Below are 228,583 nucleotides of genomic sequence, written 5' to 3'. Positions count from 1 at the left end.
CATGCTGATGCTGACCGGCATCGTGGTCACCAACGCGATCGTGCTGATCGACCTGATCAACCAGTACCGCGCCCAGGGGTACGGTGTCGTCGAGGCCGTGATCGAGGGCGGCCGGCACCGGCTGCGTCCGATCCTCATGACGGCCCTGGCGACGATCTTCGCCCTGCTCCCGATGGCGCTCGGCGTCACCGGTGAGGGCGGCTTCATCGCCCAGCCGCTGGCCGTGGTGGTGATCGGCGGTCTGATCACGTCGACGGTGCTGACCCTGCTGCTGGTGCCGACGCTCTACGCGATGCTGGAGCTCCGCAAGGAGCGGCGCGCGAAGAAGAAGGCCCTGAAGAGGGGCACGGCGGACGAGGAACCGAAGACGCCGGAGACGTCCGGGGGATCCGGTGGGCCCGCCGGGCCCGCGGGCGACCCGGAGCCGGCGCAGGTCTGACCTGTTCCCGCCCCGCACAACGGCGACGGCCCGCCCGGAACCTCGGTTCCGGGCGGGCCGTCGCCGTTGCGGCGGTGCGCGTTGCGGCACCACGCGTTACGGCAGTGCCAGCATCCGCTCCAGGGCCAGCTTGGCGAACTGCTCGGTCTCCCGGTCCACCTCGATGCGGTTGACCAGGTTGCCCTCCGCCAGCGACTCCAGGGCCCAGACCAGGTGGGGGAGGTCGATGCGGTTCATCGTGGAGCAGAAGCAGACCGTCCTGTCCAGGAACACGATCTCCTTGTCCTCGGGAGCGAAACGGTTCGCCAGCCGGCGCACCAGGTTCAGTTCCGTGCCGATGGCCCACTTGGAACCGGCCGGGGCCGCCTCCAGCGCCTTGATGATGTACTCGGTCGACCCGACGTGGTCCGCCGCGGCCACGACCTCGTGCCGGCACTCGGGGTGGACCAGGACGTTGACGCCCGGGACGCGCTCGCGCACGTCGTTGACCGAGTCCAGGCTGAAGCGGCCGTGCACCGAGCAGTGGCCCCGCCACAGGATCATCTTCGCGTCCCGCAGCTCCTGCGCCGTCAGCCCGCCGTTCGGCTTGTGCGGGTTGTAGACGACGCAGTCCTCCAGGGACATCCCCAGGTCCCGCACCGCGGTGTTGCGGCCGAGGTGCTGGTCGGGCAGGAACAGGACCTGCTCGCCCTGCTGGAAGGCCCACTCCAGGGCCCGCTTCGCGTTGGACGAGGTGCAGATAGTGCCGCCGTGCTTGCCGGTGAAGGCCTTGATGTCGGCGGAGGAGTTCATGTACGAGACGGGCACGACCCGGTCGGATATCCCGGCCTCGGTCAGCACGTCCCAGCACTCCGCGACCTGCTCGGCGGTGGCCATGTCCGCCATGGAGCAGCCGGCCGCGAGGTCCGGCAGGACCACCTTCTGGTCGTCGCCGGTGAGGATGTCCGCGGACTCGGCCATGAAGTGCACACCGCAGAACACGATGTACTCGGCCTGCGGGCGCGCGGCGGCGTCCCTGGCCAGCTTGAACGAGTCGCCCGTGACGTCGGCGAACTGGATGACCTCGTCGCGCTGGTAGTGGTGGCCGAGCACGAAGACCTTGTCCCCGAGCTTCTCCTTGGCGGCGCGGGCGCGCTCCACCAGGTCCGGATCTGACGGCGAGGGGAGGTCACCGGGACACTCCACACCGCGCTCGCTCCTCGGGTCGGCCTCCCGGCCGAGGAGCAACAGGGCGAGGGGCGTCGGCTGTACGTCGAGCTCCTGGGTCTGGGCGGTGGTCACGACACGCACCCTTTCTGTTCTGCGGTCGGCCGGGCCCGTGAGGACCGGACCGGCGGGACAAACGGGACACCGGTTCGACGACTTCTCGTCGGATTGACGCTATTATCATATCCGCTTCACGTCAGTTTGACGACGGCCATAGCGTCCATGTGACGTGAATCCCCGTGGCAGTCCGTTCATTCCCCCGGCCGGGGCCGAACGGTCGCGGCCTCCTTGCGGAGCGGTGTCCGCGAGGGGGCCGCACGGGCCGTTTTCCGCTCGCCGGGGCGTGTGCGAGCATGAGGACGGAGCCGAGAGAACACGTTCCCGGCCCGGAATGAATCCGCGGCCCCGTCGGTTGCAACCGTCGGCAAGCAGTCTCCGTACAACCCGGGAGAGATGTAGATGTCCGTATCGGACGAGACCACCACCGTCACCGACGGCATCCTCGTGACCGAAGCCGCCGCGGCCAAGGTCAAGGCGCTGCTCGACCAGGAAGGCCGTGACGACCTCGCCCTGCGCGTCGCCGTCCAGCCCGGCGGCTGCTCCGGCCTGCGCTACCAGCTCTTCTTCGACGAGCGTTCCCTCGACGGCGACGTGGAGAAGGACTTCGGCGGCGTGAAGGTCGTCACCGACCGGATGAGCGCCCCGTACCTGGGCGGTGCCACCATCGACTTCGTCGACACCATCGAGAAGCAGGGCTTCACCATCGACAACCCGAACGCCACGGGCTCCTGCGCCTGCGGCGACTCCTTCAGCTGAGCAGGCTCCGGCGCCGCTCCGGGACCCGTTCCCGGGCGGCACGGCGCACCACGAAGGCGGCGGCCCCGTTAGAACGGGGCCGCCGCCTTCGGGCTTTTACGTCCCTCGTCAGCCCTTCGAAGGCGGCGCGGGCAGCCGCGCGCCGTCCTTGCGCAGCGGCACCGGCTCACCGTCGGCGTCCACCACCTCGCGGGCTCCCAGCGGCGCGTCCAGCCGTACCGTCTGCTGGTACTGCTTGGCGATCAGGATGCACACCTTGTCCGGCCAGGGCGTCTCGGTCACGGTGACCGTGACCCGGCCGCCGCTCTCGCCCGCCGCCGCCTCGTAGTCGGCGCACACCCCGCCGGTGAAGGTCACCGTCAGCTCGTCGCCCTCGGCGGTGTAGCCCTCGACGGCCACCTCGCGCGCCGCCGGCGACGAGGTCGGCCGGTCACCGTCCCCCGGCTTCTCCGGTTTTGTGCTCGACTCCCCGGACCGTGCCCGCGGGGCGAGGTACTCCGGCTCGACCGCCGGATACGTCACCGTGCCGCCGTCCTGCGCGTTTGTCGGCCGCACCTCGAACAGCCAGGACGGCACGAGCGCCTGCTGCCCGTCCACCGCGTGCGCGGCCAGCCCGAACACCGCCTTCTCGACGACGACGGTGTCCTTGGCGGGCAGGGTCGACGCCGTGGCACACGGCTCCTGCCGGTCACCGTCCTCCAGCGGTACGGGAGTGGCACAGCCGCCGATCTCCGCGCGCCCGCCGACGCCGGGCGCCGTGTTCAGCAGCTCCAGCGCCTCCTCGGCGCCCACCACCGGGTACGTGTCCGCCTTCACCGGCGTCGACAGCCGGCCGCTGCCGCCGACCACCTCACCGCCGGCGCCGACGACCACCCCGGTCGTCCAGCCGTACGTCGGCAGCCCGCCGACCTCCGGCTCCGCGTTCACCACCCGCTTGACGCCCATGACCTGGCCGGCGTCGAGTTTCGCGTCGTCCTGGCCCAGCGCCTTCAGCACGGGCGTGGCGGCCTTCCTCGCGGCCTCCTCGCTCACCGCGGGCGCGTCGTCGGCCGAAGGCGCCTTGCACGCCTCGTCCTTGCCCGTACAGGCGTCGGGGCCCGGCGTGTAGCGGCTGAACGTCCAGGTGCCGGGGGCGCCGCGGTCCACCCGCAGCGTGGGCCCGCTGCCGTCCTTGCCGCCGATCCGCCAGGCCTCGCCCTCCGCCACCGGCTTCCCACCGACCCCGAGCGCCTTCGCCAGCCCGGCCACCTGCGCCTCGGTGATCTGCCCCTGGGCGCGGTACACGGGCGCCGCGTCGGGGCCCTCGGGGAGGGCGCCGTCGGCGCGGTAGGCGGCGCCGTACGGGTTGGGCTCACCCGGCGCGATGCCGTGCGTGCCGCCCTCGGCGTAGGCGTCGAGGGTGAGCGGCGGGGGAGTGCCGTCGCCGTTCGCCCCCGGCGTCGTACCGCCGCCCGACCCGCCGGAGGCACTGGCGGCGAGGTAAGCCCCGCCGCCCCCGACCAGCAGCACCGCCGCGGCCACCGCCGCCACCAGCCCCGGCGACCGCCGCCGCCCGGCCCCGTGCCCGTCACCGCCGCCGCGCACGTCGGCGGGGGCCGTGCCGTCGCCGTGGCCCACGCCGGTACGTCCCTCGTCCGCGTCCGGCACCGGAGCTTCGCCGGCGGCTGCCCGTACGGGTGGGGACCCGGCCCCGGCCGTGCCGGTCTCCCGCTCCGTGGCCGCCGCCCCCGCGGCCGCGGGCGCGTCGGGCCCAAAAACCCCGGTGGCCGAGGACCCGGCCTCCGGATCCCCGGCCGCCGCAGCTCCGCCCCTGCCCCGAGGGGCATCCTCCACGGATTCGCTCCCGGCGGCCCGGTCCGCGTCGCCGTCCGTCTTCGCGGCGTCGGTCTGTGCGCCTCCGGTGGCCGGAGCCCCGGCCTTTGGGCTCTCGGCCTCACCGCCGTGCGCCCTCCCGGGCCTGCTCCTCGGTGCCTGGTCCCCGGCTTCGCCGGCCTGTGCGGCATCGCTCGTGGCGGCTGCGGAGTCCGGCGTCGGGACCCCGGTGTCGTCGGCTCTCGGCGCCTCGGGCGCGGTCACGTCCGTGCCCTCCGAGGCCGACGACCCGGGGGCGTCGGCGCGTACGGAACCGGACTCCCCGGCCCGGGTTCCGGAGACGTCCGCCCGCGGTGCCCCGGATTCCGCGCGGGGGACGCCCGCGTCCATGTCCTCGGGTTTCGGCGCGGACGGCGCGGACCGCGTAGACGCCGCGGACGTGTCGGCGGACGAGGAGCCGGCCTGCGCGTCCCCGGCGGGCGGAGCTTCGGACGCGGGGTCTTCGGGTGCCGGTCGCTCACCCCGGCCCCGGGGGGCCGCCGCGGGTCCGCTCTCCTGGCCCCCGCCTCCGGCGTCCCGCGTCACCGCGCCGACTGTCGTGCGGGTTGTCGTGTCCTCGGCCTGCCCGGGAGCGGTACGGGGTTCCGCCGCCTCCGGGGGCTTTTCACGCTCGCCCCCCGGCGACCCGCCGCCCTCCGCCCCGGTGTCCCCGATGCCCTCCCCCTGCTCCCCGGCCCCGGCAGCGGGAGCTTGGTGGGCGGAGCCGGGCGCGGCGGCGTCCTCCCGGGGCCGCGCGCCCTGCGGGGCGTCCGTGCCGTCGGCCGAAGCGCCCCCGGTGCCGCCTGCGCTGCCGGAGGCCCGTGCCTCGGCGTCGTCGTTGTCGGGTCGCTCGGTGTTCACCGCATCGCTCCTTCGGCTGCACAGCTGTCCCTGAAGACCCTGCCCGGTCGCACCCGGACTGCTGGGGGGTCGTATCCCGTATCCCCTTCACGGGGGACAGCGATGGGACGCAGCGGGGGAGCGCACGGTTCCCCGGACGCCGATCCGGCCGCGGGAGAACCCGGCTCAGTCGCCGTACTCGGACATCGCGTCCAGCAGCCGGGCCGAGGACGAGGGCACGGACACACCGTGGATCAGGGACGGGGAGACCGGACGGGCGGCGCCCCGGTCCGGTGCCGTCCAGCGGGGAGCCATCCGGGCGCAGTCGCCGCGCAGCGACGCCAGGTCGCCGTCGAGGTCGGCCTGAGTGGGGGCGTGGACCTTGAGGTTCGTCATATCGGCACCGTATGCATGCCGCAGGTCACGACGAAAGATCTACTATCGGGTAGTTTTGTCGGTCTTCAACGGATGGCGCCCACCAGATAGCGTGGACCGTCAATCCCCCTCCCTCAGGAGAGTCCACGCCGTGCGCATCGCAGTCACCGGCTCCATCGCCACCGACCACCTCATGACCTTCCCCGGCCGCTTCGCCGACCAGCTCGTCGCGGACCAGCTGCACACGGTCTCGCTGTCCTTCCTGGTCGACAACCTCGACGTACGCCGGGGCGGCGTGGGCGCGAACATCGCCTTCGGCATGGGCCAGCTCGGCACCCGGCCGATCCTGGCCGGAGCCGCGGGCTTCGACTTCGACGAGTACCGGGCCTGGCTGGAGCGGCACGGCGTCGACACCGGCTCCGTCCGCATCTCCGAGACGCTGCACACCGCCCGCTTCGTGGTCACCACGGACGCCGACCACAACCAGATCGGCTCCTTCTACACCGGCGCGATGAGCGAGGCCCGGCTGATCGAGCTGAAGACCGTCGCCGACCGTGTGGGGGGTCTCGACCTGGTCCTCATCGGCGCCGACGACCCGGAGGGCATGCTCCGGCACACCGAGGAGTGCCGGGCCCGGAACATCCCGTTCGCCGCCGACTTCTCCCAGCAGATCGCCCGGATGGACGGGGAGGAGATCCGGATACTGCTGGACGGGGCGACCTACCTCTTCTCCAACGAGTACGAGAAGGGGCTCATCGAGAACAAGACCGGCTGGTCCGACGCCGAGATCCTCGGCAAGGTCGGCCACCGCGTCACCACCCTCGGCTCCCGCGGGGTGCGCATCGAGCGTGCGGGCGAGGATCCCATCGAGGTCGGCTGCGCCCAGGAGGAGCGCAAGGCGGACCCGACCGGGGTGGGCGACGCCTTCCGCGCCGGGTTCCTGTCCGGACTGGCCTGGGGCGTCTCGCTGGAGCGTGCCGCGCAGGTCGGCTGCATGCTCGCCACCCTGGTCATCGAGACCGTCGGCACCCAGGAGTACCAGCTGAGCCGCGCCCACTTCATGGAGCGCTTCGCCCGGGCCTACGGCGACGAGCCCGCGACCGAGGTGAAGAAGCACCTGGTGTCAACGACCCGGGACTGAAAGTCCCGGGCTTGCACAACGGGCATCACTGGCTGTGGTGCTGCGTTTGCGTCCAAGCCCCGTCCCGCCGGCGCGGGGGCGGGGCAGGGGCCGTTGGCCGGGCCCCGCGTCGCCACAACTCCCACGCTCTGGCGCGGATGTCGCGGGAGCCGTTCCGGTCCGCGTGATCAACGAATCCGCAGGACCGGCACGCGAACCGGGCCCGGACACGGTTGAGTTCCCACCCGGCCGTGATCTCGCCGTCCGACGTGGTGGCGGTGTCCACGACGCCGAGGCCGATGCCGGGGAAGCCGGCCGGGTCCGTGTGCGGCGGCGTTTCGGGGACCTCGCAGGTGGCGTTCAGGAACCACCTGCCGTCCCGGCAGATGAGGTCGGACCCGCCCTCGCGGTACCGGGCGAGCGTGGCCGGCCGTTCGGCCGACGCGGTGAACGCCACGCCCTTCATCCGCCCGCCGGTGGTCCACACCGGCACCGTCCGCCCGGTGACCTGCCACGAGAGCATCCGGTCGTCGAAGGGCTGGGCGCCGCGGGGACGGAAGGCGCGGGCCCCCGGATCTGCCGACGGCGGCGTCGTGGACCCCGAGGTCACCGGACCCTCGCGGTCCCGGACCCCCGTCGTTCACGAGATCCGGCGGACCACGTAGACCGAGCCCCGGTCCGCCGGTTCCTCACCCACGTACTCCTGCCCGCGCATCTCGCACCACGCCGGGATGTCCAGCCGGGCGGCCTCGTCGTCCGCGAGGACCCGTACCGTGCCGCCCACGGGCACGTCGCCGATCACCCGGGCCAGCTCGATCACCGGGACCGGGCACCGCCGGCCCAGCGCGTCCACGACCAGCGCATCGCCTGCCGCGGCACCGCCGGCCGGCGCGTCCACGAGCGGGGCGCCGCCCAGCTCGTCGTTCTGCTCCGCGCCCCGTACGCCCCCGGCCGTCACCGGCGCCCCCAGCTTCTCCCGTACCCCCGCCACCACCCCCGGCAGGACCGCCAGGAACCGCTCGACGTCCCCGGCCGGTGTCCCCGGCGGCAGCGAGACGCGGACGTTGCCCTCGCTCAGCACCCCCATCGCCCTCAGCACATGGCTCGGGGTGAGCGTGCTGCTCGTGCACGACGAACCCGACGACACGGAGAAGCCGGCGGCGTCCAGCTCGTGCAGCACCGTCTCCCCGTCGACATAGAGACAGGAGAAGGTGACGATCCCCGGCAGCCGCCGCCGCGGATCGCCGGTCACCTCCACCTCCGGCACCACCTCCGGCACCCGCGCGCGGATCCGCTCCGTCAGTTCCCGCAGACGGGCCGCCTCCTCGGCCGCCTCGGCGCGCACCGCCCGCAGCGAGGCCGCCGCGGCCACCACCGCCGGGATGTTCTCGAATCCGGCCGCCCGCCCCGACTCCCGTTCGTCCAGCGGCCCCTGGGGAGCGAACCGCGTCCCCTTGCGCACCACGAGCAGTCCGACACCCGACGGGCCGCCCCACTTGTGGGCGCTCGCCGTGAGCAGCGACCAGTCGCCCGCCACCGGCCCCCAGCCCAGCGACTGGGCCGCGTCCACCAGCAGCGGCACACCCGCCGCCCGGCACGCCCCGGCCACCTCGGCCACCGGCTGCACCGTCCCCACCTCGTGGTTGGCCGACTGGAGACAGGCCAGCGCGGTGTCCGGCCGCAGCGCCCCGGCGAACGCGTCCGGGGCCACGGCACCCGTCCGGTCCACCCCGACCTCGGTGACCGAACCGCCCCGCGCCTCGTGGACTTCGGCCGCATGGAGTACAGAAGAATGTTCGACCGCCGACACGATCAGGTGGCGCCCCACGCGCCGGCGCCCGGCCAGCGCCCCCTCGATCCCGGCGTGCACCGCCCGCGTGCCGGACGGCGTGAACACCAACTCGTCCGGGCGGCATTCCACCGCCTCCGCCGCCGCCTCGCGCGCCGCGTCCAGCAGCAGCCGGGCCCGCCTGCCCTCCCGGTACAGCCGCGCCGGATCGGCCCACCCCTCGTCCAGCGCGGCCAACAGGGCCTGACGGGCGACGGGATGGAGCGGGGCGGCGGACGCGGCGTCGAAGTAGGGCATACGGCAACGGTAGGCCGCGGACCCGGCCGAGAAGAGTGAGGGAGGGCAGGGAAGGTGGAGGACCAGGCAAGTGCGCACCCCTGGCCCTCCGTGCCTGCCGGGCTCGGTCGCCGGCACCGCACAAGCCGCACTCCCGGCCATTGGGTGCGCCTCCCCACCCCTTCGGGGTGACGGGCGGCGCGTATGCCCCCCTCCCCGCGAGCCCCCGAAAGGCGTCGGCTAGGGTTTGGTCCGCATAAACATCCAAACCCCTGCCCGACGCAGGGCGGCGACCGACCAGCGAGAAGGCCAGGCCGCAGCCGTACAGCGCGGGCGAGACTCTCGGGAAGGCGCTACGTGAGTCCCAACGGCTCCGACCTCCCCCACTGCCTGAAGGGCGTGGGAGGTACCCCCAAGCCGCGGCGCCCGATGCAGCGGAAGCTGCTGCAGGCACTGACCGCGGGCCTGGTCCTGGCAACCGCCACCGGTTGCACATGGGAGGACTTCCCTCGCCTCGGTATGCCCACCCCCACCACGGAAGAGGCTCCCCGGATCCTCTCCCTCTGGCAGGGGTCCTGGGCCGCCGCGCTCGCCATCGGCGTGCTGGTGTGGGGTCTGATCCTGTGGAGTGCTTTCTTCCACCGGCGCAGCCGCACCAAGGTCGAGGTACCTCCGCAGACCCGGTACAACATGCCCATCGAGGCGCTGTACACCGTGGTTCCGCTCATCATCGTCTCGGTCTTCTTCTTCTTCACGGCCCGTGACGAATCCGAGCTCATGAGGCTCGAGGCGAAGCCGGACGTCACCGTGAACGTCGTCGGCTTCCAGTGGGGCTGGTGCTTCAACTACATCGAGAACGTCGAGGGCTCCACCGGCGACGCCAAGACCGCCAAGGAGCTCGACGGAGTCCCGGACCGCTACAAGGAGGCCTTCCCGGCCGACGCCGGCGGTGTCAACGACTGCGGGTTCCCCTCCACGCGGAACCCGCAGACCAACAACCCGGGCCCCACCCTGTGGCTGCCCGAGGGCCAGCGGGTCCGCTTCGTCCTGACCTCGCGGGACGTCATCCACTCCTTCTGGGTGGTGCCGTTCCTGATGAAGCAGGACGTCATCCCGGGGCACCCCAACGCCTTCGAGGTGACCCCCAACCGTGAGGGCACCTTCCTCGGCAAGTGCGCCGAGCTCTGCGGCGTGGACCACGCCCGGATGCTGTTCAACGTGAAGGTCGTCTCTCCCGAGCGCTACGAGCAGCACCTCCGGGAACTCGCGGAGAAGGGGCAGACCGGTTACGCCCCCGCCGGCATCGAGCAGACGAGCCACGAGAAGAACCGGGAGGCGAACATCCTGTGAGCATCCTCAATGAACCCCAGGGTGCCGCAGCGTCTGTGGGCTCCTACGAGAGCGAGCAGCCGGTCCGGCGCAAGCAGCCCGGCAACGTGATCGTCAAGTGGCTCACCACCACCGACCACAAGACGATCGGCACGCTCTACCTGGTGACGTCGTTCGTGTTCTTCTGCATCGGTGGCGTGATGGCGCTCGTCATGCGCGCCGAGCTGGCCCGGCCGGGCCTGCAGGTCATGTCGAACGAGCAGTTCAACCAGGCGTTCACGATGCACGGCACGATCATGCTGCTGATGTTCGCGACGCCGCTGTTCGCCGGTTTCGCGAACTGGATCATGCCGCTCCAGATCGGCGCGCCCGACGTCGCCTTCCCGCGGCTGAACATGTTCGCCTACTGGCTCTACCTGTTCGGCTCGCTCATCGCGGTCGGCGGCTTCCTCACCCCGGACGGGGCCGCCAGCTTCGGCTGGTTCGCCTACTCCCCGCTGTCGGACGCCATCCGCTCGCCGGGTGTCGGCGCCGACATGTGGATCATGGGTCTGGCGCTCTCCGGCTTCGGCACGATCCTCGGCGCGGTCAACTTCATCACCACGATCATCTGCATGCGCGCTCCCGGCATGACGATGTTCCGCATGCCGATCTTCACCTGGAACGTGCTGCTGACCGGTGTGCTGGTCCTGCTCGCCTTCCCGGTGCTCGCGGCGGCGCTGTTCGCGCTGGAGGTGGACCGGAAGTTCGGGGCGCACATCTTCGACCCGGCCAACGGCGGGGCGCTGCTCTGGCAGCACCTGTTCTGGTTCTTCGGCCACCCGGAGGTGTACATCATCGCGCTGCCGTTCTTCGGCATCGTCTCCGAGATCATCCCGGTCTTCTCCCGCAAGCCGATCTTCGGCTACATGGGACTGATCGGCGCGACCATCGCGATCGCGGGTCTGTCGGTGACGGTGTGGGCGCACCACATGTACGTCACGGGCGGTGTGCTGCTGCCGTTCTTCTCCTTCATGACCTTCCTGATCGCGGTCCCCACCGGTGTGAAGTTCTTCAACTGGCTGGGTACCATGTGGAAGGGGTCACTGAGCTTCGAGACACCGATGCTCTGGTCGGCGGGCTTCCTGGTGACCTTCCTCTTCGGTGGTCTGACGGGTGTCATCCTGGCCTCGCCGCCGCTGGACTTCCACGTCTCGGACTCGTACTTCGTGGTGGCGCACTTCCACTACGTGGTGTTCGGCACGGTCGTCTTCGCGATGTTCGCCGGCTTCCACTTCTGGTGGCCGAAGTTCACCGGCAAGATGCTCGACGAACGCCTCGGGAAGATCACCTTCTGGACGCTGTTCGCCGGCTTCCACGGCACGTTCCTGGTCCAGCACTGGCTGGGTGCCGAGGGCATGCCGCGCCGTTACTCGGACTACCTGGCCGCCGACGGCTTCACCGCGTTGAACACGGTCTCGACCATCGCGTCGTTCCTGCTCGGCATGTCGATGCTGCCGTTCTTCTACAACGTCTGGAAGACGGCCAAGTACGGCAGGAAAATCGAGGTCGACGACCCGTGGGGCTACGGCCGTTCGCTCGAATGGGCGACGTCCTGCCCGCCGCCGCGGCACAACTTCACCTCCCTGCCGCGGATCCGCAGCGAATCCCCGGCGTTCGACCTGCACCACCCGGAGATCGCCGCGCTCGACCAGCTCGAGAACACCGGTCACGGTGAGAAGGTCCTCTCCGGTGGCAAGGAGGCCGGCAAGTGAAGATCCAGGGCAAGATGTTCATCTGGCTGAGCGCCTTCCTGCTCGCCGTGGCGATCGTCTACGGCGTGTGGGCGAAGGAGCCGGTCGGCACCACGGGCCTCTTCCTGGCCTTCGGCCTGAGCATCATGATCGGCTTCTACCTGGGCTTCACCGCCCGGCGGGTCGACGTGGGCCCTCAGGACGACAAGGAGGCGGACGTCGCCGACGACGCCGGCGAGGTCGGGTTCTTCAGCCCGCACAGCTGGCAGCCGCTCGGTCTCGGCCTCGGTGGCGCGATCGCCTTCCTGTCCGTCGCCGTCGGCTGGTGGCTGATGTACTTCGCGGCACCGCTGCTCCTGCTCGGCCTCTGGGGCTGGGTCTTCGAGTACTACCGCGGTGAGAACCGCACCCAGTAGTACGCGCCGGCGGTACGCCCCGTAGGACGGGCGACACGCGCAGGGCCCGGACACCCCCTCGGGGGCGTCCGGGCCCTGCGCCGCGTCTGCCGCAATGTGTGTCACTCGTTCGAGTCCTCCAGCGCGCCGCAGTTGACGAGTCTTTCTAGCGTGAGGTCATGAGACGTGATCCACGAAACCGCACCGCCGCCGGCTGCGCGCTGCTGGTGATCGCCCTCGGCGCGGGCGTCACCGGCTGCTCCTCGGGCGGCGACCCGCTGTCCGCCGAGCCCTACGACGCGGCGGACCGGATCAGCTTCAGCGGCCTTCTGGAAGGGAGGAAGGCCGACCCCGACAAGCCCCTGGAGATCGTCACCGAGGACTCCGACGGGCGCATCACCGACGTCACGGCCGCGGACGCCGCCGGCCGTCACCTGACGGGCGAACTCGCCGCCGACGGCAGCCGCTGGCACAGCACCTCCCCGCTCGTCGCCGACGCCGACTACACGGTCCGGGTCAGCACCGAGGACGAGGACGGGACGCGGGGCCGCAAGGTCCTCACCTTCACCACCGGCAGGCCCACCGCCGCCAAGAGCCTCGGTGTCACCTTCGGCCCCGGAACGGGCACCTACGGCGTCGGCCAGCCGCTCACCGCCGAGCTGACCGCGCCGGTCCGGGACCCCGCCCAGCGCGCCGTCGTGGAACGCGGTCTGAAGGTGTCCTCCGCACCCGCGGCGGACGGCGCCTGGCACTGGGTGGACGACAAGCTGCTCCACTTCCGCCCGAAGGACTACTGGCCCGAGAACGCCACCGTCAGGATGCGCAGCAACCTGGAGGGCATCCGGATCGGCGACCGGCTGAGGGGTACCAAGGCCGCGTCACTGACCCTCAGCACCGGCGACCGGGTCATAGCCGTCGCCGACGCCGCCGCACACCGGATGAAGGTCTACAAGAGCGGCGAGGAGATCAGGACGATCCCCGTCACCGCCGGCAAGCCCGGCTTCGAGACCCGCAACGGCGTCAAGGTCGTCCTCGGCAAGGAACGCCTCGTACGTATGCGCAGCACCAGCATCGGCATCGCCGAAGGCTCCTCCGAGTCGTACGACATGCCGGTCCACTTCGCCACCAGGGTGACCTGGAGCGGTGAGTACGTGCACGCCGCCCCCTGGTCCGTCGGCTCCCAGGGCTACGCCAACGTCAGCCACGGCTGCGTCGGCATGAGCACCGGTGACGCCGAGTGGTTCTTCGACACGTTCGGCCAGGGCGACCTCGTCGAGGTCGTCAACTCGGACGGCGACACCATGGAGCCGTTCGGCAACGGCTTCGGAGACTGGAACCTCAGCTGGGACCAATGGCGCGAGGGCAGCGCCCTGACGGGCGGCACCAAGGCCGGCCCCGTCGCCGAGGAGAAGGCACGCCTGCGCCCCCAGTCGGCCTGAGCGCCGGCCGGCGGGCTCCGGGACAGGGCCCTGGGGCCCGTCCGGCGGATCAAGCCGGAGGCGACCGACGGCAGCTGTCCGGCTGGGGCAGGCGGGGGCTGGTGCGTCCAGCCGCAAGGCGGAGGAGGGCGTCGACGCGACGGGGGTCCCTCCCCGCTCACGGAGGGAGGAGCCGAGAGCTCGGGGGAGGGTGTGCCGGCCCCCGCGTCTCCGGCATGATCCGCCGGACGGGCGCTCATAGTGCAAGGGCCCCTAAGCGTTCAGGGCGTGCTTCTCGCGCAGCAGGGAGGCGAGGGCCGAGGCGAACTCCACCGGCTCCACCGGCAGCGTCACAGCGGCCTCCGCGCGGCTCCAGGTGGCCAGCCAGGCGTCCTGGGGCCGGCCGATGAGCAGCAGCACCGGCGGGCACCGGAAGATCTCGTCCTTGATCTGCCGGCACACGCCCATGCCGCCCACGGGGGTCGCCTCGCCGTCCAGGACGCAGACGTCGATCCCGCCCCGCTCCAGCTCCTTGAGGACGGCCGGGAGGGTCGCGCACTCCACGAACTCCACGACGGGCACGTCCGGGGCGGGCCGCCGGCCGGTGGCGAGCCGCACCTGCTCCCGGGTGCCGGAATTGTCGCTGTAGACCAGCACCGTGGCGGTCGCCTGCATTGTTCCTCCACGCTTGTGAGGGGGCACGGCATCATCGGGCACCAGTGGTGCCGATGGCGCGGATGCTACTCCTTCCGGCAGCCCGTCGACACCGGTTCGGACACCGCTTCGATGGGCCATCCGGGCAGTACAGGAGGGGCGGACACTCCGAACAGCACCCCCCGGGGTGAGGGCGGGATAAGCGACCGACATAATGTCGGCGTGGCGACAGCAACGACAGTAGACACCGGGCACGCGCACCCGTCGGTCAATCGACCGAACCTCACCAGCGTCGGAACCATCATCTGGCTGAGTTCCGAGCTGATGTTCTTCGCGGCCCTCTTCGCAATGTACTTCACCCTGCGATCGGTGACCGGCCCCGACTTCTGGTCGGAGAAGGCCGACACGCTGAACTTCCCGTTCGCGTTGGCGAACACCACGATCCTGGTGCTCTCCTCCCTCACCTGCCAGCTCGGCGTCTTCGCCGCCGAGCGCGGTGACGTGAAGAAGCTCCGGGCGTGGTTCATCGTCACGTTCATCATGGGTGCGGTCTTCATCGGCGGTCAGGTCCTCGAGTACACCGAGCTGGTCAAGCACGAGGGCCTGTCCCTCTCCTCCGACCCCTACGGCTCGGTCTTCTACCTGACCACCGGTTTCCACGGCCTGCACGTGCTGGGCGGTCTCTTCGCCTTCCTGCTCGTCCTGGGCCGGACCTACGCGGCTCGGAGGTTCACCCATGACCAGGCGACGGCGGCCATCGTCGTGTCCTATTACTGGCATTTCGTCGATGTCGTCTGGATCGGTCTCTTCGCCACGATCTACATGATCAAGTAGGCGGACCCGAATCCGCGCGCTCGAAGAAGCGCACCCACCAGAAGCATCGACGCAGAAGATCCTGACACCGGGGTAATCCGTGAAAAAGCTCTCCGCACGACGACGCCACCCGTTGGCAGCGCTCGTCGTCCTGCTCCTCGCGCTGGCATGCACCGGGGGGCTGTACGCCGTGTTCGCACCCGCGAGCAAGGCGCAGGCCGACGAAACCGCCCAATCCCTCACCATCGAGGAGGGCAAGAAGCTCTACGCGGTCGGCTGTGCCAGCTGCCACGGCACCGGTGGGCAGGGCACCACCGACGGCCCGACCCTGGTCGGCGTGGGTGCGGCGGCCGTCGACTTCCAGGTGGGCACCGGCCGTATGCCGGCCGCCACCTCGCAGGCCGCGCAGATTCCGCAGAAGAAGGTCGTCTACACCCAGGCCGAGATCGACCAGCTGGCGGCGTACATCGCCTCCCTGGGCGCCGGCCCGGCCGTTCCCACCGAGGAGCAGTACGGCCCCGAGGGCGCCGACATCGCCAAGGGCGGTGAGCTGTTCCGCAACAACTGCGCGCAGTGCCACAACTTCACCGGCAAGGGCGGTGCGCTCACGCACGGCAAGTACGCCCCGAACCTGGAGGACGTGGACCCCAAGCACATCTACCAGGCCATGCTGACCGGCCCGCAGAGCATGCCTTCCTTCCCCGACGGTTCGCTGTCGGAGCAGAACAAGAAGGACATCATCGCCTACGTCAAGACGGTCAACAGCAGTGACAGCGTGAGCCCCGGCGGTATGTCGCTGGGCGGGCTCGGCCCGGTCAGCGAAGGCCTCTTCGGCTGGATCTTCGGCCTCGGCACCTGCATCGCCGTCGCCGTGTGGGTCGCAGCCCGGACCGCAAAGGCCAAGAAGTCATGAGTAGCCAAGAGACCCCCGAAGAGAAGATGCCTGCCGCGCAGGACACCCCGCACGGCGCGGTACGCGTCGCGGACGAGGAGAACCCGCTCGCGGACCCGGGCCTGCCGCCCCACGAGCACAGGATCCAGGACATCGACGAACGGGCCGCCAAGCGGTCCGAGCGTACGGTCGCCCTCCTGTTCACGCTGTCGATGCTGGCCACCGTCGGTTTCATCGTCTCGTTCGTGACGATCCCGCACGACGAGTCGATCTACGTTTTCACGATCGGGCACATCAACGCGTTGAACTTCGCGCTGGGCCTGACCCTGGGCGTGGCCCTGTTCACCATCGGCGCCGGCGCGGTCCACTGGGCCCGCACGCTGATGTCGGACCACGAGCTCGCCGACGAGCGGCACCCGGTCTCCGCGTCGCCGGAGGTCCGTGAGCAGGTCATGGACGACTTCCGCCAGGGCGCGAAGGAGTCCGTGATCGGTCGGCGCAAGCTGATCCGCAACACGATGTTCGGTGCGCTGGCCCTGTTCCCGCTCTCCGGCGTGGTCCTCCTGCGCGACCTCGGGCCGCTGCCCGAGGACAAGCTCCGCCACACCCTGTGGGCCAAGGGCAAGCTGCTCATCAACATGAACACGGACGAGCCCATGCGGCCGTCCGACATCCTCGTGGGCTCGCTGACCTTCGCCAAGCCCGAGGGCCTGGACGAGCACGAGCACGGGTTCTTGAACGAGATCGCCAAGGCCGCCCTGATGCTCGTCCGCATCGAGCCGGAGGACATCAAGGACAAGCGCGAGCTCGAGTGGTCGCACGAGGGCATCGTCGCGTACTCGAAGATCTGCACCCACGTCGGCTGCCCGATCTCCCTGTACGAGCAGCAGACGCACCACGTGCTGTGCCCCTGCCACCAGTCCACCTTCGACCTTGCCGACGGGGCCCGGGTCATCTTCGGTCCCGCGGGTCACGCCCTGCCGCAGCTGCGCATCGGTGTGAACGACGAGGGCTATCTCGAGGCGCTCGGCGACTTCGAAGAGCCCGTCGGTCCTTCGTTCTGGGAGCGCGGATGAGTACTACGACCAGCACCACGAATCCGTCGGGCGCCGACCGCCCGGGTCGCTCGCGCGGAAAGGCCCCGGCCGGCGAACGCGTCGCCGACTGGGCCGACGGCCGGCTGGGGATCTACTCCCTGGCCAAGGCCAACATGCGCAAGATCTTCCCCGACCACTGGTCGTTCATGCTGGGTGAGATCTGCCTCTACAGCTTCCTCATCATCATCCTCACGGGTGTGTACCTGACGCTGTTCTTCCACCCGTCGATGAACGAGGTGGAGTACCACGGCAGCTACATCCCGATGCAGGGCCAGCTGATGAGCGAGGCGTACAAGTCGACGCTCGACATCAGCTTCGACGTCCGCGGCGGTCTGCTGATCCGGCAGATCCACCACTGGGCCGCGATCGTCTTCATCGCCGGCATGTTCGTGCACATGATGCGCGTCTTCTTCACCGGCGCGTTCCGCAAGCCGCGTGAGATCAACTGGCTGTTCGGCTTCCTGCTGCTCGTCCTCGGCATGTTCACCGGCTTCACCGGTTACTCGCTCCCGGACGACCTGCTCTCCGGCACCGGTGTCCGCTTCACGCAGGGCGCGATCCTGTCCGTGCCGATCGTCGGCACGTACATCTCGATGTTCCTGTTCGGCGGGGAGTTCCCGGGGGACGACTTCGTCGCCCGGTTCTACTCGATCCACATCCTGCTGTTGCCGGGCATCATGCTCGGCCTCGTGGTGGCGCACCTGATCCTGGTCTTCTACCACAAGCACACGCAGTTCGCGGGCCCCGGCAAGACCAACAACAACGTCGTGGGCATGCCGCTGCTGCCGGTGTACATGGCGAAGGCCGGAGGCTTCTTCTTCCTGGTCTTCGGCGTGCTGGCCGCCGTCTCGGCGATCGCGACGATCAACCCGATCTGGAACATCGGCCCCTACCGGCCGGACATGGTCTCCACCGGAGCCCAGCCCGACTGGTACATGGGCTTCGCCGAGGGCCTGGTCCGTGCCATGCCCGGCTGGGAGATCAACTTCTGGGGTTACACGCTGGCCCTGGGCGTCTTCATCCCACTCGTGATCTTCGGAGTCTTCCTCGGGGCGATCGCGGTCTACCCGTTCATCGAATCCTGGGTGACCGGGGACAAGCGCGAGCACCACATCCTGGACCGGCCGCGCAACGCCCCGACCCGGACGGGGCTGGGTGTCGCCTGGGTCACCGGCTACATGATCACGCTGATCGGCGGCGGCAACGACATCATCGCCACGCACTTCAACCTCTCGATCAACGCGGTCACCTGGTTCGTCCGGATCGGGTTCTTCGTCGGACCGGTCATCGCGTTCATCGTCACCAAGCGGATCTGTCTCGGCCTCCAGCGCCGGGACCGGGACAAGGTGCTGCACGGCCGCGAGTCGGGCATCATCAAGCGCCTGCCGCACGGTGAGTTCATCGAGGTCCACGAGCCGCTCAGCCAGGAGCAGCTGCACACCCTCACGGCGCACGAGCAGTACAAGCCGGCCGAGATCGGCCCGCTCGTCGACGAGAACGGTGTCGAGCGCAAGGTGAAGCCGCTGGAGAAGCTGCGCGCCAAGCTCAGCAAGGGCTACTACGGCGAGGAGTCCCAGATCCCGAAGCCGACCGCCGAGGAGTACAAGGAGATCACGAGCGGCCACGGCCACCACTGATCCCCTCACCGCCTCCACCGCCTTCCCAGGCGGCCAAGTCGCCACACGACTGCGAAGGGCCCCCGTCCGAGGACCGGACGGGGGCCCTTCGTCGTGCCCCGGAATCGATAGGGTGGTGACGAAACCCCCAGCCATCCGTCCGTCGAAGACCCATCCGTCTGCCGAGGACGTCGAGGACCCAGGAGCGGCCGATGAGCGCTGTGACCCCCGCAGGAGGCGACACCGCGGCGGGCCGCTCCTGGCCCGCCCTGCTGAACGGCCTGCTCGACGGCCGCGACCTGTCCGCCGACGACACCGCCTGGGCGATGGACCTGATCATGCGCGGCGAGGCCACCGACGCGCAGATCGCCGGGTTCGCCGTGTCCCTGCGGGCCAAGGGCGAGACCGTCGAGGAGATCACCGGCTGCGTCCGGGCGATGTACGACCACGCCATCGGCATCGAGGTGCCCGGCGCGACCGTCGACATCGTCGGCACCGGCGGCGACGGCGCCAGGACGGTGAACATCTCCACGATGTCCTCCATCGTCATCGCCGGCACCGGGGCGAAGGTCGTCAAGCACGGCAACCGGGCCGCCTCCTCCGCGTCCGGTGCCTCCGACGTCCTCGAGAAGCTCGGAGTCAACCTGGAACTGACCCCGCAGCGGGTCGCCGAGGTCGCCGAGGAAGCCGGGATCACCTTCTGCTTCGCGGTGAGGTTCCACCCGGCGCTGCGCCATGTGGCGGCCGCGCGAGGACAGCTCGGCATCCGGACGGTGTTCAACTTCCTGGGCCCGCTGGCCAACCCGGCCCGGGTCCGGTCCCAGGCCGTCGGGGTCGCCGACCCGAGGATGGCTCCGATCATGGCCGGCGTGTTCGCCGGACGCGGCCACTCCTCGCTGGTGTTCCGCGGCGACGACGGTCTCGACGAGCTGACCACCACCGGACCCTCGACCGTGTGGGTGGTCCGGGACGGCAAGGTGACCGAGGAACGCTTCGACCCGCGGGACGTCGGCATCGAGCCCGTGCCCCTGGAGGCCCTGCGCGGCGCCGACGCCTCGTACAACGCGGAGGTCGCCCGGCGGGTGCTGGACGGCGAGCGCGGCCCGGTGCGGGACGCGGTGCTGCTGAACTCGGCGGCGGCGCTGGTGGCGCTCGAGCCGGGCACGGGGACGCTGGCGGAGCAGATCCGGGCCGGGATGGCCAAGGCCGCCGAGTCGATCGACTCGGGCAGCGCCCGGCGGGTTCTGGAGCGCTGGGTGCTGGTCAGCAACGCGTGAGCCGCGTGCGAGCGGTACGGCAGGTGTGAGGGCGCGGTCCGGTCCGTCCAGGATCCGGACCGCGCCTTGCGCGTGGTGCGGGCCCGTGTGGCAGGATGTGGGACCAGGTCATGAGCGACAGCCATCAGGCCCCGGCCGGCTGTCCGGCAACCCTCCGTCCGTGGCGGGGTGCCCCGGGTGAGGACCAGGCCGTGAGCAGCAGGGCTCGCGGCAAGCGCGGACCCCTCGCACTCGATCGAGTGAGACACCAGGGGTCCTGGTCGTTCGAGGGAGCCTTCCGTTGAGCAAGCGAATGCGTTAGGGCGCTTCTGACGGGCCTTTCCAGGCCGCAGAGCCCCGCCTTTGCAGATTCCTCTCCACCCTCTCCCACGCTCGAGCCGTGCGCGCTCGCGTGGTGATTCCGCCTGCTGTCACGGGAGTCCAGCCATGTCCGTTTCCACCCTTTCCCCTCTTTCCGCTCCTTCCGCTCCTTCCGCTCCTTCCGCTGTTCCCACCGCCGATGCCGTCGCCCCGTCCGGCTGTGCCCCGCTGCCCGTGCTCGGCCGGGACGTCACCGTTCCGCTCGTCACCGGCGGGGAGGTCACCTACGCCGCGCTCGACTACGCCGCCAGCGCCCCGGCGCTCCAGCGCGTGTGGGACGACGTGGCCGCGTACGCGCCGTACTACGGCAGCGTCCACCGCGGCGCCGGCCACCTCTCCCAGCTCTCCACCGAGCTGTTCGAGAACGCCCGCGGGACCGTCGCCGAGTTCCTCGACTGCCGCGAGCGGGACCAGGTGGTCTTCACCCGGTCCACCACCGACTCGCTCAACCTGCTCGCCGCCGCGCTCCCGGACGACTGCCAGGTCTTCGTCTTCGAGACCGAGCACCACGCCGCCCTGCTGCCCTGGCGCGGCGCCCGCGTCACCTTCCTCGACGCCCCGGGCAGCCCGGAGCAGGCCGTACGGGCCCTGGAGCACGCCCTCGCCGCCCGCGACCCCCACGGCCCCGCCCTGGTCTGCGTCACCGGCGCCTCCAACGTCACCGGAGAGCTGTGGCCCGTACGGGAGCTGGCCGCCGCCGCCCACGCGCACGGCGCCCGGATCGTCCTGGACGCCGCCCAGCTCGCCCCGCACCGCGCGGTGAGCCTGCGCGAGCTGGACGTCGACTGGGTCGCCTTCTCCGGGCACAAGCTGTACGCCCCGTTCGGCACCGGTGTCCTGGCCGGCCGCTCGGACTGGCTGCGCCGGGCCGAGCCCTACCTCGCGGGCGGCGGCGCCAGTCGCAGGGTCGCCCGGCGGGCGGACGGGGGAGTGGACGTCCAGTGGCACGAGGGCGCCGCCCGCCACGAGGCCGGCTCGCCCAACGTCATCGGCGCCCACGCCGTCGCCTCGGCCTGTAAAGCGCTCGGCACGGCCGGGTTCGGCGCGCTGGCCGCCCACGAGGAGCGGCTGATCCGCACCGTACGGGACGGGCTCGCGGACGTGCCCGAGGTGCGGTTCCTGTCCCTGTTCGGGGACGGCGCGCCGCGCGTCGGCGTGCTCTCCTTCGTCGTCGACGGCTGGAACAGCTCCCACTTCGCCGCGGCCCTCTCCGCCGAGTACGGCATCGGCGTACGGGACGGACTGTTCTGCGCCCACCCGCTGCTGCGCGCCCTGCGCGGCGGCGGACCGCAGGACCGGGGCGAGTGCGGCGCCCCCGGGACGGTGCCCGGCGAGACGTCCCTCAACGCGATCCGCGTCAGCTTCGGCGCGGGCACACCGGACGAACACGTGGAGCGCTTCGTCCGCGCGGTCCGCGAGCTCGTGCGCGACGGTGCCCGCCGGCGCTACCGCACGGTCGACGGCCGTTGCGTGCCGGACACCTCCGCCTGAGCCCCGGTCACCCGCCCCGGTACGCGGGTCCGCCCCGGCCCCCTCCGCCGTACCGGGCAGCCCTGGCGCCCCGGGCCGGACCGCTCAGCTGTCCAGGCCGATCGCGAACGCGGCCTCCAGGTCGTGCTGCGAGTACGTGCGGAACGCCACGTGCGTGTCGGTGCCCTCCACGCCCGGGATCTTGTTGATCCGGCCCGGGATGACCTCCGCCAGGTCCTCGTGCTCCCTGACCCGGACCATGGCGATCAGGTCGTAGGTGCCGGTGACGGAGAAGACCTCGCTGACGCTGTCCAGCGCGGCGATCCGCTCCGCGATCTCGGGGATCCGGTCCACGCTGGTCTTGATGAGGACGATCGCGGTGATCACTGCTGGTTCTCTCCCTCGGGGGCCGGAGCTGGGGCTGTTCTCACTGTAGTCGTCGCCGCGAACCGCACCCACGCCCAGCAGAAGCCCAGCACGAAGCCCACCAGGTGGGCCAGGTACGCCACTCCCGGCCCCTCGGAGGCCCGTCCCGCCGCCAGCCACTGCAGCGCCGCCCAGAACGGCAGCACCACCCAGGCCGGGAAGCGCACCGGCAGGAAGAACAGGAACGGCAGCAGACTGGTCACCCGCGCCCGGGGAAACAGGAAGAGGAACGCGCCGAGGACCCCCGAGATCGCCCCCGAGGCGCCGACCAGGGACTGGGTCGCGTCCGCGTTGGCGACGGCGTACCCGAGCAGGGCGAGGTAGCCGCAGCCGACGTAGAACAGGAAGAACCGCAGAGGGCCCATCCGTGCCTCGGTCATCGTCCCGAAGACATGGAGGAAGAGCATGTTGCCGAGCAGATGCACCCAGCTGCCGTGGACGAACAGGGCCGTGGCGGGGGTGAGGGCGCTCCAGAGGGATCCTTCGAACACGTCTGCGGGGATCACGCCCCAGTGGCGGAAATAGCCGCGCTGCGCGGCGAGCAGTTCCTCCCCGCTCCCGTACCCCGGATCGAGCCCCGACGCCGGCCCGATGAGGAAGACCAGGCAGCACGCGGCGATGAGGGCGTGGGTCACCGGCGCCGACGGGCGTTTCAGCGCCCCGGCAGCCGTCGCGCCCCAGTTGCGGATCATGAACACAGAGCATGACGTAAGCGGACGCAACCGCACGGACCGCCTCGCCGCCGTGGACGGGCGGGCGGCGAAGACCCGCCAGGCCGTAGGGTTACGTGCCACACGCGCCGGGTGCCCGGCGCGTCACGGACACTGGAAGGAAGGCGAACAGCCACGATGACGGTTCCCCTGCCGACTGCCTCGACGCGGTGGCGCTGCACCCTCTGCGGCAACCTCACCCGGTTCGACGTGACCCGCTCGTCCAAGGTCGTGGAGTACGTCCACCTCGATCTGGCCGGGGAGCCGAAGGTCGAGGAGCGCGAGGTCCTCGGTGAGACGATCGAGTCGGTGCGCTGCCGCTGGTGCAACGCCGTGGACCAGGTGGAACTCGTCGACAGGCCGGGCGCCGGCTCCTGAGTGGAGCGGGCCCCGCCCAGGGGACCCCGTACGCGGGGTCGGACACAGGCATTGGGGTGTGACGGATGGTGGAGACCGCGGGCGGAGGGCAGGAGGACGGCGCCGCCGCCGAGGTGTTCGACCGTCCGCTGCCCGACGGCGTGCGCCGCCGGGTCGTCCAGATCGTCTCCGACGGCTTCGGCGGGCTGACCGTCTCCGAGCTGCCCACCCAGCTCAGGCAGTACGCCCGGTTCACCCCGAGCCGCCGCGCCAAGTTCGCCGGCAACGCGATGGCCGCCGCCCTGGAGACCGATCCGCTGTTCCGCCAGCGCATCGGGGAACGGCTGAGAGAGGCCCAGCCGGAACTGGCCGGCGTCCTCGAATCAGGCTCCCCGCCCCCGGCCGCGGACCCGCTGGACGTGGCGGCCGCGGCCTACGTCATGCGGCCGCCCGGCTGGGTGAAACTGGTGACCGCCGCCGGTGAGGAGGCCCAGCGGGCCGACGCCGAGCGCGCCGACGACGAGACCCGCGCCGAGCTGGAGCGGCTGCGCGGCGAACTCGCCCGCGCCCGCGAGCACACCAAGGCCGAGACCGAGCGGCTGCGCGCCGACCTGGAAGCGGCCAGGAAGGAAGCGGACTCCGTGCACCGCAAGCTGCGGTCCGCGCTCAGCGACGTCAAGCGCGGTGCGGCGGCGCTGCGCAGACTGCAGGGCGAGATGGACGCCGTCCGTGCCGACGGGCAGGCCCAGGTGTCCGCCGCCGAGAGCGAGTCCCGGCGGCTCAAGGCACGCCTCGGCGAGTCCGAGGCGGCCCTCGAGGCCGCCCGCCGGGCCGCCCGCGAGGGCCGCAGCGTCGAGGACATGCGGGTGCGCCTGCTCCTGGACACCGTGCTGGACGCCGCCCAGGGGCTCCGCCGAGAGCTCGCACTGCCTCCCGTGTCCGTCCGGCCCGCCGAGACCGTGGACGCCGTCGAGCCCGGCAGCATGACCCCCAAGGACATCGCCGCCCGCGCGCTGTCCGAGAACGACCCCGCCATCCTCGACCAGCTGCTGGCGCTGCCGCAGGCGCATCTCGTCGTCGACGGCTACAACGTCACCAAGACCGGCTATCCCCAGATGCCCCTGGAGAAGCAGCGCCTGCGGCTCCTGGGCCAGCTCGCCCAGCTCGCCGCGCAGACCGGCGCCGAGGCCACCTGCGTCTTCGACGGGGCCGAACTGGCCGCCCCCGTCCTGCTCGCGCCGCCGCGCGGGGTGCGCGTGCTGTTCTCCAAGCCGGGTGTCACCGCCGACGAGCTGATCCGCCAGCTGGTCCGCGCCGAGCCGCCGGGGCGGCCCGTCATCGTCGTCTCCACCGACCGTGAGGTCGCCGACGGAGTCGCCCGCGCGGGCGCCCGCCCGGTCGCGTCCGCGGTCCTGCTGAGGCGCTTCTCCCGGGCGTAGGACACAAAGCGCGGTACGCCCCATCAGGAACGTATACCCCAACCGCAACGTACCTGTCGATTGCCCGAATTGGCGCGATAATGGCGCAGCGCAGCGTCAGTGCGACGTCACTGCAGGTGAGTTGACGGCAAAGAAACCCGATGTGGCTGAGAAATCACGTCCGGGGATTTGAACTGATCACAAGAGAATCACTAGGGTCAGGCCTCGAACCTCCGCTCGGTTGATCGTTCACATGGGGTGGCGACGGCGGAGGCCCCGCCCACCGGCGTGTCGGTAGGCGGCTGGAGGAAGAAGGAGCTCGCCTCCGTGGCGTCCCACCGTCGTCCCAAGCAGCCGAACCGGGCACGTGTCACTGTGCTCACCACCGCTGCCGCAGCTGCCGTCGTCCTGAGTTCGCAGGCCGCCAACGCGGCCCCCAGCGAGAAGCCGAGCAAGGACGAGGTGAAGGCCAAGGTCGACAAGCTCTACGAGCAGGCGGAGCAGGCCACCGAGAAGTACAACGGCGCCAAGGAGAAGCAGGAGAAGCTCCAGAAGGAGATCTCCACGATCCAGGACAACGTCGCCAAGGGCCAGCAGGAGCTCAACGAACTGCGTGACGGCCTCGGTTCGATGGCCAGCGCCCAGTACCGCAGCGGCGGCATGGACCCCTCGGTCCAGCTCTTCCTCTCCGCCGACCCGGACGACTACCTCGACAAGGCGTCCGCCCTCGACCAGCTGAGCACCCAGCAGGTCGACGCGCTGAAGGAGATCCAGGAGAAGCAGCGCGAGCTCGCCCAGCAGCGCTCCGAGGCCTCCGGGAAGCTCGAGGACCTCGCCTCCACCCGCACCGAACTGGGCAAGAAGAAGACGGAAGTCCAGAGCAAGCTCGGCGCCGCGCAGAAGCTGCTCAACACCCTCACCGCCGAGGAGAAGGCACAGCTCGCCGAGGAGGAGGAGCGCGCCACCCGCGCCAGCGAGCGTGAGGTCCTCAAGGCCACCGACACCGGCACCGACACCGGCACCGGCAGCTCCGCCTCGGTCGGCAGCGGTTCCGGCCGCGCCGGCGCCGCCTTCGCCGCCGCCCAGAGCAAGCTCGGCTCCCCGTACGTCTACGGTGCCACCGGCCCGTCCTCCTACGACTGCTCGGGCCTCACCTCCTGGGCCTACGCCCAGGCCGGCGTCGGCATCCCGCGCACCTCCGAGGCGCAGACCGGCGCGGGCACCAAGATCTACTCGGCGAGCCAGCTCCAGGTCGGCGACCTGGTCTTCTTCTTCAATGACCTGCACCACGTGGGTCTCTACGCGGGCAACGGCCAGATCATCCACGCTCCGCGCAGCGGCACCGTCGTCCGCTACGAGTCGATGAACACCATCGGCGGTCCGTTCATGTTCGGCGTCCGCGTCTGACGGCGTGCCGCGTGCCCCCGTTCGGGGGAATCGTGGAGCCCCGGCCGACCCCACACCCCGCCTGTGACCTGCGTCGGAGGCGGGGTGTCACCGTGTGGGGCCGTCGCGGCCGTTGGTCGCCCGCCCCTCCCACGGCTACTGTCTCCCGCGTTTCTTGTCCGTCAGCGGAAGGAGCGCGGTTCCCCGTGGGGTCCCATCGCCGCCTTGAACCGTCCCCCGGCCCTGGCCGGGGCACCACCGTCACCGTCGGTCTCCTGTCCGCGGCGGCAGCCGCCCTCTCAGCCGTACCGGCCACGGCCACCCCGCACGAGGACCCCGGGGCCGCGGTGGAGCGCCTCTACGAGGAGGCCGAGCGGGCGACCGAGGCGTACAACAAGGCCGACGAGCGCGCGGACACCCTGCGGGGCCAGGTCGACGCGGCCCGGGACGAGATCGCCCGGCAGCAGGAGCGCGTCAACACCATGCGGGAGTCGCTCGGCTCGCTGGCCGGCGCGCAGTACCGCTCCGGCGGGCTCGACCCGTCCCTGGCGCTGCTGTTCTCCGACGACCCCGAGGACTACCTCGAGCGGGCCTCGGTGCTCGACCGCCTCACCGCCCGCCAGGCCGGTGAGCTGAGGGAACTCCAGGAGGCGGTGCGCTGTCTGGACCAGGACCGCGCGGAGGCCTCCCGCAAGCTGGGCGAGCTGGACCGCAGCCGCAAGGCGGTCGCCGCCCACAAGAAGACCGTCGAGCGCAAACTCGCCCAGGCCCGGCGGCTGCTCAACGCCCTCCCCGACGACGAGCGCGCCGCGCGCGAGCGCAGTGCCCGCTCCGGCCGCGGCGGCCCGCTCGTCCCGGACGGCGTCACCGCCGTCTCCGGCCGTGCGGCAGCCGCCGTCGCCGCCGCCCGTTCCGCCCTCGGCAAGCCCTACGTCTGGGGCGCCAACGGGCCCTTTGGCTTCGACTGCTCCGGCCTGATGCAGTGGTCGTACGCGCAGGCGGGGATCGCCCTCCCGCGCACCTCGCAGGCGCAGCGCCACGCGGGCACACAGGTCCCGCTCGCCCAGGCCCGGCCCGGAGACCTGGTCGTCTACCGGCCCGACGGCAGCCACGTGGGCATGTACACGGGCAACGGCCAAGTGATCCACGCCCCCTACCCCGGCGCCCCCGTGCGCTACGACCCGGTCGGCATGATGCCCGTCTCGTCGGTCACGAGGGTCTGAAGCGGGACGGGCAGGGGCCGAGGCGGACCGACCTCAGGGGGCCGGTGGCCGTACCCTCACAAGGGTGGCTGGTCGAAGGCGGGTGCCCGGGGTGCCGGTGGCGGCGCGGTGTCTGCCGCTCGTCTCCCTGCTCGTCGCCCTGGTCGCGTGCGGCCAGGGGCCGGCCGTCGACAGTGTCCGCGCCGAGGTGCAGGCGCTGCTCGACCGGCGGGCCGACGCCGTGCTCGGTCATGACGCCGCGGCCTACGCCCGTACCGGCACCCGGGCCGGATACGACAACCTGAGCGAGGTGCCCCTGGCCGACTGGAGCTACCGGGTCACCGACGTGCACCGCACCGGCGACACCGCCACCGCCGACGCCGACCTCGGATACCGTGTCGAAGGCTACGACCGGGCCCCCGTCACCACCGCCCGCACCCTGCGTCTGAGCCGGGACGAGGACGGCCGGTGGTCCGTCGACTCCGACCGGCCCGCCGGGAAGTCCGGCCGCCAGCTGTGGGACCAGGGCGCGGTGCGTGCCGTGCACGGCGAACGGAGCCTGGTGCTCGGCGTCGGCCGGCCCCACGCGAAGCTGCGCGACTACGCCGCACTGGCCGACCGCGCGGTGCCCGCGGTGTCGGACGCGTGGGGATCCGACTGGGCGCGGCGCGTCGTCGTCCTGGTCCCGGGGTCCCTGGAGGACATGGCGGGACTGCTGGGCTCGCCCGCCTCCTCCTACCGGGGGATCGCCGCCGTCACCACCGGCGAGACCGGCGCCGACGCGCAGACGCCCGCGGACCGCGTCATCGTCAATCCGGACGCCTTCGGGACGCTCGGCGAGCCGGGCCGGCAGGTCGTCGTCACCCACGAGACCACCCATGTCGCCACCCGCGCGCACACCACCGCCGCGACCCCGCTGTGGCTGTCGGAGGGTTTCGCCGACTGGGTCGGCTACCGGGGCGGCGACCGCCCCCCTGCCGAGGCGGCGCCGGAACTCGCCCGCGCGGTGAGCCACGGCGAGGTGCCCGCCGGGCTGCCGACCGACGACGACTTCGGCTTCACCGGCGACGCCGACGGCCTCGCCCGCGCCTACGAGAGCGGCTGGATGGCCTGCCGCCTCATCGCCGAGCGCTGGGGCGAGGAACGCCTCGGCGCGTTCTACCGGGCGGTGGGCGCACACGGGCAGCGGGACGGCGCTGTTCAGGAGGCGATGCAGCGGGTCCTCGGCACCGCCCCGGAGGAGTTCACCGTGCAGTGGCAGGCCTACCTGCGCGAGCAGTTCGACTGAGGCACAGGCCCGGGGGCGGGGTCAGGGGGAGACGGGGGCCTTCGCGGTGCGGGTCGCCGCCGTCGGAGCGGGGGCCGGGACGGCCGGGATGCCGTGGGTGACCGTCGAGCGCCACAGTGTGCGGGCGGCGAGGAAGGTGGCCGCCACCAGCAGGCCGTTGCGCACGAACAGCAGGGTGACGCCGAGCGCGTCACTGGCCACGACGTGCGCGAACCACAACGGGAACTCGAGCACCGTCACGAACGACGCGACCAGCACCAGGGCCACCGGCGGCCGCATCCGGCTCTCACGACGGCACAGGCAGACCGCGGCGAGCCCGACCAGCCACACCATGTACTGCGGGCTGATCACCCGGCTGGTGGTGGTGAACATCAGCACCGCCACGAACGCGGCGTCGACGAAGGTGTGCGCCTCGAAACGGCGGGCCTGCAGCCGCCACAGCAGCAGCCAGGCCAGCGCCGCCCCGCTCAGGAACATCGCGCCCGCGCTGACCCACTCCACGTACGGGCCGAGGAACTCCACCGAGCCGTAGTTCAGCAGCACCTCACCCTCCCAGCCGTGGTGCCGGGCGACGTGGAAGACCAGCGCGCCCAGCGACTCCACCTCCGTACCCCGGTCGCGCTGGAACCCCAGGAACGCGAACGCGCCCGGCATCAGCGCCGCGAACACGGCCGCCACACCGGCTCCGGTCACCACGGCCGACACCCACGCGGAACGCCGGCGGACACCGAGCAGCAGCATCGCCGGCCACACCTTCAGCAGCGCGCCGAACGCCACCAGCGCCCCCAGCAGCCGGGGGCGCCGGGTCCCGGCCAGCAGCGCGGCCACCGCCACCGCGGTCACCATCACGTCGTAGCGGGCGTACACCGTCGGTCCGAGCAGTGGCACACCCGCCACCCACACCCAGGCACCGAGCCGGGTCCGGCCCGGCCGTGCGCCCGCGTACAGCAGCAGGGCCAGGGTGGCCAGGTCGGCGAGGAACACCAGGACGAAGAACGCGGTCGCGTACTCCAGGAACGGCAGCAGACCGGGAGAGAGGATCGCCAGGGCCGCCGCGGGCGGGTACTGCCAGGTGACGTCGTCCAGCGGGAACGTTCCGGCGCGCAGGACGCCGTACCACTCCTGGTAGATCACGGACACGTCGCTGGTGACGTCCGGGCCGGGGAAGACGAGCACCTTCAGGACGAACAGCAGCAGCAGCGCTCTCGTCGCGCCCCACACCAGCAGAGGCCAGAGGAGAGCCTGCCGGCGCACCGGCGGCCGGGCCAAAGACCCGCGCCAGCCTGTCGTGTCCACGTGATCCCTGCCCGTCCCCGCGCGTCCCCGCGCGTCTGTGTGCGGTCCTCGAGGGGCCATGATGTCCCGCGCCCCTGTGAGAGTGCCACAGCGGACCGCCGCGCCCGCGGACCGGAGGCACCGGTTCGGTAGGGTCTGCCTCGATGCACAAGACGTTGATCGTGACCAACGACTTCCCGCCCAGGCCGGGCGGTATCCAGGCGTTCCTGCACAACATGGCGCTGCGCCTGGATCCCGCACAGCTCGTCGTGTACGCCTCGACCTGGAAACGCTCCCGGGAAGGCGTCCGGGCGACGGCCGCCTTCGACGCCGAGCAGCCCTTCACCGTCGTACGCGCCCGTACGCCGATGCTGCTGCCGACCCCGCAGGCGACCCGGCAGGCCGTCGGGCTGCTGCGCGAACACGGGTGCACCTCGGTCTGGTTCGGGGCGGCCGCGCCGCTCGGGCTGATGGCACCGGCGCTGCGCCGGGCGGGCGCCGAGCGGATCGTGGCCACCACCCACGGCCACGAGGCGGGCTGGGCGCAGCTGCCCGCGGCCCGGCAACTGCTGCGCCGGATCGGGGAGTCCACGGACACGATCACCTACCTCGGCGAGTACACGCGCTCGCGGATCGCCGGCGCGCTCACGCCCGAGGCCGCCGCGCGGATGGCGCAACTGCCGCCCGGGGTCGACGAGAAGACCTTCCACCCCGGCTCCGGCGGCGACGAGGTCCGGGCCCGGCTCGGCCTGACGGACCGTCCGGTGGTCGTCTGCGTCTCCCGGCTGGTGCCGCGCAAGGGACAGGACACGCTGATCCGCGCGATGCCCGCGATCCTCGCCGCCGAGCCGGACGCCGTGCTGCTGATCGTCGGCGGCGGGCCCTACGAGAAGGACCTGCGCCGGCTCGCGCACGACACCGGGGTGGCCGGCTCCGTACGCTTCACCGGCGCCGTGCCCTGGTCCGAGCTGCCCGCCCACTACGGGGCCGGCGACGTCTTCGCGATGCCGTGCAGGACCCGGCGCGGGGGACTGGACGTCGAAGGGCTCGGGATCGTCTACCTGGAGGCCTCGGCGACCGGCCTGCCCGTCGTCGCCGGCGACTCGGGCGGCGCCCCGGACGCGGTCCTCGACGGCGAGACCGGCTGGGTCGTCCGCGGCGACACCCCCGGCGAGTCCGCCGACCGCATCATCACCCTCCTCGCCGACCCCGGGCTCCGCCACCGCATGGGCGAACGGGGCCGGGCCTGGGTCGAGGAGAAATGGCGCTGGGACCTTCTGGCGGAAACCCTGAAAACCCTGCTCCGGTCCAGAACCGGCCCCTTCGGCGTTTGAGGAGCGAGGGAGGAGCGAGGGAGGAGAGAGGGGGAGGCACGAGGGAGGAGCAGGGGTCCGGGGGCAGCGCCCCCGGGGCCGGGAAGGGGAGGGCCGGCGGGGGCGGAAAGGCCCTACTTCGCGTAGATCGCCTCGACCTCGTGGGCGAAGTCCTTCACCACCACGTTCCGCTTCAGCTTCAGCGACGGGGTCAGATGCCCCGACTCCTCCGTGAACTGAGAAGGCAGCACCCGGAACTTCCGCACCGACTCCGCCTTGGAGACCGCCGCGTTCCCGTCGTCGACGGCATCCTGGATCGCCGCCAGCAGTTCGGGGTCCTCGCTCAGCGACGCCGCCGTCGATCCCTCCGGCTTCCCGTGCTCCGCCGCCCAGCGCCCCAGGAACTCGTCGTCGAGCGTGATCAGCGCGCCCACGAACGGCCGTCCGTCGCCGACGACCATGCACTCCGCGACCAGCGCGTGCGCGCGGATCCGGTCCTCGATCACCGCCGGGGCGACGTTCTTGCCGCCCGCCGTGACGAGTATCTCCTTCTTGCGGCCGGTGATCCGCAGATACCCGTCCTCGTCGAGGGTGCCGATGTCGCCGGTGTGGAACCAGCCGTCGGCGAGCGCCTCCGCGGTCGCGGCCGGGTTGTTCCAGTACTCCTTGAACAGGTGCTCGCCGTGCAGCAGCACCTCGCCGTCGTCGGCGATGCGGACCACCGAGCCGGGCAGCGGCTGCCCGACCGTGCCGATCTTCTGCCGGTCCCAGGGGTTGAACGTGGTCGCCGCGCACGACTCGGTGAGCCCGTAGCCCTCCAGCACCGTGAAACCGATGCCGCGGAAGAAGTGGCCGAGGCGCTCGCCCAGCGGGGCGCCACCGGAGATGGCGGCCTCGCCGCGCCCGCCGAGCACCGCACGCAGCTTGCCGTACACGAGTCTGTCGAACACCCTGTACTTGATCCTCAGGCCGAGGGACGGTCCCGACGGCGTGTCCAGCGCCTTGCTGTACGCGATCGCGGTGTCCGCCGCCTTGTCGAAGATCTGGCCCTTGCCGTCGGCCTGGGCCTTGGCGCGCGCCGAGTTGTAGACCTTCTCGAAGACCCGCGGCACGCCCAGGATCAGTGTCGGCCGGAACGAGGCCAGTTCGTCGGTGAGCTGCTTGATGTCGGGGACGCAGCCCAGTTTGATCGGCGCGATCATCGGCGCGATCTGCACCAGCCGGCCGAAGACGTGCGCGAGCGGGAGGAAGAGCAGGACCGAGCACTCGCCGGTCCGGAACAGGGGACGCAGCCGCTCCACGACGTTGCCGCACTCGACGAAGAAGCTGCGGTGGGTGAGCACGCAGCCCTTGGGGCGGCCGGTGGTGCCGGAGGTGTAGATGATGGTCGCCGGGTCGTCGGCCCCGGCGACGGAGCTGCGTTCCTCGACCGTCTCGTCGGCGACGTCCCGGCCGAGGAGGCCCAGTTCCTCGACCGCGCCGCCCTCGCCCGTGCCGCGGTCGATCTGCCACACGTGCTTCAGCGTCGGCAGCCGGTCGCGCACCGCGTCGACCGTGGCCGCGTGAGAGTCCGACTCCACCACACAGGCGGTGGCGCCGGAGTCGCCGAGGATCCAGGCCACCTGTTCGGGCGAGCTCGTCTCGTACACCGGCACCGTGACCGCGCCGGCGCTCCAGATCGCGAAGTCGAGCAGCGTCCACTCGTAGCGGGTGCGCGACATCAGGGCGACCCGCTCGCCGGGCCGGACCCCGGAGGCGATGAGCCCCTTGGCGGCCGTCCGTACCTCGGCGAGGAAGGCCGTGGCCGTCACGTCCTGCCACACGCCGCCGACCTTGCGGGCCATGACGGCCACATCGGGGTGCTGCGCGGCGTTTCTGCGGACGATGTCGGTCAGATTGCCGTCCGCAGGGACCTCGTACAAAGCCGGAAGGCTGAACTCGCGCAAGACTGCTGCTCCTCTTAGGGCGCCGGCGCCACGACGGTGTGCGATGCGACGACAGTGCGGTCCAAGGCTCGGGCGGGTACTCGAGGATTCACCTGTTGAAATCCTGAGCACGACTGGACTGCCCGGACGTTACCCGCCGGTATGGCCGGAACGACAGGGGGGTCCGACGAGATGTTCGCTGCGTCACACAAGTTGGTGAACGGGTTGATTGCCATCGCGCACAGTAGTCCACGCCCTTGAGGGGAGCCAGCAAGCGCAGGTCCGGCCGCCACTGTTCACGAGGGCCGCCCGCTGGCTACGCTTGATCGCCATGGCATCCACACCGGCCGAAAACCGCCGTACGCGCGTTCATGTGGTCAGCGACGTCCACGGCAACGCCCGCGACCTGGCCACGGCCGGTGAGGGCGCCGACGCCCTGATCTGTCTGGGCGACCTGGTGCTCTTCCTGGACTACGCCGACCACTCGCGCGGCATCTTCCCCGACCTGTTCGGCACCGAGAACGCCGACCGCATCGTGGAACTGCGCACCGCGCGGCGCTTCGAGGAGGCGCGCGCCTTCCAGGCCCGGCTGTGGGCGGGCATCGGCGCGGACCGCGCCGCGGCGATCCAGAAGGCGGTGCGGGGGCAGTACGCCGAGATGTTCGCGGCCTTCCCCACCCCTACGTACGCCACGTACGGCAATGTCGACATCCCGGCCCTGTGGCCGGAGTACGCGGGGCCGGGCACCACCGTCCTCGACGGCGAGCGGGTGGAGATCGGCGGCCGGGTCTTCGGCTTCGTCGGCGGCGGACTGCGCACGCCCATGCACACGCCGTACGAGATCAGCGACGAGGAGTACGCGGCGAAGATCGAGGCCGTCGGCGAGGTCGACGTGCTGTGCACGCACATTCCGCCGGAGGTTCCGGAGCTGGTGTACGACACCGTCGCGCGCCGTTTCGAGCGCGGCAGCCGCGCTTTGCTGGACGCCGTCCACCGCACCCGGCCCCGGTACGCGCTGTTCGGGCACGTGCACCAGCCGCTGGTCCGGCGCATGCGGGTCGGGGCCACCGAATGCGTGAACGTGGGGCACTTCGCGAGCCGCGGCCGGCCCTGGGTGCTCGAGTGGTGAGGACGCCCCAGGTCGGGTGACGTGCCCCGGCGGAGTGCGCGATAGCCTTCCGCTGCACGGGCGTGCGCGTGGGCCGCGCACGGCGATCCGACTACGGCCCGCATCTGGAGGAGCCACGGCGATGGCGGAACACACCAGCTCGAGCATCACGATCGAGGCGGAACCGACCGAGGTCATGGAGGTGATCGCCGACTTCGCCCGCTATCCGGACTGGACCGGCGAGGTGAAGGAGGCGGAGGTCCTCGCGACCGACGGCCGGGGCCGTGCCGAGCAGGTACGCCTCGTCATGGACGCCGGGGCGATCAAGGACGACCAGACCCTCGGGTACACCTGGACCGGCGAGCACGAGGTGTCCTGGACGCTGGTGAAGTCCCAGATGCTGCGCGCCCTGGACGGCTCCTACCTCCTGAAGCCGGCCGGTGCGGGCGCCACCGAGGTCACCTACCGGCTCACCGTCGACGTCAAGATCCCGATGCTCGGCATGATCAAGCGCAAGGCCGAGAAGGTCATCATCGACCGGGCCCTGGCGGGACTGAAGAAGCGGGTGGAGTCCGGCGAGCAGCCGGGCGCCGCGTAGCACCGGCCGCGGGGCAGCGGCGCCGGTCGGACGCGGGTGCGTGCACCGGTACCGTTCATCCCCATGCGTACCCTCCTGATCACGGGCCCCGGCGGCAGCGGACGTACCACCGTCGCGGCGGCCACCGCGCTCGCCGCCGCCCGTGCGGGCGTCCGTGTCCTGCTGCTCGGCACCGACCGGACGGACACGCTGGGAACGGTGCTGGGCACGCCCGTCACCGCCGCGCCCGCCGAGGTCGTCCCGGGCCTCACCGCACGACGGGTCGACGCCGGTGAGGACTTCCGCGCAGACCTGACCGCACTGCAGGACCGGGCCGCCGCGGCGCTCGACCTGCTCGGCGCGTCCCGGCTCGACCCCGAGGAGTTCGGCCCGCTGCCCGGCGCCGAGGAACTCGCCGTGCTGCGCGCCCTGCGGGACGCCGCGCTGTCGGACGGGTACGACCTGCTCGTCGTCGACCTGCCGCCCGCCGAGCGGGCCCTCGCCCTGTTCGCCCTCCCCGAGGACCTCCGCCGCGGCATGCGCAGGCTGCTTCCGCCCGAACGCCAGGCCGCCCGTGCCCTGCGCCCCGTGCTCGGCCGCCTCGCCGGGGTCCCGATGCCCGCGGAATGGCTGTACGGCACGACAGCCCGGTGGGACACCGAACTGGCCGCCGTGGAGGCCGTCCTCGCCGACCGGGACACCGTCGTACGGCTGGTCGCCGAACCCGGCCCCGCGGGCGCCGACGCCGTACGCACCGCGGGTCTCGGCCTCGCCCTGCGCGGACTGCGCACCGACGTGCTGGTCGCCGGCCGGGTACTGCCCGAGAGCGTCGAGGACAGCTGGCTCGCCGGCCCGGTGGCCCAGCAGCGCAAGACGCTGGACGAGTGGCGCCAGACGTACGACGTCCACCCCGTCGCCCACCTCGGCCGCGACCCGCGCGGCCCGGAGGACCTGACCGCGCTCGCCGTCCCGGGCGCGCCCGCCGCACCCGGCGTCAAGGCGGGGCCCGCCACGGCCGGGTGGCCCGTCACCGACCGGCTCGCCGACGACGGTGTCCTGGTCTGGCACATCCCGCTGCCCGGCGCCCGGCGCGAGGAACTGGACCTGATCCGGCACGGCGACGCACTCGCCGTCACCGCGGGACCGTTCCGCCGGACGGTCCCGCTGCCCTCCGCGCTGCGCCGCTGCACCGTGGACGGCGCGGCCCTGCGCGACGAGGAACTGCGCATCCGGTTCCGGCCGGATCCGCGCCTGTGGCCGCGCACCCCGTGAAGCCGGTACGTCCGTTCGGGTACCGTCGGAAGGGCCGACCGTAGTCAGGAGTCCGTCATGAGCGAACAGCTCCCCCCGCCCGACGACACCGGGGACGCGCCCGTGGGCGATTCCGCGTCCGACGCGCGCACGGCCGCCACCGACGACGTACGGTCCGGTGATTCCGACGCACGGGCCGTCGACGCGGACGCCTGGGCGACGGCGTGCGCCGAGGACCTCGAGGCGGAGAAGGCCCGTCGCCGCGCCCGGTACGGGCCGCCCCCCGTCTCGGCCGCCGAGGAGCTGCGCAAGCTCGTCGACGTGGTCGCCGAGAAGTTCGACCAGCTCACCGGGGTCCGGTCGCCGCTGTTCGGCGCGGTCGCCGGACCGGCCGCGCAGCAGGCGGTGCGCCAGGCAGTCCAGCAGGCCAAGGCGGCCGTGGAACCGGTCGTCGAACGCAATCCGGACGTCTTCGGTCATCTCGCCGCCGCCGGCAACGAGCTCCTCGCCGCCTACCGCTCCGCGGTCCAGGACCAGGAACGCCGCTGGACCACCCGCGACCCCCGCCCCTGGGACCCGGACGAGGCCGAGGACACCCCGGGCGCCGAGGACACCCCCGGCGCCGGAGGCGGGAGCGGGAAGCACGACAGCGACGGCGACGGCGACGCGGGCGACGACCGCCGCCAAAACCGCGGCGAGGAGCCCGGACCCGGCGGGGAACGCATCGACCTGGACTGAGGGTGCCCGGTATCGGGAAGCCGGCGCCGGGGCCTCGGGTACCGTGGGCGGTAGCGGGGCTCGACCGGAACTGAGGGATTCATGGGACTCACCATCGGCGTCGACATCGGCGGCACCAAGATCGCGGCCGGCGTGGTCGATGAGGACGGCAACATCCTCTCGGTCCACAAGGTGCCGACCCCGGGCACGCCCGACGGCATCGTGGACGCCATCGCCTCCGCGGTGGACGGAGCACGCGCGGGCAACGAGATCGTCGGCGTGGGAATCGGTGCTGCCGGATACGTCAACCGCCAGCGCTCGACGGTGTACTTCGCCCCCAACATCGACTGGCGGCAGGAGCCGCTGAAGGAGAAGGTCGAGGCCCGCGTGGGCCTCCCGGTCGTCGTGGAGAACGACGCGAACGCGGCGGCCTGGGGCGAGTACAAGTTCGGCGCCGGCAAGGGCCACCGCAACGTCATCTGCATCACGCTCGGCACCGGCCTCGGTGGCGGCGTCATCATCGGCAACAAGCTGCGCCGGGGCCACTTCGGCGTGGCCGCCGAGTTCGGGCACATCCGGATGGTCCCGGACGGCCTGCTGTGCGGCTGCGGCTCGCAGGGCTGCTGGGAGCAGTACGCCTCCGGCCGCGCCCTCGTCCGGTACGCCACCCAGCGCGCCAACGCGACCCCGGAGAACGCGGAGACGCTGCTCGCCCTCGGCGACGGCACCCCCGAGGGCATCGAGGGCAAGCACGTCTCCATGGCCGCCCGCCAGGGCGACCTGGTGGCCGTCGACTCCTACCGGGAGCTCGCCCGGTGGGTCGGCGCCGGCCTCGCCGACCTGGCCTCCCTCTTCGACCCCTCCGCCTTCATCGTCGGCGGCGGTCTCTCCGACGAGGGGGAACTGCTCCTCGACCCGATCCGCAAGTCGTACAAGCGCTGGCTGGTGGGCGGCAACTGGCGCCCGGTCGCCGACGTCCGGGCCGCCGAGCTCGGGAACAAGGCCGGTCTGGTGGGTGCGGCCGACCTGGCCCGGGAACCCGACCCCATCATGTGACACCTCCCGCCTTTGACGCCGCCCGCCCGCTCCCCTCCCGGGGCCACGGCGGGCGTCGTCGTTCCCGGGCCCGGCTCCGCTCCGGAGCCGGGCCCCTCGACATGCCGGCACCGCCGGCCGGGTGGCCTCGCCGGGTGATGCCGATCGCCCGTCGGTCAGCCGGTCGCCCTGACGGGGGCGCTGCTGCGTCCATGGCACCGACCGCTGAGCTCGACGTCGAGAGTCTCCTGGGCCACGCGCGTGCCCCGGGCCGTGACCGGTCCCGCACCTGTGCGCCGGAGGTGATCCGCCCGCCCGAAAGCGTGAACATCCCAGCCGTCGTCCACCTACCGCCCGTCCGGCCCCGTGTCGGTCATGCGTCCGCCCGCGTGCATGTCCGAGGTGGAACCCGGAGGCGGTGTCCCTGGCCGAAAACCCGGGCCGGCCCGTACGCGTCGGCCCGTATGACGCTTTCGAGCGTGCGGGTCGGCGTATCTTGATCCGCATGGCGACGACTCCGCTGCTGCCCGACTCCCGGACAGAGTCCGACGGTTCGGCCGTGGTCCGTGTCCTGAGCTACAACATCCGGTCGATGTACGACGACACGGACGCCCTTGCCCGGGTGATCACCGCCTGCGCCCCCGACCTGGTCCTGGTCCAGGAGGCGCCGCGGTTCTTCCGCTGGCGCAAGAAACTGGCCCGGCTGGCCCGCGCCTCCGGGCTGGTGACCCTCTCCGGGGGTGCCACGGCCGCGGGTCCCGCGATCCTGTGCTCGCTGCGGGCGACCGCCGAGCGCACCGAGGACGTCCTGCTGCCGCTCACCCCGGGACTGCACCGGCGTGGCTTCGCCACCGCCGTCGTACGGTTCGGCGGGGCCCGGCTCGGGGTGCTGAGCTGCCATCTGTCGCTGCGGAAGGACGAGCGGTACGCGCAGGGCGGCATGCTCCTCGACCGGCTCGCCGGGATGGGCGTGGAACACGCGGTCGTGGGTGGCGACCTCAACGAGCGACCGGACGGCCGCACCTTCCGGCGGCTGGGCGACTCGCTCACGGACTGCTGGGCCGCCGGACCCTGGGGCGGCGAGTACACCTCGACGCCCGCCGAGCCGCGTCAGCGCATCGACGCCCTGTTCGTCACCAGGGGCGTCGAGGTTCTGGGCTGCGGCGTCCCGCTCGGCCAGCCGGGAGTGACCGAGGCCGACCTGAGGGCGGCCACCGATCACCTGCCGGTCCTGGCCGCGCTCAGAGTGCCGGCCGCGTAGTGTGCGCGGGCGAGCGGGCCGCCCTCAGACCACCGCGCCCCGGCCCGGATCGTCGTCCTCCTCGTCACCGGTGCGCATCCGCATCACCAGGGTGGCGAAACCGCCCAGGAAGCCGCCGATGCAGAGCGTGGTCAGCCACCAGGTCATCTCCCAGCCGAGCAGTATCGCCAGCAGGAGCAGCACCGGACCGCCCAGCACTCCCAGCCACGCGAACTTGGACGTGACGTCGGCCTCGGGCAGCGGCGGAGGCTCCGGCGGGACGAAGTGGCCCTCGTCGCCGTCGTCGACATCCTCCTTCGACGGCTCGGACACGCTGTAGTCGCGCGGGCCGCCCACCCCCGGGGCGAAGGCGACCGAACCGCCCAGCGGCCTGACCGGCTTGTCCCCGCCCCGAGCCGGCGCCTCGGCCGGTGTCCCGTCGTCGGCGGCCTCGGTGCGGGTGTCGGTGTCGGTGTTGGTGTCGGACTCCAGCAGCGCCAGATCCTCGACCGACTTGAACGGCTTGGCGCCCGCCGGGTCCGGCGGCTCGTCACCGTACCCGGCGATGATCGCCTCCCACGCGGCGTCCTCGTCGAAGGGAACGTCCTGGTCCTGATGCGCCGGGCCACCGCCGTCACGCCCCTGGCCCGCACGTGCCTCGCGCCCCTCGCGCTCCTCCCGGTCCTCACGCCCTTCGCGGTCCTCGCGGTCCGAGTCGTGCTCAGCCACCTGTGGTCGTCCCTTCCTTGCCGAGACCGGGCTCCCTGACGGCGCCGGGTGCGAGCCGGCCGATGAACGCGGTGCTCTCCCGGAAGATCCGCTCCGCGTCGTGGTCCAACGTCGCCACGTGGTAGCTCTGTTCCAGCAGGACCTCCGTCACGTCGAGCGACGAGACGCGACCGAGGATCCGGGCCGAGTCGGCGGGCGGCACCACATGGTCCTGCGGACTGCGCAGAAGCAGCAGCGGCTGGGTGACCTGGGGAAGCTCGCCGTCGAGCATGCGCAGGAAGGCACGCAGGGAGTGGGCCGCGTGCAGCGGCACCCGGTCGTAGCCCAGCTCCTCGACCGACGGCTTGGCGATGTCGCTCGCGATGCCCCCCGTCGCCGGGACGAGATGACGGAGCACCGGGAGGGCGTGCGCGGCCACACCGTGCACCCGGTTCGCCGGGTTGACGACCATGACCCCGCTCACCGCGTCGCCGTGCCGCGCGGCCAGGCGCAGGGCCAGCGCGCCGCCCATGGACAGACCGGCCACGAACACGCGCGAGCAGCGGTCCCGCAACAGGCGCAGCTCGCGGTCCACCTCCGCGTACCAGTCCTGCCAGCCGGTGACCCGCAGGTCCTCCCAGCGGGTGCCGTGCCCCGGGAGCAGGGGCAGCGAGACGGTCAGGCCGTGCTCGGCGAAATGCTCCGCCCACGGGCGCAGCGACTGAGGCGAACCGGTGAAGCCGTGGCAGAGGAGGACAGCGGCCTCCCCGCCCTCGTGGCGATACGGCTCGGCTCCGGTCAGGAGCGGCACTTTCGGCCTCCCGGTCGTAAGAGTCGTCGAAGTCGTCAAAGCCGTCGAAGTCGTCGAAGTCACGGACGTCGTGGAAAGGGCCGAGGAAGCCGACGGCTGCACACGGGTTGCAGGACCTTCACCGTACGCGACCGCGCTGACACCGACCAGGGCCGTCGGAGCCATTGACGGTGCTCCGGGTTAGGGTCTGTGCCACACGCACAGGAAGGCACTCGGGTGTTGTACGGCGCGATGAAGGTCACCGTCGGAGGGTCGCTGAAGCTTGCCTTCAGACCCTGGGCGGAGGGCCTGGAGCACGTCCCCGCGAAAGGGCCCGCCATCCTGGCCAGCAACCACCTGTCGTTCTCCGACTCCTTCTTCCTGCCGGCCGTCCTCGACCGCAAGATCACCTTCATAGCCAAGGCCGAGTACTTCACCACCCCGGGGGTGAAGGGCCGGCTGACGGCAGCCTTCTTCAAAGGCGCGGGCCAGCTCCCGGTGGACCGCTCCGGCGCGCGCGGTGCCGGTGAGGCGGCGATCAGGAGCGGTACGGAGGTCCTCGAACGCGGCGAGCTGTTCGGCCTCTACCCCGAGGGCACGCGTTCGCCCGACGGCCGGCTCTACCGCGGCAAGCCGGGCGGCCTCGCGCGCGTGGCGCTCGCCACCGGCGCGCCCGTGCTCCCGGTCGCCATGATCGACACGGAGAAGGTCCAGCCGCCGGGGAAGGTCGTCCCGAAGCTGGTCCGGCCCGGCATACGCATCGGCAAGCCGCTGGAGTTCAGCCGCTACGAGGGCATGGAACACGACCGTTTCGTACTCCGCGCGGTGACCGACGAGGTCATGTACGAGATCATGAAGCTCTCCGGTCAGGAGTACGTGGACATGTACGCGACCGCCATGAAGCGGCAGCTCGCGGAGGCGGCGAAGGCCGGGAGGGACGCGGAGAAGGCCGCGAAGGCCGAGCTCGCCCGCGCCGAGAAGGCGGAGAAGGCGGAGAAGGAAGCAGAGCGGGAACAGGCCGCCGAGCAGCGGCGGTCCGCCCCCTAGAGCGTGTGGACGGGGGCGGGCCCGGGGCGGAGGTGGGGGAGGACATGCCCAGGCGCGAGAGAGTCATGAGGATGTCGGTCGAGCAGCCGCTGTGGCGCGCGCTCGCCGGGTACCGGGTCCTCGCCATGGTGTACGCGGTCGGCCTGTTCGCCACCGCCTACGAGCACTTCGAGCGTCCCTGGCTCGCCGTCGGCTACTTCGCCCTGCTGGCCGTGTGGACGCCGGCCACCCTGCCCCGGGTCGCGAACGCCGACGGCTGCACCAAACGCTTCCTCGCCGCCGACCTGACCGTCGCGCTCGCCGGCATCCTGCTCACCCCCGTCGCCGACGACCCGGCGCGGGTCGCGGCCGGCGGTCCGACGATGCCGTCGATATGGACCGCGGGCGCGGTGCTCGCCTTCGCGATCAAGGGCGGCTGGCGCTGGGCCGCCCTCGCCTCCACCCTGGTCGCCGTGGCCAACCTGATCGAGCGCGGCGGCCCCGCCCGCGACACCGTGCACAACGTGATCCTCGTCTGGGTCGCGTCCATCGCCATCGGCTACGTCGTCGAGGTCGCACGCGCCTCCGAGCGCACCCTCGCCCGCGCCCTGGAGATCGAGGCCGCGACCAGGGAGCGGGAGCGGCTCGCGCGGGACATCCACGACAGCGTGCTCCAGGTGCTCGCGATGGTGCAGCGGCGCGGTGCGGTGATCGGCGGCGAGGCGGCCGAGCTGGGCCGGATGGCCGGCGAGCAGGAGGTGGCGCTGCGCACCCTGGTCTCCGGCGGTCTGGTGCCCGTCCCCAGGGCGCCGCGGGACGCGGTGGAAGGAGCCGCGGCACGGGCCGCGGACGAGGTGCGGGACGACCCCGGCGACGGCCCCGTCGACCTGCGTGCCCTGCTCGCCCCGTACGCCGGCGCCCTCGTCGGCCTCGCCGAACCCGGGGCGCCGGTGTGGCTCGCGCCGGCCGCCGCACGGGAGCTCACCGCCGCCGTCGGGGCCGCCCTGGACAACGTACGCGAACACGCGGGGGCACACGCGCGCGCCTGGATCCTGGTCGAGGACGAACCGGACGAGGTGGTCGTCACCGTCCGCGACGACGGGCCCGGCATCCCCGAGGGCCGGCTCGCCCAGGCCGAGGGAGAGGGGCGGCTCGGGGTGGCCCTGTCGATCCGGGGGCGGCTGAGCGACCTCGGCGGCAGCGCGGAACTGATCTCGGTGCCCGGCCAGGGCACGGAGGTCGAGCTGAAGGTACCGAAGGACAGCGGCGGCGAACGGAACGCACGGGGGAAGGCGGAGCAGCGATGACGACGGACACCGCGGGTGGGGAGAGGGCAGGCGGGGGGCCCGGAGGCGGGCGGGGCCCGGTGAGGGTGATGGTGGTCGACGACCATCCCATGTGGCGCGACGCCGTCGCCCGGGACCTGTCCGAGTCCGGCTTCGAGGTGGTCGCCACCGCGGGCGACGGCGACCAGGCCGTGCGCCGGGCCAAGGCCGCCGTCCCTGACGTCCTCGTCCTCGACCTGAACCTGCCCGGCAAGCCCGGCGTCCAGGTCTGCAAGGAGGTCGTCGCCGAGAATCCGGCGCTGCGGGTGCTGGTGCTCTCGGCGAGCGGCGAACACGCCGACGTCCTGGAGGCGGTGAAGTCCGGGGCCACCGGTTATCTGCTGAAGTCCGCCTCCACCCAGGAGCTGCAGGACGCGGTGCGCCGTACGGCCGTCGGCGACCCGGTGTTCACCCCGGGCCTGGCCGGACTGGTCCTCGGCGAGTACCGCAGGCTGGCCTCCGACCCGACACCGGCCCCGGAGGGCGGCGCGTCCAATGCGCCCCGGCTGACCGACCGGGAGACCGAGGTGCTGCGCCTGGTCGCCAAGGGCCTCAGCTACAAGCAGATCGCCGAGCGGCTCGTCATCTCCCACCGCACGGTGCAGAACCACGTCCAGAACACCCTCGGCAAGCTCCAGCTGCACAACCGCGTGGAACTCGTCCGCTACGCCATCGAACGAGGCCTCGACGACGAGTAGCACCGGACGAACACCCTGAACCGTCCGGCGGTCGGCCTTTCCCGCAGGACCTGGCAGCCGGGGCCGAAACGCGCCGCTGCTGCCCCGTTCGGCCCAGGCGCGTTTGCCCCCGGCCCCGTATATTCGCGGATGCGGCAGCCGCCGCGTACGGAAGTGTTCCCGGCACGATCCCCGGAGGGCCCTGTGGAGATCCTCGCGTTCGGTGTACAGGCGGACGAGAAGCCCCTGATCGAGCGGGCCTTCCAGGGGCACCACGAGGTGCGCGGCCTGCATGTCTTCCTCAACGAGGACACCGCGCCCATCGCGGCGGGCCACGAGGTGATCTCCACCAGCGTCAACTGCGACCTCGGCGCGGGTGTCCTGGAGAGCCTGGCGGCCGGCGGCACCCGGATGATCGCCCAGCGGTCCACCGGCTTCAACAACGTCGACCTGAAGACGGCCGAGCGGCTCGGCCTGACGGTCGCCCGGGTGTCGTACTACTCGCCCCACTCGGTCGCCGAGTTCGCCTGGGCCCTCGCCATGGCCGTCAACCGGCGTATCGTCCGCGCCTCCACCCGCACCCGTGACTTCGACTTCCGGCTCGACGGGCTGATGGGCCGTGACATGCACGGCCGCACCGCCGGCGTCATCGGCACCGGCAAGATCGGCGAGGCCTTCACCCGGATCGCGCACGGCTTCGGCATGCGGCTGCTCGGCTGGGACGTCGCCGAGAACCCCGCCTGCCGGGACCTCGGCATGACCTACGTCCCCAAGGAACAGCTGCTCGCCGAGTCCGACCTGGTCAGCCTGCACGTTCCGCTGCTGCCGGAGACCCTCCACCTGATCGACGGGGCCGCCCTGCGGACCATGCGGGACGACGCGATCCTGGTGAACTCCAGCCGCGGCGGACTCGTCGACACCGCCGCCCTCGTCGCCGAACTGCGGGCGGGCCGCTTCACCGGTGTCGGGCTGGACGTGTACGAGGCGGAGGCGGGCCTGTTCTTCCTCGACAAGTCCCTGGAGGCCATCGAGGACGACACCCTGGCCCGCCTCGTCACCTTCCCGAACGTGCTGGTCACGTCCCACCAGGCGTACTACACCGTGGACGCCGTCGGCCAGATCATCGACACCACGGTGCGCAACGTCCTCGACTACACCGAGGGCCGCCGCTCGGAGAACGTCCTGGTCCCGCGCAGCTGACCCATCAGCTCGGCGACGATCGCCGCGCCGTTCAGGGTGAGCACCGACTCGGGGTGGAACTGCAGCGACGCGAACCGGGGGCCGCGCAGCGCGTGCACCTCACCGTTCGCCGCGCGGCTCACCTCGACACCGTGCGCCGCCAGCTCCGCCGCCGCCCCGTCGTCGCAGCGCGCGACGAAACTGTTGTAGAAGCCGACCGTCTCCGGCCGCCCGAACAGGTCGATCTTTGTCTGCGCCCCCTGGTACGGCACCTCCTTGCGGACGGTCTCCAGGCCCAGCCCGGCCGCGATCAGCTCGTGGCCGAGGCAGACACCGAGGACGCCGTGCCGGTTGTCCCCGACCACCGCGGCGGTCAGGCCGCGCAGGAACCGCATCTTCGGGTCGGCCGTGTCGGACGGGTCACCGGGGCCGGGACCCAGCACCACGGGCCCCTCGTGCCCGAGCACCGTCTTCCGCAGCCCGGGCTCGTCGTACCGCCGGACGGTGACCGCGAGCCCCGACGAGCGCAGCACATGCGCGAGCATCGCCGTGAAGGTGTCCTCCCCGTCGACGACCAGGGCGTGTCCCTCCAGCGCGGCCGACGGCTCCCGCATCCGCAGCCAGAACGGGGCCAGCGAGGCCCGCCGTTTGTCCAGTGCCGCCCGTACCCGGGGGTCGTCCGCCAGCCGTGGCCGTACGGACTCCCCGGGCGGCCGCCCGGGTCGCACCCCCAGCGCGGCGAGCACCCCGGCCGCCTTCGCGTGGGTCTCGGCGACCTCGCCCGCCGGGTCCGAGCCCCGCACCAGCGTGGCGCCGACCGGCACCCGCAGCCGCCCGGCCGCGTCGATGTCGGCGGTGCGGATGAGGATGGGGGAGTCGAGGGTCTGGGCCCCACCCGAATCCCGGCCGAGCAGCGCCAGCGCGCCCGCGTAGTAACCGCGCCCGGCACCGTCCGGCCCGAGGGGCTCGTACCGCTCGATCACCCGGCAGGCGTTCTGCACCGGCGACCCCGTGACGGTCGCGGCGAACATGGTCTCCTTCAGTACCTCCCGCACATCCAGCGAGGACCGGCCGCGCAGCTCGTACTCGGTGTGCGCGAGGTGCGCCATCTCCTTCAGCCGGGGTCCGACCACGACCCCGCCCATGTCGCCGACGGTGCACATCATCTTGAGCTCCTCGTCGACGACCATCGACAGCTCCTCGATCTCCTTGCCGTCGGCGAGGAACTCCAGCAGGTGCCCGGGGGCCGGCCCGCCGGCCGGGTAGCGGTAGGTGCCGCTGACCGGGTTCATCACGACCGTCCCGCCGGACGCGCGCACATGCACCTCGGGGCTCGCCCCGACCAGCGTCCGCCCTCCCGCCTCCTGCCCGGTGTGCACCACGAACGTCCAGTACGCGCCCCGCTCGCCCGTCAGCAGCCGCCGGAACAGCGCCAGCGCGTCGGCCCGCCCGAACCCGGGGATCTCCCCCTCGTACGTCCGCCGGATCACGAAGTTGGCACCCTCGCCCCGCCCGATCTCCTCCCGCAGCACCCGCCCGACGATCCCGGCGTACTCATCGTCGCCCACGTCGAAGCCGCCGCCCTCCACGCGCACGTCGTGCGCGGGCAACCGCGCCAGGGCATCGGCGAGCGGGATCTCGTGGCGCTCCTCGGGGGTCAGCACCAGCAGCGGGGTGCCGTCGTCACGCACGTCGAAACCGCGCTCCCGGATCTGCCGGAAGGGGATCAGCGCCAGCCCTTCGTCGGGCAGGTCCGCCAGGCGGTCACGGGAGGTGACGGGGCCGAGCAGCAGCTCCACCACGGTGTCGTCGTGGCCGGGCGTGCGGCGGCGCAGCAGGGCGAACGGGCGGGAATCGTCCAGCAGGCCGAGCAGGTCCACCGGGCGGTTCGTCGGTTGGTTCATCGGTCGTGGTCCCTCGATAAGGGAGGGCCGGCCCGCGGGCGTCGCGCTGTCCGCGAACGCCGAAGGCCGCCCCTCGGGCGGCCTTCGCGAAGTCTTGCGTACGCGCTACAAGATCAGTGGGCCGCCGGAGAAGCGGGCCACCACCAGTTCTGGATCGAGTTCTGGATCGAGTGCGCGAACATGTCACGCACGCTACACGACGGGGATGCGTGACGTGTGCGGTCCCGCGTCGTTGCCCACGATGTTCCTTGCCGACGCGGGGGCGGTTCCGCTCGGGACACCGCTCCGGACGAGCGCCGTACAGCCGTTCCCCGCTGCCGCGGGGACGTCCGGGTCCGCCCGCGGCCCGGACCGGCCGGGCGGACCCGTCTCACGGACCGAGCGCGGCGATGGACAGCCGAACCGACCGCGTACTCTTGAGCCCGTGACCGTGAACGCTGATTCTCGAAGCGCCGCCGCTCAGGCGACTTGGCGAAACCTGCCCGCGGCGCAGCAGCCCGAGTACCCGGATGCCGAGGCTCTGCGCGATGTGATCGCCGAGCTTGAAACGTATCCCCCGCTGGTGTTCGCCGGCGAGTGCGACCAGCTGCGCGCCCGGATGGCGGCCGTCGCCAAGGGAGAGGCGTTCCTCCTCCAGGGCGGCGACTGCGCCGAGTCCTTCGGCGCGGTGTCCGCCGAGCACATCCGGGCCAAACTCCAGACCCTGCTCCAGATGGGCGCCGTACTGACGTACGCCGCGTCGGTGCCCGTGGTGAAGGTGGGCCGGATCGCCGGCCAGTACTCCAAGCCGCGCTCCAAGTCGACCGAGACCCGCGACGGCGTGACGCTGCCCACCTACCGGGGCGACTCCGTCAACGGCTTCGACTTCACCGAGTCCGCCCGCGTCCCGGACCCCGAGCGGCTGAAGCGGATGTACCACGCCTCGGCCTCCACGCTGAACCTGGTGCGCGCCTTCACCACCGGTGGTTACGCCGACCTGCGTCAGGTGCACGCCTGGAACCAGGACTTCGTGAAGTCGTCCCCGTCGGGCCAGCGCTACGAGCAGCTCGCCCGCGAGATCGACAACGCGCTGAACTTCATGCAGGCCTGCGGGGTCGAGCCGGAGGAGTTCAAGACCGTCGAGTTCTTCTCCTCGCACGAGGCGCTGCTGATGGACTACGAGTCGGCGCTGACCCGCGTCGACTCGCGCACCGGGCAGCTGTACGACGTCTCCGCGCACATGGTGTGGGTCGGCGAGCGCACCCGGCAGCTGGACCACGCGCACATCGAGTTCGCCTCGCGGATCCGCAACCCCATCGGCATCAAGCTCGGCCCGACGACGACGGCCGAGGAGGCACTGCAGTACATCGAGCGTCTCGACCCGGACCGCGAGCCCGGCCGGCTGACCTTCATCGTCCGCATGGGCGCGGACAAGATCCGCGACAAGCTGCCCGAGCTGGTCGAGAAGGTCACCGCCTCCGGTGCCACCGTCGCCTGGGTGACCGACCCGATGCACGGCAACACCTTCGAGGCGGCCTCCGGCCACAAGACCCGCCGCTTCGACGACGTGCTCGACGAGGTGAAGGGCTTCTTCGAGGTCCACAAGGAGCTGGGCACCCACCCCGGCGGCATCCACGTGGAACTCACCGGCGACGACGTCACCGAGTGCGTGGGCGGTGGCGACGAGATCTTCGTCGACGATCTGCACCAGCGCTACGAGACCGCCTGCGACCCGCGGCTCAACCGCAGCCAGTCCCTCGACCTGGCGTTCCTCGTCGCCGAGATGTACCGGGACCAGTAACACCGCTCAGCCGAAGGAACGGCGGGGGTGGGGCGCGGATCACACGGGATCCGCGCCCCACCCCACTTTTTCGCCCTCCGAACGACAGGTAAGGTTAGGTTAGCCTCACCGATCAGGGGTCGGGACGGCACGACCCAGCACTACGTCGGGAGGTGGACAGCGTGTTCGTCTGCAGCTGCTTCGGGGTGACCGAGGAACAGGTGAGGAGTCACGCCGACGCCGGGGCCTGCACTCCCCGGCAGATCGCCTCCGCCTGCAAGGCCGGCACCGACTGCGGCGGCTGCGTGCGGCGCATCCAGGCGCTGCTCGGCCGTGGCGCCTGCCCCCGCCGGCAGGTGGCCGACCAGGGCCGGCCGCCCCTCGTGGCGGAGCTGCCCGAAGCCGCGTAAGGCCTGCCGGCTGTCGGCTCAGCGGGTCGAGAACCCGCTCGTCCCCGGACCCGAGGGGTCCGGCTGGGACTGCTCGACCACCGTCGACAGATACAGTGCCTCGCCCAGCTTCTCGATGAGTTCCAGCTGGGTGTCCAGGTAGTCGATGTGGTGCTCCTCGTCGGCGAGGATCGCCTCGAAGATGTTGGCGGACGTGATGTCGTTCTTGCGGCGCATGACCTCCACGCCCCGGCGCAGGCGGTCGATGGCCTCGATCTCGACCTCCCGGTCGGCCTGGAACATCTCCGTCACCGTCTGCCCGACCCGTACGTGGAAGAGCCGCTGGTAGTTGGGCAGGCCGTCGAGCAGCAGGATGCGGTCGGTGAGGACCTCCGCGTGACGCATCTCGTCGAAGGACTCGGCGCGCGTGTACTCGGCGAGTTTGGTCCAGCCCTTGTGGTCCTGCAGCTTCGAGTGCAGGAAGTACTGGTTGATCGCGGTCAGCTCGGCGGTCAGCTGCTCGTTGAGGAATTCGATGACCTCGGGATCGCCCTGCATCGCAGAAGCTCCTTCCACACGGGTGTACGAGCCGGATGCGCCGCATGATTCCACCGGTGGAGAAGATCGTCCAGTAAGCATTGACTTAGTAAGTAAGGGCATGCTTACAGATGTTTGGCGTGGATTGCCCGGATTCGTGGGGCCCCGGTCCGGTGCGTCACGCGGGGTCTGTCAGGATGGAGGCATGGGTCAGCCGGCGGAACGCGAATCGGGGGAGCGCCCAGCGGAGGAAAGGGCACGGTTCGAGCTTCCGCCGGGGCAGCGACTGCAGAAGGGCTGGCCGGTCACGCACTACGGGCCGGTGCCCAGGTTCCGGGCCGAGCGCTGGGACTTCAGGGTGTTCGGCGCCACCGCCGAGGGCGACAAGCACTGCTGGAACCATGAGGAGTTCACGGCCCTGCCGTACCGCAGTGTCGTGGCCGACCTGCACTGCGTCACCAAGTTCAGCATGCTCGGCGCCGAATGGGGCGGCATTCCGGCGCGCACCCTCCTGGAGCTCGCCCCGCCCGCGCCCGGGGTCACCCATGTGATGGTGTGGGCCGAGTACGGATTCAGCTCCAACCTGCGTCTGGCGGACTTCTCGTCCGAGCGGACCCTCTTCGCCACCCACAAGGACGGTGAACTGCTGACCGCCGAGCACGGGTTTCCGCTCCGTCTGATCGTTCCCCACCTGTACGCCTGGAAGGGACCCAAATGGGTCCGCGGAGTGGAGTACATGACCGACGACCGCCGCGGTTTCTGGGAGGAACGCGGCTATCACAACGTCGGCGATCCCTGGAAGGAACAGCGCTACTCGTACCAGGAGGAGCCCGGGGACGGCCCCGGGCTCTGAGCCGGACCGGGTGGGACTACGACTCCCGGAGCTTCTTCAGCCGCTCCACGTCCGCCGCGTGCCCCTCCTTGCCGCCGGGCGTCTCGATGATCAGCGGTACGCCCTCGGTCGCGGGGTGTGTCATCAGCGCGCGGAACGGGGCCTCGCCGATATGGCCTCCGCCGATGTTCGCGTGACGGTCCTTGTGCGCGCCGACCACGTCCATCGAGTCATTGGCGTGGATCAGTTTCAGCCGCCCCTCACCGACCGTGTCCACCAGCAGATCCAGCGTCCGGTGCATCCCGTCCGGCCCGGTCAGATCGTGACCGGCCGCGAAGACGTGGCAGGTGTCCAGGCAGACACCCAGCTTCGGATGGGCGTCCAGCACCTCGAAGTACGGCCCGAAGTCCCAGGTGCGCGAACAGAGGGAGGAGCCCTGGCCGGCCGTCGACTCCAGCAGCAGGAACGGGTCGTCGTCACGGGTGAGCTCGTCGAGCAGGGGCAGCAGGTACTCCCGTACCTGTGCCAGCGCCACCGACCGCTCGCGGCCGCCGGTCGCGCTGCCGGTGTGGACCACCACGCCCAGCGCCCCGATCTCGCGCCCGCGCCGCAGCGAGTGCCGCAGCGACTCGGCGGACCGCTCGGCGGTCGCCCGGGTGTGGGACCCGAAGTTGATCAGGTACGGGGCGTGCACGTACGCCGGGATCGCCTCGGCCGCGCACGTCTCGCGGAAGGCCTCGTCCTGCTTCGGGCTGCCGACCGGGGTCGCCCAGCCGCGCGGGTTGGCGACGAAGACCTGCACGGCCTCCGCACGCAGCTCACGGGCGTAGGACAGACCGACGGAATGCAGACCGCCGGCCACGGGGACATGGCCGCCGACCGGATTGCGGGCAGAACCGGACAGGTGACTCTTCACCCGTCCAGGGTGTCATGGGTGCGTCCGGCGCCCGTCGGCGGACCAGCGGATCAGCGGATCCTGAGGGTGATCGTCGAGCCCTTGGGCGCGGTGTCCCCGCCCGCCACGGACTGTTCGTCGACGCTGTCGCCGAAGAGTCCGAGCAGTCCGCGGTCCTCCTCGACCCGGAACCCGGCCGCCTCCAGCGTCCTGGTGGCCTCGTCCACGCCGTCCCCGACCACGTCGGGAACCTCGACCATCTCGGGGCCCTTGGACAGCGTCAGCGTCACGGTGTCGCCCTCGACGGCCTCACCGCCCGCCTCCGGGCTCTGCCGGGCCACCCGTCCCGCGTCGTGCTCGGAGGTGATCCGCCCGGTGGCGACCTTTACCTCGAGGCCGGCCTCCTCCAGTTCGGCGCGCGCGTCCCGAAGGTCCTCGCCGGTCACCTCGGGGATGTCCACCGGGTTGCCCTTGCTCACGGTGAGCGCCACCGCCGAGCCCGCACGGACCTCGGTGCCCCCGGCCGGCCCGGTGGAGACCACGGAGCCCTTGGCCACGTCCTCGCTGAACTCCCGGGTGACCATGCCGGGCTCCAGGCCCACGTCCTTCAGCGCGGACCGCGCCCTGTCCAGCGCGACGCCGTCCACATCGGGCACCTTCACGGTCCTCGGTCCCTTGGAGAGGGTCAGCGAGACCGAGTCGGTGTTGCGGATGCGCTCGCCCGCCCCCGGGTCCGTACCGACCACCGTGCCCCGCTCCACGGAGTCGCTGTACGCCTCCTCGACCTGCCCGACGTCCAGCCCGGCCTGAGCCAGCCGGTCCCGGGCCTGCTTCTCGGTCTTGGCCAGCAGCGGCGGGACCTTGGTGAACTGGCCCGAGTTGATGTACCAGACACCCGCTCCGGCTCCGAGGAGCAGCAGCACCACGACGACGATCGCCATGGGGCCGCGTCGCAGCGCCGGAACGCGCAGCCCCGGACCGCGCCGGGGCGGCAGCGGCGCCGGGGACCGGAGCCGGCTGGTGAGGTGGTCCGTGTCCTCGTTGACGGGCAGCGGGCGGGGGACCGTCAGCGCGCGCGGGATGACGCTCGTACGGTCCTCGGCGTTGTGGTGCTGCGACGACAGCGCCTGCGGCGGAGTCGCGTCCAGATGGGCCGCGTCGAGGCCGCCGCGGGCCTCGCGGACCTGCGCGAGCAGCGCCACCGCGTCGTACGGGCGGACCTCCGGGTTGCGCGCGGTCGCCGACGCGACCAGCTCGTCCAGGGCGTACGCCATACCGGGCACGGCGGCCGACGGCGGCGGTACGTCGTCGTGCAGATGCTTGTAGAGCACGATCGCGGGGGAGTCCCCCTCGTGCGGACGCTCACCCGTCAGCATCTCGTAGAGCAGGATGCCGCACGCGTAGACGTCCACGCGGGGATCGGCGACACCGTCCTCGATCTGCTCCGGTGCCAGGTAGGAGACCGTGCCCAGCACGGTGCCGGTGGTGTTCGTCACCGTGTCCACGCCCCGGACCAGGCCGAAGTCGGCGACCTTGACCCGGCCGTCGTCCCCTATCAGCACGTTCTCCGGCTTCATGTCCCGGTGCACGAAACCGGCGCGGTGGGCGGCGCCGAGCGCGGCCAGCACCGGCTCCAGGATGTCCAGCGCGGCCCGCGGCTGCAGCGCCCCGCGCTCGCGCAGCACGTCCCGCAGGGTGCAGCCGGCGATGTACTCCATCGCCAGATACACGTACCCCCGGTCGGTGCCCTGGTCGAAGACCTGCACCACGTTCGGATGGGCCAGACGGGCCACCGACTTCGCCTCGCGGATGAACCGGTCGACGAAGGAGCCGTCGGCGGCGAGCGCCGGGTGCATCACCTTGAGCGCGAGCACGCGGTCGAGACGGGTGTCCACGGCCCGGTAGACCGTGGCCATCCCGCCGACCGCGATACGCGCCTCGACGCGATACCGGCCGTCGAGCACCTGCCCGACCAGAGGGTCCTGAAGGGTCGTGTCCACGCAGGTGAGTCTACGAGCAGCGGCCGACACCCCCCACCGCTTCGTCGCGGATCGCACCGCGACTGCAGCGGACCTGTGACGCAACCCACGTACACGGCGCGGGACGGACGCGCGCACGGTCCGGACCGCGACGCAAAGGCCGCCGACGGCGGCGCACTCCCACGGGGAGCGTGCACCTCCCGGCCGACCGGAAACGGGTGGTGCGCGAGTGGGGAACACTCAAAACGCCGGCCGCTCCGGATCCAGCACGGCGAGGCCCTCCGCAGGGGACGAGGCCTCGGCGAAGTGCCGCCGCGGAATCCGCCCCGCCCGCCGCGCCAGCCGCCCCGCCTCGACCGCACCCCGCATGGCGGCAGCCATCAGTACCGGCTCCTGCGCCCGCGTGACCGCCGAGGCGAGCATCACCCCCGCGCACCCCAGCTCCATCGCCAGCGCCGCGTCCGACGCCGTACCGGCGCCCGCGTCCAGGATCACCGGCACGCGCGCGTGCTGCGTGATCAGCTCGAAGTTGTGCGGGTTGCGGATGCCGAGCCCCGACCCGATCGGCGACCCGAGCGGCATGATCGCCGCACAGCCGACGTCCTCCAGTTTCCGTGCCACCACCGGATCGTCATTGGTGTACGGCAGCACCGTGAACCCGTCGTCGACCAGGGTCTCCGCCGCATCCAGCAGCTCGATCGGGTCCGGCAGGAGGGTGCGCTCGTCGGCGATGACCTCCAGTTTGACCAGATCGGTGCCGAGCGCCTCCCGCGCGAGACGCGCGGTGAGCACCGCCTCACCGGCGGTGTAGCAGCCCGCCGTGTTCGGCAGCACCCGGATGCCCAGCCTCTCCAGCAACGACAGGACCGAGCCGTGCGCCGAGGCGTTCACCCGGCGCATCGCGACGGTCGTCAGCTCCGTCCCGGACGCCACCAGCGCCCGCTCCAGCACCTCGAGGCTGGGCGCCCCGCCGGTCCCCATGATCAGCCGGGACGTGAAGGTGGTACCGCTGAGAACGAATGGATCGTCGGCCATGGTCAGCCTCCTTGGACGGCGGTCAGGACTTCCACCCGGTCCCCCTCGGAGAGGGCCGTGAGCGGCCACTGCGCGCGCGGGACGACGGTCTCGTTGAGGGCGGCGGCCACCCCGGAGGGAGCGGGGGTCAGGGTGGCGACCAGCGCGTCGAGCGCCGTACCCGGAGCCACCTCGCGCGGCTCTCCGTTGACGGAGACGGAGACGGAGACGGTGTCGGTGTCGGTGTCGGTGTCGGTTCGGCCGGCGGCGGCCTTCGCCGGATCGTTCATGCGGGCTGCTCCGTGAGTGCGGCGGCGGTGAACCGCCGGGGGGTGAAGGGGCGGGCATGGGACGGGAGTTCACCGGTGGTCAGGACCTCGGCCAGGGCGTCGCCGGTGACCGGCGTGAGCAGCACGCCGTTGCGGTGGTGCCCGGTCGCGAGGACCAGTCCCGCCAGCGCGGACGGACCGAGCAGCGGCGCGTTGTCGGGTGAGCCGGGGCGCAGCCCGGCCCGGGTCTCGGTGAGCGGAAGTTCGGTGATCCCGGGGACGAGTTCGTGGGCGTCGCGCAGCAGTTCGTACACCCCGCCCGCGGTGACGGTCGTGTCCCAGCCCTGTTCCTCGCTGGTCGCCCCGATCACCAGCTCGCCGCTCTCGCGCGGCACCAGATACACATGGCTGCCGCGCACCACCGCGCGTACCGTCCGGCTCAGGAAGGGCCCGAACCGGTCCGGCATCGCCAGCCGGACCACCTGCCCCTTCACGGGACGTACCGGAGGCAGCACCTCCGGCGGGATTCCCGCGAGCCGCCCGCTCAGGCTGCCCCCGGCGAGCACCACCTGCCCGGCGCTCAGCCCGGTGCCGTCGGCGGTGACCACGCCCGTGGCCCGCTCCCCGGTGACGGTGAGCCGCTCGGCCCACGCGCGGTGCAGGACCACGCCCGCCCGCTCGCAGGCCGTCACCAGCGCGGCCGCCAGGCGCCGGGGGTCGATCTGGTGGTCGCCGTCCACCCGCAGCCCGCCGCGCACCCCCGGTGCGAGCATCGGTTCCAGGCGCCGGCAGTCCCGCCCGGACAACCACTGCGCGTCGAGCCCCGACTGCTGCTGGAGGGCGTGCAGTTCGCGCAGATGGGCGCGGTCGTCGGCGTCCAGCGCGACCGCGAGTGTGCCGCAGCGGCGGTAGCCGAGGTCGTGGCCGGTGGCCTCGGTGAGCTCGGCGGCGAAGTCGGGATAGCGGCGCGCGGAGGCGAGATTCAGACCGAGCAGGGTCTGCTCGCCGTAGTGCAGTTCCGTGACGGCGGCCAGCATCCCGGCGGCCACCTGGGCGGCACCGGCGCCCGGCTCGGGGTCCAGCACGGTCGTGGCCAGCCCGCGCTGCGCGGCCCGCCAGGCCGTGACCAGGCCGATGATCCCGCCCCCGACGACGAGGACGTCCGGGGAACGTCCCGGCGCGCGCGGGGCACCCGAGGCGTCAGGGGTACCCGGGGTACCCGGGGTGTGTGTGGGCGGCATGGGCGTCCAGCCCCTCCCTTCGCCGGCATGACCCGGATCAGGTTCATACGGTCGGAGGCCGCCAGCCTCCCTCTCAGTCCGGTGCGTCCGGACTCCCGCGCGTGTTCTACGGTGGCCAGCCTAGCCCCGGAACAATGCCGGAACAACGAACGCGCAGGGAGCCCTCACATGGCTGGTTCGCTCGACGGCCTCGTCCTCTCCCCGGTCGCCGACCAGGCGCCGGGGCAGGTCGGTACCCGCACCCGGTTCGTCTACCACGAGCAGGGCGGCCGGATCTGGGCCGAGTACGCGGGCGGTGACGTCGTCCGCGGACACCTGGTGGGCACCAGGGAGGGGGACCGGCTGGACTTCCGGTACGTGCAGCTCAAACAGGACGGCACCACCTCGGGCGGACACTGCGAGTCGACGGTCGTGGAACTGCCCGACGGACGGCTGCGGCTGGAGGAGACCTGGGCGTGGGAGTCGCAGCCGGGCAGCGGCACCAGCGTCGTGGAGCAACTCACGACCCCCGAGGACCGACCGGCCGCGGAACAGGTGTCTATGGTGATCAGGTGAGCGAGCAGACACGGGAACGGGGGCCGTCCGGGCCGCGGCGCGTGGTGGTGACGGGAGCCGGCATGGCCGGCGTGCAGACCGCCGTCTCCCTCCGCGAGCAGGGCTTCGCCGGCGCCGTGACCCTCATCGGCGCCGAGCCCCACCAGCCGTACGACAGACCGCCGTTGTCCAAGGCCGTCCTGCTCGGCAAGGCGGAGGACTCCGCCCTCGACGTCGACTTCGAGGCACTCGGCATCGAACTGCGGCTCGGCTGCGAGGTGTTCGGGCTGCGCCCCGCCGACCACGAGCTGGACACGGAGGCCGGGCCGGTCCCCTACGACGTCCTGGTCGTCGCGACCGGTGCCGAACCGGTCCGGCTGCCGGGTGCGGAGGGTGTTCCGGGTGTCCACCTGCTGCGCACCCTGGACGACGCCGAACGGCTGCGGCCCGTGCTCGCGCGCCGGCAGGACGTCGTGGTCGTCGGCGCCGGCTGGATCGGCGCGGAGTTCGCCACGGCGGCGCGCGAGGCGGGCTGCGCGGTCACCGTCGTGGAGGCCGCCGGCCGCCCGCTGGCCGAGGCGCTGCCGGCCGAGGTGGCCGCTTCGATGACCGCCTGGTACGGCGACGCGGGAGTGGAGCTGCGCACGCACGCGCGCGTGAAGCGCGTCGAGCCGGGCGCGGTGGTGCTGGACGACGGTTCACGGCTGTCCGCGGACGCCGTCGTCGTCGGGATCGGTGCCCGCCCCGCCACCGCCTGGCTGGCCGGCTCCGGCATCGAGCTGGGCCGGTACGGCGAGGTGGTCGCCGACGCCCGCCTGGCGACCTCCGTGCCAAACGTGTACGCGGTCGGCGACTGCGCGTCCTTCCCCTCGGAGCGGTACGGCGAACGCCTGCTGGTGCATCACTGGGACAACGCCCTGCAGGGCCCGCGCACGGTCGCGGCGAACATCGTGGGGGCGGCCACCGGCGAGCCCCCGGCGGTGTACGACCCGGTGCCGTACTTCTGGTCCGAGCAGTTCGGACGCTTCGTCCAGTACGCCGGGCACCACGCGGACGCCGACCGGACGGTGTGGCGCGGGGAGGCGGACGGCCCGGCGTGGACGGTCTGCTGGCTCCGCGGATCCCGGCTGGTCGCGCTGCTGGCCGTGGGCCGCCCCCGCGACCTGGCCCAGGGGCGGCGGCTGATCGAGGCGGGCACGGCGATGGACGGGACGCTGCTGGCCGACCCGACGAGACCGCTGAAGTCGGCGAGGGCGGCGTGAGCACCGGGCCCCCGCCGCCCTCGCGCCCCGGTGCCCGGTCGTCCGCCCGGGCTGAAACACCCGCCCAGGTGGAGGGGCCTGGCTTCCGACTGTCGGTGGCAGATGGCACGCTTGTCCCGTGACCGAGATTGACGCAAAGACCGATGCTCTCGTCCCCGCCTGGCTCACCCTGCCCGACATCGCCGAGATGCTCGGCGTCGAGGTGACGCGCGTCCGGCAGCTGGTCAAGGACGGCCAGCTCATCGCCGTACGCCGAGGTGAGAACCGCGCACTGCACGTCCCCGCGGCCTTCATCGACGGGGACAAGGTCGTCAAGGGCCTTTCCGGGACCCTGACGCTCCTGCGGGACGACGGCTTCACGGACGAAGAGATGCTGGACTGGCTCTTCACCCCCGACGAGAGCCTGCCGGGCACGCCCGCGCAGGCGCTGAGCGAGAACCGCGGCACGGAGGTGAAGCGCCGCGCCCAGGCGCTCGCCGTCTGACCTCGGGGCACGCCCCGGGGCGGAGCGCCGGGACCCGTACGCGCGCCGGCGCGCACATCCGTACGCGTGCGCGGCCTGCGCCCGTACCCACTCACCCCCGTACCCGGACGTGAACCGCCACCGCCCCGACCGCCACCCGGCACCGCTCGCACAGGGCGCCGGGGCGGCGGCACAGGATCCGTCGCGGCGTGTGCTCCACCGGCCCCGGGCGGGCCGGAGCACCCGCCGACGACCCACCGGGCCCGCCCCACGCCGACCGGGCCCGGCCGCCACCGACACACGGGGGACTCCCGCATGCCCGACACCGCCGCAGGCACCGCCCCGCGCGCCCGCCTCGCCGACTCCCTGCTCTACCTCTGCACCGACGCCCGCAAGCGGCAGGGCGACCTCCCGGAGTTCCTGGACGCGGTCCTGGCAGGCGGCGTCGACATCGTCCAGCTCAGGGACAAGGGCATGGAGGCCGCCGAGGAGCTGGAGCACCTGACGGTTCTCGCGGACGCCTGCGCCCGGCACGGCAAGCTGCTCGCGGTGAACGACCGCGCGGACGTCGCCCACGCCGCCGGCGCCGACGTACTGCACCTCGGGCAGGGCGACCTCCCCGTCCCCGCGGCCCGGGCCGTCCTCGGCGAGGACATCCTGATCGGCCGCTCCACGCACGCCGAGTCCGAGGCCGCCTCGGCCGCCGTGCAGGACGGCGTGGACTACTTCTGCACCGGCCCCTGCTGGCCCACCCCCACCAAGCCCGGCCGACCCGCCCCCGGCCTCGGCCTGGTCCGGTACGCCGCCGCCCTCGGCACCGACCGCCCCTGGTTCGCCATCGGCGGCATCGACCTCGGCAACCTCGACGAGGTACTGGACGCCGGCGCCCGCCGGGTGGTCGTCGTACGGGCCATCACCGAGGCGGACGACCCGGGCGCGGCGGCGGCCGAGTTCGCGAGGCGGACGCGGCAGGCGGCAGGCGGCACACGTCCCTGACAGTGTCCAAGGGGTGGACAACAAGTCGGCAATTCCGGCGAATCCCCGCATCCGGTTGGGGGGACCGGCGTCCCCTGGCTAACCTGCCGGTATGGCCCTCGGAACCGCATCCGTCAGGACTGATCACGCGCGCACTGTGCGTGACATGCTCGCTGCCGGGAAGACGACGTACTCGTTCGAGTTCTCGGCACCCAAGACGCCCAAGGGCCAGCGCAACCTCTGGAGCGCGCTGCGCAGGGTCGAGGCGGTCGCCCCGGACTTCGTCTCCGTCACCTACGGAGCCGGAGGGTCGACCCGCGCGGGCACGGTCCACGAGACCGAGCAGATCGTCGCCGACACCACCCTCACCCCGGTCGCCCACCTCACCGCGGTCGACCATTCCGTCGCCGAACTGCGCAACATCATCGGCCAGTACGCCGACGCCGGGATCCGCAACATGCTCGCCGTGCGGGGCGACCCGCCCGGCGACCCGATGGCCGACTGGATCCCGCATCCGCAGGGCCTGACCTACGCCGCCGAACTCGTCCGGCTCATCAAGGAGTCGGGCGACTTCTGCGTGGGTGTCGCCGCCTTCCCGGAGATGCACCCGAGGTCGTCCGACTGGGACACGGACGTCGCGAACTTCGTCGACAAGTGCCGGGCCGGCGCCGACTACGCGATCACCCAAATGTTCTTCCAGCCCGAGTCCTACCTGCGTCTGCGTGACCGGGTCGACGCGGCGGGTTGCGGGACACCGGTGATCCCCGAGGTCATGCCGGTGACCAGTGTGAAGATGTTGGAGAGGTTGCCGCAGCTCAGTAACGCGTCGTTCCCGGATGCCCTGAAAGAGCGGATCCTCACAGCGGCGGACGATCCGGCGGCGGTACGCTCCATCGGTATCGAGTTCGCCACGGAGTTCTGCGCACGGCTGCTGGCCGAGGGAGTGCCCGGACTGCACTTCATCACGCTCAACAACTCCACGGCGACGCTGGAAATCTACGAGAACCTGGGCCTGCACCACCCGCTGCGGGCCTAGACCGGTCGCACCGGCATACGACACACTGCGTAGCGGCCACTGGGAGAGGGGCGTACATGGGCTGGACGGTCCTCTACATCGCGTTCGGCGTCGTCGCGTTGTGGCTGCTCGGCGAGGTGCTGCTGCAGTACAAGGCGCGCCTGCGCTGGCGGCTGCTCGCCTTCGCGGGCTTCCTGGGCGTCGTGCTCGGCGTGCTGATCCCGTCCGTTCCCGTCATCGGACTGGGCGCCATCGCCTTCGCGATCGGCCAGACCTACGTCACGCTGTCGTTCCGCCGTGGCTTCGCGGAAGGCTGGGCGGTCAACGCCCCGCTGCTGTCCGCAGTCAAGGGGGGCCGCGGCGACCGCGGGCGCCAGGACCCGGCCCCGGAGGTCTCCGACCCGGAGGTCTCCGACCCGGAGGTCTCCGATCCGGAGGCCACCGGCGCCGGGCACGGGGACGAGGGCGCCGGGTACGGGGGTGCCGGCCGGCGCCGCGACCGGGACTCCTACGGAGCCGACGACGACTACGACCGCGACGACGTGTTCACGCCCGTGCGCGGCGAGCAGCAGGCGGCGGCCGCCGAGACCACCGCCGTCTACGAGCCGCAGCCCATGCCCGACGACACCGGCTCGTACGGCGTCTACAACGACAACGGGTACGCCGCCCCCGCTCAGGACGACCAGTACGGGGCCACCGCCCAGGACCAGTACGGGGCCACCGCCCAGAGCACCGGCCAGGGCTACGACACCGGCCAGAACTACGCCTACGACTACTCCGGCTACGGTCAGCAGCAGGCCTACGACACGGGCCAACAGCAGCAGTACGCCGCCTACTCCGACCCGTACATCGGCAATCCGACCTACGAGGGGACCTCGTACGACACCGGATACACCGACCCGCAGGACCAGTACGGCCGGCAGGACTACGGCGGCCAGGAGCAGTACGGCGGCGGCTACGGCGGCGACACCCCGGCGGGCGGTTTGTGGGTCCCGCAGCAGCGCAGCGCCGACGACCTGTACGGCGGTGAACTCCCGCAGGAGCAGCCGTACCCGTACCAGGACGACGGCCGGCAGGGCCAGGGCCCCGGCAACGGGAACGACAGCGGGTACGACGAGCAGCAGTACCGCTACTGACCGGGCCCGGCCCGTCGCGGCCGCTCACCGGGATCCGCGGAACTCCGGTCCCTCCACGATCAGTCCCGCGACCAGCGCGCCCGACATCCCGGCGTGCGGGAGGCCCCCGCCGGGGTGCGACCAGCCGCCCACCGTCAACAGGCCCGGTGTCCCGGTGCTGTTGGACGGGTGCAGCAGTCGCCCGCCCGCCGCGGCCAGCGCCGGGACCGGTACCGCTCCGCCCTCCGCGCCCGTCGCCCGCGCGATGTCGTCCGGGGTGCGGACCTCGCTGTGCAGGAGACGGTCGCGCAGGTCGGGTACGGCCCGCTCGGCGGCGGTGATCATGTTCCGCGCGTGCTCCTCCAGCGCCGGTCCCGCGGATCCCGCGGGCACTGTCGAGGTGAGGGTGACCGCCTCATGGTCCGCGTCGGGGACCAGAGCGGGGTCGTCGGGCCGCAGGACCGTGACCGTGGGGTGCGCGGGCAGACCCGCGGGGGAGCCGAACAGGGACGCCAGCTCGGCCTCCCGGTCCCGGGTGTGCACGACCGTCCGGTGAGGCGTCCCCTCGGGACGTCCGCCGCGCAGCGCCAGCAGCACCGTCAGGCGGCTCGCCGCTCCAGGGCGGCCCGGAACCTCGCCGTCACCCCGCACCCGCGCCTCCCGCGTCAGCCGGTCCAGCACACCGGGCGTCACCCCGGCGACCACATGGTCCGCCTCGGTCACCGCCCCCCGGCCGCCATCGACGGCGGCGGCGCCGGGCGAGGCCCGGAAGGCGTTCTCGGTGAACTCCACGCCCGCCGCCCGGCCGTCCTTCTCCAGCACCCCGGTGACCTCGGCGCCGAAACGGAACTCCACCCCGCGGGCCAGGCACCGCTCGTACACCGCGCGGGCCAGCTCCCGCATGCCGCCGCGGACGTACCAGGTACCGAAGGCGTGCTCCATGTACGGCAGCACCGCCGCGCTCGCCGGAGTGGACCGGGGGTCCAAACCGTGCTCGAGCGCGTGACTCTCCAGCAGGGAGACCAGCCGGGGATCGCGCAGTTCCCAGGCGGCGACCTCGGCGAGCGTGCCCGCCGTGCGCGTGCGCAGCAGCTTCCTGTGGGGGACGGCCGGGTAGGGCTCGCGCTCGGCCAGCACCTGCCAGTCGGGCCACAGCGGCTCCTCCAGGAGAGGCCTGCGCGTCCTGTCCCAGGCCTCGCGGGCCCGCACCAGGAAGTCGCCCCAGCGCCTGGCGGCGGCAGGCCCGAGGGCCGCGTCCAGGGCGGAGACGACACCCGCGCGGGACGCGTTCGGCAGCGGAAGACGCGTACTGTCCGCGAACACGTGGTGCGACGACGGGTCGACCTGGACCAGTTCGACGCAGGACTCCAGCGGCTCCCTGCCCGTCTTCAGGAACAGATCGCGGTAGACCGCGGGCAGGGGAAGCAGCCCGGGGCCGGTGTCGAAGGCGAAGCCCTCCCGCTCCAGCCGGCGCAACGCCCCGCCGTACGTGTCCGTCCGCTCGTACACCGTCACCCGGTGGCCCGCGACGGCCAGCCGGGCAGCGGCAGCCATCGCGCCCAGCCCGGCGCCGATCACCGCAATCCGTGCCATGCCAAAGACATTACCCGCCGGTCACCGACAGGCGTTCCCGGGCCGTCCGGGCGGGGCCGGTGGCCCGGGAACGCCGGCCGGCACCCCGTCGTCCCGCCGCGAGTGCGGTGGCGCGGCGGCCCGCGGCCACGGCCAGGAGGGGGCGGTGGGCGGCGAGCCGCCGGCCGGGCCGCCGGTGCGGTCACCCGCGCAGGGGCGTCGGAGGCGGTTCCCGCGGTGAGGATCTCCGCGGCGCCCGGTAAGCGCAGCACCAGGGTCGGGCGGTGCCGCCGGTCCGTCCGTTTCCCGCACGGAGTCCGTACGCGGTCTCGTGCCGGACCTCGCGACGGACCTGCCCGAGGAGGGCTGCGCCGCGGATCCGGCGGGCCGAGGCCCTGCCCGCGGCCACCGAGGCACCCGCCCGGGTGCAGCCGCCCCCGTCGCGGCGTTGTGAGGGCGGGTGCGCAGGGCTGAGTACCCATACCTAGTCCCCGAGATGAGTACGCGCGCGGATGGGCCACGACCTGCGAAAACGAGAGAGTAGAGGCCACGGGGAGGGGCACGGATCCGGAACCGGCGACACGGGGCGCCGGAACGGTCCGGGCCCGCTGCCCGCTCCTTCCGCCGGCGGCGTCGGCGGGAGCGAGGCACGGGGGAACCCGGGGGACGACCGCAACGGGGGTCCCGCGGTGGGACGTACGGGGGAGTACGCCAGGCGCCGGTCCGGCAGTGGCTCGCGGGGGACGCAGCCACCGCCGGACCGGCGTTCTCCCGTGGCCCGGGCCGGTTGACGGCCACCGCCGGGCCGTCCCCGCCGTCTCAGCGGCGGCCGCTCACACGTCCCTGCAGCAGCCGGGACAGCGCCGCGTGCACATCGTCCAGGGAGCGCTCCGGCTGGAAGGCCTGCCAGTCCAGCGCGGCCACCAGCACCATGCCGACCAGTGCCGCGGCCGTCAGCGGAATGTCGATCTCCGCACTGAACTCCTCGTTGTCCACGCCCTCGCGCAGCACGTCCTCGACCACCGCCACGGCCTGCTGCCGGACCACCAGCAGCGTGGACTGCCAGGCCCGGTTGGTGCGCCACAGCTCGGCCACGTACAACTGGGTGAAGGCCGGGTAGCGGTCGATGAAGACGAGCCCCGCGCGGACCATCGCGTCCAGGGCGTCGACCTTGCTGCCGCCCGCCCCGGCCGTCCGCTCGGCCGCCTCCCGCAGAGAGGCGGTGAGGAGCCCGACCCCGTGCCGCAGCAGTTCCTCGAAGAGGACCGACTTGCTCGCGAAGTTGTAGTAGACCGTGCCCTTCGCGACCCCCGCCCGCTCGGCGATCTCGTCCACGGTGGTGGCGGAGAAGCCCTGCTCCGCGATGAGAGTGACGGCCGCCTCGTAGAGCTTCTGCCGGGTGGCCTCGCGGCGGGTGCTGCCGCCCGACGTGGTGCTGCTGCGTTCCATGCCCCTGATTCTCACAGCACCCCCGGCCCGCCCCTCCACAGGCTCGGCCCAGGGGGCGGCCCGCTCCGCATCGAACAGTCGATCGAGACAAAGCCCCAGGTCGGAACGGATTGTCAGTGGCATACCGCACGATGAACGCATACGGCACCTCGTAGCAGGGGATGCCGTCACGAAGACGACAGGAGGTTCGTCATGGCCCACTCGTCCGTAGCCGCCGCCCGCCGGCGCCGCGCCACCGGCCCTGCCCCCTCACTGACCGGTCCGCCGAGCGACGTCCACCCCGTGCTGCGCCGTGCCACCGCCCCGCCCGCCGCCCTCGACCTGCTCGCCCAGGCCCGTGCCGGACTCGACGAGGCCACCGTCCTCGACACCCCCAACGAGCGCTATGCGACGGCCCACCTCGCCGCCCTGCGCACCGCCGCCGCCGTGCTCGCCGCACGGGGACGGCCCGAGACCTCGCCCCGGGCCCGCACCAGGATCCGGAGCGCCTGGGAAGTGCTCCCCGAGATCGCGCCCGAACTCACCGAATGGAGTGCCCTGTTCGCCTCGGGCGCCCGCCGCCGCGCCCGTGCGGAGGCGGGCATCCGGGACGCGGCCAGCGGGCGGGACGCCGACGACCTGATACGGGACGTCGCGATGTTCCTGCGCCTGGTCGAGCGGATGCTCGTCCTCCAGCCCGTCCTCCCGCAGCCCCGCTCGGACGACCGCCCCGGCCACCCGGACGGGCACGACCCGGGCGGCGGCACGGCCCGCGAGCTGCCCGACGCGGGCTGAGGGCTTCTCCCGGGCCCCGGCCCACCCTGCCGCCCCGCTCACGCCCCCGCCCGGCGGGGGCGTGAGCGGGGCGGCGCGGGCGATGCGGCGCAGGCAATAGGGTGGAAGACGCCTGAAGCCTCCGCGTTCCCTGTCCGGGCCGAGAGGCAGCCCGATCGCTCCGCCGTGAACGAGGCGGTGCCCGCCGAGGAGTCAACTGCCGTGTCGGACACCCTGCGCCCCCGCGCCGCTCTCCGTACCGCCGTGGTCTGGGAGGTCCTCCAGGACGCCCTGGAGGGCCGGGTCAGGGCGACGGGACGGCCGGCGCTGGACGTCCTCGACACGGGTGGCGGCAGCGGCAACTTCGCCGTGCCCGTGGCCCGCCTCGGCCACCGGGTCACCGTCGTCGACCCCAGCCCCAACGCGCTGTTCGCCCTGGAGCGCCGCGCCGCCGAGGCCGACGTCGCCGACCGGGTCCGCGGCGTCCAGGGCGACGCGCACGGCCTCTTCGACGTCGCCGAGCGCGGCGGCTACGACGTGGTGCTGTGCCACGGAGTGCTGGAGTACGTCGACGACCCGGCCGAGGGCGTGCGCAACACGGTGGCCGCCCTGCGCCCCGACGGCGTCCTCAGCCTGCTCGCGGCCGGCCTCGGCGGCGCCGTGCTCTCCCGGGCCCTCGCAGGTCACTTCAAGGAGGCCCGGCAGGCACTCGACGACCCGAACGGCCGATGGGGCACGGGCGACCCCGTACCGCGCCGCTTCACCGCCGATCAGCTCACCGGCCTGGTCGAGGGAGCGGGGCTGCGGGTCGGCGCCGTGCACGGCGTGCGGGTCTTCGCCGACCTCGTCCCCGGCGTGCTCGTGGACACCGAGCCCGGAGCCCTGGACGCGCTGCTGGAACTGGAGGCCGCGGCGGCCGAACTCGCCGCCTTCCACGCCGTGGCCACCCAGCTCCATGTGCTCGGTGAGGCTCCGGGGACCGAAGGGGCCTGAGAGCCGCCTGCGCCGCGCCGCTGATCAGCGGCGCGGCCGTCGGCCGCACTCCGCAGGGAGTCCGCCACAGGCCCCCCGAATGGCGGCTGGGCACCGTATGATCGAGGGAGACCGTCCGGCATGACGGCCTGGCCGCCGGGGAATGAGAAGCCTCGAGCGGACCGGGACGCCCATGACGGGTGCCGGTTGGCCAATTGGCGCAGAGGGGCGGGTTTCATGGGGGCGAATCCCTGCCTATCCTGAAGGGACCCCCCGGGTCGCCCCGGCGACTGCACGATGAGGAGGACGCCGTGCCGCTCTCGGAGCACGAGCAGCGCATGCTCGAGCAAATGGAGCGAGCGCTGTACGCCGAAGATCCCAAGTTCGCGTCGGCGCTCGAGGGAAGTGGCCTGCGTACGTACACCCGTCGGCGGGTCTACCAGGCGATCGCGGGCTTCCTCGTAGGTATTGCGCTCCTCATGGCCGGAATGGTCGCTCAGCAGGTCTGGCTCAGTGTGATGGGGTTCCTCGTCATGCTGGGCTGCGCGGTTCTCGCCGTGACCGGCTGGCGCAAAGCGCCCAAGCCCGGTGAACAGGCGGTCGATGCCGCCGCCGGTACCACCGGTACCGCTGGTTCCACCGGCGCACCGCAGTCCGGCCGTCAGGCCAGGCAGCGGCGCTCCATGATGAACCGCATAGAGGAGCGCTGGCAGCGCCGCCGCGACGAACAGGGCGGCGGGCAGTAGCCTCTCCACTCCACTCCAGGACCTGCGCGAAGACATGGGTACAGGGGGTGACCACCAGCCCGGTGGTCACCCCCTGACGCATCTCCGCACCCGGGCCGACACGCGGCCGCACACCCGTTCGACGCGCGCCCGCGCACCGGCCGGGCGCCGGCAGGAGCAGGCGGGGGCAGGGCAGGCAGCGGACGAGGGGTGCGGGGCAGGACGATTTTCGGTCGTCCTGCCCCGCACCCCTCGTCGTGCATCCGTTCGACCGCGGTCACCCGCCCGGCCGGGCCCGCCCCGTCATCCCCGCTGCCGCGAGGGCCTGCGCCAGGTGGGCCTGCGCCATGCCGGCCGCAGGGCGAGGAAGCGGTCCCGGACGGCGGTCCACCGGGCCGACACCGCCCACACCACCCGCACCGTGGAACGCGGCACGAACAGCGCGCGCAGCCGCGCGCCCCGGCCGGCCACGGACCGCAGTCCGGCCGCCACCCGGCGCGCATCGTCGGTGAGGCCCGCCGTCGGGCGCGGCCGCGGTGCGTAGAGGACCTGCTCCACCGCATCCGCCACCCGGTGCACCGAGGCCGCGGCATCCGGGTCGAGCCGGCCGAGCCGGACGATCCGGGCCGCCGCCTTGCGCGGAGTCAGCGATTCGTCCGGGGAGACGCCGACGTCCCACGCCGTGTCCGTCAGCTCGTCCCAGACGGCCAGGATGTGCGAGGCCGTGCCCGCCTCGGACCGGCCGTGCGCGCCCAGGCGCACCGAACGGGTCCGCAGCCGCCACAGCATCGGCGCCAGCGGCAGCACCAGGACGGCGAGAGTGCCCAGCACCCACGCCAGCACCACGTACCACTTCGGCCCGTCACCGTCCGTGGGCAGCGTCGCCAGGGGTGCCTCGCTCGCGCAGTCGTCCAGCCGCTGCCGCTGCACCGAGCAGTTCTCGCTCTCCGACGGGGCGGCCGAGGGCTCCGAGGGCTCCGCCGCGGACGGCCGGGCCGGGTCGGGCAGCGCGTTGTCCGGCGTCTCCGGCACGGTGTACTCCGGTACCGAACCACGGGTGGGGGTCGGTTCGAAGCGGGTCCACCCCACACCCTCGAAGTACAGCTCGGGCCAGGCGTGCGCGTCCCGCAGCCCCACCGCCACCGTGCCGTCCGCCTGCGGGGTGCCGGGCGCGAAACCCACCGCGACCCGGGCGGGTATGTCCAGGGACCGGGCCATCGACGCCATGGCGAAGGAGAAGTGGACGCAGAAGCCCTCCTTGTCCCTCAGGAAGCGGGCGATCGCCTCCGAGCCGCTGCCGACGTCGACCTCCGTGTCGTACTCGAAGCCGCCCGTCAGGGTGAAGTACTCCTGGAGCATGACCGCACGGTCGTACGCGTTCGTCGCCCCCTCGGTGACGTCACGGGCGGTCCGGGACACCACCGGGGGCAGCGAGTCGGGCAGCTTTGTGTAGTCCCGCTCCAGGGCGGCCGGCGGCGCCGACGCGTCGGCCAGCTGCTCCGCCGTGGGCCGCACGTCCAGGCTGCGCACCTGATAGGTCAGCCCCCGGGTGTTCTGGCCGTGGTCGCCGACCAGGGTCATCCCCACCGGTTCGTAGCGCCACTCGCCCCTGATGTCCACGCCGCTCGGCGGATACGGCATCGGCAGCCAGTCCTGCCCGTACCAGTCGGCGGTCGAGATCGTCGTGCCGATCTCCTCGCGTCCGATGTCCGGGCCGAGGCCGGCCGGGGTCGGGAAGGCACCGTCGGGCACCGTGGTGATGGACCGCTTGGACGGCTTCCAGGTGGTGCCGTCGAAGTCGTCCAGGGACACGATCCGCAGATACAGGTCCGAGACGTTCTCCGCCTCGGAGCGCACCGACATGACCTGGCGGTCCTCGTCCACGTTCAACGAGTCGCGCAGGGACACCAGCGGATTCACCGCGGAGATCGTGCCGCCCCCGCCGGAGCCCGGGCCGGCACCCGAACCCGCCGGGTCCAGCAGGCCGCCGTTCATCGTGGGCAGACCGAGCGGCGCCACCAGGGCTATGCCCACCGCGAGCCCCCCGATCCGCCGCCCGGTGCGCACCGGCGCGCGGGTCCCGCCCGCTTCACCGGGCGAGCCCTGGGACGCCCCGCCGAAGACCCGCCCCCACTGGGAGAGCCGGTCACGGCCCTCCACCAGCAGCAGCGTCAGATAGCCGGCCGCCGCCAGCAGGAACCACAGCCAGCCGGCCCCGCCGTCGGACAGACCCGCGGCGACGGAGTACAGCGCGAGCAGCGGAAGCCCGGCCGGTGCCGCACTGCGGAAGGTCACCGCGAGGGTGTCCACCAGCAGCCCGATCACCAGGACACCGCCGATCAGCATCAGCCGGATGCCCTCGGACAGCGGCGCCGGTATCGCATAACGGCCGACGTCCGTGGCGCCCTGGTCGAGCAGCTCGGCGAAGAAGCGGAACGCGTCCGGTCCCGGCAGCAGACCGGCGAACGCGTGCTCACGCGCGAAGACCAGCGTCAGCAGCACCAGCGCCGCAAGCGCCTGCACCGCCACCGTCAGCGGGCGCGCCAGCGGCACCCGCCGGGCCACCGCGCCCACGCCCGCCTGCACCGCCAGCAGAAGGGCCGCCTGCAGGAGCCAGGAAGGCGGCTCGACCAGCGGCAGCAGCGCGCACGCGGCCAGCAGGGTGGCCGCCCACGAGGCCAGCGCCAGCCGGAGGCGTCCGCTCATCCCGACCCCTCCCCACCGCTCGCCGCCGCCAGAGCGGAACGCTCCCGGTCCGCCAGCCGCCACTGCTCCTCCAGGGAGGCGCCCCGCGGCACACCCACCACCGTCCAGCCCGCCTCGCGCAGCATCCGCGACCGCTCCCCGCCACCGTCCAACGGACCGGACGCGTTTGCCGGTTCCCGCAACCAGGTCCCGCTGTCCAGAAGGAAGGCGACCGCGCCCCCGCCGCGCTGCCGCATCCGGGTGAGCACCGCCGCCTGCTCCTCGTCGAGATCACCGAGGAAGGCCACGAGCAGTCCCTCGCTCCCGCCGCGGACCACGTCGTACGCCCGGGACAGGCCCGCCCCGTCGGAGTGGTCGACCACCGCGAGGGTGTCCATCATCAGCCCGGCCGCGTCGGCCGACCCCTGGCTCGCGCCCGCGAACCCGTCGGAGCCCTCGCCCGGCACCGATGCGCCGGTGTCGGTCAGCAGCCGCACCGAGAAACCCCGCTCCAGCATGTGCGTCAGCACGGACGCCGCACCCGACACCGCCCATTCGAACGCCGAGTCCGGACCCGCGCCCGCGTAGGCGATGGCACGGGTGTCCAGCAGCACCGAACAGCGGGCCCGCTGCGGCTGCTCCTCGCGGCGCACCATCAGCTCGCCGTAGCGCGCGGTGGAACGCCAGTGCACCCGGCGCAGATCGTCGCCGTAGCGGTAGCCGCGCGGGATCAGGTCGTCCTCGCCGGCCAGCGCCAGCGAACGCTGCCGCCCGTCGCCGTGCCCCTTGGCCTCACCGCTCAGCCGCACCGGCGGCAACGGCTCCACGCGCGGGATCACCGTCAGCGTGTCGTACGTGGAGAAGGCCCGGGTCAGCTCGCACATCCCGAACGGGTCGGAGAGCCGCAGCTGCAGCGGGCCCAGCGGATAGCGGCCGCGCACATCGGAGCGGACCCGGTAGGACACCTCGCGGCGCCCGCCCGCCTCCACCCGGTCCAGCACGAACCGGGGCCGCGGCCCGAGCACGTAGGGCACCCGGTCCTGGAGCATGAGCAGGCCCGTGGGCATCCGGGAGACGTTGTCCATCCGCAGATGCACCCGTGCCTCGGAGCCGGCCGGTACCCGGGAGGGGGAGAGCCGGCGGCTGCCCGCGACCCGGTAACGGGTCCGGTAGAGCACGCCCGCGCACACCAGCGGCAGCACCGCCAGCAGCAGCCCGACCCGCAGCAGGTCGCTCTGTCCGAGTACATAGGCGCAGACCGCGGCCGCCGCGCCGGCGGCCAGGAAGGAGCGCCCGCGGGTGGTCAGCCCGGCCAGAGCGGTACGCAGGCCGCCCCGGTCACCGTGGTCGCCCTCCGCGCGGACCGAACCCGCGGTCGTCATCACAGCCTCCGCGGCGGCTGCTGGCCGTACCCCGGACCGCCACGGCCCACGCCGACGCCGCTCCGCTGAGGGGCGGCGGCGGGCACCGGAGTGCGCTGCAGGATCTCCTGCACCACCTGCTCCGCCGTGCGGCGGTTGAGCTGGGCCTGGGCGGTGGGCAGCAGCCGGTGCGCCAGGACGGCCACGGCGAGTGCCTGCACGTCGTCCGGCAGCGCGTACTCCCTGCCGTTCAGCGCGGCGGACGCCTTCGCGGCGCGCAGCAGGTGCAGCGTCGCGCGCGGGGAGGCGCCGAGTCTGAGGTCGGGGTGCGTGCGGGTGGCGGCGACCAGCTCCACCACGTACCGGCGGACCGGCTCGGCCACATGGACGGCGCGCACCGCCTCGATCAGCTTCAGGATCTCGTGCGCGTGCGCCACCGGCTGGAGGTCCTCCAGCGGGGAGACGCCGCCGTGCACGTCCAGCATCCGCAGTTCGGCCTCGGCGCTCGGGTAACCGACCGAGACGCGGGCCATGAACCGGTCGCGCTGGGCCTCCGGCAGCGGATAGGTGCCCTCCATCTCGACCGGGTTCTGCGTCGCCACCACCATGAAGGGGCTGGGCAGTTCGTAGGTCGTGCCGTCGATGGTGACCTGGCGCTCCTCCATCGACTCCAACAGCGCGGACTGCGTCTTCGGCGACGCGCGGTTGATCTCGTCGCCGATCACCACCTGCGCGAAGATGGCACCCGGCTTGAACTCGAAGTCGCGGCGCTGCTGGTCCCAGATGGACACACCGGTGATGTCCGACGGCAGCAGGTCCGGTGTGAACTGGACACGCTGCACCGAGCAGTCGATGGACCGCGCCAGCGCCTTGGCCAGCATCGTCTTGCCGACGCCCGGGACGTCCTCGATGAGCAGATGTCCCTCGGCGAGCAGCACGGTCAGCGAGAGCCGTACGACCTCGGGCTTGCCCTCGATCACGCCCTCCACCGAACCCCGCACGCGCTCGACCACGGCGGTCAGATCAGTGAGGCTCGCTCGATCGTCATAGGTCGTCACCCGGCCCTCCTCGGCCTTTCCCCCCGCTCCGAAGGAACGAGGGCCCAAATGTCCGGGCCGACGCCTTGCTGTGTGGACCGGCCCACCCCGAATCACGGACACCGCGCGTGAAAAGTTCCGCACGGCACCACTCCCGCATTCTTGCCGCCGTTACCGATTCGTGTCACTCGCCTGTGGACAACTGTCGGCGATATGTCAGGTCGTACGACTTTCGTGGAGTGTCGTTCGGCCTCGCGACGTCCAAAGAGCGGACGCGGGAACCCCGAGGACCCAGAGGACCCGAGAACCCGAGGACCCCGAGGACCCCGAGAACACGGACCTCCTCGGAGCGGGCCGGTGGGTCAGGCGGGGTCGATCTCGCGCAGCAGGCCGGTCTTCACGTCGAAGACGAACCCGCGCACGTCGTCGGTGTGCGGCAGGAACGGAGAGGTGCGCACCCGCTGCATCGACTGCCGTACGTCCTGGTCCACGTCCCGGAAGGACTCCACGGCCCAGGCGGGACGCTGGCCGACCTCCATCTCCAGGTCGTGCCGGAACTCCTCGGTGAGGGATTCCAGACCGCAGTTGGTGTGGTGGATGAGGACCACGCTGCGGGTGCCGAGCGCCCGCTGGCTGATGGTCAGCGACCGGATCACGTCGTCGGTGACCACACCTCCGGCGTTGCGGACGGTGTGACAGTCGCCGAGTTCGAGACCGAGCGCGGCGTGCAGGTCGAGCCGGGCGTCCATACAGGCCACCACGGCGACACGGAGAACGGGCCGGGCGTCCATTCCGGGATCGGTGAAGGCGCCGGAGTACTGCTCGTTCGCCTTCACCAGACGGTCGGTGACCGTGCCCTGGCCGGCCGTCGTGTTTCCTGAGCCCGCAGGAACCGATGCAGAAGTCGTCATAGCCATGACGGTACTGGTCACCCGCTCTCCGGGCCCGCTGTGAGACGGGACAAAGAACGTCATCCGCCTTTCGTGTGAGATGACCCACAAGAGGGGTGTGAGCCCCCTCGTACGGGTGGTTTCCCCGGGACGCGGTTGTCCTCGCGCCGAGGGCCGCGCCGCGCAGGCCGGTTGATTGACCGGGCCACACCGTGGACTAAAGTGACGCGAAGCGGGAGGCGAGACTCCCCACTGCACTGATTTCCCCGGAGAACCGGGCAGCGTCCCGGAGATCTCCCCGCGTGCGCTGCGCGTACGTACGGCTCGGCCTCCTCCCGTTCCCGGCCGGCTGTCGCCTCCGGCGCCGGCAGGCCGCCCCGTCCACACCGGGGGAGGGGGCGGGGGTCCCGGCGGTGCGTCACCGCCGCGCCGGACCGTGAGAAGAGGGCCCAGAACCCATGGGGCGCGAAGCGCATGCGAACACGGGCGGGCAGACCCGGCACGTCCCGGTGATGCTCCGGCGGTGCCTGGACCTGCTGGCGCCCGCCCTGGAGCAGCCGGGAGCCGTGGTCGTCGACTGCACCCTCGGCCTCGGCGGCCACAGCGAGGCCCTGCTGACGCGATTCCCCGAGGCCCGGCTGATCGCCCTGGACCGGGACAGGGAGGCGCTGCGCCTGTCCGGTGAGCGGCTCGCCCCCTTCGGTGAGCGTGCCACCCTGGTCCACGCCGTCTACGACGAACTCCCCGACGTGCTCGCCCGCCTGGGTGTCCCGGGCGCGCAGGGCGTCCTGTTCGACCTGGGCGTGTCCTCCATGCAGCTCGACGAGGCCGACCGCGGCTTCGCCTACGCCCAGGACGCCCCGTTGGACATGCGCATGGACCAGTCGGCCGGCATCAGCGCAGCCGAGGTCCTCAACACCTACCCGCCCGGCGACCTCGTCCGCATCCTGCGCGCCTACGGCGAGGAGAAGCAGGCCAAGCGGATCGTGGCCGCGGTGGTGCGCGAGCGGGAGAAGGCGCCGTTCACCACCAGCGCACGCCTGGTCGAGCTGATCCGCGACGCGCTGCCGCAGGCAGCCAAGCGCACCGGCGGCAACCCGGCCAAGCGCACCTTCCAGGCCCTGCGCATCGAGGTCAACGGCGAACTCTCCGTGCTGGAGCGGGCGATCCCGGCCGCGGTCAAGGCGCTCGACGTCGGCGGACGGATCGCCGTGCTGTCGTACCACTCCCTGGAGGACCGGCTGGTCAAGCAGGTGCTCGCGGCGGGCGCCGCCACCACCGCGCCCCCCGGGCTGCCGGTGGTCCCCGAGCGCTACCAGCCCCGGCTCAAGCTGCTCACGCGCGGTGCCGAACTTCCCACCGAGGAGGAGATCGCCGAGAACCGGCGGGCGGCGCCCGCGCGGCTGCGGGGCGCCGAGCGCATCAGGGAGCACCTCGAATGACGTGCCGGGCACGCGGGTACGGAAGGCAGGCTTCGGGCGGACCCAGGGGGGCGTGAGTGAGCAGGAAACCCGAACTCAGGGGGAGGGCGGCCCGTCTCGCGCGGCTCCTCCCCACGGGACGGGCCCAGGCGGCCCGTACCCCCTTCGTCCTGCTGGTCGTCCTTCTCCTGGGCGGCGGCCTGATCGGACTCCTGGTGCTGAACTCGGCGCTCAGCGAGGGCGCGTTCCGGCTCGACGACCTCGAGCGGGAGACGAAGAGCCTCACCGACGAGGAGCAGGCCCTCCAGCGGGACATCGACGCCTACTCCGCCCCCGACGCCCTCCAGCGCCGGGCCCGTGAGCTGGGCATGGTGCCCGGCGGCGACCCCGCCTTCCTGGATCCCGACGGCGAGGTCAAGGGCGTCCCCAGCCCCGCCGCCGCCTCCCGCGCCCCCCTCGTGCTCGCCCCCGAGGCGCTGGCCACCGCGACGGCCCCGCTCCCGGACACGGCGGCCCACCCCACGTCCACCCCCGCATCGACTACCGGCAGGTGACGGAAGTGTCCGACAGGGAACCGCCCCGCCGCCGCGTGCCCGGCCCCGCCCGGCCCGCCCGCCCGGGCGCCGGACAGCGCCCCGGCCCCGGCACCCGGCAGGCCCGCGCCCCCCGCCCGGCCCCGCGCCCCCGGCCGTCCCGCCCGGCGCCCCCGAAGGTCATCAGGCTGGGCAGCCCCCGTCCCCGGCTGCGCCTGGTCGGCCTGGCGCTGGCACTGGTCCTGAGCGCCTTCGTGGTCCGTCTGCTCCAGGTGCAGGCCGTCGAGGCCGACACCTACGCGGCCAAGGCCGGACAGAACCGCTACGTCGGCCAGGTGCTGGACGCCGAGCGCGGCGAGATCACCGACCGCAACGGCATCGCCCTCGCGACCAGCGAGGACGCCTACGACATCACCGCCGACCCCACGCTGTTCGCCCCGGACCAGCTGGAGATCTCCGACGGCCCCGAACAGGCCGCCGCCCTCCTCGCCCCGATCCTCGGCCAGGACCAGGACCAGCTGGTCGACAAGCTGCGGCCCGAGAACAAGGCCCTGCGCTACGTCAAGCTCGCGAGCCGCCAGACCCCCCAGGTGTGGCAGCAGATCAAGGACCTGAAGTCCGCGCTGGCCAAGAAGGCGGAGACCGACACGTCCTCCGTCAACGTCCTCGCCGGTGTCCTGTCCGTGCCCACCAGCAAGCGGGTGTACCCCAACAACGAACTCGCCGCCGGGATACTGGGCTGGGTCAACGCCGAAGGCAAGGGCGGCGGCGGCATCGAACTCCAGCTGGACAAGCGGCTCGCCGGCGAGGACGGCAAGATCCGCTACGCCCAGTCCGGCGGCCGTCTGGTGCCGACCGCGGGCTCCACCGAGACGCCGGCCGTCCCCGGCAGCGACGTCGAGCTCACCATCGACCGCGACCTCCAGTGGGCCGCGCAGAACGCCATCGGCGAGCAGGTGGAGAAGTCGAAGGCCGACCGCGGCTACGTCATCGTCCAGGACACCCGCACCGGCGAGGTCCTCGCCATGGCCAACGCTCCCGGGTTCGACCCGGGCAACCTCTCCGAGGCCGATCCGGCGGCCCTCGGCAACGCAGCCCTCCAGGACGCCTTCGAGCCCGGATCCACCGCCAAGGTCCTGTCCATGGCGGCCGTACTGGAGGAGGGGGCGGCCACCCCGCAGACGCACGTCGTCGTACCCAACCGGCTGCACCGCGGCGACCGTCTGTTCAAGGACGACGTAGACCACCCGACCTGGTACCTCACCCTCAACGGGGTGCTCGCCAAGTCCAGCAACATCGGCACCATCCTGGCCACCGGCCAGCTCGGCAAGACCCAGGCCGCCGCCAACGAGGTGCTCTACGACTACCTGCGTGCGTTCGGGCTCGGCAGCCACACCGGACTCGGCTTCCCCGGCGAGACCAAGGGCATCCTCGCCCCGCCCGACGCCTGGTCGACCTCCCAGCAGTACACGATTCCCTTCGGCCAGGGAGTGTCCGTCAACGCCATGCAGGCCGCGTCCGTCTATTCCACCATCGCCAACGGCGGCGTACGCGTCGAACCCTCACTGGTGCGCGGCACCAAGGGGCCCGACGGGAGCTTCACCCCCGCCCCGAAGCCCGAGAAGACACGGGTCGTCAGCCAGAAGACGGCGAAGACGCTCGCCCGGATGCTGGAGTCGGTGGTCGACGACGAGGAGGGCACCGGCACCAAGGCGCGCATCCCGGGCTACCGGGTGGCGGGGAAGACGGGTACGGCCAACCGCGTGGATCCGGCCACCGGCAAGTACCACGGCTACACCTCCTCCTTCGCCGGATTCGCGCCCGCCGACCAGCCCCGCGTCACCGTCTCCTGCGTCATCCAGAACGCCACCGAGGGCAGTTACTTCGGCGGCCAGATCTGCGGACCCGTCTACAAGCAGGTCATGGAGTTCGCCCTCAAGACCCTCCAGGTGCCGCCGACCGGCGCCGAACCCGCCGACCTCCCGGTCACCTTCACACGCTGACCGGCCGCGAACCCCTCGCGTCCGGCCGGCACGGAACCACCCAGGAACAGCCCGTGACAACGACCTCCTCCGATCCCGGGAACCGGGACACCCCCCGCCCCGCACCGGAACCCGCCGCCCCGCATTCCTCCCCGTCGGTCCCGCCGGGCGGCACCGCGCGCGGCCCCCACTTTCGCCCCGCGGCGGGTGAGCCCGGTACGCTCACCGCCGTGCCACACGCTGATCAGTCCCAAACCACTCAGAAGGGCCAACCCGTGACATTTCCCGGGCCGCCCCGGCCGGCGCGGGTCACCGCCACACCCCTCGCGGAACTCGCCGGTCAACTGGGTGCCACCGTGCCGCAGCGGACCGCCGACGTCACGGGCATCACCCATGACTCGCGCGCGGTGCGCCCCGGCGACCTGTACGCCGCCCTCCCCGGCGCCCGCGTGCACGGCGCCGAATTCGCCAAGCAGGCCGCGGGCCTCGGCGCGGTCGCCGTGCTCACCGACCCGAGCGGCGCCGAACGCGTCGCCGCGGCCGGGCTCCCCGCCCTGGTGGTCGACGACCCCCGCGCGGGCATGGGCGAACTGGCCGCCACGATCTACGGTCACCCGGGCCGTGACCTGCTCCAGATCGGCATCACCGGCACCTCCGGCAAGACCACCACCGCCTACCTCGTCGAGGGCGGCCTGAAGACCGTCCGCAGTACGGGGCTGATCGGCACCGTCGAGATGCGCATCGGCGACGAGCGCATCAAGTCCGAACGCACCACGCCGGAGGCCACCGACCTCCAGGCCCTGTTCGCGGTCATGCGTGAACGCGGCACCGACGCGGTCGCCATGGAGGTCTCCAGCCACGCCCTCGTCCTGGGCCGGGTGGACGGCTGTGTCTTCGACATCGCCGTCTTCACCAACCTGAGCCCGGAGCACATGGAGTTCCACTCCGACATGGAGGACTACTTCGGGGCCAAGGCGCAGCTGTTCACGCCGCTGCGCAGCCGGCTCGCCGTGGTCAACGCCGACGACGAGTACGGCCGCCGCCTCACCAAGGAGGCCGGCGTCCCCGTCATCACCTACTCCGCCGAAGGACACCCCGACGCCGACTGGCGCGCCGAGGACGTCGAGGTCGGCCCCGTCGACTCCACGTTCACCGTGATCGGCCCCAAGGGCGAGCGGATCGCCGCCCGGTCGCCGTTGCCGGGTCCCTTCAACGTGGCCAACACCCTCGCCGCGGTCGTCGCCCTCGCCGCCGCCGGACTGGACCCGCAGGCCGCCGCCGACGGTGTCGCCGCCGTCCCCGGCGTGCCCGGCCGCCTGGAGCGCGTGGACGCCGGCCAGCCGTACCTCGCGGTGGTCGACTACGCCCACAAGACCGACGCCGTCGAGTCGGTGCTGCGCGCCCTGCGCAGGGTCACCGAGGGCAAGGTCCACGTGGTGCTCGGCTGCGGCGGCGACCGGGACGTCACCAAGCGCCCGGCGATGGGCGCCGCGGCGGCCCGGCTCGCCGACACCGCCGTACTGACCTCCGACAACCCCCGCTCCGAGGACCCCCTCGCGATCCTCGCCACCATGCTCCGGGGCGCGGCCTCCGTGCCCGCCCACGAGCGCGGCGAGGTACAGGTCTTCGAGGACCGGGCCGCGGCGATCGCCGCCGCCGTCGCCCGCGCGCAGCCCGGCGACGCCGTGCTGGTCGCGGGCAAGGGCCACGAGCAGGGACAGGACATCGCCGGGGTGGTGCGTCCCTTCGACGACCGCCAGGTGCTTCGCGAAGCTATCCAGCAGACCCAGGGATGAACTTGTGATCGCCCTCTCCCTCGCCGAGATCGCAGAAGTCGTCGGCGGACAGACGTACGACATACCGGATCCGTCCGTCCCGGTCACCGGGCCGGTCGTCCGGGACTCACGGGAGGTGGTGCCGGGCAGTCTGTTCGTCGCCTTCGCCGGTGAGCGCGTGGACGGCCACGACTACGCGGCCGCGGTCATCGAGGCCGGTGCGGCCGCCGTGCTCGCCTCCCGGCCCGTGGGGGTGCCCGCGATCGTCGTGGAGGACGTCCAGAGCGCGCTGGGCGCCCTCTCCCGGCACGTCGTACGGCGTCTGGGCGCCACCCTCGTCGCGCTGACCGGCTCGGCCGGCAAGACCAGCACCAAGGACCTCATCGCGCAGGTGCTGCGGCGCAGGGCGCCGACCGTCTTCACCCCCGGCTCCCTCAACAACGAGATCGGGCTGCCGCTGACCGCGCTCACCGCCACCCGGGAAACCCGTTTCCTCGTGCTGGAGATGGGCGCCCGCGGGATCGGCCACATCCGCTACCTCGCCGGCCTCACCCCGCCGAAGATCGGCCTGGTGCTCAACGTGGGCACCGCGCACATCGGCGAGTTCGGCGGCCGGGAGCAGATCGCCCAGGCCAAGGGCGAACTCGTCGAGGCGCTCCCCGAGGACGGCACCGCGGTCCTCAACGCGGACGACCCGCTCGTACGGGCCATGGCGTCCCGCACGAAGGCGAGGGTGCTCCTCTTCGGGGAGAGTGACGAAGCGGACGTTCGGGCCGAGAACGTGCGACTCATGGACAGCGGACAGCCCTCGTTCAGGCTTCACACACCCTCCGGTGCAAGCGATGTGACCATGCGCCTGTACGGTGAGCACCACGTGTCGAACGCGCTCGCCGCGGCCGCCGTCGCCCACGAGTTGGGCATGTCCGCAGACGAGATCGCACTCGCGCTCTCCGAAGCGGGCTCCCTCTCCCGCTGGCGGATGGAGGTCACCGAGCGCCCGGACGGCGTGACGGTCGTCAACGACGCCTACAACGCGAACCCCGAGTCCATGCGAGCCGCCCTGCGCGCGCTCGCGGCCATGGGCAAGGGGCGCCGTACGTGGGCGGTGCTCGGCAAGATGGCCGAGCTCGGGGACGAGGCGCTCGCCGAGCACGACGCGGTCGGACGGCTCGCCGTCCGACTCAACGTCAGCAAGCTCGTCGCGGTCGGGGGCAGGGAAGCCGCCTGGCTGCAACTGGGCGCATATAACGAGGGTTCGTGGGGTGAGGAGTCGGTGCACGTGTCCGACGCACAGGCGGCTGTCGACCTGTTGCGCAGCGAATTGCGCCAGGGAGACGTCGTTCTCGTGAAGGCGTCCCGTTCGGTCGGTCTCGAGAGCGTGGCGCAGGCGCTGCTCGCGACCGCTGCCGAGGGTGAGGTCGTCGCCCGATGATGAAGCAGATCCTGTTCGCAGGAGTCATTGGCCTCTTCCTGACGCTGGTCGGCACCCCGCTGCTGATCAAGCTGCTCGCACGCAAGGGGTACGGGCAGTACATCCGGGACGACGGCCCGCGCGAGCACGCCAGCAAGCGCGGTACGCCGACGATGGGCGGTATCGCCTTCATCCTGGCGACGGTCGCCGCGTACTTCCTCGCCAAGATGATCACCGGCTACCTGGACCCCGAGGTCGACGCCGCGCCGACCTTCTCGGGTCTGCTGGTGCTCGGCCTGATGGTGGGCATGGGCATCGTCGGCTTCCTGGACGACTACATCAAGATCGTCAAGCGGCGTTCGCTGGGTCTGCGGGCCAAGGCGAAGATGACCGGCCAGCTGATCGTCGGTATCGCCTTCGCCGTGCTCGCCCTGCAGTTCGCGGACAACCGCGGCAACACCCCGGCGTCCACCAAGCTGTCGTTCATCACCGACTTCGGCTGGACCATCGGCCCGGTGCTGTTCGTCGTCTGGGCGCTGTTCATGATCCTCGCGATGTCGAACGGCGTGAACCTGACGGACGGTCTGGACGGCCTGGCCACCGGCGCCTCCGTCCTGGTCTTCGGCGCCTACACGTTCATCGGTGTCTGGCAGTTCCAGGAGTCCTGCGCCAACGCGCTGACCCTGACCAACCCGGGTGCCTGTTACGAGGTGAGAGACCCCCTCGACCTGGCGGTGGTCGCCTCCGCGCTGATGGGCTCCTGCCTGGGCTTCCTGTGGTGGAACACCTCGCCGGCCAAGATCTTCATGGGAGACACCGGTTCGCTCGCGCTCGGCGGTGTCCTCGCCGGCCTCGCGATCTGCTCCCGCACCGAGCTGCTGCTCGCCATCCTGGGCGGCCTGTTCGTCCTCATCACCATGTCGGTGGTCATCCAGGTCGGCTCCTTCCGGCTCACCGGGAAACGCGTCTTCCGCATGGCACCGCTCCAGCACCACTTCGAACTCAAGGGGTGGTCCGAAGTCCTTGTCGTGGTCCGCTTCTGGATCATCCAGGGCATCTGTGTGATCGTCGGACTCGGCCTCTTCTACGCGGGATGGGCAGCGGACAAGTGACCGCACCAGAGACATCGCAGCCCCCGGAGCCCTACCGGTTCCGGGGCAGGCACATCACCGTCGCCGGGCTCGGCGTCTCCGGCGTCCCGGCGGCCAGGGCGCTGCACGGCCTCGGCGCGCACGTCACGGTCGTCAACGACGGCGACGACGACCGCGCCCGGACCCAGGCGGCCGGACTGGAAGAGCTCGGCATCACCGTCCGTCTGGGCGAACAGGCCGCGAGCACCCTTCCCGAGGGCACCGAACTCGTCGTCACCGCACCCGGCTGGAAGCCCGGCAAGCCGCTGTTCGCCGCCGCCGAACAGGCCGGCGTCCCCGTCTGGGGCGACGTCGAACTGGCCTGGCGGCTGCGTGGTCCCGACGCCCCGCCCTGGCTCGCGGTCACCGGCACCAACGGCAAGACCACCACCGTCCGGATGCTCGCCTCCATCCTCGAGGCGGCCGGTCTGCGCACCGCGGCCGTCGGCAACATCGGCGTCTCGCTCCTCGACGCGGTGCTCGGCGACGAGCCCTACGACGTGCTCGCCGTGGAACTGTCCAGCTACCAGCTCCACTGGTCCTCCTCCGTGCGCGCGCACTCGGCGGCGGTGCTCAACCTCGCCCCCGACCACCTCGACTGGCACGGCTCCATGGAGGCGTACGCCGCCGACAAGGGCCGCGTCTACGAGGGCAACCGGATCGCCTGCGTCTACAACGCCGACGCCACCGACAAGCCGTCCACCGAGGACCTGGTCCGCGAGGCCGACGTCGAGGAGGGCTGCCGTGCCGTCGGTTTCACCCTCGGCACCCCCGGCCCCTCCCAACTCGGGGTCGTCGAAGGCATCCTGGTCGACCGCGCCTTCGTCGAGGACCGCCAGGGCAGCGCCCAGGAGCTCGCCGGGGTCGCCGACGTCGACCCGCCCGCCCCGCACAACATCGCCAACGCCCTTGCCGCCGCCGCCCTCGCGCGCGCCTACGGGGTGCCGGCCGCGGCCGTACGGGACGGGCTGCGCGCCTTCACCCCGGACGCCCACCGCATCGCGCACGTCGCCGACGTGGACGAGGTCGCCTGGGTCGACGACTCCAAGGCGACCAACACCCATGCCGCGCAGGCCTCGTTGGCGGCCTACGAGTCGATCGTGTGGATCGCCGGCGGACTGGCCAAGGGCGCCGTCTTCGACGAACTGGTCGCCGGTTCGGCGAAGCGCCTGCGCGGCGTCGTCCTGATCGGCGCGGACCGCGCGCTGATCCGCGAAGCCCTGGCGCGACACGCACCGGAAGTACCCGTGGTGGACCTCGCCCGGACCGACACTGGGGCGATGCTCCAGGCTGTCCAGGAGGCGAAGCGGCTCGCCCGGCCCGGCGACACGGTGCTGCTGGCCCCGGCCTGCGCCTCGATGGACATGTTCGCCAACTACAACAGGCGCGGTGAGGCGTTCGCACAGGCGGTGCGCGAACTCGGTGCCTGACCCGGCCGCCTGCGCCGGGCGACCTTGGGAGGGACGCGTGGGACCGTCGAGGCACTCGAGGTGCTCGAGGCACCATGGGGCGCACAGCGGAGGCCGTCATGCCCACTAGCCGCACCGGACGGCCTCCCGTGCAGCGGGCGCCCCGCCGCCCCGCCGTGCCCCGGCCCGCCCGCGAGAACCCCCTCCGCGCCCTCCACACGCGGGCGTACAAGGCCTGGGACCGGCCGCTGACCGCCTACTACCTGATCCTCGGCGGCAGCGCGCTGATCACCGTGCTCGGCCTGGTGATGGTCTACTCGGCCTCCCAGATCACCGCGCTGCAGATGTCGCTGCCGGGCTCGTACTTCTTCCGCAAACAGCTCCTGGCCGCCGGCATCGGGGTCGTGCTGCTGCTCGCGGCCTCCCGGATGCCGGTGAGGCTGCACCGGGCGCTGGCCTACCCCATCCTCGCGGGCGCCGTCTTCCTGATGGTCCTGGTGCAGGTGCCGGGGATAGGGATGGCGGTCAACGGCAACCAGAACTGGATCTCCCTCGGCGGTTCCTTCCAGCTCCAGCCCAGCGAGTTCGGCAAGCTCGCCCTGGTGTTGTGGGGGGCCGATCTGCTCGCCCGCAAACAGGAGAAGCGGCTGCTGTCCCAGTGGAAGCACATGCTGGTACCGCTCGTGCCGGCCACCTTCATGCTGCTCGGGCTGATCATGCTCGGCGGCGACATGGGCACGGCGATCATCCTCACCGCGATCCTCTTCGGCCTGCTCTGGCTGGCCGGGGCGCCCACCCGGCTGTTCGCCGGTGTGCTGTCCGTCGCCGCGCTGATCGGCGCGCTCCTCATCAGGACCAGCCCGAACCGCATGGCCCGGCTCGCCTGTCTGGGCGCCACCGAACCCCAGGCCGGCCCCGTCGACTGCTGGCAGGCCGTGCACGGGATCTACGCCCTCGCCTCCGGCGGGATCTTCGGCTCGGGGCTCGGTGCGAGTGTGGAGAAATGGGGCCAACTTCCGGAAGCCCACACCGACTTCATCTTCGCCATCACCGGTGAGGAACTGGGCCTGGCGGGGACGCTGTCGGTACTCGCCCTGTTCGCGGCTCTAGGCTATGCGGGTATCCGCGTGGCCGGACGCACGGAGGACCCCTTCGTAAGGTATGCCGCGGGAGGCGTGACCACCTGGATCATGGCCCAGGCCGTGATCAACATGGGTGCGGTCCTCGGGCTGCTTCCGATCGCAGGTGTCCCCCTCCCGCTGTTCTCCTACGGGGGATCCGCCCTGTTGCCGACCATGTTCGCCATCGGGCTGCTGATCGCCTTCGCGCGTGACGATCCCGCTGCGCGGGCGGCGCTTGCGATGCGGCAACCCCGCTTTGGTAGAAAGCGGGACGGGGGTCCCCAACGATCCCGCAGATGGAACACGATGCGACGGCGCGCCACGGCGGCACGCTCGTCCGGAGAGCGGTGAATTTCGGTGCATGTCGTACTCGCCGGCGGAGGAACCGCGGGCCACATCGAGCCCGCGCTCGCCCTCGCGGATGCCCTGCGCAGGCAGGATCCGTCCGTGGGCATCACGGCCCTGGGCACGGAACGGGGTCTCGAGACACGTCTGGTACCCGAGCGCGGGTACGAACTGGCGCTGATCCCCGCCGTGCCGCTGCCACGCAGGCCCACCCCCGAGCTGATCACCGTTCCGGGCCGGCTGCGCGGCACCATCAAGGCGACCGAGCAGATCCTGGAGCGCACCAAGGCGGACGCCGTGGTCGGCTTCGGCGGCTATGTCGCCCTGCCCGGCTACCTCGCCGCCAAGCGGCTCGGTGTGCCGATCGTCATCCACGAGGCCAACGCCCGCCCCGGCCTGGCCAACAAGATCGGTTCCCGGTACGCGGCCCGGGTCGCGGTCTCCACCCCGGACAGCAAGCTGCGCGACGCCCGCTACATCGGGATCCCGCTGCGCCGATCCGTCGCCACCCTGGACCGGGCCGCCGTACGGCCCGAGGCCCGCGCCGCGTTCGGGCTCGACCCCAACCTGCCCACGCTGCTGGTCTCCGGCGGCTCGCAGGGCGCCCGTCGGCTGAACGAGGTCGTCCAGCAGGTCGCGCCGCGGCTGCAGCAGTCGGGCATCCAGATCCTGCACGCGGTCGGCCCGAAGAACGAACTGCCACAGGTGCAGCAGATGCCGGGAATGCCCCCCTACATCCCGGTAGGTTACGTGGACCGGATGGACCTCGCGTACGCCGCGGCCGACATGATGCTCTGCCGCGCGGGCGCGATGACCGTCGCCGAACTCTCCGCCGTCGGGCTCCCGGCCGCCTACGTCCCGCTGCCCATCGGCAACGGTGAACAGCGGCTGAACGCCCAGCCGGTGGTCAAGGCCGGCGGCGGGCTCCTGGTCGACGACGCGGAGCTGACGCCGGAGTGGGTGCAGCGGAACGTGCTGCCCGTACTGGCCGACCCGCACCGGCTGTACGAGATGTCCCGCGCCGCCGCCGAGTTCGGCCGCCGGGACGCCGACGACCTCCTCGTCGGCATGGTGTACGAGGCGATCGCCGCCCGCGGACAGCGGTAGCGGGGCGCGGTCCGCCGGGCAGGCCGGTAGGGGCGTATGACGGAAGGCAGGATTCGTGGCCGGATCGACGACCGCCGAACGCGGTGAACGTCAGCGGAAGTCGTCCGGCCCGCCGCCCGTGCGGCGGCGCTGGGGGCGGCGGTATCTCCGCCTGGTCGTCATCCTGTCGGTCGCCCTGGTATTCCTCGGCAGCGGCACGTTCTGGCTGCTGTACGGGTCCGATCTGGCCCGGGTGGAGCGGGTGTCCGTGTCCGGCACCCGGGTCCTGAGCCCCGGGGAGGTGCGCGAGGTCGCCGGTGTCCCCGTCGGAGACCCGCTGGCCGCGGTGGACACGGAGGCGATCGCCTCGCGGCTCCGCGAGGAACTGCCCAGGATCGGCACGGTCGACGTGGTCCGTTCCTGGCCGCACGGGATCGGACTGAAAATCACCGAGCGGGTACCGGTTCTTCTGGTCGAAAAGGGTGGCGAGTTCACCGAGATCGACGACGAAGGTGTCCGGTACGCCACGGTTTCCAAGGCACCCGAAGGCGTTCCCCGGCTGGAACTGGACGTGCGCCGGAGCGGCACCACGGCCGCGAGTCTGCGCCGCTTCGGCGAGAGCCGCCTGGTGCGCGAGGCGGTACGGGTCGCGGGTGAGGTGCCGGACGCCGTCGCCCGTACCGCGCGGAGCGTCGAGGTCCGTTCCTACGACGACATCTCGCTGGAACTGACGGGTGGCAGGACGGTCGACTGGGGGAGCGGCGAGAATGGTGCCGCGAAGGGCCGTGCGCTCACCGCTCTGCTGAAAGCGGAGCCCGACGCACGGCACTTCGATGTGAGTGTTCCCACCGCCCCCGCCTCATCAGGGAGTTGACGTACATCAGTGCAGGTCGGCCCCCTGGTTGGGTGGCGCCATGGCTGATCACATAGGGTGAAAAGAAAAACGGGAGGTTCGGCGTGTTCGTTGAACGTGCGCCACTTGTCGACTTAGTGTCCTGTTCAGAAGACTCCAGGGAACAGACACACTGGTAACCCTAAACTTCAACGTTAGGGTTCGGGTCGGCGATACGGACCGTCCCCATCGGCATCAGTCGTCGGACCGCGGCACGGCCGTGAGGCGGCGACACGTAACTCGAGGCGAGAGGCCTTCGACGTGGCAGCACCGCAGAACTACCTCGCAGTCATCAAAGTCATCGGTGTCGGCGGCGGTGGTGTCAACGCCATCAACCGGATGATCGAGGTCGGTCTCAAGGGCGTCGAGTTCATCGCCATCAACACCGACGCGCAAGCCCTGTTGATGAGCGACGCCGACGTCAAGCTCGACGTCGGCCGTGAACTCACCCGCGGACTCGGCGCCGGAGCCAACCCGGCCGTCGGCCGCAAGGCGGCCGAGGACCACCGCGAGGAGATCGAGGAGGTCCTCAAGGGGGCCGACATGGTCTTCGTGACGGCCGGTGAGGGCGGTGGCACCGGCACCGGCGGCGCCCCCGTGGTGGCCAACATCGCCCGCTCGCTCGGCGCTCTCACCATCGGCGTGGTCACCCGCCCGTTCACCTTCGAGGGGCGGCGCCGCGCCAACCAGGCGGAGGACGGCATCGCCGAGCTCCGCGAAGAGGTCGACACCCTCATCGTCATCCCCAACGACCGGCTGCTGTCCATCTCGGACCGCCAGGTCTCGGTCCTGGACGCCTTCAAGTCGGCGGACCAGGTCCTGCTCTCCGGTGTCCAGGGCATCACCGACCTCATCACCACGCCCGGTCTGATCAACCTCGACTTCGCCGACGTCAAGTCGGTCATGTCCGAGGCGGGGTCGGCCCTCATGGGCATCGGCTCGGCCCGCGGCGACGACCGCGCGGTGGCCGCCGCCGAGATGGCGATCTCCTCACCGCTGCTGGAAGCCTCCATCGACGGCGCCAGGGGCGTCCTGCTCTCCATCTCCGGCGGCAGCGACCTCGGCCTGTTCGAGATCAACGAGGCCGCCCAGCTGGTGAGCGAGGCAGCCCACCCCGAGGCCAACATCATCTTCGGTGCGGTGATCGACGACGCCCTCGGCGACGAGGTCCGGGTCACGGTGATCGCGGCCGGCTTCGACGGTGGCCAGCCGCCCTCGAAGCGGGACAACGTCCTCGGCTCCTCCTCGGCCAAGCGCGAGGAGCCCACCCCCGCGCGGCAGCCCGAGAGCCGCCCGTCCTTCGGTTCCCTGGGCAGCGTCACGCCCAAGGAGGAGCCGGAGCAGGCCCCCGAGCCGGTCAGCGACGTCCCGGCCGCCCAGCCGCCCGTCCCGCCGTCCCGTACCTACGCGGACAGCGCGGCCGAGGAACTGGACGTACCGGACTTCCTCAAGTGATAGGACGGCGTGACAGCGTGCGCGGCGCGCACTTCGCCCTCACCGACCGGTGGGGCGGAGTGAGCGCCGCTCCGTATGCGGAGCTCAATCTCGGCGGGGCGGTCGGCGACGACTCCGGTGCCGTGCGCACCAACCGTGAACTGACCGCGAAGTTCCTCGGCCTGGAACCGGCCCGGGTGGTCTGGATGAACCAGGTGCACGGGGCCGACGTGGTCGTGGTGGACGAGCCGTGGGGCGAAAGTCCCGTTCCCGGGGCCGACGCGGTGGTCACCGCGCGGCGGGGCCTCGCCCTCGCCGTGCTCACCGCCGACTGCGTCCCGGTGCTGCTCGCCGACCCCGTCGCCGGTGTCGTCGCGGCGGCCCACGCGGGCCGGCCCGGACTGGTCGCGGGCGTGGTCCCCGCCGCCGTACGGGCGATGACGGAACTCGGCGCCGATCCGGCCCGGACCGTCGCCCGCACCGGCCCCGCCGTCTGCGGCCGGTGCTACGAGGTGCCGGAGCGGATGCGCGCCGACGTGGCCGCCGTCGAGCCGGCGGCGTACGCCGAGACGAGCTGGGGCACACCGGCGGTCGATGTGGCCGGGGGTGTGCACGCCCAGCTCGAACGGCTCGGGGTGGGTGACCGGGAGCGGTCGTCGGTGTGCACGCTGGAGTCGGAGGACCATTTCTCGTACCGGCGGGACCGCGCCACCGGGCGGCTCGCGGGCTATGTGTGGCTGGACTGATGGGGCATGACGGACCGTAAGAACGAACTCGCCGCGAATCTCGCGGACGTGGAGGAGCGGATCGCCGCCGCGTGCGCGGCCGCCGGGCGCGGGCGCGAGGAGGTGACCCTGATCGTGGTCACCAAGACCTTCCCCGCGAGCGATGTGCGGATCCTGTCGGAGCTCGGTGTGCGGCATGTCGCCGAGAACCGTGACCAGGACGCCGCCCCGAAAGCCGCCGAATGTGCGGATCTGCCTCTCGAGTGGCATTTTGTCGGGCAACTTCAGACCAACAAGGTGCGTTCTGTGGTTGGTTACGCCGATTTCGTGCAGTCCGTCGACCGTTCCCGACTGGTCACGACGCTCTCGAAGGAGGCCGTACGCACCGGGCGCGAACTCGGCTGCCTCATCCAGGTCGCGCTCGACGCCGATGAGCCCGTGGCGGGAGGGGGCCGGGGGGAGCGCGGCGGCGTGGCGCCGGGCGGCGTCGCGGAGTTGGCCGGTCTCGTCGCCGGGGCCGAAGGGCTGCGGCTGGACGGGCTGATGACCGTCGCCCCGCTCACCGGGGAGTACGCCGGGCGCCAACAGGCCGCGTTCGAGCGCTTGATGGATTTGTCGGCCGACCTGCGCGCGGCCCATCCTGCTGCGAACATGGTCTCCGCGGGGATGAGTGCGGATCTCGAACAGGCTGTTGCGGCCGGAGCGACACATGTGCGCGTCGGCAGTGCGGTGCTCGGAGTCCGCTCCAGGCTCGGGTAACGTCGCCAGGAAGTCGGACCACAGTAGAAAATATGGTCATTGCCGCTGATCGGCGGATTGAGGACCTTGTGGATCGCGGGCACTTGGCGGTCGTCAGCGGATCCACCACAGAGCGGAGGGCACGGAGAATGGCCGGCGCGATGCGCAAGATGGCGGTCTACCTCGGCCTCGTGGAGGACGATGGGTACGACGGCCGCGGATTTGACCCAGACGACGACTTCGAACCCGAACTCGACCCGGAGTCCGAGCGGGACCACCGGCGGCACGAGCCGTCGCACCAGTCGCACAGCGCACACGGGGCACATCAGCTCCAAAGGGACGAAGAGGTGCGAGTCGCCCAACCGCCCCCGCCTCGTGAACCGGTCGCCCGGTCCGCTTCGCTTCCCGCTGAATCGGCACGCCCGGCGCGCATCGCGCCCGTGGCATCCATCACACAAGAACGCGCCAGCCTGGAGAAGAACGCACCGGTGATCATGCCCAAGGTCGTGTCGGAACGAGAGCCTTACCGGATCACCACACTTCACCCGCGGACCTACAACGAGGCCCGTACCATCGGGGAACACTTCCGCGAAGGCACGCCGGTGATCATGAATCTGACCGAGATGGACGACACGGACGCCAAGCGACTTGTCGACTTTGCGGCCGGTTTGGTGTTTGGTCTTCACGGCAGTATCGAGCGGGTGACGCAGAAGGTCTTCCTCCTGTCTCCTGCTAACGTCGATGTCACGGCGGAGGACAAGGCCCGTATCGCAGAGGGCGGGTTCTTCAACCAGAGCTGAGACGCAGGACCGGACAGAAGCAGGACACAGGGGAGAGGGACAAACAGACCATGAGCGTGTTCGCGCAGGTGATCTACATCGCGCTGATGGTGTTCCTCATCGTGCTCATCTTCCGTCTGGTCATGGACTACGTCTTCCAGTTCGCCCGCTCGTGGCAACCCGGCAAGGCGATGGTGGTCGTACTGGAGGCCACCTACACTGTCACCGATCCACCGCTGAAGCTTCTGCGGCGGTTCATCCCGCCGCTGCGTCTCGGGGGCGTGGCGCTCGACCTGTCCTTCTTCGTGCTGATGATCATTGTCTACATCCTGATCTCCCTCGTGGGCAGTGCGCTGAGGTGACTGTGGACGACATGGGCCTGCCGACTGCCGATGACTACGTTGAGGTGAAGAGATGCCGTTGACCCCCGAGGACGTGCGGAACAAGCAGTTCACGACCGTCCGCCTCCGAGAAGGCTATGACGAGGACGAGGTCGATGCCTTCCTCGATGAGGTCGAAGCCGAACTGACGCGCCTGCTCCGCGAGAACGAGGACCTGCGCGCCAAACTGGCCGCGGCCACGCGCGCTGCTGCCCAGAACCAGCAGAACATGCGCAAGCCTCCGGAACAGCAGGACCAGCAGCAACAGCAGCAACAGCAGCAGCAGGGGCCGCCCCAGGGGATGCCCCAGCAGGGCATGCGAGGTCACGGCGGTCCGGTGCCCGCCGGCATATCGGGCCCGCCGCAGCAGCAGATGGGTGGCCCCATGGGTGGTCCGCCCCAGCTGCCGAGCGGTGCGCCGCAGCTGCCCGCCGGCCCCGGCGGTCAGGGCGGTCCGCAGGGTCCCGGCCCGATGGGTCAGGGCGGCCCCATGGGTCAGGGCGGCCCCATGGGTCAGGGCGGCCCCATGGGCCAGGGTGGCCCGATGCAGGGGCAGATGGGCCAGGGCGGCCCGATGCAGGGCCAGATGGGCCAGGGCGGCCCGATGCAGGGGCAGATGGGCCACGGCGGCCCGATGGGTGGCCCCGGTGGTCCCATGGGAGGCCCCCCCGGCCTTCCCGGACAGCAGGGCGGCCCCGGCGGAGACAGCGCGGCCCGCGTGCTCTCACTGGCCCAGCAGACCGCCGACCAGGCGATCGCCGAGGCCCGTTCCGAAGCCAACAAGATCGTCGGCGAGGCGCGTTCGCGTGCCGAGGGTCTCGAGCGGGACGCCCGTGCCAAGGCGGACGCCCTGGAGCGGGACGCGCAGGAGAAGCACCGCGTCGCGATGGGCTCCCTGGAGTCCGCCCGCGCCACGCTGGAGCGCAAGGTCGAGGACCTGCGCGGCTTCGAGCGCGAGTACCGCACGCGGCTGAAGTCCTACCTGGAGTCGCAGCTGCGTCAGCTGGAGACCCAGGCGGACGACTCGCTCGCCCCGCCGCGTCAGCCCGCCGCCCCGTCGCTGCCGCCGTCCCCGGCGCCCTCCATGGCTCCGGCCGGTGCCGGTGCGCCGTCCTACGGCGGAAACCAGCAGATGGGTGGCGGTCCCGGCCAGTCCGGCCCGTCGTACGGCGGCGGTCAGCAGCAGATGCAGCCGGCGATGACCCAGCCCATGGCGCCGGTGCGTCCGCAGGGGCCGTCGCCGATGGGCCAGGCGCCCTCGCCGATGCGCGGGTTCCTGATCGACGAGGACGACAACTGACGGCCTGATGGCCATGAGTACGGCGTAGCGGCCGACAGCGTTCAGGGCGGGGCCCCGGGTTCGAGAACCCGGGGCCCCGCCCTTGTGCTGCGCGCGTTCGGGCCCCTTTGCGGTGGTTGTTCGAGGTACGGGGCAGTTGTCCGCAGGACGCAACGCCGAAGGGCCCGGGCCGCCGCGTCGTTCTCGGCGGACCCGGACCCTTCGGCGCACCAGGTGGTGCGGGACGCGCTGGGCGCCGGTGTGGACTACCCGCCGGGCCTCACGCCTTGCGGAGACGGAAGGTCAGGGACAGGCCCTCGTCGGTGAACGGCTGTCCGTAGGTGCCGTCCGCCTCGTCCCGGGCGCCGTGCTCATTCACGAAGACCGTGGCCAGGACCTCGTCCGAGATCAGGCCGGAGTGTTCGGTCAGGGCCGAGATCGTGGCGTCGTCCTTCGCCGTCCAGCGCAGGGCGATCCGGTCGGCCACGTCCAGACCGCTGTTCTTGCGGGCCTCCTGGATCAGCCGGATCGCGTCCCGGGCCAGGCCGGCGCGGCGCAGCTCCTCGGTGATCTCCAGGTCCAGAGCGACCGTGGCACCGGCGTCGGACGCCACCGACCAGCCCTCGCGCGGGGTCTCCGTGATGATCACCTCGTCCGGGGCGAGGGTGACCGTCTCACCGTCGACCTCCACCGAGGCGGTGCCCTCGCGCAGCGCCAGGGACAGCGCGGCGGCGTCCGCGCTCGCGACGGCCTTGGCGACGTCCTGGACGCGCTTGCCGAACCGCTTTCCCAGGGCACGGAAGTTGGCCTTGGCCGTCGTGTCCACCAGCGAGCCGCCCACCTCGGACAGGGACGCCAGGGACTCGACGTTCAGCTCCTCGGTGATCTGCGTGTGCAGTTCGGGGTGGAGGGCGCCGAAACCGCCCGCCGCGATCAGGGCGCGCTTGAGGGGCTGGCGGGTCTTGACGCCCGACTCCGCGCGGGTGGCCCGCCCCAGCTCCACCAGGCGGCGCACCAGCACCATCTGCTTCGACAGCTCCGGGTCGATCGCCGTCAGGTCGGCCTCGGGCCAGGAGGACAGGTGGACCGACTCCGGGGCGTTCGGGGTGACCGGCACGACCAGGTCCTGCCAGACCCGCTCGGTGATGAACGGGGTCAGCGGGGCCATCAGCTTGGTGACCGTCTCGACGACCTCGTGCAGGGTGCGCAGCGCGGCCTTGTCGCCCTGCCAGAAGCGGCGCCGGGACCGGCGCACGTACCAGTTGGACAGGTCGTCGACGAAGGCGGACAGCAGCTTGCCGGCGCGCTGGGTGTCGTAGCCGTCCAGCGCCCGGGTCACCTGGTCGGTGAGCGCGTGCAGTTCGGAGAGCAGCCAGCGGTCCAGCAGGGGGCGGTCGGCGGGTGCCGGATCGGCCTCGGACGGTGCCCAGCCGGACGTACGCGCGTACAGCGCCTGGAAGGCGACGGTGTTCCAGTAGGTCAGGAGCGTCTTGCGGACGACCTCCTGGATGGTGCCGTGCCCCACCCTGCGGGCCGCCCACGGGGAACCGCCGGCCGCCATGAACCAGCGGACCGCGTCCGCGCCGTGCTGGTCCATCAGCGGGACCGGGTCCAGGGTGTTGCCCAGGTGCTTGGACATCTTGCGGCCGTCCTCGGCGAGGATGTGGCCGAGGCAGACGACGTTCTCGTACGAGGACTTGTCGAAGACCAGGGTGCCGACCGCCATCAGCGTGTAGAACCAGCCGCGGGTCTGGTCGATGGCCTCGCAGATGAACTGCGCCGGATAGCGGCTCTCGAACAGTTCCTTGTTCTTGTGCGGGTAGCCCCACTGCGCGAACGGCATCGAACCCGAGTCGTACCAGGCGTCGATCACCTCCGGTACGCGCGTGGCCCTCTTCCCGCAGCCGTCCTGCGGGCAGGCGAAGGTGATCTCGTCGATGAACGGGCGGTGCGGGTCGAGGCCCGACTGGTCGGTGCCGGTGAGCCCGGTCAGCTCGGCGAGCGAGCCGACGCAGGTGAGGTGGTCGTCCTCGCAGCGCCAGATCGGCAGCGGGGTGCCCCAGTAGCGGTTGCGGGACAGCGCCCAGTCGATGTTGTTGTTCAGCCAGTCGCCGTACCGGCCGTGCTTGACCGAGTCCGGGAACCAGTTGGTGCCCTCGTTCTCCTCGAGCAGACGGTCCTTGACGGCCGTGGTGCGGATGTACCAGGAGGGCTGCGCGTAGTAGAGCAGCGCGGTGTGGCAGCGCCAGCAGTGCGGGTAGCTGTGCTCGTAGGGGATGTGCCTGAACAGCAGGCCGCGGGCCGCCAGGTCCTCGGTCAGCTTCTCGTCCGCCTTCTTGAAGAAGACGCCGCCGACCATCGGGACGTCCTCCTCGAAGGTGCCGTCCGGGCGGACCGGGTTCACCACCGGCAGGCCGTAGGAGCGGCAGACCCTGAGGTCGTCCTCACCGAAGGCGGGGGACTGGTGGACCAGGCCCGTACCGTCCTCGGTGGTGACGTAGTCGGCGTTGACGACGTAGTGCGCCGGTTCCGGGAACTCCACGAACTCGAAAGGCCGCTGGTAGGTCCAGCGCTCCATCTCGGCGCCGGTGAAGGTCTCGCCGGTGGTCTCCCAGCCCTCGCCGAGGGCTTTGGCGACCAGCGGCTCGGCGACGACGAGCTTCTCCGTGCCCTCGGGGCCCTTCGTCGCGACGACGTAGGTGACCTCGGGGTGCGCGGCGACCGCGGTGTTGGACACCAGCGTCCACGGCGTGGTCGTCCACACCAGGAGAGAGGCCTCGCCGGCCAGGGGGCCGGAGGTGAGGGGGAAACGGACGTAGACGGACGGGTCGACGACCGTCTCGTAGCCCTGTGCCAGCTCGTGGTCGGACAGGCCGGTGCCGCAACGGGGGCACCAGGGGGCGACGCGGTGGTCCTGGACCAGCAGGTCCTTGTCGAAGATCTCCTTCAGCGACCACCAGACGGACTCGATGTACTCCGGGTCCATCGTGCGGTACGGGTCCTGGAGGTCGGCCCAGTACCCCATGCGGGTCGTGAGCTCCTCGAAGGCGTCGGTGTGGCGGGTCACCGACTCGCGGCACCTGGCGTTGAACTCGGCGATGCCGTACGCCTCGATGTCCTGCTTGCCGGAGAAGCCGAGTTCCTTCTCCACCGCCAGCTCCACCGGGAGGCCGTGGCAGTCCCAGCCGGCCTTGCGGCCCACGTGGTAGCCGCGCATGGTGCGGAAGCGGGGGAACACGTCCTTGAAGACGCGCGCCTCGATGTGGTGGGCGCCCGGCATGCCGTTGGCGGTGGGCGGCCCCTCGTAGAACACCCACTCGGGGCGGCCCTCGGACTGCTCCAGGCTCTTGGCGAAGATCTTCTGTTCCTGCCAGAAGTCGAGCACCGCGTGCTCGAGAGCGGGCAGGTCGACCTGGGCGGGCACCTGTCGGTACGTCGGCGTTGTCATCAGCGGGTTTCCTCCGGCGGACTTGCTGCCTTCCGTCCGGAGGGACGAGAGCTGTGTCGATCCCTGCGCCGCCGTCGGCGCGCTCCCGCGGTACCACCCTCCTTGGCTCCCCGGCGCGCCGTGTGCGCCGGTCGGCCCCCTCATTGGGGTCGCGATGCCGGTTCTACTCGCCGCTGTCGTGGGCTGCGGCTTTCCTCCGGCGGCTCCGGGGTGATCTTCGCGTCGCGCTCGCCCCCGGGCTCACACCGTCCCCGGGTCGCTCTGGGCTGCGTACGCCGCTACTCGTCCCCATCCACGCTTTTCGCTCCGCCCAGTGTACGGCGCGCGGCGGACAGCGGCCGACCGGTTATTCCGGGGGCGACGGGTGGAGTGTCCGGGCGGGGGCACGGTGGGGCCCGTGCGCATTCCGTACGAGTCGCGCATGGCGTGACATACCACCGAATGGCGCGGTACGGGTGTTCGGATTCTGCGACGTCCGACTTGGTGGCATACCCGGCGGGGAGCTGGGCACAACGCATGAAGGTCCGCCGCGCGGCGTCCGCGGGGCGGGCGATCGGGCGGTGCGCCCCGTTGCCGCGGGACCCGAGTCGATTTATCGTCCCAGCACGATTGCGCGCGAGATCACAGCATGTGAAAAGGGGCCCCGGCCATGGTGGCGAAGAAGACCGCCGTACAGCAGTCGGCGTCCGGCACGGCCGCGTCCGCCGAGGAGTCCCGGGAGGACACGAAGGCGACAGCGAAGGCGCGGACCGGGAAGGACACGGCGGGGAGGACGGGGAAGGCGGCCACGAAGCAGTCGGCCGGGAAGGCCGGACCGGTGAAGGCCGCGGAGGGGAAGAGCACGGCGGGAAAGAACGCGGCGGGGAAGACCGGGGCCGGCAAGACCGGGGCCGGGAAGCCGACGGCAGGCAGAGCGAAGGCCGGGAAGGCCGCGGCGGCGAAGCCGGCGGACGGGGCGTCCGCGGCCCCAAAGGGCGCCTTTGAAGCCGCCGAGGGCAAGAGCCGCCGGAGGAAGGCGGCCGTCGCGCGCAAGGGCGGTACGGACACGGGCACCACCGGGACCAGCGGGGGCACACAGGACACGGCCGGGCACGGCACGGCCACTGACGCGGGTGCGGCCGAGGCCGCGACGCAGACGGGAGCGACGACGGTGGGTGCTAAGAAGACTCCTGGCACGGCGACGGCGGCGAAGACCGCCGTGCCCAAGGCGCGGTTCGCGGCAGTGGAGCCCGGCGACCTCGCCGTGCGTCCGGGCGAGGAGCCCTGGACACCGGAAGAGGTCGAGGGCGCGCGGGCCGAACTGACGGCCGAGGTGCTGCGGCTGCGCGAGGAGATCGCCTCGTCCGAACGGTCGCTGGCCGGCCTGATGCGGGACTCCGGCGACGGGGCGGGCGACGACCAGGCCGACACCGGCACGAAGAACATCACACGTGAGCACGAACTGGCGCTCGCCGCCAACGCGCGCGAGATGCTCACCCAGTACGAGCGCGCCCTGCAGCGGCTGGACGCCGGTACCTACGGCCTGTGCGAGAACTGCGGCAACCCGATCGGCAAGGCCAGGATGCAGGCCTTCCCCCGGGCCACCCTGTGCGTCGAGTGCAAGCAGAAGCAGGAGCGCCGGTACTGAGCCCCGTCGTACGCCGCCTGAGCACGAGGGACGCACTGGGTGTGCCGTACCCTCGTCCTCAGTCAGGTACCTAGGTTGAGGGACTCACGTGGCAGAGGCGGAGCGCATCATCGGTACGCCGGACACCCCGGACGCGGACCGGACCGGGCAGGCCCGGACCGAGCAGGACGGGGCCGGGCTCGACGGGGCCGGGCTCGACGGAGCCGGGCTCGACGGGGCCGATGCCCAGGGCGCGGAGACGGAGCCGGCGGCCGGGACACCCCGTGGCAAGCGGCGCGTGGCCGTGCTGTTCGCCGTCGCCGTCGTCGCCTACGCCCTCGACCTGATCAGCAAGATGATCGTGGTCGCCAAGCTGGAGCACCACGAGCCCGTCGAGATCGTCGGGGACTGGCTGAGGTTCGAGGCGATCCGCAACGCGGGCGCGGCGTTCGGCTTCGGGGAAGCCTTCACCGTCATCTTCACGCTGATCGCGTCGACGGTGATCGTGGTGATCATCCGGCTGGCCCGCAAGCTGTACAGCCTGCCCTGGGCGATCGCGCTGGGCCTGCTGCTCGGCGGTGCCCTCGGCAACCTCACGGACAGGATCTTCCGCTCCCCGGGAGTCTTCCAGGGCGCGGTCGTCGACTTCATCGCACCCAAGCACTTCGCCGTCTTCAACCTGGCGGATTCGGCGATCGTCTGCGGCGGCATCCTGATCGTCCTGCTGTCCTTCCGGGGCCTCGACCCGGACGGGACCGTCCACAAGGACTGAGCAGGACCGGGAGCGCGCGTACGGAGTTGCCGGACCGGTCCGGCATACTCGACGGGTGAGCACGATTCCCGAGATCCGAACCCTGCCCGTGCCCGACGGACTGGAGGGCGAGCGCGTCGACGCCGCCATCTCCCGCATGTTCGGCTTCTCCCGGACCAAGGCGGCCGAACTCGCCGCCGCGGGGAAGGTCACGGTCGACGGATCGGTGGTCGGCAAGTCGGAGCGGGTGAGCGGGGGCGCCTGGCTCGAGGTGGAGATGCCGCAGGCGCCGGCCCCGGTGCGGGTGGTCGCCGAGCCCGTCGAGGGCATGGAGATCGTGCACGACGACGACGACGTGGTCGTGATCGCCAAGCCGGTCGGCGTCGCGGCCCACCCCTCGCCGGGCTGGACCGGACCGACCGTGATCGGCGGTCTCGCCGCCGCCGGGTACCGCATCTCGACCTCCGGCGCCGCCGAGCGCCAGGGCATCGTGCACCGCCTCGACGTCGGCACCTCCGGCCTCATGGTGGTCGCCAAGTCGGAGTACGCGTACACGTCGCTGAAGCGCCAGTTCAAGGAGCGCACGGTCGACAAGCGCTACCACACCCTGGTCCAGGGCCACCCCGACCCGACCAGCGGCACCATCGACGCCCCCATCGGGCGGCATCCGAACCACGACTACAAGTGGGCGGTCACCGCCGAGGGCAAGCCCTCCGTCACGCACTACGACCTCGTCGAGGCCTTCCGCGCCGCCTCGCTCCTCGACGTCAAGCTGGAGACCGGCCGCACCCACCAGATCCGCGTCCACATGGCCGCCCACCGGCACCCCTGCGTCGGCGACCTGACCTACGGTGCCGACCCCACGCTCGCCAAGCGGCTCGGCCTCACCCGCCAGTGGCTGCACGCCGTGCGGCTCGGCTTCGAGCACCCCGGCGACGGCCTGTGGGCGGAGTTCACCAGCGACTACCCCGAGGACCTGCGTCAGGCGCTCGACCTGGTGCGGGAGGAGACCTACGCGTGAGCACCCCGTACGTGGTCCGCGAGGCGGTGGAACCCGGCGACCGTCAGGCGTGCTTCGCGGTGCGCAAGGAGGTTTTCGTCGCCGAGCAGAAAGTGCCCGAGGACCTGGAGTACGACGCGTACGACGCCGGCGCCGTGCATGTGCTCGCGACCGGTGAGGACGGCTCGGCGCTCGGCACCGGACGGCTGCTGCACGGCGGGGCAGCCGCGGCGAAGACCGGCGATGACGCGTCGGTCGGCTCCCTCGGGCGGCTCGCGGTGACGCGTCGGGCGCGGGGGCTCGGCGTCGGGGCCGCCCTGGTGCGGGGCATCGAGGAGGCGGCCCGCGCCCGCGGTCTCACCGCCGTCGACCTGCACGCGCAGACCCACGCCCTGGGGTTCTACGAGCGGCTCGGGTACGTGGCGTACGGGCCGGAGTTCCCGGACGCGGGGATGCCGCACCGGGCCATGCGGCGCGCTCTGTGACCGGCGGGTCTCCGTAGCCGGACGCGTTCCGCGGCCGGGTGCCGCGCCGGCTCGGTGTGCGCGGTGTGCGCGGTGTGCGGTGAGTTCGCGTGGCGATGCGGCGTTCTGTTCGTAAGGTCGGGGCATGACGCGGAACGTGGTGATCAGCGGAGGCGGTACGGGGATCGGGCTGGCGGCGGCACGGGTGTTCGCCGCCGACGGGGACCGGGTGCTGCTGCTCGGGCGCCGCGGGGAGGTCCTGGAACGGGCCGGGGCCGAGGTGCGCGGCGCCGAGGTGTACGCCGCAGACCTCGCCGATCCGGTCGCCGTGCGCGGCGTCGCCGACCACGTCGGCCGGGAGTTCGGGGCCGTCGACGTGCTGATCCACAGCGCCGGGGGCAACGGTCTCCTCGAACGCCGGGCCGGGGCGGACGACCCGCTCGATGCCCTCGCCCGCCACTGGACGGTCAACTTCCGGCTCAACCTGCTGACCGCCGTCCTGCTCACGGAGGCCCTGGGGGACCGGCTCGCCGAGCCCGGCGGGCGGGTGCTGTTCCTCAGCTCCATCGCCGCCTACCGGGGCTCCGGGCAGGTCGCGTACGCGGCGGCCAAGGCCGGGCTGCATCCGTACGCCCACGACCTCGCCCGGAAGCTGGGTCCGCACGGCATCACGGTGAACGTGGTCGCGCCCGGCTACACCGAGGACACCGCGTTCTTCGGCGAGGGCATCGACGGGGAGCGGCGGGCGGAACTGGTCGCCGAGACCGCCGACGGGAGGGCCGGGACGCCCGGGGACGTGGCCGCCACTCTGCACTGGCTGGCCTCCCCGGGCGCCGCACACGTCACCTCGCAGATCATCCAGGTCAACGGCGGTGCCGAACGCGGCCACTGAGACGCCGTCAGTACTCCTGCGACGCGTCCTGAGTGCTGTGGGCCGCGGATTCGCCGTCCGGAGGGCCGGAGGGGCCGGGCAGGCCGGGGGGACGGGGGATGCCGACGGCACCGACGGGGGAGTGGTGGTTCCTGTCGAGGGCCGGCGCCGCGTCGGCCGGGGCGGTGCTGACCCGGGGCAGGGCGTAGGGGTGCTGCTCGGCCAGCCAGCGGATCATCTGCTCACGGACCTCCACCCGTACCGTCCAGATGTCGTTCGCGTCCTTGGCCGTCACGAGGGCCCGCACGTGCATGCTGCTGGGCGTGGTGTCCGTGACGGTCAGGTTGTAGGCGCGGCCGTCCCAGGCCGGGCACTCGCGCAGGATGTCGCGCAGCCGCTCGCGCATCGCGTCCAGCGGAGCCCGGTGGTCGAGGTGCCAGTGGACCGTGCCGGTCATCTGCGGGCTGTCCCGGGACCAGTTCTCGAACGGCTTGGACGTGAAGTACGACACCGGCATGGTGATCCGGCGCTCGTCCCACGTGTTCACGGTGAGGAAGGTCAGGGTGATCTCCTCGACCGTGCCCCACTCGCCGTCCACCACGACCGTGTCGCCGATGCGCACCATGTCACCGAAGGCGATCTGCAGCCCGGCGAAGAGGTTGCTGAGGGTGGACTGGGCGGCGACACCGGCGACGATGCCGAGGATGCCCGCCGAGGCCAGCAGCGAGGCACCGGCCGCCCGCATGGCGGGGAAGGTCAACAGCATCGCGGCCACCGCCACCACTCCGACGATCGCCGAGACGACCCGCCGGATCAGCGTCACCTGGGTGCGCACCCGGCGGACCCTGGCCGGGTCGCGCTCACGGTGCACGTTGGCGTACCGGGTGTACGAGGTCTCGACGACGGCTGCCGCGATCCGGATCACCAGCCAGGCGACCGACCCGATCAGCACCAGTGCCAGGATCCGTTCGACGGTGGCCCGGTTGTCCTCGAACAGCTTCGCCTCACTGAACGAACCTCTCAGCAGGGCCGCGCAGACGAGCAGCTGGTAGGGGATGCGGCCGCGCCGGAGCAGCCCCCACATGGGGGTCTCGGGGTGCCGGGCGTCGGCCTTGCGCAGCAGTCGGTCGGTGGCATAGCCGAGCACCAGGGTGAGCACGACCGTGCCGCCGAACACGATCAGGGGGCGGAGCACGTCTTCCATGTCCCCGAACCTAACCGGCCTCGGAGGGAGTGAACATGTGACATCCGCTGCGTCGTGGGTACGGCCCGTGCCGCGGTCCGGCACACCGGCGGGCACCGGCTGTCGTGCCCGGCTGGCACCATGGGCGTCATGAACATCATGCTGTTTCACTCGACCTACGGCCCGCGGCCCGCGGTGTCCGCGGCCGCGGACCGGCTGCGCGGCGCCGGACACGAGGTGTGGACGCCCGACCTCTTCGAGGGCCGTACGTTCGACACGGTCGAGGAGGGCATGGCCCACCAGGAGTCCATCGGCAGGGACGAGTTGCTGAGGCGGGCCGTGCTCGCCGCCGCGCCCTACTCGGAGCGGGGGCTGGTGTACGCCGGGTTCTCCTTCGGCGCCTCCGTCGCCCAGACGCTGGCCCTCGGCGACGGCAGGGCGCGCGGGCTGCTGCTCCTGCACGGCACCTCGGACATCGCGGCGAACGCGACGGTGGACGGCCTGCCGGTGCAGCTCCACGTCGCCGAGCCGGACCCGTTCGAGACCGACGACTGGCTGAGCGCCTGGTATCTGCAGATGGGCCGCGCCGGAGCCGACGTCGAGGTGTACCGGTACGCCGGGGCCGGCCACCTCTACACCGACCCCGGCCTGCCGGACCACGACGAGGAGGCCGCCGAGGCCACCTGGCGGGTGGCGCTCGGCTTCCTCGGGACGCTGGAGAACGGCTGACGACGACCGCGCGGGGTCAGACCGGGCGGTCGGCGCGCTCGACCTGCTGGGTGCCGTCGAGCGTCCGGTAGGAGCGCGTCCACCTGGACGTGGCGGCAGGGTCGGTGCGGCTGGAGATCACGTAGTAGTCCATCTGCGCCCGCGTGGGCGTGATGTCCAGCACGCCGTAGCCGTGGCGGTCGGTGTCGACCCACCGGACGTGCCGGTTGGTGGCCTTGATCAGCGGGGAGGCGATCGTGGTGACGGTGCCCTCGGGGACCGTGACGGCGTCGTCCAGGTTGTCCGAGGTGACCGAGGTCACGACGAACTCGGAGGCCGCCGAGCCGGAGGCCGGGTACGTGCCCGCTTTCACCGGCACGTCGTTGGCCCACGCCATGTGGATGTCGCCGGTGAGGAAGACCGTGTTGCGGATCGCGTTCGCCCGCAGATGGGCGAGGAGTTCCCGGCGGTCGTCGGTGTAGCCGTCCCACTGGTCGGTGTTGAGGGCCAGGCCCTCCTGCGGCAGGCCGAGCAGCTTGGCGACCGGCTTCAGCAGACTGGCGGGGAGCGCGCCGAGAGCGAGCGGCGAGATCATCACCGAGGTGCCGACCAGCCGCCAGGTGGTGTCGGACGCCGACAGCCCCGACTTCAGCCAGTCGAGCTGGGCGCGGCCGGTGAGCGTACGGTCCGGGTCGTCGACGTCGCCGTCGCCCACGGAGACCTGCCGGGAGCGGAAGGAGCGCAGGTCCAGCAGCGAGAGGTCGGCGAGCCTGCCGAAGCGCAGCCGCCGGTAGGTGGTGCCGGCGATCGCGGGACGTACCGGCATCCACTCGAAGTAGGCGCGCTTGGCGGCGGCCTGACGTGCGGCCCAGGTGCCCTCCTCGCCCTCGGTGTGGTTCTCGGCGCCGCCGGACCAGGCGTCGTTGGCGATCTCGTGGTCGTCCCAGATCGCGATGACCGGCGCCTTGGCGTGCAGTGCCTGGAGGTCGGGGTCGGTCTTGTACGTCGCGTGCCGGACGCGGTAGTCGGCGAGGGAGACGATCTCGTGGGCGGGCGCGTGCGCGCGGACGGTCCTGCCGCGCGTGCCGTACTCGCCGGAGGCGTACTCGTAGATGTAGTCGCCGAGGTGCAGCCAGGCGTCGAGGTCGCCGCGGGCCGCGAGGTGGCGGTACGCCGAGAAGTGCCCGGCCTCGTAGTTGGAGCAGGAGACCACACCGAAGCGCAGACCGGTCACGGCGGCGTCGGCGGCCGGGGCGGTGCGGGTGCGGCCGACGGGGGAGTCGGCGGTGCCGGCGGAGAAGCGGAACCAGTAGTCGGTGGCCGGCGCGAGGCCGCGGATGTCGGCCTTGACGGTGTGGTCGGTGGCCGCGGTGGCGCGGACCGAGCCCTTGGCGACGACGGTGGTGAACGCCTTGTCCCGGGCGACGGTCCAGGCGACCTCGGTGTCGGGGCCGAGTCCCGAGCCGGGTATCGCCTCCGCTGTCGGCGTCACGCGCGTCCACAGCAGGACGCCGTCCGGCAGCGGGTCGCCGGAGGCCACACCGTGCAGGAAGACGGGGGCCGCGGCGGTGGCGGCGCGGGCGGGCGGCGCGGCGGTGAGCGGTGCGGCCAGAACCGCGCTCGCGGCGGCCGCCTTGACGAGGGACCGGCGGCGGGGGGACAGGACGCCGGGGTCCGCGGTGGCGGGGGCCGGGATGACGCCGGCCGGGGCGGGTGCGGTGCTCTCGGATGATCTGTGTCGAGTGGTCACAGCCGATCAGGCTACTGACCGGTACATGCCAGAGCGGGCGAACTCGCCAAAGTTCGCCCGCTCTTCGGCGTGCGGCCGGCCGGCCGTGACCGAACCCCGCCCGCACGCCCCCGGATCCCGGGATCAGGCCTTGAGCGCCTTGTCGATCGCCGCGGTGAACTCGGCGACCGTCATCGGCGCGTTCTGCCCGTCGGACCCGGTGAGCTTCTCGCCGTCCATCTTCAGCGTGGGGGTGCCCTGGACGTCGCTGCTGTCGAACTTGTCGGACATCTCCAGCGCCCACCTGTCGTAGGTGCCGTCCTCCACGGCCGTCCGGAACTCCTTGTTGCCCTTCAGCTCCTCGACGGAGTTCGCCACCTCGATCAGGTAGGAGTCGTCCTTGAACTTGTCCTCGCTCTCCTCGGGGTGGAACTCGGCCGAGTACAGCGCGGCCTTGTAGTGGAGGAACGCCTCGGGGCTGACGTCCAGCGCGGCGCCCAGGGCGCTCAGGGCGTTCCTGGAGCCCTCGCCGGTCAGGTTGCGGTCGAGGAACGAGGCGCCGATGAACTGGACCTTGTACTTGCCGTCCGCGACGTCCTTGTCGATCGTCCCGCCGACGGTCTGCTCGAACGAGGCGCAGATCGGGCAGCGCGGGTCCTCGTACAGCTCCAGGGTCTTCTTCGCGGTGTCCTCGCCGATGACGACGGTGGTGCCGTTCTCACCGCTGGTGTTGGCCGGCTTGACGAGCTTCGCGTCGGCGGCGGCCTCCCATGCGCCGGGCTGGTTGGCCTGGACGACGGCGTAGCCGATGCCGGCGGCTATCGCGAGGACGCCGACGACCGAACCGGCGACGATCAGCTGACGCTTGACCTTGGCCTTCTTGGCTTCGCGCTCGCGCTCGACGCGCAGACGCTCACGGGCCGCCGTCTTCGCCGCCTGGGTGTTCCGCTTGCTCATGGTGATGCTCTCCACTGGGGACGCGCACAGTGTGTGCGGGATATGTATGGGGGACTACGGGTGCTCGGACACGGCGCCGACGCCAAAGGACTGAGCCGTCTCAGGCGAGGGCGGTGGAGCACGGCGGTCCACGCCGTCCCAGGAAGTGCACGAGGATCCGGTCCACCGCGGTGGTGGTCCGGTGGTCCGGACAGGCCGGCCGGCGGATCTCCGGGGCGCGGGGCACGGCCACGGCGGCGACAGCGAGCAGAAGCGGCCGGACCGCCGTCGAAGCCGTCGCCGTCGCCGCGCCCAGCAGCTGGGCCAGCGCCCGCTCGCCGCGGTGCAGCCAGGCGGCGGCGAACAGCCCGACGCCGATGTGCGCGCCGAGCAGCAGCCACGCGGTGGCCGGGTCGGCCTGGGCGAGCACCCCGGCGAACCGGTCGCCCCCGTGGGCCGCGGTGTCGGCCACCCGTGTCAGCGGGGTGCCCACGCCCGCGCCGTCGCCGCACAGCACGTCGAAGCCGACCGAGCGCAGCGGGCCCGCGACGGGGCCGCCCATCCGGCCGTAACAGACGTGCTGGCCGGCGGTGAAGACGGTGTCGGCGGCCAGCTCCAGAGGGATCAGCAGGGCGGCGATCCGCCCGAAGGAGCGCTGCCGGCCCGCGAGCGCGTACGCCAGGACGAACACGGCGACGCCGATCACCGTCACCGTGCTCAACGGCAGGGGAGCCCCGGACAGCAGCACGTGCGACGCGGTGCTGAGGGCCACGACCACGGTCGTGAACAGCGCCGCGCGTACGGCTCTGAGCGGGGCTCCGGATATGTCCATGGTGGGAGCGAGTCTGTCATGCGCTCGGGTAAGGGATCCCTAAAGGGTTCCGGTTGGCGGGAATCACCCGGCCGGGGCGGCCCCGGCCGGGAGGAGGGTCACAGGCCCGGGATCACAGGCCCGGGATCACAGGCCCGGGATCACAGGCCCGGGATCCTGCCGTTGCGGAACAGGTCCAGGAAGATCTGGTGGTCGCCGCGCGCGCGGGCGCCGTAGCTGTGTGCGAAGTCGACCAGCAGCGGCTCGAGCCCGTCCTCGTCGGCCGCGATCGCCGCGTCGATGGCACGCTCGGTGGAGAACGGCACCAGGGACTCGCCGGAGGTGTCGTCCGCCGCCGCGTGCATCGTGGCCGTGGCCCGGCCGAGGTCGGCGACGACCTGGGCGATCTCGTCGGGCTCGTCGATGTCGCCCCAGTCCAGATCCACCGCGTACGGCGAGACCTCCGCGACCAGCTGCCCCGCGCCGTCCAGCTCGGTCCAGCCCAGCCACGGGTCGGCGTGCGCCTGCAGGGCGCGCTGGGAGATCACCGTGCGGTGGCCCTCGTGCCGGAAGTAGTCCCGGATCGCCGGGTCGGTGATGTGCCGCGAGACTGCCGGGTGCTGCGCCTGCTTGATGTAGATCACCACATCGTTCTCCAGGGCGTCACTGTGCCCCTCCAGCAGGATGTTGTACGACGGCAGTCCGGCCGAGCCGATGCCGATGCCCCGGCGGCCCACGACGTCCTTCACCCGGTAGGAGTCCGGGCGGGCCAGTGAGGCGTCCGGCAGCGTCTCCAGGTAGCCGTCGAAGGCGGCGAGGACCTTGTAGCGGGTGGCGGCGTCGAGCTCCACCGCGCCGCCGCCGGAGGCGAAGCGGCGCTCGAAGTCACGGATGGCGGTCATCGAGTCCAGCAGCCCGAACCGGGTCAGCGAGCGGGCGTCGCGCAGCGCGTCGAGCAGCGGCCCCTGCGCGGTGTCCAGGGTGAACGGCGGCACCTCGTCGCTCTTCGCACCGGTCGCCAGCGCGTGGATCCGCTCCCGGTAGGCGGCCGTGTAGGTCCGCACCAGCTCGGTGATCTGCTCGTCGCTGAGCGCCTTCGCGTAGCCGATCAGCGCCATGGAGGCGGCGAAGCGCTTGAGGTCCCAGGTGAAGGGACCGACGTAGGCCTCGTCGAAGTCGTTGACGTTGAAGACCAGACGGCCGTTGGAGTCCATGTACGTGCCGAAGTTCTCCGCGTGCAGATCTCCGTGGATCCACACCCGGGACGTCCGCTCGTCCAGGTAGGGGCCGCGGTACGTCCTCCCACCGCCCCGCCCGGCGTTCCCGGCGTCCAGATCGTGGTAGAAGAGGCACGCCGTGCCCCGGTAGAACGCGAACGCCGAGGCCGCCATCTTCCGGAACTTCACGCGGAAGGCGGCGGGGTCGGCGGCCAGGAGCTCGCCGAAGGCGGTGTCGAGAACGGCGAGGATCTCCTCGCCGCGGTGCTCGTCGTCGAGCTGCGGGACCGACATCGCTGGGTGCCTCCTGGTACGGGATGTTCCGGGGACGGCTGATCCGTCCCCCGTCCAACGCGCGACGCGTCACGGGAGTGCCCGCGCCACATGCCCGAAGGTACGTCCGGGAAGCCCTCGGGTGTCAGTGCCGGGGCATAGACTTTGACGCTGTCCCCGGACTGTCGGCAGGCGGTCCGAAGCCCGTCGCCGAGAGTTCTCCCTGGAGGCCGAACCGTGTCGAAGACGCCGTTCACGCACCTGCACGTCCATACCCAGTACTCGCTGCTGGACGGTGCCGCGCGGCTCAAGGACATGTTCAACGCCTGCAACGAGATGGGCATGAGCCACATCGCCATGTCCGACCACGGCAACCTGCACGGCGCGTACGACTTCTTCCACAGCGCGCAGAAGGCCGGAGTCACTCCGATCATCGGGATCGAGGCCTATGTCGCGCCCGAGTCGCGGCGCACCAAGCGCAAGATCCAGTGGGGCCAGCCGCACCAGAAGCGGGACGACGTCTCCGGTTCCGGCGGTTACACCCACAAGACGATCTGGGCGGTCGACAGCACGGGCCTGCACAATCTCTTCCGGCTCTCCTCCGACGCGTACGCCGAGGGCTGGCTGCAGAAGTGGCCGCGGATGGACAAGGAGACCATCGCCAAGTGGTCCACCGGGCTGGTCGCCTCCACCGGCTGCCCCTCCGGTGAGGTCCAGACCCGGCTGCGCCTCGGCCACTTCGACGAGGCGCTCAAGGCGGCCTCCGACTACCAGGACATCTTCGGCAAGGAGCGGTACTTCCTGGAGCTGATGGACCACGGCATCGAGATCGAGCGCCGGGTCCGTGACGGGCTGCTGGAGATCGGCAGGAAGCTCGGCATCCCGCCCCTGGTCACCAACGACTCGCACTACACGTACGCGAACGAGGCGACCGCGCACGACGCGCTGCTGTGCATCCAGACCGGCAAGAACCTCTCCGACCCCGACCGTTTCCGGTTCGACGGCACCGGCTACTACCTCAAGTCCACCGACGAGATGTACGCCATCGACTCCTCCGACGCCTGGCAGCAGGGCTGCGCCAACACCAGGCTGATCGCCGAGATGGTCGACACCACGGGCATGTTCGAGAAGCGCGACCTGATGCCCAAGTTCGACATCCCGGAGGGCTACACCGAGGTCACCTGGTTCCGCGCGGAGACGATGCGCGGCATGGAGCGCCGCTTTCCCGGCGGCATCCCCGAGGACCGCATGAAGCAGGTCGAGTACGAGATGGACACCATCATCTCGATGGGCTTCCCCGGGTACTTCCTCGTCGTCGCCGACTTCATCATGTGGGCCAAGAAGCAGGGCATCGCGGTCGGCCCCGGCCGCGGCTCCGCGGCCGGCTCGATCGTCGCGTACGCGATGGGCATCACCGACCTCGACCCGATCCCGCACGGCCTGATCTTCGAGCGGTTCCTCAATCCCGAGCGCGTCTCCATGCCCGACGTCGACATCGACTTCGACGAGCGCAGGCGCGTCGAGGTGATCCGGTACGTGACGGAGAAGTACGGCGCCGACAAGGTCGCCATGATCGGCACCTACGGCAAGATCAAGGCCAAGAACGCCATCAAGGACTCCGCGCGCGTGCTGGGCTACCCGTACGCCATGGGCGACCGGCTCACCAAGGCCATGCCCGCCGACGTCCTCGGCAAGGGCATCGACCTCGACGGCATCACCAACCCCTCGCACCCGCGTTACAGCGAGGCCGGCGAGATCCGCGCGATGTACGAGAACGAGCCGGACGTCAAGAAGGTCATCGACACCGCCAAGGGCGTCGAGGGCCTCGTGCGGCAGATGGGCGTGCACGCGGCCGGCGTGATCATGTCCAGCGAACCCATCGTCGACCACGCCCCGATCTGGGTGCGGCACACCGACGGCGTGACCATCACGCAGTGGGACTACCCCCAGTGCGAGTCGCTCGGCCTCCTGAAGATGGACTTCCTGGGCCTGCGCAACCTCACGATCATGGACGACGCCATCAAGATGGTGAAGGCCAACAAGGGCATCGACCTGGAGATGCTCGCCCTCCCGCTGGACGACCCCAAGACCTTCGAACTGCTCTGCCGCGGCGACACCCTCGGTGTCTTCCAGTTCGACGGCGGTCCGATGCGCTCGCTGCTCCGCCAGATGCAGCCCGACAACTTCGAGGACATCTCCGCCGTCTCGGCCCTCTACCGGCCGGGCCCGATGGGCATGAACTCGCACATCAACTACGCGGAGCGCAAGAACGGCCGCCAGGAGATCACCCCGATCCACAAGGAACTGGAGGAGCCGCTCCGGGAGGTGCTGTCGGTCACCTACGGCCTGATCGTCTACCAGGAGCAGGTGCAGAAGGCCGCCCAGATCATCGCCGGCTACTCGCTCGGCGAGGCCGACATCCTGCGCCGCGTGATGGGCAAGAAGAAGCCCGAGGAACTGGCGAAGAACTTCGTCCTCTTCCAGGAGGGCGCCCGCAGGAACGGCTACAGCGACGAGGCGATCCAGGCCCTGTGGGACGTGCTGGTCCCCTTCGCCGGCTACGCGTTCAACAAGGCCCACTCCGCCGCGTACGGACTCGTGTCGTACTGGACCGGGTACCTGAAGGCGAACTACCCGGCCGAGTACATGGCCGCGCTGCTCACCTCGGTCAAGGACGACAAGGACAAGTCGGCCGTCTACCTCAACGAGTGCCGCCGCATGGGCATCAAGGTGCTCCCGCCGAACGTCAACGAGTCCGAGTCGAACTTCGCCGCACAGGGCGACGACGTGATCCTCTTCGGCCTGTCCGCGGTCCGCAACGTCGGCACCAACGTCGTCGAGTCGATCATCAAGTCCCGCAAGACCAAGGGGAAGTACGCCTCCTTCCCGGACTACCTCGACAAGGTCGAGGCCGTCGTCTGCAACAAGCGCACCACGGAGTCGCTGATCAAGGCGGGCGCCTTCGACTCCATGGGGCACACCCGCAAGGGCCTCACCGCCCAGTACGAGCCGATGATCGACAACGTGGTCGCGGTCAAGCGCAAGGAGGCCGAGGGGCAGTTCGACCTCTTCGGCGGCATGGGAGAGCAGGAGACCACCGAGCCCGGCTTCGGTCTCGACGTCACCTTCGCCGACGACGAGTGGGACAAGACCTACCTGCTCGCGCAGGAACGGGAGATGCTCGGGCTCTACGTCTCCGACCACCCGCTGTTCGGGCTGGAGCACGTCCTGTCCGACAAGGCCGACGCGGGGATCTCCCAGCTCACCGGCGGCGACTTCGGCGACGGCGCGGTCGTCACCATCGGCGGCATCATCTCCGGCCTCCAGCGCAAGATGACCAAGCAGGGCAACGCCTGGGCGATCGCCACCGTGGAGGACCTCGCCGGCTCCCTCGAGTGCATGTTCTTCCCCGCGACCTACCAGCTCGTCTCGACCCAACTCGTCGAGGATGCCGTGGTGTTCGTCAAGGGGCGGCTCGACAAGCGCGAGGACGTGCCACGCCTGGTCGCCATGGAGCTCCAGGTGCCCGACCTGTCCAACGCGGGCACCAACGCGCCCGTCGTGCTCACCATCCCGGCGACCAGGGTCACCCCGCCGATGGTCAGCCGCCTCGGCGAGATCCTCGGCCACCACAGGGGCGACAGCGAGGTCCGCATCAAGCTCCAGGGGCCCACGAAGACGACGGTGCTGCGTCTGGACCGGCACCGGGTGAAGCCGGACCCCGCCCTGTTCGGCGACCTCAAGGTCCTCCTCGGCCCGTCCTGCCTGGCGGGCTAGGGCCTGCCCGCCCGGCGGGCCGGGGCGGACGACCGACGCGGAGGGGACCGACGGGGCCGACGGTCAGGAGGGGTGCGCCCGGTGACGGGCACACCCCTGCGCGTATGCCGTGTGCGGTGACTCAAGAGCCCGCCGCGCGGGCGTCAGTTGTGGCCGAAACGCTTCTCCCTGCCCTTGCGGGCAACGTCTCCGGGAGTGATCTGCGGGCCGTACTGCTCGGTCTGCGGCTCGGCGGAGGAATGCTGCGCCGTCTGCTGTGCGCGTCCGGTCTGCGGCTGCTTCCGTTCACGGTTCTTGTTCTTGGCCATGGTGATGCCTCCTGTGGGGATGTAGGGCCTTTCGTTCGGAGCCTGCCGGGCTCGCGGGGCCCGGTCCGAGCGAGGGGCCCTGGGGCCAGGACCGGGATCAGACTCACATGGCGGAACGGTCGCCGCATGTCGGACAATTACCGTGTGTGACAGGGTGGGTCGGCGAAGGAAGTGTGGAAACGCCACGCCGAAGATCGAGTTCGGGCCGTTAACCCCGGCGCGGTCAGGCAGACTCGAAGCAAGCCCGAAGCAAACCTCCCGGAAAGAGGGTGGAACGCGTGGACCGCTGCATCGTCCTGGTGGACGCCGGGTATCTGCTGGGGGCCGCCGCCAGTCTCCTTGCCGGGGAGCCCTCGCGGTCCCGGATCACCGTCGATCACGCCGCCCTCATCCAAGGACTGCGCGAGCGCGCCGAGTCCGACACGAGCCGGCCCCTGCTGCGCATCTACTGGTTCGACGGCGCCCCCGACCGGGTGCCGCAGCCCGAACACCGCCGGCTGCGGGTGATGCCCCGGGTCACCGTCCGGCTGGGCGCTCTCACCCGCAGCGACGGGCGCTGGGCGCAGAAGGGCGTCGACGCCGCCATGCACGCCGAGTTGACCGAGCTCGCCCGCAACCGGGCCTGCTCCGACATCGTCCTGGTCACCGGCGACGGCGATCTGCTGCCCGGCATGATGGCGGCGAAGGAACACGGCGTCGCCGTCCACCTGTGGGCCGTCCAGGCCGCCGACGGCGACTACAACCAGTCCGAGGACCTGGTCGCCGAGGCCGACGAACGCCGGGTGCTGGACCGTGCCTGGATCACCAAGGCGGTGCGGGCCAAGGACTACTCCGGCGTGTGCGCCCCGCCTCCCACGGCCCGCCCCGAGATCGCCGCCATCCTCTCCGCCCCCCTGCCGGAGTCCGCGCACGCCCCGGAGGAGGAGCCGGACGCGCACGAGCCGCCGCACCCGGCCGGTACCGGGCACAACGGCACCGGCGACCGGGCCCCCGCGGCCAAGGGCGTGCCCACCCCCAAGGACCTGGCGGCCCTGCGCGGCCCCAGTGCCACGCACTCCCACCCCCAGCAGCCGCAGTCCGCCACCCTGCGCTGGTCCTCCGACAAGGGCTGGGTCGACCGGCCCGTCGCCGAGCCGCCCGAAGCCGCCTCGATGCCGACGCTCGCCCAGCTGACCACGGCGGAGCAGCGGTGGGCCGACCGCGAGGAGGACATCACCACGGTCGGCGGGGACCCCTTCGAGGTGGGGCAGGTCTTCGCCCGCCGCTGGGTGGAGCGGCTGGGGGAGCCGAGCGGCATCCAGAAGCTGTCCGGCATGTACCCCCGCATCCCGCACCGCGTCGACGGCGAGCTGCTGCGCTACGCCGCCCGCTTCGGCCTGCTCGCCCACAAGGACGACCAGATCGACGAACGCGACCGGTACGCCATCCGTGCGGGCTTCTGGCGCGAGCTGGACGTACGTACGGGGACGGAACGCACCCCGGTCGGGGACTGACCCGGCGTCCGGGCCGGTGCCTTGCGGCAGGTTCGTCGTCCTACCGGGGATTCGGGGCGGCCGGTCGACCCGGGAGTGAAGCGGGGGCGCGGACCACGTAGTCTCGTTCCTTGTGAGTACGCGCGCGGCACAGGCATTCCGGCACGATGGTGACATCGTGTGCGCGGTGCGCGGGCTGACCAAGACCTATCCGGCGGCCCGGGGACGCCGCGGCGTGCCGGCGACCCCCGAGGTCCGGGCCACCGACGACGTCGCCCTCGACGTCCGGCGCGGAGAGATCTTCGGACTGCTCGGGCCGAACGGTGCCGGCAAGTCCACCCTCGTCCGCCAGATCACCGGGCTGATGCGGCCCGACCGCGGCAGTGTCCGGATCCTCGGCCACGACATCGTGCGCCACCCCCAGCGGGCCGCGCGGATCCTCGCCTACCTCGGGCAGGAGTCCACCGCCCTCGACGAGCTGACCGTGTCCCTCGCCGTCGAGACCACCGCGCGGCTGCGCGGCCTCGACGGGAAACGGGCGTGCGCGGAGCGCGACGACGTCCTCGACGAACTCGGGCTCACCCCGATCGCCGCACGCCCCCTCAAAAAGCTGTCCGGCGGCCAGCGCCGACTGGCCTGCTTCGCCGCCTCGCTGGTCGGCGAGCGGCCCCTGCTGGTGCTCGACGAACCCACCGCCGGCATGGACCCGGTGGCGCGGCGCGCCGTATGGGCCGCCGTCGACCGGCGCCGGGCCGAGCAGGGCACCACCGTGCTGCTGGTCACCCACAACGTCATCGAGGCCGAGACCGTCCTCGACCGTGTCGCCGTGCTCGACCGGGGCCGGGTGATCGCCTGCGACAGCCCGTCCGGGCTGAAGGAGCAGGTCGCGGGCGAGGTCCGGGTCGACCTGGTGTGGCGCGAGGCGGCCCCGCTGCACGTGCCGGAGGTCGCCGCACTCCAGGACCGCGCCGTCGAGTCCGGCCGCCGCTGGACGCTGCGGCTCGGACCGGAGGAGGCCCGTACCGTCGTCGCCACCGTCACCGGCGGCGCCGCCTTCGCCGCCCTGGACGACTTCACGCTCACCACGCCCACTCTGGAGGACGTGTACCTGGCACTGGGCGGTGCCGTGATGCAGGGGCTGGTGAAGGCGTGAGCGGCGGGCCCCTGAGCGCACAGGGCGCCGTATCCGTACGGAACAGGACGACTGCCGAGTGGATCCGGGCGAACCTCCGAGCGAAGGGGAGCAGCGCGACGTGAGTGTCGTACCCGCCGATGCCCTGCCGGGCGCCGTCCTGGCCGGTGAGGAGACCACGCCGGAACCGGCCGTGCTCGGGCCCCGGGCACGGCTGTGGCCGTCGCTGGCGGCCGTGTACCGGGCGCAGCTCTCCCGGGCGCGGGTGGCACGGATCCCGCTGCTGTTCGTGGCGACCTTCCAGTCCGTAGGGATCATGGTCCTGATGCGCGGGGTCGTGGACGGCGGCTCCGAGGCGCGGGCGGTGGTGGCCGGGTCGGCCGTCCTGGTCGTCGCCTTCGTCGCGCTCAACCTCCTCGCGCAGTACTTCGGACAACTGCGGGCCAGCGGCGGACTCGACCACTACGCGACGCTGCCGGTGCCGCCGGCCGCGGTGGTGCTGGGCACGGCCGGCGCCTACGCCTCGTTCACGGTGCCGGGGACCGTGGTGACGGCGGGCTTCGGGTGCGTGCTGTTCGGGCTGCCGATGGCGCATCTGTGGGTGCTGGTCGCGGTGATCCCGCTCTCGGGTGCCGCGCTCGCCGGGCTGGGGGCCGCCCTGGGACTGCTCGCGCCGCGGCCCGAGTTCGCCACGCTGCTCGGCCAGCTGGGCATGTCGGCGGCGCTGCTGCTGGGCGTGCTGCCGGCTGAGCGGCTGCCGGAGGCGGTGCGGGTGGTCCGGGACCTGCTGCCGTCGACGTACGGTGTCGAGGCCCTCGCGCGGACCTTCGCGCCGCATCCCGACTGGGCGCTGGTCCTCGGCGACCTCGCCGTGTGCGGGGCGGTCGGCGTGCTCTCACTGGCCGTGGCGACCTGGGCGTACCGCAGGGCCGCAGTCCGCTGACCCGTCGGGAGATCCGTCGGTGACCTGTCCGGTGCCACGCCGCACAGCCGGGCCTGGCACGATGTCGGGGTGAGCGCACCCCTGACCCCACCACCGCCTCCGCACGAACACTCCCCGCACGGCGGGTGGCAGTCGCCGTCCGCCGGGCAGGTGGCCGCCTCCGCGGGCGGGGCCGCCCCGGACGACGCGGTCGCCGGGCCCGCCGGACACGGTGACCGGGCGCAGTGGTACGGCTGGTACGAACAGGACGGCCCCGGCATGAAGACGGAACTGCGTGAGGCCGCCGTCGCCACGGTGGCGGTGGCGCTCGGCGGGGTGCTGCTCGGGGTGCTGTGGTGGTGGCTGGCGCCGCGTGTCCCGCTGGTGGGCGACGTCGCGGGTGACGACTGGGTCGTCTACCTCAAGGACACCGAGGGCGAGCAGGCCATCGGCGTGGACGGGACGTTCGCACTGCTCGCGCTGGCCTTCGGCGCGGTGAGCGCGCTCGCCGTGTTCCTCGTACGCCGGCGCGGGGGAGTGCCTCTGGTGGTGGCGCTCGGGGTCGGCGGGCTGCTCGGGTCGCTGCTCGCGTGGCGGTTCGGGGTGTGGCTCGGGCCCGCGCAGGACGTCGTCGCCCAGGCGAGGGACGCGGGCAAGGGCGTGACGTTCGACGCGCCGCTGAAGCTGAGCGCCAAGGGGGCGCTGCTGGCCTGGCCGTTCGCCGGGCTGGTCGTCCACCTGGGCCTGATCGCGCTGTTCGGCCCCCGCGACCCCGACCCCTGTCCGCCGGCCGATCCGTACGTCCAGCAGCCGCCGCACGACGGATTCCCGAAGGCGTAGGGCCTGTTGCGAGAGTAACGCCTGCCGCGCGACGCCCGGCACGCGCTCTCGTCGCACCGCCCGAAGGCCCGGGTACGCCCGGTACGAGGGCTGCCGGACGGCACGCCGAGAGCACGCACCGGACGCCGCGCGGCCGCCCTTCGGGCGACGACGTCACTTCCGCAACAGGCCCTGGGCCTGCCCGGCGGACAGGCCCTTCGACCCGGTCGGTACGGCTGGTCCGGTCGGCCCGGTCCCGGTCGGTCCGGCCCGGTGGTGTCAGGCCGGGCGCCTGCCGTGGTTCGCGCGGCTCTTCCTGGTGCGCCACTTGCGTTTGCGTGTTCTCTTCGACATGCCTCTTCTGATTAACCGAAGAAGCGGGGCCCGTCCAGGGGTCGTCAGACCGGTCGTTCGGGGCCTCCCGCCGCATGCGGCCGTACGCATGCGGCCGGGGCGCGCGGGGAAGCGGTCTCCCGGGCCCGGACCGCGCACAGGATGCGTGGCGCCGCCCCGGGGATCGAGCGCGCCGGGGACCTGGGGGGGGCACCCGCTCGCCCACGTCCTCGGGGCAGTGGGGGAGCTCCCGGGACCGTTCGGGGCGCACGGCCGAGCGGACTCACCCCTGCTCGGTCCGGGGGAACGGTCAGGTACGCCCGATCGGGGCGAGTACCGCTGAGGTCAGCCGGGCCAGGTCGGTGGGGGAGAGCTCGACCTCCAGGCCGCGGCGGCCCGCCGACACGCAGATCGTCTCGTGCAGGCCGGCCGAGTCGTCCAGCACCGTACGCAGCTTCCTGCGCTGGCCGAGAGGTGAGATGCCGCCTCGGACGTAGCCCGTGGTGCGTTCCGCGAGGGAGGGGTCGGCCATCGTGGCCCGTTTGCCGCCCACCGCCGCCGCCAGGCCTTTCAGGTCCAGCTGGCCCGCCACCGGGACCACCGCCACCGTCAGCGCGCCGTCGACGTCCGCCACCAGCGTCTTGAAGACCCGGCCGGGGGGGACGCCCATCGCCTCGGCCGCCTCCTCGCCGTAGGACGGGTGGGAGGGGTCGTGGTCGTAGGAGTGGACCGTGAACGGCACCCCGGCCGCGGTGAGTGCCACCGTCGCGGGCGTGCCGCCCGACTGCTGCTGTTTCTTCGACTTCTTCGCCATCCCGGCCCTGTCCCCGCCTCTGCGCTCGGTCCTGTTTCTGTCCGGTGCCTGTTCCGCTTCGGAAAGCCGTACGGCCCCACGTCAGTTCAGGTGCGTCGGCCCGCGGGTCAGCTCCGCCGCCGGCAGTGACGGCAGGTTACGGATGATGGCCGTCTCCGTGCGAAGGAGTTTCAGCTCGTCGCGGAGCCGGGAGGCCGTGTCCGGTGCCTGGAGCAGGCGCTGCTTCGTCGGCGTGTCGAGCATCATCGCGGCGGCGACCAGGTAGGACACGACCCCCGGTTCGTCCGGCAGTTCCGCCCCGGTCGTCAGCGACCGCTCCCGCGCTCCCGCCAGCCGCTTCTGGTACTGGCGGAAGGCCCGCAGCACCCCTTCGGCGAGCGCCCCCGCCTCTTCGCCGGGAGCCTCGAGCACCGGCTCCAGCTCGGCCGTCAGGAACGGCCCCGAGGCGTCGACCGACAGCAGCCGTGCCCGCGTCGTCCCGGTCGCCAGCACCTCGAAGGTGCCGTCGGCCCGCTCCCGGATCGTCGCCGCGTCGGCCACGCATCCCACCTTGTGGAAGGAGCGGAGCGGGTCGGTGCCGAAACCCGCCGCGGGGCCCTGCTCGGGCACGGCCGTCGGATCCGGGAGGCCGGGGGCGCTGGGGGCGACCTCGTGGCCGTCGCGGATCGTCACGACGGCGAACCGGCGCGGCCCGTCCTCCGGTTTCTTCAGAAGCTCGCGCATCATGGCGCGATAACGCTCCTCGAAGATGTTCAGCGGAAGTACGAGCCCGGGGAACAGCACCGAGTTCAGGGGGAAGAGCGGGAGCCGGGCGGTGGTCACGACGCAAAAGCCTAATGGTCGCCGAACCGGTCCCGAGAGCCCCGTTCACTCCGTGGATGCCGAAAGCCCGCGGGAGAGCCCCCTGCGGGGCCGGCGGCCACCGCCTCGGACAGGCCCCGGCGCACTTCCAGGAACCGGCCGAGGGGATCCTCCGCTTCCCTGTCCCAGGGCGTGGAGGTGGCGTACGGGCCGGTGAGCCGCAGCTGCTCCAGGGCGTCCGGCCGGCGCTCCAGGCGCAGCAGGACGTATGCCAGCAGGTTGCGCAGGTCGGCCGGCCGGGGATGGGCTGCCGGAAGCCGGGCGGACAGGGCCAGAGCGCGGTCGGCCGCCGCGTCGAGCCGCTCGAGCGGCACCTCGGGGCCGCCGCCGTCGGTGAGATACCCGAAGGCCGCCTGCAGCGGCAGTGCCTGCGTGAGCGAGCCGTCCGGCGCGTCCTGCGCGGCCTGGTCGGCGAAGTCGAAGCACACGAGGTGCGCGCCCTGCCAGGAGGACGAGAGATAGCGCAGCGCCGCCACATGGCAACCGTAGTGGTGCGGGGCCCGGCGGACCGCGGCCTCCCACAGCTCCTGGAAGTACCGGTGGCCCGCCCGGGCACCGCGGGCGTGGTCCAGGGCAAGCCGCCACGGCACCGGGTCGCGGTGGTCGGCCCGCGCGGCGGCCGTGATCAACGGGCTCACCTCGCGCAGCAGTTCGGCACGCACCGGTGAGTCCCAGGCGCGGTGCACCGCCCGCTGGGCGTCCACGAGCAGTCCGTCGGGGTTGTGCGGGTCGCGGGCACGCCAGGTGTCCAGCCATTCGGGGCGCGAGCGGGCGAAGACGGCCAGCTTTCGCACGTACCGGTCGCGGTGCTCCCACGCCCCGCGGTGCCGGGTGGCGGAGAGCAGGCCGACGGCGGGCGCGGGGTCGCCGCCCGCGGCCCCGACCAGGACCGGCCCCAGCACCTCGTCGGGGGCGTCGAGCAGCACCTCGGCGTCCGCGGGCAGCACGAGGGCGACGGACCGGGCGGTGCCCGCCTTTTCTCGCACCCGGGACGCGCGGGTGAACGCGTGCAGCAGAGCCATGGTGTCAACCATTGAAAGACCGCAGGTCACAGCGACGCCAGACCCTTCACGGAAGTTACGGAAGGTTGTACGTCATTCGGTCAAGGCCGGGTAAAAAGGAGGCGGACCTTCCAGGGCGGTCAGGGGTCGGCCACAGCCGGCCGAACGGCTGGTCAGGGACGCGGCAGAGGTCGGCCGGGACGCGGGAGAGGGTGCGGCCGGGGCCCGGGGCCCGGGGGTCCGCTCGGGATCCGGCCGGGGCGGGTCCGGTGGTGTGCCGGGCGCGGAGGTCGGCCAGGGTCCGGTCGCGAAGTCGGCCGGGGTGGTTGTGAGGCGGGGCGGAGGTCGGAGGGGGCCGGTCGGGGACCGAAGGTCCGGTCGGGGCGGGTCCGGTGTGCCGGGCGCGGAGGTCGGCCGAGGTCCGGCCGGAGCGCCTGTCGGGGCGCCTGTCGGGGCGCCTGCCGGGGCCGTGGAACCGGGCAGGGGCCCGGTGGGTCCGTCAGCCGCGGCGCAGGGTCCGGGTCGCCCCCGCGGCCACGGTCGTGGCGAGGATCCAGCCGAGCAGGACGAAGGCGGCCGTGAGCCACTGCCAGCCGCCGCGCAGATGCCAGAACCCCGCCTGGCCCAGGTCGATCACCGGCAGCAGCAGATCCAGGGCGAAGAGGGAGGGGTTCCACGCGGGATGCTCGCCGCTCTTGATCGGTGGGTGGTGCGTGTGCGCGAACGCCAGCGAGCCGCCCGCCCACAGCACCGCCATCCACACCGCGGCCCGCCCCGGCCGGTAGCCGTAGGCGACCGTCCAGTCCTGCGCGTAGCCCCACAGCTTGGCCGCCGGGGGCAGGCTCTCGCGGCGGCGGCGCTGCTTGGCGAGCAGCACCTCGCGGGCCGCCTCCTCCTCGCCGCCGGCCCGCAGCACGGCGGCCAGCCGCTCGTACGGCTCCGGGGTGTACTCGGCGCTCGCCGCGGCCACCCACCCCAGCCGCCGGACCAGCGGAAACGGCCCGCGCGGCACGAGGTTCTCGTAGGCGAAGCCACCCATGTGCAGCCGGCCGGGCCCCGGCCAGCTGTCCGCCCGGTCCATCAGGTTGACCACCCGCGCCCCCGACAGCGTCACCCTTCCGCGGGCCGGCCGCTCCCCGAGGAACCGCAGTTCCGGCGTCTGCACCCGGCGCAGCGACAGCTCCTGATCGTCGGTCAGGGTGAACCGGGCCCGCTCGAAGTCGACCGCGTCCCCGAACCGCCCGTCGTCCAGCCGCATCCCGCCCTGGCACTCGAACCGCTGGATCCGCGTCCCGCGCGCCGGTGTCATTCCGCTGCGCGCCTGCGCGCCGACCCCGGCCGGCGTCAGGTACAGCGACCGTTCGACTGTCAGCTGCGGTGCGTTCAGCGCGAACCGGGCGGACGGGTTCACCAGCCGGGCCCCGCGCAGATTCACCGAGACGCCTATCGTCGCGCTGCGCAAGCTCAGCTCGCCGTGCGACTCCAGCAGTTCGGCCTGGAGGTCCTGGCCGACGGTCATACCGTCCGCGGCGATCGACCGGCCGCTGCGGTCGCGGTGCACGACCGCCTGGTTGAGCAGCAGATCCGTACCGATCCGGGCGTCGGTCAGCCGTATGCCTCCCAGGAAACGACAGCGCGGCAGATGCAGGTCGCCCTCGGTCTGCAGCCGGGCCGCCTCCAGCCGCGGCACCGAGCAGTCCACCATCCGCACCGTCGTGAAGCGGGTCTCCGGCAGCAGCACGTCCCGTTCGAAGCGGCAGTCGCGCATCTCCACGTACGGCGTCACCGTGCCACCCGCGAGGTCCAGCGCACCGCTGATCAGCACCCCGACCAGCTTCAGCGAGGAGACCCGGCCGGCCAGGGCCGGCGGGCCGTCCAGCAGGAGCCAGCACACGATGCGGGCCCGGACCGTCCGCTCGGGCCCCCACGGATGTCCCCCGTGCGGATCGTCGACGACGGCGTCCCCGCTGCTCAGGTCGTACACGCTGCCGTTTCGGAAGGCCTGCCACATGCCGGCCTCCGTCGCCGTCAGGTCGTCCGGGATCTCGCCGGCGCGTCGTCCCTCCTCCTCGGTCACGGCTCTCCCCTCCCTCCCCAGGTACTCGTGGGTTCGTCGTTTCGTACAACTCGTACGCGTACAACGGTTCATGCCCACTGGGTGAACCCTCGAACACAGAAAGTAAGGAGGATCTTCCCGGTGTGCACAATGGGTCACCGAGAGGGGTGCGTATCAGCCATTGGAACGCCCGCACGGCGCCCGACGCGGGTCTGAGAGAATTGAGCACGTGCTGCAACATTCCTTCCTGGCCCGAATCGATCTGCGCGGCGACGCCCTCCCCGAGGGCCCCGCCCTGCGCGACCTGCTGCCCCGAGCCGACTTCGACGTCGCGGCCGCCCTCGAGAAGGTGCGGCCCATCTGCGAGGACGTGCACCATCGGGGCGACGCGGCGCTGATCGACCTCGCCGAGCGGTTCGACGGCGTGCGTCTGGAGTCCGTCCGGGTCCCGGCCCGGGCGCTCACCGACGCGCTGGAGCGACTGGACCCGGCCGTCCGCGCGGCCCTGGAGGAGTCCATCCGCCGCGCCCGGCTCGTGCACCGCGCACAGCGCCGTGAGTCCCACACCACCCAGGTCGTGCCCGGAGGCACCGTCACCGAGAAGTGGGTGCCGGTCGACCGGGTGGGCCTGTACGCGCCCGGCGGGCGCTCCGTCTACCCGTCCTCCGTGATCATGAACGCGGTCCCGGCCCAGGAGGCCGGGGTCGAGTCGGTCGCGCTCGCCTCGCCGCCCCAGAAGGAGTTCGGCGGACTGCCGCACCCGACGATCCTCGCCGCGTGCGCCCTGCTCGGCGTCGACGAGGTGTACGCCGCGGGCGGCGCCACCGCCGTCGCCATGTTCGCCTACGGCACCGAGTCCTGCCCGCCCGCCACCATGGTCACCGGCCCCGGCAACATCTGGGTCGCCGCCGCGAAGCGCTACTTCACGGGCCGCATCGGCATCGACGCCGAGGCGGGACCGACCGAGATCGCGATCCTCGCCGACGACACGGCCGACCCGGTGCACGTCGCCTCCGACCTGATCAGCCAGGCCGAACACGACCCGCTGGCCGCCGCCGTCCTCGTCACCGACTCCGCCACCCTCGCGGACGCCGTCGAGAAGGAACTGGCCCCCCAGGTCGCCGCCGCCCGGCACGTCGAGGACCGGATCGCCCCCGCCCTCGCCGGCCGTCAGTCCGCGATCGTCCTGGTCGACGGCCTCGACGAGGGCCTGCGCGTGGTCGACGCCTACGGCGCCGAGCACCTGGAGATCCAGACCGCCGACGCCGCCGCGCTCGCCGGCCGGGTCCGCAACGCCGGCGCGATCTTCGTCGGCCCCTGGTCCCCGGTCTCCCTGGGCGACTACGCGGCGGGCTCCAACCACGTCCTGCCCACCGGCGGCTGCGCCTGCCACTCCTCGGGCCTGTCCGTCCAGTCCTTCCTGCGCGGCATCCACATCGTCGACTACACCGAGGACGCGCTGGCCGACGTCGCGCACCACGTGGTCACGCTCGCCGAGGCGGAGGACCTGCCCGCGCACGGCGCGGCGATCAAGGCCCGGTTCGGCTGGAAGGTACCCGAGAGCAAATGAACGCCATCAACGCCACCGACGTCACCATCGACGACCTCCCCGTACGCGACGAGCTGCGCGGCAAGTCCCCCTACGGCGCGCCCCAGCTCGACGTCCCCGTACGGCTGAACACCAACGAGAACCCCTACCCCCTGCCCGAAGCGCTGGTCGAGCGGATCGCCGAGCGGGTCCGGGAGGCCGCCAGCCACCTCAACCGCTACCCCGACCGGGACGCGGTCGAGCTGCGCACCGGCCTGGCCGCCTACCTGACGAAGACCGGCGGACACCCCGTCGGCGTGGAGAACGTCTGGGCGGCCAACGGCTCCAACGAGGTCATCCAGCAGCTGCTGCAGACCTTCGGCGGCCCCGGCCGCACCGCGATCGGCTTCGAGCCCTCGTACTCGATGCACGGACTCATCGCGCGCGGCACCGGCACCGGCTGGATCTCCGGCCCCCGGGGCGAGGACTTCACCATCGACCTGCCCGCCGCCGAGAAGGCGATCGCCGAGCACCGCCCGGACGTCGTCTTCGTCACCACCCCCAACAACCCCACCGGCACAGCGGTCCCTGCCGGGACCGTCCGCGCCCTGTACGAGGCCGCGCAGGCGGCGAGGCCGTCGATGGTGGTCGTGGACGAGGCGTACATCGAGTTCAGCCACGGCGACTCGCTGCTGCCGCTGATCGAGGGCCGCCCGAATCTCGTCGTCTCCCGCACCATGTCGAAGGCGTTCGGCGCGGCGGGCCTGCGCCTCGGCTACCTCGCCGCGCACCCCGCCGTCGTGGACGCCGTGCAGCTCGTCCGCCTGCCCTACCACCTGTCCGCCGTCACCCAGGCGACCGCGCTGGCCGCCCTGGAACACACGGACACGCTGCTGAAGTACGTCGAACAGCTGAAGCGGGAGCGGGACCGCCTGGTCACCGAACTGCGCGCCCTCGGCTTCGACGTGACCGAGTCCGACGCGAACTTCGTCCAGTTCGGCACGTTCGCGGACGCCCACGTGGTCTGGCGGAAGATCCTCGACCGGGGCGTCCTGGTCCGGGACAACGGTGTACCGGGATGGCTGCGGGTCTCCGCGGGCACCCCGGCCGAGAACGACGCGTTCCTCGACGCGGTCGGTGAACTGGTCAGCTATGTGGGGGCCGCCCCCACACCCCCGAAGGAGCAGAGCGCATGAGCCGCGTAGGACGCGTCCAGCGGACCACGAAGGAGACGTCGGTCCTCGTCGAGATCGACCTCGACGGCACGGGCAAGACGGAGATCTCCACCGGGGTCGGCTTCTACGACCACATGCTCGACCAGCTCGGCCGGCACGGTCTGTTCGACCTGACCGTGAAGACCGAGGGAGACCTGCACATCGACTCGCACCACACCATCGAGGACACCGCCCTGGCCCTCGGCGCCGCCTTCAAGCAGGCCCTCGGCGACAAGGTGGGCATCTACCGCTTCGGCAACTGCACGGTCCCGCTGGACGAGTCCCTCGCCCAGGTCACCGTCGACCTGTCCGGCCGCCCCTACCTCGTGCACACCGAGCCCGAGAAGATGGCGCCGATGATCGGCGAGTACGACACCACGATGACCCGGCACATCCTGGAGTCCTTCGTCGCCCAGGCCCAGGTCGCGCTGCACGTGCACGTGCCGTACGGGCGCAACGCGCACCACATCGTCGAGTGCCAGTTCAAGGCCCTCGCCCGGGCCCTGCGGTACGCGTCCGAGCGCGACCCCCGCGCGGCGGGCATCCTGCCCTCCACGAAGGGCGCCCTGTAAGCATGAACGGCCTGTCCACCGCACTGATCGTCGTCGGCCTGTTCTTCGCCGGCGGCGTCGTCTCGTTCACCAAGCAGAAGATGCCCAAGGGCGTGACCGCGGTGCTCGCCGTCGGCGCCGTGCTGTGCCTGACCGCGGGCGTCCTGCGGCTGGAGGTGTGACCGTGAGCACCACCAAACGGGTCGTGGTCTTCGACTACGGCTTCGGCAACGTCCGCTCCGCCGAGCGCGCCCTCGCCCGCACGGGCGCCGACGTGGAGATAACCCGCGACTTCGACACCGCCATGAACGCCGACGGGCTGCTGGTCCCCGGCGTCGGTGCCTTCGCCGCCTGCATGAAGGGCCTCAAGGAGGCGCGCGGAGACTGGATCATCGACCGCCGCCTGTCCGGCGGCCGGCCCGTCATGGGCATCTGCGTCGGCATGCAGATCCTGTTCGCCCGCGGCATCGAGCACGGCGTCGAGACCGAGGGCATGGACGAATGGCCCGGCACGGTCTCGCCGCTCCAGGCCGACATCGTGCCCCACATGGGCTGGAACACCGTGGACGTGGCGGCCGGCTCCGAGCTCTTCGCCGGCCTGGACGCGGACGCCCGCTTCTACTTCGTGCACTCCTACGCCGTCCACGACTGGACCCTCCAGGTGGACAACCCGGTGATGCGGGCCCCCAAGGTCACCTGGTCCACCCACGGCGAACCGTTCGTCGCCGCCGTGGAGAACGGCGCCCTGTGGGCGACACAGTTCCACCCCGAGAAGTCCGGCGACGCCGGAGCCCAGCTCCTCACCAACTGGATCGGAACCCTGTAGCGACATGGCCAAGCTCGAACTCCTCCCCGCCGTCGACGTCCGCGACGGCCAAGCCGTCCGCCTGGTGCACGGCGAGTCCGGCACCGAGACCTCCTACGGCTCCCCCCTCCAGGCCGCGCTCGCCTGGCAGCGCGCGGGCGCCCAGTGGCTGCACCTGGTCGACCTGGACGCCGCGTTCGGCACCGGCGACAACCGCGCGCTGATCGCCGAGGTCACCGGCGCCATGGACATCAAGGTGGAACTGTCCGGCGGCATCCGTGACGACGAGACCCTCGCCGCCGCCCTCGCCACCGGCTGCACCCGCGTCAACCTCGGCACCGCCGCCCTGGAGACCCCCGAGTGGGTCGCCGAGGTCATCGCCGAGCACGGCGACAGGATCGCCGTCGGCCTCGACGTGCGCGGCACCACGCTGCGCGGCCGCGGCTGGACGCGCGACGGCGGCGACCTCTACGAGACGCTGGAGCGCCTCGACAAGGAGGGCTGCGCCCGCTACGTCGTCACCGACATCGCCAAGGACGGCACCCTCCAGGGCCCCAACCTGGAACTCCTGAAGAACGTCTGCGCCGCCACCGACCGTCCCGTCGTCGCCTCCGGCGGCGTGTCGTCGCTCGACGACCTGCGGGCCATCGCCGAGCTCGTCCCGCTCGGCGTCGAGGGCTCCATCGTCGGCAAGGCCCTGTACGCGAAGGCGTTCACCCTGGAAGAGGCCCTGGAGGCCACATCTTGAGAAGGGACACGGCCCGATGACGTCCGAGGCCGTACGGCGCGTACGGGGCGACAGCCCCTGGGACGAGTCCTTCGGGTCCGCGCGCGCCGTGGCGGCGGGCGACCGCGTCCTGGTGGCCGGCACCACCGCGTTCAAGGGTGATGTGCTGTACGGGGAGGGCGACCCGTACGAACAGGCCAAGGCGGCCTTCGGCAGCGCCCTGGAGGCGATCGCCGGGTTCGGGCTCGGCGTCGACTCCGTGATCCGCACCCGCGTGTACCTCGCGCACTCGCGGGACATCGACGCGGCGGGCCGCGCCCACAAGGAACTGTTCGACACGGTGCGCCCGGTCACGACCCTCCTGGTGGTGGAGGGCTTCATGGACTCGCGCGTACTGGTGTCGGTGGAAGTCGAAGCATTCAGAGGAGCCGTGATCTCATGAGCCTGGCGGTCCGAGTCATCCCCTGCCTGGACGTGGACAACGGCCGGGTCGTCAAGGGCGTCAACTTCCAGAACCTGCGTGACGCGGGCGACCCCGTCGAGATGGCCAAGGTGTACGACACCGAGGGCGCAGACGAGCTGACGTTCCTGGACATCACCGCCTCGTCGGGCAACCGCGAGACGACCTACGACGTGGTGCGCCGCACCGCCGAACAGGTGTTCATCCCCCTGACCGTGGGCGGCGGCGTCCGCACCACCGAGGACGTGGACAAACTGCTGCGGGCGGGCGCCGACAAGGTCGGCGTCAACACCGCCGCGATCGCCCGCCCGGACCTCATCCGGGAGATCGCCGAGCGTTTCGGCCGTCAGGTCCTCGTCCTGTCGGTCGACGCGCGCCGCACCGAGTCCGGCGACTCCTTCGAGGTCACCACGCACGGCGGGCGCCGGGGCACCGGCATCGACGCCGTCGAGTGGGCCCACCGGGCCGCCGAACTGGGCGCGGGCGAGATCCTGCTCAACTCCATGGACGCGGACGGCACCAAGGACGGCTACGACCTGGACATGATCGCCGCCGTCCGCAAACACGTCACCGTCCCGGTGATCGCCTCGGGCGGCGCGGGCCGGCTCACCGACTTCCCGCCCGCCGTCGCCGCGGGCGCCGACGCGGTCCTGGCCGCCTCGGTCTTCCACTTCGGCGACCTGCGCATCGGCCAGGTCAAGCAGACCCTGCGGGAAGCGGGCCACCCGGTGCGCTGACGCCCGCCGTCCGGCCGGCTCGCTCAGTCCTGCCTGGGCCGGGCGAGCCGGACCGGATTGCCCACCGTGTCGTCCAGGACCGCGGTGAGCACCGGGCCCTGGTCCCGCGGTTCCTGGACGAGGGCCACGCCCTCGCCGCGCAGCCGCTCGTACTCCGCGCGGCGGTCCGTCACCGAGAACACGATGACGGGCAGCCCCGCCTCCCGCACCGCCCTGCGGTACGGTTCCGCGACGGGGGACCCTGTCCCGGCTCCAGCAGCAGCTCCAGATCCCGCTGGGCACCCTCGCCCGCCCCGACCGTGACCAGCGGAGTGCCGTCGCCCAGGTCCGTCCGGGTGCGGGTCCCGAAGCCGGGGACGCCGGTGCAGAACGCGTGCGCCTTGGCCACGTCGTCGACGTACACACTGGTCATGGCGACCTCGATCATGGGGATTCTTCTTCCGGTCCTGCGGTGCCGGGCGGCCCCCGGGATCGTTCGGACTCAGATGCCGAGCTGCCTGGACGCGTTCAGCTTCTCGATCGCGTCCGCGTCGCCCACCAGCTCGACCTCGGCCACCTCACGCCGCCCGTAGACGAACAGCACCAGCTCCGAGGGCTCACCGGTCACCGTGACCACCGGTGTGCCGCGGTGGGCCACCGCCGTCCGGCCGTCCGGGCGGCGCAGCACCAGGCCCGTGGCCGCGCCACGGCCCACCATCCGGGCGGTCTGCTCCAGCCGCGACCACAGGGTGTCCTGGAACACCGGGTCGAGCTCACGCGGCGTCCACTCGGGCTGCGCGCGGCGCACGTCCTCCGTGTGGACGTAGAACTCGACGACGTTCGACAGCTCGTCGATCTGCTTGAGGTTGAAGGGCGAGAAGCGCGGCGGGCCGCTACGGATGAGCTGGATCAGCTCCTCGTACGGCTTGGCGGTGAACTCCGCCGTCACCCGCTCCAGACGCTGGGCGAGCTGCTTGACCACGATCCCGCCGGCGGCGTCCGGCCGGCGCTCGCGCACCACCACGTGGGCGGCGAGGTCGCGGGCGCGCCAGCCCTCGCACAGAGTGGGCGCTTCCGGGCCCGCGGTCTCCAGCAGATCGGCCAGGAGAAGTCGTTCACGCTTGGCATGGGTCGACATGAAGCCAGCCTACGGTGACCCGCCCGGTCCGCACACCCGTCGCCCGGCCACTCCCCGACGGGGCGCGTACGCGCCCCGGCCCCTGCCGCGCCCTTCCAGTCGGTGGACGGGCAGCCGGACGGCGCCCTCCCGCACGGCACAATGGCTTCCATGACCAGCACGTCCCGGCCCAGCCGCCTCGACCCCGAGATCGCCGCACGGCTCAAGCGCAGCCCCGACGGCCTCCTGCCCGCCATCGCCCAGCAGTACGACACCCACGAGGTGCTGATGCTGGGCTGGATGGACGACGAGGCACTGCACCGCACCCTGACCACCGGCCGCTGCACCTACTGGTCGCGCAGCCGCCAGGAGTACTGGGTCAAGGGCGACACCTCCGGGCACGTCCAGCACGTGAAGTCCGTCGCCCTGGACTGCGACGCCGACACCGTCCTCGTCCAGGTCGACCAGACGGGCGCCGCCTGCCACACCGGCGCCCGCACCTGCTTCGACGCCGACGTGCTGCTCACGGACACCCCCGCGGGCGCGCACGCCCCCGGTCAGTAAGGTCTGCCGCCATGGACCTCGAGACGTTCCGCAAGCTCGCCGCCGACCGCCGGGTCATCCCGGTCACCCGCAAACTGCTCGCCGACGGCGACACCCCGGTCGCGCTCTACCGCAAGCTCGCCGCGGACCGCCCCGGCACCTTCCTCCTGGAGTCCGCCGAGAACGGGCGCTCCTGGTCCCGCTACTCCTTCGTCGGCGTCCGCAGCGCCGCCGCCCTCACCGAGCAGGACGGGCAGGCGCACTGGCAGGGCACCCCGCCCGTCGGCGTACCGGTGGGCGGCGACCCGCTCGCCGCACTGCGCTCCACCCTCGAAGCCCTGCACACCCCGCGCGACCTCGCCCACGACCTCGGCCTGCCGCCCTTCACCGGCGGCATGGTCGGCTACCTCGGCTACGACATCGTGCGCCGGCTCGAGAACATCGGCCCCGGCGAGCGGGACGACCTGCGGCTGCCCGAGCTGACCATGCTGCTCACCAGCGACCTCGCCGTGATGGACCACTGGGAGGGCTCCGTCTGGTTGATCGCCAACGCGATCAACCACAACGACCTGGAGACCGGCGTCGACGAGGCCCACGCCGATGCCGTGGCCCGGCTGGACGCCATGGAGGCCGACCTCTCCCGCGCGGTGGCCCAGCCCCCGGCCGCCCTCCCGCCCTCCGAACTCCCCGACCACACCGCCCTGTGGGGCGGCCCCGACTTCCGGGCCGCCGTCGAGGACATCAAGGAACGCATCCGCGCGGGAGAGGCCTTCCAGGTCGTCCCCTCCCAGCGGTTCGAGACCCCCTGCACGGCGAGCGCCCTGGACGTCTACCGGGTGCTGCGGGCCACCAACCCCTCGCCCTACATGTACCTGTTCCGCTTCGACGACTTCGACGTCGTCGGATCGTCCCCCGAAGCACTCGTGAAGGTCGACGACGGGCAGGCGATGGTCCACCCCATCGCCGGCACCCGGCCGCGTGGTGCCACCCCGCAGGAGGACCAGGCCCTCGCCGAGGAACTGCTCGCCGACCCCAAGGAGCGCGCCGAGCACCTCATGCTCGTCGACCTGGGCCGCAACGACCTCGGGCGGGTCTGCGAGCCCGGCTCCGTCGAGGTCGTCGACTTCATGTCCGTCGAGCGGTACTCGCACGTCATGCACATCGTCTCGACGGTCACCGGCCGGGTCGCGCCCGGCCGCTCCGCCTTCGACGTGCTCACCGCCTGCTTCCCGGCCGGCACCCTCTCCGGCGCTCCCAAGCCCCGCGCCATGCAGATCATCGACGAACTCGAGCCGTCCCGGCGCGGGCTGTACGGCGGCTGCGTCGGCTACCTGGACTTCGCCGGGGACTCCGACACCGCCATCGCGATCCGCACCGCGCTGCTGCGCGACGGCACCGCGTACGTCCAGGCGGGCGCCGGAATCGTCGCCGACTCCGACCCCGTGGCCGAGGACACCGAGTGCCGCAACAAGGCGGCCGCCGTGCTGCGCGCCGTCCACACGGCGAACCGGCTGGGCACGGTGTGACCCGCGCGCCCGGGGAAGGCGCCGGACGCACCGGGGACCGTGTGCCACGCGCCCGGAGCCGTGTGAGATACGACCGGGACGAGCCCCGGGTGACCGTTCGCACGCGGTTCACGCGATAGTGGAGTACGTGACTGCTGTTCCCCACTCCCGTTCCGAGGCCGCCGGCTCCGCCCGGACCGGCCGCCTCAGCCTCGCCGTCGCCCTGCTCTGCGGTGCCCTGGGCGCCGCCGTGGTCCTGCTCGCCACCCGGCAGCAGTGGTCCGAGGGCACCGCGACCGTGGCCGGCGGCTCCTTCCCCCTGACCGCGAGCGGCAGCGACGTCACCGGCGTCCCCGCCGCCCTCGCCGTGGTGGGCCTGGCCGCGCTCGTCGCCGTCTTCGCCGTCCGCCGGGCCGGCCGGTCCGCCGTCGCCGCGCTGCTCGCCCTGGCCGGAGCGGGCACCGCAGTGGCCGCCCTGCTCGGCGCCCTCGACAGCTCCGCGCTCGACGACAAGGCCGCCGAGGTCTCCGGCGACACGTCGGCCACCGTGGAGGCCCTCGGCCACACGGCCTGGCCCTACGTCGCGGCCGCGGGCGGCCTGCTGCTCCTGGTGGCCGGCGTGCTCGCCCTGCGCCACGGCAGGCTGTGGCCCGCGATGTCCGGCCGTTACGAGCGCGCCGCCGCCCCGCGGCCACGCCGTACGGCCGCCGCCGGCGATCCCGACCGGCCGGAGGAACTGTGGAAGGCCCTCGACCGCGGCGAGGACCCCACCGGAGTCTGAACCACCGGGCCGCCGTCTCCCCTCCGCCGAGCGGCGGGCGAGGGGCGTTCACCGCGCGGAGGAGGACCCCCGATCACGGCACGCGCGCGCGTGCGGGACAATTGATCCGAGCATCCTGCTCAGACACGCACACAGCACTGAGGAGCAAGCAATGGCGGGCAGCAGCCACGGTCACACCCCGGCCGCCTGGACCGGTGTCATCATCTCGTTCATCGGTTTCTGCGTCGCGAGCATGTTCATGGTGATGAACTCGCCGGTGGGCTTCTGGGCCGGCATGGTCGTCGTGCTGCTCGGCGGTGTCGTCGGCGGCATCATGAAGAAGATGGGCATGGGCCAGCAGCAGCACGTCCACCCCGTCAACCCGCCCTCCGCCGACCGCGAGCCGGTCCGAGCCGACAGCTGAACGCCGGGAGCACTCCCGGACGGGGGCGGCCGGCACACGGGTGCCGCAACCGCCCCTGACGCGTGTGCGCGGGGCACAATGCCCGTGTGAACGCCGTCAGCCCCAGCGTCTCCCGCTCCGCCGCCGCCCGTCTGGCCCTCCCCGCCGGAGCGCTCGCCGCCGTCGCCGGAGCCTTCGCCTACGTCGGGGCGGTGGACCCCAACGAGCCCGGGCACTACCCCGCCTGCCCGCTGCTGCGCCTCACCGGCCTGTACTGCCCCGGCTGCGGCGGACTGCGCAGCGCGCACGCCGTCGCCCACGGCGACCTCCTGGCCGCCCTCCAAGCCAACGCGCCCGCCGTCCTCGGCTACGCGGCCTTCGCCGTCCTGTGGACCGTATGGGTGGTCCGCGCGGCGCGCGGAAAACCCATACGCGTCGACCCCCAACCGGTGCTCCTGTGGTCCCTGGGGGCGTTCGTACTGGTCTTCACGGTTGTCCGGAACCTGCCGTTCGGTGGCTGGCTGCATCCTTGATCAACTGGTGAACGTCCAGGTAGTGGGACCGGCGTCAACCGGATGTGAGGCGTACCCCCTGCTGCGGATACCATCGCAGTGACCACCGGTTTCGTCCGGCGACCCGCCCGCCAGGACGGGGAACGCCACAAGGACGGAAACGAACGCACCGAAGACGGACCGTCTGGAAGGGGGCCCCTCGCGTGAGTGTGCTCGACGAGATCATCGACGGAGTCCGTGCCGACCTCGCGGAGCGGCAGGCACAAGTCGGCCTCGACGAGCTCAAGGAGCGCGTGGCGAAGGCTCCCGCGGCCAAGGACGGCGTGGCCGCCCTGCGCGGCGAGGGCGTCAAGGTGATCTGCGAGGTCAAGCGCTCCAGCCCGTCCAAGGGAGCGCTCGCCGCGATCGCCGACCCGGCCGGACTCGCCGCCGACTACGAGGCGGGTGGCGCGGCCGTCATCTCCGTCCTCACCGAACAGCGCCGCTTCGGCGGTTCGCTCGCCGACCTGGAGGCGGTCCGCGCGCGGGTGGACATCCCCGTCCTGCGCAAGGACTTCATCGTCACCTCGTACCAGCTCTGGGAGGCACGGGCGCACGGCGCCGACCTCGCCCTGCTCATCGTCGCCGCCCTCGAACAGCCCGCCCTGGAATCGCTGATCGAGCGCGCCGAGTCCATCGGACTCACCCCGCTCGTCGAGGTGCACGACGAGGACGAGGTCGAGCGCGCGGTCGACGCCGGCGCCAGGATCATCGGGGTCAACGCGCGCAACCTCAAGACCCTCGAGGTCGACCGCGGCACCTTCGAGCGGATCGCCCCCGAGATCCCCGACCACCTCGTCAAGGTCGCCGAGTCCGGCGTCCGCGGCCCGCACGACCTCATCGCCTACGCCAACGCCGGCGCCGACGCCGTACTGGTGGGAGAGTCCCTGGTCACCGGCCGCGACCCGAAGACCGCGGTCGCCGACCTGGTGGCGGCCGGCGAACACCCGGCACTGCGCCACGGGCGCGGCTGACCCCCCGCTAGGCTTGGCACCGATGACCCTCCCGATCACCCTGGCGACCAGGGACCCGTACGCGCGCCTCGCCCGCGGCTGCCGTCCGCGCGGCTGCCGGGCCCCCGCACGCCGCGTGCACGGCCGCCGGGTGCGCTACGTCATCGGTGACGAGCCCGGCCAGGTCAACGGCATGCGATGGCAGCACCCCGCCCGCAGGGGCGCGGGGTCGTGCCCGGACACGCGGCTCTGCCGCGCGGACGCGACCGGCCACGTCCGGCCCGCAGCGGCCTGACCATCCCCGCCCCCACGGCGACCAGTGCCCGAACGCCACTCACCGTGAGGATCACGCATGCCCAGCGACTTCTTCATTCCCGACCCGGAGGGTCGAACCCCCAGCGCCGAGGGCTACTTCGGCGCGTTCGGCGGCAAGTTCATCCCGGAGGCGCTCGTCGCCGCCGTGGACGAGGTCGCCGTCGAGTACGACAAGGCCAAGGCCGACCCCGAGTTCGCGCGCGAACTCGACGACCTGATGGTCCACTACACCGGCCGCCCGAGCGCCCTCACCGAGGTGCCCCGGTTCGCCGGACACGCCGGCGGCGCCCGGGTCTTCCTCAAGCGTGAGGACCTCAACCACACCGGTTCCCACAAGATCAACAACGTGCTCGGCCAGGCCCTGCTCACCCGGCGGATGGGCAAGACCCGCGTCATCGCCGAGACCGGCGCCGGTCAGCACGGCGTCGCCACCGCCACCGCCTGCGCCCTGTTCGGCCTCGACTGCACCATCTACATGGGCGAGATCGACACCGAGCGCCAAGCCCTCAACGTGGCCCGGATGCGCATGCTCGGCGCCGAGGTCATCGCCGTGAAGTCCGGCAGCCGCACCCTCAAGGACGCCATCAACGAGGCGTTCCGCGACTGGGTCGCCAACGTCGACCGCACGCACTACCTCTTCGGCACCGTCGCCGGACCCCACCCCTTCCCCGGCATGGTCCGCGACTTCCACCGCGTCATCGGCGTCGAGACCCGCCGCCAGCTGCTGGAACGCACCGGACGGCTGCCCGACGCCGCGATCGCCTGCGTCGGCGGCGGCTCCAACGCCATCGGCCTCTTCCACGCCTTCATCCCGGACACCTCGGTCCGGCTCATCGGCTGCGAACCCGCCGGACACGGCATCGAAAGCGGCGAGCACGCGGCCACCCTCACCGCGGGCGAGCCCGGCATCCTGCACGGCTCGCGGTCCTACGTCCTCCAGGACGACGAGGGCCAGATCACCGAGCCGTACTCCATCTCGGCCGGGCTCGACTACCCGGGCATCGGACCCGAGCACTCCCACCTCAAGGACTCCGGCCGCGGCGAATACCGCGCGGTCACCGACGACGCCGCCATGCAGGCCCTGAGGCTGCTGTCGCGCACCGAGGGCATCATCCCGGCCATCGAGAGCGCCCACGCGCTGGCCGGCGCCCTGGAGGTCGGCAGGGAACTGGGCGAGGACGGGCTGATCGTCGTCAACCTGTCCGGCCGCGGCGACAAGGACATGGACACCGCCGCCCGCTACTTCGGCCTGTACGACACCGACAGCGAGGTCGCCGCCGACGCGGACGCCGGCACCGCCGAGATCGAGGGGGACGCCAAGTGAGCGGGAACGTGAAGCTGCTGCACGACACCCTCGCCGCGGCGAGGTCCGAGGGCCGCGCCGCGCTGATCGCCTACCTCCCGGCCGGGTTCCCGACCGTCGACGGCGGCATCGACGCCGTCAAGGCCGTCATCGACGGCGGCGCCGACGTCGTGGAGGTGGGCCTGCCGCACAGCGACCCCGTCCTCGACGGGCCCGTCATCCAGACCGCCGACGACATCGCGCTGCGCGGCGGCGTGCGGATCGCCGACGTGCTGCGCACGGTCCGGGAGGCCCACCGGGCCACCGGGAAGCCGATCCTCGTCATGACGTACTGGAACCCCGTCGACCGCTACGGCGTCGAGCGGTTCACCGCCGAACTCGCCGAGGCGGGCGGCGCCGGCTGCATCCTGCCCGACCTGCCCGTCCAGGAATCGGCACTGTGGCGGGAGCACGCCGGCAAACACGGGCTCGCCACCGTCTTCGTCGTCGCGCCCAGCAGCAGGGACGAGCGGCTCGCCGAGATCACCGCGGCGGGCAGCGGCTTCGTCTACGCCGCCTCCCTCATGGGCGTCACCGGCACCCGTGAGTCGGTCGGCGCGCAGGCCGAGGAACTCGTGGCACGCGCCCGGGCGAGCCGCGCCGACCTGCCGGTGTGCGTCGGGATCGGCGTCTCCGACGCCACCCAGGCCGCAGAGGTCGCCCGCTTCGCCGACGGCGTGATCGTCGGATCGGCCTTCGTCAAGCGGCTGCTGGACGCCCCCGACCAGGCCGCGGGCCTCCAGGCCGTGCGGGCACTCGCGGGCGAGCTGGCCAGGGGCGTGCGCGGCCGGACGTGACGGCGGCACTGATGCCCGGGCATCGGCAGGAGCTCGGTAGTTAGTCATACGGGTCCCTCGTACGGGTGGACCTGAGGCCGGGGAGGCGCGTTGCGCCTCCCCGGTTCGTTCTGCGGGGTGTGAGCGAGAAGAACCGTGAGGGAAAGCGCACCGCCCGTGAGCGGCTGGCGGTCGAGCGTGAGAAGCAGAAGGCGGCGGACAGGCGGCGCCGCACCCTGATCGTGGGTGCGAGCGTGGTCTGTGTCCTGGCACTCGCGGCGGTGATCGGCATCGTCGCCGCCAACGCGGGCAAGGACGACGGCAGCGAGGAGGCAGGCCCGGTGGTGGCGCCCTCGGGGGCGCTCGGCAAGGACGGCCTGGCCATCCCGGCAGGCAAGGAGAGCGCCAAGTCCACTCTCACCGTGTGGGAGGACTTCCGCTGCCCCGCCTGCAAGTCCTTCGAGCTGGCGTACCGGCCGACGCTCCACGAGCTGACCGAGTCCGGCCAGTTGAAGATCGAGTACCACCTGGTCACGCTCATCGACGGGAACATGGGCGGCACCGGCTCCCGCAACTCCGCCAACGCGGCGGCCTGCGCCCAGGACGCCGGAAAGTTCACCGAGTACCACGACGTGCTGTTCGACAACCAGCCCCCGGAGCCGGACGACGCCTTCGCCGACAACGCCAAGCTCATCGAGCTGGCCGGCAAGGTCGAGGGCCTCGACACCCCCGCCTTCCGCAGCTGCGTGGAGGACGGCACGCACAACAGCTGGGTGGCGAAGTCCAACGAGGCCTTCCAGGAGGGCGGCTTCTCCGGCACACCGACCGTCCTGCTCGGCGACAAGAACATCTACCAGGACCAGTCGATGACCCCGGCGAAGCTCAAGGAGATGGTGGAGGAGGCCAATCGGCAGTAGGGCTGCGCGCCTTCCCGTTATGGACCCGTAGCCGGGCCGCCCACCGTGCGGTCGGTCCGGCACGGTAGCGTCGACCCTGCCATGGAACTTGCCTACATTCCCAGCCCGTCGAGCGGGGTGCTGTACCTCGGCCCCGTTCCGCTCCGCGGCTATGCCTTCAGCATCCTCGCCGGCCTCTTCGTCGCCCTCTGGATCGTCGACCGCCGGTGGGTGGCGCGCGGCGGCCGGAAGGGCACCGCCTGGGACATCGCGTTCTGGGCCGTCCCGTTCGGGCTGGTCGGTGGTCGCCTCTACCACGTGATCACCGACTACCAGCTCTACTTCGGCGAGGGCCGGAACCCGGTCGACGCCTTCAAGATCTGGGAGGGCGGCCTCGGTATCTGGGGCGCCGTCGCGCTGGGCGCGGTGGGTGCCTGGATCGCCTGCCGGCGCCGGGGCATCGCCCTGCCGCCGTACGCCGACGCCCTGGCCCCCGGTCTGGTGATGGCACAGGCGATCGGACGCTGGGGCAACTGGTTCAACCAGGAGCTGTACGGGCGGGAGACGGACCTTCCCTGGGCGCTGCACATCACGTCCACGGACGGCGGCCGGGTACCGGGGTACTACCACCCGACGTTCCTGTACGAGTCGCTGTGGTGCGTGGGTGTCGCCCTGCTGATCATCTGGGCGGACCGCCGCTTCAAGCTCGGACACGGACGGGTGTTCGCGCTGTACGTCGCCGCGTACTGCGCGGGCCGGTTCTGGATCGAGTACATGCGCGTCGACGAGGCCCACCAAGTCCTGGGCCTGCGGTTGAACAACTGGACCGCGTTGATCGTGTTCGTGCTCGCGGTCGTGTACTTCGTGGTGTCGGCGAAACTGCGCCCGGGACGCGAGACCGTGGTGGAACCGGGCGCGGCAGACGGTTTCGCCGGGGGCGACGAGCCGGAGGCCGTCGGCGAGGACGGCGAGGACGGCGAGGCGGACTCCCCGGGGGCGGAGCGGGAAAAGGAAGAACCCGGGCCGAAGAAGCCGGACACCGGGTCCAAGGCCGGCACGGACCCGAAGGAGAACGACGGCGACGGCGCGGCGGCCAAGGACGCAGCCGAGCCGGGTGACGCGAAGGACGAGGACGCGAAGACGGGGGACGCCAAGGCGGATTCCGGGGACGCGCGGTCCAAGGACGGGGCCGGGTCGGCGAAGAAGAGCTGACGGTCTGCCCGGCCGGCCGTTCTGCCGCTGACCGGCGGCCCGTCGCACAGGTACGACGCCGTGGGGCGCCCGGGATCTCCGGGCGCCCCACGGCGTGTGTGCGGGAGGCTCAGACGCGGCGGGCCAGGGAGAGGACCCGCTGGGCGGCCGTCACCACCGCCGCGTCGATGAAGCGGCCGTCGGACAGCGCCTGGGCGCCCTTCTCGTCGGCCGCCGCCTTGACGACCGTCTCCGCCCGCTCGATCTCCTCCTCCGTGGGCAGATAGGCGCGCTCGATGACCGGCAGTTGACGCGGGTGGATGGCGGCGCGGCCCAGGAAGCCCAGGGCGCGGCCCCGGGCGCAGGAGGCGAGGAGACCGTCCAGGTCGCGGGTGTCGGGATGGACGGACTGGGCGGGCGGGGCCAGACCCGCCGCCCGCGCGGCGACGACCACGCGGGAGCGGGACCAGTCGAGGCCCGCGTCCTCACGCACGCCCAGGTCGGTCCGCAGGTCCTCCTCGCCGATCGAGATGCCGCACAGGGACGGGTGGGCGGTGGCCACGTCGTGCGCCCGCTCGATGCCGAGGGCCGTCTCCAGCAGCGCGTACAGGGCGAGCGCGCCGCCGTGGGCGGACACGGTCCGCCGCGCGACCTGGACGACGTCGGCGGGCGAGGACACCTTGGGCAGCCGCAGGCCCGCCAGGCCCGCCAGGCCTCCGGCCGGGGCGACGGCCGCCAGGTCGGCCTCTCCCCAGGGGCAGGCCGGGGCATTGACGCGGACGTGGACCGGGACCGGCTGCGGGTCGCGCAGCAACTCGGCGGTGGCGGCACGGGCGTACGCCTTGCGGTCGGGGGCGACCGCGTCCTCCAGGTCGATCACCACCACGTCGGCCCCGGACACGAGCGCCTTCGCCACCACACGCGGCCGGTCGCCCGGCGCGTACAGCCAGGTCAGCGGGGACCCCGCCGTCACAACGCGCCCTGTGCGCGCAGGGCCGTCAGCTCGGCCGGGGTGAGTCCCAGTTCGGTCAGCACCTCGTCGGTGTCCGCGCCGTGCGGGCGGCCCGCCCAGCGGATCGCGCCGGGGGTGCGGGAGAGCCGGAAGAGGACGTTCTGCATGCGCAGCGGCCCCAGCTCCGGGTCGTCGACCGTGGTGATGGTGTCCAGGGCCTGGTACTGCGGGTCGGTCATCACGTCCCGTACGTCCTGCACGGGGGCCACCGCGGCCTCGGCCTTCTCGAAGGCCGCGAGCACGTCGGTACGGGTACGGCAGGCGATCCAGCCGCCCACCGCCCCGTCCAGGAGGTCCGCGTGCCGGGCGCGGCCGGCGCCGGTGGCGAACCACGGTTCGTCGATCAGTTCGGGCCGCCCCACCAGCCGCATCACCCGCTCGGCGACCGACTGGGCCGAGGTGGAGACGGCGACCCAGGTGCCGTCGGCGGTGAGGTAGGTACCGCGCGGGGCGTTGTTCTGGGAGCGGTTGCCGGTCCGTGGCTGGACATGGCCGAGCTGGTCGTACCAGGTCGGCTGGGGGCCGAGTGCGGTGAGGATCGGTTCGATGAGGGCCATGTCGACGACCTGGCCCTCGCCGGTGCGCTCCCGCCCGGCGAGCGCCGTCATCACCGCGTACGCCGTGGTCAGGCCCGCGATGGAGTCGGCCAGGCCGAACGGCGGCAGGGTCGGGGGCGCGTCCGGTTCACCGGTGATGGCGGCGAAGCCGCTCATCGCCTCGGCGAGCGTGCCGAAGCCGGGGCGGTGCGCGTACGGGCCGAACTGACCGAAGCCGGTGACCCTGACCAGGACGAGACGGGGGTTGACGGCGGACAGTTCGCTCCAGCCCAGGTCCCACTTCTCCAGGGTGCCGGGCCGGAAGTTCTCGATGATCACGTCGGCGGTCCCGGCGAGACGCAGCAGGGTCGCCCGGCCGCCACGGGTGGACAGGTCGAGGGTGATGGTCCGCTTGTTGCGGCCGAGCATCTTCCACCACAGCCCCACGCCGTTCTTCGACGGGCCGTGTCCGCGGGAGGGGTCGGGCTTCTTCGGGTGCTCGACCTTGACGACCTCCGCGCCGAAGTCGCCGAGCAGGGTCGCGGCGAGGGGGCCGGCGAAGAGGGTGGCGAGGTCCAGGACGCGCAGGCCGGTCAGCGGGGGCGGGGGAGCAGTGGTGGTGGGGGAGGGCGCGGTGGGTGTGGTGGGCCGGGTCATGGGCGGGAGGCCTCCAGACGGGTCAGACGGGCCAGGGTGTCGAAGCCGACGCCGTTGAAGCCGCCGACGGAGGTGGCCAGCCGGTTCTTCAGCGGGGCCGTCCAGCGTTCGGGGAGCGCGGCGGGGGAGCCGGCGAGCAGGGCGGCGATGCCGCCGGCCGTCGCGCCGTTCGAGTCCGTGTCCCAGCCGCCGGACACCGCACGGCAGACGGCGCCGGTGAAGTCGCCGTCCGCGTGGGTGAGGGCGGCGGCGATCAGGGCGGTGTTGGGGACGGCGTGCACCCAGTGGACACCGGCGTGCAGGGCGTGGAGCCGGTCGACGACGGTGTCGAAGTCGTCGTGCTCGTGTGCCAGCCGTACGGCCTCGCGCACGGCGCGGGCGAGCCGGGAGCGGGGCGGTACGACGGTGAGGCCGGCGCGCAGGCAGGCGTGGATGTCGGGGGGGCCTGCGTCTGTTCCTGTGCCTGTTCCCGCGCCCGCGGCGGTGGCGATGACGGCCGCGCCGAACATCGCGGCGTGGACGCCGCCCGCGGTGTGCGTGAGGGTGGCGTCGCGGTGCGCCTGTTCGGCGGCGCCCGCCGGGTCACCGGGGTTGGTCCAGCCGTGCACGTCGGCGCGGATCAGGGCTCCGATCCACTCGCGGAACGGGTTGCGGTGGCGGGCGGTGCGCGGCGGCTCGATGCCGGCGAGGAGGTTGCGGTAGGCGACGCGTTCGGCGGTGAAGGCGCGGCCCGCGGGGAGTTCGTCCAGCCAGAGCCGGGCCACGTCCGCGGTGGTGAACGCCTTGCCGTACCGCTGGAGCAGCAGCAGGTTGAGGAGCGGGTAGTCGAGGTCGTCGTCCTCGGGCATCCCGTCGATGTTCTCGGCGAGGGAGGTGGCCGCCGAGCGACGGTTCCAGGGGTGGCGCGCGGCCAGCTCCCCGGGTACTCCGCGGGCGGTGAAGTAGCCGTTCAGAGGCCAGTTCCCGGTGGCCCGGGCGAGCTGCCGGATGCCGTCGAGGGGGAGTTTCTCCACCGGCTTGCCGAGCAGGCAGCCGACGGCACGGCCGAGCCAGGCGGCTTCGAGCCGGTCAGGGGCGGCCGGGGGAGCGGCGTCGACGGGTGGAGGCCAGTGGGGGCACAGGGACCTGATGGCGTCGAGGTCCGTCGGTTCGTCGTCCGCCAGGCCGCTGGGCAGGTCGGCGAGTTCGTCCAGGAGGTCCCCGGCCAGCAGCCGGAGGTAGCCGGACGCCGGCCGCGGGGAGGCGCCCGCGCGGGGCGGGGCCGCGGGGCCGCCCGCCGCGTGCCACCGGGCCGCGACGGCGGCGACGGCGGCGGCCGCCCGGCCGTCCTGGGCGGCCTGGCGCAGCTCGTGCCCGATCAGGTCCTCCGGCTGGACCCAGGTCAGTCGGAGCATCCCGCGCCTCCCATCTCGGCGAACGCCTTCTCGTGGGCCCGGCGCCGGGACACGTCGCGCGCGAAGACCTCGCGGGCCACCTCCGTCAGCGCGGCCGCGGGTTCCAGGAGGTCGAGACGGCTGGCCTCGGCCACCGTCCTCGCCCAGTCCCCGGGGACCGGCGAACCGAGGGCGCCCGTCACGGCGCCGGCCATCGTGGCGATGGAGTCGCAGTCCCGGCCGTAGTTCACCGCGCCCAGCACCGCGTGCCGGAAGTCGCCGCCGGCCACCACCACCATGCCCAGCGCGACCGGGAGTTCCTCGATCGCGTGCAGCCGCGACGGACGGCGGGCGCCCAGCGAGGGAGAGCGGTAGTCGGGGCCCACGGTGTCGTACGGGGCCACCGCCTCCCGCAGCGGGCGCAGCGCGGACTCGAAGTCCGTGTGGCGGGACGCCACTTCGCAGACCCGTTCGATCGCCGTCCGCGTGCCGTCCTTCGCCAGGGACAGGCAGGCCGCGACGACCGAGTCCGGTGTCGCCCCCGGTACGCACGCCGCCGCCACGGCCGCCGCCAGGACGCCCGCCGCCTCCCGGCCGTACGACGACTGGTGGGCCCCCGCGACATCCAGCGCCTCGGCGTAGGCGCCCGCCGGACGGGCCGCGTTGACCAGGCCGACCGGGGCCATGTACATCGCGGCACCGCAGTTGACGATGTTTCCGACGCCGGCCTCACGCGGGTCGACATGGCCGTAGTGGATCCGGGCCACCAGCCACTTCTCCGCGAGGAAGATCCGCTGCAACGGGAGCGCCTCCGCCTCCAGCTCCGGGATCCAGCGGGGGTGCGTCATCAGGTCCGGAACCAGGTGGTCGGCGACGGCGTGGGCGTCCAGATGGTCCCGGACCCGCGCGTACACCCGGACCAGGGCGTGCGTCATGAGGGTGTCGTCGGTGACGTGGCCGTCGCCCTTGTGGTACGGGGCGATGGGGCGGGCGGTGCGCCAGGCGTCGCCGTTCCAGGGGCCGACGACGCCGTGGACACGGCCGCCGTGGCGCTCGGCGATCTGCTCGGGGGAGTACCCCTCGACCGGGCCGCCGAGCGCGTCGCCGACGGCGGCACCCACCAGCGCGCCGGTGATCCGCTCGTCCAGGGAGGCGCCCCGGACCCGCTTTTCCTGCTCTTTGAGCGTCATGCCCGAATCATCCTCCGGGGGGAGGCGGTTGTGCCGCTTCCAGGAGTCCGGCGAGTTCCACCAGGTCGGTGCCGGTGAGCCGGGGGAGTGTGCAGCCCGAGAGGGTGCGGCAGCTCTCCCGCCAGGATTCCGGGATCGCCGTGCCGCCGCCGAGCGCGCCGGTCAGCGCGCCGACGAGGGCGGGTGCCGAGTCCGCCACCCGGGACAGACAGGCCGCCGCGGGGACCGCCTCCGCGATCCGGCCGTGCGCGGCGGTCGCCAGCGCGAGGGCCACGGGGACGGTCTCGGCGGCGGCGATGCCGTAGCTGTAGACGTGGTCGACGATCTGGTGCTCCAGGGGCGGTACCAGAGCGAAGGCGCCGTCGGCGTCCGCGGCGAGCCGCAGCGCGTGCCGGGTGTTGCGGCCGATCTCCGTCTCCTCGGGCAACTCGGCGACCGCGGCCGCCACGCATGCCTCCACGTCCGCTCCGGCCAGCGCGAGGGCGACGGCGGCGGCCATCGCGCGGGCGCCGTGCACGCCGTCGCCGTCCTGGGTGTAGCGGGCGTCGAACTCGGCGAGCGCGGCGGCGCCTTCGGGGTCGCCGGGATGGGCCACGGCCAGGACGCAGGCCCGTACGCAGGCCGCGTCGTCGAAGTAGTGCGGGTTGTCGTGGCCGGTGGCGGGCGGGCGCAGACCGGTGGCGAGGTTGCCGAGCCCGGCCCGTACGGAGATACGGGCGCGCAGCGGGAGGACGGCCGACTCGATCTCGGGCGCCCGTTGCGCCGCCGCGGCGACCTCGCCGGCCATGGCGTTCCACGTGAGGTCGATGGCGGCCCGGGTGCGGCGCTCGCGGCTCAGGTCGCCGAGCGCGCCGTCGTCGCCGGCCCGCAGCACCGCCTCGGCGGCGAACACCGCCCACTCGGCGTCGTCGGAGGGGCCGAGGCGCAGGGGTTCCGGGGGCTGGTTGAGGGCGATGGGCACGGGAAGGGTGGTGGTCGCGTTCTGCTCGGCGAAGGTGTCCAGCTCCCGGGTGAGGCGCCGGGTCCACTCGGGCATCCGGGCGGCGCGGTGCCGTGCGGCGGGCCAGCCGGCGGCGTCTCCGGCGGCGAGGCCGAGGAGGAGACCCTCGATCCGGGGTGCCTGCGGTGGCGGGGTGAGGGGTGTGGTGCGGGTCCGGTGGGTTGTGGAGGCGTCGGTTTCGCCTTCGGTCCGGTGTTCGCCCGCACTGCCCGTGCGGGTGTCGTGGCCGGGTACGGGCGGCCCTGGCGGGGCTTGGCCGTCGGCGACGGCCTCGGGGGCGCCTTCGGGGCGGGGGGTCTCGGTCGTGTCGGTCGGATGGGGTCCGTGGTCTGGTGGGGGGTGTTCCGGCGGTCGGTCCGGTGGTGTCGACGTGGGTGCTGTTGCCGGCGGGGAGAGGGTCATGACGTGGTCTCCGCGGTGTTGTCGGCCGCTGTCGGGGTGAGGAGGTCCGCGATGTCCAGGACGTGGTGGCCCGCCATCGCGGGGAGGCAGCTGCCGCGGGCCGGGCCGATGGCGGCCGCCCATGCCTCCGGGATCGCGCCGGCACCCCGGGTCGCACCCGCGAGGGCGCCCGCCACCGCCGCCGTGGTGTCCGCGTCGCGGCCCATGTTGACGGCCGTCAGCACCGATTGCTCGAAGTCCCCGTCCGCCGCCGCGTACGCGCCGAAGGCCAGGGCGACGGCCTCGGGGGCCAGGTCGGTCCAGGGGTAGCCGCCGATCACGACCGCGGAGCGGACCGCGCGTTCGCCCCAGTGGGCGGCGGTGACGGCACGGCGCAGGGAACGGGCGGTCCAGGAGTCCTCCGGCACCAGGGCCAGCGCGGTGGCCACGACGGTGACCACCGGTGCCCCCGTCATCGCCGCCGCCACGCCCGCCGCGACCGCCTGGCCTCCGTAGATGCCCTCTCCGTCGTGACTGACCGAGCCGTCGATCGCCGCCAGCCGGGCCGCTTCGGCGGGACGGCCCGCCGCGAAGACGCCGTGCGGTGCCGCCCGCATCGCCAGCCCGTCGCTCCAGGCGTGGCGGTGCTGCGCGGAGACCGGGGCGGCCAGCCCCCGGCGGAGGTTCTCCAGGGTGCCGCGCTCGCTGAAACCGGCCCCGCGGAACCGCCCCTCGGCACGGTCCGCGATCCACTCGTGCCAGGCAGCCCCGACCTGCGCCGGGGTGAGCGCCGACCCGTGCCGGGCCAGCAGCAGGCCGGAGAGGATCGCGTACTCGGTGTCGTCCGTGCCCGCGGGACGCTCCGCCACGTACCCGGTGATGCGGCCCCACCGGGCGCGGATCTCGGACGGTTTCATGTTCTCGGCCGGGGCGCCCAGCGCGTCACCGACGGCCAGGCCGAGCAGCGCGCCGCGTGCCCGTTCGCGGTGCCCGAGACAGTCCCCGGACACCGGGGCCGAGGGGATGCGGGCGATCGGTGCCATAAGCGGCTCTCCTCTCAGGGGCGCCCCTGAGAGGCGCGAAGCCCTTTGCGGAACTGTCCCCGGTGTGATGTCCGACACAGCCTCGCGAACCTCGGTGTCACCCGGTCGGCATCTGCGCGGACCCTCCCGCGCACGAGCGGTGAAATGAGCGAAACCGCAGGTTAGAGCAGCCTTTCCTTGCTGGCGGAAGAGGATCCGCAGGCGTAAATTGGGTTCAGTCGAGAAATGGAAACTGTCTAAATTGGGCCTGTGTCGGTCGTCGTCGGCGGCTTGCAGGCGCTTTCGCGAACTCCCTGGGGGACGGCATGGCGATCATCGAGACCGAGGCGACGCTGCACGAGGCGCACCGCGACAACCACACGCACCGCGATGTCACCGGCGGCTGGCTGCGCCCCGCCGTGTTCGGGGCGATGGACGGCCTGGTCTCCAACCTCGCGCTGATGACCGGCGTCGCCGGCGGCTCGGTCGGCCAGCAGACCATCGTCATCACCGGTCTCGCGGGCCTGGCGGCCGGCGCCTTCTCCATGGCCGCCGGCGAGTACACCTCCGTCGCCTCCCAGCGCGAGCTCGTCGAGGCCGAGCTGGCCGTCGAGCGACGCGAGCTGCGCAAGCACCCCAAGGACGAGGAGGCCGAACTCGCCTCCCTCTACGAGGCCCGGGGCGTCGAGCCGGAGCTCGCCGCCGAGGTGGCCCGGCAGCTGTCGCGGGACCCCGAACAGGCGCTGGAGATCCACGCCCGCGAGGAACTGGGCATCGACCCCGGCGACCTGCCGTCTCCCACCGTGGCCGCGGCCTCCAGCTTCGGCGCCTTCGCGCTCGGCGCGCTGCTCCCCGTCCTGCCGTACCTGCTCGGCGCGAGCGCGCTGTGGCCCGCCGTGCTGGTGGCGCTGCTGGGGCTCTTCCTGTGCGGGGCGGTGGTCGCCAAGGTGACCGCGCGGACCTGGTGGTACAGCGGTCTGCGGCAGCTCGCCCTCGGTGGCGCGGCGGCCGGTGTGACGTACGCCCTGGGCACCCTGCTCGGAACGGCCGTAGGATGACCCGGCCCGGACGACCGCGCTCGCACGGCCCGGTACCGCTGCCCCGACCGGGCGCCGGTACGGCGCCCGGCGCGGACGGGCGGCACCGACGCCCCGGCTCCGCTTTCGCGCGAGGAACCGTACAAGTAGCTGTTACTCATTGGTTTCGACCGCGTGACGACCGGGCATGAGCCGAAAGCACTGTGGGCAATGAGGCTCACGACGCAGCCGCGGGAGTGGGTGAACAAGCCCACCCCCGCCCTCGGACCGGCGGACACCGATCTGCCCGCCCCGGTCCCCCAGCTTCCACCGCCAGGCGCGGAACCCCGCCGTGACCCGCATGGTGTCCACATGGTGGAACGGAATGTCCCGCTTACCGGGAACCGATCCATCGTGTAACCTGCACGAAATTTTGCAGTCACGCAGAGGGCCAACGTCGTCCCTCGGCACTTTGCACATGCCACATGACGACGACGGGAGAGCCGATGCGTACGCCGCGCCAGCCGTCCCAGCATTCCGCGCAGGGCCAGAACTGGTCCTTCATGGATGCTCGCCCTGCCCCGCAGGGCATGTACGACCCCCGCGACGAGCACGACGCCTGCGGCGTCGGCTTCGTCGCCACCCTCACCGGCGAGGCGTCCCACACCCTGGTCGAGCAGGCCCTCACGGTCCTGCGCAACCTGGAACACCGCGGCGCCACCGGCTCCGAGCCGGACTCCGGTGACGGCGCGGGCATCCTCTCCCAGGTCCCGGACGCCTTCTTCCGCGAGGTGGCCGGATTCGAACTGCCCGAGGCCGGCGCCTACGCCGTCGGCACCGCCTTCCTCCCCGCGGACGCCACGGACGAGACCGTCGCCCGCATCGAGGAGATCGCAGCCGCCGAGGGCCTGACCGTCCTCGGCTGGCGCGAGGTGCCCGTCGCGCCCGACCTGCTCGGCGCCACCGCCCGCTCCACGATGCCGGTCTTCCGCCAGATCTTCGTCACGGACCACGCGTCCCGGGGCATCGACCTCGACCGCACGGCCTTCGTGCTGCGCAAGCGCGCCGAGCGCGAGGTGGGCGTCTACTTCCCGTCGCTGTCCGCGCGGACCATCGTCTACAAGGGCATGCTCACCACCGGTCAGCTCGAGCCCTTCTTCCCGGACCTGTCCGACCGCCGCTTCGGCTCCGCGCTCGCACTGGTGCACTCCCGGTTCTCCACGAACACCTTCCCCTCGTGGCCCCTCGCACACCCCTACCGCTTCGTCGCCCACAACGGCGAGATCAACACCGTCAAGGGCAACCGCAACTGGATGCGCGCCCGCGAGTCCCAGCTGGCCTCCGAACTGTTCGGCTCCGCCGACCGTGGGCACAGTGGCTCCGCCGACCGTGGGCACAGTGGCTCCGCCGGCCTCGAGCGGACCTTCCCCGTCTGCACCCCCGACGCCTCCGACTCGGCGTCCTTCGACGAGGTCCTCGAACTGCTGCACCTCGGCGGACGCTCCCTGCCGCACTCGGTGCTCATGATGATCCCCGAGGCGTGGGAGAACCACGGCTCCATGGACCCCGCACGCCGCGCCTTCTACCAGTACCACTCCACGATGATGGAGCCCTGGGACGGTCCCGCCTGCGTCACCTTCACCGACGGCACCCAGGTCGGCGCCGTACTCGACCGCAACGGCCTGCGCCCCGGCCGCTACTGGGTCACCGACGACGGCCTCGTCGTCCTCGGCTCCGAGGTCGGCGTCCTCGACATCGACCCCGCGAAGGTCGTCCGCAAGGGCCGCCTGCAGCCCGGCCGCATGTTCCTCGTGGACACCGCCGAGCACCGCATCATCGAGGACGACGAGATCAAGGCCCAGCTCGCCGCCGAGCACCCCTACGCCCAGTGGCTCGAAGCCGGCGAGATCCAGCTGTCCGACCTGCCCGAGCGTGAGCACATCGTGCACACCCACGCCTCGGTCACCCGCCGCCAGCAGACCTTCGGCTACACCGAGGAGGAGCTGCGCGTCCTGATCGCCCCGATGGCCAAGGCCGGCGCCGAGCCCATCGGCTCCATGGGCACCGACTCGCCCATCGCCGCCCTCTCGGACCGCCCCCGGCTCCTCTTCGACTACTTCACCCAGCTGTTCGCCCAGGTCACCAACCCGCCGCTGGACGCGATCCGCGAAGAACTGGTCACCTCCCTGCGCAGCCCGCTCGGCCCCCAGGGCAACCTGCTCGAACCGAGCGCCGCGGCCTGCCGCACCGTCGTCCTGCCCTTCCCCGTCATCGACAACGACGAGCTCGCCAAGCTCATCCACGTCAACGCCGACGGCGACCTGCCCGGCTTCAAGGCCGCCACCCTCTCCGGCCTCTACCGCGTCTCCGGCGGCGGCGACAGCCTCGCCGCCCGCATCGACGAGATCTGCGCCGAGGCCGACGCCGCCATCGACAACGGCGCCCGCCTGATCGTCCTGTCCGACCGGCACTCCGACGCCGAGCACGCGCCCATCCCGTCGCTGCTGCTCACCGCGGCCGTCCACCACCACCTCATCCGCACCAAGCAGCGCACCCAGGTGGGCCTCCTCGTCGAGGCCGGAGACGTCCGCGAGGTCCACCACGTGGCCCTCCTCATCGGCTTCGGCGCCGCCGCAGTCAACCCCTACCTGGCGATGGAGTCCGTCGAGGACCTCGTCCGCGCCGGCACCTTCCTGCCCGGCATCGAGCCCGAGAAGGCCATCCGCAACCTGATTTACGCCCTCGGCAAGGGCGTCCTGAAGGTCATGTCCAAGATGGGCATCTCCACCGTCGCCTCCTACCGCGGTGCCCAGGTCTTCGAGGCCGTCGGCCTCGACGCGGAATTCGTCGAGAAGTACTTCCACGGCACCGCCACCAAGATCGGCGGCGTCGGTCTCGACGTCGTCGCGAAGGAGGTCGCCGCCCGCCACGCCAAGGCGTACCCCGCCACCGGCATCGCCCCCGCGCACCGCGCACTCGACATAGGCGGCGAGTACCAGTGGCGCCGCGAGGGCGAACCGCACCTGTTCGACCCCGAGACGGTCTTCCGCCTCCAGCACTCCACGCGCTCCGGCCGCTACGACGTCTTCAAGCAGTACACCGACCGCGTCAACGAGCAGTCCGAGCGCCTGATGACGCTCCGCGGCCTCTTCGGCTTCACCTCGGACCGGGGGCCGATCCCCCTCGACGAGGTCGAACCGGTCTCCGAGATCGTCAAGCGCTTCTCCACCGGCGCCATGTCGTACGGCTCCATCTCCCAGGAGGCGCACGAGACCCTCGCCATCGCCATGAACCAGCTCGGCGGCAAGTCGAACACCGGTGAGGGCGGCGAGGACCCGGAGCGCCTGTACGACCCGGCCCGCCGCTCCTCCATCAAGCAGGTCGCCTCCGGCCGCTTCGGTGTGACCTCCGAGTACCTGGTCAACGCGGACGACATCCAGATCAAGATGGCCCAGGGCGCCAAGCCCGGCGAGGGCGGCCAGCTGCCCGGCCACAAGGTCTACCCGTGGGTCGCCAAGACCCGCCACTCCACGCCCGGCGTCGGCCTCATCTCCCCGCCGCCGCACCACGACATCTACTCCATCGAGGACCTCGCCCAGCTCATCCACGACCTGAAGAACGCCAACCCCGAGGCGCGCATTCACGTCAAGCTGGTCTCCGAGGTCGGCGTCGGCACCGTCGCCGCGGGCGTCTCCAAGGCCCACGCCGACGTCGTGCTCATCTCCGGTCACGACGGGGGCACCGGCGCCTCCCCGCTGACCTCCCTCAAGCACGCCGGCGGCCCCTGGGAGCTCGGCCTCGCCGAAACCCAGCAGACCCTGCTCCTCAACGGCCTGCGCGACCGGATCGTCGTCCAGACCGACGGCCAGCTCAAGACCGGCCGCGACGTCGTCGTCGCCGCCCTCCTCGGCGCCGAGGAGTTCGGCTTCGCGACCGCCCCGCTGGTCGTCTCCGGCTGCGTCATGATGCGCGTCTGCCACCTGGACACCTGCCCGGTCGGCATCGCCACGCAGAACCCGGTCCTGCGCGACCGGTTCTCCGGCAAGGCCGAGTACATCGTCAACTTCTTCCGCTTCGTCGCCGAAGAGGTCCGCGAACTCCTCGCCGAACTCGGCTTCCGCTCCATCGAGGAGGCCGTCGGCCACGCCGAGGTCCTCGACGTCGCCCGCGCGGTCGACCACTGGAAGGCGCAGGGCCTCGAACTCGCCCCGCTGTTCCACGTGCCCGACCTGCCCGAAGGCGCCGTCCGCCACCGGACCGTCACCCAGGACCACGGCCTGGCGAAGGCCCTCGACAACGAGCTGATCAAGCTCGCCGCCGACGCCCTCGCCGCCGACGGCGCGAGCGAGGCCCAGCCCGTCCGCGCCCGGGTCGCCATCCGCAACATCAACCGCACCGTGGGCACCATGCTCGGCCACGAGGTGACGAAGAAGTTCGGTGGCGCCGGCCTGCCCGACGACACCATCGACATCACCTTCACCGGATCCGCCGGCCAGTCCTTCGGCGCCTTCGTCCCGCGCGGCATCACGCTGCGCCTGGAGGGCGACGCCAACGACTACGTCGGCAAGGGCCTCTCCGGCGGCCGGATCGTGGTCCGCCCCGACCGGGGCGCCGACCACCTCGCCGAGTACTCCACCATCGCCGGCAACACCCTCGCCTACGGCGCCACCGGCGGCGAGATGTTCCTGCGCGGCAAGGTCGGCGAGCGCTTCTGCGTCCGCAACTCCGGCGCGCTGGTCGTCTCCGAGGGCGTCGGCGACCACGGCTGCGAGTACATGACCGGCGGCCGGGCGGTCGTCCTCGGCGAGACCGGCCGCAACTTCGCGGCCGGCATGTCCGGCGGCACCGCCTACGTCATCGACCTCGACCTGGACAACGTCAACCCCGGCCACCTGGACGCCGTCCACGAGCTCGACGACACCGACCGCGCCTGGCTGCACGACGTGGTGCGCCGGCACCAGGAGGAGACGGGCTCCACCGTCGCCGCCAAGCTGCTGGCCGAGTGGGACAGCCCCGACGGGGGCGCCACCCGCTTCAGCAAGATCATCCCCAGTACGTACCAGGCAGTGCTCGCCGCCAAGGACGCCGCCGAGCGAGCCGGACTCTCCGAGTCCGACACCCACCGGAAGATGATGGAGGCGGCGACCAATGGCTGATCCGAAGGGCTTTTTGAACCACGGGCGCGAGGTCGCCACCTCCCGCCCGGTCCCCGAACGCGTCAAGGACTGGAACGAGGTCTACGTCCCCGGCTCCCTGCTGCCGATCATCAGCAAGCAGGCCAGCCGCTGCATGGACTGCGGCATCCCGTTCTGCCACAACGGCTGCCCGCTCGGAAACCTCATCCCCGAGTGGAACGACTACGCCTACCGCGAGGACTGGTCGGCGGCGAGCGAGCGTCTGCACGCCACCAACAACTTCCCGGAGTTCACCGGCCGCCTGTGCCCCGCTCCGTGCGAGTCGGCGTGCGTGCTCGGCATCAACCAGCCGCCGGTCACCATCAAGAACGTCGAGGTCTCGATCATCGACAAGGCGTGGGAGACCGGCGACGTCGCCCCGCAGATCCCCGAACGCCTCTCCGGCAAGACCGTCGCCGTCGTCGGCTCGGGACCGGCCGGCCTGGCCGCCGCCCAGCAGCTGACCCGGGCCGGCCACACCGTCGCCGTGTACGAGCGGGCGGACCGCATCGGCGGCCTCCTGCGGTACGGCATCCCCGAGTTCAAGATGGAGAAGCGGCACATCAACCGCCGTATCGAACAGATGCGCGCGGAGGGCACCAAGTTCCGCACCGGTGTCGAGATCGGCCGGGACATGCCGGCCACCGCGCTGCGCAAGCGGTACGACGCCGTCGTCCTCGCCGTCGGCGCGACGAGTGCGCGCGACCTGCCGGTGCCGGGCCGCGAACTGGACGGCATCCACCAGGCCATGGAGTACCTGCCGCTGGCCAACAAGGTCCAGGAGGGCGACTACGTCGCCCCGCCGATCACCGCCGAGGGCAAGCACGTCGTCGTCATCGGCGGCGGCGACACCGGTGCCGACTGCGTGGGCACCGCCCACCGCCAGGGCGCCGCCTCCGTCACCCAGCTCGAGATCATGCCCCGCCCGAACGAGGAGCGGGACGACCTCACCCAGCCGTGGCCGACCTTCCCCATGCTCTACAAGGTCACCTCCGCGCACGAGGAGGGCGGCGAGCGGGTCTACTCCGTCTCCACCACCCACTTCGAGGGCGACGAGGACGGCAACGTGCAGTGGCTGCACCTGACCGAGGTCGAGTTTGTCGACGGCAGGCTCACCCAGAAGCCCGGCACCGAGCGCAGGATCCCGGCCCAGCTGGTCACCCTCGCCATGGGCTTCACCGGCACCGACCGGGACAACGGCCTGGTCGAGCAGTTCGGCCTGGAACTCGACGCGCGGGGCAACATCGCCCGCGACGCCGACTTCCAGACCAGCGTGCCGGGCGTCTTCGTCGCCGGTGACGCCGGACGCGGCCAGTCGCTCATCGTCTGGGCGATCGCCGAAGGCCGATCCGCCGCGCGCGGCTGCGACCGCCACCTCACCGGGACGAGCGAACTGCACGCCCCGATCCGCCCGACCGACCGCTCCCTGATGGTGTGACCGGCCGCCCCGCACCCCACCACGCGGCCCGGACCGCACCGGCCCGGACCGCGCACAACGGGACCTGACGGTCCCCCACAGAGGTCCCGTACAACGGCGTACGGAACAACAGGTGGCGCCTGCCCGCCAGTCCCCGACCGGACGAACCGGGCAGGCGCTGCCGCATGCGCCCGCACGCTCAGGGAATCCGGAAGGTCTCCCCGTACACCTGCCACGTCAGCGGCGCGGACAGCTCCAGGTTCCCCTCCCGCAGGAACCGGCGCTGGGCGGTGTCGATCCGGGACGTGTCCGCGCCCGCGTCCCGCGCCAGCACGGCGGTGCGGCGCACATCGAGGAACGCCTCCAGATACGCCTTCTCGGCGCCGCCCCCGCCCGGCGTCCCCGCCTTGCGCACAGCCTGCTCCCGGATGCCGTAGAAGCCCTCGGGGCCGGTGTCGGGGCCGTGCGTGACCATCGCGTCGTAGTACACGAACTGGCCGAGCGTGCCGAGGCCGTCGAGCTTCGCCATCCGCACCGCCGGCTCGAAGTAGACCCGGTCGCGCTCGGCCTCCTGAGCCGCCCGGAACGCCGGCACGTCCGCCTCGGCCCGCCAGGCGTCCGTGAAGCCCGGATCCAGACCCTCGTGCGAGTCCGTACCGTCCACCTCGCGCAGCGCCGGCAGATACCCCGCCAGGCCGTTGTCCGGGTGGTCCTCGGTGTAGCGCTCGACGAGGGCGAGCAGGTCGTGGGTGCCGGTGCAGAAACCGACGATGCCGGCCGTGTACCCGTCCCCGTCACCGGCGTCCTCGATGACGCCGTAGGTCTCGCGCCAGCGCAGCGTCGAGTTCTCGGCGCTCGCCAGGATCTGCTGGGCGAGTTCCTTCTTCGCCGGGTCGGCCAGCCCCGGCGGACGGCTCGCCACCAGCCTGTCGTCCTTGGCCGACTCCGACTCCGACTCGGCGCGCTCCTTGGCCAGCTCGCCCGCACGCGGCGAGGCGGACATGGCCGGGCCCCCGCCCACGGCCGCGCCGTCGGACCCCCCGGGCACCAACAGGTACACGGCCGTCGCCACCACGGGCACGGCCGCGACCAGCAGGGCTGAACGTTTCACTGGGGAACACCTCCACCCTTCAGTTCCGCCACCTTGACCACCGTCAGGACGACGAGCAGCCCGAGCAGCACCAGACAGGCTCCCGCCTGCAGCAACACACGGCACCTGCCCCTGGGCACGTACGCGAAGACAGCCGCCACCGCACCGCCCGTCAGCAGCCCCCCGAGATGCCCCTCCCAGGACGTGGCCACCGCGGAGATCACCAGCCACAGCAGCAGCCCGCCCATGAACCGGTTGACCGCCCGCATGTCGGCACCGATCCGACGGGCCACCACGTAGTACCCGGCACCGAGCCCGAAGACCGCCCCGGACGCGCCCACCACCAAATCCTGCGGCGCCAGCACCAGCACCAGCACCGAACCGCCCAGCGCCGACAGCAGATACAGGACGAGACAGTGGACCCGGCCCAGCATCGGCTCGACAACCCGGCCCAGGTTCCACAACGCCACCATGTTCATGACGATGTGCAGGATCCCGAACGTGCCCTCGGTGGGTGGCAGATGCAGGAAGGCGCCGGTCAGCAGCCGGTACCACTCCCCGCTCACCACACCCTCCGGACGGAAGTCCCCGAACAGCGGCCCCTCGACCCACAGATAGTGACCGCCGTCCGGCCCGGCCAGCCCCGCGCCCAGCATCGCGAACCGGTCCACGGTCTCCGGCAGCGCCAGCTCCACCAGATACGCCAGCACGCTGACGGCGATCAGCACGTACGTCACCACCGGCACCGCCGAGACACGGCCGCCGACCACGGTACGGGCCTGCCGTACCGACCGCATGCCCTCCTTCACACAGTCCGGACACTGGTGGCCGACGGCCGCCTCGCGCATGCAGTCCGGGCAGATGTACCGGTCGCAGCGCACGCAGCGGACATGGCACTCCACCTTGGTGTGGCGGTGACAGGTGGTGACGGTGGACTCGGAATCCACGAGCCGGCTCCTAGCGAAGAACGGGACGGACGAGCCGGTGGGGACGGCGGCGAACAAAATAGCGAACAGTGGGGGAGCGTCGCGGAGGCGGGGTCGAGGTGCCGTAGCCTCAGGACCGGTTCCGACCACCGAGAGGGGAGCGCGCATGGCCGCGATCAGCCTGACCAAGATCGAGGAAACCGCGCCCAAACTGGTCAGCCTGTACAAGACCGCCGGACACGCCGTGTCGGGACACGGGCTGGACGGCCTGCGCGCCGCGGTCTACCTCGTGGTCGACCACTCCGGCTCGATGAGGCCGTACTACAAGGACGGCAGCGTCCAGGCGCTCGCCGACCGGGTACTGGGCCTGTCCGCCCACCTCGACGACGACGGCATCGTGCCGGTGGTGTTCTTCTCCACGGACGTCGACGCCGTCACCGACATCACCCTCGCCGACCACGAAGGGCGCGTCGGACGGATCGCGGCCGGACTCGGCCACATGGGAAAGACCAGCTACCACCTGGCCATGGACGCCGTCATCGACCACTACCTCGACAGCGGATCGACCGATCCGGCCCTCGTCGTCTTCCAGACCGACGGCGGCCCCGTCAACCGGCTCGCCGCGCAGCGGTACCTGTGCAAGGCGGCGAAGCTCCCGCTGTTCTGGCAGTTCATCGGCTTCGGCGACCCGGACAGCCGGCAGTTCGACTACCTGCGCACACTGGACGAACTGGCCGTGCCGGACAAGAGGGTCGTCGACAACGCCGGGTTCTTCCACGCAGGCACCGACCCCCGCGAGGTGCCCGACGCCGAACTGTACGACCGGCTGCTCGACGAGTTCCCCAAGTGGCTGGCGGACGCGCGGACACGGGGGATCGTGCAGCCGTAGCGCGGTGGCCGCAGCACCACAACCCGGGCGCGAGACACAACGACAGCCGACCGCCGCCCCCCGGCCCCCTACGTGTCGCACTCCAGCACCGTCCGGCACAACCCGCACCGCACCCGCACCCGCCCCCGCACCGGGACCCTGATCCGCTGACGGCACACAGGACACGGGAACGACACCCGCAGCGGCTCCTCACCGCCACCACCCCGCGTGAAGCCGTACGGCACGTCCGGCCGGGCCGCCGGGAAGGAGAGAACCCCGCTCCGCCCCTGCGCATGCCGACGCTCCCGCACGTACCGCCGGCGCCCCGCCCGGCCGGCAGCCGCCAGCGGCGGCTGCCGGCCGTCGTCCCGGGCCAGCTCCCTCCCCCTCACGTACGCCGTATAAGCCTGCTCACTGGTGAACCACGCCGACGGATCCTCACCGAACACCAGCGACCGCTTCGCCAGCACGTAGCCGAACTCCTCCGGCGTGAGATACCCCAGCTTCTGGGACGACACCCCGTCCTCGCGGAACGCGTCCAGCAACAGCCACCCCGCCCCCAGATACGTCGCCGCCGTGTCCGTCAGCAACTCGTTGTCCCGCGTCCCGGGAAACGACAGCCCCAGACGATGCAGATACACATGCGCCACCTCATGAGCCAGCGCCGCACCGATGTCCCGCCGATGCCCGCGGAACCGATCGTTCAGCTCCACGAAGTACTCGGGCCCCGCCGCCAGCTCGACATGCGCCGCATACCTCATCTCGCGAAAACTCACGATCAGCCGCGCATCCGGCAACCGGTAGTGCCGCACCATCTCCCGCGCCACCCGCTGCGCCCCCAGATGAAGATCCTCCGTGTCGCAGAACGCCACATCGACAGGAGCCACACTCACCGAGAACGCCCGCACCGTGTCATACGACAAACGCCGGTACACCGCGGTCACCGCCGCCCGCACCGTCTCCAGATGCGGAAAACCCCGCTCCACCATCCCGCCGCCCGTCACGTCCCACCCCCAGACGCCCGAAAACCCATTCCACTGTACGAGCCCACCCCGAAACCCGGCCCCGGCCGCGGACACCCGGCACCCCACCACCGCCCCGTAGGGTGACTCCCCATGACCACCAGCAACACCGGTACCGATGACGTCGACCCCGCAGTCCGCGAGGAACTCGCCGCGTTGCGCGACAGCATCGACAACATCGACGCGGCCGTCGTCCACATGCTCGCCGAACGCTTCAAATGCACCCAGCAAGTCGGCCGCCTCAAAGCCGAACACCGGCTGCCCCCCGCCGACCCGGCCCGCGAAACCCGCCAGATCACCCGGCTGCGCGCCCTCGCCGAGAACGCGAAACTCGACCCGGCCTTCGCCGAGAAGTTCCTGAACTTCATCATCGCCGAAGTGATCCGCCACCATGAACGCATCGCCGACACCACCACCAAGAGCGCCGTCGCCGGCCCCACCGGCACCCCGGCACCCACCACCGACTGACCCCCGCCCCCACACCGGGGCGTGACACGAACACCACCACCTGCCGGGCCCGAACCCCGCCACACCCCCCGTGCGCCCCCGAGCGGCCCGGCAGACCCCACCCCCACACGACGGCACTCACACCCCGCACATCCCGCACACCCCGCACACCCCAAAGCCCTCGCACGCGGGCGCACGTCCCGGACCCCCACCCAGGGCCGGACATAAGCCGCGTACCGATCCGCCTCTGTGCCACACCACCGCCATCAGGCAGCATGGCCCGCATGTCCGTACTGACGCGCGACGAAGCGCAGAACCGAGCACAGCTCCTCCACGTCCACCGCTACGCGATCGAACTCGATCTCACCACCGGTGACGACACCTTCGACTCCCGCACCGTGATCCACTTCACCGTCCTCGCGGACCGGGACGACACGGACACCTTCGTCGAAGTCAAGCCCGCCGAGCTGCGCTCCGTCACCCTCGACGGACACCCCCTGGACCCCGAGACCCTCGACGGCAACCGACTGCCGCTCAAGGACCTCACCCCCGGCGAACACGAACTCCACATCGACGCCGCCATGCACTACTCCCGCACCGGCGAAGGCATGCACCGCTTCACCGACCCCGCCGACGGCGAGACCTACACCTACACGCAGCTCTTCCTCGACGACGTCCAACGCGTCTTCCCGGCCTTCGACCAACCCGACCTCAAGGCCCTCTTCGACCTCACCGTCACCGCCCCCCACACCTGGACCGTCCTCGCCAACGGCATCACCGAACACCTCGGCGACGGCCGTTGGAAAGCGGCGACCACCCCCCTCATCTCCACCTACCTCGTCGCCGTCGCCGCCGGCCCCTGGCACTCCGTACACACCGAACACCGCGGCCTCCCCTTCGGCATCCACTGCCGCCGCTCCCTCGCCCCCCACCTCGACGCCGACGCCGACGAACTCCTCGACGTCACCCGCGCCTGCTTCGACCGCTACCACGAGAAATTCGCCGAGCCCTACCCCTTCGACTCCTACGACCAGGCATTCGTCCCCGAATTCAACGCCGGCGCCATGGAAAACCCCGGCCTCGTCACCTTCCGCGACGAATTCGTCTTCCGATCCGCCGTCACCGACACCCAACGGCAGACCCGCGCCATGGTCATCGCCCACGAAATGGCCCACATGTGGTTCGGCGACCTCGTCACCCTCACCTGGTGGGACGACATCTGGCTCAACGAGTCCTTCGCCGAATACATGGGCTACCAGACCACCGCCGAAACCGCCCTCGGGAAAACCGGGGGGATCCCCCCCAGAAAGTGGGGCACCGACACCTGGACCGACTTCGGAGTCACCCGCAAACCCTGGGGCTACGACGCCGACCAGCGCCCCTCCACCCACCCCGTCGCCCCCGAAGACGTCCAGGACACCGCCTCCGCCCTCCTCAACTTCGACGGCATCTCCTACGCCAAGGGCGCCTCCGCCCTGCGCCAGCTCGTCACCTGGCTCGGCGAAGACGCCTTCCTCGCCGGCATCAACACCCACATCGACCGGCACAAGTTCGCCAACGCCACCCTCGCCGACTTCATCGACTCCCTCGCCTCCGCCACCGACCGCGACGTCCACGCATGGGCCACCGCCTGGCTCACCACCACCGGAGTCGACACCCTCACCCCCCACCTCCGCACCGAACACGGCCACTGGCACCTCACCATCCAGCACGAACCCAGCCCTCCCCAACCGTCCGAACCCGCCCCGGCCAAGGACCACGACGCCCGCGAACCCCTCACCACCCCCAAGCCGGACGCCGGCATCCGCCCCCACCGCATCACCCTCGGCCTCTACGACCACGACCTCCACGACGCACGCGGCCTCACCCCCCGCAAACACCTCGACCTAGACCTCCCCACCACCGACGACATCGCCATCGGCGCCGCCGGCCCCCGCCCCGCCCTCCTCGTCCTCAACGACGGCGACCTCACCTACGCCAAGATCCGCTTCGACCACGAGTCCACCCAAACCCTCCGCACCCGCCTCTCCGGACTCCCCGACCCCCTCACCCGCGCCGTCGTCTGGAACGCCCTCCGCGACGCCGTCCGCGACGGCGAACTCCCCCCCACCGACCACCTCGACATCGCCCGCACCCACCTCCCCCACGAAACCGACCTCGCCCTCGTCCAGGGCGTCCTCGCCTTCGCCGCCACCCACGTCACCAACCGCTACGTCACCCCCGGCGAACGGCCCGCCGCCCTCGCCACCCTCACCGACCTGTGCCGCGACCTCATCCGCCGCACCGAGGACGGCGACAACCCCGGCCTGCGCCTCATCGCCGTACGCCACCGCATCGACACCGCCACCCACCCCCACACCATCGCCGCCTGGCTCACCGAAGGCACCGTCCCCGGCGGCCCCGAACTCGACCCCGAACTGCGCTGGCGCATCCTCACCCGACTCGCCGTCCTCGACGCCACCGACGAAGCCGCCATCACCGCGGAACTCGCCAACGACCCCAGCGCCGCCGGCCAACAGGGCGCCGCCCGCTGCCGCGCCGCCCTGCCCCACGAAGACGCCAAAACACGCGCCTGGAACGACATGTTCCACACCGACGACCTGTCCACCTACCTGTTCACCGCCACCGCCCAAGGTTTCTGGCAGCCCGAACAGGCCGACCTCACCCGCCCCTACATCGCCCGCTACTACAAGGACGCCGTAGCCCTCGCCGCCCGCCGCGGCCCCGCCATCGCCGAAGCCGCCGGCCACTGGGCCTTCCCCGTCCACGCCGTCGACCCCGAAACCCTCCGCCTCGGCCAGAAATGCCTGCGCAAGGCCGACCCGACCCCCGCCCTCCGCCGCAAACTCGTCGACCAGCTCGACGACCTGGCCCGCGCCCTGCGCATACAGCAGACGCAGGCGTAAACCGGCAGGCACAGGCGTAAACCGGCAGGCACACAACCAACGCGACCGAACACAACCAGGGGTGCCGCACCACCACGCGGCACCCCCGGCGCCCCTCACCCCACCCGGGACAGCACCAGGCGTCAGAACACCGGCGTGCCCTGGGCGTTGCCCGCCCCGTCCTCGTACCCCGCGTCCTTGAGGCAGTCCCAGTCGAAGACATGGCCGTGCAGGCCCGTCGTCCCCGTCACGGTCAGCGCGTACCGCTTCACCGGCCTGCCCCTGCCCTTCCCTCCGCCCCCCACCCCCGTCACAGCGGACCTCGTCAGGAACTTCCGGCGGTTCAACGGCATCCGAGCCCTCCTCGTCCAGGCAACGACACGCGGAGATCCGCGCGTGACGGTTCCGACCTGAACACGTCGAACCCGAACAGCCCTCACGGGCATCGACACGGCAAACGGCAAACGGCAGCCGCAGCCGACGGCACCGGCGTGCTCATCGGAGCACGCCGCCGCACAATTCAACACCTGTCAATAACCATTCATACCCAGTCCGTCGAATGGTCACATGTGACCTAATCCCTACCCGTCGGTAAGCCCTAGGCTCACACCATGCGCCGAGCAAAAATCGTCTGCACGCTGGGGCCCGCCACCCACACATACGACCAGATCAAAAACCTGGTCGACGCCGGAATGGACGTAGCCCGCCTCAACCTCAGCCACGGCACCCACGCCGAACACGAGGAGCGCTACCACCGGGTCCGAAAAGCCGCCGACGAAACCGGCCGCAGCGTCGGCCTCCTGGCCGACCTCCAAGGCCCGAAAATCAGACTCGGCCACTTCACCGAAGGCCCCGTACTCCTCGAACGCGGCGACACCTTCACCATCACCGTCGAAGACGGCACCCAAGGCGACCGCCACACCTGCGGCACCACCCACGCCGGCCTCGCCGACGACGTCACCACCGGCGAACGCATCCTCATCGACGACGGCAAAGTCACCCTCCAGGTCGACACCGTCGACGGCCCCCGCGTCCACACCACCGTCATCGAAGGCGGCATGGTCTCCGACCACAAAGGCCTCAACCTCCCCGGCGTCGCCGTCTCCGTCCCCGCCCTCTCCAAAAAAGACGAGGACGACCTCCGCTGGGCCCTGCGCACCGGCTTCGACACCATCGCCCTCTCCTTCGTGCGCAGCGCACACGACATCAAAGACGTCCACCGCATCATGGACGAAGAAGGCCGCCGCCTCCCCGTCATCGCCAAAATCGAAAAACCCCAGGCCGTCCAGAACATCGACGACATCGTCGCCGCCTTCGACGGCATCATGGTCGCCCGCGGAGACCTCGGCGTCGAAATGCCACTCGAACAAGTCCCCATCGTTCAAAAACGCGCCATCAAACTCGCCAAACGCAACGCCAAACCAGTCATCGTCGCCACCCAAATGCTCGACTCGATGATCGACAACGCCCGCCCCACCCGCGCCGAAGCCTCCGACGTGGCCAACGCCGTCATCGACGGCACCGACGCCGTCATGCTCTCCGGCGAAACCAGCGTCGGCAAACACGCCATCAGCGCCGTCCGCACCATGGCCCGCATCGTCGAAGCAGCCGAAGAAGACATCCTCGCCAAGGGCCTCCCACCCCTCACCGAGACCAACAAACCCCGCACCCAGGGCGGCGCCGTCGCCCGAGCCGCCGCCGAAATGGGCGACTTCCTCAACGCCACCCACCTCATCGCCTTCACCCAGTCGGGCGACACCGTCCGCCGGCTCTCCCGCTACCGCTCACCCATCCCCCTCCTCGCGTTCACCCCCGACCCCGCCACCCGCTCCCGGCTCAGCCTCACCTGGGGTGTGGAAACCTTCCTCGGCCCCCACGTCGACTCCACCGACGCCATGGTCGACCAGGTCGACGAACTCCTCCTGGCCTACGGCCGCTGCAAGAAGGGCGACATCGTCGTCATCACCGCCGGCTCCCCACCCGGCGTCTCCGGTACGACCAACCTCGTCCGCGTCCACCACATCGGCGAGGACGACAGCCCCGAGTGACCCGAACAGGGCCCCGGTTCAGTACTTGGGGCCCACGTGAAGATCCATCAGCGCTACGGACGCCTTCTTGGCGACGGAGATGTTGCGAGGGTTGGGCTGCCGCCATTCGACGCCCACTTTGTCCAGGGACCTCGTGAACAGGCCGATGATGTCGGCCGAGAGATTGGTGAAGAAGTACCGCGGATACTCGTAGCGCTTTCGTTCACCGCGGACGATGCGAGTCGTCCAGTTGGTGATCCGGCATCCGTCGGAGTGGATGAGCCCACGGACGAACTCCCAGGGGTGCTCGTCGACCATGGCCCGCTGCCAGGGTTCCAGGACGATGGGACGATCGTGCTTCTTTCCGGGGCCGTGCTGGGGGAAGAGCTGGGGCCAGTGCCGGGAGTAGCTGGTGATCGCCACACACCCCTGCTTCGACTGTGTGGAGAGGCCGATGCCGGGGCGGACTCGCACCATCGCTTCGCGGCACAGTTCGATCAATCCCGGCCAGGCGTCCGCGCACGCGATCCGCAGGTAGTAGCCGGAACGCGGGTGCGCGCTGATACAGCCGTCGCCGAGGTAGAGGCCGAGGAGATAGGCGTAGGAGGACTCATCGGCAGGTGGTCCCGGAGTCGGGGATGCGCTACGGGGCAAGGGCTCCAGACGGTGCTGCCAGGACCTGATTGCGGCGCGGGAGATGCCCGTCTCGCGGCTCACTGAGTTGAGGCTACGACCCTGGGCCACCAAGGCCAGCGCCTGCCTGCGTGTGCTGGCGTTGTACATAGACACACCCTGCGGGTGCGATAGCGGTGACACGCAGCAATGAGCGGATGTTCACGAGAACGTGGACACCCGCTTACAAGTAGCAATCTTGGATTCGGAGGAAAAGTGCCCCGGGTCGGATTCGAACCGACGCTTTATGGTGTTTGAGACCATCGCCTCTGCCTCTGGGCTACCGGGGCTCTCTTCGAAATGAAGGCTGGCGGTCACCCGCCGTGCCCCCACCTTACCGCAGCTAGGTACGCTCTTGTCAGCAGTACCGGTCTGCCCCGCACCAAGGAGCCCCACGTGAGCGTCCCCGAGTCGCCCCAGCCAGTAGACGCGTCCGACGACGACAAGTCGCACGTGCCTCCGATGACGACGCGCGTCGTCATCGCCGAGGACGAGGCGCTGATCCGGCTCGATCTCAAAGAGATGCTGGAGGAGGAGGGGTACACCGTCGTCGGTGAGGCCGGTGATGGTGAGCGGGCGGTGGAGCTGGCTCGTGAGCACCGTCCTGACCTGGTGATTCTGGATGTGAAGATGCCGAAGCTGGACGGTATCTCGGCGGCGGAGAAGATCGCCGAGGAGAGTATCGCGCCGGTGTTGATGCTGACGGCGTTCTCGCAGCGTGATCTGGTGGAGCGGGCGCGGGATGCGGGGGCGATGGCGTATCTGGTGAAGCCGTTCTCGAAGAGTGATGTGGTGCCGGCGATCGAGATGGCGGTGTCGCGTTTCACGGAGTTGCGGGAGTTGGAGCGTGAGGTCGCGGATCTGAGTCTGCGGTTGGAGACGCGGAAGCTGGTGGATCGGGCGAAGTCGGTGTTGCAGACGGTGTACGGGTTGTCGGAGCCGGCGGCGTTCCGGTGGATTCAGAAGACGTCGATGGATCGGCGGATGTCGATGCAGCAGGTGGCGCAGGCGGTTATTGACGACGCGGCGGAGAAGAAGGCGTCGAAGGAGTAGGTGTCGGTGGTGTTGGTGAGGCCCGCGTCCCTTTTCGGGGGCGCGGGCCTCGGTGTTGTGGTGTGTGTTGTGGTGTGGGGTGGGTCAGTCGACGCCGAGGTAGGCGTTGCGGACGGATTCGTCGTGGAGGAGGTCTTGTCCGGTTCCGGAGAGGACGATGTTGCCGACTTCCATGACGTGGCCGTGGTCGGCGAGGGAGAGGGCGGCTTGGGCGTTCTGTTCGACGAGGAGGATGGTGGTGCCCTGGGCTTTGAGTTCGGTGATGGTGGCCATGATTTTCTGCATCATGATCGGTGAGAGGCCCATGGAGGGTTCGTCGAGCATGAGGAGTTTGGGTTGGGACATGAGGGCTCTGCCCATGGCGAGCATTTGTTGTTCTCCGCCGGAGAGGGTTCCGGCGGCTTGTTTGCGGCGTTCTCCGAGGATGGGGAAGAGGTCGTAGGCGCGTTGGATGTCCTTTTCGATGCCTGGTTTGTCGGTGCGGAGGAAGGCGCCGAGGCGGAGGTTGTCCTCGATGGTCATGCGGGGGAAGATGTGGCGGCCTTCGGGGGAGTGGGCGAGGCCGTGGGAGACGATTTCGTGGGCGGGGGTTTTCTTGAGTGATTTGCCGTTGAATTTGATTTGGCCGCCGGCGGGCTTGAGGAGGCCGGAGAGGGTGCGGAGTGTGGTGGTTTTGCCTGCGCCGTTGGTTCCGATGAGGGTGACGACTTCGCCGGCTTCGACCTTGAAGGAGATGCCTTTGACGGCTTCGATTTTGCCGTAGGCGACTTTGAGGTCTTCGACTTCGAGGAGTGCGGTCATCGGTCGTTCTCCTTGCCGGGCGCTGCGTCCGTGGTGGTCTCGGTTGCGGCTTCGGCGGCTTCGACTTCGGCTGTTTCCTCGGTGCCGGGGTCGTTGTCGAGGGGTTCTCCGAGGTAGGCGGCGATGACGCGTTCGTCGCCCTGGACGGTGGTGGCGTCGCCTTCGACGAGTTTTTGTCCTTGGACGAGGACGGCGACGCGGTCGCAGAGGTTGAAGATGAAGCGCATGTCGTGCTCGATGACGAGGATGGCGATGCCCATGTCGCGGATGGCGAAGATGAGTTCTTCGGCGGCGCGGGTTTCTTGGGGGTTCATGCCGGCGGTGGGTTCGTCGAGGAGCAGGAGGCCGGGGTCGCTGGCGAGGGCGCGGGCGATTTCGAGTTTGCGTTGTTCGCCGTAGGGGAGGTTGCGGGAGAGGTGTTCGGCTTTGTCGGCGAGGCCGACGAAGTCGAGGAGTTCCATGGCGCGTTCGCGGGATTTCGCTTCGGCTTTGTGGAAGCCGGGGCCGCGGAGGAGGGCGGACCAGAGGCCTTCTTTGGTGCGGGTGTGGCGGCCGACGAGGACGTTTTCCAGGACGGTCATGTTGCTGAAGAGGCGGATGTTCTGGAAGGTGCGGGCGATGCCGGCGGCGGTGACTTTGAAGGGTTTGGGCGGGAGTATGTTGCCTTTGTAGCGGACTTCGCCTTCGGTGGGGATGTAGAGGCCGGTGAGGCAGTTGAAGAAGGTGGTTTTTCCGGCGCCGTTGGGTCCGATGAGGCCGACGATTTCGCCGCTGTTGACGGTGAGGTCGACGTCGCGGACGGCGGTGAGGCCGCCGAATCGCATGGTGACGCCGCGGGCGTCGAGGGCGGTTTCGCCGGGGGTGGCGCCGGTGGGGGTGTTCTTGGTGGTGGTGTCGGTAGTCATGGTGGTCAGGCCCCTGCCTTGCTGAGGACTGTGGGTGGTTCGGCCTCTTCGTGGAATTCGAGCTGTCGGCGCCGGTTGGGGATGAGTCCTTCGGGGCGGAAGCGCATGAGGAGGACGAGTGCGAGTCCGAAGGCGAGGAGTTGGTAGTCGCCGAGGAACTGGAGTTTGGCGGGGATGAGGTAGAGCAGTGCTGCGCCGACGAGGGGTCCGCTGATGGTGCCCATGCCGCCGAGGACGACGGCGGCGAGGAGGAAGGCGCTGTTGGGGGGGACGACGTGGGCGAACTGGTACTGCTCGGGGGTGACGGTGTAGGTGACGTGGGCCTGGACGGTGCCGGCGAGGCCGGCGAGTGTGGCGCCGAGGGCGAAGGCGATGAGTTTGACGCGGAAGCCGTTGATGCCCATGGCGAGGGCGGCGGTTTCGTCTTCGCGGATGGCTACCCAGGCTCGGCCGATGCGGGAGTCGCTGCTGCGTCGGAAGACGATGACGACGATCAGCGTGATGAGGAGCATGAGCAGGAAGTAGTTGGCGAAGCGGCCGATGGTGAAGCCGGCGATGCTGTGTTCCTGGCCGAAGTCGAAGCCGAGGATGTTGAGGTTGGGGATGGAGGAGATGCCGTTGGAGCCGTTGGTGATGTCGGGTCCGGAGGTGCCGTCGGTGTTGAGGACGGCGATGCGGAAGATTTCGCCGAAGCCGAGGGTGACGATGGCGAGGTAGTCGCCGCGCAGGCGGAGGGTGGGGGCTCCGATGAGGACGCCGAAGACCATGGCGACGGCTGCGCCGAGGAGGGCGCTGAGCCAGAAGGGGAGGTGGATGTCGAAGGGGCTGGAGGGGCTTCCGGAGACCATGGCGGCGGTGTAGGCGCCGACGCCGAGGAAGGCGACGTATCCGAGGTCGAGGAGGCCGGCGAGGCCGACGACGATGTTGAGGCCGAGTGCGACGGTGGCGAAGATGAGGATGTAGACGCCGATGGTGGCGTACTGGTCGTCGGACTGGGTGAAGGGGAAGGCCGCGGCTGCGACGAAGGCGCCGATGAGGGTGACGTTGCGGTGTTCGGCGGTGATGGCGGAGAGGCGGTTGATGAGTCCGGCTTTGGTGATGGCGGCGAAGCCGAAGCCGGCGGTGATGAGGAAGCCGATGAAGAGTTCGTCGTATTCGGTGCCGATGCCGTAGGTGAAGACGATCAGGCCGAGGGCGAGGGCGGCGACGATGATGAGGATTTCGGCGTAGGCGGGCAGTTCGCGTGGGGGTCGGGTGCGGCCGGTGGCGATGGAGGCGCGCAGGACGGTGAGGTTGTGCCGGGTGGTGTGGCGGAATTTTTCCCATCCGCTGTCGTCGGGGTCGTGGGGGTCGGGTGCCGGCCGTTCGAAGGGGAGGGCGTGGGCGCCGAGGAGGGCCACGAGGGTGACGAGGGCTGCGATCCAGCCGCCGGGTTCGAGGTTGACGACTCCGCCGAGGTTGATGCTGATGGCGGTGACGGTGTACCAGGTGGTGGCGAAGGTGCCGGTGGCGGCGAGTTTGAGGGCGCTGTCGGCTCCTGCGGGGGTGAGCCATTGGAGGCCCTTGGTGCCGTAGGAGGCGAGGCCGAGGAGGGTGGTGAGGAGGCCGCCGATGAGGACGAGGACCTGGAGGCCGCCGGGGTAGCCGTAGTAGGTGAGGTCGCCGGGGAATTCGCTGGTCCAGGTCCAGGCGAGGAAGGTGGAGAGGGTGGCGAGGGCGCCGCCGCCGGTGGCGAGGGCGCGGCCGGTGTGCGGGGGCATGCCGATGAGGCCTGTGGGGGTGTGGGGGGTGGGGGTGTCGGGGGTCTTGGGGGTGGTGGTGTGTGTGGTCATCGGTGTCACGCCCTGTCCGCGACGCGCTCGCCGAGCAGGCCTTGGGGCCTGAAGAGGAGCACGAGGATGAGGAGTACGAACGCCCAGACGTCGGCCCAGGACTGGCTGCCGAACTGGTTCATGCCGGGGATGTCGGAGATGTAGGCGGTGGACAGGGATTCGGCGATGCCGAGGACGAGGCCGCCGAGCATGGCTCCGTAGATGTTGCCGATGCCGCCGAGGACGGCGGCGGTGAAGGCTTTGAGTCCGAGGATGAAGCCCATGCGGAAGTCGATCTGGCCGTATTTGAGGCCGTAGGCGACGCCGCCGACGGCGGCGAAGACGGCGCCGAGGGCGAAGGCGACCACGATGATGCGGTCGGTGTTGATGCCCATGAGTTTGGCGGTGTCGGGGTCCTGGGCGGTGGCTTGCATGCCGCGTCCGGTGCGGGTGCGCATGACGAAGTAGCCGAGGATGGCCATGCTGAGGGGGGCGGCGCAGAGGACGAAGATGTCACCGGTCTGGATGGTGACGGAGCCGATGTCGAAGGGGCCGCCGGGGATGCTGGGGAAGGTGTGGGCGGATTTCGCGTCGGGGTACCAGGCCCATACGGCTTGCTGGAGGGCGAGGGAGAGGCCGATGGCGGTGATGAGTGGGGCGAGGCGTGGGGCGCCTCGGAGGGGCCGGTAGGCGAATCGTTCCGCTCCGACGGCGACGGTGGTGGAGACGAGCATCGCGCCGATGATCATGAGGGGGAGGGCGATGAGCATGGAGGTGCCGTCGGGCAGGATGTAGAGGTAGACCGTGAGGGCGCCGAAGGCGCCGGTCATGAAGATCTCGCCGTGGGCGAAGTTGATGAGCTGGACAATGCCGTAGACCATTGTGTAGCCGAGGGCGACCAGCCCGTACATGGATCCCAGTAGCAGGCCGTTGACCAGCTGCTGCGGCAGTTCGTTCACCGCATGTCCTCCGAGACGTTCGGAATGTTCGACGGATGGGGCCGGATGTGAGCCGCGCGGGGCGCCAGTGGTGTGGCGCCCCGCGCGGCTCGGTTGGTGCGGGTTCGGGTCAGTCGGTGTAGGTGCCGGACTTGACGTCGTTCCAGTCGCCGTTCTCGACGGCGTAGACGGTCAGCTGCTTGTTGGTGGCGTCGCCGAACTCGTCGAAGGCGACGGGGCCGGTGACTCCGTCGAAGGAGACGTCCTGCATGGCGGCGGCGACCTTTTCGCGGGCGTCGTCGGGGAGCTTGCCGTCGTTGTCCTCGACGACCTTCTTGACGGCTTCGATGACGGCCCAGGCCGAGTCGTAGCTGTAGCCGCCGTAGGCCTCGTAGTCCTCCTTGTAGTTCCCGGCCTCGTAGTTGGCGACGAACTCCTTGGCGGAGGGGAGGTCTTCGACGGGGGCGCCGACGGAGGTGGCGAGGTCGCCGGTGCCGGTGGTGCCGGCGAGCTTGATGAATTCGGCGCTGTAGATGCCGTCGCCGCCGACGAGCGGGATCTTGGCGCCGGCGGCCTTGATCTGCTTGCTGAGGGGGCCGGCCTGGGGGTATTCGCCGCCGTAGTAGACGACGTCGGCGCCGGAGTTCTTGACCTTGGTGGCGACCGCGGAGAAGTCCTTGGTGTCGGGGTTGATGTGTTCGGTGCCCACGACGTCGCCGCCGAGCTTCTTGAACTCGTCGGTGAAGGTGCCGGCGAGGCCGGCGCCGTAGGTCTTCTTGTCGTCGATGACGAAGACCTTGCGCTTCTTGGAGTCGTTGTAGAGGTACTGGGCGGCGAACGGGCCCTGGATGGCGTCCGTGGTCGCGGTACGGAAGTAGGACTTGTAGGGGCGTACCGGGTCGGTCTGCCAGTCGGTGCCCTGGGTGAGGGCGGGGCTCGTGTTGGCGGGTGAGACCTGGACGAGCTTGGCGTCGTCGAGGACCTTCTGCATGGATTCGCCGACGGAGGAGTTCAGCGGGCCGACGACGCCGAGGACTTCGTCGTTGGCGACGAACTTGGTGGCGTTCTGCTGGCCGGAGGAGGGCTGTGCCTGGTCGTCGAGGGCTTCGACCTCGAAGGTGATGCCTTCGACGGTCTTTTCCTTGTTGGCGGTCTTGGCGGCGAGGTCCACGGAGTTCTTGATGCCGAGGCCCAGCGCGGACAGGTCGCCGGTCAGCGGCGCGTCGACGCCGATGACGACGGTGGTGCCGCCGTTGCCGGAGTCCGAGCTGCCGCCGCCGTTCTCGTCGCGCGAACCGCAAGCGGTGAGGGTGAGTGCTCCCGCCGCCAAGGCAGCGGTGACGGCGATGAGTGAACGTTGACGCACGATCCAGTCCTTTCCCCTGACGGCCGTTTCCCGGTGGAAACGGCCGAGTCGAGCGCTGGGCCGAAGTGATAATCGGGGTGCGCGGTGACTGGCCGTGACTCTAAGCGGGTGGGGGGAACGGGGAGGAGGGTCTGGCCAATGCTGTGACTCTCTTGTTATGACACGACGTATTGCAGAGCGGTACTGAGTGGGGGGAACGACGGAATTCAAGCCGTTTTGACCTGTCCGGATGGTGAGAAACCGCAGGACCGGGCGGGGTGTGTTCAGGTGTATCAGGGGTTTTGGTGATTACCGAAAATCGTTGCTGCAGGCGACCTGCAGGGCCAGGGAGAGGTCCTGTGCGTACCGTGGTCCGAGGATGAAGCTGTGGGTCTGTATTGCGTGCGCATTACGCAGAGTTACATCCAGGAAAGGGAGTCCGGCGTTCCCTGGCAATCCTCCGCATTCCGTGATGCGCAGGGTGACGGCGATCTTGCGGGGGGATCCCGCTTTTGCCCGGAAAGGGGTGTGCGGGCCGGAGGTCGCGGAAAGGCCCGCGTACGGCTGGGATATGCGGGTGACGGTGACCGGAGGGCCTGATTCCACGGTGAGTTCGATGGTGAAGGTGAAATTCCGTTTGTCTGTGTCCGGGACCGCGGCCTGCGGTTCCACGTAGGTGATGGTGGTCGCCGCGGACGGTGGAGGCGGTGCGGGCGGCGGGGGTTGCCGGGGGCGGGTGAGGTGCAGGAGGGCGCCGGCCGTAAGGACGGTCGCCGCGGTGAGGGCGGCGAGCGCGGTCCGGCGATGACGCCCGTACAGCCGCGTGAGGCGCTCGCGGCGGGAGCCGAGGGGGCCGAGGGGGCCGAGACGGCCGCGGGGGAGTGGAGGGACGGCCGGGGGGCGGGTTCCGTCACCGGGTTCCACGGGGCCGATGGCGTTCACCGCCAGGCGCCTTCGTCCGGTCCGCCGGTGCGGTACCGCTCGGCGCAGGCCTCGCGGACGTGACGGCCGATCACGTCGTGGGCGGCCGAGGCGCCTTGGCGCTCACGGGTGGGGCGGGCGGCGTCCACGGCGTCGCGCAGGATGTCGTACTGGCCGTTGGACAGGCCCATCGACTGGTAGTCGCCGTAGGCGGTGCCGTCCAGCGCCTCGCGGGCCCAGTGGGTGACGATCCGTACGCACACGTCCTCGGGGGCGGTCGCCGACGGTGAGGACGCCGGGGACGCCGACGACAGGGACGGTGCCGGGGTGCCTGCGCGCCCGGACGGACCGCATCCGGCTGCCAGGAGGACGGTCACGAGGGCAGCCGGGACCGCTGTCGTGAGGAGCGGCGGGAGGAGCCCGGGGAGTGAGGGGAGCGGCGGGAGCGGCACCCTCGTGCGCAGGGGGCGGCCGGGGCCCCGCGTGGCGGGCCGGGCGGCGCCTCCCCGTTCCATGCCCGGAACGGTAGGACGCCCGCGGCTCCCGGGCAATGGGCGGGCAACGGGCGGCGCGGGGGCGGTCACGCGCCCCGCGCCACCCCTTGGCCGGTCGGCCGGACGGTTCAGCCCGTCGCGCTGCCGGAGTCCTGCCGCGCGTCCTTCGGGCCGAGGTCGCGCAGCAGGCAGGTCAGGCGCGCGGTGCACACCCGCTTGCCGGCCTCGTCGCTGATGACGATCTCGTACGTGGCGGTGGAACGCCCCCGGTGCACCGGGGTGGCGACCCCGGTGACCAGTCCGGAGCGCGCGCCGCGGTGGTGGGTGCAGTTGAGGTCGACGCCCACGGCGATCCTGGTGGCGCCGCCGTGCAGCATCGCCCCCACCGACCCGAGGGTCTCGGCCAGGACGGCGGAGGCGCCGCCGTGCAGCAGCCCGTAGGGCTGGGTGTTGCCCTCCACCGGCATCGTCCCGACGACGCGCTCGGCCGAGGCCTCCAGGATCTGCACGCCCATGCGGGTGCCGAGATGACCGGCGGAGAACAGCGCCCCCAGGTCCACGCCGAGCGAGGCGTACTCGTCGATGACCTCTTGCGGGAACGTGACGTGCTGCTGCTCTCCCATGGGGCCGGGCTCCGTTCGTCGTGATCACTGCGGCAGTACGGCTGCGCCGCCGCACCGCACCGCACTGAGCAAACGCTCAGTCGGTCGCAGATTGTTCCAGACGGACCACGACGGACTTGCTGGCCGGGGTGTTGCTGGTGTCGGCGGTCGCGTCCAGTGGCACGAGGACGTTGGTCTCCGGGTAGTACGCGGCGGCGCAGCCGCGGGCCGTCGGGTAGTGCACGACGCGGAATCCGGGGGCCTTGCGTTCCACGCCGTCCTTCCACTCACCGACCAGGTCGACGTACGAGCCGTCCGCGAGCCGCAGTTCGCGTGCGTCCTCGGGGTTGACGAGCACCACGCGGCGGCCGTTCCTGATACCGCGGTAGCGGTCGTCGAGGCCGTAGATCGTGGTGTTGTACTGGTCGTGCGAGCGCAGGGTCTGCAGCAGCAGCCGCCCCTTCGGCAGTTCGGGGTACTCGACCGGGGCGGCGGTGAAGTTGGCCTTGCCGGTGGCGGTGGGAAAGCGCCGCTCGTCGCGCGGGGCGTGGGGGAGGGCGAAGCCCGAGGGGTCGGCCACGCGCGCGTTGAAGTCCTCGAAGCCGGGGATCACGCGTGCGATGCGGTCGCGGATCGTCGCGTAGTCCTTCTCGAACTCCTCCCACGGCACCTTGCTGTCGGCGCCGAGGACGCGGCGGGCCAGCCGGCAGACGATGGCGGGCTCGGACAGCAGATGTGTGCTCGCCGGTTCGAGACGTCCGCGGGAGGCGTGCACCATGCCCATGGAGTCCTCGACCGTCACGAACTGCTCGCCGCTGCCCTGCAGGTCGCGTTCGGTGCGTCCCAGGGTCGGCAGGATGAGGGCACGCGCGCCGGTGACGGCGTGCGAGCGGTTCAGCTTGGTCGACACGTGCACGGTCAGCCGGGCCCGGCGCATCGCGGCCTCGGTGACCTCGGTGTCGGGGGAGGCGGAGACGAAGTTGCCGCCCATGGCGAAGAAGACCTTCGCCTCTCCGTCGCGCAGTGCGCGGATGGCCCGTACGACGTCGTAACCGTGTTCGCGCGGCGGGGTGAAACCGAATTCCTTCTCCAGGGCGTCCAGGAACGCCCCGGCGGGTCGTTCGAAGATGCCCATGGTGCGGTCGCCCTGCACGTTGGAGTGGCCGCGCACCGGGCAGACGCCCGCGCCGGGGCGGCCGATGTTGCCGCGCAGCAGCAGGAAGTTGACGATTTCGCGGATCATGGGCACGGAGTGCTTGTGCTGGGTGAGGCCCATCGCCCAGCACACGATGACGCGCCGGGATTCGAGGACCATGCGCAGGCACGTCTCGATGTCCTCGCGCGTGAGGCCGGTCGCGGTGAGGGTGGCGTCCCAGTCGGCGGCGCGGGCGGCCCCGGCGAAGTCCTCGTAGCCGTGGGTGTGTTCACGGACGAAGTCCTCGTCGACGGCGTCGGGCGTCTCGAGGATCAGCTTGTTGAGGATGCGGAAGAGGGCCTGGTCGCCGCCGAGGCGGATCTGCAGGAACAGGTCGGTCAGGGCGGCGCCGGTGGTGAGGCCCTTGGGGGTCTGCGGGTTCTTGAAGCGTTCCAGGCCGGCCTCGGGCAGCGGGTTGACGCTGATGATCCGTGCGCCGTTCTTCTTGGCCTTCTCCAGGGCGGAGAGCATGCGCGGGTGGTTGGTGCCGGGGTTCTGTCCGGCGACGATGATCAGGTCGGCCCTGTGGAGGTCCTCGAGCAGGACGCTGCCCTTGCCGACGCCGATCGTCTCGGACAGGGCGGAGCCGGAGGACTCGTGGCACATGTTCGAGCAGTCGGGGAGGTTGTTGGTGCCGAGTTCACGCGCGAACAGCTGGTAGAGGAACGCGGCCTCGTTGCTGGTGCGTCCTGAGGTGTAGAAGACGGCCTCGTCGGGGGAGGAGAGTGCGCCGATCTCCTCGGCGACGATGTCGAAGGCGCGCTCCCAGGTGACCGGCTCGTAGCGGTCGCCGCCCTCCGGGAGGTACACGGGGTGGGTCAGGCGGCCCTGCTGCCCCAGCCAGTAGCCGCTGCGGCCGGCCAGGTCGGCGACGGGGTGCCGGGCGAAGAACTCGGGGGTGACCCGGCGCAGGGTGGCCTCCTCGGCCACGGCCTTCGCGCCGTTCTCGCAGAACTCCGCCGTGTGCCGGTGCTCGGGCTCGGGCCAGGCGCAGCCCGGACAGTCGAAGCCGTTCTTCTGGTTGACACTGAGGAGGGTCAGCGCCGTGCGCTTCACGCCCATCTGCTGGTGGGCCATGCGCAGGCTGTGGCCGATCGCCGTGAGACCGGCGGCCGCGTGTTTCGGCCCGGCGACCTTCGGCGCGTCCTGGACCGGGTCACCCTTGGGCGGCTTGCTGGCCATCGCGCACTCCTCTTCGCGTACACGTGTGACGTACACCTCCGATCCTCGCACGGGACGGTGGCGGCGACGGAGGCCGGGCGGGCTCCGGACGGGAGGCAGGCGGGGACATTCGCAGTGAACGGTCGTGAACGGCCGCGGGCGGCTGTGGGCGAGGGGGGACCGGTCGTGGGTCGTCGGGTGCGGGGCGGCGGCCATGACGTCCGGCGGTGCGGGGGCGGGGCCGAGTGTCGGTGGGGCGTGGCAGGATCGGGGGCGTGGCAGAGACAGCAGCGAAGAAGACCGACCAGACCTCCGGCGAGGCCCGACCGCGACTGATGCTCATGGACGGGCATTCGCTGGCCTACCGCGCGTTCTTCGCGCTGCCCGTGGAGAACTTCACCACCGCGACGGGCCAGCCGACGAACGCGATCTACGGCTTCGCGTCGATGCTGGCGAACACGCTGCGCGACGAGGCGCCCACGCACTTCGCGGTGGCCTTCGACGTCTCCCGCAAGACCTGGCGCTCGGCGGAGTTCGCCGAGTACAAGGCGAACCGCTCCAAGACCCCGGACGAGTTCAAGGGTCAGGTCGAGCTGATCGGGGAGCTGCTCGACGCGATGCGCGCCCCGCGTTTCGCGGTCGACGGGTTCGAGGCGGACGACGTCATCGCCACGCTCGCCACCCGCGCCGAGGCCGAGGGCTTCGACGTGCTGATCGTCACCGGCGACCGTGACTCCTTCCAGCTGGTCTCCGAGCACACCACGGTGCTGTATCCGACCAAGGGTGTCTCCGAGCTGACCCGGTTCACTCCCGAGAAGGTGTTCGAGAAGTACGGGCTGACGCCTGCGCAGTACCCCGATTTCGCGGCGCTGCGCGGTGACCCGTCCGACAACCTGCCCGGTATTCCCGGCGTCGGTGAGAAGACGGCCGCGAAGTGGATCAACCAGTTCGGTTCCTTCGCGGACCTCGTCGAGCGGGTGGACGAGGTCAAGGGCAAGGCCGGGCAGAACCTGCGCGACCACCTGGAGTCGGTCCAGCTCAACCGCCGCCTCACCGAGCTGGAGCGACAGGTCGAGCTGGCCGGGGACGTCGCCGACCTGGAGCGGACCGCCTACGACCGCAAGGCCGTCGCGATGATCCTGGACACCCTGGAGATCAGGAACCCGTCGCTGCGCGAGCGGCTCTTCGCCGTCGACCCCGGAGCGCAGGAGGCCGAGACCACCCCGGTCGTCGCGGACGGCGTGGAGCTGGACGGGACCGTCCTGGGCGCGGGCGAGCTGACCGGCTGGCTCGCCGAGCACGCCACCGGTCCCCTCGGCGTCGCCACGGTCGGCACCTGGGCGCTGGGGACCGGCTCGGTCGCCGAGATCGCCCTGGCCGCGGCCGCCGGACCGGCCGCCTGGTTCGACCCGGCCGAGCTGGACGAGAGCGACGAACAGGCGTTCGCCGCCTGGCTCGCGGACGCGGACCGGCCCAAGGTGTTCCACAACGCCAAGGGTGCGATGCGGGTCCTCGCCGAGCACGGCTGGAGCGTCGAGGGCATCTCCATGGACACGGCGCTCGCCGCCTACCTGGTCAAGCCGGGCCGCCGATCCTTCGCCCTGGACGCCCTGTCCCTGGAGTACCTGCACCGCGAGCTGGCGCCCGCCGCCGCGGCCGACGGCCAGCTGGCCTTCGGCGCGGACGACGCCGCCGAGGCCGAGGCGCTGATGGTGCAGGCCCGCGCGGTCCTCGACCTGGGCGAGGCCTTCGAGGGCCGCCTGCGGGAGGTGGGCGCCGCGGACCTGCTGCGGGACATGGAGCTGCCGACGTCCGTCCTGCTGGCCCGTATGGAGCGGCACGGCATCGCGGCGGACCGCGCCCACCTGGAGTCCATGGAGCAGATGTTCGCGGGCGCCGTGCAGCAGGCCGTGCAGGAGGCGCACGCGGCGGCGGGACACGAGTTCAACCTGGGCTCGCCCAAGCAGCTCCAGGAGGTCCTCTTCGGCGAACTCGGCCTGCCGAAGACGAAGAAGACCAAGACCGGCTACACGACCGACGCCGACGCCCTGGCCTGGCTGGCCGGTCAGACCGACAACGAGCTTCCGGTGATCATGCTCCGCCACCGTGAGCAGGCGAAGCTGCGCGTGACTGTCGAGGGTCTGATCAAGACGGTCGCCGCGGACGGCCGGATCCACACCACGTTCAACCAGACGGTCGCCGCCACCGGCCGCCTGTCGTCGACCGACCCGAACCTGCAGAACATCCCGGTCCGTACCGACGAGGGACGCGCGATCCGCCGGGGCTTCGTCGTCGGTGAGGGCTTCGAGTCCCTCCTCACCGCCGACTACAGCCAGATCGAGCTGCGGGTGATGGCCCACCTCTCCGAGGACGCCGGTCTCATCGAGGCGTTCACCTCCGGCGAGGACCTGCACACCACGGCCGCCGCGCAGGTGTTCGCGGTCGAGCAGTCCGCCGTGGACGCGGAGATGCGCCGCAAGATCAAGGCGATGTCGTACGGCCTCGCGTACGGGCTGTCGGCCTTCGGACTCTCGCAGCAGCTGAACATCGAGGCGGCCGAGGCCCGCGCCCTGATGGACGCGTACTTCGAGCGGTTCGGCGGCGTACGGGACTACCTGCGCCGCGTGGTCGACGAGGCGCGGGCGACGGGCTACACGGCGACCCTCTTCGGCCGCCGGCGCTACCTGCCCGACCTCAACAGCGACAACCGTCAGCGCCGCGAGGCGGCCGAGCGCATGGCGCTGAACGCGCCGATCCAGGGCACGGCGGCGGACATCGTCAAGATCGCCATGCTGAACGTGGACCGCGCGCTGCGCGAGGCGGACCTCAAGTCCCGCACGCTCCTCCAGGTCCACGACGAAATCGTCCTGGAGATCGCCCCCGGCGAGCGCCCGGTGGCGGAGGAACTGATCCGCCGGGAGATGGCCGACGCGGTCCGGCTCCGCGTCCCGCTGGGCGTCTCCGTCGGCGCGGGCCCGGACTGGGAGTCGGCGGCACACTGACGACACCGGGCACGGCCGGGAGCGACGGGCGGTGGGGAAGGGGACGGGAGGGCTGTCGGCAGGCGCCACTGGCCCCCTTCCGTCCCCCTGTCCTCTGTCGTCGCCCCCGCGACCCGCCGGCGTTCTCTGCGATTCCCGCGCGGGGAAGCTGATCACCAGCCCCTCGTCCGGGCCCGGTGGCGGCACGGGGCGGCACGGGGCGGCGCGCCGAAGGCCGCTGCGATCACCAACGGCCGACCGCGGCCGTCGACCGCGACCACCGACGCCGCCCCCCCCGAAGGCCGCCGGGATCATCAGGGGCCCGACCGGCCGACGCCACGTGCCGACCGCCTGACGCCACCCGCCGAAGCCCTCCGCCCCCGTGAGGCCGCAGCCGCCTCGCGGTACGGGACCCGCGGCCGTCTCCGCCGCCTGCCGCGCCCGGCCCGCCGCCTGCCCGCCCTGTCGACGCCCCGCCCCCGCACGGCCCGCCCCCGCACGGCCCGCAGCTCACGGCCGGCGGCCCGCCCTCCCGCTCCCGGAGGCCGCTTCACCCGCGTGGACCGTGCGGGCAAGCCGTCGGGTGGGCCGGACGCCAGGATGCGGGTCATGGGTATACGCATGCTTCACCGCAGAGCGGCATCCCCGAGGGCCGCCGCAGACGGACCCACCCCCGAGGCGCTGTCGCCGGTTCCGGTCTTCGCGGCCGACGCGAGTACCGCCCGCACCCCCGCCCTCCCCCTCACCCGCACGCTGCGCCGTACCACCGCGGACCTCGGCCGCCGCATCGCCGACGGCGCCTGGCGCCCCGGCCGTGCCGCGGGCCCCGCCCTCCCGCGCCCCGGCGCCGGCGAGCCGCTGCCGTGGCGGCTGTGGGCCGAACTCGCCCGCGGTTATCTGACGCTCGCCCTCACCCTGCTGCCCCGGCCCCGCCCGGTCCGTACCGTCACCGTGTTCGTGGCGGCGGGCGAGACCCTCAGCGTGCGGCCGTACGGCTCGGCCGCTCCCTCTCCGCACCCCCGGGGGCCCCGGTGGCCGGGGCCGGACGCCGCACCCTGACCGCCACGGCGTACACCGGCAGCGCGAGGACGAGCCCCGCGCCCGCCCCGAAACACACCGTGGGGATCAGCTCCCAGGGCTTGGCGACCTCGCCCCAGTAGGCCCACCAGCGCGAGGCCCGCTGCACGGCCCCCGCCAGCGCGCAGCCGCCGAGCAGCGCGGCCGCCGCCCACCGGTCGGCCGCGGACAGTACCGGCACCCCCGCCGGCCCCGGGCGGGGTGCCGCCCGGCGCAGCGCCCGGGCCAGGAACACGACGATCAGCACCGCGGCCACCGCCGACCCGCCGTACTGCAGGTACCAGTACAGCGGTGAGCCCGCGATCTCCTGTCCCAGGACGGGGAAGACCCGCATCCCCCACCGGTCGAGGTGCGTGAACTCGTCCCAGACCACGTGCGTCAGCGCGCCGAGCACGGCCGAGACGTACCAGCGCGCCGCCAGGGAGGCGCGGACGTGTGCGCGGGGCGTGCCGCAGCGCAGCAGAGCGGCCGTCCGCCCCTGCCGGGACCGAGGCAGCAGCGCGACGAGCGGTTCGCGGACCAGGAGCCAGAGACCCACCAGCGCCCAGGCGATGCACACGTCGACGGTGAGAACGCCCCGGAACGAGTGTGTGACGTCCCCGAACTCCATCGCCCCGGGCAGGACACTGGCCGCGTAGTAGGTCAGGTCCGGAGCGAGACTGCCCGCCACCAGCACGGCAGGTATCAGCGCGCCCCGGCCGGTCCCGTCGGTGCGTACGGCGGGCAGGACGGCCACCGCGTGGCTCAGTGTGAAAGGCAACCCGGCTCCTCGGGAGGGTGGTTGGCCGGGCGGTTCGGCCCGGGGGCTCGGCGGCCCCCAGTATGCGTGAGCGGCAGTCCGTGACCGGTGGGAGAACGACTGTGGTCAACCGGTGAATACCGGGCATGAACGGGTGTCCGGGCAAAGGATGTTGCCGTAGGGTCGCGAGAGTTGCCGTGTCCGGTGCGACCGGCGGGGGCGGGCCGCGTCGTCGGGACGGATCGTCGCACCAGATCATCGCACCGGTCATGACAACCGATGGTCGCAGCCGATCGTCACAACAGGCGAGCGTGACGGGCATCGTCACGACAGGCGAGCGTGACGGACGTTGACGGATGCTCCGGCATCCACGGGAGGGGTTCACTCTATGGCGGCGCATTTCGGCAGGAGGCTGCGCAAGGGAGCGGCAACCACCGCCGTGGCGGCGGCCGCGGTGGCGGCTCTGTCCGCGTCCCAGGCTCCGGGTGCGACGATCGACGGCCCGGGCGGCCGGACCTCGTCCGACGCCGCCTCGGCGCCGGAGGAGAGCACCGGCGACCCCGGCGCGACCGGCAACTCGCCGTACTACACGGATCTGCCGCCGCTCAACAGCCCCAACCCGGCGCCGTCCGCGAGCTCCGGCCCGGTCGCCTCGGGCGTCCCCGAGGCGGGTATACCCGCGACCGTCCTCGACGCCTACAAGAAGGCCGAGGCCGCGCTGCGCGAGTCCAGGCCCGCCTGCAACCTGCCCTGGCAACTGCTCGCCGCCATCGGCAAGGTGGAGTCCGGCCAGGCCCGCGGCGGACGCGTCGACGCCGAGGGCACGACGACCTCCCCGATCATCGGCCCGCAGCTCGACGGCAACGGCTTCGCGCTCATCAGGGACACCGACAACGGCGAGTACGACGGCAACAGCGCCTACGACAACGCCGTCGGCCCCATGCAGTTCATCCCGTCCACCTGGGCGTGGGCCGGCCGCGACGGCAACGACGACGGCCGCGAGGACCCCAACAACATCTACGACGCCGCGCTGGCGGCCGGCCACTACCTGTGCCGCTTCGGCTGGGACCTGTCCGACCGGGCGGACCTCGGCAGGGCGATCCTCAGCTACAACAACTCGACGGAGTACCTGAACACCGTCCTGTCGTGGCTGGAGTACTACCGCAAGGGCACGCACGAGATCCCGGACGGCACCGGCACCCTGCCCGACAACCGCAGCGACGGCAGCACCACGAGCCCCACCCCGTCGACGCCGGGCACCAGCCCGGCAGCCCCGGGCACGCCGTCGACGAAGCCCGGAGCCGGGCCCGGCAAGCAGGGCGCCGGCACCAGGCCTCCGGCCTCGCCCGGCACACCGAGCACCCCGCCGGCCACGACCCCGCCGCCGACGACGACTCCGCCGCCGACGACGACCCCGCCGCCCACCAGGCCCCCCACGCCCACCGACACGGTGGACCACCTGGAGAACGCCGGCACCGGCAGGCTCACCGCGACGGCGGGCGAGACGTTCGCCGAGCGGATCAGCACCCGCGCGGAGACGGACGAGGGCAGGACCGTCGCGAAGGTGCGGATCCGCTTCACCGTCGTCGGCGACACCGACACCACCTTCACCGGCGGCGAGAGCGTGGCCACCGTCCTCACCGACAGCTCCGGGGTCGCCGTCGCGCCCGCACTCCGGGCGGGCGAGAAGACCGGTGACGTCACCGTGCGCGCCACCGTCGTCGGCCGCGTGGTGCCGGGCCTCGACTACCGGGCCACCGTCACCGAGCGCGTCGCCGACACCGTCGTGCGCACCGGTGAGGAGGCGCTGACCTGTACGCCGGGCGGCGAGTTCGCCCACCGCGTCGAGGTACGGGCCACCCGCGACGGCGCCGCCGCCGGCAAGGTCGCGGCCACCGCCACCCTGATCACATCGGCCGACGATCCGACCGCCAACGACAAGGGCCCCTACTTCAAGGACGCCGACGACGAGGCCGTACGCACCATGGGCGGCCTGAAGACGGACGCGGACGGACGGCTGAAGCTGCCCCGGATGTACGCGGACGGGACCACCGGCACCTTCCTGCTCCGTATCACCCTGGCGGGCGGCGCCACCCTCACGGTCGAACTCACCGTGGCCGCGGACGAGACCGCGTCCCCCGGCCCGTCGGCGTCCCCCGGCTCCACCACCGGCGCGTAGCCGCACCCGCACCGGTACCCCGTACGAACACGGGGCGTCCTCTCCGTCACCGCCGGATGGGGCGCCCTCGCGTGTACGTGCGACGTGTTCTCACCCCGCCCGCCGTCGCCGTCGCCGCCGTGCCGGCCCCGACGCCACCTGACGGCCCGTCGGTCCTGCGGTGGAGCAGGGGAAGGTCACCGCCCGAGCCGCGCGTTGGTGTGCCGGGTCGGCTCGGCAGCGGCGGGGTCCTCGGGCCACGGATGCCGGGGATACCGGCCGCGCAGCTCGGCCCGTACGCCCCTGTAGCCGTCCCTCCAGAAGGAGGCGAGGTCGGCGGTGACGGCGGCGGGCCGCCCGGCCGGGGACAGCAGGTGCACCAGCAGGGGCACCCCGGCCACCCGCGGCGACTCCTGGAGTCCGAACATCTCCTGGAGCTTCACCGCGAGGACCGGCTGTCCGGGGTCGGAGTAGTCGATCCGGATCGCGGACCCGCTGGGCACGGTGATCCGCTCGGGGGCGAGGCCGTCCAGGCGGGCGGCCTCCCCGGACGCCCATGGCAGCAACCGGCCGAGGGCCCGCCCGGCGTCGATCCGGGCCAGGTCGGCCCGGCGCCGGGCGCGGCTCAGCTCCGGCTCCAGCCACTCCTCCACGCGCGCGTGGAGCGCCTCGTCGGACACGTCGGGCCAGGGCTCGCCGGCCTGCCGGTGCACGAACGCCAGCCGCTGCCGCAGCACGGCCGCCCCGGCCGGCCACCGCAGCAGCCCGAACCCCTCCCGCCGCAGCCCGTCCAGCAGCGCGGCCCGTACGAGCTCCGGCTCCGGGTCGGTACGGGGCCGTACGGCCAGTTCGACGGCCCCCAGCCGCTCGACCCGCCGGGCGACGACGTCCCCGTCGGCCCAGTGCACCTCCTCGCGCGTCTCCAGCAGGGCGCCGGCCGCCCACCGCGCGGTGTCCTCGTCGACGACCGCGCCGAGCCGCACGCGCGCGTGGCCCCGTCCCACGGGCCGGTCGGCCGCGGCGACCGCGATCCAGGGCGCGCCGCGCAACCCGGTGCCGGCCCCGGCCTCGGCCCGCGTCCCGGACACCATCAGGTACGAACCGCCGTCCGCGCGGGCGATCCGCTCGGGGAACGCGAGCGCGGCCACCAGCCCGACCCGCGCGTCCTCCCCGTCCAGACGTGGCGGGCCGCCCCCCGGCGAGAGGCCCCGCGAGGAACCCTCCGCCGAGACCCTCGCGGAGGTCCGCGCGGAAGCCGTCGCGGAGGCGTCCGGTGCGAGCGCGCGCAGCCGGCGCGCCTCGGTCCGCCACCGCTGCGCGTAGGCGTCGTCCCCGCGCCGCGCGGCGCGCAGCGCACCGGTGAGATCGTCCCCGTAGCTCCGCGGCGCCTCCTCGCCGATCAGCGCGACCACCTCGGCGGCGAGCCCGGGGCCCACGGCCGGTGACGCGTCCAGCAGGGCCCGCCCGAGCCGGGGGTGCAGGCCCAGCCGGGCGAGCCGTGTTCCCCGCTCCGTGACCCGCCCGTCGGCGCCGACGGCCCCGATCGCGGTCAGGACGGCCCCGGCCGCCGCCATCGCCCCGGCCGGGGGCGGATCGAGCAGGGCGAGCCCGGAGGCGTCGGGATCGCCCCAGCAGGCCGCCTGGAGCGCGAACGCCGTCAGGTCGGCCACCTTGATCTCGGGGGAGGGGAACCGCGGTAGCCGGACGTCCTCCGCCTGTGCCCAGCACCGGTACACCGCGCCCGGCGCCTCACGCCCGGCCCGCCCCGCCCGCTGGCGGCCCGCCGCCTGCGAGGCCCGGACCGTCGTCAGCGCGCTCAGCCCGCGCGCGTGGTCGACGCGGGGCTCACGCGCGAGGCCCGAGTCCACGACCACCCGGACCCCCGGCACCGTCAGCGACGACTCCGCCACCGAGGTCGCCAGCACCACCCGGCGCCGCTGCCCGGGCGCCAGCACCGCGTCCTGCACGGCGGCCGGCGCCCGCCCGTGCACCTGGAGCACCTCCACGTCCGGGAGCGGCCCCAGCTGCGCGGCGACCCGGGCGATCTCGCCCACGCCCGGCAGGAACACCAGGACGTCCCCGTCCCGTTCGGCCAGCGCCCGCCGCACCACCGACGCCACATGCGTCAGCAGCGCCGGGTCGACCCGCATGCCGTGCGGCGGCCGCGGCGGACGGGAGGGAGGCGCCCACAGCACCTCCACCGGGTGCGCCGCGCCGCGCGCCTCGACGACGGGCGCGCCGCCCAGCAGCCGTGCCCAGCCCGCCGCGTCGGTCGTCGCCGACGCGGCCACCAGACGCAGCTTGGGACGCAGCGTCTCGCGCACGTCCCACAGGAACGCCGCCGCCGTGTCCGCGTCCAGATGCCGCTCGTGGCACTCGTCGAGGACCACGACGTCCACGCCGGTCAGCTCCTGGTCGCGTTGCAGCCGTTGCAGGAGCACGCCGGTCGTGACGACCTCCACGCGCGTGTGCCGTCCGGTCACCCGCTCCCCGCGCACCGTGAAGCCCACCGACCCGCCGGGCTTCTCGCCCAGCAGCCAGGCCATCCGCCGGGCCGCCGCGCGCGCCGCGATCCGCCGCGGCTCGGCGACCAGGACCCGGCGCGCGGGACCGTCACCGGTCAGTCCCGCCAGCACCAGCGGCACCAGGGTCGTCTTGCCGGTGCCGGGCGGTGCGACCAGGACGGCGGCGCCGCGTTCGCGAAGGGCGTCGGTCAGCGGGGGAAGCGCCTCGCGCACCGGGAGGGCGTCGAGAGCGTCATGACGGATCACGCACTCAGTCCCGTACGCACACGAAGATCGCCGTCCCGGGGATCAGCCGGCCGCGCAAGGGGGACCAGCCGCCCCACTCGGAGCTGTTCCACTCCGGCCACCGGGGCTCCACCAGGTCCACCAGACGGAAGCCCGAGGCGGCGACGTCGCGGACCCGGTCGCCCAGCGTCCTGTGGTGCTCGACGTACACCGCGCGGCCCTCCTCGTCCTGCTCCACGTAGGGCGTGCGGTCGAAGTACGACCCGGAGACGCTCAGCCCCTTTGGACCGGGCTCGTCCGGGAACGCCCAGCGGATGGGATGCGTGACGGAGAAGACGAACCGGCCGCCGGGCCGCAGCACCCGGTGCACCTCGCGCAGCACCAGCCGCGGGTCGGCGACGAAGGGCAGCGCCCCGTACGCCGAGCAGGCCAGGTCGAAGGAGTCGTCCGCGAACGGCAGGGCGCCCGCGTCCGCGCACACCAGCGGGAACGGGCCCCCGATGCGCAGCGCGTGCTGCAGCTGCCGGTGCGAGATGTCCAGGGCCACCGGGCGCGCGCCCTGCGCGGCCAGCCAGCGAGAGCACTGGGCCGCGCCGGCGCCGAGCTCCAGGACGGCGCGGTCCTTCAGCTCCTCCGGCGGGCCGAGCAGCTCGGCCTCCACCTCGTCCAGTCCCTCGGGGCACCACACGAAGCGGTCGTCGCCGAGGAACGTGCCGTGCTCGACCTGGTACTCGTCCGCGTTGCGGTCCCACCAGCCGCGGTTGGCGCGGGCGCTCTCGGTGACGCCGGCGTCCCGTCGGGTCGCCTCCGGCTCGGGCGCTTCGGGACCTTCGGGCTCTTGGATGATCGGCTCCATCGTCGTACTCTTCCGTCCAGTCGCCCCGGGTGTCGCCACAGGGACGCACGGTGTCCTGCCGCGTGTGTCCGCGTGGTCTCCGCGCGGCGGGTTCCGCGTGGCATCGAGGCGGCATCTGACGTGCGGCTCTCCCCCGGACGGGGGAATTGTGCCGGTTTTGCGGCGATCCGCCCCGGGTGGGGGTCTTCGCACATTGACCCTGCCCGGCTGCCCCCGTATGCTACAAGTTGCGCTGCGAGCCTGCGCACCTCAGACATAGCAGGTTGTGCTCGCGTCTGTTGCATGTCCCCTCGGTTGTCGAGGCGCCGCCGGGCACCCGGTGTCCGGAATGGCGCTTCCTAGGCTGTCCGGCTTCTGCAGAGCGAAACGGGCTTGGGCGTAGCAGTACCTACGACTCACTGTCCGTACCGGAGCCCTTTCCCACATGACGAGCAGCACCGAGACCACCGCCACCACCCCGCAGGTTGCGGTCAACGACATCGGTAACGAGGAAGCCTTCCTCGCCGCGATCGACGAGACGATCAAGTACTTCAACGACGGCGACATCGTCGACGGCGTCATCGTGAAGGTCGACCGGGACGAGGTCCTGCTCGACATCGGTTACAAGACCGAAGGTGTCATCCCGAGCCGCGAACTCTCGATCAAGCACGACGTCGACCCCAACGAGGTCGTCGCCGTCGGTGACGAGATCGAAGCCCTTGTTCTCCAGAAGGAGGACAAGGAAGGCCGCCTGATCCTCTCGAAGAAGCGCGCCCAGTACGAGCGCGCCTGGGGCACCATCGAGAAGATCAAGGAAGAGGACGGCATCGTCACCGGTACCGTCATCGAGGTCGTCAAGGGTGGTCTCATCCTCGACATCGGCCTCCGCGGCTTCCTCCCGGCCTCCCTGGTCGAGATGCGCCGCGTCCGCGACCTCCAGCCCTACGTGGGCAAGGAGCTCGAGGCGAAGATCATCGAGCTGGACAAGAACCGCAACAACGTGGTCCTGTCCCGCCGTGCCTGGCTGGAGCAGACCCAGTCCGAGGTCCGTCAGACGTTCCTCACCACCCTCCAGAAGGGCCAGGTGCGTTCCGGCGTCGTCTCCTCGATCGTCAACTTCGGTGCCTTCGTGGACCTGGGTGGCGTCGACGGCCTGGTGCACGTGTCCGAGCTGTCCTGGAAGCACATCGACCACCCCTCCGAGGTCGTCGAGGTCGGTCAGGAAGTCACCGTCGAGGTCCTCGACGTCGACATGGACCGCGAGCGTGTCTCCCTGTCGCTGAAGGCGACCCAGGAAGACCCGTGGCAGCAGTTCGCCCGCACCCACCAGATCGGCCAGGTCGTGCCCGGCAAGGTCACGAAGCTGGTTCCGTTCGGTGCGTTCGTCCGGGTGGACGAGGGCATCGAGGGTCTGGTCCACATCTCCGAGCTGGCCGAGCGCCACGTGGAGATCCCGGAGCAGGTCGTCCAGGTCAACGACGAGATCTTCGTCAAGGTCATCGACATCGACCTGGAGCGCCGCCGCATCAGCCTCTCGCTGAAGCAGGCCAACGAGGCCTTCGGCGCCGACCCGTCGGTGGTCGAGTTCGACCCGACCCTGTACGGCATGGCCGCGTCCTACGACGACCAGGGCAACTACATCTACCCCGAGGGCTTCGACCCCGAGACCAACGACTGGCTCGAGGGCTACGAGACCCAGCGGGAGGCGTGGGAGACCCAGTACGCCGAGGCGCAGAACCGCTTCGAGCAGCACCAGGCGCAGGTCATCAAGTCCCGCGAGGCGGACGAGAAGGCCGCTGCCGAGGGTGTCGACACCGCGGGTGCGGCTCCGGCCGCGTCCGGTGGCAGTGGCGGTGGCGGCGGCGGCAGCTCGTACTCCTCCGAGGGCGGCGACAACTCCGGCGCCCTGGCGTCGGACGAGGCGCTGGCCGCGCTGCGCGAGAAGCTGGCCGGCGGCCAGAGCTGAACTCCCCGGAGGCGGCACCCAGCCGCTGAGGCATGACCGGTAACTGAAGGGCCGCACCTTTCGAGGTGCGGCCCTTCAGCGCTGCGCCTCGGGAGCGGGGAGTCGCCCGCGTGCGGGCCGGTGGGGGCTTGTCGTCCAGTTCCCCGCGCCCCTCAGGGAGTTGCCCTCACCTGGGAATACCGGTGCCCCGCGTCACGTTGTCCACGGGGAAACACGAGGAGGGGCGGTCACTGTGCTTGATCCGCAGGGTTTGTACGCGTGGGAGCCGAAGGGGCTGGCTGTCGTCGACATGGCGCTCGCCCAGGAATCGGCCGGTCTTGTCATGCTCTACCACTTCGACGGGTACATCGACGCGGGCGAGACCGGCGACCAGATCGCCGAGCGGCTGCTCGACTCGCTGCCCCACCAGGTCGTCGCCCGATTCGACCACGACCGGCTCGTCGACTACCGGGCCCGTCGCCCTCTGCTGACCTTCACCCGCGACCGCTGGACCGACTACGAGGTACCCGCGCTCGAGGTGCGGCTGGTCCAGGACGCCACCGGAGCGCCGTTCCTGCTGCTCTCCGGCCCGGAACCGGACGTGGAGTGGGAGAGGTTCGCCGCCGCGGTGCGGCAGATCGTGGAACGGCTCGGCGTCCGCCTGTCGGTGAACTTCCACGGCATCCCCATGGGCGTCCCGCACACCCGCCCCGTGGGCATCACCCCGCACGGCAACCGCACCGACCTCGTCCCCGGCCACAGCAGCCCCTTCGAGAAGGCACAGGTTCCCGGCAGCGTCGAGGCCCTCGTCGAGTACCGGCTCATGCAGGCCGGCCATGACGTGCTCGGCGTCGCCGCGCACGTGCCGCACTACATCGCCCGCTCCCCGTACCCGGACGCGGCGCTGACCGTCCTGGAGACCATCACGGCCGCGACCGGCCTGGTCCTGCCCGGTGTGGCACACGCCCTGCGCACCGACGCGCACCGCACCCAGACCGAGATCGACCGCCAGGTGCAGGAGGGCGACGAGGAACTCACGGCCCTCATCCAGGGCCTCGAGCACCAGTACGACGCTGCCGCGGGCGCCGAAAGCCGGGGCAACATGCTCGCCGAGCCGGTGGAGATCCCGTCGGCGGACGAGATCGGGCTCGAGTTCGAGCGGTTCCTGGCGGAGCGCGAAGGCGACGTCTGAGACGGCCGGGCCCACCCGGCCACGGGCGGGGCCGGGATCCCGCCCGGCCTGCCGCCGGCGGCAGGCCCTAAGCTTTCGGGCATGCTGAAGGTGGGACTGACCGGTGGGATCGGTGCCGGCAAGAGTGAGGTGTCGCGACTGCTCGTCGAGCGCGGCGCCGTACTGATCGACGCGGACCGCATCGCGCGCGAGGCCGTCGCGCCGGGGACACCCGGTCTCACGGAGGTCGTGGCGGCCTTCGGTGAGGAGATCCTCACCGGGGACGGCAGCCTGGACCGGCCGCGGCTCGGCGCGATCGTCTTCGCCGACGCGGAGAAACTCGCCCTCCTCAACTCGATCGTCCACCCCCTGGTGGGCGCCCGTTCCCGGGAGCTGGAGGAAGCCGCCGCCGAGGACGCCGTCGTCGTCCACGACGTGCCCCTCCTCACGGAGAACGGACTGGCGTCCCTCTACGACCTCGTGATCGTGGTCGACACGAGCGCCGGGACCCAGCTCGAGCGGCTCGTCGGCCGACGCGGCATGAGCGAGGAGGACGCCCGCGCGCGCATGGCCGCCCAGGCGACGCGCGAGCAGCGCCGGAAGATCGCGGACATCGTCATCGACAACGACGTACCTCTGGACGAGCTGGAGCGGCGGGTCGAGGACGTGTGGGCCGGGCTCGTACGCCGGGCGGGGGCGGACCGGCCCGCGCAGGAATAGAGGTCCCCGGCCGGGGCGTTGAACCGGTTCGGCGAGGGAAGGATGCGGCTGTGCCCCAGAGCAGTGGTTCGACCGGACGTACGCCCGAGACGCATGTCATCGACTTCCGTGCCGCCGAGCACCTGCTTGCCTCACGGGACCCGCGGGGTGCGGTGAAGCTGCTGGACGGGGTCATCGACGCGTATCCGGAGAACACGGCGGCGCGGCTGCTGCGCGCGCGGGCGTTCTTCGCGGCGGCCCAGCTGCGTCCGGCGGAACTCGAGTTCTCCATCGTCCTGGAGCGCGAACCGGACAACGCCTTCGCGCACTTCGCGCTCGCCCGCACCTACCAGCGGCAGCGGCGGCCCGACCCGGCCAGGCGCCACTTCCGGCTGGCCGCCGCCCTGGACCCGAACCCGGAATACCTGAAGGCCGCGCGCTTCGACGACGGCCGGGACGACGAGGGCTGAGACGGCGGCGCCCCGCGAGGGAGCACACGGGTCACGTCGTGTCCCGGGGCGGATCGTACGGCGGCACGTCACGGCCGGGCTGGTAGCGCGCTCCCTGGCGCATACGCCGGACGACCACGATCAGGTCGACGGTGACGACCAGCCACAGCAGCGCGCACACCAGGGCCCAGCCGGGATGCCCGGCGACCGCGAACGCCACCGTCCCGAAGATGGTCCAGACCTCGCCCCACACGCTCAGCCAGAACCGCATGCGCAGCGCACTGCGCGCGGTCCTCGGCTCACTGCCCGTCCGCATGCCATCACCACCATTCCTCCTTCCACGGTACGTCCGGCCGGTGGGGGACGGCCGCTGTCGCCCGTCGGAGGCACGCCGTCACTCGGTCGAGTGAACCGGGGGAGTGCGGGAACGGGTGTGCGGATCCGGTCCGTTGGACGGACATGAAGCCGAGAATGCGTGAAGGCTACGAGGGAGCGGGCCCCGGGGCGATCACCCCGGACGGCTGCGCGGTGGAGCTGTACTCGCGGCTGCCCGTCGGGGACGAGCCGGACGTCATCGCCGCCGCGGTACCGGCGGGCGCGCGGGTCCTGGAGCTGGGCAGCGGCGTGGGGAGGATGACCCACGCACTGCTGGAACGCGGGTTCACGGTCACGGCCGTGGACGAGTCCGCCGAGATGCTGGAGCGCGTGCGCGGGGCGCGGACCATATGCGGTCCCATAGAGAAGCTGCGGCTGGACGAGACGTTCGACGTGGTGCTGCTCGCCTCGTTCCTGGTGCACGCGGGTGACACACAGGTGCGGCGGGGACTGCTGCGCACCTGTGTGCGGCATCTGGCGAAGGGAGGGTGCGTACTGATCCAGCGGGAGGGCGAGGACTACCACACGAACGTGCCCCGCGAGCGGGTGGACCCGGCGGGCTTCACCGTGCGCATCGTGTCGGCCGAGCCGGTCGGCGACGGAGTCGACGCGGTGCGCGCCGAGTACGTGTTCCCGGACGCGGTGTGGACACAGACGTTCCGGTCACGGCCGCTGACGAAGACGCGGTTCGAGGAGGCGCTGGGGGAGGAGGGCCTGCGCGTGGACCGGTATCTGACGGAGGACGGGATGTGGGTGAGGGCGGTGGCGGCGGCGAGCGGAGGCTGAGCGGAACACGGTGACTTCCGTTTTGGGCCGCTGCCGTCACGCGTTCACGGCCGCGCGGCGCCACCGGAACGCCGGCCACGGTTTCCGCGACCGGCGGACCTCCCCTGATCCGCGAAGCCGCTGGGGCCCTCGGCCCCGCCGCGGTCACCGGGCCCGGCCGGTCCGGCGGATCCCTCCAGGGCCCCGAGGCCGCGCAGGCGTTCCAGTTCCCGGCGGTCGCGCTTCGTCGGGCGGCCCGCGCCGCGGTCCCGGATGCCGGCCGGGGCGACGGCGTCGCGGGGCGGGGGCGGAGGGGAGTTGTCGATGTAGCACTGGACCGCGACCGGGGCGCCCACCCGCTTGCGGATCAGGCGCTTGACGACGACGACCCGTTCCCGCCCGTCGTGCCGCAGGCGCACCTCGTCGCCGACGCGCAGGGAGTGCGCGGGCTTCACCCGCTCACCGTTCACGCGTACATGGCCGCCGCGGCAGGCGTTGGCACCGAGGGAACGGGTCTTGACCAGGCGTACGGACCAGATCCAGCTGTCGGTCCGGACGCTCTCGCCGCTCTGCGGTCCGGCAGCCTCGGCAGCCGCCACAGCGGCGGCGGCGTCGGGTCCGGGGGGCGCGGAGGCCGTCGCCTTCGTCGTGTCCCCGTCGCCACGCGTCCTGCCGTACTGAGCATCCTCAAAAGCCATGGTCCGACTCTAATCCTCCGGGGCGGCCCGGTGAGAAGGGATTTCGGCCGCCGCACCGCCGGTGAGCGGGCCGGGCGGACGGGGCGCCCGCCGGCGCCGGCCGGTGCGTCCTACCGTGGAGGGATGGAGCACCCCAGTGGCCTCCCCGACTTCCACGGCCTTCCCGACCTCCCCGCCTCCTGCGGTGTCCGCGACCCCTGCGGCCTTCCCGCCCTCGACCGGCGCGTCACCGGCTGTCGTGCCTGCCCGCGGCTGGTGGACTGGCGTGAGGAGGTCGCCCGTACCAAGCGCGCCGCGTTCGCCGACTGGACGTACTGGGGCCGGCCGGTGCCGGGATTCGGGCCGCCGGACGCCCGGCTGCTGATCGTCGGGCTGGCGCCCGCCGCGCACGGCGGCAACCGCACGGGACGGATGTTCACCGGGGACCGGTCCGGGGACGTGCTGTACGAGGCGCTGTACGACGTCGGACTCGCCTCGCAGCCGACGTCCACGCACACCGGGGACGGCCTGGAGCTGTACGGCGTACGCATCACCTCGCCCGTGCACTGCGCCCCGCCCGCCAACAAACCGACCCCCGGCGAACGGGACACCTGCCGGCCCTGGCTGGTGCGGGAACTGCGGCTGCTGCGGCCGACGCTGCGGGCCGTCCTCGTCCTCGGTGCCTTCGGCTGGCAGGCCTCGCTGCCCGCCCTCGCCGCAGCGGGCTGGACCGTGCCCCGCCCCCGGCCCGTCTTCGCCCACGGCGCCCACGTCACGCTCCCCGCCCCGGACGGCGACGGCCTGTGCCTCTTCGGCTGCTTCCACGTCAGCCAGCGCAACACCTTCACCGGCCGGCTCACCCCCACCATGCTCCGGGAGGTACTGAGCACGGCGGCCGAAGCAGCGGGACTGCCCACGCGAAAATGAGAAGACCCCCCACGCCACGCGCGTTACGGTGCTCCGATGGGCCGCTATCCGGACATCGAACCGTACGACCGGGGCATGCTGGAGGTCGGCGACGGCAACCGCGTGTACTGGGAGACCTGCGGGAACCCGCACGGCAAGCCCGCGCTGGTGCTGCACGGCGGTCCGGGAAGCCGCGCGACCCCCGGCCTCCGCCGCTACTTCGACCCCGACGCCTACCGCGTCGTGCTCCTCGACCAGCGCGGCGCCGGACGTTCGACACCGAGCGCCGCCGACCACACCACCGACATGAGCGTCAACACGACCGCCCACCTCATGGCCGACCTGGAGCGCCTGCGCGCCCACCTGGGCATCGAGCGGTGGCTGGTGTGGGGCGTGTCCTGGGGCTCGGCGCTGGGACTGCGGTACGCGCAGACGCACCCCGGTGCGGTGTCCGAGCTGGTGCTCACCGGAGTCACCACCGGGTCCGACCCCGAGGTGGCCCTGCTGACCCGGGGGCTGGGGAAACTCTTCCCGGAGGCCTTCGAACGCTTCGTCGGCGAACTGCCCGCCGGTGAGCGCGACGGCAACCTCGCCGCCGCCTACAACAGACTGCTCGAGTCCCCCGACCCCGACGTCCGGGAACGGGCCGCGCGGGCCTGGACCGACTGGGAGACGGCGATCATCCCCGCGCCGCCGGGCTCGGTCGCGCGCTTCCAGGACCCCGGGTTCCGCAGGGGCTTCGCCCGCACCGTCACCCACTACTGGGGCAACGACCACTTCCTCGGAGAGGGCAACGACGAGGGCGTCGTCCTCCGTGACGCGCACCTCCTGAAGGGCGTCCCCGGCACGCTGGTCCAGGGCAGCCTCGACCTCGGCAACCTCCTGGGCATCGTCTGGCGGCTCCATCACGCCTGGCCGGACAGCGAGTTGACGATCGTGGACGAGGCCGGCCACGACGCCGGTGCCGTCGGCGACGACGCACTGGTGGCGGCGACGGACCGGTACGCGCGCGGCGGATGAACACCGCCGCACCGTGTGCTCCATGAGAGGGAATTCCGGCTCCCCGCAAGCGTGATCCCCCCGGCGGACATACGCTTCCGACAAGGGGATGAAATCGCAGCGGAATTCCAGCCGAGGAGGGCCGGTGGCTAAACGTATCACCCGACGACGTGGCTATCGAGAAGGCATCTTCGGTGAGATGATCGCCGAATTTCTGGGAACATTCGTCCTGATTCTCCTGGGTGTTGGTTCGGTGGCCGTAGCCGTCGTCGGACTGCCCGGATCGGGTCGGCAGGCGGTGGAGTTCGGGGCCGACAACTGGCTCATCATCGCGTGGGGCTGGGGCCTCGCCGTGGTGTTCGGCGTGTATGTGGCCGGCGGTATCAGCGGCGCCCACATCAACCCCGCCGTGACCCTGGCCTTCGCCGTACGACGGGACTTCCCCTGGCGGAAGGTCCTGCCCTACTGGCTGGCGCAGGTCGTGGGTGCCTTCGTGGCCGCCGCGCTCGTCTACGCCTGCTACAGATGGGCGATCGTCGCGGCCGAAACCCAGGCGGGCGTCCCGCGGGACGAATCGCTGGCAACCTACTCGATCTTCGCCACATTCCCCGCCGAATACTTCGGGAATTCATGGTGGGGCCCCTTGCTCGACCAGATCGTGGGCACCGCAATTCTGCTTCTTCTGATCTGCGCGCTCATCGATATGCGCAACACGGCCCCCATGGCGAATCTCCACCCGTTCATCATCGGTTTGGTGGTCGTCGTCATCGGTCTGACGTTCGGCACCAATGCCGGATACGCGATCAATCCCGCACGGGACTTCGGCCCCCGGCTGTTCACCTATTTCGAAGGCTGGGGCTCGATCGCCCTGCCCGGGTCATTCCAATGGTTCAGCGGCTACTGGTGGATTCCCATCGTCGGCCCGCTCATCGGCGGAGTCCTCGGGATGGCCGTGTACGACCTGCTCATCAGCCCGGTGCTCAAGGCCCGGGCGGGAGAGGCCGAAGAAGGCCCGGCCACCGAAGAACCCTAGGCACACCAGGAGGCGGCAACGATGCCCGAATTCGTCGGCGCGGTGGACCAGGGGACCACCAGTACGCGCTTCATGATCTTCGACCACGCAGGGAACGAGGTGGCGAGGCACCAGCTCGAGCACAGCCAGATCCTGCCGCGGTCGGGGTGGGTCGAACACGACCCGGTGGAGATCTGGGAGCGCACCAACACGGTGATCCAGAACGGCCTCCGTGCCGGAGGACTGTCGGCCGCCGATCTGCGGGCCATCGGCATCACCAACCAGCGCGAGACGACCGTGGTCTGGGACCCGCGCACCGGCCGTCCGTACTACAACGCCATCGTCTGGCAGGACACCCGCACCGACAGCATCGCCGCCGCCCTCGAACGCGACGGCCACGGCGACACCATCCGCCACAAGGCCGGACTGCCGCCGGCCACCTACTTCTCCGGCGGCAAGATCAAGTGGCTGCTGGAGAACGTGGACGGGCTGCGCGAGGCCGCCGAGGCGGGCCACGCCCTGTTCGGCAACACGGACGCCTGGGTGCTGTGGAACCTCACCGGCGGCCCGGGCGGCGGTGTGCACTGCACCGACGTGACCAACGCCAGCCGGACCATGCTGATGAACCTGGAGACCCTGGACTGGGACGACGAACTGCTGGACATCTTCGGCATCCCCCGCTCGATGCTGCCGGCCATCCACCCCTCGTCCGATGCCGAGGCGTACGGCGAGGCCCGCACCTCCCGGCCGCTGGGCGCCGCCGTCCCGATCACCGGAGTACTCGGCGACCAGCACGCGGCGACCGTCGGCCAGGTCTGCTTCTCCCCCGGCGAGGCCAAGAACACCTACGGCACGGGCAACTTCCTGGTTCTCAACACCGGCACGGAACTGGTGCGCTCCAGCCACGGCCTGCTGACGACGGTGGCGTACCAGTTCGCGGGCAGCCCCGCGGTCTACGCGCTGGAGGGCTCCATCGCCGTCACCGGCGCCGCCGTGCAGTGGCTGCGCGACCAGCTGAAGATCATCACGAGTGCCGCGGAGAGCGAGCAGCTGGCGCGTTCGGTGGAGGACAACGGCGGGATGTTCTTCGTGCCGGCGTTCTCCGGCCTCTTCGCCCCGTACTGGCGCTCCGACGCCCGGGGCGCCATGGTGGGCCTGGCCCGCTACAACACCGGTGCGCACATCGCCCGGGCCACGCTGGAGGCCATCTGCTACCAGAGCCGCGACGTGGTCGAGGCCATGGAGCAGGACTCGGGCGTGCACCTGGACGTGCTCAAGGTCGACGGCGGCGTGACCGCGAACGACCTGTGCATGCAGATCCAGGCCGACGTGCTGGGGGTGCCGGTCAGCCGTCCCGTGGTCGCCGAGACCACCGCGCTGGGCGCCGCCTACGCCGCCGGGCTCGCGGTCGGCTTCTGGCGCGACACCGACGAACTGCGCTCCCACTGGCAGGAGTCGAAGCGCTGGAACCCGGAATGGAGCGAGGAGCGGCGCCAGAGCGGCTACCAGGACTGGAAACGGGCGGTGGAGCGCACCCTGGACTGGGTCAAGGTCACCTGACGGCCGTCCGTGGACGGACCTCGCCGGCGGTCGGCGATGTCCGCCGCTTCCCCCGCCCACGTCTCCCGCGGGGGACGAGGACGTGGCGGAAGCAGCCGTACACCTCGTCGTCGGAGCGGGGCCGGACCACGCCCGGCAGCGCGGCGGCGAAGGGCCACAGCCGGACGGCGGCCGCGCCGTCGGCGCCGTCGCCCGAAACGGCCCGGCGCGGACCCACCGCCCGGTCGCCGGTCGTCACGCGTCGGCGGCGTCCGGTACGACCGCCGTCGCCGTGATCTCCACGAGCTGCCCGGAGTACCCGAGGCAGGCCACGCCGATCAGGGTCGACGCGTGGGGACCCGTGCTCAGCCCGGACGCCTCCACCACGTCCCACACGGCGGAGAGCACCGCGGGCTCACCGCTCACGACGTACACGTCCGTCGCGACGACATGGGCGAAGTCGCTGCCCACCGCCCGCAGCTGCTCCTCGAGGTCGGCGATCACCCGCCGGGCCTGCCGCACCGGGTCCCCCTCGCCGACCAGCTTCCCGCCGGCGTCCAGCGGGACCGACCCGGCGAGGAACGCCGGCCTGGCGCCCGCCTCGACGACACAGGCGTGGGAGTAGGCGGGCGGCGGGAAGAGCGTGGGGACGGTGACGCGCCGGATCACACGGACTCCGATCCACGGGTACGGCGGACAACTCCCCGATCCTGTGCGACCCGGCACGCCACCGCATCCGATTTTCGATCGCCCTCCCTCGGTCGCCTCATATCCGCGCCGGTCACGGCGTACGTCGTCGTGAGGTATCGCGTCGGACCGCACACGGCTCCGACGGCTCGGGCGGCACGGAGAAGACCTGGATCAGGGCCGGTCGCCTGCAGCACATGAGCTTCGTGGCGGACCGGCTCGACGCAGTCACGAGAGGACGGCCCAGGCCGTGACGCCGGGCGTGCCGACCGCGCCCCGCCGGGGCCACGGGTGGACGGCACCGTGTCAGTGCCGGGCGAACTGGACACGCGTCGGCTGCACGACATCCGGCCGCACGCTGATGCCGTCGACGGTCAGCCGCTCCCCGTAGATGTCGGTGAGTCTCAGGGCGCCGCCGCAGCCGGTGCCGTCGGGGGAGAGGAAGTAGTTGTACCCGGTACGGGTCAGCCGGAGCCAGCCGGAGCCGGTGCCGACCTCCAGCCGGGCCAGCGGGTTGCGGTGCCCGATCGCCTGGATGCCGCACCAGTGGCTGCTGGAACCGGTCTTGTAGCGGATCGAGACGGTGTCGGACGTATCAGGGCTGAGCAGGCTCCACGTGACCGGGATCTGCCCGGCGGAGAGGCCGGCGAGCTCGGCGAAGGCTTCCTTGCTCAGGTCGAGCTGTCCAGGAGCGCAGGGCGAGGGGCACTCGTTGGTGATCCGGACCGTCACGGACGCGCCGCCGGCCGCGCGGACCAGGACGTACGCCCCGCACGCCCGGGACGTCTCGTAGTCGGCGGTGTTCATCGCCGCGGTCATACGGTCGGGGCTCGGACCGTACAGGCAGGCGCCGTCGCCGTCCCCGGCGTCGTAGTGGGTGGCGACTCCGCTGTAGGTGGCCCCGGGCTCGATCCGCCCCGGCAGCGGTGCCCCGCCGGAAGCCGGGCGCGGGGTGGCGGCAGGGGCGCTCCCGCGCGACGGCTCGGCCGCCGTGGTCGTCGCGGAGGCCTTCGGGGCCGGAGACGCCGTGGACGGCTCCGCCTTCGGTGTCCGCTCGGTCGCCGTGGGCGGGACGCTCGGCCGGGCGCCGGCGTCAACGCCGGTGGCGGACGTGGCCGTGGCCCGCACGGTGTCGGAGCCGTCGTCGGGGGTGAGGGCGACGACCAGCGACATGAGGAGCCCGGCGGCGGTCACGGCGACGGCCGGGACCAGGGCGCCGCGCCACTTGCGGCGGGGGCGGCGGTGGGAGGGGGATGCCACGGATGAGTCCTTATGTGGTGCGGGAGAACACGCGCTTTCGACCCGGCAGTGGTCACAGCCGCCGGAAAGGTTGCCGGGCTTTCAGCGGCGGTGCGGCGGGAGAGCTCCGCCCACACGGTCTCGCCCGGGCCGGTCGGCCGGGGTGTGGCGCCCCAGCCGTCCGCGAGGGCGCCCACCAGGAGCGGGCCGCGGCCCGACCCGCCGTCCGGGCACGGCGTTGCGGGGGCCGGCCGCGACCTAGGTGTCCAGGTGGCCGAGCAGCTCGAAACCGCCGAGTCCGGCCGGGTCCTCGGGGCTCGACGGAGCCGCGTTCACGGAGGAACGCGGGCTTGGTCCGCATCGTCACACCCCGGAAACGCGCGCGTTCGCTTCCCTCGCCCCACTCCGCTTACCGTGGACACCACGCCCCCCGCCCGGTCACCGTCGCCCGCGAGCCCGCCCCGCCCCCGACGTGACGACTGGAGCCCCGTGTCCCGCACCGCGCCCGCCGTACCCCCGTGGCTCGCCCATGCCCTGCGGGCCCAGCGCGGGCCGGTTCCGTGGAGTGCGGTCACGCGTGGGGCGCTGTCGGCCGGGCCGGTGCTGCTCGTCGCGGTGCTCGCCGGGCAGCCCACCGTCGGGGTCGCCGCCGTCATCGGCGCCATGCTCGCCGGGATCAACGACCGGCCCGGGAGCCGGCGGGCCTCGGTCGGACGGATCGGGGTGCCCGCGCTCGCGGGGGCGGCCGGGCTGGCCGTGGGGACGTACGCGGGGGACCACACCCCGGCCGTCCTGCTGACGCTGCTGATGGCCGGGCTCGGTCTGGTCGCCGGAGGGATCAGTGCCCTCGGGCCGGTCGGTTCCGCCGTCGGCACGCAGTTGCTCGTCGGTGTCGCGGTCGGCGCCGGGATGCCGTTGCCGGAGAGCGGCTGGGAGCGGGCGCTCGCCTACCTCGCCGGGGCCGGCTGGCTGCTCCTGCTGCGGCTGGCGCTGCCCACTCCGGGCTCTCTGACGGGGGACTCCCGGTTCGGCTTCCGGTTCGACGGGGAGCGGCACGCCGTGGCGGGTGTGTACGAGGCCGTCGCCGCGCTGCTCGACGCCGCGGGCTCGGACACCGCCACCACGCGGCGGGCCGCGCTCACCGCCGCCCTCGACCAGGCCCAGGACGCGCTCGCCGGGCCCCGGCTGCGGCGGTACGCCGCTTCCGCGGCCGAACGGCGACTGCACGCGCAGTACGCCGCCGCGTTGCCGCTGGCCGAGGCCGCGACCGCGCTGGCCTGGGCGGGGGAGACCGTGCCGGCCCGTGCGTCCGAAGGGCCCCGGCGGCTCGCCGTCGCCGTACGCGGCGGCGCCCCCACCGGAGCGCTGCCCGCGCCGTCCCGGTCCGTCCCCGCGCTGCGCGCCCTCGACGACGCCCTCCTGCGCGCCGCCGTGGCCTTCGACCGGGCCGAGGGCGGTGACCTGCACACGCGCCGCCGGTCCCGCGCCGCCCGCACCCGTACCGTCCTCGGCGCCCGGGGGAGGGAGTACGGCATGCGGGTCGCCCTCTGTTTCGGCGTGAGCGTCGCCGTCGCCCAGGCCCTGTACCACTCCCGCTGGTACGGGCAGCACGAACACTGGTACTGGCTGCCCGCCACCGCCGTCTTCCTCGTCAAGCCCGACCTCGGGCCCCTCGCCTCCCGGGTGCTGAACCGCGCCGCCGGAACCGTGCTCGGGGCGCTCCTCTTCGCCGGGTTCGCCGCCGTGCTGCCCCGGCCGGAAGGGCTCATCGTGCTGGTGGCGGTCAGCGGGGCGCTCATCCCCGTCGCCGCCCGGCACTTCGCCGCGCAGACCACCGTCGTCACCGTGCTCGTGCTCGCCCTGGTGATGGTGGGCGGTGAACCGGAGGCCTCCGTCGCGCGGATCGGCGAGACGCTGCTCGCCTGCGCCATCGTGCTCGTCGTCGGCCATCTCCCGATGCCGGGACAGCGCGGCCACGGCATCCGGGCCCGGCTCACCGAAGCGGACGGCGCCGCCCACACCTACCTCGCCCATGTGCTCGGCTCCTCCGACGACCGCGCCGCCCGCTGGGTCCTGCGCCGCGAGGCCTACCGCACTCTTGCCGAGGCCCGTACCGCCATCGCCCTCGCCTCCGCCGAGCTGCCCGCGCTCGCCCGGCACTCCCGCGGCACGGACGAGTTCGCCGCCCTCCTCGAGGAACTCGTCGACGCCACCACCGCCTGCGCCGTCCACCTCGACGACACGGGCCGGCTCGACCCCCGCCACACCGAGCGGCTCGCCGAACTCCGGAAGGACCTGGCGGTGTGCCGCGAGCGGGTGGGAGTCCGGCTGCCGGAGGTACCCGTCGCGAGGTGAGCCGGGCCCCCGCGACACCTGAGCGGGGGCGGCGCGAAGAACCCTGGAACCGGGCGCCCGAGTTCCGGTGAGGGCGCCGGCCACTTCGCGCAACGGGACCGTTGCGCAGGAGGAACCATGTCGCTTTCGGGGATCGTCTCGCGCGGGCCGGCGCGCGGCGTGAGCGGAACTCCTGGTCGAGGAGAAGGCCGTCACCCGTGCGAAGGGCGCGCTCAGGGCCGAGGGGCGCGCGACGGCCTTCGGCGCCCCGCGGGAAGCGAGCGCATCCGCCACCACGACGAACACGGCGAGTAGGGGTTTACGTGCGGAAAGCGGCCGGACGTTCGGAAGATCGGAGAGCCGGCTCACACCTGAAGGTGAACGCGTGTCAACTACGTCTCAGTACGGTCTCCGCGCGAGGCGATCACCCGTCGTCGGCGTTTGACTCCACGAGTGCAACGCTGGACGAGAGGCTGCCGGTGAACGGGCGAACGGTGCTTGAACGCTTTCCCGCGGGTGGACCGCGCGGGTCCTGGCCCGCGGAGGAGTTCGCGCGGGCACGACGTGCGGAGGGCCTGCCCGCCGAGGTGGTCATGGACCTCGCGACCGACACGTTCCTGGTGATCGTCCGCGGCGGCGACGGCAGCGCCGACGCGCTCGCGTGAGGCCCGGGAACCCTATGCGGTGACCGGGCGGGCCCAGCTCGGGGCCGTGTCCGTCAGGCGGCACACCGCCAGGTAGAGCGGTATCGGCGGAGTGTACGGAAGCGTCCCGTCCGGGCGGTGGATCAGACCGGGGAGGTCCGGGGCGTCCGGTACGACGGCCCCCGTGTCGTACCGCGCGGGGGCGGGCCACTCCAGGGCGTAGTCCGAATCGGACGGAACCAGCCACCACCAGTGCGCCTCATCGGCGTACACGCACCCCACCCGTGGCAGCCGGGGCATGACCAGCGGTCCGAAACGGGCCGGCACCGCCACCGCGTCGCAGCCCATCGGCGCCGTCATCCCGTCGGGGACGGGCAGGCGCCGGGGCGGTGCGGGCGGGGTGTGCAGCCCGCGTCGGAGACGGACCAGCGTGTTCAGGCTCAGGGTCCGAGAGCCCGTCACACCCACCCCCCGTCCCGGAGGTGCCGGCGCGGGGTCGTGTGCTGACGAGGAGATGCGTGCGGGGCCGGCGGAGCCGCTTCGGAGCGGTGCCGCTGCTCGGGCTCCTCGGCGTCGTCCCGGCCGTCGGCCGGGCCCGGCTTGGGGCGCTCGCCCCAGCCGAGGTCGTTGTGCGGTCCGTCGGGCGGGCGCGGTGTGTCGGCCTTGCGGGGCAGCTCGGCCCAGACCAGCAGGCCGGGACCGTGCTCGTGGGCGCCCCAGGCGTGACACACGGCGTCGACGAGAAGCAGTCCCCTCCCGTGCTCCTCCTCCGGCTGCTGCCGGGTGTTCGCACGGGGCCGGCCGGGCGCGCAGCCTTCGTCGCGCACGGCTATGCGCACCAGTTCGTCGCCGTCGTGCAGCTCGCAGACTATGTGACTGCTCGCCGTGTGCACGATGGCGTTGGTGACGAGTTCGGAGACGACCAGAGCCGCTGTGTCGCAGGTGTCCTCGCACACCGACCAGCCGGTCAGCCGGGCCCTCGTCAGGCGTCTGGCCTGCGCGGGAGAACCCGGATGGGCGGCCAGTTCGAAGCGGAACCGGCGCTGGACAACAGCCCCCGCGGGGTCGGCGGCTCCCTGGGCGGGGCCGGGACCGAAGGGGCGCGCAGCGGCGTCTGTTCCTAAGGGCGCGGACGGAATCACGCTTGCCACTATCGCCCCGCCGTGCACACTTGGCAAGTGTCACTCTGAAAAATCCAGAGTGCTGTGTGACGGTCTGGACGGCCGTGGCACACTGCTCGCAACAGCACCCCACGCGGCGCCAGTTGAGGTCGTCGAAGAAACGTTCGAGTCGATGGGCTTGAGCGGAACTTCGAACGGCTCTCGGATTGGCGCCGCAGGGCTGTCAGGGCTGTCGGCGTCAGCGACGCCGGGAACGTCAGGAATCCTTTTCGGGGAGGTGGAGCGTGAGCGAACCGCGGTCCGCGCCGACGGTCGGCCAGGTCGTCCTCGGCCGGCGACTGCTGGATCTGCGGGAAGGCGCCGGCCTCAAGCGCGAGGAGGCCGCACGCGTCCTGCGCGTCGCCCCCGCCACGGTCCGGCGCATGGAGATGGCCGAGGTCGCGCTCAAGATCCCGTACCTCCAGCTCCTGCTGAAGGCCTACGGCGTCCCCGACGAGGAGGCCGACGCCTTCGTACAGCTGGCGGAGGACGCCAACCGGCCCGGCTGGTGGCAGCGCTTCCACGAGATTCTGCCCGGCTGGTTCTCGATGTACGTCAGCCTGGAGGGCGCGGCTACGCTCATCCGCAGCTACGAGCCCCACTTCGTCCCCGGACTGCTGCAGACCGAGGACTACGCACGTGGCGTGCTGCGCTCGGGTGCCATCGGGCAGACCCGGCCCGAGGACATCGAGGGTCACGTCGCCCTGCGCATGCAACGGCAGGATCTGCTCACCCGTGACGACGCGCCCCGGCTGTGGGTCGTGATGGACGAGACGGCGCTGCGCCGCCCGGTCGGCGGCCCGGAGGTGATGCGTGCCCAGATCGACAGACTGATCGAGGCCACGAGGCTGCCCAACGTCACGCTGCAGGTCGCCCCGTTCGCCAGCGGGCCGCACCCCGGCACGTACGGGCCGTTCGTGCTGTTCCGATTCGCCATGCCCGAACTGCCGGACATGGTCTACAGCGAGTACCTGACCGGCGCCGTCTACCTGGACGCGCGCTCCGAGGTGGCGACCCACCTCGAGGTCATGGACCGCATGGCGGCGCAGGCCGCTACAGCACATCGCACGAAGGTGATCCTCAGGGATCTCCGCAAGGAGCTGTGAATGAACCACATCAAACCCCTGTCCCTGTCCTTGTCCTCCCCGCCGGTGCCCCCACCGCGCGTCCGCACCGAGATGATCTACAACGGCATGCCCGCGCGGGAGCTGGGCAGCGAGGGCTGGCACAAGCCGTGGAGCGGTGGCAACGGCGGCAACTGCCTGGAGGCGATGAAGCTCGACGACGGCCGGATCGCCGTACGGCAGTCCACCGACCCGGACGGACCGGCGCTCATCTACACCTCGGCCGAGATGACGGCCTTCATCGAGGGAGCCAAAGCGGGAGAGGCGGATTTCCTGCTGTCCTGACCTTCGTCGACCGCTCTACCGTTGCTTGCCGGCGTCCACCCAACGTTGCTTGTTCCCCCCTCCCGCCCACTCCCCCCGCTCCGCTCACCACACTGCTTGGCACTGAAATTGATCACTAACAGTTGCAGACACTTACGGAGTTCGTCATGACCGGGCAGCAGCCCCCCGTCGAGATCGACACGAGCAAGCCGCACACCGCGCGGATGTACGACTGGTACCTCGGCGGCAAGGACAACTACCCCGTCGACGAGGCCATGGGCCGGCAGATGCTCACCCTCGACCCGCGGGTGCCCGTGATGGCGCGGGTGAACCGCGCCTTCATGCAGCGCGCCACACGCTGGCTCGCCGGCCGGGGCGTACGCCAGTTCCTCGACATCGGCACCGGCATCCCCACCGAGCCCAACCTCCACCAGGTCGCCCAGGAGATCGCACCCGACGCGCGCGTCGTCTACTGCGACAACGACCCGATCGTACTGGCCCACGCCGGCGCGCTGCTGCGCGGCACCGACGAGGGGGTGACCGAGTACCTCCAGGCCGATGTGCGTGAGCCGGAGAGCATCCTGGAGGGCGCGCGGAAGATCCTCGACTTCGACCGGCCGGTCGCGGTCTCCCTCATCGCGCTGCTGCACTTCATCTCCGACGAGGACGGCGCCCACGAGCTGGTCGGCCGGCTGCTCGCCGATCTGCCCTCCGGCAGTTACCTCGTGATCTCCCACGCGACGTCCGACTTCACCCCCGAGGAATCGAAGGCGGCCACCGAGAAGCTCAAGGCCGCGGGCGTCACCCTGGCCCTGCGCTCCCGCGAGGAGTTCACCCGCCTCTTCGACGGCCTCGAACTGGTCGAACCCGGCGTCCGGGTGCCCCAGCTGTGGCACCCCGAACTGGGCGAGCCCGTACCCGGCCAGGACGACGGGGTGATCCCGGGGTACGGGGCGGTCGGGCGCAAGCCGTAGGTCCGGGCAGGCCGGGGGCTCCGAGGGCGAGGGGCGCGTTCCCCGTCGCGGGGTGCGTCACACGGTCATCGGACGGTCGTACGGGCCGATGGGGGCCGGGAGCCGGGTGGTGCCGTCGGTCAGGTGACGGTCGACGGCCGCCGCCACCGCGCGGCCCTCGGCGATCGCCCACACGATCAGCGACTGCCCGCGGGCGGCGTCCCCGGCCGCGAACACGCCCGGCACGTTCGTCGCGAAGCCGGCGTCGCGCGCGATCGTGCCGCGCGGCTCCAGCTCCAGACCGAGCCCGGCGACGAGCCCGTCCCCCCGGTCGGGGCCGAAGAAGCCGAGCGCGAGGAGGACGAGGCCGGCGGGCAGCACCCGCTCGGTGTCCGGCCGAGGGCGGCGCTGTGCGTCCACCCCGACCAGGTGCAACGCCCGCACCCGCCCGTCCGCGTCGCCGGTGAGACGCAGCGTGGACGCCGCGAACAGCCGTGCGTCCGAGTCCTCGGCCGCCTCCGGCGCCGTCCGCAGCGCACCGGCCTCCTCGTGCGAGGCGGACAGCCGGTACAGCTTCGGGTACGTCGGCCAGGGCTCGGTGGCCTCGTCGCGCTCGCCGCCAGGCCGGTCGTAGATGTCCAGCTGCGTCACGGACGCGGCCCCCTCCCGCACGGCCGTACCCAGACAGTCGGAGCCCGTGTCACCGCCCCCGACGATGACGACGTCCCTGCCCGCGGCGGACAGAGGGGAGGCCTCCAGGTCCCCTTCGCACACCCGGTTGGCCAGCGGCAGGTATTCCATGGCCTGGTGGACACCGGTCAGTTCCCGTCCGGGGACGTCCAGTTCGCGCCACGCGGTCGCCCCGGTGGCGATCACCACGGCGTCGTAACGCGCCCGCAGCCCGGCGGCGTCGACATCGCGCCCGACCGTCGTGGACGTACGGAACTTCGTGCCCTCGGCCCGCATCTGCCCGATGCGCCGCTCCAGATGACGCTTCTCCATCTTGAACTCGGGGATGCCGTACCGCATCAGCCCGCCGATCCGGTCGTCCCGCTCGTACACGGCGACCGTGTGGCCCGCCCGGGTCAGCTGCTGGGCCGCGGCCAGTCCGGTGGGGCCCGAGCCGATCACGGCGACCGTCCGGCCGGAGAGCCGGTCCGGCGGGGCCGGCCCGGCGAAGCCCTCCTCCCAGGCCCGGTCGGCTATGGCGCACTCGACGTTCTTGATGGTCACGGCGGGCTGGTTGATGGCGAGGACACATCCCGCCTCGCAGGGCGCCGGGCACAGCCTGCCGGTGAACTCGGGGAAGTTGTTGGTCGCGTGCAGCCGCTCCGCCGCGGCCCACCAGTCGTCGCGCGCGACCAGGTCGTTCCAGTCGGGAATCAGATTGCCCAGCGGGCAGGCGTCGTGACAGAAGGGGACACCGCAGTCCATGCAGCGGTCGGCCTGCGGACCGACGATGGGCAGCAGCGCGCCGGGGACGTGGACCTCGTCCCAGTCCCGGACCCGTTCCCCGACGGGCCTGCGCGGCCAGTCCTGGCGCGGCGTGGTCAAAAACCCCTTGGGATCGGCCATGGCAGCCGTCTTCCTTGCGTGCGCGTTCTTCCCTGCGTGCGCGAGCGGCCGTGCCGTTCACTCTCGGACGGCACGCACTCCCGGGGGCCGGGACGGCTTCCTTCCCGGCGTCTCTCGTCTCCGCGGACCGGCGCTCCGGCCTCGCGCTCCGGTTCCGGCCTCGCGCTCCGGCCCCGGCGCTCTCCGGAGCCCGGCATCCTCCTGGCCACGATACGACCGCTCATGCCCGCGTGCAGGCCCGCCGACAGCGCTTTTCGCGCTTCTTTCGTGCCGTCCGCGCCTTCCGCGCCGTCAGGTGAGGGCCAGTACGTACGCCACCGCGGCACCCGCCGAGGCGATCGTGCGCACATGGTTCCACCGTGTCCACCCCCGCACGTACGCGGTCCAGTACACGGCGGCCTGCGCGGAGCCGGGGTCGAGCCCGGCCAGCACGTTGTTGCGCGGCACGTTCGCGACCGCGGTGACCCCGAACCCGCCGAACAGATACAGCGCGCTGCCGGCCAGCAGCCAGGCCGCGCCCTCGTCCGGTCCCGTCACCAGGGTCACCACGGCGATCGCCGCGCACAGCAGCGCCGAACCGAGGAACACCAGCATGAAGGGCGCCCGCACCGCGGCCACGTTCACCGACCGCATCGCCGCCACACCCCGCGCGGGCGGCAGCTCCGCGAGCCCCCGCATCACGAACGTCGAGAAGGCGCAGAAGGCCCCCGCCACCAGCCCGGTTCCGAGCACACCCAGCACCGTCAGCACGAAGTACGGTCCATCCGTCACGTCGTCAGCTCCCACCCGTCCCCGGCCGGGAATCCTCCCGGCGGCCACCGTCACCACCAGTGAAGCCGGACCCGGGCACGGCGCCCATGGCCGAGCGTCGCGGGGCCATACGCGGGCGTCCAGCCGGCCGGAGCATCATGGCGGTGTGCGATTCGAAGCGATCACCTGGGACCGGCTCGGCGAGCTTCTCGCCGGGCGTGCGGCGACGCTGAGGACGTCCGACGGCGGCCCCTGGCCGCGCGTCGCCCTCGACGGCGCTCCGGCCGCCCGTCCCGAAGACCTCGCCGAACGGGTCGCCGACGCCCTGCGCGTCCGCGGACGTCCCTCCGTCGTCGTGAGCGCCGAGGGTTTCCTGCGCCCCGCCTCGGTCCGGCTGGAGTACGGACACCGGGACGTGGAGTCGTACTACGACGGCTGGTACGACACCGGTGCCCTCTGGCGCGAGGTGTTCGGACCCCTCGAACCCGGCGGGAACGGAAGGGTCCTGCCCGATCTGTGGGACCCGGTCACCGACCGCGCCACCCGCAGCCCCTACGTCCCGCTCCCGCCCGGCGGCGTACTGCTGCTGCACGGCCCGCTCCTCCTGCGGCACTGGTTCCCCTTCGACCTGAGCGTCCACGTCTCGCTCTCCCCGGGCGCCCTGCGCCGCCGCACCCCCGAGGACGGGCACTGGACCCTGCCCGCCTTCGAGCGCTACGAGCGGGAGGCCGACCCGGCCGGCACCGCCGACGTCCTGGTACGCGCCGACGACCTCCGCCACCCGGCGTGGCACGGCTGAGACGCCCGGGCGAAGGTGCGGGGCCCCGGTGACACGACGACAATGAAGGGCGCCGGTACTCGCGGTGCGCCCCGTGCCGCGCCGGCCGTCCGGCACCGGGAGGTACCCCATGACCACCGCCGGAGACATCATGCACCGCGGCGCCCAGTGGATCCCCGCCCACGAGACGGTCGACCGCGCCGCTCAGCTGATGCGCGAACTGAACGTCGGCGCGCTGCCCATCAGCGACGAGAACGAGCGCCTGTGCGGCATCCTCACCGACCGCGACATCGTCGTCGGCTGTGTCGCCACGGGCCACGATCCGGCCAGGGTCACCGCGGGGGAGATGGCCAAGGGCACACCGCGCTGGATCGCGGCGGACGCCGACGTCGGCGAGGTCCTCCAAGAGATGCAGACACACCGCATCCGCCGGCTCCCCGTCATCGAGGACAAACGTCTGGTCGGCATGATCAGTGAGGCCGATCTCGCCCAGCACCTGACGGACGACCAGATCGCCACCTGGGCAGAGCACGTCTACGCCAGGGCCCCGTCCGGCTGAACGCGCGCCGTTGTGCCGTGCCCTCGTGCCCTGCGGTGGGGTGCGGCCGTGGGTGCCGGGGCCGGCCGCCGTGCCGGAAGGACCGGTACGGCAACGGACCGGTACGGCAGCGGACACGCGACGGGTATGACGCCGATGACCGTGCCGTAGCCGTACCGCCGGCGCGGCCACAGCCTCGCCGTCGCCGTAGCCGTCGTCGCCGTCGTCGCCACGGCACCTGGACCTGGTGACGCCCCCTGTGGTCTCGGCCTGGAGACGTGTGGCCTGGTCCCTGTCCGGGGAGGCGGGACGCAAACCTGGAATCACGGTCCGACGAACGACGAACGACGAACGACGGACAACGGACGTCGTCCGAGGCCGTCAGGCCGGTCGTGGCGGGCGGCCTCCCACCTGACGCACGGCCAGCGCACCCGCCCTGCACCCCTCGGCCACCGCACGTTCCGGGTCGGCGCCCCCCATGAGGGCGATGAGGAACGCGCCCGTGAAGGCGTCGCCGGCGCCCGTGCTGTCCCGGGGCGTCGCCGCTACGGCGGGAACGCGGGCACACACCTGGCCGGCCCGGGCCAGCAGCGCGCCCTCGGCTCCTTGCTTGGACACGACCAGCGGAACCCGCCGGCTCAGCCGCGCCGCCGCGTCCGCCGCCCCGGACAACCCCGTGAGCAGGCAGGCCTCGTCCCGGCTGGGCAGCAGGATGTCCACACCCTCGACCAGGGACAGGAACCGGTCGGCACCCAGCTGTGCGAGGAAACCGGCCGATGCCGGATCCACGCTCACCGGCACTCCACGCGCGCGTGCCGCCTTCAGAGCCACCGCCACGAACGCCCGGCCCGGTTCGCCGAACAGCAGATAGCCCGACAGGTGCAGCCGCGCCACCCCGTCCAGCAACGCGTCCGACCAGTCGGCGGGTTCGAGCCGCAGCGAGGCGCCACTGTCGGTGAGGAAGGTCCGCTCGGCCGCCGCGCCCTCGTCGACCAGGCAGATCACGCTCCCGGTGGGCGCCTGCGGATCGACCACCAGCAGGGGACGCACCCCGCAGGCGGCCAGTTCCCGGGTGTGCCACGCCGCCGCGTCCTCGCCCACCCGCCCGAGCAGCCGCACCTCCGCGTCGCCCCAGCACGCCGCCCAGCAGGCCACGTTGGCTCCCGCACCGCCGGGCACCGTCCGGATCGCCGCCGCGGTGTCCGTACCCGGGGCGAGCGGCCCCCGGTGCCGGGCGACCACATCGGTGATGACGTCACCGACGACCAGCAGCGCACCGGACCGGGCACCCGCGCCGGAGCGCGCGCCGGCCGCCTCCGCCGCACGGTCCGCCCCGACAGCGCCGCCGCCCCTGTCATCCGGGACTACCGCCGTCACGTCTCCTCACGCCCCGGTCCAGGCCGTCGCGATGCGGGCCGCCAGCCGTACGTTGCCCCGGACCGCCGCCAGGTTGGCGGCGAGGGACGCACCGTCGGTGTGCCGTACCAGGTGGTCGAGCAGGAACGGAGTGACCGCCTGACCGGTGACCCCCTCCTCCTCGCACGCGCGCAACGCCTCGTCGAGCACCCGCGCGTGCAGCCCGGGGTCCAACTGCTCCTCCTCGGGCACGGGATTGGCCACGATCAGCGCCGACCCGGGTCCGCCCAGGGCGTCCTGCGCCCGCATCGTCTCCGCCACCTGCTCCGGCGCGTCCAGCCGCCAGTCCACGGGATGCCCGGAGTCCGACAGGTAGAAGCCGGGGAAGCGGTCCGTACCGTACCCGGCGACCGCGACCCCCAGGGTCTCCAACCGCTGCAGCGTCGCCGGTACGTCCAGGATCGACTTCACGCCCGCGCACACCACGGTGATCCTGGTCCGCGCCAGCAGCCCGAGGTCGGCCGACTCGTCCTGGGTCACCGTCCACTCACGGTGCACGCCACCGAGGCCGCCGGTCGCGAACACCCGTACGCCCGCGAGCGCGGCCAGCAGGGCGGTGGCCGACACCGTGGTGGCACCGCTCGCCCCGGACGCCACCGCGAGCGGCAGGTCGCGATGGCCGAGCTTGCGGATGCCGTCCTCATGGGCGATCCGCTCCAGCTGCTCCCCGTCCAGGCCGACCCGGGGCCGCCCGTCCAGCACGGCGACCGTGGCGGGCACGGCGCCCTCCCGCCGCACCGCCGCCTCCAGCTCCCTCGCCACCCGGAGATTGCGCGGCCGGGGAAGCCCGTGCGCGATGATCGTGGACTCCAGGGCCACCACCGGCCGACGGGCGGCGATCGCCTCCCGTACCTCTTCGGACACCGTAGGGCTCACGCGCCGTCTCCCGTCTGTCGCTCCTCCCTCATCCCTGGCGGGCCAGGTGGCCGGTCAAACACCTTGCGGGCCACCACGGATCTCGCGGAACCTGGGACCCATGACGCAGAAACCCACGACCGGGAACACGGCACGCCTCGACCACGTCGTCCTCTGGGTGCGCGATCCGATCGCGGCCGCCGGCTTCTACGAGAAGGCGGTCGGCCTGGAAGCGGTCAGACTCGCCGACTTCTCCGTGGGGGAGGCGCCCTTCCCCTCGGTGCGGATCAACGAGGAGACCATCCTCGACCTCATGCCGCTCGCCATGGCGGAACGCATGACGATGCTGCCCGGCGCCGCCGAAGCCTCCGGCCACCCCGTCAACCACGTCTGTCTGTCCCTGCCCGCGGACGACTTCGACGCCCTCCGCAGCCGTCTCGGGGAACAGTCCGTACCCATGACGGACCTCTCGCACGACTCCTTCGGGGCACGCGGACCCGCCAGGCGCAGTTTCTACTTCCGCGATCCCGACGGAAACGTGTTCGAAGCGCGGCACTACGACTGACCCGTGCGACCGGGTCCGGCCGTCAGAACAAGGGGTCCGGCAGCACGCCCTCCAGGGCGAGCAGCCGGCGCTTGGTCTCCAGCCCGCCCCCGAAGCCACCGATGCCGCCGTCGCTCTCCACGACCCGGTGACAGGGCACGACCACCGGCAGGGGGTTCGCGCCCATCGCCGCGCCGACGGCCTGGGCGCCTTCCGGCCGGCCGACCCGGCCGGCCAGATCGCCGTATCCCACGACCGTGCCGTACGGCACGCCTGCGGCCAGCTCGCGCAGGACCTCCCGGTTGAAGCCGGAGATCAGCGACCAGTCCAGGGGCAGGTCGAAAGCGCGCCGCTCACCCGCGAAGTACGCCTCGACCTGGCGTATCGCCTCGGTGATCAGCGGAGAACCGGGCTCCTCGGCGGGCTCGCTGCCGAGCCGGGACGCCAGCCGCTCCAGCGCGCTGTCGCGGACCTCGTCCGTGGCGTGGAACACGACACTGACCAGGCCCTCGCGGGTCGCGGCCAGCAGCAGGGGACCGATGCCGGTGCCGACGACGGCCCACACGACCCGCTGCTCGTACTGCCCATGGCTGTCCATGCGCCCTACCGTACGACCCGCCACCGACACCCCGGAAGGAGTGAGGAGAGATCAGCCGCCCACCGCGTTCCGCACCACGTCGGGCTTGTTGCTGATGATCCCGTCGACACCGAACCGGGCGGCCCGCCGGGCCGCGGCCGCCCCGTCCACCGTCCAGGTGAGGACCTCCAGAGGCTTGCCGTGCGGTCCCTCGAAAGCCTGGACGGCGGCGACGTAACCGACGGACAGGGAGGCGTGCGAGGGGTTGATCTGGTCGGCGAAGTCCGCGTAAGCGGGCAGGTCCTTCACGGGAGGCGCTCCGAGGAAGCCGGTCCTCACCCCGGGCTTCAGCTCGTGCACGGTCCGTACGCTGTCCGCGCTGAAGCTCTGCACGACCAGCCGGTTCTCCAGATGCGCGCGGTCGAGCCACCCCTCGTTGCTCAGGACCTTCAGGGTCTCGCCCTCGATGCCGGGGTACAGCCGGGGGTTCTTGATCTCCAGGAGCAGCTTCTGGTCGTGCCGCTCGACCCTTCGGACGAACTGCTCCAGCGTCGGCACGCGCGTGCCCGCGAAGGCGGGACCGAACCAGCTGCCCGCGTCGAGCCGGGCGATCTCCGCCGCGGTGAAGTCCTTCACCTTCCAGGGGGACCGGCCGGGGAAGACCTCCTCGACGTCCGTGGTGCGCGCCAGGCTGTCGTCGTGCAGGACGACGAGTTCGCCGTCCCTGGTGCGCTGGACGTCGTTCTCCACCCAGTCGACACCGAGCCCGGCCGCCCTGTCGACGGCCGGAAGAGTGTTTTCAGGTGCGTACCCGGAGGCGCCCCGGTGGGCGACGACCAGGGGGAGCGCGGCACTGTCGGCGCCGTGTGCGGGGGAGAGGGGAAGCAGGAGGGCGGCGGTTCCCAGGAGTGCGGTGGTCGAGGCGACAACGGTGCGCGTGTGCATGCGTACTCCTCGCGTCGGGCGGTCGGGTCGTCGTCGAGCAGGCGGATCACCGCCGGGCGGGCGGGCGACGCCGGGGCGGTCGGATCATCGTCCTCTTCGAGGTATCACGGGCAGCTCAACTGTGACAGCAGAGAGTCGACGGAGGGTGGGCGCGGAATGACCACGGATTGAACAGACTTGCCCAACTGCGCACACTGGTGCCGCACAAGTGAGGCAAAGACGTGTTTCTTTGCCCGATGGTCGTTCAACCATTCCGGTGAGGTCATACTCTCTGCGTCAACCCTGACCGCCGACGCGGTCCTGGGAGGGGGTTCACAACCGGGAATTCCGGGACGCAAAGGGCGGGAAGGGCAGCCGCGCATGCAGAGCACGGTCGACGGATTCAGTTACGGTCTGGTCACACCGGTGGCGGCCTTCCTCATGGCCTGCCTCGGTGGCGCCCTGGGGCTCAGATGCGCCACCCGGCCGCTCGTCGTGGCCGGGTCGTGGCGCCCCGGCTGGCTCGCCCTGGGCTCGGCGGCCATCGGGTCGGGCATATGGACGATGCACTTCATCGCGATGATGGGCTTCACGATCGAGAGCACGCCGATCCACTACGACCGTGTGATGACGTTCGCCAGTCTCGCCGTCGCCGTCGTCATGGTGGGTATCGGGATCTTCATCGTCGGCTACCGGGGTGTCACCGGAACGGCCCTGTTCACCGGCGGCACCATCACCGGCCTCGGCATCGCCTCCATGCACTACCTGGGCATGGCCAGCATGAGCCTCGACGGACGGCTGGAGTACAACACCCTCACCGTCGCCGCGTCCGTCGCCATCGCCATGGCCGCCGCGACCGCCGCCCTGTGGGCGGCCGCGCAGGCCAAGGGTTTCCTGTGGAGCGTGGGCGCGAGCCTCGTCATGGGCCTCGCGGTCACCGGCATGCACTACACCGGCATGGCCGCCCTGGAGATCCACATCCACGGGACGGCCGATCCCGCCACGGGAGAATCCGCGGCCGCCCTGCTCGCGCCCATGATGCTCGGCCCGCTCGCCCTCCTGGTCCTGGCCGGCATCGTGGTGATCTTCGACCCGTTGGTGATCATGGGGCGACCCGGCCCCGCGCCCGTCGAACGCAAGCCCGGAATCCCCGCCCACCCCCGGCACCACTCCTCCTCGAGGCACCCGACGCGCCTGCGGCTGCGTGCCCGCGGCCCGGTCGAGCACCGCACCCGCGCCCCGCAGAAACGCTGACCGGGGCCTGTTGTCAGTGGGGGGTCGTACGGTGGGTGGCATGCGGCCCGTTTCCCAGATCGAACGCACGGTGGCGCCCTTCGAGGTCGTCAGCCCCTACCAGCCCAGCGGCGACCAGCCGACGGCCATCGCCGATCTCGCCCGGCGTATCGAAGCCGGCGAGAAGGACGTCGTCCTCCTGGGCGCGACCGGCACCGGAAAGTCCGCCACCACCGCGTGGATGATCGAAAAACTCCAGCGCCCCACCCTGGTCATGGCGCCGAACAAGACCCTGGCCGCCCAGCTGGCCAACGAGTTCCGCGAGCTGCTGCCGAACAACGCGGTCGAATACTTCGTCTCGTACTACGACTACTACCAGCCCGAGGCGTACGTCCCGCAGTCGGACACCTACATCGAGAAGGACTCCTCGATCAACGAGGAGGTCGAGCGGCTGCGCCACTCCGCGACCAACTCGCTGCTCACCCGCCGTGACGTCGTCGTGGTGGCCTCGGTCTCGTGCATCTACGGTCTCGGCACCCCGCAGGAGTACGTGGACCGCATGGTGCCGCTCCGCGTCGGCGAGGAGTTCGACCGGGACGAGTTGCTGCGCCGCTTCGTGGACATCCAGTACACGCGCAACGACCTGGCCTTCACCCGGGGCACCTTCCGTGTCCGCGGCGACACCATCGAGATCTTCCCGGTCTACGAGGAGCTCGCCGTCCGCATCGAGATGTTCGGCGACGAGATCGAGGCGCTCTCCACGCTCCACCCGGTCACCGGCGAGATCATCAGCGACGACCGGCAGCTGTACGTCTTCCCGGCCTCCCACTACGTCGCCGGCCCTGAACGCATGGAGCGGGCCGTGGGCGACATCGAGAAGGAGCTCACCGGCCGCCTCGCCGAACTGGAGAAGCAGGGCAAGCTCCTGGAGGCCCAGCGTCTGCGGATGCGCACCACCTACGACCTCGAGATGCTCCGCCAGATCGGCAGCTGCTCCGGCGTCGAGAACTACTCGATGCACTTCGACGGCCGCCTGCCCGGCTCCCCGCCGAACACCCTGATGGACTACTTCCCCGACGACTTCCTCCTGGTCATCGACGAGTCGCACGTCACCGTGCCCCAGATCGGCGCCATGTACGAGGGTGACGCCTCCCGCAAGCGCACCCTCGTCGACCACGGCTTCCGGCTCCCCTCCGCCCTGGACAACCGCCCGCTGAAGTGGGAGGAGTTCCAGGAGCGCATCGGCCAGGCCGTGTACCTGTCGGCCACCCCCGGCCAGTACGAGCTCTCCCGGTCGGACGGCGTCGTCGAGCAGATCATCCGCCCCACCGGCCTGATCGACCCCGAGGTCGTCGTCAAGCCCACCGAGGGCCAGATCGACGACCTGGTGCACGAGATCCGCTCGCGCGTCGAGAAGGACGAGCGCGTCCTGGTGACCACGCTCACCAAGAAGATGGCCGAGGACCTCACCGACTACTTCCTCGAACTCGGCATCCAGGTGCGCTACCTCCACAGCGACGTCGACACCCTGCGCCGCGTCGAACTGCTCCGGGAGCTGCGCAGCGGCGAGTACGACGTCCTGGTCGGTATCAACCTGCTGCGTGAGGGTCTCGACCTGCCCGAGGTGTCCCTGGTGGCGATCCTCGACGCCGACAAGGAGGGCTTCCTGCGCTCGGGCACCTCCCTGATCCAGACCATCGGCCGCGCGGCGCGCAACGTCTCCGGCCAGGTCCACATGTACGCGGACAGGATCACCCCGGCGATGGCGAAGGCCATCGACGAGACCAACCGCCGTCGGGAGAAGCAGGTCGCCTACAACCGGGCGAAGGGCATCGACCCCCAACCGCTCCGCAAGAAGATCAACGACATCGTCTCCCAGATCGCCCGCGAGGACATCGACACCGAGCAGCTGCTGGGCTCCGGCTACCGCCAGTCCAAGAAGGACGGTGGCGGGGCCAAGGCTCCCGTGCCCGCGCTCGGCACCAAGGCGGCCAAGGGCGCGAAGGCCAGGGCCAAGGGCGTTGAGCCGGTACCCACCGACCGGCCCGCGGCTGAGCTCGCCGAGCAGATCGAGGAGCTCACCGCGCGGATGCGGGCCGCCGCCGCCGACCTGCAGTTCGAGATCGCGGCCCGGCTGCGCGACGAGGTGTCCGAGATGAAGAAGGAGTTGCGGCAGATGCGGGAGGCGGGCCTGTCCTGACGGCGCCGCGTCCCGGTGCGGCACCCGCCCGGTACGGGCCGTGTTGCAAGACCGACACAAAGCGCGGACCGGGGTGCGTCACTGTCAGTTCTCCTGCGTAGGGTTCTGGACATCCGCGGTTTCGCGGCAACAGGGGAAGTCCGAGAGGGGAATCAGCGCGTGACCGTCAACATGACCAAGGGTCAGGCCATCAGCCTGCAGAAGAACGACGGCGGCAGCCTGACTGCGGTCCGTATGGGTCTCGGCTGGCAGGCTGCCCCCCGCCGCGGCCTGTTCGGCTCGCGTACCCGGGAGATCGACCTGGACGCCTCCGCCGTCCTGTTCGCGGACAGGCAGCCGGTCGACGTCGTCTTCTTCCGCCACCTGGTGAGCGACGACGGCTCCGTGCGCCACACCGGCGACAACCTCGTCGGCGGCGTCGGCCAGGGCGGCGACGACGAGGCCATTCTCGTCGACCTGTCCCGTGTCCCGGTCCACATCGACCAGATCGTCTTCACCGTGAACTCCTTCACGGGCCAGACCTTCCAGGAGGTGCAGAACGCGTTCTGCCGTCTCGTCGACGAGACCACCGGCGAGGAGCTCGCCCGCTACACGCTGGCCGGCGGCGGCGCGTACACGGCCCAGTTGATGGCGAAGGTGCACCGCTCGGGCACGGGCTGGACGATGACGGCCCTCGGCAACCCGGCCAACGGCCGCACCTTCCAGGACCTGATGCCGGCGATCCTGCCGGTGCTCTGAGCGTCCGGAGCGGCAGCCGGACGACCGCGGGTGACGCGGCGAGCAGCACGTCACAAGCGGTACGTCACGTACGACGGAACACGAGCGACACACGCGACGCAGGGGGACGAGGGCGATGACGGCTGAGCTGGTGCGGGGACAGAACCACCCGCTCCCCCAGTCCCGTCTCGAGATCCGGGTCTCGGCCGGCACACCGGTCGTGACCGTGGCCGCGCTCGGCGACGAGAACGGCAGGATCCACGGGGTGGAGTGGGTGGCCCATCCGGGCTCGCCCACCCAGCCCGGCCTGGAGGTGTCGCGGCAGGCCGCGGCGGACCACCGGCTCGCGGTGGACCTGGACGCCCTGGCCGACGCGGTCCACCGCGTCGGCGTGCTGCTCGCCCTGCCCGCCCCCGCCGGCCAGGGCCCCGCCCGTTTCGGCGCCGTCGCCGCACCCTTCGTCGCGGTCACCGGGCTGGACGGCACCGAGGTGGCCAGCTACACCATCACCGGCCTGGAAGCCGAGACGGCCGTCGTCGCCCTGGAGCTCTACCGGCGCCAGGGCGCCTGGAAGGTGCGCGCGGTCGGCCAGGGATACGCCGGCGGCCTGGCCGAGCTCCTCACCGACCAGGCCCTGCCCCAGGCGCGGCAGCTGGCGGGCAGCATCGAGGAAGCGGTCGCCCGGGGTCTGGCCCGCTCCGTGCAGGCGCCCCCGCCCCGTCCTTTTGAAGGCGACCGTTCCCGCCGGGCGGCCACCCCGGCCCGCCACCCCGACCAGGGCGGCGGCACCACACCCCAGGCCGCCCCCGGCCCCGTGTCACCCGCGTACGGCGGGCAGCCCGCCGGACCGCCGGGCCAGGGCGGACCGCAGCCGGCCTACCCCGGAGGAGCCGCGGACCCGTCCACGGCGACCGCCGGCGGCCCCATCGACTACAGCCACCCCCGCCGGCGGAGTACCGCCCCGCCGTCTCCCCCGCCGGCCGCGTCCCCGGCCCCGCCGGGACGACCCGCGCAGCCCGTCGCGGGCGACGCGACCGGCTGGTCCATGGAGGAGCGCCTCTACAACCAGGTCTGGGGCATGTTCGAGGACCTGGCCCGCACCATCGCCGCCTACCGCAGTGCCGTCGACTTCGCCGAGTCCCGCATGGACAAGGAGCTGGAGCAGGTCCTGTCCGACCCGCGCAACCGGATCGGCGGCCAGGGCGACGCGGCACGCGAGGCGGCCAGGGTCCGGCAGGCCCAGCTCGTCGACCGGGCGAGGGAGGCCCTCGACCGCGACCTCGCCCAGCTCGTCGCCGAGGCCGAGGTCGTCGAACCCGCCCTGCCCCCGGCGTACGCCCGCTGGGACAATCCCGTCTGGCACGCCTACCGGGTACCGATGGAGATTCCCATGGCGCTGCGCCTGGGCGACCTCCGGCTGCCCGAGGCCGACCGGATCCGTATCCCGATGCTGCTCCGGCTGCCGCTGGAGCGCGGGCTGTGGATCGACAGCGGCCGGACCGACGCCCTGGACGAGTCGTTCACCGACGCCCACGACATGCGGCGTCTCGCCATGGAGACGGCGGTGGCACACGCGGCACGCCTGCTCGCCGTCTACCCGGCGGGCGAGTTCACCGTGCACGTCGTCGACCCGGCCGGATCGGGCGCGCAGCCGCTGATACCGCTGACGCGCAGCGGTGTGCTGGCGGCCCCGCCCGCCCAGGGCGCCGCGGGCGTCACGGATGTCCTGGGCCGGCTCACCCAGCGCGTCGACCTGGTGCAGATGGCGCTGCGTGGCTCGGCGGCCGACTCGCTGCCGCCCGGCTTCGACACCTCCCAGCAGCTGCTGATCGTCAACGACTTCCCGCACGGTTTCGACGACCGCGCCGTGAACCAGCTGCGCTACCTCGCCGACGAGGGGCCGTCCTCCGGCGTCCACCTGATGATGGTCGCCGACCGTGAGGAGGCCGCCGGATACGGCCCGCTGCTCGACCCCCTGTGGCGCTCCCTGCTGCGGCTGACCCCGGTGACCGACAGTCATCTGGCCGATCCGTGGGTCGGACACGCCTGGACCTACGAGCCCCCGCTCGTGCCGCCGGGCAGCCAGGTCCTCCAGCAGGTGCTCACCCGGGTCGCCGAGGCCCGACGGGCACGGCGCCCCTGACCGGGAACCCGTGACCGTGCGTCCGCAATCGCCGCGGTGGCGTCCCATCTCTTGGACCATGCCTCCGTACGACCATCCTTCACCTGGGGCTTTGGGATTCTTTTTACCTCGCTCTTTACCAAACCTTGGTGATGAGGGTAAAGTTTTGCACACGGAGGGGAGTACTCCCTGTCTGTGCGGCGACCCCGTCAATACGGATCAGGCCTGATCCCGGGGCGTCGGCCCATGAGCCTGTCCGGGTGCTGTCAGCACCCGGGGGCCCGGGTGGAAGAGACCTCCGGCAGCGATGACGCTGACATTTCCCGTGAGACGTATCTGCCGGAGGCGCAGTGGAAGTTACTACGACCCTTTGGGTCCTGACCATCGTGGGCCTTCTCGCCCTCATCTCGATCGACTTCTTCATCGGGCGCAAGCCGCACGACGTTTCCGTCAAGGAAGCCGGGATCTGGACCCTTGTCTGGATCGCCCTGGCCGTGATCTTCGGGCTCGGTCTGCTGGTCTTCGGCGGGGGGCAGCCCGCGGGTGAGTTCTTCGCCGGCTACATCACCGAAAAATCGCTGAGCGTCGACAACCTGTTCGTCTTCGTCCTGATCATGGCGAAGTTCGCGGTGCCGTCGCAGTACCAGCAGAGGGTGCTCCTGGTCGGTGTGCTCATCGCCCTGGTGCTGCGGGCGATCTTCATCGCCGCGGGCGCCGCGATCATCGCCAGCTTCTCGTGGGTCTTCTACATCTTCGGTGCCTTCCTGATCTACACGGCCTGGAAGCTCATCCAGGAGGCCCGTTCCGACGAGGAGGACGAGGAGTTCGAGGAGAACAAGCTCCTCAAGGCCGCCGAGCGCAGGTTCGGCGTGGCCGACCGGTACCACGGCACCAAGCTGTGGATCGAGCAGAACGGCAAGCGGGTCATGACCCCGATGCTGGTCGTGATGCTCGCCATCGGCACCACGGACGTGCTCTTCGCGCTCGACTCGATCCCCGCGATCTTCGGTCTGACCCAGGACCCGTACATCGTGTTCACCGCGAACGCGTTCGCCCTCATGGGTCTGCGGCAGCTGTACTTCCTCATCGGCGGTCTGCTGCGGAAGCTGGTCCACCTGTCCTACGGCCTGTCGATCATCCTCGGCTTCATCGGTGTGAAGCTGGTGCTGCACGCGCTGCACGAGTCCGGGGTGCACGTTCCCGAGATCAGCATCCCGGTGTCGCTGGGCGTGATCTGCGGCGTCCTGATCATCACCACCATCACCAGCCTCAGGGCCTCCAAGAAGCAGGCGCTGAAGGACCGGGCCGAGGAGGGCCGGTCCGAGGGCACCGACAAGGACAGCATCGACGTCTGACCCGACGTCCGACCCGTCCGGGGACGGGCAGGGGATTTCCGGGAGCGGGGCGCGGCAGGCAGTCGCGCCCCGCTCCCGGCATCTGCCCGTCCCGTCCCGTGCCGGACCGGGAGAGAACGACCCGCGGGGGGACGCGGCCACGCTCACCGCCGTCCGCCGATGACCGTCCCCTCAGCCAGTAGAGGAGATCATGCGCGCACACCACGACCACCACCTCGAAACGACAAGGATGATGCGAGCGATCGGGTCCGCAGGGCGTCGGCGAGACCGGTCGCACGGCCGGACACCCGCACGGAGCGGGAGCCTTAAAGTGGCCGATATGGTGATTCATTCCCCAGGGCGCCGAGTGGCCGGACTCCGGGGTTCGTTCAGGCCCGAGGGCTCCGCATGACCACTTCGATCAGAACACTCGTAGGCCGGTGGACCACCGCGGTACCCGTCCTCGCGGTGGTCCTCCTGGCTCTGACCTGGGGCAGCAAACTGTCCGGCGCGATCATCGCCGTGGCGGTCGTGGTGCTGGCGGCAGCCGTACTGGCCGCGGTGCACCATGCGGAGGTGGTGGCCCACCGGGTCGGTGAACCGTTCGGTTCACTGGTCCTCGCGGTCGCCGTCACGATCATCGAGGTCGCACTGATCGTCACCCTGATGATCGACGGAGGGCCCGATACCGCGTCCCTGGCCAGGGACACCGTCTTCGCGGCTGTGATGATCACCTGCAACGGCATCCTCGGCGTGAGTCTGCTGGTCGGTTCGTTGCGGCACGGCACGGCCACCTTCAATCCGGAAGGTGCCGGCGCCGCGCTCGCCACGGTGGCCACGCTGGCGACCCTCACCCTGGTGCTGCCGACGTTCACCACCAGCAAGCCGGGCCCGGAGTTCTCCGGGGTGCAGCTCACCTTCGCCGCGGTCACCTCGCTGATCCTCTACGGACTGTTCGTCGCGACACAGACCGTTCGGCACCGTGACTACTTCCTGCCCGAGGTCAAGCCCGGCAAGCCCGAGCCGGTCGTGGTCCCGGAGGACGAGCACGCGGCCGCGCCCTCCAGCCGCACCGCCCTGATCAGCCTCGGACTGCTCGGTCTGGCCCTGGTGGGGGTGGTCGGCCTGGCCAAAGGCGTCTCGCCCACCATCGAGTCCGGTGTCAAGTCGGCCGGACTGCCCCACGCCGTCGTCGGTGTGATCATCGCGCTGCTGGTCCTGCTGCCCGAGACCATCGCCGCCGTGCGCGCCGCGCAGCGCAACAGGGTGCAGACCAGCGTGAATCTCGCGCTCGGCTCGGCGATGGCCAGCATCGGCCTGACCATCCCCGCGGTCGCGATAGCCTCCCTCTGGCTCTCCGGCCCGCTCGTCCTGGGCCTCGGCAACACCCATATGGTGCTGCTCGCCCTGACCTTGGTCGTCGGCGCTCTGACCGTGCGCCCCGGCCGGGCCACGCCGCTCCAGGGCGGGGTGCACCTGGTGATTCTCGCGGCCTATCTCGAACTGGCGATCAACCCGTAGCCACCCGTAGCACCGAATTCAGAAACCGCCTCCGGGCGGGGGCGTGTCCCGCGCAGACCCACGCGTCGGCACACACCCCCACCCGGAGGCGGTTCCGTCGGCACAGCGGCACAGCGGCACAGCGGCGACCGTCGGCGTGGGGCGTGATAGACCTCTTCCCGACCTTTTCCAGAGCTTTCCCGAACGGACCGGAGGAACTGTGCACCGCAGTCTGGCCGATGCCCCGATCATGATTCTCAACGGCCCCAATCTGAACCTCCTCGGGCAGCGGCAGCCGAAGATCTACGGCTCCGAGACGCTCGCCGACGTGGAGGCGCTGTGCGTCGGGGCGGCAGGCGCCCACGGAGGCACGGTGGACCTGCGGCAGTCCAATCACGAGGGCGAGCTGGTGGACTGGATCCACGAGGCGCGGCTGAACCACAGCGGCATCGTGATCAACCCCGGCGCCTACTCGCACACCTCCGTCGCCATCCTGGACGCCCTCAACGCCTGTGACGGACTGCCCGTGGTGGAGGTCCACATCTCCAACATCCACCGGCGCGAGTCCTTCCGGCACCACTCCTACGTCTCGCTGCGGGCGGACGGGGTCATCGCGGGCTGCGGGGTCCAGGGGTACGTGTTCGCGGTGGAGCGGATCGCGTCGCTGGCCGGCACCGGACGGGCACCGGCCTGAGGGGTCCTTGCACTGTGCCCGCCCGGGTCGCGCGGCCCGGCGCCTTGCGATGCTCCCCCACTGCCTGAAAGGCGTGGGCGGTACCCCCGGCACCGGACCACGCGACCTCATCGGGCGCTCACAGTGCAAGGCCCCCTGAGCCCCGCCCTGAAGGCGGGGCTCACCCGGACCGGCGCCCGCGCCGCGCCGCCCGGCCGCCCCTCACCAGCCCCGTGCGCGCCACCGGGGCAGCTGCGGGCGCTCTGCGCCCAGCGTGGTGTCGTTGCCGTGCCCGGGGTAGACCCAGGTCTCGTCCGGGAGCACGTCGAAGATCTTCGTCTCGACGTCGTGGAGCAGTCGGGCGAACGCCTCCGGGTCCTTGTGGGTGTTGCCCACACCGCCCGGGAACAGGCAGTCCCCGGTGAACAGATGGGGGTGCCCGTGCGGATCGTCGTAGACGAGGGCGATCGAGCCGGGCGTGTGGCCGACGAGGTGACGCGCGGTGAGTTCCACGTGTCCGACCCCGATGATGTCGCCGTCGTCGACCAGGACGTCCGTCGGCACCGGGATGCCCTCGGCGTCGTCCCGGCCCGCGTGGGTGCGGGCGCCGGTGGCCGCCACCACCCGGTCGAGTGCCTGCCAGTGATCGCCGTGCCGGTGCGTGGTGACGACGGAGGCGATGCCGTCGTCACCGATCGTGCCCAGCAGGGTGTCCGCGTCGTTGGCCGCGTCGATCAGCAACTGCTCGTCGGTGGCCCGGCAACGCAGCAGATAGGCGTTGTTGTCCATGGGGCCGACGGCGACCTTGGTGATCATCAGGTCCTTGAGTTCGTGCACGTCGGCCGGTCCGCCGACCGTCACACGCCCGCTGTACGTCATGGCGGCCAGCCTATAGCGGGGGGAGGGCGGGCAGGGTGCCGGACGTCACCGTCAGCCCCGAGCCGTCACGGCGCCCGGCGAGCCAGCCGAGCAGTTCGGCGGCCGGCCCCCCGGCCTCGACCGGGTCGCCGGCTGCCCCGCCCCCGGTGGTCCAGGTCCGGCCGTCGGTGGTGGTCAGGCGGGTCGTGGGCACATCCTGGTGGCCGTCGAACCGTGCTGCCAGGAAGCCGATCTCCCGCTCGGTGAACTCCGCCGGGAGGTCCTCCAGCTCGTAACCGATATCGAGGTCCACGTGGTGCAGTTCCACCTCGATCCAGCGCCGGAACGGTACCCGGGCCGCACGGTCCGTGACACCGCCGCGCAGCTCCACGGTGCGCGACCAGTCCGCCGGTGCCACGCCCACCTGCTGGACGCGGGCCGCCGTCTCCCGCAGGTCCGCGAGCTGGACGTCGAGGGGGCGCGGGGCGTCCCGCTCGATGTCGGCCTCCCGTGCGGCGCCGGAGACGTACATGGGACGCCCCTTTAGAACGTTCACCAAGGCGTCCGCGTTGCGCGCGAGGTGTGCCAGCACATGTCCGCGGGTCCAGCCCGGAAGCCGTGACGCCTTCGTCACAGCGGCGTTGTCCAGTGTGCCGACCGCGAGGAGCAGCCGCTCGGTCGCGTCGTGTACGGACGCCAGGTCATGAGCGTGATCAATCATGGAGCCGACCCTAGTCCCGCCACACCTTCGGGTGAAGGCGGCGATGGAGGACCGCGAATCGAATGCACGTGCTATAAGCTCGGACGCGGCGTCGGGCATGCTGGAGAGCCGGGGATTGTTGTCAACCCGTGAAACCGACCGGCGTTGTCAGTGGCTCGCCCTAGTGTGCGAAAGCACGGGGGTCCCGCCCCTGTCACTTCTCTCAAGAAAGGTGCGGACCGGCGTGGCCGACCGTCTCATCGTCCGTGGAGCGCGCGAGCACAACCTCAAGAACGTCTCGCTCGACCTCCCGCGCGACTCGCTCATCGTCTTCACGGGCCTGTCGGGGTCGGGCAAGTCCTCGCTGGCCTTCGACACGATCTTCGCCGAGGGACAGCGGCGCTACGTGGAGTCGCTCTCCTCGTACGCCCGGCAGTTCCTCGGTCAGATGGACAAGCCGGACGTCGACTTCATCGAGGGCCTGTCCCCGGCCGTCTCCATCGACCAGAAGTCGACCTCGCGCAACCCGCGCTCCACGGTCGGCACCATCACCGAGGTCTACGACTACCTGCGGCTGCTCTTCGCGCGCATCGGCAAGCCGCACTGTCCCCAGTGCTCCCGGCCCATCTCGCGCCAGTCGCCGCAGGCCATCGTCGACCGGGTGCTGGAGCTGCCGGAGGGCAGCCGCTTCCAGGTGCTGTCGCCGCTGGTGCGGGAGCGCAAGGGAGAGTTCGCCGACCTCTTCGCCGAGCTCCAGACCAAGGGCTACTCCCGCGCGCGGGTGGACGGCGAGACCGTCCAGCTGTCCGACCCGCCCACGCTGAAGAAGCAGGAGAAGCACACCATCGAGGTGGTCGTGGACCGCCTCACGGTGAAGGACACCGCCAAGCGCCGCCTCACCGACTCCGTCGAGACCGCGCTCGGCCTGTCCGGCGGCATGGTCGTGCTCGACTTCGTCGACCTCCCGGAGGACGACCCCGAGCGCGAGCGCATGTTCTCCGAGCACCTGTACTGCCCCTACGACGACCTGTCCTTCGAGGAACTGGAGCCCCGCTCCTTCTCCTTCAACTCGCCCTTCGGCGCCTGCCCCGAGTGCGGCGGCATCGGCACGCGCATGGAGGTCGACCCGGAGCTGATCGTTCCCGACCCGGACAAGAGTCTCGACGACGGCGCCATCCACCCCTGGTCGCACGGACACACCAAGGACTACTTCGCCCGGCTGATCGGCGCCCTCGCCGACGCGCTCGGCTTCCGCACCGACATCCCCTTCGCCGGTCTGCCGCAGCGCGCCAAGAAGGCCCTGCTGAACGGCCACAAGACCCAGGTCGAGGTCCGCTACCGCAACCGGTACGGGCGCGAGCGCCGGTACACGACGGCCTTCGAGGGGGCCCTTCCCTTCGTCAAGCGCCGGCACAGCGAGGCCGAGAGCGACGCCAGCCGCGAGCGCTTCGAGGGGTACATGCGCGAGGTCGCCTGCGCCTCCTGCGCGGGCACCCGTCTCAAGCCCATCGTTCTCGCCGTCACGGTGATGGGGAAGTCGATCGCCGACATCTCGGCCATGTCCATCAGCGAGTGCGCGGACTTCCTGGGCGAGCTCAAACTCTCCGCCCGCGACAAGAAGATCGCCGAGCGGGTGCTGAAGGAGGTCAACGAGCGGCTGCGGTTCCTGGTCGACGTGGGCCTCGACTACCTCTCGCTGAACCGCGCGGCGGGCACCCTCTCCGGCGGTGAGGCCCAGCGCATCCGCCTGGCCACCCAGATCGGCTCCGGCCTCGTGGGCGTCCTCTACGTCCTCGACGAGCCGTCCATCGGCCTGCACCAGCGCGACAACCACCGGCTGATCGAGACGCTGGTCAGGCTCCGCGACATGGGCAACACGCTCATCGTCGTCGAGCACGACGAGGACACCATCAAGGTCGCCGACTGGATCGTCGACATCGGTCCGGGCGCCGGTGAGCACGGCGGCAAGGTCGTACACAGCGGAGACCTGAAGGAACTGCTCGAGAACACCGAGTCGCAGACCGGGCAGTACCTGTCCGGCCGGAAGGCGATCCCGCTGCCGGACGTCCGCCGCCCGCTCGACCCGTCGCGCCGGCTCACGGTGCACGGAGCCCGCGAGAACAACCTGCGGGACATCGAGGTGTCCTTCCCCCTCGGCGTGTTCACGGCGGTCACCGGCGTCTCCGGCTCCGGCAAGTCCACACTGGTCAACGACATCCTGTACACCCACCTGGCCCGCGAGCTGAACGGCGCCCGCAACGTCCCCGGCCGGCACACGCGCGTGGACGGCGACGACCTCGTCGACAAGGTCGTGCACGTCGACCAGTCGCCCATCGGCCGTACCCCGCGCTCCAACCCGGCGACGTACACCGGCGTCTTCGACCACGTCCGCAAGCTGTTCGCCGAGACGACGGAGGCGAAGGTCCGCGGCTACATGCCCGGCCGGTTCTCCTTCAACGTCAAGGGGGGCCGCTGCGAGAACTGCTCGGGCGACGGCACCATCAAGATCGAGATGAACTTCCTCCCGGACGTCTACGTCCCGTGCGAGGTCTGCCACGGCGCCCGCTACAACCGGGAGACCCTGGAGGTCCACTACAAGGGCAAGTCCATCGCCGACATCCTGAACATGCCGATCGAGGAGGCCATGCACTTCTTCGAGGCCGTCCCGGCGATCTCCCGCCACATGAAGACACTCCACGACGTCGGTCTCGGGTACGTGCGGCTCGGCCAGGCGGCCACCACCCTGTCCGGCGGCGAGGCCCAGCGGGTGAAGCTCGCGAGCGAGCTGCAGCGGCGCTCCACCGGCCGCACGGTCTACGTCCTGGACGAGCCGACCACCGGACTGCACTTCGAGGACATCAGCAAGCTGCTGACCGTCCTGTCCGGCCTGGTCGACAAGGGCAACACGGTCATCGTCATCGAGCACAACCTCGATGTGATCAAGACCGCGGACTGGGTCGTCGACATGGGCCCCGAGGGCGGTTCCGGCGGCGGTCTGGTCGTCGCGGAGGGCACGCCCGAGCAGGTGGCCGCCGTCCCGGCCAGCCACACCGGCAAGTTCCTGCGCGACGTCCTCGGAGCGGACCGGATCAGCGACGCCGCCACGGTGACGGCCCCGCGCAAGGCGGTGGCGAAGAGGGCCACGGCCAAGAAGACGGTCGTCACCAAGACACCTGCCGGCAAGACGGCCGCCGCCAGGACCGCCGGGAAGGGGACGGTCCGGACGGCGAAGGCCTGACCTGACCGGCCCGGCCGGACGGACCTGGATCCGTCCGGCCGGGCGAGCGGCACGCTGCGAGGGCGTACGGCCTGTCCGGCCGATCACCCCCCGGGCGTGGGACGTGGGGCCTCAAGCATCCAGTTCGTGGGCATACGGAGGCTCCGCGCCCGCGCGCGAGCAGGTGATCGCCGCCGCGCGCGCCGCGAAACCGAGCAGCTCCCGCCAGCCGTCCGCGCCCAGCTTGGCCGCCCCCCGCTCGCTGAGCGCGTCCCGGGCCGCCAGACCGTGCAGCAGCGCCGCGTTGACGGTGTCACCCGCGCCGATCGTGTCCACCACCTCGACCCGCTCACCCGGCACGGTGTACTCGCCGCCCTCCCGCGTGAACACGGTCAGCCCGTCACCGCCCCGGGTGACCACGACCGCCGCCGGACCGGCCGCCAGCCACCGCGCGGGGGTGCCGCCGAGCCACCGGGCGTCCTCCTCGGACAGTTTCAGCAGCGACACCGACGGCAGCCAGCTCAGGAACCGGCTCCGGTAGGCGTCGGGGTCCGGGATCAGCCCCGGCCGGATGTTGGGATCCAGTGCCGTGAACACACCCCGCGCGTGGGCGGTGCGCATCAGCTCCTCGTACGCGGTCGCCCCAGGCTCCAGCACGAGGGAGCAGGTGCCGAACGACACCGCGCGGGTGCCGGCCGGCAACGCGTCCGGAGCCGCGAAGAGCCGGTCCGCCGTCCCCTCCACGTAGAAGGAGTAGACCGCCGAGCCGTCCGTCGCGACCGTGGCGACGGCGAGCGTCGTGGGCTCGTCACCGCGCTGCACCGAGGACACCGCCACGCCGGTCTCGCGCAGCCGGTCCAGCAGTGCCTCGCCGAAGGCGTCGCGGGACACCCGGGAGCAGAAGGTGACGGGGGAGCCGAGACGGCCCAGTGCCACCGCCGTGTTGTAGGGGCCGCCACCGAGCGCCGGCGTCAACGCCGCGAGCGCGCCCGTGCCCCGCGGTACCAGGTCGATCAGTGCCTCACCGGCTACGACGATCACGAGGGGTCCCTTTCTCGGGTTTCGTGGGGGCTGCCGGGTCCGGGCAGCCGCAGGACGTGCGGTGCACGAAGGCGCAGGAGAGCCGCTCGGTCCGCGCGGGCCGGTCCGGCGCGGCCAGGCGGTCCAGGAGCACCTGGACGGCACGGGCGCCGATGTCCCTGCCGGGCTGGGCGATCGCGGTGAGCCGGGGGGAGAACAGGTCAGCCCAGGCGAAGTCGTCGAAGCAGCACAGCGCGATGTCCCCGGGCACGGAGAGACCGCGGGCGCGCAGGGCGCGCAGCGCGCCGATCGTCATGGCGTTGTTCCCGGTGACCAGCGCGGTCGGGGGAGCGCCGAGGGAGAGCAGGTCACCGGTGGCGCGTTCGGCGCCGGCCGACTCGGAGTCGCCGTGCACCAGGAGCCGTTCGTCGAACGGCAGCCCCGCGCCCGCCAGGCCGTGCCGGTAGCCGGTGATCCGCTCGGCGGTGGTGCTGAACCCGGGACGCCCCGCGACCAGGGCGATCCGGCGGTGACCGAGCCCGGCGAGATGCGTGACCAGCAGGGCGGTCGGCTCGGTGTTCTCGGCGCAGACCTGGTCGAAGCGCGGGCCGCCCTTCCCGGTGTCCCCGACCACCCGGTCCAGGAACACGGCCGGCACCTGATGGCGGCCGAGGTACGCGAGCAGCCCGCGCGGCTGCGCGGACGGTGCGACGACCACGCCCTCCACCCGGCGCTCGTGCAGCAGCTGCACCACCTTGCGCTCGTGCTCGGGGTCGTCGTGCGGATCGGCGATGAGCAGGCTGTAGCCGTACTCCAGTGCGGCCGCCTCGACGCCCTGGAGGATCTCGGTGAAGTACGGGTTGCTGATCGCCGACACCGCGAGCCCGATCGAACGGGTGCGGGAGGTCACCAGTGAGCGGGCCAGCGTGTTCGGGGTGTAGCCGAGTTCCTCGACGGCGTCCAGGACCGCCTGGCGGGTGTGCGGGAGCACCGGACGTGTGCCGTTCAGGACGTGCGAGACGGTCGCGACCGAGACCCCGGCGCACCGCGCCACGTCCGTCATGGTCGCCATCGCCCACTCCCTTCGCGCACCCGGCCGACGCGGGTGCCCCGTCGCGGCTCCGTGAGGGGGAAACTATCCCATCCGACGGCAGACGTAAACGCTTGCGCAAGCGTTTACGTCGCTCGGGCACGGCCGGTCCCGGCCGGGTCTCGCCCCACCGTCCTCACCCGCTCCCCACCCGGCAGGCGGAAGGGGCGCCCCCGGTGTGGCCGCCCCGTACCGCCGCCCGACCAGTGGAGATCGGATGTCCGGCCGACCCGCCGCGAGCCGTCGTACCGTCCTCAGAGGTATGGCCCCCACCCCTGTCGCCGGGCTCGGCCTCACCGCCTGCCGGGGAGGCGAGGAGAGGCCCCCGCAGCCGACCGGGCCCGTCGAACTCGGCGCGGAGAGCGAGGTCGCCCCAGGGAGCGGCAAGCTGTTCCGGGACCACGACATCGTGGTCAGCCGGGACGAGGACGGCTCCCTCACCGCGTACAGCACCCTCTGCACGCACGCGAGCTGCCCCGTCAACCAGCTGAAGGGAACGAAGCTGATCTGCCCCTGTCACGGCAGCGAGTTCGACGCCACCACCGGCAAGGTGCTGCGCGAGCCGGCGGTGGCATCGCTGACACGGCTCTCCGTCGAGGTCCGCAACGGCACGATCGTCGCGAAGCCGCAGGCCTGGGCCACCGGGCCCAGCCGCTGAGCCGCGCCGCGGGGCCCGGCCCGGAAGCGGGGTTCAGTCCCAGTCCCAGCCGATCCCCACGTACCCCGTTCGCACGCGCGGTTCGACCAGGTGCACCGAGCGGTGCCGGGCGCTGACCGCCAGCTCCTGACGGCCGCCGCGCGGCGCCGCCGCGGAGTGCTGGGTGAACCGGTGGCAGCGCGCCGGGAGGACCCCGGAGTCGAAGCACACCTGGAGCGCGTACTGGCCGCCGGGGGAGTCCGTCCCGTGCACGTACTCGTGCGAGACACCGGCCGTGCCGTCCTCCACGGCGTACCGGAAGAGGAACGTGTCACCGGCCCGCAGCCGTGTGTCGAAGAGCAGCTCGGCCGCGAGCAGGCCGGTGTCCTGCTGCCGGCGGACGCGGCCGGTACGGCAGTTCTCCAGGGCGTGCACGGCCATCCGGGCCGGTGCGGCACCGGGGTCGCCGTGGTGGACGGCCACGAAGCGGTCGATGCCGTCCCGGTGGGCGCGCACGATGTGGTGGGACTCACGCTCCGCCAGCTCCCGGTGCTCCCCGATCCGGACCCGCTCATGGTGTCCCAGGGCCTGCAGCCCGCTGTCCCGGGTGGCGTCGAGCTCGGCCAGCAGCCTCGCCAGGACGCCCGAGGCCTCGACCAGCGAGCGGTAGGAACGGCCCGCGGGGCGGTCGTCCGGGGTCTGCTCGTCGGACTCGGCGAGCAGGCGGATCAGCGACTCCTCCGGCAGCTCCAGGATCTCCTCCAGTGCCCGTACGGCCCGCAGCGACTCGGCGCGCTGCGGGCGGCGGGCGCCCTGTTGCCAGTAACTGAGGCTGGTGACACCCACCTTCACGCCGTGGCGCGACAGATGGTGCTGCACCCGTTGCAGCGGCAGGCCGCGAGCGGCTATCGCGGCCCGCAGGGCGACATGGAAGGGGCCGCCGCGCAGGGCCGAGTCCAGCTCCGGAGCGGTGGTGTCCGTGTGCGGTGTGGCGTGCGGCATGCAGGGGCCTTTCTCTGAATGTCCACAACGGCTGGTCAGGCCGTTCGCTCGGCGCACCCCGGGTCCCTCCCCCGTCGGCGCGCAGGGGTCCTCACATCCGTACGCCGCCGTTCGGGGTCCCCGAGTTTCCCCGCATTGAAGCGTGCCGACCCATTCCCGACAACACCTGATGCCCAACACGCGGGCGCCGCGCGGTGCCCACGTGGGGCGCCCACGCGTCAGGGGCCGTGGCGGCCCGAAGGCCACCACGGCCCCTGAGAGGGCGAAGAGTCCGCCGCCGACGGGGCGTGGGCGTTGCCATGTCGTTTCACCGGCGTCCGCGACCATGCGGACGAGGGTGTCGACGAGCTCGTCGGCGGTGGTGCGCAGTCCGTCCGTGCCGAGGTGGCCACCGAGCTCCATGTCCGCGATGCCGTGGGCGCCGGTGAGCAGCAGGGCGCCGTAGCGCCGTGTGTCCCGCTCCCCCACGAGGGCGGTGACGACGGCCAGGAACTCCTCCTGGAAGCGTCCGGCCGCGCACCCGCCGCACAGCCGGACGGGATGCCGCCCTGATCACGCGCCTGGGCCCGGTCCCGTCCGAGCGCATACCCGATCGCGTCCTCGCCGCCAACCCGCGCCGCCACTGCCCGAAGGGAGCCGTCGGCCGACGAGGGCCCCGCGAACAGCCCCGCCCCCTGTGGTGCGGCCACCGGTGAGGAGCTGAGGAGGGCCACCGGGACCGGCAGCCCCGCCCCGACCTCACCTTGCAACGGACATCAGCCCACGAACCGCCCTCTGGTGCCCTGCCGGGAAGGGCCCCGTGACTTCCCTACGACCTGCCTGCCGTGTCCCGGCCGCCCTTGGGGCGCGGACCCAGGCGCTTGGCGCGCACGATGTCGGGGTCGCGTGGGTCGAGGGAGTCGAAGAGGGGGGCCGTCTCGTCCGCGTACCGGCGGGCGCGGGAGGCCGGCCGTCGTGTTTTCTCGATCCGTGTCTGTCGCATTGTCCGACCAGCCCTCCGACTCGTGACCGCGTCCGCATCCTGCTGGCATCCCGCCCGAGGGGCCGGACCCCCCACCTTCCCGTTTCCCACCGGTCATAACCCTTCCGCAGCGGTGCCCGGCCCGCAGCCGCACGGCCCCGCCGCCGTGTCGGTCCCCGCCAGTAGGGTGTGAGACATGGCCGACCCCTCCAGCTACCGCCCCAAACCGGGCGAGATCCCCGACTCGCCGGGGGTCTACCGTTTCCGCGACGAGCACCGCCGGGTGATCTACGTCGGAAAGGCGAAGAGCCTGCGCCAGCGCCTGGCG

Annotated in this window: 206 protein-coding genes, 1 tRNA gene, 2 pseudogenes and 2 riboswitches (2 of these 211 only partly in view); of the genes and pseudogenes, 126 read left to right on the top strand and 83 right to left on the bottom strand. The window is 71.9% G+C overall.

Translation table 11 applies throughout. The features are described 5' to 3' along the window. Positions 1-439, top strand: partial view of an efflux RND transporter permease subunit gene (locus tag ACWZEH_RS08390; RefSeq protein ID WP_456197043.1) — the 3' end only. Its footprint begins 2,720 nt before the window's first position; only the last 439 of its 3,159 coding nucleotides appear in the window; its start codon lies off the left edge, out of view; its stop codon occupies positions 437-439. 96 nt (positions 440-535) lie between these two features. Here ACWZEH_RS08390 and nadA read toward each other — a convergent pair whose 3' ends face one another. Continuing rightward, a complete protein-coding gene (nadA, locus tag ACWZEH_RS08385) occupies positions 536-1,720 on the bottom strand; it encodes a quinolinate synthase NadA (RefSeq protein WP_456197041.1) in 1,185 nt (394 codons plus the stop codon). Positions 1,721-2,104: 384 nt separating this feature from the next. Between nadA and ACWZEH_RS08380 the strand changes: the two genes are divergently transcribed. Next, complete coding sequence (locus tag ACWZEH_RS08380; protein WP_456197039.1) at positions 2,105-2,461, top strand: iron-sulfur cluster assembly accessory protein; 357 nt, start codon at positions 2,105-2,107, stop codon at positions 2,459-2,461. A gap of 108 nt (positions 2,462-2,569) precedes the next feature. On the opposite strand, the gene ACWZEH_RS08375 is transcribed toward ACWZEH_RS08380, so the two are convergent. Together ACWZEH_RS08375 and ACWZEH_RS08370 are read right to left on the bottom strand one after the other, a co-directional pair. After that, a complete protein-coding gene (locus ACWZEH_RS08375; RefSeq protein WP_456199498.1) occupies positions 2,570-4,078 on the bottom strand; it encodes a hypothetical protein in 1,509 nt (502 codons plus the stop codon). A gap of 1,260 nt (positions 4,079-5,338) precedes the next feature. Then, positions 5,339-5,548, bottom strand: a complete 210-nt coding sequence (locus tag ACWZEH_RS08370; RefSeq protein ID WP_456197037.1) for a hypothetical protein — start codon at positions 5,546-5,548, stop codon at positions 5,339-5,341. A gap of 130 nt (positions 5,549-5,678) precedes the next feature. Here ACWZEH_RS08370 and ACWZEH_RS08365 point away from each other — a divergent pair, with 130 nt between their 5' ends. Next, a complete protein-coding gene (locus tag ACWZEH_RS08365; protein WP_456197035.1) occupies positions 5,679-6,668 on the top strand; it encodes a carbohydrate kinase family protein in 990 nt (329 codons plus the stop codon). Between the two features lie 25 nt (positions 6,669-6,693). Here ACWZEH_RS08365 and ACWZEH_RS08360 read toward each other — a convergent pair whose 3' ends face one another. Further along, positions 6,694-7,257, bottom strand: a complete 564-nt coding sequence (locus ACWZEH_RS08360) for a hypothetical protein (RefSeq protein ID WP_456197033.1) — start codon at positions 7,255-7,257, stop codon at positions 6,694-6,696. A 30-nt stretch (positions 7,258-7,287) separates the two neighbouring features. Beyond that, positions 7,288-8,733, bottom strand: coding sequence for a cysteine desulfurase/sulfurtransferase TusA family protein (locus ACWZEH_RS08355; protein ID WP_456197031.1), 1,446 nt, complete (start codon positions 8,731-8,733; stop codon positions 7,288-7,290). A 336-nt stretch (positions 8,734-9,069) separates the two neighbouring features. Here ACWZEH_RS08355 and ctaC point away from each other — a divergent pair, with 336 nt between their 5' ends. From ctaC to ACWZEH_RS08335, 4 genes are all read left to right on the top strand, one after another. Beyond that, positions 9,070-10,062 (top strand): aa3-type cytochrome oxidase subunit II, encoded by a 993-nt coding sequence (ctaC, locus tag ACWZEH_RS08350; protein WP_456197029.1) that lies wholly within the window; start codon positions 9,070-9,072, stop codon positions 10,060-10,062. Then, positions 10,059-11,795 carry an aa3-type cytochrome oxidase subunit I gene (gene ctaD / locus ACWZEH_RS08345; protein ID WP_456197027.1) on the top strand — a complete coding sequence of 579 codons (1,737 nt, stop codon included), beginning with the start codon at positions 10,059-10,061 and terminating at the stop codon, positions 11,793-11,795. Before ctaC ends, ctaD begins: the two co-directional genes overlap by 4 nt. Beyond that, positions 11,792-12,190: a cytochrome c oxidase subunit 4 gene (locus ACWZEH_RS08340; protein WP_456197025.1), complete on the top strand. Its 399-nt coding sequence runs from the start codon at positions 11,792-11,794 to the stop codon at positions 12,188-12,190. The genes ctaD and ACWZEH_RS08340 overlap by 4 nt, the downstream gene beginning before the upstream one ends. A 158-nt stretch (positions 12,191-12,348) precedes the next feature. Then, entirely contained in the window at positions 12,349-13,608 is a 1,260-nt protein-coding gene (locus tag ACWZEH_RS08335) for a L,D-transpeptidase (protein WP_456197023.1), read from the top strand. Between the two features lie 252 nt (positions 13,609-13,860). Here the strand turns inward: ACWZEH_RS08335 and ACWZEH_RS08330 are convergent, their stop codons facing one another. Next, entirely contained in the window at positions 13,861-14,262 is a 402-nt protein-coding gene (locus ACWZEH_RS08330) for a DNA-binding transcriptional response regulator (RefSeq protein WP_456197021.1), read from the bottom strand. 201 nt (positions 14,263-14,463) lie between these two features. On the opposite strand from ACWZEH_RS08330, the gene ctaE reads away from it, so the two are divergent. From ctaE to ACWZEH_RS08300, 6 genes are all read left to right on the top strand, one after another. Beyond that, positions 14,464-15,075 carry an aa3-type cytochrome oxidase subunit III gene (gene ctaE / locus ACWZEH_RS08325; protein WP_456197019.1) on the top strand — a complete coding sequence of 204 codons (612 nt, stop codon included), beginning with the start codon at positions 14,464-14,466 and terminating at the stop codon, positions 15,073-15,075. A 79-nt stretch (positions 15,076-15,154) separates the two neighbouring features. Beyond that, a complete protein-coding gene (qcrC, locus tag ACWZEH_RS08320; RefSeq protein WP_456197018.1) occupies positions 15,155-15,967 on the top strand; it encodes a cytochrome bc1 complex diheme cytochrome c subunit in 813 nt (270 codons plus the stop codon). Then, positions 15,964-17,022 carry a cytochrome bc1 complex Rieske iron-sulfur subunit gene (qcrA, locus tag ACWZEH_RS08315; RefSeq protein WP_456197016.1) on the top strand — a complete coding sequence of 353 codons (1,059 nt, stop codon included), beginning with the start codon at positions 15,964-15,966 and terminating at the stop codon, positions 17,020-17,022. The genes qcrC and qcrA overlap by 4 nt, the downstream gene beginning before the upstream one ends. Beyond that, positions 17,019-18,680 (top strand): cytochrome bc1 complex cytochrome b subunit, encoded by a 1,662-nt coding sequence (gene qcrB, locus ACWZEH_RS08310; RefSeq protein ID WP_456197014.1) that lies wholly within the window; start codon positions 17,019-17,021, stop codon positions 18,678-18,680. Before qcrA ends, qcrB begins: the two co-directional genes overlap by 4 nt. Positions 18,681-18,871: 191 nt before the next feature. Beyond that, on the top strand, positions 18,872-19,936 hold the full coding sequence (gene trpD / locus ACWZEH_RS08305) for an anthranilate phosphoribosyltransferase (protein ID WP_456197013.1): 1,065 nt from the start codon (positions 18,872-18,874) through the stop codon (positions 19,934-19,936). Between the two features lie 106 nt (positions 19,937-20,042). Beyond that, positions 20,043-20,159: riboswitch (SAM riboswitch) on the top strand. 203 nt (positions 20,160-20,362) lie between these two features. Continuing rightward, positions 20,363-21,787, top strand: coding sequence for an aminotransferase class V-fold PLP-dependent enzyme (locus ACWZEH_RS08300; protein WP_456197011.1), 1,425 nt, complete (start codon positions 20,363-20,365; stop codon positions 21,785-21,787). An 84-nt stretch (positions 21,788-21,871) separates the two neighbouring features. Here the strand turns inward: ACWZEH_RS08300 and ACWZEH_RS08295 are convergent, their stop codons facing one another. Continuing rightward, complete coding sequence (locus tag ACWZEH_RS08295) at positions 21,872-22,153, bottom strand: Lrp/AsnC family transcriptional regulator (RefSeq protein WP_257849471.1); 282 nt, start codon at positions 22,151-22,153, stop codon at positions 21,872-21,874. Next, positions 22,150-22,884, bottom strand: a complete 735-nt coding sequence (locus tag ACWZEH_RS08290; protein WP_456197010.1) for a rhomboid family intramembrane serine protease — start codon at positions 22,882-22,884, stop codon at positions 22,150-22,152. Before ACWZEH_RS08290 ends, ACWZEH_RS08295 begins: the two co-directional genes overlap by 4 nt. 156 nt (positions 22,885-23,040) lie before the next feature. On the opposite strand from ACWZEH_RS08290, the gene ACWZEH_RS08285 reads away from it, so the two are divergent. From ACWZEH_RS08285 to ACWZEH_RS08265, 5 genes are all read left to right on the top strand, one after another. Beyond that, complete coding sequence (locus ACWZEH_RS08285) at positions 23,041-23,280, top strand: hypothetical protein (protein ID WP_042165845.1); 240 nt, start codon at positions 23,041-23,043, stop codon at positions 23,278-23,280. A gap of 65 nt (positions 23,281-23,345) precedes the next feature. Continuing rightward, on the top strand, positions 23,346-24,698 hold the full coding sequence (locus tag ACWZEH_RS08280) for an NYN domain-containing protein (RefSeq protein ID WP_456197008.1): 1,353 nt from the start codon (positions 23,346-23,348) through the stop codon (positions 24,696-24,698). A 306-nt stretch (positions 24,699-25,004) separates the two neighbouring features. Then, a complete protein-coding gene (locus ACWZEH_RS08275) occupies positions 25,005-26,084 on the top strand; it encodes a C40 family peptidase (protein ID WP_456197006.1) in 1,080 nt (359 codons plus the stop codon). A 185-nt stretch (positions 26,085-26,269) separates the two neighbouring features. After that, positions 26,270-27,286 (top strand): C40 family peptidase, encoded by a 1,017-nt coding sequence (locus tag ACWZEH_RS08270; RefSeq protein ID WP_456197004.1) that lies wholly within the window; start codon positions 26,270-26,272, stop codon positions 27,284-27,286. Between the two features lie 64 nt (positions 27,287-27,350). Beyond that, complete coding sequence (locus ACWZEH_RS08265; protein ID WP_456197003.1) at positions 27,351-28,553, top strand: hypothetical protein; 1,203 nt, start codon at positions 27,351-27,353, stop codon at positions 28,551-28,553. A 21-nt stretch (positions 28,554-28,574) separates the two neighbouring features. Here ACWZEH_RS08265 and ACWZEH_RS08260 read toward each other — a convergent pair whose 3' ends face one another. Further along, positions 28,575-29,849, bottom strand: coding sequence for a glycosyltransferase 87 family protein (locus tag ACWZEH_RS08260; protein WP_456197002.1), 1,275 nt, complete (start codon positions 29,847-29,849; stop codon positions 28,575-28,577). Between the two features lie 143 nt (positions 29,850-29,992). On the opposite strand from ACWZEH_RS08260, the gene ACWZEH_RS08255 reads away from it, so the two are divergent. Then, positions 29,993-31,162 carry a glycosyltransferase family 4 protein gene (locus ACWZEH_RS08255; protein WP_456197001.1) on the top strand — a complete coding sequence of 390 codons (1,170 nt, stop codon included), beginning with the start codon at positions 29,993-29,995 and terminating at the stop codon, positions 31,160-31,162. 113 nt (positions 31,163-31,275) lie between these two features. Here the strand turns inward: ACWZEH_RS08255 and ACWZEH_RS08250 are convergent, their stop codons facing one another. Then, positions 31,276-33,087 (bottom strand): AMP-dependent synthetase/ligase, encoded by a 1,812-nt coding sequence (locus ACWZEH_RS08250; RefSeq protein ID WP_456196999.1) that lies wholly within the window; start codon positions 33,085-33,087, stop codon positions 31,276-31,278. 310 nt (positions 33,088-33,397) lie between these two features. Between ACWZEH_RS08250 and ACWZEH_RS08245 the strand changes: the two genes are divergently transcribed. The 5 genes from ACWZEH_RS08245 (at position 33,398) to ACWZEH_RS08225 (ending at position 37,775) form a co-directional block, all read left to right on the top strand. Then, positions 33,398-34,195 carry a metallophosphoesterase family protein gene (locus ACWZEH_RS08245; RefSeq protein WP_456196997.1) on the top strand — a complete coding sequence of 266 codons (798 nt, stop codon included), beginning with the start codon at positions 33,398-33,400 and terminating at the stop codon, positions 34,193-34,195. Positions 34,196-34,316: 121 nt separating this feature from the next. After that, positions 34,317-34,772 (top strand): SRPBCC family protein, encoded by a 456-nt coding sequence (locus ACWZEH_RS08240; protein ID WP_456196995.1) that lies wholly within the window; start codon positions 34,317-34,319, stop codon positions 34,770-34,772. Positions 34,773-34,835: 63 nt separating this feature from the next. After that, the gene (locus tag ACWZEH_RS08235; protein ID WP_456196993.1) at positions 34,836-36,023 is read left to right on the top strand and encodes an ArsA family ATPase; all 1,188 of its coding nucleotides are present in this window, start codon (positions 34,836-34,838) and stop codon (positions 36,021-36,023) included. 57 nt (positions 36,024-36,080) lie between these two features. Further along, entirely contained in the window at positions 36,081-36,740 is a 660-nt protein-coding gene (locus ACWZEH_RS08230) for a DUF5304 domain-containing protein (RefSeq protein WP_456196992.1), read from the top strand. A gap of 81 nt (positions 36,741-36,821) precedes the next feature. After that, entirely contained in the window at positions 36,822-37,775 is a 954-nt protein-coding gene (locus tag ACWZEH_RS08225; RefSeq protein ID WP_456196990.1) for an ROK family glucokinase, read from the top strand. A gap of 155 nt (positions 37,776-37,930) precedes the next feature. Here the strand turns inward: ACWZEH_RS08225 and ACWZEH_RS08220 are convergent. Then, positions 37,931-38,035: pseudogene (locus tag ACWZEH_RS08220) on the bottom strand (VOC family protein); the annotation flags it as partial. A 224-nt stretch (positions 38,036-38,259) separates the two neighbouring features. Between ACWZEH_RS08220 and ACWZEH_RS08215 the strand changes: the two are divergent. Beyond that, the gene (locus tag ACWZEH_RS08215; RefSeq protein WP_456196989.1) at positions 38,260-39,015 is read left to right on the top strand and encodes an endonuclease/exonuclease/phosphatase family protein; all 756 of its coding nucleotides are present in this window, start codon (positions 38,260-38,262) and stop codon (positions 39,013-39,015) included. A 24-nt stretch (positions 39,016-39,039) separates the two neighbouring features. Here the strand turns inward: ACWZEH_RS08215 and ACWZEH_RS08210 are convergent, their stop codons facing one another. Beyond that, positions 39,040-39,723, bottom strand: a complete 684-nt coding sequence (locus ACWZEH_RS08210) for a hypothetical protein (RefSeq protein ID WP_456196987.1) — start codon at positions 39,721-39,723, stop codon at positions 39,040-39,042. Then, entirely contained in the window at positions 39,716-40,513 is a 798-nt protein-coding gene (locus ACWZEH_RS08205) for an alpha/beta hydrolase (protein ID WP_456196985.1), read from the bottom strand. The genes ACWZEH_RS08210 and ACWZEH_RS08205 overlap by 8 nt, the downstream gene beginning before the upstream one ends. 231 nt (positions 40,514-40,744) lie before the next feature. Between ACWZEH_RS08205 and ACWZEH_RS08200 the strand changes: the two genes are divergently transcribed. The 4 genes from ACWZEH_RS08200 to ACWZEH_RS08185 all read left to right on the top strand — a co-directional run bounded on the left by ACWZEH_RS08200 (position 40,745) and on the right by ACWZEH_RS08185 (position 44,720). Beyond that, complete coding sequence (locus tag ACWZEH_RS08200) at positions 40,745-41,539, top strand: lysophospholipid acyltransferase family protein (protein WP_456196983.1); 795 nt, start codon at positions 40,745-40,747, stop codon at positions 41,537-41,539. Positions 41,540-41,583: 44 nt separating this feature from the next. Continuing rightward, on the top strand, positions 41,584-42,825 hold the full coding sequence (gene macS, locus ACWZEH_RS08195; RefSeq protein ID WP_456196981.1) for a MacS family sensor histidine kinase: 1,242 nt from the start codon (positions 41,584-41,586) through the stop codon (positions 42,823-42,825). Continuing rightward, positions 42,822-43,541 (top strand): response regulator, encoded by a 720-nt coding sequence (locus ACWZEH_RS08190; protein ID WP_456196979.1) that lies wholly within the window; start codon positions 42,822-42,824, stop codon positions 43,539-43,541. Before macS ends, ACWZEH_RS08190 begins: the two co-directional genes overlap by 4 nt. A gap of 183 nt (positions 43,542-43,724) precedes the next feature. Continuing rightward, positions 43,725-44,720, top strand: coding sequence for a 2-hydroxyacid dehydrogenase (locus tag ACWZEH_RS08185; protein ID WP_456196977.1), 996 nt, complete (start codon positions 43,725-43,727; stop codon positions 44,718-44,720). Here ACWZEH_RS08185 and ACWZEH_RS08180 read toward each other — a convergent pair. Continuing rightward, a complete protein-coding gene (locus ACWZEH_RS08180) occupies positions 44,672-46,603 on the bottom strand; it encodes an anthranilate synthase family protein (protein ID WP_456196975.1) in 1,932 nt (643 codons plus the stop codon). The genes ACWZEH_RS08185 and ACWZEH_RS08180 overlap by 49 nt on opposite strands. A gap of 424 nt (positions 46,604-47,027) precedes the next feature. Here ACWZEH_RS08180 and ACWZEH_RS08175 point away from each other — a divergent pair, with 424 nt between their 5' ends. Both ACWZEH_RS08175 and ACWZEH_RS08170 read left to right on the top strand, forming a co-directional pair. After that, the gene (locus tag ACWZEH_RS08175; protein WP_456196973.1) at positions 47,028-48,383 is read left to right on the top strand and encodes a class II 3-deoxy-7-phosphoheptulonate synthase; all 1,356 of its coding nucleotides are present in this window, start codon (positions 47,028-47,030) and stop codon (positions 48,381-48,383) included. Positions 48,384-48,544: 161 nt separating this feature from the next. Then, positions 48,545-48,772, top strand: a complete 228-nt coding sequence (locus ACWZEH_RS08170; protein ID WP_456196971.1) for a (2Fe-2S)-binding protein — start codon at positions 48,545-48,547, stop codon at positions 48,770-48,772. A gap of 18 nt (positions 48,773-48,790) precedes the next feature. Here the strand turns inward: ACWZEH_RS08170 and bfr are convergent, their stop codons facing one another. Further along, a complete protein-coding gene (bfr, locus tag ACWZEH_RS08165) occupies positions 48,791-49,309 on the bottom strand; it encodes a bacterioferritin (protein WP_456196969.1) in 519 nt (172 codons plus the stop codon). Between the two features lie 184 nt (positions 49,310-49,493). Between bfr and ACWZEH_RS08160 the strand changes: the two genes are divergently transcribed. Then, on the top strand, positions 49,494-50,141 hold the full coding sequence (locus ACWZEH_RS08160; protein WP_456196967.1) for a sulfite oxidase-like oxidoreductase: 648 nt from the start codon (positions 49,494-49,496) through the stop codon (positions 50,139-50,141). A gap of 16 nt (positions 50,142-50,157) precedes the next feature. On the opposite strand, the gene ACWZEH_RS08155 is transcribed toward ACWZEH_RS08160, so the two are convergent. The 5 genes from ACWZEH_RS08155 to thiO form a co-directional block, all read right to left on the bottom strand. Next, a complete protein-coding gene (locus ACWZEH_RS08155) occupies positions 50,158-51,036 on the bottom strand; it encodes a deoxyribonuclease IV (protein WP_456196965.1) in 879 nt (292 codons plus the stop codon). 50 nt (positions 51,037-51,086) lie between these two features. Continuing rightward, positions 51,087-53,015, bottom strand: coding sequence for a Stk1 family PASTA domain-containing Ser/Thr kinase (gene pknB, locus ACWZEH_RS08150; RefSeq protein WP_456196964.1), 1,929 nt, complete (start codon positions 53,013-53,015; stop codon positions 51,087-51,089). Between the two features lie 219 nt (positions 53,016-53,234). Next, positions 53,235-54,029: a thiazole synthase gene (locus ACWZEH_RS08145; RefSeq protein WP_456196962.1), complete on the bottom strand. Its 795-nt coding sequence runs from the start codon at positions 54,027-54,029 to the stop codon at positions 53,235-53,237. Between the two features lie 2 nt (positions 54,030-54,031). Next, positions 54,032-54,199, bottom strand: a complete 168-nt coding sequence (gene thiS / locus ACWZEH_RS08140) for a sulfur carrier protein ThiS (RefSeq protein ID WP_456199496.1) — start codon at positions 54,197-54,199, stop codon at positions 54,032-54,034. A gap of 95 nt (positions 54,200-54,294) precedes the next feature. After that, entirely contained in the window at positions 54,295-55,518 is a 1,224-nt protein-coding gene (gene thiO, locus ACWZEH_RS08135) for a glycine oxidase ThiO (protein ID WP_456196960.1), read from the bottom strand. Further along, positions 55,516-55,627: riboswitch (TPP riboswitch) on the bottom strand. (Overlaps the previous gene by 3 nt.) Positions 55,628-55,686: 59 nt before the next feature. Between thiO and ACWZEH_RS08130 the strand changes: the two genes are divergently transcribed. The 6 genes from ACWZEH_RS08130 to ACWZEH_RS08105 all read left to right on the top strand — a co-directional run bounded on the left by ACWZEH_RS08130 (position 55,687) and on the right by ACWZEH_RS08105 (position 60,903). Then, positions 55,687-56,073, top strand: coding sequence for an avidin-fold protein (locus ACWZEH_RS08130; protein WP_456196958.1), 387 nt, complete (start codon positions 55,687-55,689; stop codon positions 56,071-56,073). Next, a complete protein-coding gene (locus tag ACWZEH_RS08125) occupies positions 56,070-57,314 on the top strand; it encodes an NAD(P)/FAD-dependent oxidoreductase (RefSeq protein ID WP_456196957.1) in 1,245 nt (414 codons plus the stop codon). The genes ACWZEH_RS08130 and ACWZEH_RS08125 overlap by 4 nt, the downstream gene beginning before the upstream one ends. 118 nt (positions 57,315-57,432) lie before the next feature. Continuing rightward, entirely contained in the window at positions 57,433-57,798 is a 366-nt protein-coding gene (locus ACWZEH_RS08120) for an Rv2175c family DNA-binding protein (RefSeq protein WP_456196955.1), read from the top strand. A 294-nt stretch (positions 57,799-58,092) separates the two neighbouring features. Then, a complete protein-coding gene (thiE, locus tag ACWZEH_RS08115; protein WP_456196953.1) occupies positions 58,093-58,773 on the top strand; it encodes a thiamine phosphate synthase in 681 nt (226 codons plus the stop codon). A 91-nt stretch (positions 58,774-58,864) separates the two neighbouring features. Further along, a complete protein-coding gene (gene metF, locus ACWZEH_RS08110) occupies positions 58,865-59,788 on the top strand; it encodes a methylenetetrahydrofolate reductase [NAD(P)H] (protein ID WP_456196951.1) in 924 nt (307 codons plus the stop codon). A gap of 56 nt (positions 59,789-59,844) precedes the next feature. Then, on the top strand, positions 59,845-60,903 hold the full coding sequence (locus tag ACWZEH_RS08105; RefSeq protein WP_456196949.1) for an SCO2102 family sporulation regulator: 1,059 nt from the start codon (positions 59,845-59,847) through the stop codon (positions 60,901-60,903). 24 nt (positions 60,904-60,927) lie between these two features. Here ACWZEH_RS08105 and ACWZEH_RS08100 read toward each other — a convergent pair whose 3' ends face one another. Further along, positions 60,928-62,475 (bottom strand): phytoene desaturase family protein, encoded by a 1,548-nt coding sequence (locus ACWZEH_RS08100; protein WP_456196947.1) that lies wholly within the window; start codon positions 62,473-62,475, stop codon positions 60,928-60,930. Between the two features lie 798 nt (positions 62,476-63,273). Then, complete coding sequence (locus ACWZEH_RS08095; protein ID WP_456196946.1) at positions 63,274-63,903, bottom strand: TetR/AcrR family transcriptional regulator; 630 nt, start codon at positions 63,901-63,903, stop codon at positions 63,274-63,276. A 192-nt stretch (positions 63,904-64,095) separates the two neighbouring features. Here ACWZEH_RS08095 and ACWZEH_RS08090 point away from each other — a divergent pair, with 192 nt between their 5' ends. The 3 genes from ACWZEH_RS08090 to ACWZEH_RS08080 all read left to right on the top strand — a co-directional run bounded on the left by ACWZEH_RS08090 (position 64,096) and on the right by ACWZEH_RS08080 (position 66,374). Then, complete coding sequence (locus tag ACWZEH_RS08090; RefSeq protein WP_456196944.1) at positions 64,096-64,677, top strand: SAV_6107 family HEPN domain-containing protein; 582 nt, start codon at positions 64,096-64,098, stop codon at positions 64,675-64,677. 201 nt (positions 64,678-64,878) lie between these two features. Further along, complete coding sequence (locus ACWZEH_RS08085) at positions 64,879-65,649, top strand: methyltransferase (protein ID WP_456196942.1); 771 nt, start codon at positions 64,879-64,881, stop codon at positions 65,647-65,649. Between the two features lie 290 nt (positions 65,650-65,939). Further along, the gene (locus ACWZEH_RS08080; protein ID WP_456196940.1) at positions 65,940-66,374 is read left to right on the top strand and encodes a DUF3040 domain-containing protein; all 435 of its coding nucleotides are present in this window, start codon (positions 65,940-65,942) and stop codon (positions 66,372-66,374) included. 282 nt (positions 66,375-66,656) lie between these two features. On the opposite strand, the gene ACWZEH_RS08075 is transcribed toward ACWZEH_RS08080, so the two are convergent. From ACWZEH_RS08075 to ACWZEH_RS08060, 4 genes are all read right to left on the bottom strand, one after another. After that, positions 66,657-69,059 (bottom strand): transglutaminase TgpA family protein, encoded by a 2,403-nt coding sequence (locus tag ACWZEH_RS08075; RefSeq protein WP_456196938.1) that lies wholly within the window; start codon positions 69,057-69,059, stop codon positions 66,657-66,659. Further along, complete coding sequence (locus tag ACWZEH_RS08070) at positions 69,056-70,420, bottom strand: DUF58 domain-containing protein (RefSeq protein ID WP_456196936.1); 1,365 nt, start codon at positions 70,418-70,420, stop codon at positions 69,056-69,058. Before ACWZEH_RS08070 ends, ACWZEH_RS08075 begins: the two co-directional genes overlap by 4 nt. After that, positions 70,420-71,457 carry an AAA family ATPase gene (locus tag ACWZEH_RS08065; RefSeq protein ID WP_456196935.1) on the bottom strand — a complete coding sequence of 346 codons (1,038 nt, stop codon included), beginning with the start codon at positions 71,455-71,457 and terminating at the stop codon, positions 70,420-70,422. Before ACWZEH_RS08065 ends, ACWZEH_RS08070 begins: the two co-directional genes overlap by 1 nt. Positions 71,458-71,798: 341 nt before the next feature. Next, positions 71,799-72,347 (bottom strand): beta-class carbonic anhydrase, encoded by a 549-nt coding sequence (locus ACWZEH_RS08060; protein WP_456196933.1) that lies wholly within the window; start codon positions 72,345-72,347, stop codon positions 71,799-71,801. Positions 72,348-72,784: 437 nt separating this feature from the next. Between ACWZEH_RS08060 and rsmH the strand changes: the two genes are divergently transcribed. The 16 genes from rsmH (at position 72,785) to ACWZEH_RS07980 (ending at position 90,787) form a co-directional block, all read left to right on the top strand. After that, positions 72,785-73,768 (top strand): 16S rRNA (cytosine(1402)-N(4))-methyltransferase RsmH, encoded by a 984-nt coding sequence (rsmH, locus tag ACWZEH_RS08055; RefSeq protein ID WP_456196931.1) that lies wholly within the window; start codon positions 72,785-72,787, stop codon positions 73,766-73,768. Between the two features lie 56 nt (positions 73,769-73,824). Beyond that, a complete protein-coding gene (gene ftsL, locus ACWZEH_RS08050) occupies positions 73,825-74,301 on the top strand; it encodes a cell division protein FtsL (RefSeq protein ID WP_456196930.1) in 477 nt (158 codons plus the stop codon). A 5-nt stretch (positions 74,302-74,306) separates the two neighbouring features. Further along, the gene (locus ACWZEH_RS08045) at positions 74,307-76,283 is read left to right on the top strand and encodes a peptidoglycan D,D-transpeptidase FtsI family protein (protein ID WP_456196929.1); all 1,977 of its coding nucleotides are present in this window, start codon (positions 74,307-74,309) and stop codon (positions 76,281-76,283) included. A gap of 254 nt (positions 76,284-76,537) precedes the next feature. Further along, positions 76,538-78,058 (top strand): UDP-N-acetylmuramoyl-L-alanyl-D-glutamate--2,6-diaminopimelate ligase, encoded by a 1,521-nt coding sequence (locus ACWZEH_RS08040; protein ID WP_456196927.1) that lies wholly within the window; start codon positions 76,538-76,540, stop codon positions 78,056-78,058. Between the two features lie 4 nt (positions 78,059-78,062). Further along, complete coding sequence (locus ACWZEH_RS08035; protein ID WP_456196926.1) at positions 78,063-79,469, top strand: UDP-N-acetylmuramoyl-tripeptide--D-alanyl-D-alanine ligase; 1,407 nt, start codon at positions 78,063-78,065, stop codon at positions 79,467-79,469. Continuing rightward, the gene (mraY, locus tag ACWZEH_RS08030) at positions 79,469-80,560 is read left to right on the top strand and encodes a phospho-N-acetylmuramoyl-pentapeptide-transferase (protein WP_456199495.1); all 1,092 of its coding nucleotides are present in this window, start codon (positions 79,469-79,471) and stop codon (positions 80,558-80,560) included. The genes ACWZEH_RS08035 and mraY overlap by 1 nt, the downstream gene beginning before the upstream one ends. Beyond that, the gene (murD, locus tag ACWZEH_RS08025) at positions 80,542-82,008 is read left to right on the top strand and encodes a UDP-N-acetylmuramoyl-L-alanine--D-glutamate ligase (protein ID WP_456196924.1); all 1,467 of its coding nucleotides are present in this window, start codon (positions 80,542-80,544) and stop codon (positions 82,006-82,008) included. The genes mraY and murD overlap by 19 nt, the downstream gene beginning before the upstream one ends. Before the next feature lie 98 nt (positions 82,009-82,106). After that, positions 82,107-83,459: a putative lipid II flippase FtsW gene (ftsW, locus tag ACWZEH_RS08020; protein ID WP_456196922.1), complete on the top strand. Its 1,353-nt coding sequence runs from the start codon at positions 82,107-82,109 to the stop codon at positions 83,457-83,459. A 6-nt stretch (positions 83,460-83,465) separates the two neighbouring features. Then, on the top strand, positions 83,466-84,560 hold the full coding sequence (gene murG, locus ACWZEH_RS08015) for an undecaprenyldiphospho-muramoylpentapeptide beta-N-acetylglucosaminyltransferase (RefSeq protein ID WP_456196920.1): 1,095 nt from the start codon (positions 83,466-83,468) through the stop codon (positions 84,558-84,560). Between the two features lie 55 nt (positions 84,561-84,615). After that, positions 84,616-85,413, top strand: coding sequence for a cell division protein FtsQ/DivIB (locus ACWZEH_RS08010; protein WP_456196918.1), 798 nt, complete (start codon positions 84,616-84,618; stop codon positions 85,411-85,413). 279 nt (positions 85,414-85,692) lie between these two features. Next, complete coding sequence (gene ftsZ, locus ACWZEH_RS08005; RefSeq protein ID WP_456196916.1) at positions 85,693-86,886, top strand: cell division protein FtsZ; 1,194 nt, start codon at positions 85,693-85,695, stop codon at positions 86,884-86,886. Next, entirely contained in the window at positions 86,883-87,611 is a 729-nt protein-coding gene (gene pgeF, locus ACWZEH_RS08000; RefSeq protein WP_456196914.1) for a peptidoglycan editing factor PgeF, read from the top strand. The genes ftsZ and pgeF overlap by 4 nt, the downstream gene beginning before the upstream one ends. Positions 87,612-87,617: 6 nt before the next feature. After that, the gene (locus tag ACWZEH_RS07995) at positions 87,618-88,349 is read left to right on the top strand and encodes a YggS family pyridoxal phosphate-dependent enzyme (protein WP_456196912.1); all 732 of its coding nucleotides are present in this window, start codon (positions 87,618-87,620) and stop codon (positions 88,347-88,349) included. A gap of 128 nt (positions 88,350-88,477) precedes the next feature. Further along, on the top strand, positions 88,478-89,128 hold the full coding sequence (locus tag ACWZEH_RS07990) for a cell division protein SepF (RefSeq protein ID WP_384020502.1): 651 nt from the start codon (positions 88,478-88,480) through the stop codon (positions 89,126-89,128). A 50-nt stretch (positions 89,129-89,178) separates the two neighbouring features. Further along, the gene (locus ACWZEH_RS07985) at positions 89,179-89,469 is read left to right on the top strand and encodes a YggT family protein (RefSeq protein ID WP_109383520.1); all 291 of its coding nucleotides are present in this window, start codon (positions 89,179-89,181) and stop codon (positions 89,467-89,469) included. 52 nt (positions 89,470-89,521) lie between these two features. Further along, complete coding sequence (locus ACWZEH_RS07980; protein ID WP_456196910.1) at positions 89,522-90,787, top strand: DivIVA domain-containing protein; 1,266 nt, start codon at positions 89,522-89,524, stop codon at positions 90,785-90,787. A gap of 259 nt (positions 90,788-91,046) precedes the next feature. Here the strand turns inward: ACWZEH_RS07980 and ileS are convergent, their stop codons facing one another. Next, on the bottom strand, positions 91,047-94,214 hold the full coding sequence (ileS, locus tag ACWZEH_RS07975; RefSeq protein ID WP_456196909.1) for an isoleucine--tRNA ligase: 3,168 nt from the start codon (positions 94,212-94,214) through the stop codon (positions 91,047-91,049). A gap of 649 nt (positions 94,215-94,863) precedes the next feature. Between ileS and ACWZEH_RS07970 the strand changes: the two genes are divergently transcribed. The 5 genes from ACWZEH_RS07970 to ACWZEH_RS07950 all read left to right on the top strand — a co-directional run bounded on the left by ACWZEH_RS07970 (position 94,864) and on the right by ACWZEH_RS07950 (position 98,927). Continuing rightward, positions 94,864-95,841 (top strand): TraR/DksA family transcriptional regulator, encoded by a 978-nt coding sequence (locus ACWZEH_RS07970; RefSeq protein ID WP_456196907.1) that lies wholly within the window; start codon positions 94,864-94,866, stop codon positions 95,839-95,841. A gap of 88 nt (positions 95,842-95,929) precedes the next feature. Beyond that, positions 95,930-96,592, top strand: coding sequence for a signal peptidase II (gene lspA / locus ACWZEH_RS07965; protein WP_456196906.1), 663 nt, complete (start codon positions 95,930-95,932; stop codon positions 96,590-96,592). A gap of 55 nt (positions 96,593-96,647) precedes the next feature. Then, the gene (locus tag ACWZEH_RS07960; RefSeq protein ID WP_266072087.1) at positions 96,648-97,592 is read left to right on the top strand and encodes an RluA family pseudouridine synthase; all 945 of its coding nucleotides are present in this window, start codon (positions 96,648-96,650) and stop codon (positions 97,590-97,592) included. Then, complete coding sequence (locus ACWZEH_RS07955; protein ID WP_456196904.1) at positions 97,589-98,056, top strand: GNAT family N-acetyltransferase; 468 nt, start codon at positions 97,589-97,591, stop codon at positions 98,054-98,056. The genes ACWZEH_RS07960 and ACWZEH_RS07955 overlap by 4 nt, the downstream gene beginning before the upstream one ends. A 124-nt stretch (positions 98,057-98,180) precedes the next feature. After that, the gene (locus ACWZEH_RS07950) at positions 98,181-98,927 is read left to right on the top strand and encodes an SDR family NAD(P)-dependent oxidoreductase (protein WP_456196903.1); all 747 of its coding nucleotides are present in this window, start codon (positions 98,181-98,183) and stop codon (positions 98,925-98,927) included. Positions 98,928-98,934: 7 nt separating this feature from the next. On the opposite strand, the gene ACWZEH_RS07945 is transcribed toward ACWZEH_RS07950, so the two are convergent. Next, a complete protein-coding gene (locus tag ACWZEH_RS07945; RefSeq protein WP_456196901.1) occupies positions 98,935-100,110 on the bottom strand; it encodes a mechanosensitive ion channel family protein in 1,176 nt (391 codons plus the stop codon). 129 nt (positions 100,111-100,239) lie between these two features. Between ACWZEH_RS07945 and ACWZEH_RS07940 the strand changes: the two genes are divergently transcribed. Continuing rightward, positions 100,240-100,818 (top strand): dienelactone hydrolase family protein, encoded by a 579-nt coding sequence (locus tag ACWZEH_RS07940; protein ID WP_456196899.1) that lies wholly within the window; start codon positions 100,240-100,242, stop codon positions 100,816-100,818. A gap of 16 nt (positions 100,819-100,834) precedes the next feature. Here ACWZEH_RS07940 and ACWZEH_RS07935 read toward each other — a convergent pair whose 3' ends face one another. The 4 genes from ACWZEH_RS07935 to ACWZEH_RS07920 all read right to left on the bottom strand — a co-directional run bounded on the left by ACWZEH_RS07935 (position 100,835) and on the right by ACWZEH_RS07920 (position 105,784). Further along, positions 100,835-102,547 (bottom strand): alkaline phosphatase D family protein, encoded by a 1,713-nt coding sequence (locus ACWZEH_RS07935; RefSeq protein WP_456196897.1) that lies wholly within the window; start codon positions 102,545-102,547, stop codon positions 100,835-100,837. Between the two features lie 123 nt (positions 102,548-102,670). Continuing rightward, the gene (locus ACWZEH_RS07930; RefSeq protein ID WP_456196895.1) at positions 102,671-103,483 is read right to left on the bottom strand and encodes a thioredoxin domain-containing protein; all 813 of its coding nucleotides are present in this window, start codon (positions 103,481-103,483) and stop codon (positions 102,671-102,673) included. A 100-nt stretch (positions 103,484-103,583) separates the two neighbouring features. Then, a complete protein-coding gene (locus tag ACWZEH_RS07925) occupies positions 103,584-104,294 on the bottom strand; it encodes a hypothetical protein (RefSeq protein WP_456196893.1) in 711 nt (236 codons plus the stop codon). A gap of 140 nt (positions 104,295-104,434) precedes the next feature. Beyond that, complete coding sequence (locus tag ACWZEH_RS07920) at positions 104,435-105,784, bottom strand: DUF2252 domain-containing protein (protein WP_456196892.1); 1,350 nt, start codon at positions 105,782-105,784, stop codon at positions 104,435-104,437. Positions 105,785-106,000: 216 nt separating this feature from the next. Between ACWZEH_RS07920 and dnaE the strand changes: the two genes are divergently transcribed. Continuing rightward, complete coding sequence (gene dnaE, locus ACWZEH_RS07915; protein ID WP_456196891.1) at positions 106,001-109,540, top strand: DNA polymerase III subunit alpha; 3,540 nt, start codon at positions 106,001-106,003, stop codon at positions 109,538-109,540. 143 nt (positions 109,541-109,683) lie between these two features. On the opposite strand, the gene ACWZEH_RS07910 is transcribed toward dnaE, so the two are convergent. After that, entirely contained in the window at positions 109,684-109,848 is a 165-nt protein-coding gene (locus ACWZEH_RS07910; protein ID WP_456196889.1) for a hypothetical protein, read from the bottom strand. A 278-nt stretch (positions 109,849-110,126) separates the two neighbouring features. Here ACWZEH_RS07910 and ACWZEH_RS07905 point away from each other — a divergent pair, with 278 nt between their 5' ends. The 4 genes from ACWZEH_RS07905 (at position 110,127) to ACWZEH_RS07890 (ending at position 114,214) form a co-directional block, all read left to right on the top strand. Next, positions 110,127-111,341 carry an NYN domain-containing protein gene (locus ACWZEH_RS07905; RefSeq protein WP_456196887.1) on the top strand — a complete coding sequence of 405 codons (1,215 nt, stop codon included), beginning with the start codon at positions 110,127-110,129 and terminating at the stop codon, positions 111,339-111,341. A gap of 157 nt (positions 111,342-111,498) precedes the next feature. After that, entirely contained in the window at positions 111,499-112,473 is a 975-nt protein-coding gene (locus ACWZEH_RS07900; RefSeq protein ID WP_456199492.1) for an ABC transporter ATP-binding protein, read from the top strand. 100 nt (positions 112,474-112,573) lie between these two features. Next, the gene (locus ACWZEH_RS07895; protein ID WP_456196886.1) at positions 112,574-113,395 is read left to right on the top strand and encodes an ABC transporter permease; all 822 of its coding nucleotides are present in this window, start codon (positions 112,574-112,576) and stop codon (positions 113,393-113,395) included. Between the two features lie 69 nt (positions 113,396-113,464). Continuing rightward, complete coding sequence (locus ACWZEH_RS07890; RefSeq protein WP_456196884.1) at positions 113,465-114,214, top strand: AAA family ATPase; 750 nt, start codon at positions 113,465-113,467, stop codon at positions 114,212-114,214. Between the two features lie 622 nt (positions 114,215-114,836). On the opposite strand, the gene ybaK is transcribed toward ACWZEH_RS07890, so the two are convergent. From ybaK to ACWZEH_RS07870, 4 genes are all read right to left on the bottom strand, one after another. Then, positions 114,837-115,340: a Cys-tRNA(Pro) deacylase gene (ybaK, locus tag ACWZEH_RS07885; RefSeq protein ID WP_456196882.1), complete on the bottom strand. Its 504-nt coding sequence runs from the start codon at positions 115,338-115,340 to the stop codon at positions 114,837-114,839. 81 nt (positions 115,341-115,421) lie between these two features. Beyond that, positions 115,422-116,162 (bottom strand): LON peptidase substrate-binding domain-containing protein, encoded by a 741-nt coding sequence (locus tag ACWZEH_RS07880; protein ID WP_456196880.1) that lies wholly within the window; start codon positions 116,160-116,162, stop codon positions 115,422-115,424. Between the two features lie 11 nt (positions 116,163-116,173). Continuing rightward, positions 116,174-117,235 carry a hypothetical protein gene (locus ACWZEH_RS07875; RefSeq protein WP_456196878.1) on the bottom strand — a complete coding sequence of 354 codons (1,062 nt, stop codon included), beginning with the start codon at positions 117,233-117,235 and terminating at the stop codon, positions 116,174-116,176. 466 nt (positions 117,236-117,701) lie between these two features. Continuing rightward, on the bottom strand, positions 117,702-119,279 hold the full coding sequence (locus ACWZEH_RS07870; RefSeq protein ID WP_456196877.1) for an oxidoreductase: 1,578 nt from the start codon (positions 119,277-119,279) through the stop codon (positions 117,702-117,704). Positions 119,280-119,487: 208 nt separating this feature from the next. On the opposite strand from ACWZEH_RS07870, the gene hisD reads away from it, so the two are divergent. Genes hisD through hisF form a run of 8 tightly spaced genes read left to right on the top strand, consistent with a single transcriptional unit; the run spans position 119,488 to position 125,280 of the window. Continuing rightward, positions 119,488-120,828 (top strand): histidinol dehydrogenase, encoded by a 1,341-nt coding sequence (hisD, locus tag ACWZEH_RS07865; protein ID WP_456196875.1) that lies wholly within the window; start codon positions 119,488-119,490, stop codon positions 120,826-120,828. After that, complete coding sequence (locus tag ACWZEH_RS07860; RefSeq protein WP_456196873.1) at positions 120,825-121,982, top strand: histidinol-phosphate transaminase; 1,158 nt, start codon at positions 120,825-120,827, stop codon at positions 121,980-121,982. Before hisD ends, ACWZEH_RS07860 begins: the two co-directional genes overlap by 4 nt. Further along, complete coding sequence (hisB, locus tag ACWZEH_RS07855) at positions 121,979-122,572, top strand: imidazoleglycerol-phosphate dehydratase HisB (protein WP_042166021.1); 594 nt, start codon at positions 121,979-121,981, stop codon at positions 122,570-122,572. The genes ACWZEH_RS07860 and hisB overlap by 4 nt, the downstream gene beginning before the upstream one ends. A 2-nt stretch (positions 122,573-122,574) precedes the next feature. Continuing rightward, the gene (locus ACWZEH_RS07850) at positions 122,575-122,733 is read left to right on the top strand and encodes a hypothetical protein (RefSeq protein ID WP_257849564.1); all 159 of its coding nucleotides are present in this window, start codon (positions 122,575-122,577) and stop codon (positions 122,731-122,733) included. Then, positions 122,730-123,377 carry an imidazole glycerol phosphate synthase subunit HisH gene (gene hisH, locus ACWZEH_RS07845; RefSeq protein WP_456196871.1) on the top strand — a complete coding sequence of 216 codons (648 nt, stop codon included), beginning with the start codon at positions 122,730-122,732 and terminating at the stop codon, positions 123,375-123,377. The genes ACWZEH_RS07850 and hisH overlap by 4 nt, the downstream gene beginning before the upstream one ends. Before the next feature lie 4 nt (positions 123,378-123,381). Next, positions 123,382-124,104, top strand: coding sequence for a bifunctional 1-(5-phosphoribosyl)-5-((5-phosphoribosylamino)methylideneamino)imidazole-4-carboxamide isomerase/phosphoribosylanthranilate isomerase PriA (gene priA / locus ACWZEH_RS07840; protein WP_456196870.1), 723 nt, complete (start codon positions 123,382-123,384; stop codon positions 124,102-124,104). 16 nt (positions 124,105-124,120) lie between these two features. Further along, a complete protein-coding gene (locus ACWZEH_RS07835; RefSeq protein WP_456196868.1) occupies positions 124,121-124,525 on the top strand; it encodes a Rid family hydrolase in 405 nt (134 codons plus the stop codon). Then, positions 124,522-125,280 (top strand): imidazole glycerol phosphate synthase subunit HisF, encoded by a 759-nt coding sequence (gene hisF, locus ACWZEH_RS07830; protein ID WP_456196866.1) that lies wholly within the window; start codon positions 124,522-124,524, stop codon positions 125,278-125,280. The genes ACWZEH_RS07835 and hisF overlap by 4 nt, the downstream gene beginning before the upstream one ends. Before the next feature lie 23 nt (positions 125,281-125,303). On the opposite strand, the gene ACWZEH_RS07825 is transcribed toward hisF, so the two are convergent. The 3 genes from ACWZEH_RS07825 to ACWZEH_RS07815 are packed head-to-tail and all read right to left on the bottom strand — an operon-like array spanning position 125,304 to position 126,397. Beyond that, positions 125,304-125,453, bottom strand: coding sequence for a VOC family protein (locus tag ACWZEH_RS07825; protein WP_456196864.1), 150 nt, complete (start codon positions 125,451-125,453; stop codon positions 125,304-125,306). After that, positions 125,450-125,707, bottom strand: coding sequence for a VOC family protein (locus ACWZEH_RS07820; protein WP_456196862.1), 258 nt, complete (start codon positions 125,705-125,707; stop codon positions 125,450-125,452). Before ACWZEH_RS07820 ends, ACWZEH_RS07825 begins: the two co-directional genes overlap by 4 nt. Positions 125,708-125,761: 54 nt before the next feature. After that, positions 125,762-126,397 carry a TIGR03085 family metal-binding protein gene (locus ACWZEH_RS07815; protein WP_456196861.1) on the bottom strand — a complete coding sequence of 212 codons (636 nt, stop codon included), beginning with the start codon at positions 126,395-126,397 and terminating at the stop codon, positions 125,762-125,764. Positions 126,398-126,547: 150 nt separating this feature from the next. On the opposite strand from ACWZEH_RS07815, the gene hisI reads away from it, so the two are divergent. The 11 genes from hisI (at position 126,548) to lgt (ending at position 135,632) form a co-directional block, all read left to right on the top strand. Beyond that, complete coding sequence (hisI, locus tag ACWZEH_RS07810; protein ID WP_456196859.1) at positions 126,548-126,940, top strand: phosphoribosyl-AMP cyclohydrolase; 393 nt, start codon at positions 126,548-126,550, stop codon at positions 126,938-126,940. Positions 126,941-126,951: 11 nt separating this feature from the next. Further along, a complete protein-coding gene (locus ACWZEH_RS07805) occupies positions 126,952-128,445 on the top strand; it encodes an anthranilate synthase component I (protein WP_456196857.1) in 1,494 nt (497 codons plus the stop codon). 118 nt (positions 128,446-128,563) lie between these two features. Beyond that, positions 128,564-129,205: a TIGR02234 family membrane protein gene (locus ACWZEH_RS07800; protein WP_456196855.1), complete on the top strand. Its 642-nt coding sequence runs from the start codon at positions 128,564-128,566 to the stop codon at positions 129,203-129,205. A gap of 151 nt (positions 129,206-129,356) precedes the next feature. Continuing rightward, entirely contained in the window at positions 129,357-129,608 is a 252-nt protein-coding gene (locus tag ACWZEH_RS07795; protein ID WP_456196853.1) for an HGxxPAAW family protein, read from the top strand. Between the two features lie 86 nt (positions 129,609-129,694). After that, positions 129,695-130,120: a DUF2752 domain-containing protein gene (locus tag ACWZEH_RS07790; RefSeq protein WP_456196851.1), complete on the top strand. Its 426-nt coding sequence runs from the start codon at positions 129,695-129,697 to the stop codon at positions 130,118-130,120. Positions 130,121-130,302: 182 nt separating this feature from the next. Continuing rightward, positions 130,303-131,112, top strand: a complete 810-nt coding sequence (gene trpC / locus ACWZEH_RS07785) for an indole-3-glycerol phosphate synthase TrpC (RefSeq protein WP_456196849.1) — start codon at positions 130,303-130,305, stop codon at positions 131,110-131,112. 22 nt (positions 131,113-131,134) lie between these two features. Then, positions 131,135-131,386 carry a tryptophan biosynthesis modulator TrpM gene (trpM, locus tag ACWZEH_RS07780; RefSeq protein WP_456196848.1) on the top strand — a complete coding sequence of 84 codons (252 nt, stop codon included), beginning with the start codon at positions 131,135-131,137 and terminating at the stop codon, positions 131,384-131,386. 57 nt (positions 131,387-131,443) lie between these two features. Continuing rightward, complete coding sequence (gene trpB, locus ACWZEH_RS07775; RefSeq protein ID WP_456196846.1) at positions 131,444-132,730, top strand: tryptophan synthase subunit beta; 1,287 nt, start codon at positions 131,444-131,446, stop codon at positions 132,728-132,730. Continuing rightward, positions 132,727-133,545 carry a tryptophan synthase subunit alpha gene (gene trpA, locus ACWZEH_RS07770; protein ID WP_456196844.1) on the top strand — a complete coding sequence of 273 codons (819 nt, stop codon included), beginning with the start codon at positions 132,727-132,729 and terminating at the stop codon, positions 133,543-133,545. Before trpB ends, trpA begins: the two co-directional genes overlap by 4 nt. 119 nt (positions 133,546-133,664) lie before the next feature. Further along, on the top strand, positions 133,665-134,441 hold the full coding sequence (locus ACWZEH_RS07765) for a DsbA family protein (RefSeq protein ID WP_456196842.1): 777 nt from the start codon (positions 133,665-133,667) through the stop codon (positions 134,439-134,441). A gap of 81 nt (positions 134,442-134,522) precedes the next feature. Continuing rightward, positions 134,523-135,632 carry a prolipoprotein diacylglyceryl transferase gene (gene lgt / locus ACWZEH_RS07760; protein ID WP_456196840.1) on the top strand — a complete coding sequence of 370 codons (1,110 nt, stop codon included), beginning with the start codon at positions 134,523-134,525 and terminating at the stop codon, positions 135,630-135,632. A 109-nt stretch (positions 135,633-135,741) separates the two neighbouring features. Here the strand turns inward: lgt and ACWZEH_RS07755 are convergent, their stop codons facing one another. The 6 genes from ACWZEH_RS07755 to ACWZEH_RS07730 are packed head-to-tail and all read right to left on the bottom strand — an operon-like array spanning position 135,742 to position 142,803. Next, positions 135,742-136,584 carry an HpcH/HpaI aldolase/citrate lyase family protein gene (locus ACWZEH_RS07755; RefSeq protein ID WP_456196838.1) on the bottom strand — a complete coding sequence of 281 codons (843 nt, stop codon included), beginning with the start codon at positions 136,582-136,584 and terminating at the stop codon, positions 135,742-135,744. After that, positions 136,581-137,816: a CaiB/BaiF CoA transferase family protein gene (locus tag ACWZEH_RS07750; RefSeq protein WP_456196836.1), complete on the bottom strand. Its 1,236-nt coding sequence runs from the start codon at positions 137,814-137,816 to the stop codon at positions 136,581-136,583. Before ACWZEH_RS07750 ends, ACWZEH_RS07755 begins: the two co-directional genes overlap by 4 nt. Next, a complete protein-coding gene (locus ACWZEH_RS07745; RefSeq protein ID WP_456196834.1) occupies positions 137,813-139,210 on the bottom strand; it encodes an ADP-ribosylglycohydrolase family protein in 1,398 nt (465 codons plus the stop codon). Before ACWZEH_RS07745 ends, ACWZEH_RS07750 begins: the two co-directional genes overlap by 4 nt. Then, on the bottom strand, positions 139,198-140,379 hold the full coding sequence (locus tag ACWZEH_RS07740; protein ID WP_456196832.1) for an ADP-ribosylglycohydrolase family protein: 1,182 nt from the start codon (positions 140,377-140,379) through the stop codon (positions 139,198-139,200). Before ACWZEH_RS07740 ends, ACWZEH_RS07745 begins: the two co-directional genes overlap by 13 nt. A 7-nt stretch (positions 140,380-140,386) precedes the next feature. After that, positions 140,387-141,781, bottom strand: coding sequence for an ADP-ribosylglycohydrolase family protein (locus ACWZEH_RS07735; RefSeq protein WP_456196830.1), 1,395 nt, complete (start codon positions 141,779-141,781; stop codon positions 140,387-140,389). After that, positions 141,778-142,803: an ADP-ribosylglycohydrolase family protein gene (locus tag ACWZEH_RS07730; RefSeq protein ID WP_456196828.1), complete on the bottom strand. Its 1,026-nt coding sequence runs from the start codon at positions 142,801-142,803 to the stop codon at positions 141,778-141,780. The genes ACWZEH_RS07735 and ACWZEH_RS07730 overlap by 4 nt, the downstream gene beginning before the upstream one ends. Positions 142,804-143,108: 305 nt before the next feature. Here ACWZEH_RS07730 and ACWZEH_RS07725 point away from each other — a divergent pair, with 305 nt between their 5' ends. The 3 genes from ACWZEH_RS07725 (at position 143,109) to ACWZEH_RS07715 (ending at position 150,410) form a co-directional block, all read left to right on the top strand. Continuing rightward, the gene (locus ACWZEH_RS07725) at positions 143,109-143,840 is read left to right on the top strand and encodes a VIT1/CCC1 transporter family protein (protein WP_456196826.1); all 732 of its coding nucleotides are present in this window, start codon (positions 143,109-143,111) and stop codon (positions 143,838-143,840) included. Between the two features lie 464 nt (positions 143,841-144,304). Further along, a complete protein-coding gene (gltB, locus tag ACWZEH_RS07720) occupies positions 144,305-148,954 on the top strand; it encodes a glutamate synthase large subunit (RefSeq protein ID WP_456199490.1) in 4,650 nt (1,549 codons plus the stop codon). Continuing rightward, the gene (locus tag ACWZEH_RS07715) at positions 148,947-150,410 is read left to right on the top strand and encodes a glutamate synthase subunit beta (protein ID WP_456196825.1); all 1,464 of its coding nucleotides are present in this window, start codon (positions 148,947-148,949) and stop codon (positions 150,408-150,410) included. The genes gltB and ACWZEH_RS07715 overlap by 8 nt, the downstream gene beginning before the upstream one ends. Positions 150,411-150,588: 178 nt before the next feature. Here ACWZEH_RS07715 and ACWZEH_RS07710 read toward each other — a convergent pair whose 3' ends face one another. Further along, complete coding sequence (locus ACWZEH_RS07710) at positions 150,589-151,500, bottom strand: chitosanase (protein ID WP_456196823.1); 912 nt, start codon at positions 151,498-151,500, stop codon at positions 150,589-150,591. Beyond that, complete coding sequence (locus tag ACWZEH_RS07705; RefSeq protein WP_456196821.1) at positions 151,497-152,426, bottom strand: rhomboid family intramembrane serine protease; 930 nt, start codon at positions 152,424-152,426, stop codon at positions 151,497-151,499. Before ACWZEH_RS07705 ends, ACWZEH_RS07710 begins: the two co-directional genes overlap by 4 nt. A 145-nt stretch (positions 152,427-152,571) precedes the next feature. On the opposite strand from ACWZEH_RS07705, the gene ACWZEH_RS07700 reads away from it, so the two are divergent. After that, on the top strand, positions 152,572-153,294 hold the full coding sequence (locus ACWZEH_RS07700) for a vWA domain-containing protein (protein ID WP_456196819.1): 723 nt from the start codon (positions 152,572-152,574) through the stop codon (positions 153,292-153,294). A 68-nt stretch (positions 153,295-153,362) separates the two neighbouring features. Here the strand turns inward: ACWZEH_RS07700 and ACWZEH_RS07695 are convergent, their stop codons facing one another. Continuing rightward, positions 153,363-154,262, bottom strand: coding sequence for a hypothetical protein (locus ACWZEH_RS07695; protein ID WP_456199488.1), 900 nt, complete (start codon positions 154,260-154,262; stop codon positions 153,363-153,365). 126 nt (positions 154,263-154,388) lie between these two features. Between ACWZEH_RS07695 and ACWZEH_RS07690 the strand changes: the two genes are divergently transcribed. Together ACWZEH_RS07690 and pepN are read left to right on the top strand one after the other, a co-directional pair. Further along, positions 154,389-154,763, top strand: a complete 375-nt coding sequence (locus ACWZEH_RS07690) for a chorismate mutase (RefSeq protein ID WP_456196817.1) — start codon at positions 154,389-154,391, stop codon at positions 154,761-154,763. Positions 154,764-155,017: 254 nt separating this feature from the next. Further along, a complete protein-coding gene (gene pepN, locus ACWZEH_RS07685) occupies positions 155,018-157,648 on the top strand; it encodes an aminopeptidase N (protein WP_456196815.1) in 2,631 nt (876 codons plus the stop codon). A gap of 137 nt (positions 157,649-157,785) precedes the next feature. Here the strand turns inward: pepN and ACWZEH_RS07680 are convergent. Then, a pseudogene (locus ACWZEH_RS07680) lies at positions 157,786-157,980 on the bottom strand (twin-arginine translocation signal domain-containing protein); the annotation flags it as partial. A 258-nt stretch (positions 157,981-158,238) separates the two neighbouring features. Between ACWZEH_RS07680 and pyk the strand changes: the two are divergent. After that, entirely contained in the window at positions 158,239-159,675 is a 1,437-nt protein-coding gene (gene pyk / locus ACWZEH_RS07675) for a pyruvate kinase (protein ID WP_456196813.1), read from the top strand. Between the two features lie 18 nt (positions 159,676-159,693). Here the strand turns inward: pyk and ACWZEH_RS07670 are convergent, their stop codons facing one another. Both ACWZEH_RS07670 and ACWZEH_RS07665 read right to left on the bottom strand, forming a co-directional pair. Beyond that, positions 159,694-160,437, bottom strand: a complete 744-nt coding sequence (locus ACWZEH_RS07670; protein ID WP_456196811.1) for a helix-turn-helix domain-containing protein — start codon at positions 160,435-160,437, stop codon at positions 159,694-159,696. A 106-nt stretch (positions 160,438-160,543) separates the two neighbouring features. Continuing rightward, positions 160,544-160,616, bottom strand: a tRNA-Leu gene (locus ACWZEH_RS07665). 106 nt (positions 160,617-160,722) lie between these two features. On the opposite strand from ACWZEH_RS07665, the gene ACWZEH_RS07660 reads away from it, so the two are divergent. Further along, positions 160,723-161,379 carry an ANTAR domain-containing response regulator gene (locus tag ACWZEH_RS07660; protein ID WP_384012354.1) on the top strand — a complete coding sequence of 219 codons (657 nt, stop codon included), beginning with the start codon at positions 160,723-160,725 and terminating at the stop codon, positions 161,377-161,379. Positions 161,380-161,463: 84 nt separating this feature from the next. Here ACWZEH_RS07660 and ACWZEH_RS07655 read toward each other — a convergent pair whose 3' ends face one another. The 9 genes from ACWZEH_RS07655 to ACWZEH_RS07615 form a co-directional block, all read right to left on the bottom strand. Then, the gene (locus ACWZEH_RS07655; RefSeq protein ID WP_456196809.1) at positions 161,464-162,180 is read right to left on the bottom strand and encodes an ABC transporter ATP-binding protein; all 717 of its coding nucleotides are present in this window, start codon (positions 162,178-162,180) and stop codon (positions 161,464-161,466) included. Then, complete coding sequence (locus ACWZEH_RS07650) at positions 162,177-163,085, bottom strand: ABC transporter ATP-binding protein (protein ID WP_456196807.1); 909 nt, start codon at positions 163,083-163,085, stop codon at positions 162,177-162,179. Before ACWZEH_RS07650 ends, ACWZEH_RS07655 begins: the two co-directional genes overlap by 4 nt. A gap of 5 nt (positions 163,086-163,090) precedes the next feature. Further along, entirely contained in the window at positions 163,091-164,917 is a 1,827-nt protein-coding gene (locus tag ACWZEH_RS07645; RefSeq protein ID WP_456196805.1) for a branched-chain amino acid ABC transporter permease, read from the bottom strand. Between the two features lie 5 nt (positions 164,918-164,922). Further along, positions 164,923-165,855: a branched-chain amino acid ABC transporter permease gene (locus tag ACWZEH_RS07640; RefSeq protein WP_456196803.1), complete on the bottom strand. Its 933-nt coding sequence runs from the start codon at positions 165,853-165,855 to the stop codon at positions 164,923-164,925. A gap of 109 nt (positions 165,856-165,964) precedes the next feature. Then, positions 165,965-167,200 carry a branched-chain amino acid ABC transporter substrate-binding protein gene (locus ACWZEH_RS07635; protein WP_456196801.1) on the bottom strand — a complete coding sequence of 412 codons (1,236 nt, stop codon included), beginning with the start codon at positions 167,198-167,200 and terminating at the stop codon, positions 165,965-165,967. A 288-nt stretch (positions 167,201-167,488) separates the two neighbouring features. Next, positions 167,489-167,851, bottom strand: coding sequence for a hypothetical protein (locus ACWZEH_RS07630; protein ID WP_456196799.1), 363 nt, complete (start codon positions 167,849-167,851; stop codon positions 167,489-167,491). A 266-nt stretch (positions 167,852-168,117) separates the two neighbouring features. Continuing rightward, complete coding sequence (locus ACWZEH_RS07625; protein ID WP_456196797.1) at positions 168,118-168,615, bottom strand: hypothetical protein; 498 nt, start codon at positions 168,613-168,615, stop codon at positions 168,118-168,120. A 107-nt stretch (positions 168,616-168,722) separates the two neighbouring features. Further along, a complete protein-coding gene (locus ACWZEH_RS07620; protein ID WP_456196796.1) occupies positions 168,723-169,217 on the bottom strand; it encodes a PaaI family thioesterase in 495 nt (164 codons plus the stop codon). 76 nt (positions 169,218-169,293) lie between these two features. Beyond that, a complete protein-coding gene (locus ACWZEH_RS07615; RefSeq protein ID WP_456196795.1) occupies positions 169,294-171,573 on the bottom strand; it encodes an FdhF/YdeP family oxidoreductase in 2,280 nt (759 codons plus the stop codon). Positions 171,574-171,827: 254 nt separating this feature from the next. On the opposite strand from ACWZEH_RS07615, the gene polA reads away from it, so the two are divergent. Both polA and ACWZEH_RS07605 read left to right on the top strand, forming a co-directional pair. Continuing rightward, on the top strand, positions 171,828-174,554 hold the full coding sequence (polA, locus tag ACWZEH_RS07610) for a DNA polymerase I (RefSeq protein WP_456196793.1): 2,727 nt from the start codon (positions 171,828-171,830) through the stop codon (positions 174,552-174,554). A 588-nt stretch (positions 174,555-175,142) separates the two neighbouring features. Then, complete coding sequence (locus ACWZEH_RS07605; RefSeq protein WP_456196791.1) at positions 175,143-175,592, top strand: hypothetical protein; 450 nt, start codon at positions 175,143-175,145, stop codon at positions 175,590-175,592. Here the strand turns inward: ACWZEH_RS07605 and ACWZEH_RS07600 are convergent. Further along, positions 175,510-176,370, bottom strand: a complete 861-nt coding sequence (locus ACWZEH_RS07600; protein ID WP_456196790.1) for a DUF4184 family protein — start codon at positions 176,368-176,370, stop codon at positions 175,510-175,512. The two genes, ACWZEH_RS07605 and ACWZEH_RS07600, sit on opposite strands and share 83 nt — an antisense overlap. Positions 176,371-176,737: 367 nt before the next feature. Here ACWZEH_RS07600 and ACWZEH_RS07595 point away from each other — a divergent pair, with 367 nt between their 5' ends. Beyond that, positions 176,738-178,528, top strand: coding sequence for a lytic transglycosylase domain-containing protein (locus ACWZEH_RS07595; RefSeq protein ID WP_456196788.1), 1,791 nt, complete (start codon positions 176,738-176,740; stop codon positions 178,526-178,528). Between the two features lie 176 nt (positions 178,529-178,704). Here the strand turns inward: ACWZEH_RS07595 and hrpB are convergent, their stop codons facing one another. Both hrpB and ACWZEH_RS07585 read right to left on the bottom strand, forming a co-directional pair. Then, the gene (gene hrpB, locus ACWZEH_RS07590; protein WP_456196786.1) at positions 178,705-181,278 is read right to left on the bottom strand and encodes an ATP-dependent helicase HrpB; all 2,574 of its coding nucleotides are present in this window, start codon (positions 181,276-181,278) and stop codon (positions 178,705-178,707) included. A gap of 4 nt (positions 181,279-181,282) precedes the next feature. Next, positions 181,283-182,113, bottom strand: coding sequence for a class I SAM-dependent methyltransferase (locus ACWZEH_RS07585; RefSeq protein WP_456196785.1), 831 nt, complete (start codon positions 182,111-182,113; stop codon positions 181,283-181,285). Between the two features lie 424 nt (positions 182,114-182,537). On the opposite strand from ACWZEH_RS07585, the gene rpsA reads away from it, so the two are divergent. From rpsA to ACWZEH_RS07565, 4 genes are all read left to right on the top strand, one after another. Next, positions 182,538-184,058: a 30S ribosomal protein S1 gene (gene rpsA, locus ACWZEH_RS07580; RefSeq protein WP_456196783.1), complete on the top strand. Its 1,521-nt coding sequence runs from the start codon at positions 182,538-182,540 to the stop codon at positions 184,056-184,058. Positions 184,059-184,290: 232 nt separating this feature from the next. Then, on the top strand, positions 184,291-185,229 hold the full coding sequence (locus ACWZEH_RS07575; RefSeq protein WP_456196781.1) for a PAC2 family protein: 939 nt from the start codon (positions 184,291-184,293) through the stop codon (positions 185,227-185,229). Positions 185,230-185,310: 81 nt separating this feature from the next. Next, positions 185,311-185,928: a dephospho-CoA kinase gene (gene coaE / locus ACWZEH_RS07570; RefSeq protein WP_456196779.1), complete on the top strand. Its 618-nt coding sequence runs from the start codon at positions 185,311-185,313 to the stop codon at positions 185,926-185,928. A gap of 50 nt (positions 185,929-185,978) precedes the next feature. Then, the gene (locus ACWZEH_RS07565; protein WP_456196777.1) at positions 185,979-186,377 is read left to right on the top strand and encodes a tetratricopeptide repeat protein; all 399 of its coding nucleotides are present in this window, start codon (positions 185,979-185,981) and stop codon (positions 186,375-186,377) included. Positions 186,378-186,408: 31 nt separating this feature from the next. Here ACWZEH_RS07565 and ACWZEH_RS07560 read toward each other — a convergent pair whose 3' ends face one another. Beyond that, on the bottom strand, positions 186,409-186,672 hold the full coding sequence (locus ACWZEH_RS07560) for a DUF6343 family protein (protein WP_456196775.1): 264 nt from the start codon (positions 186,670-186,672) through the stop codon (positions 186,409-186,411). Between the two features lie 155 nt (positions 186,673-186,827). On the opposite strand from ACWZEH_RS07560, the gene ACWZEH_RS07555 reads away from it, so the two are divergent. Continuing rightward, a complete protein-coding gene (locus ACWZEH_RS07555; protein WP_456196773.1) occupies positions 186,828-187,517 on the top strand; it encodes a class I SAM-dependent methyltransferase in 690 nt (229 codons plus the stop codon). 44 nt (positions 187,518-187,561) lie between these two features. Here the strand turns inward: ACWZEH_RS07555 and ACWZEH_RS07550 are convergent, their stop codons facing one another. Further along, positions 187,562-188,194: an RNA-binding S4 domain-containing protein gene (locus ACWZEH_RS07550; RefSeq protein WP_456196771.1), complete on the bottom strand. Its 633-nt coding sequence runs from the start codon at positions 188,192-188,194 to the stop codon at positions 187,562-187,564. A gap of 123 nt (positions 188,195-188,317) precedes the next feature. Between ACWZEH_RS07550 and ACWZEH_RS07545 the strand changes: the two genes are divergently transcribed. The 4 genes from ACWZEH_RS07545 to glpK all read left to right on the top strand — a co-directional run bounded on the left by ACWZEH_RS07545 (position 188,318) and on the right by glpK (position 192,650). Next, on the top strand, positions 188,318-189,100 hold the full coding sequence (locus ACWZEH_RS07545) for a uracil-DNA glycosylase (protein ID WP_456196769.1): 783 nt from the start codon (positions 188,318-188,320) through the stop codon (positions 189,098-189,100). 36 nt (positions 189,101-189,136) lie between these two features. Further along, complete coding sequence (pip, locus tag ACWZEH_RS07540) at positions 189,137-190,099, top strand: prolyl aminopeptidase (RefSeq protein ID WP_456196767.1); 963 nt, start codon at positions 189,137-189,139, stop codon at positions 190,097-190,099. Positions 190,100-190,277: 178 nt separating this feature from the next. Beyond that, a complete protein-coding gene (locus ACWZEH_RS07535; RefSeq protein WP_456199487.1) occupies positions 190,278-191,111 on the top strand; it encodes an MIP/aquaporin family protein in 834 nt (277 codons plus the stop codon). A gap of 21 nt (positions 191,112-191,132) precedes the next feature. Further along, the gene (glpK, locus tag ACWZEH_RS07530; RefSeq protein WP_456196765.1) at positions 191,133-192,650 is read left to right on the top strand and encodes a glycerol kinase GlpK; all 1,518 of its coding nucleotides are present in this window, start codon (positions 191,133-191,135) and stop codon (positions 192,648-192,650) included. On the opposite strand, the gene ACWZEH_RS07525 is transcribed toward glpK, so the two are convergent. The 3 genes from ACWZEH_RS07525 to ACWZEH_RS07515 all read right to left on the bottom strand — a co-directional run bounded on the left by ACWZEH_RS07525 (position 192,643) and on the right by ACWZEH_RS07515 (position 194,576). Further along, complete coding sequence (locus tag ACWZEH_RS07525) at positions 192,643-192,888, bottom strand: hypothetical protein (protein WP_456196763.1); 246 nt, start codon at positions 192,886-192,888, stop codon at positions 192,643-192,645. The two genes, glpK and ACWZEH_RS07525, sit on opposite strands and share 8 nt — an antisense overlap. Then, positions 192,885-193,298, bottom strand: coding sequence for a RidA family protein (locus ACWZEH_RS07520; protein WP_456196761.1), 414 nt, complete (start codon positions 193,296-193,298; stop codon positions 192,885-192,887). The genes ACWZEH_RS07525 and ACWZEH_RS07520 overlap by 4 nt, the downstream gene beginning before the upstream one ends. A 324-nt stretch (positions 193,299-193,622) precedes the next feature. Continuing rightward, on the bottom strand, positions 193,623-194,576 hold the full coding sequence (locus ACWZEH_RS07515) for an expansin EXLX1 family cellulose-binding protein (RefSeq protein ID WP_456196759.1): 954 nt from the start codon (positions 194,574-194,576) through the stop codon (positions 193,623-193,625). Positions 194,577-195,044: 468 nt separating this feature from the next. On the opposite strand from ACWZEH_RS07515, the gene ACWZEH_RS07510 reads away from it, so the two are divergent. Continuing rightward, on the top strand, positions 195,045-196,910 hold the full coding sequence (locus ACWZEH_RS07510; protein WP_456196758.1) for an FUSC family protein: 1,866 nt from the start codon (positions 195,045-195,047) through the stop codon (positions 196,908-196,910). Positions 196,911-197,368: 458 nt separating this feature from the next. Next, positions 197,369-197,554 (top strand): hypothetical protein, encoded by a 186-nt coding sequence (locus tag ACWZEH_RS07505; protein WP_456196756.1) that lies wholly within the window; start codon positions 197,369-197,371, stop codon positions 197,552-197,554. Between the two features lie 12 nt (positions 197,555-197,566). Here ACWZEH_RS07505 and ACWZEH_RS07500 read toward each other — a convergent pair whose 3' ends face one another. Next, positions 197,567-197,995 (bottom strand): hypothetical protein, encoded by a 429-nt coding sequence (locus tag ACWZEH_RS07500; protein WP_456196754.1) that lies wholly within the window; start codon positions 197,993-197,995, stop codon positions 197,567-197,569. Beyond that, positions 197,992-198,684 (bottom strand): ATP-binding protein, encoded by a 693-nt coding sequence (locus ACWZEH_RS07495; protein WP_456196753.1) that lies wholly within the window; start codon positions 198,682-198,684, stop codon positions 197,992-197,994. Before ACWZEH_RS07495 ends, ACWZEH_RS07500 begins: the two co-directional genes overlap by 4 nt. Before the next feature lie 254 nt (positions 198,685-198,938). Here ACWZEH_RS07495 and ACWZEH_RS07490 point away from each other — a divergent pair, with 254 nt between their 5' ends. The 3 genes from ACWZEH_RS07490 (at position 198,939) to ACWZEH_RS07480 (ending at position 201,055) form a co-directional block, all read left to right on the top strand. Continuing rightward, positions 198,939-199,799, top strand: coding sequence for a helix-turn-helix domain-containing protein (locus ACWZEH_RS07490; protein ID WP_456196751.1), 861 nt, complete (start codon positions 198,939-198,941; stop codon positions 199,797-199,799). Further along, positions 199,800-200,102: a DUF397 domain-containing protein gene (locus tag ACWZEH_RS07485; protein ID WP_456196749.1), complete on the top strand. Its 303-nt coding sequence runs from the start codon at positions 199,800-199,802 to the stop codon at positions 200,100-200,102. A 146-nt stretch (positions 200,103-200,248) separates the two neighbouring features. Further along, a complete protein-coding gene (locus tag ACWZEH_RS07480; RefSeq protein ID WP_456196747.1) occupies positions 200,249-201,055 on the top strand; it encodes an SAM-dependent methyltransferase in 807 nt (268 codons plus the stop codon). Positions 201,056-201,112: 57 nt separating this feature from the next. On the opposite strand, the gene ACWZEH_RS07475 is transcribed toward ACWZEH_RS07480, so the two are convergent. Both ACWZEH_RS07475 and ACWZEH_RS07470 read right to left on the bottom strand, forming a co-directional pair. After that, the gene (locus tag ACWZEH_RS07475) at positions 201,113-202,609 is read right to left on the bottom strand and encodes a glutamate synthase subunit beta (protein WP_456196745.1); all 1,497 of its coding nucleotides are present in this window, start codon (positions 202,607-202,609) and stop codon (positions 201,113-201,115) included. 291 nt (positions 202,610-202,900) lie between these two features. Then, positions 202,901-203,380: an anthrone oxygenase family protein gene (locus ACWZEH_RS07470; RefSeq protein WP_456196743.1), complete on the bottom strand. Its 480-nt coding sequence runs from the start codon at positions 203,378-203,380 to the stop codon at positions 202,901-202,903. 145 nt (positions 203,381-203,525) lie between these two features. Between ACWZEH_RS07470 and ACWZEH_RS07465 the strand changes: the two genes are divergently transcribed. Continuing rightward, complete coding sequence (locus tag ACWZEH_RS07465) at positions 203,526-204,158, top strand: nucleoside/nucleotide kinase family protein (protein WP_456196741.1); 633 nt, start codon at positions 203,526-203,528, stop codon at positions 204,156-204,158. Positions 204,159-204,267: 109 nt separating this feature from the next. After that, complete coding sequence (locus ACWZEH_RS07460; protein ID WP_456196739.1) at positions 204,268-204,696, top strand: CBS domain-containing protein; 429 nt, start codon at positions 204,268-204,270, stop codon at positions 204,694-204,696. A 360-nt stretch (positions 204,697-205,056) separates the two neighbouring features. Here the strand turns inward: ACWZEH_RS07460 and ACWZEH_RS07455 are convergent, their stop codons facing one another. Both ACWZEH_RS07455 and ACWZEH_RS07450 read right to left on the bottom strand, forming a co-directional pair. After that, entirely contained in the window at positions 205,057-205,947 is an 891-nt protein-coding gene (locus ACWZEH_RS07455) for a carbohydrate kinase family protein (protein ID WP_456199486.1), read from the bottom strand. A 111-nt stretch (positions 205,948-206,058) separates the two neighbouring features. Beyond that, the gene (locus tag ACWZEH_RS07450) at positions 206,059-206,967 is read right to left on the bottom strand and encodes a pseudouridine-5'-phosphate glycosidase (protein WP_456196737.1); all 909 of its coding nucleotides are present in this window, start codon (positions 206,965-206,967) and stop codon (positions 206,059-206,061) included. A 100-nt stretch (positions 206,968-207,067) separates the two neighbouring features. Here ACWZEH_RS07450 and ACWZEH_RS07445 point away from each other — a divergent pair, with 100 nt between their 5' ends. After that, positions 207,068-207,511 (top strand): VOC family protein, encoded by a 444-nt coding sequence (locus tag ACWZEH_RS07445; protein WP_456196735.1) that lies wholly within the window; start codon positions 207,068-207,070, stop codon positions 207,509-207,511. Positions 207,512-207,533: 22 nt separating this feature from the next. Here the strand turns inward: ACWZEH_RS07445 and ACWZEH_RS07440 are convergent, their stop codons facing one another. Together ACWZEH_RS07440 and ACWZEH_RS07435 are read right to left on the bottom strand one after the other, a co-directional pair. Beyond that, the gene (locus ACWZEH_RS07440; protein WP_456196733.1) at positions 207,534-208,088 is read right to left on the bottom strand and encodes a methylated-DNA--[protein]-cysteine S-methyltransferase; all 555 of its coding nucleotides are present in this window, start codon (positions 208,086-208,088) and stop codon (positions 207,534-207,536) included. Positions 208,089-208,139: 51 nt separating this feature from the next. Further along, positions 208,140-209,012 carry a glycerophosphodiester phosphodiesterase gene (locus ACWZEH_RS07435; RefSeq protein ID WP_456196731.1) on the bottom strand — a complete coding sequence of 291 codons (873 nt, stop codon included), beginning with the start codon at positions 209,010-209,012 and terminating at the stop codon, positions 208,140-208,142. A gap of 360 nt (positions 209,013-209,372) precedes the next feature. Between ACWZEH_RS07435 and ACWZEH_RS07430 the strand changes: the two genes are divergently transcribed. The 7 genes from ACWZEH_RS07430 to aroQ all read left to right on the top strand — a co-directional run bounded on the left by ACWZEH_RS07430 (position 209,373) and on the right by aroQ (position 218,791). Then, complete coding sequence (locus ACWZEH_RS07430; protein WP_456196729.1) at positions 209,373-210,245, top strand: MHYT domain-containing protein; 873 nt, start codon at positions 209,373-209,375, stop codon at positions 210,243-210,245. 40 nt (positions 210,246-210,285) lie between these two features. Further along, entirely contained in the window at positions 210,286-212,424 is a 2,139-nt protein-coding gene (gene uvrB / locus ACWZEH_RS07425) for an excinuclease ABC subunit UvrB (protein ID WP_456196727.1), read from the top strand. A gap of 159 nt (positions 212,425-212,583) precedes the next feature. Then, a complete protein-coding gene (locus ACWZEH_RS07420) occupies positions 212,584-213,162 on the top strand; it encodes a TerD family protein (RefSeq protein ID WP_456196726.1) in 579 nt (192 codons plus the stop codon). Positions 213,163-213,277: 115 nt separating this feature from the next. Continuing rightward, positions 213,278-215,284: a TerD family protein gene (locus tag ACWZEH_RS07415; protein ID WP_456196724.1), complete on the top strand. Its 2,007-nt coding sequence runs from the start codon at positions 213,278-213,280 to the stop codon at positions 215,282-215,284. 329 nt (positions 215,285-215,613) lie between these two features. Continuing rightward, positions 215,614-216,618, top strand: coding sequence for a TerC family protein (locus ACWZEH_RS07410; RefSeq protein ID WP_456196722.1), 1,005 nt, complete (start codon positions 215,614-215,616; stop codon positions 216,616-216,618). Positions 216,619-217,005: 387 nt separating this feature from the next. Next, positions 217,006-218,118, top strand: a complete 1,113-nt coding sequence (locus tag ACWZEH_RS07405; RefSeq protein ID WP_456196721.1) for a calcium:cation antiporter — start codon at positions 217,006-217,008, stop codon at positions 218,116-218,118. A 199-nt stretch (positions 218,119-218,317) separates the two neighbouring features. Continuing rightward, positions 218,318-218,791, top strand: a complete 474-nt coding sequence (aroQ, locus tag ACWZEH_RS07400) for a type II 3-dehydroquinate dehydratase (protein WP_456196719.1) — start codon at positions 218,318-218,320, stop codon at positions 218,789-218,791. A gap of 201 nt (positions 218,792-218,992) precedes the next feature. Here aroQ and ACWZEH_RS07395 read toward each other — a convergent pair whose 3' ends face one another. Both ACWZEH_RS07395 and ACWZEH_RS07390 read right to left on the bottom strand, forming a co-directional pair. Continuing rightward, on the bottom strand, positions 218,993-219,649 hold the full coding sequence (locus ACWZEH_RS07395; RefSeq protein WP_456196717.1) for an MBL fold metallo-hydrolase: 657 nt from the start codon (positions 219,647-219,649) through the stop codon (positions 218,993-218,995). A gap of 10 nt (positions 219,650-219,659) precedes the next feature. Further along, complete coding sequence (locus tag ACWZEH_RS07390; RefSeq protein ID WP_456196715.1) at positions 219,660-220,349, bottom strand: maleylpyruvate isomerase family mycothiol-dependent enzyme; 690 nt, start codon at positions 220,347-220,349, stop codon at positions 219,660-219,662. Positions 220,350-220,572: 223 nt separating this feature from the next. Between ACWZEH_RS07390 and uvrA the strand changes: the two genes are divergently transcribed. Continuing rightward, the gene (uvrA, locus tag ACWZEH_RS07385; RefSeq protein WP_456196714.1) at positions 220,573-223,566 is read left to right on the top strand and encodes an excinuclease ABC subunit UvrA; all 2,994 of its coding nucleotides are present in this window, start codon (positions 220,573-220,575) and stop codon (positions 223,564-223,566) included. Between the two features lie 111 nt (positions 223,567-223,677). Here uvrA and ACWZEH_RS07380 read toward each other — a convergent pair whose 3' ends face one another. Together ACWZEH_RS07380 and ACWZEH_RS07375 are read right to left on the bottom strand one after the other, a co-directional pair. Then, a complete protein-coding gene (locus ACWZEH_RS07380) occupies positions 223,678-224,586 on the bottom strand; it encodes a carbohydrate kinase family protein (RefSeq protein ID WP_456196712.1) in 909 nt (302 codons plus the stop codon). Continuing rightward, positions 224,567-225,637, bottom strand: coding sequence for a LacI family DNA-binding transcriptional regulator (locus ACWZEH_RS07375; protein ID WP_456196710.1), 1,071 nt, complete (start codon positions 225,635-225,637; stop codon positions 224,567-224,569). The genes ACWZEH_RS07380 and ACWZEH_RS07375 overlap by 20 nt, the downstream gene beginning before the upstream one ends. 235 nt (positions 225,638-225,872) lie before the next feature. On the opposite strand from ACWZEH_RS07375, the gene ACWZEH_RS07370 reads away from it, so the two are divergent. Further along, entirely contained in the window at positions 225,873-226,313 is a 441-nt protein-coding gene (locus ACWZEH_RS07370) for a Rieske (2Fe-2S) protein (RefSeq protein WP_456196708.1), read from the top strand. A 33-nt stretch (positions 226,314-226,346) separates the two neighbouring features. Here the strand turns inward: ACWZEH_RS07370 and ACWZEH_RS07365 are convergent, their stop codons facing one another. Next, positions 226,347-227,294 (bottom strand): hypothetical protein, encoded by a 948-nt coding sequence (locus ACWZEH_RS07365; protein ID WP_456196706.1) that lies wholly within the window; start codon positions 227,292-227,294, stop codon positions 226,347-226,349. A gap of 294 nt (positions 227,295-227,588) precedes the next feature. Between ACWZEH_RS07365 and ACWZEH_RS07360 the strand changes: the two genes are divergently transcribed. Continuing rightward, on the top strand, positions 227,589-227,846 hold the full coding sequence (locus ACWZEH_RS07360; protein ID WP_456196704.1) for a hypothetical protein: 258 nt from the start codon (positions 227,589-227,591) through the stop codon (positions 227,844-227,846). 256 nt (positions 227,847-228,102) lie between these two features. Here the strand turns inward: ACWZEH_RS07360 and ACWZEH_RS07355 are convergent, their stop codons facing one another. Continuing rightward, positions 228,103-228,276, bottom strand: coding sequence for a hypothetical protein (locus ACWZEH_RS07355; protein ID WP_456196702.1), 174 nt, complete (start codon positions 228,274-228,276; stop codon positions 228,103-228,105). A 175-nt stretch (positions 228,277-228,451) separates the two neighbouring features. Here ACWZEH_RS07355 and uvrC point away from each other — a divergent pair, with 175 nt between their 5' ends. Next, on the top strand, positions 228,452-228,583 hold the 5' end (the start) of the coding sequence (uvrC, locus tag ACWZEH_RS07350; RefSeq protein WP_456196700.1) for an excinuclease ABC subunit UvrC. Its footprint extends 2,013 nt past the window's final position; 132 of the gene's 2,145 nt are visible here — the first part of the coding sequence; it begins with the start codon at positions 228,452-228,454; the stop codon falls past the right edge of the window.

This window comes from Streptomyces yamdrokensis (assembly GCF_053890455.1).
The sequence above is the reverse complement of the archived record's forward strand: the minus strand, read 5'-3'. Positions and strand labels throughout refer to the sequence as shown.

What these genes read in the sequence shown, in the direction of transcription:
- ACWZEH_RS08380 (WP_456197039.1), top strand. Translation starts at nt 2,105, where the DNA reads ATGTCCGTATCGGACGAGACCACCACCGTCACCGACGGCATCCTCGTG.
- ACWZEH_RS08370 (WP_456197037.1), bottom strand. Translation starts at nt 5,548, where the DNA reads ATGACGAACCTCAAGGTCCACGCCCCCACTCAGGCCGACCTCGACGGC.
- ACWZEH_RS08355 (WP_456197031.1), bottom strand. Translation starts at nt 8,733, where the DNA reads ATGCCCTACTTCGACGCCGCGTCCGCCGCCCCGCTCCATCCCGTCGCC.
- ACWZEH_RS08335 (WP_456197023.1), top strand. Translation starts at nt 12,349, where the DNA reads ATGAGACGTGATCCACGAAACCGCACCGCCGCCGGCTGCGCGCTGCTG.
- ACWZEH_RS08330 (WP_456197021.1), bottom strand. Translation starts at nt 14,262, where the DNA reads ATGCAGGCGACCGCCACGGTGCTGGTCTACAGCGACAATTCCGGCACC.
- qcrA (WP_456197016.1), top strand. Translation starts at nt 15,964, where the DNA reads ATGAGTAGCCAAGAGACCCCCGAAGAGAAGATGCCTGCCGCGCAGGAC.
- qcrB (WP_456197014.1), top strand. Translation starts at nt 17,019, where the DNA reads ATGAGTACTACGACCAGCACCACGAATCCGTCGGGCGCCGACCGCCCG.
- trpD (WP_456197013.1), top strand. Translation starts at nt 18,872, where the DNA reads ATGAGCGCTGTGACCCCCGCAGGAGGCGACACCGCGGCGGGCCGCTCC.
- ACWZEH_RS08300 (WP_456197011.1), top strand. Translation starts at nt 20,363, where the DNA reads ATGTCCGTTTCCACCCTTTCCCCTCTTTCCGCTCCTTCCGCTCCTTCC.
- ACWZEH_RS08290 (WP_456197010.1), bottom strand. Translation starts at nt 22,884, where the DNA reads ATGATCCGCAACTGGGGCGCGACGGCTGCCGGGGCGCTGAAACGCCCG.
- ACWZEH_RS08285 (WP_042165845.1), top strand. Translation starts at nt 23,041, where the DNA reads ATGACGGTTCCCCTGCCGACTGCCTCGACGCGGTGGCGCTGCACCCTC.
- ACWZEH_RS08280 (WP_456197008.1), top strand. Translation starts at nt 23,346, where the DNA reads ATGGTGGAGACCGCGGGCGGAGGGCAGGAGGACGGCGCCGCCGCCGAG.
- ACWZEH_RS08255 (WP_456197001.1), top strand. Translation starts at nt 29,993, where the DNA reads ATGCACAAGACGTTGATCGTGACCAACGACTTCCCGCCCAGGCCGGGC.
- ACWZEH_RS08245 (WP_456196997.1), top strand. Translation starts at nt 33,398, where the DNA reads ATGGCATCCACACCGGCCGAAAACCGCCGTACGCGCGTTCATGTGGTC.
- ACWZEH_RS08240 (WP_456196995.1), top strand. Translation starts at nt 34,317, where the DNA reads ATGGCGGAACACACCAGCTCGAGCATCACGATCGAGGCGGAACCGACC.
- ACWZEH_RS08235 (WP_456196993.1), top strand. Translation starts at nt 34,836, where the DNA reads ATGCGTACCCTCCTGATCACGGGCCCCGGCGGCAGCGGACGTACCACC.
- ACWZEH_RS08230 (WP_456196992.1), top strand. Translation starts at nt 36,081, where the DNA reads ATGAGCGAACAGCTCCCCCCGCCCGACGACACCGGGGACGCGCCCGTG.
- ACWZEH_RS08225 (WP_456196990.1), top strand. Translation starts at nt 36,822, where the DNA reads ATGGGACTCACCATCGGCGTCGACATCGGCGGCACCAAGATCGCGGCC.
- ACWZEH_RS08215 (WP_456196989.1), top strand. Translation starts at nt 38,260, where the DNA reads ATGGCGACGACTCCGCTGCTGCCCGACTCCCGGACAGAGTCCGACGGT.
- ACWZEH_RS08200 (WP_456196983.1), top strand. Translation starts at nt 40,745, where the DNA reads ATGAAGGTCACCGTCGGAGGGTCGCTGAAGCTTGCCTTCAGACCCTGG.
- macS (WP_456196981.1), top strand. Translation starts at nt 41,584, where the DNA reads ATGCCCAGGCGCGAGAGAGTCATGAGGATGTCGGTCGAGCAGCCGCTG.
- ACWZEH_RS08190 (WP_456196979.1), top strand. Translation starts at nt 42,822, where the DNA reads ATGACGACGGACACCGCGGGTGGGGAGAGGGCAGGCGGGGGGCCCGGA.
- ACWZEH_RS08180 (WP_456196975.1), bottom strand. Translation starts at nt 46,603, where the DNA reads ATGAACCAACCGACGAACCGCCCGGTGGACCTGCTCGGCCTGCTGGAC.
- bfr (WP_456196969.1), bottom strand. Translation starts at nt 49,309, where the DNA reads ATGCAGGGCGATCCCGAGGTCATCGAATTCCTCAACGAGCAGCTGACC.
- ACWZEH_RS08160 (WP_456196967.1), top strand. Translation starts at nt 49,494, where the DNA reads ATGGGTCAGCCGGCGGAACGCGAATCGGGGGAGCGCCCAGCGGAGGAA.
- ACWZEH_RS08145 (WP_456196962.1), bottom strand. Translation starts at nt 54,029, where the DNA reads ATGGCCGACGATCCATTCGTTCTCAGCGGTACCACCTTCACGTCCCGG.
- thiO (WP_456196960.1), bottom strand. Translation starts at nt 55,518, where the DNA reads ATGCCGCCCACACACACCCCGGGTACCCCGGGTACCCCTGACGCCTCG.
- ACWZEH_RS08130 (WP_456196958.1), top strand. Translation starts at nt 55,687, where the DNA reads ATGGCTGGTTCGCTCGACGGCCTCGTCCTCTCCCCGGTCGCCGACCAG.
- thiE (WP_456196953.1), top strand. Translation starts at nt 58,093, where the DNA reads ATGCCCGACACCGCCGCAGGCACCGCCCCGCGCGCCCGCCTCGCCGAC.
- metF (WP_456196951.1), top strand. Translation starts at nt 58,865, where the DNA reads ATGGCCCTCGGAACCGCATCCGTCAGGACTGATCACGCGCGCACTGTG.
- ACWZEH_RS08105 (WP_456196949.1), top strand. Translation starts at nt 59,845, where the DNA reads ATGGGCTGGACGGTCCTCTACATCGCGTTCGGCGTCGTCGCGTTGTGG.
- ACWZEH_RS08100 (WP_456196947.1), bottom strand. Translation starts at nt 62,475, where the DNA reads ATGGCACGGATTGCGGTGATCGGCGCCGGGCTGGGCGCGATGGCTGCC.
- ACWZEH_RS08095 (WP_456196946.1), bottom strand. Translation starts at nt 63,903, where the DNA reads ATGGAACGCAGCAGCACCACGTCGGGCGGCAGCACCCGCCGCGAGGCC.
- ACWZEH_RS08090 (WP_456196944.1), top strand. Translation starts at nt 64,096, where the DNA reads ATGGCCCACTCGTCCGTAGCCGCCGCCCGCCGGCGCCGCGCCACCGGC.
- ACWZEH_RS08075 (WP_456196938.1), bottom strand. Translation starts at nt 69,059, where the DNA reads ATGAGCGGACGCCTCCGGCTGGCGCTGGCCTCGTGGGCGGCCACCCTG.
- ACWZEH_RS08070 (WP_456196936.1), bottom strand. Translation starts at nt 70,420, where the DNA reads ATGACGACCGCGGGTTCGGTCCGCGCGGAGGGCGACCACGGTGACCGG.
- ACWZEH_RS08060 (WP_456196933.1), bottom strand. Translation starts at nt 72,347, where the DNA reads ATGACGACTTCTGCATCGGTTCCTGCGGGCTCAGGAAACACGACGGCC.
- rsmH (WP_456196931.1), top strand. Translation starts at nt 72,785, where the DNA reads ATGGGGCGCGAAGCGCATGCGAACACGGGCGGGCAGACCCGGCACGTC.
- mraY (WP_456199495.1), top strand. Translation starts at nt 79,469, where the DNA reads ATGAAGCAGATCCTGTTCGCAGGAGTCATTGGCCTCTTCCTGACGCTG.
- murD (WP_456196924.1), top strand. Translation starts at nt 80,542, where the DNA reads ATGGGCAGCGGACAAGTGACCGCACCAGAGACATCGCAGCCCCCGGAG.
- ftsW (WP_456196922.1), top strand. Translation starts at nt 82,107, where the DNA reads ATGCCCACTAGCCGCACCGGACGGCCTCCCGTGCAGCGGGCGCCCCGC.
- ACWZEH_RS07995 (WP_456196912.1), top strand. Translation starts at nt 87,618, where the DNA reads ATGACGGACCGTAAGAACGAACTCGCCGCGAATCTCGCGGACGTGGAG.
- ACWZEH_RS07990 (WP_384020502.1), top strand. Translation starts at nt 88,478, where the DNA reads ATGGCCGGCGCGATGCGCAAGATGGCGGTCTACCTCGGCCTCGTGGAG.
- ACWZEH_RS07985 (WP_109383520.1), top strand. Translation starts at nt 89,179, where the DNA reads ATGAGCGTGTTCGCGCAGGTGATCTACATCGCGCTGATGGTGTTCCTC.
- ACWZEH_RS07980 (WP_456196910.1), top strand. Translation starts at nt 89,522, where the DNA reads ATGCCGTTGACCCCCGAGGACGTGCGGAACAAGCAGTTCACGACCGTC.
- ileS (WP_456196909.1), bottom strand. Translation starts at nt 94,214, where the DNA reads ATGACAACGCCGACGTACCGACAGGTGCCCGCCCAGGTCGACCTGCCC.
- ACWZEH_RS07970 (WP_456196907.1), top strand. Translation starts at nt 94,864, where the DNA reads ATGGTGGCGAAGAAGACCGCCGTACAGCAGTCGGCGTCCGGCACGGCC.
- ACWZEH_RS07950 (WP_456196903.1), top strand. Translation starts at nt 98,181, where the DNA reads ATGACGCGGAACGTGGTGATCAGCGGAGGCGGTACGGGGATCGGGCTG.
- ACWZEH_RS07945 (WP_456196901.1), bottom strand. Translation starts at nt 100,110, where the DNA reads ATGGAAGACGTGCTCCGCCCCCTGATCGTGTTCGGCGGCACGGTCGTG.
- ACWZEH_RS07940 (WP_456196899.1), top strand. Translation starts at nt 100,240, where the DNA reads ATGAACATCATGCTGTTTCACTCGACCTACGGCCCGCGGCCCGCGGTG.
- ACWZEH_RS07930 (WP_456196895.1), bottom strand. Translation starts at nt 103,483, where the DNA reads ATGAGCAAGCGGAACACCCAGGCGGCGAAGACGGCGGCCCGTGAGCGT.
- ACWZEH_RS07925 (WP_456196893.1), bottom strand. Translation starts at nt 104,294, where the DNA reads ATGGACATATCCGGAGCCCCGCTCAGAGCCGTACGCGCGGCGCTGTTC.
- ACWZEH_RS07920 (WP_456196892.1), bottom strand. Translation starts at nt 105,784, where the DNA reads ATGTCGGTCCCGCAGCTCGACGACGAGCACCGCGGCGAGGAGATCCTC.
- ACWZEH_RS07910 (WP_456196889.1), bottom strand. Translation starts at nt 109,848, where the DNA reads ATGGCCAAGAACAAGAACCGTGAACGGAAGCAGCCGCAGACCGGACGC.
- ybaK (WP_456196882.1), bottom strand. Translation starts at nt 115,340, where the DNA reads ATGGCGAAGAAGTCGAAGAAACAGCAGCAGTCGGGCGGCACGCCCGCG.
- ACWZEH_RS07875 (WP_456196878.1), bottom strand. Translation starts at nt 117,235, where the DNA reads ATGGTTGACACCATGGCTCTGCTGCACGCGTTCACCCGCGCGTCCCGG.
- ACWZEH_RS07860 (WP_456196873.1), top strand. Translation starts at nt 120,825, where the DNA reads ATGAACGCCATCAACGCCACCGACGTCACCATCGACGACCTCCCCGTA.
- hisB (WP_042166021.1), top strand. Translation starts at nt 121,979, where the DNA reads ATGAGCCGCGTAGGACGCGTCCAGCGGACCACGAAGGAGACGTCGGTC.
- ACWZEH_RS07850 (WP_257849564.1), top strand. Translation starts at nt 122,575, where the DNA reads ATGAACGGCCTGTCCACCGCACTGATCGTCGTCGGCCTGTTCTTCGCC.
- priA (WP_456196870.1), top strand. Translation starts at nt 123,382, where the DNA reads ATGGCCAAGCTCGAACTCCTCCCCGCCGTCGACGTCCGCGACGGCCAA.
- ACWZEH_RS07835 (WP_456196868.1), top strand. Translation starts at nt 124,121, where the DNA reads ATGACGTCCGAGGCCGTACGGCGCGTACGGGGCGACAGCCCCTGGGAC.
- hisF (WP_456196866.1), top strand. Translation starts at nt 124,522, where the DNA reads ATGAGCCTGGCGGTCCGAGTCATCCCCTGCCTGGACGTGGACAACGGC.
- ACWZEH_RS07820 (WP_456196862.1), bottom strand. Translation starts at nt 125,707, where the DNA reads ATGATCGAGGTCGCCATGACCAGTGTGTACGTCGACGACGTGGCCAAG.
- ACWZEH_RS07815 (WP_456196861.1), bottom strand. Translation starts at nt 126,397, where the DNA reads ATGTCGACCCATGCCAAGCGTGAACGACTTCTCCTGGCCGATCTGCTG.
- hisI (WP_456196859.1), top strand. Translation starts at nt 126,548, where the DNA reads ATGACCAGCACGTCCCGGCCCAGCCGCCTCGACCCCGAGATCGCCGCA.
- ACWZEH_RS07805 (WP_456196857.1), top strand. Translation starts at nt 126,952, where the DNA reads ATGGACCTCGAGACGTTCCGCAAGCTCGCCGCCGACCGCCGGGTCATC.
- ACWZEH_RS07795 (WP_456196853.1), top strand. Translation starts at nt 129,357, where the DNA reads ATGGCGGGCAGCAGCCACGGTCACACCCCGGCCGCCTGGACCGGTGTC.
- trpM (WP_456196848.1), top strand. Translation starts at nt 131,135, where the DNA reads ATGACCCTCCCGATCACCCTGGCGACCAGGGACCCGTACGCGCGCCTC.
- trpB (WP_456196846.1), top strand. Translation starts at nt 131,444, where the DNA reads ATGCCCAGCGACTTCTTCATTCCCGACCCGGAGGGTCGAACCCCCAGC.
- lgt (WP_456196840.1), top strand. Translation starts at nt 134,523, where the DNA reads ATGGAACTTGCCTACATTCCCAGCCCGTCGAGCGGGGTGCTGTACCTC.
- ACWZEH_RS07750 (WP_456196836.1), bottom strand. Translation starts at nt 137,816, where the DNA reads ATGACCCGGCCCACCACACCCACCGCGCCCTCCCCCACCACCACTGCT.
- ACWZEH_RS07745 (WP_456196834.1), bottom strand. Translation starts at nt 139,210, where the DNA reads ATGCTCCGACTGACCTGGGTCCAGCCGGAGGACCTGATCGGGCACGAG.
- ACWZEH_RS07740 (WP_456196832.1), bottom strand. Translation starts at nt 140,379, where the DNA reads ATGACGCTCAAAGAGCAGGAAAAGCGGGTCCGGGGCGCCTCCCTGGAC.
- ACWZEH_RS07735 (WP_456196830.1), bottom strand. Translation starts at nt 141,781, where the DNA reads ATGACCCTCTCCCCGCCGGCAACAGCACCCACGTCGACACCACCGGAC.
- ACWZEH_RS07730 (WP_456196828.1), bottom strand. Translation starts at nt 142,803, where the DNA reads ATGGCACCGATCGCCCGCATCCCCTCGGCCCCGGTGTCCGGGGACTGT.
- ACWZEH_RS07725 (WP_456196826.1), top strand. Translation starts at nt 143,109, where the DNA reads ATGGCGATCATCGAGACCGAGGCGACGCTGCACGAGGCGCACCGCGAC.
- gltB (WP_456199490.1), top strand. Translation starts at nt 144,305, where the DNA reads ATGCGTACGCCGCGCCAGCCGTCCCAGCATTCCGCGCAGGGCCAGAAC.
- ACWZEH_RS07715 (WP_456196825.1), top strand. Translation starts at nt 148,947, where the DNA reads ATGGCTGATCCGAAGGGCTTTTTGAACCACGGGCGCGAGGTCGCCACC.
- ACWZEH_RS07700 (WP_456196819.1), top strand. Translation starts at nt 152,572, where the DNA reads ATGGCCGCGATCAGCCTGACCAAGATCGAGGAAACCGCGCCCAAACTG.
- ACWZEH_RS07695 (WP_456199488.1), bottom strand. Translation starts at nt 154,262, where the DNA reads ATGGTGGAGCGGGGTTTTCCGCATCTGGAGACGGTGCGGGCGGCGGTG.
- ACWZEH_RS07690 (WP_456196817.1), top strand. Translation starts at nt 154,389, where the DNA reads ATGACCACCAGCAACACCGGTACCGATGACGTCGACCCCGCAGTCCGC.
- pepN (WP_456196815.1), top strand. Translation starts at nt 155,018, where the DNA reads ATGGCCCGCATGTCCGTACTGACGCGCGACGAAGCGCAGAACCGAGCA.
- pyk (WP_456196813.1), top strand. Translation starts at nt 158,239, where the DNA reads ATGCGCCGAGCAAAAATCGTCTGCACGCTGGGGCCCGCCACCCACACA.
- ACWZEH_RS07670 (WP_456196811.1), bottom strand. Translation starts at nt 160,437, where the DNA reads ATGTACAACGCCAGCACACGCAGGCAGGCGCTGGCCTTGGTGGCCCAG.
- ACWZEH_RS07655 (WP_456196809.1), bottom strand. Translation starts at nt 162,180, where the DNA reads ATGACCGCACTCCTCGAAGTCGAAGACCTCAAAGTCGCCTACGGCAAA.
- ACWZEH_RS07650 (WP_456196807.1), bottom strand. Translation starts at nt 163,085, where the DNA reads ATGACTACCGACACCACCACCAAGAACACCCCCACCGGCGCCACCCCC.
- ACWZEH_RS07645 (WP_456196805.1), bottom strand. Translation starts at nt 164,917, where the DNA reads ATGACCACACACACCACCACCCCCAAGACCCCCGACACCCCCACCCCC.
- ACWZEH_RS07625 (WP_456196797.1), bottom strand. Translation starts at nt 168,615, where the DNA reads ATGGAACGGGGAGGCGCCGCCCGGCCCGCCACGCGGGGCCCCGGCCGC.
- ACWZEH_RS07620 (WP_456196796.1), bottom strand. Translation starts at nt 169,217, where the DNA reads ATGGGAGAGCAGCAGCACGTCACGTTCCCGCAAGAGGTCATCGACGAG.
- ACWZEH_RS07615 (WP_456196795.1), bottom strand. Translation starts at nt 171,573, where the DNA reads ATGGCCAGCAAGCCGCCCAAGGGTGACCCGGTCCAGGACGCGCCGAAG.
- ACWZEH_RS07605 (WP_456196791.1), top strand. Translation starts at nt 175,143, where the DNA reads ATGGGTATACGCATGCTTCACCGCAGAGCGGCATCCCCGAGGGCCGCC.
- ACWZEH_RS07595 (WP_456196788.1), top strand. Translation starts at nt 176,738, where the DNA reads ATGGCGGCGCATTTCGGCAGGAGGCTGCGCAAGGGAGCGGCAACCACC.
- ACWZEH_RS07585 (WP_456196785.1), bottom strand. Translation starts at nt 182,113, where the DNA reads ATGGAGCCGATCATCCAAGAGCCCGAAGGTCCCGAAGCGCCCGAGCCG.
- rpsA (WP_456196783.1), top strand. Translation starts at nt 182,538, where the DNA reads ATGACGAGCAGCACCGAGACCACCGCCACCACCCCGCAGGTTGCGGTC.
- coaE (WP_456196779.1), top strand. Translation starts at nt 185,311, where the DNA reads ATGCTGAAGGTGGGACTGACCGGTGGGATCGGTGCCGGCAAGAGTGAG.
- ACWZEH_RS07560 (WP_456196775.1), bottom strand. Translation starts at nt 186,672, where the DNA reads ATGCGGACGGGCAGTGAGCCGAGGACCGCGCGCAGTGCGCTGCGCATG.
- ACWZEH_RS07555 (WP_456196773.1), top strand. Translation starts at nt 186,828, where the DNA reads ATGCGTGAAGGCTACGAGGGAGCGGGCCCCGGGGCGATCACCCCGGAC.
- ACWZEH_RS07550 (WP_456196771.1), bottom strand. Translation starts at nt 188,194, where the DNA reads ATGGCTTTTGAGGATGCTCAGTACGGCAGGACGCGTGGCGACGGGGAC.
- ACWZEH_RS07545 (WP_456196769.1), top strand. Translation starts at nt 188,318, where the DNA reads ATGGAGCACCCCAGTGGCCTCCCCGACTTCCACGGCCTTCCCGACCTC.
- pip (WP_456196767.1), top strand. Translation starts at nt 189,137, where the DNA reads ATGGGCCGCTATCCGGACATCGAACCGTACGACCGGGGCATGCTGGAG.
- ACWZEH_RS07535 (WP_456199487.1), top strand. Translation starts at nt 190,278, where the DNA reads ATGATCGCCGAATTTCTGGGAACATTCGTCCTGATTCTCCTGGGTGTT.
- glpK (WP_456196765.1), top strand. Translation starts at nt 191,133, where the DNA reads ATGCCCGAATTCGTCGGCGCGGTGGACCAGGGGACCACCAGTACGCGC.
- ACWZEH_RS07485 (WP_456196749.1), top strand. Translation starts at nt 199,800, where the DNA reads ATGAACCACATCAAACCCCTGTCCCTGTCCTTGTCCTCCCCGCCGGTG.
- ACWZEH_RS07480 (WP_456196747.1), top strand. Translation starts at nt 200,249, where the DNA reads ATGACCGGGCAGCAGCCCCCCGTCGAGATCGACACGAGCAAGCCGCAC.
- ACWZEH_RS07475 (WP_456196745.1), bottom strand. Translation starts at nt 202,609, where the DNA reads ATGGCCGATCCCAAGGGGTTTTTGACCACGCCGCGCCAGGACTGGCCG.
- ACWZEH_RS07460 (WP_456196739.1), top strand. Translation starts at nt 204,268, where the DNA reads ATGACCACCGCCGGAGACATCATGCACCGCGGCGCCCAGTGGATCCCC.
- ACWZEH_RS07445 (WP_456196735.1), top strand. Translation starts at nt 207,068, where the DNA reads ATGACGCAGAAACCCACGACCGGGAACACGGCACGCCTCGACCACGTC.
- ACWZEH_RS07440 (WP_456196733.1), bottom strand. Translation starts at nt 208,088, where the DNA reads ATGGACAGCCATGGGCAGTACGAGCAGCGGGTCGTGTGGGCCGTCGTC.
- ACWZEH_RS07435 (WP_456196731.1), bottom strand. Translation starts at nt 209,012, where the DNA reads ATGCACACGCGCACCGTTGTCGCCTCGACCACCGCACTCCTGGGAACC.
- ACWZEH_RS07430 (WP_456196729.1), top strand. Translation starts at nt 209,373, where the DNA reads ATGCAGAGCACGGTCGACGGATTCAGTTACGGTCTGGTCACACCGGTG.
- uvrB (WP_456196727.1), top strand. Translation starts at nt 210,286, where the DNA reads ATGCGGCCCGTTTCCCAGATCGAACGCACGGTGGCGCCCTTCGAGGTC.
- ACWZEH_RS07415 (WP_456196724.1), top strand. Translation starts at nt 213,278, where the DNA reads ATGACGGCTGAGCTGGTGCGGGGACAGAACCACCCGCTCCCCCAGTCC.
- ACWZEH_RS07405 (WP_456196721.1), top strand. Translation starts at nt 217,006, where the DNA reads ATGACCACTTCGATCAGAACACTCGTAGGCCGGTGGACCACCGCGGTA.
- ACWZEH_RS07395 (WP_456196717.1), bottom strand. Translation starts at nt 219,649, where the DNA reads ATGACGTACAGCGGGCGTGTGACGGTCGGCGGACCGGCCGACGTGCAC.
- ACWZEH_RS07390 (WP_456196715.1), bottom strand. Translation starts at nt 220,349, where the DNA reads ATGATTGATCACGCTCATGACCTGGCGTCCGTACACGACGCGACCGAG.
- ACWZEH_RS07375 (WP_456196710.1), bottom strand. Translation starts at nt 225,637, where the DNA reads ATGGCGACCATGACGGACGTGGCGCGGTGCGCCGGGGTCTCGGTCGCG.
- ACWZEH_RS07370 (WP_456196708.1), top strand. Translation starts at nt 225,873, where the DNA reads ATGTCCGGCCGACCCGCCGCGAGCCGTCGTACCGTCCTCAGAGGTATG.
- ACWZEH_RS07365 (WP_456196706.1), bottom strand. Translation starts at nt 227,294, where the DNA reads ATGCCGCACGCCACACCGCACACGGACACCACCGCTCCGGAGCTGGAC.
- ACWZEH_RS07355 (WP_456196702.1), bottom strand. Translation starts at nt 228,276, where the DNA reads ATGCGACAGACACGGATCGAGAAAACACGACGGCCGGCCTCCCGCGCC.